Source organism: Endozoicomonas sp. ALB091, assembly GCF_049310265.1.
Taxonomy (GTDB): domain Bacteria; phylum Pseudomonadota; class Gammaproteobacteria; order Pseudomonadales; family Endozoicomonadaceae; genus Endozoicomonas.
Window position 1 is genome coordinate 922,745 of record NZ_JBLYNQ010000008.1, and the last position, 230,686, is coordinate 1,153,430.

The 230,686-nt window shown below is 49.0% G+C and carries 196 protein-coding genes, 12 tRNA genes and 7 pseudogenes (2 of these 215 cut by a window edge); 125 read left to right on the forward strand and 90 right to left on the reverse strand.

Going from position 1 to position 230,686, the window contains the following annotated elements:
* The 11 genes and pseudogenes from ACO6UX_RS20330 to ACO6UX_RS20380 form a co-directional block, all read left to right on the forward strand.
* Positions 1-696, forward strand: the 3' portion of a protein-coding gene (locus tag ACO6UX_RS20330; RefSeq protein ID WP_422450150.1) for a tetratricopeptide repeat protein. It extends 546 nt beyond the left edge of the window; only the last 696 of its 1,242 coding nucleotides appear in the window; the start codon falls outside the window, past its left edge; its stop codon occupies positions 694-696.
* 83 nt (positions 697-779) lie between these two features.
* Positions 780-2,597, forward strand: a complete 1,818-nt coding sequence (locus tag ACO6UX_RS20335; RefSeq protein WP_422450151.1) for a M3 family oligoendopeptidase — start codon at positions 780-782, stop codon at positions 2,595-2,597.
* A 409-nt stretch (positions 2,598-3,006) separates the two neighbouring features.
* Positions 3,007-4,749: an ABC transporter transmembrane domain-containing protein gene (locus ACO6UX_RS20340; protein WP_422450152.1), complete on the forward strand. Its 1,743-nt coding sequence runs from the start codon at positions 3,007-3,009 to the stop codon at positions 4,747-4,749.
* Positions 4,750-4,816: 67 nt separating this feature from the next.
* Positions 4,817-6,604, forward strand: a complete 1,788-nt coding sequence (locus ACO6UX_RS20345) for an ABC transporter ATP-binding protein (protein ID WP_422450153.1) — start codon at positions 4,817-4,819, stop codon at positions 6,602-6,604.
* Between the two features lie 121 nt (positions 6,605-6,725).
* Positions 6,726-7,097, forward strand: coding sequence for a hypothetical protein (locus ACO6UX_RS20350; protein WP_422450154.1), 372 nt, complete (start codon positions 6,726-6,728; stop codon positions 7,095-7,097).
* 9 nt (positions 7,098-7,106) lie between these two features.
* Positions 7,107-7,726: pseudogene (locus ACO6UX_RS20355) on the forward strand (hypothetical protein).
* Between the two features lie 61 nt (positions 7,727-7,787).
* Entirely contained in the window at positions 7,788-8,288 is a 501-nt protein-coding gene (locus ACO6UX_RS20360) for a GNAT family N-acetyltransferase (protein ID WP_422450155.1), read from the forward strand.
* A gap of 190 nt (positions 8,289-8,478) precedes the next feature.
* On the forward strand, positions 8,479-9,177 hold the full coding sequence (locus ACO6UX_RS20365) for a Type 1 glutamine amidotransferase-like domain-containing protein (protein WP_422450156.1): 699 nt from the start codon (positions 8,479-8,481) through the stop codon (positions 9,175-9,177).
* 104 nt (positions 9,178-9,281) lie between these two features.
* On the forward strand, positions 9,282-12,356 hold the full coding sequence (locus ACO6UX_RS20370) for an efflux RND transporter permease subunit (RefSeq protein WP_422450157.1): 3,075 nt from the start codon (positions 9,282-9,284) through the stop codon (positions 12,354-12,356).
* Positions 12,353-13,411, forward strand: coding sequence for an efflux RND transporter periplasmic adaptor subunit (locus ACO6UX_RS20375; protein WP_422450158.1), 1,059 nt, complete (start codon positions 12,353-12,355; stop codon positions 13,409-13,411). Before ACO6UX_RS20370 ends, ACO6UX_RS20375 begins: the two co-directional genes overlap by 4 nt.
* A gap of 207 nt (positions 13,412-13,618) precedes the next feature.
* Positions 13,619-13,694: transfer RNA gene (locus tag ACO6UX_RS20380), tRNA-Lys, on the forward strand.
* 50 nt (positions 13,695-13,744) lie between these two features.
* Here ACO6UX_RS20380 and ACO6UX_RS20385 read toward each other — a convergent pair.
* Positions 13,745-15,058 carry an NAD(P)/FAD-dependent oxidoreductase gene (locus tag ACO6UX_RS20385; RefSeq protein WP_422450159.1) on the reverse strand — a complete coding sequence of 438 codons (1,314 nt, stop codon included), beginning with the start codon at positions 15,056-15,058 and terminating at the stop codon, positions 13,745-13,747.
* A gap of 125 nt (positions 15,059-15,183) precedes the next feature.
* Complete coding sequence (locus tag ACO6UX_RS20390) at positions 15,184-15,423, reverse strand: DUF3094 family protein (RefSeq protein ID WP_422450160.1); 240 nt, start codon at positions 15,421-15,423, stop codon at positions 15,184-15,186.
* A gap of 183 nt (positions 15,424-15,606) precedes the next feature.
* On the opposite strand from ACO6UX_RS20390, the gene ACO6UX_RS20395 reads away from it, so the two are divergent.
* Positions 15,607-16,383 carry an SAM-dependent methyltransferase gene (locus tag ACO6UX_RS20395; protein WP_422450161.1) on the forward strand — a complete coding sequence of 259 codons (777 nt, stop codon included), beginning with the start codon at positions 15,607-15,609 and terminating at the stop codon, positions 16,381-16,383.
* Between the two features lie 39 nt (positions 16,384-16,422).
* Here the strand turns inward: ACO6UX_RS20395 and ACO6UX_RS20400 are convergent, their stop codons facing one another.
* From ACO6UX_RS20400 to ACO6UX_RS20410, 3 genes are all read right to left on the reverse strand, one after another.
* Positions 16,423-17,232: a hypothetical protein gene (locus ACO6UX_RS20400; protein ID WP_422450162.1), complete on the reverse strand. Its 810-nt coding sequence runs from the start codon at positions 17,230-17,232 to the stop codon at positions 16,423-16,425.
* 183 nt (positions 17,233-17,415) lie between these two features.
* Entirely contained in the window at positions 17,416-18,426 is a 1,011-nt protein-coding gene (locus ACO6UX_RS20405) for a nucleoid-associated protein (RefSeq protein WP_422450163.1), read from the reverse strand.
* 128 nt (positions 18,427-18,554) lie between these two features.
* A complete protein-coding gene (locus ACO6UX_RS20410; RefSeq protein ID WP_422450164.1) occupies positions 18,555-19,157 on the reverse strand; it encodes a TetR/AcrR family transcriptional regulator in 603 nt (200 codons plus the stop codon).
* Positions 19,158-19,326: 169 nt separating this feature from the next.
* On the opposite strand from ACO6UX_RS20410, the gene ACO6UX_RS20415 reads away from it, so the two are divergent.
* On the forward strand, positions 19,327-19,872 hold the full coding sequence (locus ACO6UX_RS20415; protein ID WP_101747754.1) for a thioredoxin family protein: 546 nt from the start codon (positions 19,327-19,329) through the stop codon (positions 19,870-19,872).
* 4 nt (positions 19,873-19,876) lie between these two features.
* On the opposite strand, the gene ACO6UX_RS20420 is transcribed toward ACO6UX_RS20415, so the two are convergent.
* From ACO6UX_RS20420 to ACO6UX_RS20450, 7 genes are all read right to left on the reverse strand, one after another.
* The gene (locus ACO6UX_RS20420) at positions 19,877-20,485 is read right to left on the reverse strand and encodes a tRNA-uridine aminocarboxypropyltransferase (protein ID WP_422450165.1); all 609 of its coding nucleotides are present in this window, start codon (positions 20,483-20,485) and stop codon (positions 19,877-19,879) included.
* A 109-nt stretch (positions 20,486-20,594) separates the two neighbouring features.
* Entirely contained in the window at positions 20,595-20,870 is a 276-nt protein-coding gene (locus tag ACO6UX_RS20425) for a DUF406 family protein (protein ID WP_422450166.1), read from the reverse strand.
* 136 nt (positions 20,871-21,006) lie between these two features.
* Positions 21,007-22,068, reverse strand: coding sequence for a hypothetical protein (locus tag ACO6UX_RS20430; protein ID WP_422450167.1), 1,062 nt, complete (start codon positions 22,066-22,068; stop codon positions 21,007-21,009).
* Between the two features lie 232 nt (positions 22,069-22,300).
* On the reverse strand, positions 22,301-22,549 hold the full coding sequence (locus ACO6UX_RS20435; protein WP_422450168.1) for a DTW domain-containing protein: 249 nt from the start codon (positions 22,547-22,549) through the stop codon (positions 22,301-22,303).
* Positions 22,550-22,658: 109 nt separating this feature from the next.
* A complete protein-coding gene (locus ACO6UX_RS20440; RefSeq protein ID WP_422450169.1) occupies positions 22,659-22,934 on the reverse strand; it encodes a DUF406 family protein in 276 nt (91 codons plus the stop codon).
* Between the two features lie 101 nt (positions 22,935-23,035).
* Positions 23,036-23,503: a YjiG family protein gene (locus tag ACO6UX_RS20445; RefSeq protein WP_422450170.1), complete on the reverse strand. Its 468-nt coding sequence runs from the start codon at positions 23,501-23,503 to the stop codon at positions 23,036-23,038.
* A 2-nt stretch (positions 23,504-23,505) separates the two neighbouring features.
* The gene (locus ACO6UX_RS20450) at positions 23,506-24,195 is read right to left on the reverse strand and encodes a nucleoside recognition domain-containing protein (RefSeq protein WP_422450171.1); all 690 of its coding nucleotides are present in this window, start codon (positions 24,193-24,195) and stop codon (positions 23,506-23,508) included.
* A gap of 420 nt (positions 24,196-24,615) precedes the next feature.
* Here ACO6UX_RS20450 and ppc point away from each other — a divergent pair, with 420 nt between their 5' ends.
* Positions 24,616-27,321: a phosphoenolpyruvate carboxylase gene (gene ppc / locus ACO6UX_RS20455; RefSeq protein ID WP_422450172.1), complete on the forward strand. Its 2,706-nt coding sequence runs from the start codon at positions 24,616-24,618 to the stop codon at positions 27,319-27,321.
* 397 nt (positions 27,322-27,718) lie between these two features.
* On the opposite strand, the gene ACO6UX_RS20460 is transcribed toward ppc, so the two are convergent.
* The gene (locus ACO6UX_RS20460) at positions 27,719-30,931 is read right to left on the reverse strand and encodes a hypothetical protein (protein WP_422450173.1); all 3,213 of its coding nucleotides are present in this window, start codon (positions 30,929-30,931) and stop codon (positions 27,719-27,721) included.
* A gap of 360 nt (positions 30,932-31,291) precedes the next feature.
* Here ACO6UX_RS20460 and ACO6UX_RS20465 point away from each other — a divergent pair, with 360 nt between their 5' ends.
* From ACO6UX_RS20465 to ACO6UX_RS20490, 6 genes are all read left to right on the forward strand, one after another.
* Positions 31,292-31,507, forward strand: a complete 216-nt coding sequence (locus ACO6UX_RS20465) for a hypothetical protein (protein ID WP_422450174.1) — start codon at positions 31,292-31,294, stop codon at positions 31,505-31,507.
* Positions 31,508-31,518: 11 nt separating this feature from the next.
* Positions 31,519-31,752: a tautomerase family protein gene (locus ACO6UX_RS20470; protein ID WP_163373103.1), complete on the forward strand. Its 234-nt coding sequence runs from the start codon at positions 31,519-31,521 to the stop codon at positions 31,750-31,752.
* Positions 31,753-31,860: 108 nt separating this feature from the next.
* Complete coding sequence (locus tag ACO6UX_RS20475) at positions 31,861-32,982, forward strand: beta-ketoacyl-ACP synthase III (RefSeq protein ID WP_422450175.1); 1,122 nt, start codon at positions 31,861-31,863, stop codon at positions 32,980-32,982.
* A gap of 369 nt (positions 32,983-33,351) precedes the next feature.
* Positions 33,352-34,002 carry an adenylate kinase gene (gene adk, locus ACO6UX_RS20480; protein ID WP_269675437.1) on the forward strand — a complete coding sequence of 217 codons (651 nt, stop codon included), beginning with the start codon at positions 33,352-33,354 and terminating at the stop codon, positions 34,000-34,002.
* Between the two features lie 186 nt (positions 34,003-34,188).
* Positions 34,189-34,860 (forward strand): tRNA (adenosine(37)-N6)-threonylcarbamoyltransferase complex dimerization subunit type 1 TsaB, encoded by a 672-nt coding sequence (tsaB, locus tag ACO6UX_RS20485; RefSeq protein ID WP_422450176.1) that lies wholly within the window; start codon positions 34,189-34,191, stop codon positions 34,858-34,860.
* A 17-nt stretch (positions 34,861-34,877) separates the two neighbouring features.
* Positions 34,878-35,681 (forward strand): undecaprenyl-diphosphate phosphatase, encoded by an 804-nt coding sequence (locus tag ACO6UX_RS20490; protein WP_422450177.1) that lies wholly within the window; start codon positions 34,878-34,880, stop codon positions 35,679-35,681.
* A 49-nt stretch (positions 35,682-35,730) separates the two neighbouring features.
* Here ACO6UX_RS20490 and ACO6UX_RS20495 read toward each other — a convergent pair whose 3' ends face one another.
* Entirely contained in the window at positions 35,731-36,138 is a 408-nt protein-coding gene (locus ACO6UX_RS20495; protein WP_422450178.1) for a hemerythrin domain-containing protein, read from the reverse strand.
* A gap of 272 nt (positions 36,139-36,410) precedes the next feature.
* Between ACO6UX_RS20495 and ACO6UX_RS20500 the strand changes: the two genes are divergently transcribed.
* Both ACO6UX_RS20500 and ACO6UX_RS20505 read left to right on the forward strand, forming a co-directional pair.
* The gene (locus ACO6UX_RS20500) at positions 36,411-37,892 is read left to right on the forward strand and encodes an alanine/glycine:cation symporter family protein (RefSeq protein WP_422450179.1); all 1,482 of its coding nucleotides are present in this window, start codon (positions 36,411-36,413) and stop codon (positions 37,890-37,892) included.
* A gap of 524 nt (positions 37,893-38,416) precedes the next feature.
* Positions 38,417-39,889, forward strand: a complete 1,473-nt coding sequence (locus ACO6UX_RS20505; protein WP_422450180.1) for an alanine/glycine:cation symporter family protein — start codon at positions 38,417-38,419, stop codon at positions 39,887-39,889.
* 341 nt (positions 39,890-40,230) lie between these two features.
* Here ACO6UX_RS20505 and ACO6UX_RS20510 read toward each other — a convergent pair whose 3' ends face one another.
* Complete coding sequence (locus ACO6UX_RS20510) at positions 40,231-41,334, reverse strand: hypothetical protein (RefSeq protein WP_422450181.1); 1,104 nt, start codon at positions 41,332-41,334, stop codon at positions 40,231-40,233.
* A 378-nt stretch (positions 41,335-41,712) separates the two neighbouring features.
* Entirely contained in the window at positions 41,713-42,459 is a 747-nt protein-coding gene (locus tag ACO6UX_RS20515) for a hypothetical protein (RefSeq protein WP_422450182.1), read from the reverse strand.
* Here ACO6UX_RS20515 and ACO6UX_RS20520 point away from each other — a divergent pair.
* The 3 genes from ACO6UX_RS20520 (at position 42,458) to dxs (ending at position 45,715) form a co-directional block, all read left to right on the forward strand.
* Positions 42,458-42,730, forward strand: a complete 273-nt coding sequence (locus tag ACO6UX_RS20520) for an exodeoxyribonuclease VII small subunit (protein WP_422450183.1) — start codon at positions 42,458-42,460, stop codon at positions 42,728-42,730. The genes ACO6UX_RS20515 and ACO6UX_RS20520 overlap by 2 nt on opposite strands.
* A gap of 2 nt (positions 42,731-42,732) precedes the next feature.
* On the forward strand, positions 42,733-43,644 hold the full coding sequence (locus ACO6UX_RS20525; RefSeq protein ID WP_422450184.1) for a polyprenyl synthetase family protein: 912 nt from the start codon (positions 42,733-42,735) through the stop codon (positions 43,642-43,644).
* Between the two features lie 145 nt (positions 43,645-43,789).
* Positions 43,790-45,715, forward strand: a complete 1,926-nt coding sequence (gene dxs / locus ACO6UX_RS20530; protein ID WP_422450559.1) for a 1-deoxy-D-xylulose-5-phosphate synthase — start codon at positions 43,790-43,792, stop codon at positions 45,713-45,715.
* 355 nt (positions 45,716-46,070) lie between these two features.
* Here the strand turns inward: dxs and ribA are convergent, their stop codons facing one another.
* From ribA to ribBA, 6 genes are all read right to left on the reverse strand, one after another.
* Entirely contained in the window at positions 46,071-46,664 is a 594-nt protein-coding gene (gene ribA, locus ACO6UX_RS20535) for a GTP cyclohydrolase II (RefSeq protein WP_101748396.1), read from the reverse strand.
* A gap of 114 nt (positions 46,665-46,778) precedes the next feature.
* The gene (locus tag ACO6UX_RS20540) at positions 46,779-47,411 is read right to left on the reverse strand and encodes a retropepsin-like aspartic protease family protein (RefSeq protein WP_422450185.1); all 633 of its coding nucleotides are present in this window, start codon (positions 47,409-47,411) and stop codon (positions 46,779-46,781) included.
* Positions 47,412-47,487: 76 nt separating this feature from the next.
* A complete protein-coding gene (locus ACO6UX_RS20545; RefSeq protein WP_422450186.1) occupies positions 47,488-48,000 on the reverse strand; it encodes a phosphatidylglycerophosphatase A in 513 nt (170 codons plus the stop codon).
* A 22-nt stretch (positions 48,001-48,022) separates the two neighbouring features.
* Positions 48,023-49,012 (reverse strand): thiamine-phosphate kinase, encoded by a 990-nt coding sequence (gene thiL, locus ACO6UX_RS20550; protein WP_422450187.1) that lies wholly within the window; start codon positions 49,010-49,012, stop codon positions 48,023-48,025.
* Positions 49,013-49,084: 72 nt separating this feature from the next.
* Entirely contained in the window at positions 49,085-49,570 is a 486-nt protein-coding gene (gene nusB / locus ACO6UX_RS20555; protein WP_422450560.1) for a transcription antitermination factor NusB, read from the reverse strand.
* Between the two features lie 351 nt (positions 49,571-49,921).
* The gene (ribBA, locus tag ACO6UX_RS20560) at positions 49,922-51,040 is read right to left on the reverse strand and encodes a bifunctional 3,4-dihydroxy-2-butanone-4-phosphate synthase/GTP cyclohydrolase II (protein WP_422450188.1); all 1,119 of its coding nucleotides are present in this window, start codon (positions 51,038-51,040) and stop codon (positions 49,922-49,924) included.
* Between the two features lie 216 nt (positions 51,041-51,256).
* Here ribBA and ACO6UX_RS20565 point away from each other — a divergent pair, with 216 nt between their 5' ends.
* Positions 51,257-52,627, forward strand: a complete 1,371-nt coding sequence (locus ACO6UX_RS20565) for a hypothetical protein (RefSeq protein WP_422450189.1) — start codon at positions 51,257-51,259, stop codon at positions 52,625-52,627.
* A gap of 50 nt (positions 52,628-52,677) precedes the next feature.
* On the opposite strand, the gene ribD is transcribed toward ACO6UX_RS20565, so the two are convergent.
* Both ribD and ACO6UX_RS20575 read right to left on the reverse strand, forming a co-directional pair.
* The gene (gene ribD, locus ACO6UX_RS20570) at positions 52,678-53,814 is read right to left on the reverse strand and encodes a bifunctional diaminohydroxyphosphoribosylaminopyrimidine deaminase/5-amino-6-(5-phosphoribosylamino)uracil reductase RibD (RefSeq protein WP_422450190.1); all 1,137 of its coding nucleotides are present in this window, start codon (positions 53,812-53,814) and stop codon (positions 52,678-52,680) included.
* Between the two features lie 14 nt (positions 53,815-53,828).
* Entirely contained in the window at positions 53,829-54,350 is a 522-nt protein-coding gene (locus ACO6UX_RS20575; protein ID WP_422450191.1) for a HugZ family protein, read from the reverse strand.
* A 665-nt stretch (positions 54,351-55,015) separates the two neighbouring features.
* Between ACO6UX_RS20575 and dapB the strand changes: the two genes are divergently transcribed.
* From dapB to greA, 5 genes are all read left to right on the forward strand, one after another.
* Positions 55,016-55,822: a 4-hydroxy-tetrahydrodipicolinate reductase gene (gene dapB, locus ACO6UX_RS20580; protein WP_422450192.1), complete on the forward strand. Its 807-nt coding sequence runs from the start codon at positions 55,016-55,018 to the stop codon at positions 55,820-55,822.
* A gap of 249 nt (positions 55,823-56,071) precedes the next feature.
* Positions 56,072-56,914: a hypothetical protein gene (locus ACO6UX_RS20585; RefSeq protein ID WP_422450193.1), complete on the forward strand. Its 843-nt coding sequence runs from the start codon at positions 56,072-56,074 to the stop codon at positions 56,912-56,914.
* A 177-nt stretch (positions 56,915-57,091) separates the two neighbouring features.
* The gene (gene carA / locus ACO6UX_RS20590) at positions 57,092-58,234 is read left to right on the forward strand and encodes a glutamine-hydrolyzing carbamoyl-phosphate synthase small subunit (protein ID WP_422450194.1); all 1,143 of its coding nucleotides are present in this window, start codon (positions 57,092-57,094) and stop codon (positions 58,232-58,234) included.
* 27 nt (positions 58,235-58,261) lie between these two features.
* Positions 58,262-61,522, forward strand: coding sequence for a carbamoyl-phosphate synthase large subunit (gene carB / locus ACO6UX_RS20595; protein ID WP_422450195.1), 3,261 nt, complete (start codon positions 58,262-58,264; stop codon positions 61,520-61,522).
* A complete protein-coding gene (greA, locus tag ACO6UX_RS20600) occupies positions 61,519-61,995 on the forward strand; it encodes a transcription elongation factor GreA (RefSeq protein ID WP_422450196.1) in 477 nt (158 codons plus the stop codon). Before carB ends, greA begins: the two co-directional genes overlap by 4 nt.
* Positions 61,996-62,078: 83 nt before the next feature.
* Here the strand turns inward: greA and ACO6UX_RS20605 are convergent, their stop codons facing one another.
* Positions 62,079-63,137, reverse strand: coding sequence for a hypothetical protein (locus ACO6UX_RS20605; RefSeq protein ID WP_422450197.1), 1,059 nt, complete (start codon positions 63,135-63,137; stop codon positions 62,079-62,081).
* 708 nt (positions 63,138-63,845) lie between these two features.
* Between ACO6UX_RS20605 and ACO6UX_RS20610 the strand changes: the two genes are divergently transcribed.
* Positions 63,846-64,256: a hypothetical protein gene (locus ACO6UX_RS20610; protein WP_422450198.1), complete on the forward strand. Its 411-nt coding sequence runs from the start codon at positions 63,846-63,848 to the stop codon at positions 64,254-64,256.
* Between the two features lie 70 nt (positions 64,257-64,326).
* On the opposite strand, the gene uvrA is transcribed toward ACO6UX_RS20610, so the two are convergent.
* From uvrA to ACO6UX_RS20625, 3 genes are all read right to left on the reverse strand, one after another.
* Positions 64,327-67,152: an excinuclease ABC subunit UvrA gene (gene uvrA, locus ACO6UX_RS20615; protein WP_422450199.1), complete on the reverse strand. Its 2,826-nt coding sequence runs from the start codon at positions 67,150-67,152 to the stop codon at positions 64,327-64,329.
* Positions 67,153-67,243: 91 nt separating this feature from the next.
* A complete protein-coding gene (locus ACO6UX_RS20620; RefSeq protein ID WP_422450200.1) occupies positions 67,244-67,825 on the reverse strand; it encodes a hypothetical protein in 582 nt (193 codons plus the stop codon).
* Positions 67,826-68,411: 586 nt separating this feature from the next.
* The gene (locus ACO6UX_RS20625; RefSeq protein WP_422450201.1) at positions 68,412-68,948 is read right to left on the reverse strand and encodes a hypothetical protein; all 537 of its coding nucleotides are present in this window, start codon (positions 68,946-68,948) and stop codon (positions 68,412-68,414) included.
* 614 nt (positions 68,949-69,562) lie between these two features.
* Here ACO6UX_RS20625 and ACO6UX_RS20630 point away from each other — a divergent pair.
* From ACO6UX_RS20630 to ACO6UX_RS20640, 3 genes are all read left to right on the forward strand, one after another.
* Complete coding sequence (locus ACO6UX_RS20630) at positions 69,563-70,906, forward strand: MFS transporter (RefSeq protein WP_422450202.1); 1,344 nt, start codon at positions 69,563-69,565, stop codon at positions 70,904-70,906.
* A 511-nt stretch (positions 70,907-71,417) separates the two neighbouring features.
* Positions 71,418-71,981, forward strand: a complete 564-nt coding sequence (gene ssb, locus ACO6UX_RS20635) for a single-stranded DNA-binding protein (RefSeq protein ID WP_422450203.1) — start codon at positions 71,418-71,420, stop codon at positions 71,979-71,981.
* Positions 71,965-72,537: a 5-formyltetrahydrofolate cyclo-ligase gene (locus tag ACO6UX_RS20640; RefSeq protein WP_422450204.1), complete on the forward strand. Its 573-nt coding sequence runs from the start codon at positions 71,965-71,967 to the stop codon at positions 72,535-72,537. Before ssb ends, ACO6UX_RS20640 begins: the two co-directional genes overlap by 17 nt.
* 93 nt (positions 72,538-72,630) lie before the next feature.
* On the opposite strand, the gene ACO6UX_RS20645 is transcribed toward ACO6UX_RS20640, so the two are convergent.
* Positions 72,631-73,431, reverse strand: coding sequence for a hypothetical protein (locus ACO6UX_RS20645; protein WP_269675406.1), 801 nt, complete (start codon positions 73,429-73,431; stop codon positions 72,631-72,633).
* Between the two features lie 498 nt (positions 73,432-73,929).
* Between ACO6UX_RS20645 and ACO6UX_RS20650 the strand changes: the two genes are divergently transcribed.
* The 3 genes from ACO6UX_RS20650 to ACO6UX_RS20660 all read left to right on the forward strand — a co-directional run bounded on the left by ACO6UX_RS20650 (position 73,930) and on the right by ACO6UX_RS20660 (position 78,163).
* The gene (locus ACO6UX_RS20650) at positions 73,930-74,073 is read left to right on the forward strand and encodes a hypothetical protein (RefSeq protein ID WP_422450205.1); all 144 of its coding nucleotides are present in this window, start codon (positions 73,930-73,932) and stop codon (positions 74,071-74,073) included.
* Between the two features lie 387 nt (positions 74,074-74,460).
* Complete coding sequence (locus tag ACO6UX_RS20655) at positions 74,461-75,384, forward strand: hypothetical protein (protein ID WP_422450206.1); 924 nt, start codon at positions 74,461-74,463, stop codon at positions 75,382-75,384.
* Positions 75,385-75,601: 217 nt separating this feature from the next.
* The gene (locus ACO6UX_RS20660; protein WP_422450207.1) at positions 75,602-78,163 is read left to right on the forward strand and encodes a hypothetical protein; all 2,562 of its coding nucleotides are present in this window, start codon (positions 75,602-75,604) and stop codon (positions 78,161-78,163) included.
* Between the two features lie 74 nt (positions 78,164-78,237).
* Here the strand turns inward: ACO6UX_RS20660 and rep are convergent, their stop codons facing one another.
* Together rep and ACO6UX_RS20670 are read right to left on the reverse strand one after the other, a co-directional pair.
* Entirely contained in the window at positions 78,238-80,250 is a 2,013-nt protein-coding gene (gene rep / locus ACO6UX_RS20665) for a DNA helicase Rep (RefSeq protein WP_422450208.1), read from the reverse strand.
* A 139-nt stretch (positions 80,251-80,389) separates the two neighbouring features.
* Positions 80,390-81,151 (reverse strand): SDR family oxidoreductase, encoded by a 762-nt coding sequence (locus ACO6UX_RS20670; protein ID WP_422450209.1) that lies wholly within the window; start codon positions 81,149-81,151, stop codon positions 80,390-80,392.
* A 280-nt stretch (positions 81,152-81,431) separates the two neighbouring features.
* Between ACO6UX_RS20670 and ACO6UX_RS20675 the strand changes: the two genes are divergently transcribed.
* Complete coding sequence (locus ACO6UX_RS20675; protein ID WP_422450210.1) at positions 81,432-81,929, forward strand: FxsA family protein; 498 nt, start codon at positions 81,432-81,434, stop codon at positions 81,927-81,929.
* Positions 81,930-82,098: 169 nt separating this feature from the next.
* On the opposite strand, the gene ACO6UX_RS20680 is transcribed toward ACO6UX_RS20675, so the two are convergent.
* The gene (locus ACO6UX_RS20680) at positions 82,099-82,242 is read right to left on the reverse strand and encodes a hypothetical protein (protein WP_422450211.1); all 144 of its coding nucleotides are present in this window, start codon (positions 82,240-82,242) and stop codon (positions 82,099-82,101) included.
* Positions 82,243-82,267: 25 nt separating this feature from the next.
* Here ACO6UX_RS20680 and ACO6UX_RS20685 point away from each other — a divergent pair, with 25 nt between their 5' ends.
* Together ACO6UX_RS20685 and groL are read left to right on the forward strand one after the other, a co-directional pair.
* On the forward strand, positions 82,268-82,561 hold the full coding sequence (locus ACO6UX_RS20685; RefSeq protein ID WP_101744992.1) for a co-chaperone GroES: 294 nt from the start codon (positions 82,268-82,270) through the stop codon (positions 82,559-82,561).
* 61 nt (positions 82,562-82,622) lie between these two features.
* The gene (gene groL / locus ACO6UX_RS20690) at positions 82,623-84,266 is read left to right on the forward strand and encodes a chaperonin GroEL (protein ID WP_101744973.1); all 1,644 of its coding nucleotides are present in this window, start codon (positions 82,623-82,625) and stop codon (positions 84,264-84,266) included.
* A 494-nt stretch (positions 84,267-84,760) separates the two neighbouring features.
* Here the strand turns inward: groL and ACO6UX_RS20695 are convergent.
* The 3 genes and pseudogenes from ACO6UX_RS20695 to ACO6UX_RS20705 form a co-directional block, all read right to left on the reverse strand.
* Positions 84,761-84,934: pseudogene (locus ACO6UX_RS20695) on the reverse strand (Tn3 family transposase); the annotation flags it as partial.
* 566 nt (positions 84,935-85,500) lie between these two features.
* Entirely contained in the window at positions 85,501-88,932 is a 3,432-nt protein-coding gene (locus ACO6UX_RS20700; RefSeq protein WP_422450212.1) for a hypothetical protein, read from the reverse strand.
* Between the two features lie 968 nt (positions 88,933-89,900).
* Positions 89,901-90,788: an IS982 family transposase gene (locus ACO6UX_RS20705; RefSeq protein WP_422450213.1), complete on the reverse strand. Its 888-nt coding sequence runs from the start codon at positions 90,786-90,788 to the stop codon at positions 89,901-89,903.
* A gap of 58 nt (positions 90,789-90,846) precedes the next feature.
* Between ACO6UX_RS20705 and ACO6UX_RS20710 the strand changes: the two genes are divergently transcribed.
* From ACO6UX_RS20710 to tnpC, 3 genes and pseudogenes are all read left to right on the forward strand, one after another.
* Positions 90,847-91,044: a hypothetical protein gene (locus tag ACO6UX_RS20710; RefSeq protein WP_422450214.1), complete on the forward strand. Its 198-nt coding sequence runs from the start codon at positions 90,847-90,849 to the stop codon at positions 91,042-91,044.
* Positions 91,045-91,060: 16 nt separating this feature from the next.
* Positions 91,061-91,417 (forward strand): hypothetical protein, encoded by a 357-nt coding sequence (locus tag ACO6UX_RS20715; protein ID WP_422450215.1) that lies wholly within the window; start codon positions 91,061-91,063, stop codon positions 91,415-91,417.
* 15 nt (positions 91,418-91,432) lie between these two features.
* A pseudogene (tnpC, locus tag ACO6UX_RS20720) lies at positions 91,433-92,374 on the forward strand (IS66 family transposase); the annotation flags it as partial.
* Between the two features lie 311 nt (positions 92,375-92,685).
* Here the strand turns inward: tnpC and ACO6UX_RS20725 are convergent.
* The 4 genes from ACO6UX_RS20725 to ACO6UX_RS20740 all read right to left on the reverse strand — a co-directional run bounded on the left by ACO6UX_RS20725 (position 92,686) and on the right by ACO6UX_RS20740 (position 97,122).
* Positions 92,686-93,765: a hypothetical protein gene (locus ACO6UX_RS20725; RefSeq protein WP_422450216.1), complete on the reverse strand. Its 1,080-nt coding sequence runs from the start codon at positions 93,763-93,765 to the stop codon at positions 92,686-92,688.
* Positions 93,766-93,838: 73 nt separating this feature from the next.
* Entirely contained in the window at positions 93,839-94,963 is a 1,125-nt protein-coding gene (locus ACO6UX_RS20730) for a hypothetical protein (RefSeq protein ID WP_422450217.1), read from the reverse strand.
* 280 nt (positions 94,964-95,243) lie between these two features.
* Entirely contained in the window at positions 95,244-96,374 is a 1,131-nt protein-coding gene (locus ACO6UX_RS20735; protein ID WP_422450218.1) for a hypothetical protein, read from the reverse strand.
* 592 nt (positions 96,375-96,966) lie between these two features.
* Positions 96,967-97,122 (reverse strand): hypothetical protein, encoded by a 156-nt coding sequence (locus ACO6UX_RS20740; protein WP_422450219.1) that lies wholly within the window; start codon positions 97,120-97,122, stop codon positions 96,967-96,969.
* Positions 97,123-97,247: 125 nt separating this feature from the next.
* Between ACO6UX_RS20740 and ACO6UX_RS20745 the strand changes: the two genes are divergently transcribed.
* From ACO6UX_RS20745 to ACO6UX_RS20755, 3 genes are all read left to right on the forward strand, one after another.
* Positions 97,248-98,945 (forward strand): hypothetical protein, encoded by a 1,698-nt coding sequence (locus ACO6UX_RS20745; protein ID WP_422450220.1) that lies wholly within the window; start codon positions 97,248-97,250, stop codon positions 98,943-98,945.
* A 265-nt stretch (positions 98,946-99,210) separates the two neighbouring features.
* Positions 99,211-99,906 carry an RING finger domain-containing protein gene (locus tag ACO6UX_RS20750; protein WP_422450221.1) on the forward strand — a complete coding sequence of 232 codons (696 nt, stop codon included), beginning with the start codon at positions 99,211-99,213 and terminating at the stop codon, positions 99,904-99,906.
* A gap of 177 nt (positions 99,907-100,083) precedes the next feature.
* Positions 100,084-100,725 carry a glutathione S-transferase family protein gene (locus ACO6UX_RS20755; protein ID WP_422450222.1) on the forward strand — a complete coding sequence of 214 codons (642 nt, stop codon included), beginning with the start codon at positions 100,084-100,086 and terminating at the stop codon, positions 100,723-100,725.
* 114 nt (positions 100,726-100,839) lie between these two features.
* On the opposite strand, the gene astB is transcribed toward ACO6UX_RS20755, so the two are convergent.
* Genes astB through astA form a run of 3 tightly spaced genes read right to left on the reverse strand, consistent with a single transcriptional unit; the run spans position 100,840 to position 104,783 of the window.
* On the reverse strand, positions 100,840-102,180 hold the full coding sequence (astB, locus tag ACO6UX_RS20760) for an N-succinylarginine dihydrolase (RefSeq protein ID WP_422450223.1): 1,341 nt from the start codon (positions 102,178-102,180) through the stop codon (positions 100,840-100,842).
* 40 nt (positions 102,181-102,220) lie between these two features.
* Entirely contained in the window at positions 102,221-103,702 is a 1,482-nt protein-coding gene (astD, locus tag ACO6UX_RS20765; protein ID WP_422450224.1) for a succinylglutamate-semialdehyde dehydrogenase, read from the reverse strand.
* A 25-nt stretch (positions 103,703-103,727) separates the two neighbouring features.
* Positions 103,728-104,783 (reverse strand): arginine N-succinyltransferase, encoded by a 1,056-nt coding sequence (gene astA / locus ACO6UX_RS20770; protein WP_422450225.1) that lies wholly within the window; start codon positions 104,781-104,783, stop codon positions 103,728-103,730.
* A 410-nt stretch (positions 104,784-105,193) separates the two neighbouring features.
* Between astA and ACO6UX_RS20775 the strand changes: the two genes are divergently transcribed.
* Positions 105,194-106,255, forward strand: a complete 1,062-nt coding sequence (locus ACO6UX_RS20775) for a hypothetical protein (RefSeq protein WP_422450226.1) — start codon at positions 105,194-105,196, stop codon at positions 106,253-106,255.
* Positions 106,256-106,533: 278 nt separating this feature from the next.
* Here the strand turns inward: ACO6UX_RS20775 and ACO6UX_RS20780 are convergent, their stop codons facing one another.
* Together ACO6UX_RS20780 and ACO6UX_RS20785 are read right to left on the reverse strand one after the other, a co-directional pair.
* A complete protein-coding gene (locus ACO6UX_RS20780) occupies positions 106,534-107,532 on the reverse strand; it encodes an NAD-dependent epimerase (protein WP_422450227.1) in 999 nt (332 codons plus the stop codon).
* A gap of 136 nt (positions 107,533-107,668) precedes the next feature.
* Entirely contained in the window at positions 107,669-108,988 is a 1,320-nt protein-coding gene (locus ACO6UX_RS20785; RefSeq protein ID WP_422450228.1) for a UDP-glucose dehydrogenase family protein, read from the reverse strand.
* A gap of 175 nt (positions 108,989-109,163) precedes the next feature.
* Between ACO6UX_RS20785 and ACO6UX_RS20790 the strand changes: the two genes are divergently transcribed.
* Genes ACO6UX_RS20790 through ACO6UX_RS20800 form a run of 3 tightly spaced genes read left to right on the forward strand, consistent with a single transcriptional unit; the run spans position 109,164 to position 112,178 of the window.
* Positions 109,164-109,946, forward strand: a complete 783-nt coding sequence (locus tag ACO6UX_RS20790) for a glycosyltransferase family 2 protein (protein ID WP_422450229.1) — start codon at positions 109,164-109,166, stop codon at positions 109,944-109,946.
* Between the two features lie 14 nt (positions 109,947-109,960).
* The gene (locus ACO6UX_RS20795; protein ID WP_422450230.1) at positions 109,961-111,085 is read left to right on the forward strand and encodes a glycosyltransferase family 4 protein; all 1,125 of its coding nucleotides are present in this window, start codon (positions 109,961-109,963) and stop codon (positions 111,083-111,085) included.
* Between the two features lie 7 nt (positions 111,086-111,092).
* The gene (locus tag ACO6UX_RS20800) at positions 111,093-112,178 is read left to right on the forward strand and encodes a glycosyltransferase family 4 protein (RefSeq protein WP_422450231.1); all 1,086 of its coding nucleotides are present in this window, start codon (positions 111,093-111,095) and stop codon (positions 112,176-112,178) included.
* Between the two features lie 107 nt (positions 112,179-112,285).
* On the opposite strand, the gene ACO6UX_RS20805 is transcribed toward ACO6UX_RS20800, so the two are convergent.
* The 4 genes from ACO6UX_RS20805 to ACO6UX_RS20820 form a co-directional block, all read right to left on the reverse strand.
* The gene (locus ACO6UX_RS20805) at positions 112,286-112,834 is read right to left on the reverse strand and encodes an acyltransferase (RefSeq protein ID WP_422450232.1); all 549 of its coding nucleotides are present in this window, start codon (positions 112,832-112,834) and stop codon (positions 112,286-112,288) included.
* A gap of 57 nt (positions 112,835-112,891) precedes the next feature.
* Positions 112,892-113,893, reverse strand: a complete 1,002-nt coding sequence (locus ACO6UX_RS20810) for a hypothetical protein (RefSeq protein WP_422450233.1) — start codon at positions 113,891-113,893, stop codon at positions 112,892-112,894.
* 40 nt (positions 113,894-113,933) lie between these two features.
* The gene (rfaQ, locus tag ACO6UX_RS20815; protein WP_422450234.1) at positions 113,934-115,073 is read right to left on the reverse strand and encodes a putative lipopolysaccharide heptosyltransferase III; all 1,140 of its coding nucleotides are present in this window, start codon (positions 115,071-115,073) and stop codon (positions 113,934-113,936) included.
* 148 nt (positions 115,074-115,221) lie between these two features.
* On the reverse strand, positions 115,222-116,508 hold the full coding sequence (locus ACO6UX_RS20820) for an O-antigen ligase family protein (protein WP_422450235.1): 1,287 nt from the start codon (positions 116,506-116,508) through the stop codon (positions 115,222-115,224).
* Positions 116,509-116,701: 193 nt separating this feature from the next.
* Here ACO6UX_RS20820 and ACO6UX_RS20825 point away from each other — a divergent pair, with 193 nt between their 5' ends.
* A complete protein-coding gene (locus tag ACO6UX_RS20825) occupies positions 116,702-117,283 on the forward strand; it encodes a Uma2 family endonuclease (protein WP_422450236.1) in 582 nt (193 codons plus the stop codon).
* On the opposite strand, the gene ACO6UX_RS20830 is transcribed toward ACO6UX_RS20825, so the two are convergent.
* The 8 genes from ACO6UX_RS20830 to ACO6UX_RS20865 form a co-directional block, all read right to left on the reverse strand.
* Positions 117,280-117,405: a DUF2442 domain-containing protein gene (locus tag ACO6UX_RS20830; RefSeq protein WP_422450237.1), complete on the reverse strand. Its 126-nt coding sequence runs from the start codon at positions 117,403-117,405 to the stop codon at positions 117,280-117,282. The two genes, ACO6UX_RS20825 and ACO6UX_RS20830, sit on opposite strands and share 4 nt — an antisense overlap.
* Positions 117,347-117,517 (reverse strand): DUF2442 domain-containing protein, encoded by a 171-nt coding sequence (locus ACO6UX_RS20835; protein WP_422450238.1) that lies wholly within the window; start codon positions 117,515-117,517, stop codon positions 117,347-117,349. Before ACO6UX_RS20835 ends, ACO6UX_RS20830 begins: the two co-directional genes overlap by 59 nt.
* A gap of 359 nt (positions 117,518-117,876) precedes the next feature.
* Entirely contained in the window at positions 117,877-118,218 is a 342-nt protein-coding gene (locus ACO6UX_RS20840) for a hypothetical protein (protein WP_422450239.1), read from the reverse strand.
* Positions 118,219-118,439: 221 nt separating this feature from the next.
* Complete coding sequence (locus ACO6UX_RS20845) at positions 118,440-118,931, reverse strand: DUF29 domain-containing protein (RefSeq protein ID WP_422450240.1); 492 nt, start codon at positions 118,929-118,931, stop codon at positions 118,440-118,442.
* Positions 118,932-118,994: 63 nt separating this feature from the next.
* Positions 118,995-119,834: a DUF1338 domain-containing protein gene (locus ACO6UX_RS20850; RefSeq protein ID WP_422450241.1), complete on the reverse strand. Its 840-nt coding sequence runs from the start codon at positions 119,832-119,834 to the stop codon at positions 118,995-118,997.
* Positions 119,835-120,108: 274 nt separating this feature from the next.
* Positions 120,109-121,371 (reverse strand): hydrolase, encoded by a 1,263-nt coding sequence (locus ACO6UX_RS20855; protein ID WP_422450242.1) that lies wholly within the window; start codon positions 121,369-121,371, stop codon positions 120,109-120,111.
* A 122-nt stretch (positions 121,372-121,493) separates the two neighbouring features.
* The gene (locus ACO6UX_RS20860; protein ID WP_422450243.1) at positions 121,494-122,708 is read right to left on the reverse strand and encodes an aspartate aminotransferase family protein; all 1,215 of its coding nucleotides are present in this window, start codon (positions 122,706-122,708) and stop codon (positions 121,494-121,496) included.
* A 488-nt stretch (positions 122,709-123,196) separates the two neighbouring features.
* Complete coding sequence (locus tag ACO6UX_RS20865) at positions 123,197-123,871, reverse strand: hypothetical protein (RefSeq protein WP_422450244.1); 675 nt, start codon at positions 123,869-123,871, stop codon at positions 123,197-123,199.
* A gap of 149 nt (positions 123,872-124,020) precedes the next feature.
* Here ACO6UX_RS20865 and ACO6UX_RS20870 point away from each other — a divergent pair, with 149 nt between their 5' ends.
* Positions 124,021-124,281 carry a DUF2061 domain-containing protein gene (locus tag ACO6UX_RS20870; protein ID WP_422450245.1) on the forward strand — a complete coding sequence of 87 codons (261 nt, stop codon included), beginning with the start codon at positions 124,021-124,023 and terminating at the stop codon, positions 124,279-124,281.
* Here the strand turns inward: ACO6UX_RS20870 and ACO6UX_RS20875 are convergent.
* Positions 124,253-125,119 carry a 6-carboxytetrahydropterin synthase gene (locus ACO6UX_RS20875; RefSeq protein WP_422450246.1) on the reverse strand — a complete coding sequence of 289 codons (867 nt, stop codon included), beginning with the start codon at positions 125,117-125,119 and terminating at the stop codon, positions 124,253-124,255. The genes ACO6UX_RS20870 and ACO6UX_RS20875 overlap by 29 nt on opposite strands.
* A gap of 243 nt (positions 125,120-125,362) precedes the next feature.
* Here ACO6UX_RS20875 and bioA point away from each other — a divergent pair, with 243 nt between their 5' ends.
* A complete protein-coding gene (bioA, locus tag ACO6UX_RS20880) occupies positions 125,363-126,652 on the forward strand; it encodes an adenosylmethionine--8-amino-7-oxononanoate transaminase (RefSeq protein ID WP_422450247.1) in 1,290 nt (429 codons plus the stop codon).
* 81 nt (positions 126,653-126,733) lie between these two features.
* On the forward strand, positions 126,734-127,231 hold the full coding sequence (gene ribH / locus ACO6UX_RS20885; protein ID WP_422450248.1) for a 6,7-dimethyl-8-ribityllumazine synthase: 498 nt from the start codon (positions 126,734-126,736) through the stop codon (positions 127,229-127,231).
* Between the two features lie 207 nt (positions 127,232-127,438).
* On the opposite strand, the gene ACO6UX_RS20890 is transcribed toward ribH, so the two are convergent.
* A complete protein-coding gene (locus ACO6UX_RS20890; RefSeq protein ID WP_422450249.1) occupies positions 127,439-128,665 on the reverse strand; it encodes a dicarboxylate/amino acid:cation symporter in 1,227 nt (408 codons plus the stop codon).
* A gap of 402 nt (positions 128,666-129,067) precedes the next feature.
* Between ACO6UX_RS20890 and ACO6UX_RS20895 the strand changes: the two genes are divergently transcribed.
* The 5 genes from ACO6UX_RS20895 to ACO6UX_RS20915 all read left to right on the forward strand — a co-directional run bounded on the left by ACO6UX_RS20895 (position 129,068) and on the right by ACO6UX_RS20915 (position 133,618).
* Positions 129,068-129,343 carry a hypothetical protein gene (locus ACO6UX_RS20895; protein ID WP_422450250.1) on the forward strand — a complete coding sequence of 92 codons (276 nt, stop codon included), beginning with the start codon at positions 129,068-129,070 and terminating at the stop codon, positions 129,341-129,343.
* Positions 129,344-129,473: 130 nt separating this feature from the next.
* Entirely contained in the window at positions 129,474-130,115 is a 642-nt protein-coding gene (locus ACO6UX_RS20900; protein WP_422450251.1) for an MBL fold metallo-hydrolase, read from the forward strand.
* 19 nt (positions 130,116-130,134) lie between these two features.
* Positions 130,135-130,794, forward strand: a complete 660-nt coding sequence (locus ACO6UX_RS20905) for an OmpA family protein (protein ID WP_422450252.1) — start codon at positions 130,135-130,137, stop codon at positions 130,792-130,794.
* Positions 130,795-131,197: 403 nt separating this feature from the next.
* Complete coding sequence (gene ptsG / locus ACO6UX_RS20910) at positions 131,198-132,661, forward strand: PTS glucose transporter subunit IIBC (RefSeq protein ID WP_422450253.1); 1,464 nt, start codon at positions 131,198-131,200, stop codon at positions 132,659-132,661.
* Positions 132,662-133,093: 432 nt separating this feature from the next.
* On the forward strand, positions 133,094-133,618 hold the full coding sequence (locus tag ACO6UX_RS20915) for a hypothetical protein (RefSeq protein ID WP_422450254.1): 525 nt from the start codon (positions 133,094-133,096) through the stop codon (positions 133,616-133,618).
* A 29-nt stretch (positions 133,619-133,647) separates the two neighbouring features.
* On the opposite strand, the gene ACO6UX_RS20920 is transcribed toward ACO6UX_RS20915, so the two are convergent.
* The gene (locus ACO6UX_RS20920; protein ID WP_422450255.1) at positions 133,648-135,165 is read right to left on the reverse strand and encodes a YifB family Mg chelatase-like AAA ATPase; all 1,518 of its coding nucleotides are present in this window, start codon (positions 135,163-135,165) and stop codon (positions 133,648-133,650) included.
* Positions 135,166-135,433: 268 nt separating this feature from the next.
* Between ACO6UX_RS20920 and ACO6UX_RS20925 the strand changes: the two genes are divergently transcribed.
* Both ACO6UX_RS20925 and ACO6UX_RS20930 read left to right on the forward strand, forming a co-directional pair.
* The gene (locus tag ACO6UX_RS20925; RefSeq protein ID WP_422450256.1) at positions 135,434-138,373 is read left to right on the forward strand and encodes a hypothetical protein; all 2,940 of its coding nucleotides are present in this window, start codon (positions 135,434-135,436) and stop codon (positions 138,371-138,373) included.
* A 204-nt stretch (positions 138,374-138,577) separates the two neighbouring features.
* On the forward strand, positions 138,578-139,294 hold the full coding sequence (locus ACO6UX_RS20930) for a hypothetical protein (protein ID WP_422450257.1): 717 nt from the start codon (positions 138,578-138,580) through the stop codon (positions 139,292-139,294).
* Positions 139,295-139,357: 63 nt separating this feature from the next.
* Here the strand turns inward: ACO6UX_RS20930 and ACO6UX_RS20935 are convergent, their stop codons facing one another.
* From ACO6UX_RS20935 to ACO6UX_RS20960, 6 genes are all read right to left on the reverse strand, one after another.
* Positions 139,358-139,717 (reverse strand): hypothetical protein, encoded by a 360-nt coding sequence (locus tag ACO6UX_RS20935; protein ID WP_422450258.1) that lies wholly within the window; start codon positions 139,715-139,717, stop codon positions 139,358-139,360.
* Between the two features lie 29 nt (positions 139,718-139,746).
* Positions 139,747-140,676 carry a hypothetical protein gene (locus tag ACO6UX_RS20940; protein WP_422450259.1) on the reverse strand — a complete coding sequence of 310 codons (930 nt, stop codon included), beginning with the start codon at positions 140,674-140,676 and terminating at the stop codon, positions 139,747-139,749.
* Between the two features lie 337 nt (positions 140,677-141,013).
* Positions 141,014-142,963: a hypothetical protein gene (locus ACO6UX_RS20945; protein WP_422450260.1), complete on the reverse strand. Its 1,950-nt coding sequence runs from the start codon at positions 142,961-142,963 to the stop codon at positions 141,014-141,016.
* 230 nt (positions 142,964-143,193) lie between these two features.
* Positions 143,194-143,958 carry a MipA/OmpV family protein gene (locus ACO6UX_RS20950; protein WP_422450261.1) on the reverse strand — a complete coding sequence of 255 codons (765 nt, stop codon included), beginning with the start codon at positions 143,956-143,958 and terminating at the stop codon, positions 143,194-143,196.
* A gap of 54 nt (positions 143,959-144,012) precedes the next feature.
* On the reverse strand, positions 144,013-145,398 hold the full coding sequence (locus ACO6UX_RS20955) for a sensor histidine kinase (protein ID WP_422450262.1): 1,386 nt from the start codon (positions 145,396-145,398) through the stop codon (positions 144,013-144,015).
* Complete coding sequence (locus ACO6UX_RS20960; RefSeq protein WP_422450263.1) at positions 145,379-146,071, reverse strand: response regulator transcription factor; 693 nt, start codon at positions 146,069-146,071, stop codon at positions 145,379-145,381. Before ACO6UX_RS20960 ends, ACO6UX_RS20955 begins: the two co-directional genes overlap by 20 nt.
* Positions 146,072-146,228: 157 nt before the next feature.
* On the opposite strand from ACO6UX_RS20960, the gene ACO6UX_RS20965 reads away from it, so the two are divergent.
* Positions 146,229-147,485, forward strand: a complete 1,257-nt coding sequence (locus tag ACO6UX_RS20965) for an alpha/beta hydrolase (RefSeq protein ID WP_422450264.1) — start codon at positions 146,229-146,231, stop codon at positions 147,483-147,485.
* A gap of 71 nt (positions 147,486-147,556) precedes the next feature.
* Here the strand turns inward: ACO6UX_RS20965 and ACO6UX_RS20970 are convergent, their stop codons facing one another.
* The 3 genes from ACO6UX_RS20970 to ACO6UX_RS20980 form a co-directional block, all read right to left on the reverse strand.
* Positions 147,557-147,850 carry an accessory factor UbiK family protein gene (locus ACO6UX_RS20970; protein ID WP_422450265.1) on the reverse strand — a complete coding sequence of 98 codons (294 nt, stop codon included), beginning with the start codon at positions 147,848-147,850 and terminating at the stop codon, positions 147,557-147,559.
* Between the two features lie 69 nt (positions 147,851-147,919).
* The gene (locus tag ACO6UX_RS20975; protein ID WP_422450266.1) at positions 147,920-148,909 is read right to left on the reverse strand and encodes an MBL fold metallo-hydrolase; all 990 of its coding nucleotides are present in this window, start codon (positions 148,907-148,909) and stop codon (positions 147,920-147,922) included.
* Between the two features lie 32 nt (positions 148,910-148,941).
* Positions 148,942-149,115, reverse strand: coding sequence for a hypothetical protein (locus ACO6UX_RS20980; RefSeq protein WP_422450267.1), 174 nt, complete (start codon positions 149,113-149,115; stop codon positions 148,942-148,944).
* A gap of 762 nt (positions 149,116-149,877) precedes the next feature.
* On the opposite strand from ACO6UX_RS20980, the gene glnK reads away from it, so the two are divergent.
* Together glnK and ACO6UX_RS20990 are read left to right on the forward strand one after the other, a co-directional pair.
* Positions 149,878-150,216: a P-II family nitrogen regulator gene (glnK, locus tag ACO6UX_RS20985; protein ID WP_101744935.1), complete on the forward strand. Its 339-nt coding sequence runs from the start codon at positions 149,878-149,880 to the stop codon at positions 150,214-150,216.
* A 140-nt stretch (positions 150,217-150,356) separates the two neighbouring features.
* Positions 150,357-151,607, forward strand: coding sequence for an ammonium transporter (locus ACO6UX_RS20990; protein WP_269675358.1), 1,251 nt, complete (start codon positions 150,357-150,359; stop codon positions 151,605-151,607).
* 165 nt (positions 151,608-151,772) lie between these two features.
* On the opposite strand, the gene ACO6UX_RS20995 is transcribed toward ACO6UX_RS20990, so the two are convergent.
* Entirely contained in the window at positions 151,773-152,660 is an 888-nt protein-coding gene (locus ACO6UX_RS20995) for a hypothetical protein (protein ID WP_422450268.1), read from the reverse strand.
* 373 nt (positions 152,661-153,033) lie between these two features.
* Between ACO6UX_RS20995 and ACO6UX_RS21000 the strand changes: the two genes are divergently transcribed.
* From ACO6UX_RS21000 to ACO6UX_RS21070, 15 genes and pseudogenes are all read left to right on the forward strand, one after another.
* Entirely contained in the window at positions 153,034-154,173 is a 1,140-nt protein-coding gene (locus tag ACO6UX_RS21000) for a hypothetical protein (RefSeq protein WP_422450269.1), read from the forward strand.
* Between the two features lie 7 nt (positions 154,174-154,180).
* Positions 154,181-154,738, forward strand: a complete 558-nt coding sequence (locus ACO6UX_RS21005) for a hypothetical protein (RefSeq protein WP_422450270.1) — start codon at positions 154,181-154,183, stop codon at positions 154,736-154,738.
* A gap of 129 nt (positions 154,739-154,867) precedes the next feature.
* Positions 154,868-155,464, forward strand: a pseudogene (locus ACO6UX_RS21010) (TDT family transporter); the annotation flags it as partial.
* Positions 155,465-155,584: 120 nt separating this feature from the next.
* Positions 155,585-156,856, forward strand: a complete 1,272-nt coding sequence (locus ACO6UX_RS21015) for a cation:proton antiporter (RefSeq protein ID WP_422450271.1) — start codon at positions 155,585-155,587, stop codon at positions 156,854-156,856.
* A gap of 117 nt (positions 156,857-156,973) precedes the next feature.
* Positions 156,974-158,452, forward strand: a complete 1,479-nt coding sequence (gene gltX, locus ACO6UX_RS21020; protein WP_422450272.1) for a glutamate--tRNA ligase — start codon at positions 156,974-156,976, stop codon at positions 158,450-158,452.
* 231 nt (positions 158,453-158,683) lie between these two features.
* A tRNA-Ala gene (locus ACO6UX_RS21025) sits at positions 158,684-158,759 on the forward strand.
* Between the two features lie 19 nt (positions 158,760-158,778).
* Positions 158,779-158,854 (forward strand) — tRNA-Glu (locus ACO6UX_RS21030).
* A 54-nt stretch (positions 158,855-158,908) separates the two neighbouring features.
* A tRNA-Gly gene (locus ACO6UX_RS21035) sits at positions 158,909-158,984 on the forward strand.
* Positions 158,985-159,019: 35 nt separating this feature from the next.
* A tRNA-Gly gene (locus tag ACO6UX_RS21040) sits at positions 159,020-159,095 on the forward strand.
* Between the two features lie 36 nt (positions 159,096-159,131).
* A tRNA-Gly gene (locus ACO6UX_RS21045) sits at positions 159,132-159,207 on the forward strand.
* 47 nt (positions 159,208-159,254) lie between these two features.
* A tRNA-Glu gene (locus ACO6UX_RS21050) sits at positions 159,255-159,330 on the forward strand.
* A 51-nt stretch (positions 159,331-159,381) separates the two neighbouring features.
* Positions 159,382-159,470 (forward strand) — tRNA-Gly (locus ACO6UX_RS21055).
* A gap of 47 nt (positions 159,471-159,517) precedes the next feature.
* A tRNA-Glu gene (locus ACO6UX_RS21060) sits at positions 159,518-159,593 on the forward strand.
* Positions 159,594-159,651: 58 nt separating this feature from the next.
* Positions 159,652-159,727, forward strand: a tRNA-Ala gene (locus ACO6UX_RS21065).
* A gap of 140 nt (positions 159,728-159,867) precedes the next feature.
* Positions 159,868-159,943 (forward strand) — tRNA-Glu (locus ACO6UX_RS21070).
* Between the two features lie 258 nt (positions 159,944-160,201).
* Here ACO6UX_RS21070 and ACO6UX_RS21075 read toward each other — a convergent pair.
* Both ACO6UX_RS21075 and fbaA read right to left on the reverse strand, forming a co-directional pair.
* Complete coding sequence (locus ACO6UX_RS21075) at positions 160,202-160,423, reverse strand: hypothetical protein (protein ID WP_101745863.1); 222 nt, start codon at positions 160,421-160,423, stop codon at positions 160,202-160,204.
* A gap of 176 nt (positions 160,424-160,599) precedes the next feature.
* Positions 160,600-161,673 carry a class II fructose-bisphosphate aldolase gene (gene fbaA / locus ACO6UX_RS21080; protein WP_422450273.1) on the reverse strand — a complete coding sequence of 358 codons (1,074 nt, stop codon included), beginning with the start codon at positions 161,671-161,673 and terminating at the stop codon, positions 160,600-160,602.
* A gap of 583 nt (positions 161,674-162,256) precedes the next feature.
* Between fbaA and ACO6UX_RS21085 the strand changes: the two genes are divergently transcribed.
* Both ACO6UX_RS21085 and adhE read left to right on the forward strand, forming a co-directional pair.
* Positions 162,257-162,469, forward strand: coding sequence for a hypothetical protein (locus tag ACO6UX_RS21085; RefSeq protein ID WP_422450274.1), 213 nt, complete (start codon positions 162,257-162,259; stop codon positions 162,467-162,469).
* A gap of 48 nt (positions 162,470-162,517) precedes the next feature.
* Entirely contained in the window at positions 162,518-165,133 is a 2,616-nt protein-coding gene (gene adhE / locus ACO6UX_RS21090) for a bifunctional acetaldehyde-CoA/alcohol dehydrogenase (RefSeq protein ID WP_422450275.1), read from the forward strand.
* 69 nt (positions 165,134-165,202) lie between these two features.
* Here the strand turns inward: adhE and ACO6UX_RS21095 are convergent, their stop codons facing one another.
* Positions 165,203-165,496: a hypothetical protein gene (locus tag ACO6UX_RS21095; RefSeq protein WP_422450276.1), complete on the reverse strand. Its 294-nt coding sequence runs from the start codon at positions 165,494-165,496 to the stop codon at positions 165,203-165,205.
* Positions 165,497-166,687: 1,191 nt separating this feature from the next.
* Between ACO6UX_RS21095 and gap the strand changes: the two genes are divergently transcribed.
* From gap to crr, 4 genes are all read left to right on the forward strand, one after another.
* Complete coding sequence (gene gap / locus ACO6UX_RS21100) at positions 166,688-167,698, forward strand: type I glyceraldehyde-3-phosphate dehydrogenase (RefSeq protein ID WP_209200596.1); 1,011 nt, start codon at positions 166,688-166,690, stop codon at positions 167,696-167,698.
* A 350-nt stretch (positions 167,699-168,048) separates the two neighbouring features.
* Entirely contained in the window at positions 168,049-169,482 is a 1,434-nt protein-coding gene (pyk, locus tag ACO6UX_RS21105) for a pyruvate kinase (protein ID WP_422450277.1), read from the forward strand.
* A gap of 69 nt (positions 169,483-169,551) precedes the next feature.
* Entirely contained in the window at positions 169,552-170,532 is a 981-nt protein-coding gene (gene pfkA, locus ACO6UX_RS21110; protein WP_422450278.1) for a 6-phosphofructokinase, read from the forward strand.
* 188 nt (positions 170,533-170,720) lie between these two features.
* Positions 170,721-171,227: a PTS glucose transporter subunit IIA gene (crr, locus tag ACO6UX_RS21115; protein WP_422450279.1), complete on the forward strand. Its 507-nt coding sequence runs from the start codon at positions 170,721-170,723 to the stop codon at positions 171,225-171,227.
* 267 nt (positions 171,228-171,494) lie between these two features.
* Here the strand turns inward: crr and ACO6UX_RS21120 are convergent, their stop codons facing one another.
* From ACO6UX_RS21120 to ptsG (ACO6UX_RS21130), 3 genes are all read right to left on the reverse strand, one after another.
* Positions 171,495-172,103, reverse strand: coding sequence for a hypothetical protein (locus ACO6UX_RS21120; RefSeq protein ID WP_422450280.1), 609 nt, complete (start codon positions 172,101-172,103; stop codon positions 171,495-171,497).
* Between the two features lie 675 nt (positions 172,104-172,778).
* Positions 172,779-173,450: a hypothetical protein gene (locus ACO6UX_RS21125; protein WP_422450281.1), complete on the reverse strand. Its 672-nt coding sequence runs from the start codon at positions 173,448-173,450 to the stop codon at positions 172,779-172,781.
* Positions 173,451-173,559: 109 nt separating this feature from the next.
* Entirely contained in the window at positions 173,560-174,993 is a 1,434-nt protein-coding gene (ptsG, locus tag ACO6UX_RS21130) for a PTS glucose transporter subunit IIBC (RefSeq protein ID WP_422450282.1), read from the reverse strand.
* 584 nt (positions 174,994-175,577) lie between these two features.
* On the opposite strand from ptsG (ACO6UX_RS21130), the gene ACO6UX_RS21135 reads away from it, so the two are divergent.
* The 4 genes from ACO6UX_RS21135 (at position 175,578) to queF (ending at position 179,260) form a co-directional block, all read left to right on the forward strand.
* Entirely contained in the window at positions 175,578-176,489 is a 912-nt protein-coding gene (locus tag ACO6UX_RS21135; RefSeq protein ID WP_422450283.1) for a TIGR01777 family oxidoreductase, read from the forward strand.
* Positions 176,490-176,618: 129 nt separating this feature from the next.
* Positions 176,619-177,566, forward strand: coding sequence for an ABC transporter ATP-binding protein (locus tag ACO6UX_RS21140; RefSeq protein ID WP_422450284.1), 948 nt, complete (start codon positions 176,619-176,621; stop codon positions 177,564-177,566).
* Positions 177,566-178,396: an ABC transporter permease gene (locus tag ACO6UX_RS21145; protein ID WP_422450285.1), complete on the forward strand. Its 831-nt coding sequence runs from the start codon at positions 177,566-177,568 to the stop codon at positions 178,394-178,396. Before ACO6UX_RS21140 ends, ACO6UX_RS21145 begins: the two co-directional genes overlap by 1 nt.
* A gap of 12 nt (positions 178,397-178,408) precedes the next feature.
* Entirely contained in the window at positions 178,409-179,260 is an 852-nt protein-coding gene (queF, locus tag ACO6UX_RS21150; protein WP_422450286.1) for an NADPH-dependent 7-cyano-7-deazaguanine reductase QueF, read from the forward strand.
* A gap of 46 nt (positions 179,261-179,306) precedes the next feature.
* Here queF and ACO6UX_RS21155 read toward each other — a convergent pair whose 3' ends face one another.
* The 5 genes and pseudogenes from ACO6UX_RS21155 to msrB form a co-directional block, all read right to left on the reverse strand.
* Positions 179,307-180,917, reverse strand: a complete 1,611-nt coding sequence (locus ACO6UX_RS21155) for a hypothetical protein (RefSeq protein WP_422450287.1) — start codon at positions 180,915-180,917, stop codon at positions 179,307-179,309.
* A 300-nt stretch (positions 180,918-181,217) separates the two neighbouring features.
* Positions 181,218-181,415 (reverse strand): IS66 family transposase, encoded by a 198-nt coding sequence (locus tag ACO6UX_RS21160; RefSeq protein WP_422450288.1) that lies wholly within the window; start codon positions 181,413-181,415, stop codon positions 181,218-181,220.
* An 8-nt stretch (positions 181,416-181,423) separates the two neighbouring features.
* Positions 181,424-183,022, reverse strand: coding sequence for a tetratricopeptide repeat protein (locus ACO6UX_RS21165; protein ID WP_422450561.1), 1,599 nt, complete (start codon positions 183,020-183,022; stop codon positions 181,424-181,426).
* Positions 183,023-183,061: 39 nt separating this feature from the next.
* Positions 183,062-183,262 (reverse strand): annotated as a pseudogene (locus ACO6UX_RS21170) (hypothetical protein); the annotation flags it as partial.
* 102 nt (positions 183,263-183,364) lie between these two features.
* Positions 183,365-183,754, reverse strand: a complete 390-nt coding sequence (gene msrB / locus ACO6UX_RS21175; protein WP_209200597.1) for a peptide-methionine (R)-S-oxide reductase MsrB — start codon at positions 183,752-183,754, stop codon at positions 183,365-183,367.
* A gap of 158 nt (positions 183,755-183,912) precedes the next feature.
* Between msrB and ACO6UX_RS21180 the strand changes: the two genes are divergently transcribed.
* The 9 genes from ACO6UX_RS21180 to ACO6UX_RS21220 all read left to right on the forward strand — a co-directional run bounded on the left by ACO6UX_RS21180 (position 183,913) and on the right by ACO6UX_RS21220 (position 193,421).
* Positions 183,913-185,127 carry a pyridoxal phosphate-dependent aminotransferase gene (locus tag ACO6UX_RS21180; protein ID WP_422450562.1) on the forward strand — a complete coding sequence of 405 codons (1,215 nt, stop codon included), beginning with the start codon at positions 183,913-183,915 and terminating at the stop codon, positions 185,125-185,127.
* 202 nt (positions 185,128-185,329) lie between these two features.
* Positions 185,330-187,840 carry a hypothetical protein gene (locus ACO6UX_RS21185; protein WP_422450289.1) on the forward strand — a complete coding sequence of 837 codons (2,511 nt, stop codon included), beginning with the start codon at positions 185,330-185,332 and terminating at the stop codon, positions 187,838-187,840.
* Positions 187,841-187,978: 138 nt separating this feature from the next.
* Complete coding sequence (locus ACO6UX_RS21190; RefSeq protein WP_422450290.1) at positions 187,979-188,356, forward strand: hypothetical protein; 378 nt, start codon at positions 187,979-187,981, stop codon at positions 188,354-188,356.
* Positions 188,357-188,391: 35 nt separating this feature from the next.
* Positions 188,392-188,829 carry a hypothetical protein gene (locus tag ACO6UX_RS21195; RefSeq protein WP_422450291.1) on the forward strand — a complete coding sequence of 146 codons (438 nt, stop codon included), beginning with the start codon at positions 188,392-188,394 and terminating at the stop codon, positions 188,827-188,829.
* 357 nt (positions 188,830-189,186) lie between these two features.
* Positions 189,187-190,077, forward strand: a complete 891-nt coding sequence (gene htpX, locus ACO6UX_RS21200; RefSeq protein WP_422450292.1) for a protease HtpX — start codon at positions 189,187-189,189, stop codon at positions 190,075-190,077.
* Between the two features lie 204 nt (positions 190,078-190,281).
* Positions 190,282-191,433, forward strand: a complete 1,152-nt coding sequence (rnd, locus tag ACO6UX_RS21205) for a ribonuclease D (RefSeq protein WP_422450293.1) — start codon at positions 190,282-190,284, stop codon at positions 191,431-191,433.
* Entirely contained in the window at positions 191,434-191,733 is a 300-nt protein-coding gene (locus tag ACO6UX_RS21210; RefSeq protein ID WP_163369715.1) for a YcgL domain-containing protein, read from the forward strand.
* Positions 191,730-192,179 (forward strand): YcgN family cysteine cluster protein, encoded by a 450-nt coding sequence (locus tag ACO6UX_RS21215; protein WP_422450294.1) that lies wholly within the window; start codon positions 191,730-191,732, stop codon positions 192,177-192,179. Before ACO6UX_RS21210 ends, ACO6UX_RS21215 begins: the two co-directional genes overlap by 4 nt.
* 99 nt (positions 192,180-192,278) lie before the next feature.
* Complete coding sequence (locus ACO6UX_RS21220) at positions 192,279-193,421, forward strand: hypothetical protein (RefSeq protein WP_422450295.1); 1,143 nt, start codon at positions 192,279-192,281, stop codon at positions 193,419-193,421.
* Between the two features lie 292 nt (positions 193,422-193,713).
* Here ACO6UX_RS21220 and ACO6UX_RS21225 read toward each other — a convergent pair whose 3' ends face one another.
* Entirely contained in the window at positions 193,714-194,280 is a 567-nt protein-coding gene (locus tag ACO6UX_RS21225) for a nitroreductase family protein (RefSeq protein WP_422450296.1), read from the reverse strand.
* Positions 194,281-194,390: 110 nt separating this feature from the next.
* On the opposite strand from ACO6UX_RS21225, the gene ACO6UX_RS21230 reads away from it, so the two are divergent.
* Positions 194,391-195,833 carry an adenylate/guanylate cyclase domain-containing protein gene (locus tag ACO6UX_RS21230; protein ID WP_422450297.1) on the forward strand — a complete coding sequence of 481 codons (1,443 nt, stop codon included), beginning with the start codon at positions 194,391-194,393 and terminating at the stop codon, positions 195,831-195,833.
* On the opposite strand, the gene ACO6UX_RS21235 is transcribed toward ACO6UX_RS21230, so the two are convergent.
* Positions 195,834-198,170 (reverse strand): ATP-binding protein, encoded by a 2,337-nt coding sequence (locus ACO6UX_RS21235; protein ID WP_422450298.1) that lies wholly within the window; start codon positions 198,168-198,170, stop codon positions 195,834-195,836. It lies immediately after the preceding gene.
* 152 nt (positions 198,171-198,322) lie between these two features.
* Between ACO6UX_RS21235 and ACO6UX_RS21240 the strand changes: the two genes are divergently transcribed.
* From ACO6UX_RS21240 to ACO6UX_RS21335, 20 genes and pseudogenes are all read left to right on the forward strand, one after another.
* Positions 198,323-198,398: transfer RNA gene (locus ACO6UX_RS21240), tRNA-Glu, on the forward strand.
* Positions 198,399-198,562: 164 nt separating this feature from the next.
* Positions 198,563-199,648, forward strand: coding sequence for a P1 family peptidase (locus ACO6UX_RS21245; protein WP_422450299.1), 1,086 nt, complete (start codon positions 198,563-198,565; stop codon positions 199,646-199,648).
* 130 nt (positions 199,649-199,778) lie between these two features.
* Positions 199,779-201,029 carry a valine--pyruvate transaminase gene (locus ACO6UX_RS21250; RefSeq protein ID WP_163369720.1) on the forward strand — a complete coding sequence of 417 codons (1,251 nt, stop codon included), beginning with the start codon at positions 199,779-199,781 and terminating at the stop codon, positions 201,027-201,029.
* A gap of 4 nt (positions 201,030-201,033) precedes the next feature.
* Entirely contained in the window at positions 201,034-201,777 is a 744-nt protein-coding gene (locus ACO6UX_RS21255) for a 5-oxoprolinase subunit PxpA (protein ID WP_422450300.1), read from the forward strand.
* Positions 201,774-202,502 (forward strand): 5-oxoprolinase subunit PxpB, encoded by a 729-nt coding sequence (gene pxpB / locus ACO6UX_RS21260; RefSeq protein ID WP_422450301.1) that lies wholly within the window; start codon positions 201,774-201,776, stop codon positions 202,500-202,502. The genes ACO6UX_RS21255 and pxpB overlap by 4 nt, the downstream gene beginning before the upstream one ends.
* Positions 202,499-203,419, forward strand: coding sequence for a biotin-dependent carboxyltransferase family protein (locus ACO6UX_RS21265; RefSeq protein ID WP_422450302.1), 921 nt, complete (start codon positions 202,499-202,501; stop codon positions 203,417-203,419). The genes pxpB and ACO6UX_RS21265 overlap by 4 nt, the downstream gene beginning before the upstream one ends.
* A gap of 80 nt (positions 203,420-203,499) precedes the next feature.
* The gene (locus ACO6UX_RS21270) at positions 203,500-204,270 is read left to right on the forward strand and encodes a PepSY domain-containing protein (RefSeq protein WP_422450303.1); all 771 of its coding nucleotides are present in this window, start codon (positions 203,500-203,502) and stop codon (positions 204,268-204,270) included.
* 246 nt (positions 204,271-204,516) lie between these two features.
* Complete coding sequence (locus tag ACO6UX_RS21275; protein WP_422450304.1) at positions 204,517-206,307, forward strand: hypothetical protein; 1,791 nt, start codon at positions 204,517-204,519, stop codon at positions 206,305-206,307.
* A gap of 260 nt (positions 206,308-206,567) precedes the next feature.
* Complete coding sequence (gene argF / locus ACO6UX_RS21280; RefSeq protein ID WP_422450563.1) at positions 206,568-207,575, forward strand: ornithine carbamoyltransferase; 1,008 nt, start codon at positions 206,568-206,570, stop codon at positions 207,573-207,575.
* A gap of 412 nt (positions 207,576-207,987) precedes the next feature.
* Positions 207,988-209,391 (forward strand): V-type ATP synthase subunit B, encoded by a 1,404-nt coding sequence (locus ACO6UX_RS21285; RefSeq protein ID WP_422450305.1) that lies wholly within the window; start codon positions 207,988-207,990, stop codon positions 209,389-209,391.
* Positions 209,392-209,396: 5 nt separating this feature from the next.
* The gene (locus tag ACO6UX_RS21290) at positions 209,397-210,023 is read left to right on the forward strand and encodes a V-type ATP synthase subunit D (protein ID WP_163369725.1); all 627 of its coding nucleotides are present in this window, start codon (positions 209,397-209,399) and stop codon (positions 210,021-210,023) included.
* Between the two features lie 34 nt (positions 210,024-210,057).
* On the forward strand, positions 210,058-211,905 hold the full coding sequence (locus ACO6UX_RS21295; RefSeq protein ID WP_422450306.1) for a V-type ATP synthase subunit I: 1,848 nt from the start codon (positions 210,058-210,060) through the stop codon (positions 211,903-211,905).
* 2 nt (positions 211,906-211,907) lie between these two features.
* Positions 211,908-212,357 (forward strand): ATP synthase subunit C, encoded by a 450-nt coding sequence (locus ACO6UX_RS21300; RefSeq protein ID WP_101747258.1) that lies wholly within the window; start codon positions 211,908-211,910, stop codon positions 212,355-212,357.
* Positions 212,358-212,458: 101 nt separating this feature from the next.
* Positions 212,459-213,151 (forward strand): hypothetical protein, encoded by a 693-nt coding sequence (locus ACO6UX_RS21305; RefSeq protein WP_101747257.1) that lies wholly within the window; start codon positions 212,459-212,461, stop codon positions 213,149-213,151.
* Between the two features lie 242 nt (positions 213,152-213,393).
* Complete coding sequence (locus tag ACO6UX_RS21310) at positions 213,394-214,083, forward strand: DUF2764 family protein (protein ID WP_101747255.1); 690 nt, start codon at positions 213,394-213,396, stop codon at positions 214,081-214,083.
* A gap of 18 nt (positions 214,084-214,101) precedes the next feature.
* Positions 214,102-215,961: a V-type ATP synthase subunit A gene (locus ACO6UX_RS21315; protein WP_422450307.1), complete on the forward strand. Its 1,860-nt coding sequence runs from the start codon at positions 214,102-214,104 to the stop codon at positions 215,959-215,961.
* Between the two features lie 171 nt (positions 215,962-216,132).
* Positions 216,133-217,677 carry a hypothetical protein gene (locus tag ACO6UX_RS21320; protein ID WP_422450308.1) on the forward strand — a complete coding sequence of 515 codons (1,545 nt, stop codon included), beginning with the start codon at positions 216,133-216,135 and terminating at the stop codon, positions 217,675-217,677.
* A gap of 172 nt (positions 217,678-217,849) precedes the next feature.
* The gene (locus ACO6UX_RS21325; RefSeq protein WP_422450309.1) at positions 217,850-218,194 is read left to right on the forward strand and encodes a hypothetical protein; all 345 of its coding nucleotides are present in this window, start codon (positions 217,850-217,852) and stop codon (positions 218,192-218,194) included.
* A 71-nt stretch (positions 218,195-218,265) separates the two neighbouring features.
* Positions 218,266-218,424: pseudogene (locus tag ACO6UX_RS21330) on the forward strand (arginine ABC transporter permease ArtQ); the annotation flags it as partial.
* A gap of 107 nt (positions 218,425-218,531) precedes the next feature.
* Positions 218,532-218,858 (forward strand): annotated as a pseudogene (locus tag ACO6UX_RS21335) (ATP-binding cassette domain-containing protein); the annotation flags it as partial.
* Between the two features lie 19 nt (positions 218,859-218,877).
* Here the strand turns inward: ACO6UX_RS21335 and ACO6UX_RS21340 are convergent.
* Both ACO6UX_RS21340 and ACO6UX_RS21345 read right to left on the reverse strand, forming a co-directional pair.
* Positions 218,878-219,342, reverse strand: coding sequence for a VanZ family protein (locus tag ACO6UX_RS21340; protein ID WP_422450310.1), 465 nt, complete (start codon positions 219,340-219,342; stop codon positions 218,878-218,880).
* The gene (locus tag ACO6UX_RS21345; RefSeq protein WP_422450311.1) at positions 219,303-219,959 is read right to left on the reverse strand and encodes a pseudouridine synthase; all 657 of its coding nucleotides are present in this window, start codon (positions 219,957-219,959) and stop codon (positions 219,303-219,305) included. Before ACO6UX_RS21345 ends, ACO6UX_RS21340 begins: the two co-directional genes overlap by 40 nt.
* A gap of 89 nt (positions 219,960-220,048) precedes the next feature.
* Between ACO6UX_RS21345 and ACO6UX_RS21350 the strand changes: the two genes are divergently transcribed.
* Positions 220,049-221,497, forward strand: coding sequence for a DASS family sodium-coupled anion symporter (locus ACO6UX_RS21350; protein ID WP_422450312.1), 1,449 nt, complete (start codon positions 220,049-220,051; stop codon positions 221,495-221,497).
* A gap of 58 nt (positions 221,498-221,555) precedes the next feature.
* Here the strand turns inward: ACO6UX_RS21350 and ACO6UX_RS21355 are convergent, their stop codons facing one another.
* Positions 221,556-221,753: a DUF2788 domain-containing protein gene (locus ACO6UX_RS21355; RefSeq protein WP_101748002.1), complete on the reverse strand. Its 198-nt coding sequence runs from the start codon at positions 221,751-221,753 to the stop codon at positions 221,556-221,558.
* 254 nt (positions 221,754-222,007) lie between these two features.
* Between ACO6UX_RS21355 and ACO6UX_RS21360 the strand changes: the two genes are divergently transcribed.
* On the forward strand, positions 222,008-222,370 hold the full coding sequence (locus ACO6UX_RS21360; protein WP_422450313.1) for a hypothetical protein: 363 nt from the start codon (positions 222,008-222,010) through the stop codon (positions 222,368-222,370).
* A 52-nt stretch (positions 222,371-222,422) separates the two neighbouring features.
* Complete coding sequence (locus tag ACO6UX_RS21365; RefSeq protein WP_422450314.1) at positions 222,423-224,465, forward strand: hypothetical protein; 2,043 nt, start codon at positions 222,423-222,425, stop codon at positions 224,463-224,465.
* 51 nt (positions 224,466-224,516) lie between these two features.
* Here ACO6UX_RS21365 and ACO6UX_RS21370 read toward each other — a convergent pair whose 3' ends face one another.
* The 4 genes from ACO6UX_RS21370 to ACO6UX_RS21385 all read right to left on the reverse strand — a co-directional run bounded on the left by ACO6UX_RS21370 (position 224,517) and on the right by ACO6UX_RS21385 (position 227,182).
* A complete protein-coding gene (locus ACO6UX_RS21370) occupies positions 224,517-225,125 on the reverse strand; it encodes a DUF416 family protein (RefSeq protein ID WP_422450315.1) in 609 nt (202 codons plus the stop codon).
* Between the two features lie 74 nt (positions 225,126-225,199).
* Positions 225,200-225,580, reverse strand: a complete 381-nt coding sequence (locus ACO6UX_RS21375) for a hypothetical protein (protein ID WP_422450316.1) — start codon at positions 225,578-225,580, stop codon at positions 225,200-225,202.
* A 449-nt stretch (positions 225,581-226,029) separates the two neighbouring features.
* Positions 226,030-226,596 (reverse strand): elongation factor P-like protein YeiP, encoded by a 567-nt coding sequence (gene yeiP, locus ACO6UX_RS21380; RefSeq protein ID WP_422450317.1) that lies wholly within the window; start codon positions 226,594-226,596, stop codon positions 226,030-226,032.
* 397 nt (positions 226,597-226,993) lie between these two features.
* Positions 226,994-227,182 (reverse strand): hypothetical protein, encoded by a 189-nt coding sequence (locus tag ACO6UX_RS21385; protein WP_422450318.1) that lies wholly within the window; start codon positions 227,180-227,182, stop codon positions 226,994-226,996.
* Between the two features lie 258 nt (positions 227,183-227,440).
* On the opposite strand from ACO6UX_RS21385, the gene ACO6UX_RS21390 reads away from it, so the two are divergent.
* Complete coding sequence (locus tag ACO6UX_RS21390) at positions 227,441-228,019, forward strand: hemerythrin domain-containing protein (protein WP_422450319.1); 579 nt, start codon at positions 227,441-227,443, stop codon at positions 228,017-228,019.
* A gap of 282 nt (positions 228,020-228,301) precedes the next feature.
* Positions 228,302-230,044, forward strand: coding sequence for a gamma-glutamyltransferase (gene ggt / locus ACO6UX_RS21395; RefSeq protein WP_422450320.1), 1,743 nt, complete (start codon positions 228,302-228,304; stop codon positions 230,042-230,044).
* 245 nt (positions 230,045-230,289) lie between these two features.
* Here ggt and ACO6UX_RS21400 read toward each other — a convergent pair whose 3' ends face one another.
* On the reverse strand, positions 230,290-230,686 hold the end of the coding sequence (locus ACO6UX_RS21400; RefSeq protein ID WP_422450321.1) for a hypothetical protein. The gene runs 1,637 nt beyond the window's last position; the window shows 397 of its 2,034 coding nt (coding positions 1,638-2,034); its start codon lies off the right edge, out of view — the gene reads right to left on this strand; it ends in the stop codon at positions 230,290-230,292.

The window sequence follows — 230,686 nt, forward strand, 5'->3', positions numbered from 1 at the left end:
GCGTCGGAAGCACCTCCGGAGTCCTGGTATACCCTGTTGCTGGCCGCCCATTATGAGTTGAAAGACATTCCCAAAGCCATCGATGTTCTGGAAATACTGGTCACTCTGGCCCCGCAGAAAAAACAGTACTGGCTGCAGCTTTCAGGCATGAATATGTCCATCAAGCGGGATGCAGCGGCACTGGCAGCGCTGCGGGCGGCCTATCGCAATGGCCTGTTTGATAAGGAAAGTGACTACACACAGCTGGCAAACTTCCTGACTTATCAACAAGTGCCTTATCAGGCTGGCGTTGTTTATTCACAGGGAATGGAAGCCGGGCTGGTTGACAGTAATTTCGAAAACCTGAAGAAGCTTGCCAATTTCTGGTCCCATGCCCGGGAGAATAGCAAGGCTATTGATGCTTTTAATCGAGCGCTGGAACTTGAGCAAGATCCTGATCTGCAGGTTAAATTGGCCAGAATGCTGGCTCGTTCCGAGCGTTATCAGGAGTTACTGACGCTGGTTGCCAACCCTTTTGACGGGATTAGCGAGAAGCAGCAGGGAGAGATGCTTTTTCTAACAGGAATGGCCCACTATCAGCTGGGAGATAGTCGAAAATCACTGGGTTATATGGAGAAAGCGGCGTCTATTCAGAGCAGTAGAGGGCAGGCCAACTCCTGGATTGGCTTTTTGCAACAGGACCTGAATAACCAGTAATCGGCAAATAAATTCCTCCCTCCCTTAACTGCCATCGTGGTTAAATCCACGGGGAGGGAGGGATTTTTTATGTGAAGGAAATCATGAATATCAAAATGGATGACTCAATCCCGGTATGGGATAACACTCACATTTATCAGGATTTTAACGATCCGGCTCTCAAACAAGACCTTAAAACTATCACCGAAATATGCGATGCATTGAGCGACAAAGCTTTAGCACTCGATACCGGCAATGAAAATACGGTGGTTAAAATACTGGTTGAGGCTATTAAGCTTGATGAAAAAGCCAGTATTCTGTGTTGGACCGCTTCCACCTTCGCCAGTTCAACCAGCAGTGTCGATGCTAAAAATGAAGATGCATCCAGGCTGGATGCCAGAACCAATACGCTAAGTGCCAGGATTGACCAGGCATTTAAACCCTTTAAACAGTATTTGCTAAAAGCGTCAGATGAAGTATTGCAGCAAGTGTTTGCTGATCGCGCTGCAGCGAGCTATCAGTTTTATTTTCAGCATGAAAGAAAACGTAACGCACATTTGTTGTCTACCGATGAGGAAGTGGCGATCTCCGCCCTGTCAGTGGACGGCCTGCATAGCTGGTGGCGTCTTTATAATGATCTGAGAGGTTCATTGCGATGCCAGGTCGGCGACCAGGAAATGGGCCTTGCCGGTGCATTTAATCTGACATTGCAACATGACCCGGTAAAACGTAAACAGGCATGGGAGGGTATCCAGAACGCCTGGCGTAGCCGTGAGGAAACAGCTGCCGCGATTCTCAATGCGGTCAATGGCTGGCGGAATGAAGAGAATCAACTGCGGTCAAACATTGAGCCAGTTCATTATCTGGATGTGAGTTGTCATCGCCAAAAGATTGAAAGATCAACGTTAAGTGCCTTGATGGATACCACGGAATCCCGGATGAGCATTGGTCATCGTGCCCTGAAGGGAATGGCAAAAGGGCTGGGTATTGGTCAACTGGAGCCACAGGATATTTTAGCGCCATGCCCCAAATTAAATCATGATCTGTCCGGGAGTTATCACGCTTTCTCAGATTCCATTGATCTTATTTCAGATGCCTTCAGCCAATTTGACCCGGAAATGGGTGATTTTGCCAAAATGATGTATCAGAAGGGGTGGATTGATGCCAGACCTTCCAATAACAGGGCCAATGGTGCGTATTGTTCAAAGTTTCCCGGCGCCAGGGAACCTCGAGTATTTATGACCTGGGATGGGGCCATTACCAACGTTATTACTCTGGCCCATGAACTTGGCCATGCCTGGCATAACTGGGTTATGAGAGATTTGTCGTTTGTAGAAACGATCTATCCATCAACCCTGGCCGAGACGGCAAGTATCTTTGCTGAAACGCTTGTGCGTGATGCTTTGGCCAGAGAGGCGAGTAATGATCAGGAAAAACTGGCAACGTCGTGGGAAGATGCAATAAGTGCCGCAGAGTTTCTGATTAATATTCCGGCGAGGTTTGATTTTGAGTCAAAATTGATTGAGTCAAGAATGCAGGGCTATTTGCCAGCCAGTGAATTGTCAGCAATGATGAGTGAGAGTTGGAGTAAATGGTATCAAAACAGTGTGTCAGGCTGTGACTCTATGTTTTGGGCTGCAAAAATGCACTTCTCAATATCGGGAATGAGCTTCTACAACTATCCCTACTTGTTTGGTTATTTGTTCAGCCTCGGTATTTATGCCAAGAAAGACCAATATGGTGATCAATTCAGCGATGTTTATCGGGCCGTAATGATGGACACAGGCCGTATGACCTCAGAGGACTTGATAAAGAAACATTTTGATCAGGATATCCGTCAACCGGAGTTCTGGCATGCGAGCCTCGACATTGTAGAAAAACAGGTGGTCCGTTTTGAGGAATTACTGGACAACATTGCCTGAGACAGGTTGAAAGCAAAATAGGCATCAGGAATAATACTTATTCCTGATGCCTCAACCTTTGCGACAGGGAATCAAATAAACGGTCAAAAGCTGATAACAAAAAAGGTCAAGGAGTATTCCATGATTAATACCGCCCAGAAACTCACTATGACGACGTTTGCCATTGTGTGCATCCATGGACTTGTCGCTGTGGACAGTATGGGTGGTCTGCTAAACCCCCTGCCATAGGATAGCTGCACATCTTATTAACGCTGTTTTCTTTCAATCAAACCAAGTGTTGTTGTCAGCTGTCTTGTCTCGAACAGTATTGCTGTTCCCATCGGTTTTGACTGGTTGGTGAATACATGACCCTGACGTATTCATTTCTTAGCCTGTTATCGGCAGAATTTTAAAAGGCATTGGGGGATACATGTCTATTTTCTGGAACCTGGGATGGTTCTTTAAGCAACACTGGCTGCGTTACAGCTGTTGTGTACTTTTTCTGATTCTGGTGTCTCTGGCAGAGTTATTGCCGCCCTGGATTATTGGTGATCTCGTCGATGAGGTGCAGCAGGGCAGCATTACTTTTGCCAGTGTTTTGCAGTCATCGCTGCTTATTGCCTTTATTGGTCTTGCCATATACGCCCTGCGAAATGGCTGGCGGATTATGCTGTTTGGTGGAGCGATTGAGCTGGGCAGGGTTATGCGTCTGCGTTTATTTCATCACCTTACCCGGATGTCGCCGGAGTTCTATCAACGACACAATACCGGTGACTTGATGGCTCACGGGACCAATGACGTAAGAGCCATTGAAATGACAGCGGCAGAGGGCGTGCTTACTCTGGTGGACTCCATGATTGCCGGTTCTGCGGTGATTATTGCCATGATTCTGGTGTGTGGCTGGGAGATGACCGTGGCAGCGCTGCTGCCTTTTCCGGTCATGGCCTGGCTGATGTTCAGGTATGCGGGCTTACTGCATTCCCGATTCAAGCTGGCCCAGGAGGCGTTTTCCGATCTCAATAACCGGGTTCAGGAAGCGGTTTCCGGAGTGCGGGCGATCAGGGCCCATGATTTGAACCGTTCACAGATGCAGAAGTTCGCAGCTCAATCAGAAACTACCGTCGCTGCCAATATGCAAGTGGCCCGGATTGATGCGATGTTTGATCCGACGATTTCCATTTGTGTGGGTGTTTCTATCCTGGGAAGTCTGGGTTTCGGTGCATGGCGCATTGACAGCGGCCTGATGACGCTCGGTGAACTGACGACATTTACCATATATCTGGGTTTACTGGTCTGGCCAATGTTTGCCTTTGGCTGGCTGTTCAATATTGTGGAAAGGGGGAATGCTTCGCTCAATCGCCTTCAGTCATTGATGGGTGAAAAGCCCGGTGTGTTTGATAGTGAATTCGAGACAGTTAAAAGCCTGGATGGTGATATCCACTTTGACATTAAAAACTTCACCTACCCGGGTGCCGATAAGGCGGCTTTGGGGCGGTTGTCGCTGAAACTGAAGAAAGGGCAGTTTGTCGGTATTTGTGGCAGAACTGGCAGTGGGAAGTCCACCTTGCTGAGGCTGCTGTTACGACAGTACGACGATGCTGCCGTGAGTGTTCAGTTAAATGGTGTTGATCATCAACAGTTTTCGCTGGATCAGCTCAGAAGCCGCTTCGCCCTGGTGGCTCAGGAGCCGTTTTTGTTTTCTGCGACCATTGCACAAAACATTGCTTTTGGAAAACCGTTGGCCAGCCGTGCAGAGATTGAACGGGTTGCCAGGCTGGCCTGTGTCCATGACGACATCGTCCAGTTTAAAGATGGTTATGAAACCATGCTTGGTGAGAAAGGAGTCAACCTGTCCGGTGGCCAGAAGCAAAGGCTGACCATTGCCCGGGCATTACTGCTGGATGCGGATGTTCTGCTGTTTGATGATGCTTTTTGCTCTCTGGACATGCAGACTGAGGCGAGAATTCTCGACAACTTAATAACATCAGGTCAACAGAAAACCATTGTTCTGATTACCCAACGACTGACTAACTTGAACAAGGCGGATCAGATTGTGGTGCTTGATCAAGGCCGGATCAGCGAATCAGGGGCGCACAGGGAGTTGATCGCCGGGAATGGCTGGTACGCCAGAATATTTAAACGTCAGTCTCTGGAAATAAAAACATCAGGGTGACTAAGTAGCTGGCCATATGGTGAGCTACTTAACTCTGTCTTCCGGGCCTTGGGAACTGGGTGGAAACGTGTTGGAAAGGAATAAGAACAATAAGCAGCAGTTTATACGGCTGTTGAATTATGGAAGACCCTACCGGCGGCAGCTGGTGCTCAGTCTGTTGCTTATGTTACTGGGTACCGTTGCCACGCTCTATGCGCCGGTATTAATGAAAACGTTTATTGATGACCATGTGGTTCCCCGTGACTGGGATCAGAATGCCCTGATCCTGTTGGCGGTTGGTTTTATGGCAATGTACCTGATGGCCGCCGTGATGAGCTGGTTTGAAGCCATGCTGTTTCAAAAGGTGGCGCTGTCGGTAGTACACGATATTCGTCGTCAAGTGTTTAATCACCTGTTCCGGTTACCGATGGCTTTTTTTGACCGGGAGCCGGTGGGCAAGCTGGTTTCCAGGGTGACTAACGATACAGAAACCGTTCGGGACCTGTTCGTTCAGGCACTGCCCGATACCATCAAAGGTGTTGTCACCATTATTGGCGTCATCATTGCCATGTTTTTGCTGGATGTTCGGCTGGCACTGTTCTGTCTGGGTATTCTGCCCATTATTGTTGGCTGTATTTATCTTTATCAGAAATACAGCCATCCGGTGTTTCATGCATCCCGCGCTGTGCTCAGTGATATCAATACCCGGATTAATGAATCCATACAGGGGATGTCGGTTATTCAGGTATTGCGTCAGCAGAAGCGGGTCAGTCAGCAGTTTGAAGATACGTGTCAAGAGTATCAGCGGATTCAGAATCGTCTGGTGATCATTAATGGCGTGCTCTTGAGGCCAATGGTCCATTTTGCTGCCATGTTGGCGCTTGCATTAATGGTCGGTGGCTTTACTGGTCAGGCATTGAGCGGGCCGGTAGAGATCGGGTTGCTTTATGCGTTTATAAACTATCTTGATCGTATGTTTGAGCCATTGACCCATATCACCATGCAGATGCAGGTTTGGCAGCAGTCAGTGGTTTCTGCTGAGCGGGTTTTCCAGTTGATGGATGAACCGGTTGAGGATAGACCGGAGCGTAAGAATGGTGTGGTTATTCAGTGTGGTCGTATAGAGTTTCGTGATGTTGAGCTGTCTTATGATGGGGTTAACAAGGCGTTGGATGGTATCAGTTTTATCGTTGAGCCCGGGCAATTTGTCGCACTGGTTGGCCATACCGGCAGTGGGAAAAGTTCCATTGTTAACCTGTTAATGCGGTTTTATGAATACCAGAAAGGTTCAGTGCTGATAGATGACCAGCCCCTGGCTTTATTTTCTGAACAGGCCTTGAGAAACAGTCTTGGCCTGGTGTTTCAGGAGCCTTTTGTTTTTCAGGGCAGTATTGCTGAGAACATCCACCTGGGAAAGGCTGACATCTCTGATCAGGGAGTAAAAGAAGCAGCAAACCGGGTTCAGGCATCTGGCTTTATAGAGCAGCTTCATGATGGCTATGAAGAGAAAATGGGGGAACGTGGGCAGTCACTGTCAAGTGGTGAGAAACAGTTGTTGTCGTTTGCCAGAACGCTGGCCCAGGACCCTGCGATTCTGATCTTGGATGAAGCCACTGCCAATATCGATAGTGAAACCGAGCTGTCGATCAAACAGTCGTTGTTTACCCTGAGGCAGGGCAGAACGACGTTAGCGATAGCCCACAGATTGAACACTATTGAAGACGCAGATCTGATTCTGGTGATGGAGAGAGGCAGAATAGTTCAGCGTGGAACTCATCAGTCACTGCTGAAAGAGCCGGGGTTGTATCGGGATATGTTTAAGGCACAGCAGGATGTTGTAGTGCAGGAGTCTGAAAGGTTGTCGCTGGTCAGTTAAAGTCTATCAGGCCTTTTGCAACCGTATTTTTGCAAACAGACAGATATCGTCGTTTAAAATAAACCGAAATTATACACTGATTGTTTAAACCATATGGATCAGGAAACGAAGAGTTAAGCCTATGAAGTTGCAACTCCTGACAGTTGCTATTGTCGGTACCGCGTTAATAACAGGCTGTGCAGTTAGCTCCCATCATTCTCTTGAGAAGCACGAGAAAGTAGCTCAGGCCCCTGAGGTTTCTGGTATTGAGTATGACAATATGGATTCGTCCGTGCGTCCGCAGGATGATTTCTATCGTTATGTGAATGGTCAATGGCTTGATAAAACAGAGATACCGGAAGACAAATCACGCTATGGTGCCTTTAGCAAACTTTATGATGCACGACAATCTGAAGTGAATGCACTCTATGTGAGTCAATCCGGGTTGGGGCTTCCTGATCGGGACTACTACCTGGAAGAGGGGGAGCGATATAAGGCTATCCGGCAACAATAGCGGGATTACATGACCGAACTTTTGGTCTTGGCGGGTCAACCAGAGCCGGAACAAGTGGCAACGGGGATTATGGCGCTGGAAACAAGGCTGGCTGAAGTTCAGTGGTCTCGCGTGGAGCGACGTGATCCGATAAAAGCCTACAACAAAATGACAGTAGCTGATGCCAATCAATTAATGGGGGATTTTGATTTTTCCCGGTATCTCCGGCAGGCCGGTGTTGATGTTGACCAGGTCATTGTGCGTCAGCCGGGCTACTTTAGAAAACTGTTGTTCATTATCAGCGGTACTGATATCTCGACATGGAAAACTACCTGACATTCCATACGTTAAACAGTTATGCGTCGTCTTTAAGTGAACCCTTTGCCCAGGTACGTTTTGATTTTTACGGCAGAACGTTAAGAGGTATTGAAGAGCCTGCACCACACTGGAAGCGGGGTGTTGACTCAGCGGATGATGTACTTGGCGAACTGTTGGGTAAGGAGTACGTGAAAACGTACTTTCCACCGGAAGCAAAAGCCAGAATGTCAGTGTTGGTTGATAACGTTATTGATGAATTCTATAAAGCCTTTGAGGTGGAAGAAGGTGATGGTATGTACCGTAAACCAGAAGACCGGGTAAAGATCTGGTAATATCAGTCGTGCTTTCGCCTCCTGTCAGGTTTAGGAGGCCATTTAAAAAGGAGTTTGCTCAATGGCTGAAATTATTGTCAGATCCGTAGAAATGAACGATGCGGATCATCTCAGAAAACTCTACGAGGGAGAGCGGGCTTATTCCGGTACAATGCAGCTCCCACGACCATCTCTGCAGCTCTGGGAAAACCGCCTGGAGAAGAGCAATCGGGAAAGTGTCCATCAATACGTGGCAGAAATAGATTCGAAAGTGGTTGGTTATCTGTTTCTGGATAATCCACCCAATCCGCGACGACGCCACGTAGGTTATCTCGGAATGGCCGTTCATGATGACAGCCAGGGGCAGGGGGTTGGCAGTGCCTTGATGGCAGCCATGGTGGATCTGGCAGATAACTGGCTGAACCTGCGAAGAATGGAGTTGACGGTGTTTGTGGATAATGAACCTGCAATTAAGCTCTATAAAAAATTTGGTTTTCAGATAGAAGGCGAGTCACCGGATTATGCTTTTCGAAACGGTGAGTATGTTGGTGTTTACCATATGGGCAGGATTAACAAACGGTAATTGAGCTTGTATGACTTTTTGCCAGAAATCAAAGAGCAGATTAGGGAACCAGTGGCAGGTACGTTATCGGGCACTTTCAGCCTGAGGAGGCTGGAAGTGCCCGATTATAATAAAAAGTTGCCACCAACGGGATTGGTCAAAATCAGATGCTTACCCTGAAATACAAGAATTAATAAAAGACAGTGAATTTATGAGTAGTCAGCAGATTATCGCTCTTGGTGGCGGTGGATTTTCCATGGAGTCTTCACCGGTACTGGATGATTATATCCTTCGGCAAGGTGGAAATAATCCGAGGATTTGTTTTCTAGGCACAGCATCCGGTGACAGTGAGAGTTATATTACTCGTTTTTATCAGCGTTTTGCTCAACGGGAGTGTCAACCTTGTCATCTTGAGCTGTTCCGAAGAGATGGCCGGGATATTGAGGCTTTTCTTTGCTCACAGGATGTGATTTATGTTGGCGGCGGAAACACGGTCAATATGCTGGCTATCTGGCAGCTTCATGGTGTTGATCAGGCGCTGAAAAAAGCATTGAACAGTGGAACCGTGCTGTGTGGGTTAAGTGCCGGTTCAATCTGCTGGTTTGAAGCAGGGGTTACTGATTCCTTTGGCGGTGATTTGCAGCCATACCCATGCCTGGGCTTTTTACCAGGAAGCCATTGTCCACACTATGATGGTGAAAAAAACAGAAGGCCTGCCTATCAGGAATTGATTAAACATGGTCGCCTTTCCCCGGGTATTGCAGCAGATGATGGGGTTGGTCTTCATTACATCAATGGGGAATTGAGTCGAGTAGTGTCTTCAAGGCCGGGTGCTGCAGCATATCGTGTGGAGATGGAGGCGGGGCAGTTAGTTGAGACTCGTCTGGTTAGAGAATTGTTAATCGAATGAAGGAACTGAACGTGTAGCTGGTTGATCTCAATATGGGGAGACAACAGAAAGACTATCACCTTTATATGTAGATTTTTTGAGATAAAAACAAGAACTAAAGTAATATGAACCTGACCCGCTTCTCCATCCACAACCCGGCCGTGATTGCTATTGCGGTTGCGCTCACTTTCCTGTTTGGCCTGTTGAGTATACGTCAGCTGCCCATTCAGTTGTTTCCTGATATTGACCGTCCTCACTTATCGGTAGAGGTGTTCTGGAGGGCAGCGGCACCGGAGGAGATAGAATCAGAAGTCACAGATCCACTGGAACAGGCGCTTAAAGGTCTGCCAGGGTTGAAGATGATGGAAAGTGATTCCGGCAGTGGACGTGTTGAAATTGATATGGAATTTGCCCTGGGCACGGACATGCAGGAAACCTTGCTTGAGGTGATCAATCGCCTGAATCGGGTTTCTGGCCTGCCAGACAATATCCGTGGACCGTTTGTCAATAATAGTGGCTCCAATGACAGCCTGACCTGGTTTTTTCTTCAGCAGTTACCGGGCAATGATCGTTCCATTAAAAGCTATCAGGGGCTGATTGATTCCCGGGTGAAACCGGTGCTGGAAAGTATTCCCGGTGTTGCTGGTGTCGCTGTCCGTGGCGAAGGGGAACAGCAGCTGGATATTGTTTTTGACCCATGGCGTGCCGCAGAGCTTGGGGTCACTATTCCTGAACTGGCAGCTCGTGTAGCCACCGGTTTTGATGTCTCCGGCGGTACCCTGAATATCGGGCGCCGTGAGTATAAACTGCGGCTGGCGGGTAAATATGAGATTGACCAGCTGGGTGACATGGTGGTGTCCTGGCGTGACGGTTTGCCAGTGTACCTTCGTGATCTGGCAGATATTTCAATAAGCCGGGGTAAGGAGCGAACGCTGCGCATTCAGAATGGCAACCCGGCCATTGGCATGCAGATTTTCAAAGAGTCTGGTGCCAATGCCCTGGATGCATTACTGGGCATCAAGTCAGCAGTTAAAAAACTGAATGACGATGTGTTGGAACCTGAAGGGGTGAAGATGGTTCAGTCCTTTGATGCTTCGGTATTTATTCAGCGCGCCCTGGATATGGTCAGTACCAACCTGCTCTTTGGGATTTTGCTGGCCATCGCCGTTCTCTGGTGTTTTTTGCGGCGCTGGCGGGCAACGTTGATTATTGCCATGTCGATCCCTGTGTGCCTGATGATTACGTTGGGTATTCTGTTTTTCACTGGCCGTACCTTAAATGTTATTTCTCTGGCCGGGCTGGCATTTTCTGTTGGCATGGTACTGGATGCCGCCATTGTGATGCTGGAAAGCATCGTACGACAGAGGGAGAACAGTAATATCGAACCAGTTAAAGCGGTGGAAGTGGCGTCGTCCAGGGTATGGGGCGCACTGCTGGCATCAACGCTGACGACGATCGCCATCTTTCTTCCCGTTATGCTTCTGAATGATGTGGAGGGGCAGCTGTTTGCTGACCTTGCCCTGACTATTGCGGTTTCGGTGGCTGTTTCATTGTTGATTGCCATGACGGTGCTGCCCACCGCTGCCGCACGGTGGTTACCACAACAGGAATTTAAAGACCACTACCGCCATATCTGGCAGGGAATAAGTGACTGGATTGTTCGCCTGACCTCAACCAGCCGTCGCCGCTGGCTGATTATTGTTGTTCTGATGGGGCTGCCAATCGTATTAACCCGTGTTGCTATGCCCCGAATGGATTATCTGCCGGAAGTTAAACGGGATGCTGTTGACGTCTGGTTTAATTTTTCTCCGGGAACCAGTGTCTCATCGGTTAAGGAAGAGGTGGTTCCACTCCTGATTGAACGGCTTAAACCGTATATGGAAGGTACTGCTGAGCCAGCATTGAAAAATTATTACTTTATTCTGTGGCCCGGTGGCGCAACCATGGGGATTCGAGCGAAAGACCAGAGCCAGGTGAAAGTGCTGGAAAGGTTGGTCAGACAGGACATTGTCAATGATATTCCCGATGCAACGGCTTTTGCCCGCCAGGGCAACTTGTTTGGCAATTATGGCAGTGGTAATGGCGTCAATCTTGATCTTCAGTCAGATAACCTTCCCGGGCTTTATACCGTAGCAAAGCGGGTGATTGGGCTAATACAGGAGGAGTTGCCCGGTGCTGATGTACGGCCTTTTCCCGGGCTGGATTTTACTGCACCGGAACTAAGGCTTTTGCCGGATGATCGTCGCCTTTCTGAAGTGGGTTGGTACCGGGGCAGTCTGCCAGTGATCATACAGAGTCTGGGAGAAGGCATTCATCTGGGAGAATATTTTGATGGCCAGGAGAGCCTGGACATTATTATGCGCAGCAATGAAATCCGCTCCCCTCAGGTGTTGGAAATGACGCCGTTGATGACCCCTGCCGGGTTTGTTGTTCCTCTTGGTGAGCTGTTGTCGGTCGAGTCCAGACTGGGGCCGGAAAGTATTCGCCGGGTCGATCAGCGACGGACGCTGACCCTGTCAATTTCACCAACCGATGATATGACCCTGGAAGACACACTGGATTTTGTCGAGCAGACCATTGTCCCGAAAGCTTCTCAATTGATTAAAGACGGGATTAAAGACGGTGGCCAGATAAAAATTTCCGGTAATGCTGATAGCCTCAAGCAAGCGATTAACAACTTACTGAATATTTTTATCTTTGCATTGTTGATTTTAATGATCCTGCTTTGGGGGTTATTCAGGTCCTTCAGAGACACGCTGCTGGTCATCCTGACGCTGCCACTGGCCACGGTGGGTGGTTTGCTGGCGATGGTTTTATTGAATGGTATTACCGCTCAGCCCATGGATCTTTTGACCATGGTCGGCTTTATTATTCTCCTGGGGCTGGTGGTGAATAATGCCATTCTACTGGTTCATCAGGCTCGAAGTGGTGAGCGTTCAGGAATGAACAGAAAACAGGCGGTCCGGCAGGCACTGGTTACCCGGATGCGCCCGATATTTATGACCACATTGACCAGTATCTTTGGCATGTTGCCGCTGTTATTAAGTCCTGCAACGGGCAGTGAAATATATCGTGGGTTGGCAGCCGTGATTATTGGCGGCATGACCATCAGTACGGTCTTTACATTAGTGCTGCTTCCGAGTCTGTTACGGGTCGGGGAAAAAGAGGTGGCTGATACCGAAATGGAGTCAAGCGCATGAAACTATTACGTCTCAACGGTATGTTGATCCTGCTGATGCTGGTTGCTCCCGTTAGCTTCAGTTCTACCGCCGTAACCACGGCTGTGGTGGAAACTCATTATTCAGCTCCTGTTCATTGGTTGAACGGCTCTGTGATCAGCCGGGAGAGTGCCAGGATCAGTGCAGAAGTGAGTGGTCGTATTGTCTGGCTGGCGGATTTTGGACAACCACTGCAAGCAGGTGATTTGCTGGCCAGAGTGGATGATGCAGCGCTAACACTGGAAGTGGACAGTCAAGAGCTGAAAATGCTCAGGGCCCGTGAGAAGTTTGAGTATTTGAATAAAGAGCTTGAGCGTCTTCAGGCATTGCATAAGAAGAAAAGTATTTCAAAAAGTGTGTTGGATACAGCGGAACATGACTATCGGATTGCCAAACTGGATTGGCAGCTGGCTACTGTGAATCATAAGAAGGCGCTTGATCAGTTGCAAAGAACAAAGATACGAGCGCCGTTCGCCGGAGTGATTAATGATCGAATGTCGGCTGCTGGTGAATTTGTCTCTATTGGTGACCCCCTTGTTCAACTGATTAATACCGGACAGATTGAGGTGAAGGTTCAGGTGCCCATTGAGTTGTCAGGCTATCTGGATGAGCAAAACTTGCTGGATATCCGCGACGGTGAAAAAACTTACCAGTCACAGTTGATTAACCGGGCGGGGGCGGCAGATTCAAAGTCCAGGTTAATGGAGGTGCGGTTGAGCCCGATTGACGTTAACTGGGCTCCCGGCGTTCCGGTGAAGGTTGCCATACCACTGAAAAAACCGCTGAAAGCATTGAGGGTTCCCAGGGATGCCGTGGTCATGGACGGTGATGGGCATAAGGTTGTTAAGATCATCCGGGAAAGCGAGGTTTATCAAGCGCAGCCTGTAGCTATTGAAGTGCTGTCTGGCAGTGAGCTGTATGTAACGATACGGGGGGATGTGTATCCCGGTGATCGGGTGGTCGTACGAGGTGCCGTTGGTTTAAAGGCTGATGATGTGGTGACGCTGGTTGATGGCGAGTTAAAGAACGCTGGATGATTTCAGGATTTCTACCGTGCAGTGGACTGCTCCACAATTATGGCAGATCACTTTATTATGGGACGGGTTGCGGGAATTACTGAGTGATACTTTCGTCCTCGGGCTTTACAAGCTCTATGGGGATGGGTAATATCGTCGCCTCTCTGGTTCGCAGTCGGTTGTGAACAAGGAGCGTTCTGTCTATCAGCCTGTGGCTGGTGCAGAAATGGGTCGTTAGCTCAGTCGGTAGAGCAGTTGGCTTTTAACCAATTGGTCGTAGGTTCGAATCCTACACGACCCACCATTTTCCAGTTTTTATAGCCGTTGGTGAACTTTTTGCCAACGGCTTTTTTGTTAGTGAAGTTTAAGCTGTGGTCGGGTTGTCCTGCTGATCAGGTCCTTCAGAATCAATGTTCCGGTTCTCAGTTTGCCAAAGAGTGTCATCTGGTGCATCCGGTACAGGCTGATGTAAAACCATTTGGCCAGTGTTCCCTCAATCATCATATCGCCGGTAATGGCACCCATCAGATTGCCCACGGCACTGAAACGGCTCAGGGAGATCAGCGAGCCGTAATCCTGGTAATTGAATTCCAGCGCTGTGGAGCCATTGGCCTGGGCTATCAGGCTTTTGGTCAGCAGGGATGCCTGTTGATGGGCCGCCTGTGCCCGGGGAGGAATGGTAATACAGTCATTGTTACTATCAGTCAGGGTACAACTTGCACAGTCGCCCATGGCGTAGATTTGATCGTCCAGCGTCGTTTGTAAGGTGGAACGGACAACCAGTTGATTGATCCGGTTGGTTTCCAGGCCATCTATATCGGACAGAAACTCAGGTGCTTTGATCCCCGCTGCCCAGATTCTCAGGTCGGATTCAATAAACTCACCATCACGGGTGGTTACCCCGTCAGCCTTGATTTCGCTCACCATCTGTCGGGTCATTACCCGAATCCCCATTTTGCTTAACTGCTTTTGAACACTGTTGCTGATTCGAACCGGCAGTGCAGGCAGTATTCTTTCGCCTCCCTCGATGATGGTTACTTCCAGATCCTCCGGCTTGATGGCATCCAGTCCATAGTGGGCCAGTTCAATGGCGGCAAAATGGAGTTCTGCGGCCAGCTCCACGCCAGTGGCACCGGCACCAATAATGGCAATGCGAAGCCTGGTGCTTTCGTTATTGCTTGCCTGGGCGTGAAGGTAGTGGTTTATCAGGGTGGTGTGGATTTTCTCTGCCTGTTGACGGTTATCCAGGAACAGGCAGTGCTCTCTGGCACCGGGTGTATTGAAGTCGTTGGCGGTGCTGCCTACGGCAATAACCAGCTGATCGTAGGCCAGAGTGCGGGCAGGCACTACCTCGTGACCGCTGGCATCCTTAACAGGGCTGAGTCCGATGGACTTTTCTACGCGATTCAGGCTGGCCATCTTGCCCGGGATAAATTTGAAGTGGTTCCATTTGGCCTGTGCCAGATAGCTTAATTCATCCTCAAAGGCATTAAGGGAGCCAGCGGCCACTTCGTGCAGGAGCGGTTTCCAGAAATGGGTATTATTGGCATCAATCAGGATGATTTCAGCGCGCTTTTTTTTGCCGAGTTTCCTGCCCAGGCCGGTGGCCAGTTCAAGTCCTCCGGCTCCACCACCAACGATCACGATTCTATGGAGTTTGTTCTTCACATTGATTCCAGTTTTTTCTATTAATTATGTATGGCTGTTATGGGGGCTGTTATTGTTTCACCGGAGAGCCGAATTTACTGTTCATGGCTATTTTTTTGCCTGCGTTCTGGTTGCAGGTCATCCTCTCAGTCAGGTAAAACCAGATAGCCGATAATCCGGCTTAAAACACCAAGCACAACAATAACAACGGTTAGCCAGGCCATCAGGCGCAGAGGCTTGAATGGCGAACGCTCGACCTCATTAACCCCTTCTTTTAAATACTGATCAACCCGCTGCTGGTCTTCAGGATACAGCCGTTTGGATTGTTGGGCGGAACTGGCAATGGGCTTTTTATCGGCAACAGGCGCTGAAGTATCTTGGCTCATGGTCATAACTCCCTTTCTTCAGCCCAAACATAGTACATTCTGAGATCGGCGGAAAGGTGATGGGATGGTTTTTGACCGATTTATCAATTTGCCCGGCGGCATCGGGTATTTTGCGTTCCGGGCAATGGCTGGTATTAATATAAGGGCACACTTTCGAAATCACTTTCGTTCAGGGGCAAAGGCATGGCATTTAACAGGGAATTGTTAATACTGGCTTTTCGGCAATGGCGTTATCAGTGGCGACAGAGTTTCAGGGAGCTGAAGCGCTATGGCAGAAACCCAAGGTTTGTTTTTCCATGGTTATGGTTGAAGCTCAGTTATCTGCTGGATAGTCCGTACGCGGTCAGTCGTCGTTATCAGCGTCGTATCAAGGCGGAGAACATTTATGTCTACGGTGAAACTCCCTTGACCAGCCTGGAGTTAATTGCGGAAAGATCAGGCGTGAGCTCGGACGATCATGTGTTTGAACTGGGTGCCGGGAGTGGTTTTACCAGTATCTGGTTGCAGGGGGTTAAGGGGTGCCAGGTTACCGCTATTGAGCAGATTCCACTGTTTTGCTGGCGCTTGCAGCGCACCAGCCAGCGTATGCGGTTGCATGGCATTGATGTTCGCTGTGAAGACTATCTGACGTCGCCACTGGAAAGCGCATCAATTATCTATCTGTATGGCTCAAATCTTGATGATCATGTCATAACCGGGCTGGCAGAGCGCCTGGCTGAACTACCCGCTGGCATCAGGATTATTACCGTCAGCTATGCGCTGCAACCATTTCTGCATCAGCAGGCGTTTAAGGTGACTGATCAGTTCACGGTGCCTTTTGAGTGGGGTGAAGCGGAGGTGTTTCTGCAGGAAAGGATGTCGGCAACTGAAGTGCTGACGATTATGGCACCAGGGAGTCATGAGTCAGACAGCTATTCTTGTATCGTTCCGGAGAGCGGTATGGTAGAGAATGAAGAATGATGCTTTTGTACGTGATAGCCGTGGCTGAAAAGCGCTTATTTACAGCATACGTTGGACGGAAGAAAGCCTGCGAACAATCCGTTTGCCATAGCGCACAATCAGATCAGGTATCTTCCGTTCCGGAAACCGCTCAAAACTGCTGTGAATAAACGACCAGGCGGCGTTTGCCTGTTTGACGGGTACCATGGCGTGGGGATGATCACCTAACTCATCATTAAAAGCTGTCATTCGCTGATGGAACCGGTTGGCCTGTGCTTTCAGTTGCATTTGGTTGGTATTGGTGATCTCGGTATTTTGTTCTGAAACCAGCAGGTTCAGGTAGTCTCTGGTCATGTATTGCATCAATAGCGCTTGCTCCAGAAAGCGCAGATTGGCCTTGTCTCCAGCCAGGACGTCGGTGACTTTTTGCCTCAGCAGCAACAGCTGGCGATCCATTTTCGCCAGTACCCGCAGTAATGAGGTTCCAGAGGGGGGGGCAGAACTGGCTGGAATGGTGCTCAGCCAGGTAATGTGTTTGTTGACCACCGGCCAAAGGGATACGACGGTGACCAGCAGTTTATTGGCTTCAGGATCATCAAGGCTTTCTGGCAGCGTATTGATGGTGATGTTGACTGATTGCTGTGCCAGCTGCAGTGCGTTTCTGGCATCCTGATCGAGAAAATCCAGCTGCAGGCGGTGAATGCTGATCAGTATGTCGTTGAGCATTATTTGCTGCTGGATAATGGTGGCAGGAGATAGGGCAGGGGATTCTTTTTCGCTCGCTTTTACACCGAATGCCAGCAGGATTGTGGACAAGGTGATGACCGTTGTTGCACGAAAAGCTGCACGAAAAACTGCACGAAAAATCATAGTGGCTTCCGGGTTGTTTTTCATCAGGTGTTTATCGGCAAGCGGGATGCTTGCTGTAGGAAGCAGACCTGAATACCCTCTGCGAATAAAAGCGTGTGCAGTGTGATGCAGGCACCCATCCCTGGGCGTCAGATCAATCCCTTGTGTTTATTTGTAGCAAATTTGTTCTGGTATGGATACTGCTTAATTCTGCTTCAGCTGTGCTTTCAGTTTGTCAGGAACCCCGGTGATGATCAGTTGATCGTTGGTTTCATCGTAGCGAATCTGCCCGCCCAGCAGCTCGGCATCAAAAGAGAGGCTGAGTCCCTTGCTTCGCCCGGTATAGCGTACCAGCTGGGTCAGCTTGCGGCGTTCAGGGGACATGGGGGTGCTCATGTCATAATCCCGGGTGTTGACAAAGCGGGCAAAGTCATCCGGGCCAGCTTCGCTGAGGTGGCCTGTCAGCTCCTGCATTGACAGACTTTCCCCTTCATCCAGTTTGTTCTGGCAGTAATCATAAACCTGCCGTTTTACAATCGTGCGGTTTTCTTCTACCGGTTCTTCTTGGCAATACGCCTCCACAGCCTTGAGAAGGGTGTCCGCTTCGTCTTTGCTGCTGCTGGTTTCACTGCAGCCAATCACCTCCTGGAATACGGTACTGAGACGTTTGCCCCCTTTTGGCCGGAGAAACGATAGATAGCGCCCCGCTTCCGGGTTTTTCTGCCAGTCGGTAATGTTGATGCGACAGGCCAGGGACATGCGAGCAGTGTCCAGATAGGACGTGTCCTGAATGGTCAGCTCATCAGTAATGGTGACACTGTTCTGGCTGCTGAGCATGCAAAGCAGCAGATAACGAGTCAGGCCCTGTTGATAGTCTGCGAACATCACGTAGCCACCATTGATGGCTCCGGCCTCACTGAGGTTTTGCCCAAGGCTGGTCAGTGTTTCTGTGGTGAACTGGGTAAAACCGGCGGCCTGTTCATCGGAGCCTTGATCCATATATTGCTTCAGGCGTTCGGGAAAACTGTCCTCTGCCAGATCGGAGAACTGGCCATAACACTTATCGGGTTTTTTATTATAGGTTTGCAGCAAGTCATCCAGTACCAGCTCCAGAGAGGGGGAGGAGACCAGGCTCTGGGAAGCTGGAGTGGGCTGTAACTGCTCTGAACCATGGGCAAGGTCCAGTTTGTGCACAATAATCTGTTTGATGGTCATGACTTGATGCTGGAAAGTCCGAATTGATAGCTCGATATGGTACAGGGATTCTGCGTGTTTTGCTTTACTCGACAAACTCCCGGCACGGCCTGAAGGTGGGTAATGGATCAAGTTCATTATGGCAGGCATTACTGGTGCGGGATGGAAGTAAAGAGGTTATTCAGGCTCTGCCTGACCTGTTTGTCCAGGGCATGCTGATTCGGGTTCACTTTGGCCATCAGCTGAATGCTCAGATACAGGTTCAGCAGCTCGCTGGCGATAACTTCATGATTAATAGTAGCGCTGCTGTTTTTTTTCGGTTCTGTATATTTCTCAATAAAATCAATAAAGCCTGTTCGCAGCATCTGGATGCCTTTCTGCACCCGTTCTGATGCATCGGACGGCAGTAGATGGAGCTCATTGCTGGTGGTCACCAGGAAACAACAGTTGCGGTAGCTGGCCTCCTGACCATGACGATAACCGGAGGTAAAAAAGCGTCGGAGATCCAATAGCGTGGGACTGTAGGCCAGGTACTTATCGATTCTTGGTTGCAGCTGCCATTCAAGGTAGTGATCAAGAGCGCAGAGAAATAATTGCTCTTTATTCTGGAAATGATAATAAAGGCTACCCGGATGCATATCGGTAACCTCTTCCAGTTGCTTCAATGAGCAGGCATAAAACCCCCTGGACCAGAAAAGCTCAAGGGCATCGCTTAACACCTGTTGTCGATTGAACGAGGATGATCTTCCCATAGGCTTACTATTGATTATTGTCACCCTAAGTTAGCAGAGTTTTGACCTCTGTAAACAGCCTTGTGGTGCCAGGGCATGGCTTATGCCATGATTTCGTTGAATTGCAGAAACGTCGCGGACCACCATATCCACTATGGTTAAACAGGTTAAATAACAAAGGTGATACATCATGGCGCTCACACCCTCTTCTATGGTTGAACTTGGTTTTCAGGCTCCGGATTTCAGTTTGCCGGATGTTTTTTCCGGGACCGAAAAAACTGTGGCTGAGGTGGCCCGAAGTAAAGGGCTTCTGGTGATGTTTATCTGTAACCATTGCCCTTATGTTGTGCATATTGAAGAAGCGCTGGTGGCATTGGGTAAAGAGTTTCATGGCACGGATCTGGGCATTGTCGCGATCAGCGCCAATGACGTGACCGATTACCCCCAGGATCGCCCTGAGTTGATGGCCCAAAAGCCCTATGGCTTTCCGTATCTTTATGATGAAACTCAACAGGTGGCTAAAGCCTATCAAGCGGAATGTACGCCAGACTTTTTTCTTTTTGATGGAGATTTGAAGTGCGTTTATCGCGGACAGTTTGATGGCTCAAGGCCGGGGAATGGTAAACCGGTGACAGGAGATGATCTTCGCAGTGCCATGACCGCTTTGCTAAAGGGCTTGCCAGTCAGTGAAGATCAAAAGCCCAGTGTCGGTTGCAACATCAAGTGGCGTAAATAGTTACTCAACCATTTCTCTGCGGATAATTTTTCTTGAAAATCTCCTGCCCCATGGCGTTGATTTGCTGGTCAATCATCAGGCTGAATGTGTCCAGAAGCTGCTGATGTGCCTGGCTATCCCGGCTGGCCTGACGCAGCAGGGTAACCGCTGCTTCTACCGTTGATAAGGCACCTTCTCCCGGTGCTTTGCGAATGCGATAGTCGGATATGGCAAGCTCGGTGAGCTCAATACTGGGGAGTTGTTGCAGTTGTGGGTTGCGGTAATAGATCTTTTTGGCCTTGCGCCAGGTTCCATCCAGGATGATCAGTGCTTCCGGCATCGCTGTTCGCAGAATATCCTGGCTGGCGTGGGCATTAGCCCCGGGAAATAGCAGATAGCAGTCCTTTTCTGCCAGCGTTGTTTGGAGGTGTGTATGATCGGAAAAATCTTCCCCCACCCATACCTGGCAATTACCGATGCCCAGCTCCAGAATGCGAGCCGTATTCAATGGGTGCCTGGACTCCCGGGGATGCTGCAGAATAATTATATCCATGCAGGCGGTTTCTTCTTTTAGCGCTGAACAGTAACACTGCGTTTCCGGGCGTTGGCATCGAGGGCATAGGGGTCTGGGCATGAGTGTTAATGTCTGGCTTATGTTCGGGAGGCCTGGCAAGGACTGCGAGGTGGATAGCCAGCGAACAGTTTATACCATTCGCCCGGTGACTGTCTTTTTGGCTGGAGAATCAGGCGTTCTTCATCTGAAAAATCAGTTTTTCAGCGGTGCAGTCAAACTCAAACATGGCGCGAATCACGGTCTGACCGTGTTCATCAACGGTTTCAGCAGAGATTTTGCAGTTGCCGGAACCGATTTTTGCCGCCTCTTCTTTCAGGGCATCAAATCGTGATTCAGCATTGACGCCAGAAAGATCGATCGTCAATACGGTATCGTCTTCTTTAATAACGGTGCCAACTTCTACGCAGTTACAGGCAAGGCTTTCAAATGGATCTTTCTCATTCATGGCTACTACTCACAAAAATACAGTCGTCCAGACAAAAAAAGCCGGGAAGTCCCCAGCTTTTTTATTGTTGAATCTGGATCATAGCGTTGAATAAAGATTCACACCAGCAGATTCATGACAAACGTGTAGTGTATCATCAAGCCATCAAGGATTGATCACGTCTTTCTTGTTCTTGCCGCCTGGAAATTACATAAAACTGATCCGCTACTCCGACCCGGTAGAGTGCACTATGGCAGCGTTTGCAAAAAACAGCCAAATGACCCAGACATTCATATATGGATCTGTTTGATAAGGAAGATATGTCAATACCAGGTTGTTGCTTTCTTGTGAGGGCAATGCCTTCTAAGACATATTCATGAAATGGCTGGCCAACACCATTCCTGTCAAAATCACTGATTAGCTCTTTTAATGCACCATTTCTTTCTAAACGGTAGGGATTATCTTTAAGGTAGCTATAGATGTGATCAAAAAAGCTTTTTTCCTTTTTCGCAGTGTGGCTTGCATAAAACTCTCTTCTTTCATCCGAGAGCTTGGCAAAGTTAGCTGACTTATCGAGCTCCAGTTCGTTGCCGACAAACTTTTCTTCCAGTTGACGAAGATGGTGAGAATCAATGGGATACATTTCTAAAACTCGACCCAGATAACCAATCATTCCATCATCGTAAACAAGCGTGTCACCGATAAGATTTAAGGTTTCAATAGAACGCTTCTCTTCTGGTAGCAAGTATTGACGTAATCTCGCTGCACCATTGTAGTTTTCATCTTTCGTGTACGCGGTGGCGACCCAATCAAAAAAAATATCGAACATTTCAAAGTATGGATGGAACGCCTGCCAGTAAAAATCATCTCCGAAGATATCTTTTTCATAAGGGCATTTGTGAAAACTCAAATAATCATTGAATAATTCGAGAGTCCATCCGGAAGAGCGAGCTGGTGCTTGCCCGGGAGTTGCTGCAGGAACCAAATCTGATGCAGTCTGATTTGCTGAATTGTTCGGAGGTAATTCTGTAACATGCCGACTGGACAGGGGCTGCTGCGCATAATCTGTACCGTAAGGGGGATTTTGTCCATCTCCGACCTGATGGAGTTGGCTATCGGTGTTGGTACTCCATGTTTCAGTCGCAGGTTCCACATTTTCTTCAGCTGCTAACTGATTGCTCCAGCGCGCAGGGCTGGTAAAGTTTAATGTACGATCCATGATCAAAACCTTTTTATTTGAGTGGTAGAAGGAAATCACTGCAACCAAGTCTGCAATTATGCTGCATAGTCGTATGGGTTAACTTGTGCCAAGCCTCAAGCATCATAAACCTCAGTCAGTTCAGGGTCTCAGCTTTACTTATCTTTAAACAAAAACAACTGGCATATCGCCATCCCATAGCTAAAGCAATTAGGATAATACAAACATTCTTATTAGCGTCATGACAGAGGTGTTAGCAATACTGTACATTAAAGACAGCAAAACTGTTTCGCCTACACATAGCTGATCTAAAATCTTCACCCACCCATACCTCGCAATTACCGATGCCCAGCTCCAGAATGCGAGCCGTATTCAATGGGTGCCTGGACTCCCGGGGGTGCTGCAAAATAATTATATCCATGCAGGCGATTTCTTCTTTCAGCGCTGAACAGTAACACTGCGTTTCCGGGCGTTGGCATCGAGGGCATAGGGGTCTGGGCATGAGCGTTAATGTCTGGCTTATTTTCGGGAGGCCTGGCAAGGAGTGCGAGGTGGATAGCCAGCGAACAGTTTATACCATTCGCCCGGTGACTGTCTTTTTGGCTGGAGAATCAGGCGTTCTTCATCTGAAAAATCAGCTTTTCAGCGGTGCAGTCAAACTCAAACATGGCGTGAATCACTGTCTGGCCATGTTGATCAACGGTTTCAGCAGAGATTTTGCAGTTACCGGAACCGATTTTTGCCGCCTCTTCTTTCAGGGCATCAAATCGTGATTCAGCATTGACGCCAGAAAGATCGATCGTCAATACGGTATCGTCTTCTTTAATAATGGTGCCAACTTCTACGCAGTTACAGGCAAGGCTTTCAAATGGATCTTTCTCATTCATGGTAACTACCTTCACAAATATAAAGTCATCCAGACAAAAAAAGCCGGGGAAGTCCCCGGCTTTTTTATTGTTGAACCCGGATCATAGCGTTGAATAAAGATTCACACCAGCAGATTCATGACAAACATGGCCATCAGGGAGTTCAGGATACAGATGCCAAACAGGACAGGGTAACGGCGACCCTCCGTCCCGATAACACCAAGAATACGTCCAGCGTATTGAATGGTGGAACCCATCAGGTAGATAGCAGGTGCCAGAATGGCAATGTCGCGGGCGTGCAGGGCGCCTTCATTCAACAGGCCTACGGCAACACCAACGGCACCTCCCATGGACATAACCGCTGCCATCAGTACGGCAGCCCCTTCACCAGGTACCCCAAACAGCGCCATGATCGGGCCAAACACGGTGGCCAGAACATGCAGAAAACCGGTCAGAGACAGAATCTTGATGATCACGAAGGCCATCATGATATTTGGGATAATGCTCCCGATACCAATGCCCCAACCCTTACGGGCGCCTTCAACAAAGACGTCAGTGATCATCTTTTTACTTTCAGGTGCAGCACTCATGATCAGTTAGCCTCCGCAGTGATGGCTTGTTCGCCGGATTTCTTGTCAATGGCCTTGAGGTAGAAACGCATAATGTTGGCACCGACGATTTTAAAGATAAACATTACCGCCAGGGCCAGACCAATAGAACCGGGAACGGCAGCACCCGTGGTGTCAGATAGGGTGAACAGTATCGCACCGGAACCGAAGAAGTTGACGATCAGTGCACCTCCGGAGAACTGGAATGCGGTAAAGACATCTTTTTCTGTGTCAGTCAGTTCGCCTTCATCCGCCAGGGATTTGGTCAGGCCCGCACCCACGTCGGTGGACTGCAGACTACCGATAATGGCCAGACCCGTTGAACCGGGAATACCCATCAGAGGACGAAGCAGAGGTGTCAGCATTTTACGGGCAGCTTTCAGCGCGCCATAGTGCTCAAGCACTGCAATCATACCCAGGGCGAACATGGCCGTTGGTACCAGACCCAGGGCAAACAAAAAACCATCGGCCGCACCGCTACCACCCACACCACGGAAAGCGGCCATGCCACCTGTGGCGTCTTTCATCAGCTTGCCAAAGCTACCGTTAAGGGTGGTGAAGTCAAAGACACCGTACCACTCATTAGACTTCAGGAGTCCGGAAAAGAACACGACAGCAAATGCCAGTGTTATATAGGCTCCAATGGAGACCTTCTCCTGGTCATCAGTTTTCATTGTTTCCCCCTGGGATATTTACAAGCGTTGTAGAAATCAGAGTTAAAACTTGCATTGCCTGAGAGCTTATAAGTCTGCTGTGCAAGATAGAATCAGGGTTAGACGCAGTATTTCGTACTTCGGTTTCGGTTCTTACGACACCGTATTTTCATATCAGTCGACTTGCGCTTCGCTGATAAAAACGACGGTGTTTTACTGTGTTGAACATTGAAGAAATTGAAAGGGAGCAGGGTGTTTTACTGTGAGGGTATGGGTTTTTTTGTGAGTAGGTGATTTCCCTTTTTTCTTACGTGTATCTGGTATAGGCTGCGCTTTGTTGTACTCATTTAACAAGTAAATTGTCGTGGGTTAATACGAGTCAGGCTTACCAAGACTTACAGAGGCAAAGTGGGCCGGAATAACATCGAAAGGCAAAGAGCTATGTCAGAAAAGCCAACAGAGAACCCATCGTCGCTGCGTCAAAATGTCAATATGCTGGGTACCTTGCTGGGTGACGTCATCCGGGACCACAAGGGAGAGGACTTCTTCAATAAAATCGAGGCTATTCGTCAGTTGTCCAAAGCGGCCCGCAGTGATGCCGAGAGTGATGACGGTCTGAATGAACAGCAGGCCCTGTTAGACCTGCTGCACAGCCTGCCTGATGATGAGCTGGTACCTGTGGTACGGTCTTTCAGCCATTTCCTGAATCTCACCAATATTGCCGAGCAGTTCCACCTGGTATCCAGAGACTGTGAAACCAGCCACTGTGTTCCTGATCACTTCAGTGACTTGCTCAAGGCGCTGAAGCAGAAAGGTCTCAGCGATCAGCAGATTGCCGAGAAAGCATCAGAGCTGGATGTTGAGGTGGTACTGACTGCGCACCCGACCGAAGTAACCCGTCGTACATTAATTCAGAAATATGAGCAGATATTCCAGTGCCTGAGTGACCTGGAAAACCAGTCGCTCAGTGATAACGAACAGCAGCGCATTGAACAGCGCATTCGCCAGCTGATTACTCAGGCCTGGCATACCTATGAGTTTCGCAGTAAACGACCAACACCGGTTGATGAGGCAAAAGGTGGCTTTGCCACCATTGAGCACTCCCTGTGGCATGCGGTGCCACAGTTTGTCCGTCAGATGGATGACCGCCTGCAAGCGTTCACCGGTCACCGGTTGGCAATTGAGGCGGCACCCGTGCACTTTTCCTCCTGGATGGGGGGCGACCGGGATGGTAACCCGTTTGTAACATCTGAAGTGACCCGTGAAGTATTGCTGCTCAGTCGCTGGATGGCGGCAGACCTGTTTTTAAGGGATCTGAAACCATTGATCAGTGAGCTTTCCATGAGCGATTGCAGTGATGAGCTGCGGGCGCTTGTGGGGGACTCTCGGGAACCTTACTGGTCTGTGTTAAGAGAGTTGCGGGAAAAACTGAGACATACCCGTCAGTGGTGTGAGCGAGGTCTGGCCAGACCCGGGGATGCACCGGCAACACCGACGGCGGGCGTCATGCTTGATAATGAAGATCTGATCAAGCCATTAAGATTGTGTTACGACTCTCTCCATGCCTGTGGCCTGGGGGTTATTGCCGATGGCCCTCTGCTGGATACCCTGAGAAGGGCATACTGCTTTGGTCTGACGCTGATTAAACTGGATATTCGTCAGGAGTCTGGCCGTCATACCCAGGTGCTTAGCGAGCTGACCAAGGCCCTGGGTCTGGGGGATTATGAGCACTGGGAAGAACTGGAAAGACAGAGCTTCCTGCTGAAAGAGCTGCAAAACCCAAGACCTCTCTTGCCGAATACCAAAGGGCCCCTGAAGTGGTCGCCATCACCGGACGTGCAGGAGGTTTTAAACACCTGTCGTGTCATAGCGGCTGAGGGCTCCAGGGCACTGAACTGCTATGTGATTTCCATGGCCAAACAGCCATCGGATGTACTGGCGGTGGCTCTGCTGCTGAAAGAATGCGGTGTGAATTTCGACATGCCCATTGCACCACTGTTTGAAACACTGGACGACCTCGACAACGCAGCGGAGTGTATTCGTCACCTGCTGTCATTACCCTGGTATCGCGGTTATTGCCACGGTGGCCAGATGGTGATGATTGGTTATTCTGATTCTGCCAAGGATGCGGGTTGGATGGCGGCTGGCTGGGCTCAGTACCGCGCCATGGAGGAAGTGACGGCGGTATGCGCTGAGGCCGATGTCCGGTTGACCTTGTTCCATGGCCGTGGTGGTACCATTGGCCGTGGTGGTGGCCCGGCCCATGCGGCGATTCTTTCCCAGCCTCCGGGGTCGGTCAATAACCGCCTGCGGGTGACTGAGCAGGGGGAAATGATCCGCTTTAAGTTTGGCTTTCCACAAGTAGCCGTCCAGAGTCTGATGCTCTATGCCAGCGCCACACTGGAAGCAACCCTGTTGCCGCCGCCAGTGCCAAAGCAGGAATGGCGTGAGGTAATGGATCAGTTGTCAGCGGATTCCGTGAAGGTGTACCGGGGCATTGTTCGTGAAGAACCAGACTTCGTACCTTACTTCCGGGCCGTAACGCCGGAAATGGAGCTGGGTAAATTGCCGCTTGGCTCCCGTCCCGCCAAGAGGAAACCCAATGGTGGCGTGGAAAGTCTGCGGGCTATTCCATGGATTTTTGCCTGGACACAGATTCGCCTGATGCTGCCAACCTGGCTGGGCTGTGGCGGAGCGCTGGAGAATGCGGTCAACAATGGCAACCGGGATGTGCTGGAAGCAATGATGACCGACTGGCCGTTCTTTAAGGCACGTCTGGAAATGCTGGAGATGGTCTTCACCAAGACCGATGCCCAGCTGGCCAGGTATTATGAAGATCAGCTGGTGCCCGATCATCTGCGCTACCTGGGCGAAAAACTCAGACGCATGCTGTCGTCTGCCATCGAAGTGCTGCTGGATCTTAAAGAGGGGGATGAGCTGATGTCATCACACCCGCAGAACAAAGAAGCCATTGGTCTGCGTAACCCTTACACGGATCCTCTGAACTTCCTTCAGGCTGAGTTGCTGCAGCGGGTTCGCTCCCATGAAAAGATGGCGGGAGAAGATGCGGAAGTGGGCGAGGAGCTGGAACAGGCATTGATGATCACCATTGCCGGTATTGCGGCAGGTATGCGGAATACTGGCTAATTGAGAGTGTGCCGCAGTCATATTAAGGAATTGTCTCGGAATAAATACCGCCTTTGACTGAGGACTTGTTAAGGTGGCTAGTACATGGTTTCAATGAGCTTGATGGGGTGTCGTTCCTCCGCACTCCGTTCGTCCTGAGGCTGTCGAAGGACCCATAGGGCCTAATGGCGGAAACTCCGAACTCTGATAGATTGTGCCAAGCACCCTTCGACTCCGCTCAGGGTGAACGGAGATTGTACACGTCAAACTCATTTAAACCATGTACTAGCCGCTAACTACAAAAGCACAGGCGGCCTGTCTCTTGCGGGCAGCGCTTACTGAAATCTCGAAGTTATTTCAGGACTGTTCCTTAACAGCAGCTGGGTCGTTATCGTGGTAGCAGGCGTCATGGTTAAACTCACCGTGCCGCCTTTTTTTGTTGCTGCTGGCCGTTCGGCTGCATACGATAGACGACCCTTCCTTCATATTCATCAGACACCACCTTTAGCCCTCGTTCATTCAGTATCCGGGCACCGGTGCAGTCCGGCTGCCGAAATATTTTTTCAAGCTCGGACTGCGGCGGCGTACCGATTGCGGGCAGGATACCCTTCTGTTGTAACCGCTCAATCTCTGATTGCATGCCGTGGCGGGTGGCAGGTGATAGCAAGGACATTGTGTGGTTCAGTTCATCCGCTGCCACGATAATTTTTTCTGTCAGGGTCATATTTTCAGGTAATTCAATCTGTCTCAGTTCCTGCTCATTGTGCAGCTTTCGGTAGGCACCGGCTGAGCCGGTTTTCGGGTCCCAGCAATCGGGGAGGGGCAGGTTGTCCGAGCGTTTGGGGTGATCGGTCAGGCAGGGTTTGATGCCCGCTTTCGCTGCCATCACCAGCCGAACCAGATCATCCAGGCTGTCGCGCATGCACTGCTGCGGATCAGATGCCTGTTCAATCATCAATCGCCGTTTGGTGTTATCCACCGGCAATCGGTATTTCGTGGTGAACGGGTTGGCGTCTTTGTGGTGCCAGCCCCCGGTAATGCAGGCCAGATGCCTGAAGCTCACCAGTGCTGCCCGGATCAGCCGGGTAAACTCTGGTTTATTGACCACGCGCAGTAGCTCAATAGCTTCCGGGTTAAAGTAGCGGTTCTCTCCGGGCTCTGCAGAACCCGGCGTCAGTCGGATCGCGGGAAAATCCTCCCGGCAGGGGATGACCCGGACGATATCGACGATATCACCAAAGCGCAGCACCTGACGAAGCAATAATTCGTCTGCGGAGCATTGCTGGTCACTGGTGAAAGGAGCCCTGACCGGCTGCATCTGGTTGCTGTTTTTATTTTTCAGGGCACTGGATACTAACCCGATCAGTTCATCCGGGTAGTGATGCAAACTCTGCATATCACGCTGGAACAGTTCAGCGGCACGACGCTCTTCCACATCTTTATGCTCATCTTCAGCAACTGCGTCGTGGTATAGCTCGGCAATGGGCAGTAATTCCTGCAGCAGGGGCTGGTTTTTCAGCAGTTCCTTAAATGGCGCATGAATGCCAGGCAATACCTCCACAAGAAACTCGGTCGCCAGCTGGGTTCGCAGGGCGTGATCCAGGCCGTGAACTTTGCGGGAGCGGGGTTTGCCCCCTTCCAGTATGACTTTTGCTACGGTGGGATGGAGATTCTGGTAATAATGCCAACCCGCTACCCGGGTGATGGCAGGATAGTGGTCAATACGGTCAAGCTCACCTTGCACAAAGTTCGGTGGGGCGGTCAGAAATTTGTCGAGCCATTCGCTCTGGCCGGTTTCCTTATCAGGCAACCGGATAACGCAGAAATTATTTACCTTGGGTTCTTGGTGAAAAATCTTTAAGCAGCTGAATAATGGATTGTTTGACAGTGGGATAGTGGTCATGTAGCGAAAATGCTCGATTAACTGCTCATCGTTAAACCGCTGCGGCGATAAGCCATTTTGCAGGTAATCCAGCAATTTTTGCCCGTCAGCATTTTTGTTCAGATAAAACTGGTGGTATATTTTTTCGCCGATCAGTTCCCGGCACAGATTTTCAACCCAGTCGGCTCCGGTGGATACCGATTGACGGGCCAAAACTTTTTTCAGATTGTCTATAAACGTAGCCAGAGTATTCGGGATTCCCTCAGGGGGTGCCATTTGCCCCGGCTTTACCTCTGTATAGAAGCGTTCCGTATAAACCATCTTGTTGCAGCTAATCTGCCACAGGATCTCGTGGCGGATAATCCTGAATTCATCCCGGGTCAACAAACTCTCCTGGCAGAAATACCTGGCTGCCAGTAACAGCCATAGGCTACCGGTCACGTTAGAAAGATGCTTTTTTTGAAAGTCGACCCTGGTTCCATGGACAATCAGAAGACAGACGACTAATGGGTTACGATTGGAGTAATGATCACAATGACCTTGCAACAATATTGGGACAAATAACCTGTTAAGCAATGCCTTCCTGCAAGTCTGCGCTTGCTTGCCAAGCTTCGATTTTGTCTCCTGCCAACGATCTCCGTATAAATCCATATCCAGGAAAATGCAGTTTCCCCGGTCTTTGAAGTCTCTTAAATCACTTGCAGGGAAAAAGGACGTACTAATCAATTTTTCCAATAACTGCACAGGTAGATTGACATTAAGTAACCGGGCATTTTCTATCGCTTCCAGTAATTCGGGTAAGCTACATAATATGTCCCCGGTAGATAATATTTTTATCAGGTCCAGATTTTTTTCTGCCTCTGCTACGGGTTTGATACTTTCCGGAATATTGATCAGCAGCTGCAAAAAACGATCAACACCGGACTGCACCAGCACCTTGAACAGCGTGATAGCCTGCCCCATGGTTTGAGCATATTTCGAGAATGTTCTGGCGTTTGCCGAAATCGCCTCTATTTCATGGCGCTGCAGTTTGAGCGGCGGGAATAGCACACCCCGCTCGCTATCGTATACCGACAGCCGTAAAGGTTGGCGAAATTCCCCAGCGGCACTGGCGTCATCTCCCAGTTCCAGCAGTAAAATGTTTTGCATCATATCTGCGACCCGGTCAAACGTAGCTTCCCGGTTAAAGTCGAGAAGATATCCGCAGTGCATCAGACCCAGATTAATGCGGCAAATAATTTCCGGGTAGGTTTTTTCGATGTTTTTCCTGCTGGATAACTGATGCAGCAGGTAACCTGTGCTGTCAATACGCCCGGAGGTTTTGGTATCAGGGAAGATGGTTTTGCTCTGCCAATATTTTTCTTCCAACTTGATGTTCAGCGTTACGTAATCCGTGATTTTTTTTATCGGTTTGGAATGTGTTTTGTTCGGCTGAAAATCTCCTTGGGCATCGGTAAAGGCATCATGTTTATAGGCCCATGCCAGCTCAACCTCATTCCTCTCTATTGGTCCCAACATGGTCACTACCCATGATTCCCCGCTGAATACCTGCTCTTCACCATGTTTAGTTAAGGGGTTGTTGCATTGGGGACTTAACCGGGTAACCGGCTTTGTTTCCCAGCCGAGCCATTTGCCCTTGCGTGCATCAACAGCCCGAACCATTAATCTGCCATCCTTGAATAAGCTGACAATATCATCTGCCGGGCGAGAACCGGGCGCAGGAGTCTGATTAACTGAAGATATAGTCATAAGGTGATTATTAATTTCTGTTTATTGATTATTGTTGGATTTAATAACTATCAAATAGTTCCTCTATTCCTTTTTCAGCCTGTCCCATCGGTACATTTGGCGAAGTGTGCTTCCTGAACCTAGGAGCCTGTCCGAGAATAGACTGCCCTACGCGGCAACTGCTCCTGCGTTGCTCTAGCTCCTGCATCCATGCAGTCGTGCGGTGGCAGCAAATTGGTCTAAAAATTCCGTTTTGTTCGGCAAATAGCCCCGCTATTCACCTCACAAAACGGAATTTTTATCCTCAATTTTCTGCCATCCTCGCTACGGGGTCGCCTAGACGGGCGCTATTCTCGGACAGCCTCCTAGTCCGGAGCTGTTATGTCGCAATTTAATATCCTTAATCAACCCAAACCGTTTTACCTGATCTTTTTTATCAAGTTATGGGGGCGCTTTGGGTACGGCCTTCAGGCTCTGTTATTACTGTGCCAGGTGCGTCAGCTGGGAATGGAGGATGACCACGCATTTATTACCTTTGGTGCTTTCAGTGCCTGTGGTGAAAATGAGCTAATCTGTGAGGGTCGGTATTTATTGTGAGGTGAGTGCTTATGCCGTTTGTCTCTGTGAAAACGGTCAAGGGGCTGTTTAATGAAATCCAGAAGCAGGAAGTGATGGATGGAATCTCTAAGCTGCTGGTGGAGGTTGCAGCAGGTGGTGAAGATCGTTTTCAGCAGGCGGTCTGGGTGGTCATTGAAGAGGAGGAGCCCGGAAACTGGAGTCTTGGGGGGAATAGCCCGGAGCTGGAGGCATCAAGACAAAAGCGGGGAACCGGCAAGCCCTGACGCCAGAAACGATAATTTCATAAGGTTGGTTACTTATTGGTTCCCTTGGTAATTACCCTGCTATAAGATGCGAAAAATAAAAGACAATAAGCATGTGATGGAGTGATTGTGCCGGAAGTCGTGATCAGTGGTACCGGGTTATATACCCCGCCGGGGGCCATCAGTAATGATGAGCTGGTCAATGCATTCAATGCCTGGGTCGACCAGCAGAATGAAAACAACAAAGAGGCCATAGCCGCCGGTGAATTGGAACCGCTGGCCCGAAGCAGTAGTGAGTTTATTGAAAAAGCCTCCGGAATTGTTAGCCGCTACGTGGTTAACCGGGAAGGCGTTCTTGATCCGCAGAGAATGGTTCCACGAATTCCCGAGCGTGGCAATGAGGATATCTCTGTCCAGTGCGAAATGGCACTCCATGCCGCCAGAGGGGCTCTTGGCCAGGCCCGGGTAGAGCCATCCGGCGTGGATATGATTATTGTCGCCTGTTCCAATATGCAGCGCCCTTACCCGGCCATTGCCGTTGAGATCCAGCAGTTTCTCGGTGGCGGTGGTTATGGTTATGACATGAATGTCGCCTGTTCTTCGGCTACCTTTGGTATCCAGGCTGGCGTCGACGCTATTCGCAGCGGGTCTGCAAAACGGGTATTGATGGTGAACCCGGAAATTTGTTCGGGTCATCTGAACTTCCGTGACCGGGACAGTCACTTTATTTTTGGTGATGCCTGTACTGCCGTATTGCTGGAGAGTGAAGACATTGCCAGGCGGAAAGATGGCTACCGGGTACTCGGTTGTCACCTGTGGACTCAGTTCTCCAATAATATCCGTAACAACTTTGGCTTTCTGAATCGTGCGGATGAAACCGGTGTCGGCAAGCCCGACAAACTGTTTGTCCAGAATGGCCGGAAAGTCTTTAAAGAAGTTTGTCCACAGGTGGTGAAGCATATTTCTGATCACCTTGAGTCTCTTGCACTTACCCCCGGAGATTTGAGCCGTCTATGGCTGCATCAGGCAAACTTGAATATGAACCAACTGGTGGCGCGCAAGCTGCTGGGCCGTGAGCCGAAGCCCCGGGAAGCGCCGGTGATTCTTAATGAGTACGCTAATACCAGTTCAGCCGGTTCGATCATTGCCTTTCATAAACACTCGCTGGATCTGACATCAGGGGATAAAGGTGTCATCTGCTCTTTCGGGGCAGGTTACTCCATCGGTAGTGTGGTGGTTGAAAAGCAGTAATTTTCATATTGGTTCCTGGGACATGGTTACAATGAGTTTGACGGGCTGTCGTGCCTCCGTACTCCGTTCGTCCTGAGCTTGTCGAAGGACCCATAGGGCCTAAAGGCGGAAACTCCGGACTTTGATAGATCGTGCCAAGCACCCTTCGACTCCGCTCAGGGTGAACGGAGATTTTACACGTCAAACTCACTTCAACCATGTACCAGGCCCAGGTGATAAGTCCAAACTTGTCACCGGGCTTCCGGCTGTATATGCTTGTCCGCTTTTTATTGAATACGTCAATAAATTTGTCACATTCCAAGCCAGACGATGTCTCTATAATACGATCTCTTGCCGCAGAGAACGGATGGCTGGCAACAGGAGCTTTTCATGCGCGTTATTCTGCTGGGTGCACCGGGCGCCGGTAAAGGGACTCAGGCTCAATTTATCATGGAAGAGTATGGTATTCCCCAGATCTCTACCGGGGATATGCTGCGGGCTGCGATCAAGAACGGCACTGAGCTGGGCAACAGGGTCAAGGCCGTCATGGATTCCGGGGCGCTGGTTTCTGACGACATCATCATTGCCCTGGTCAAAGAGCGTATTGCTGAGAGTGATTGCGCCAACGGTTTCCTGTTTGATGGCTTCCCACGCACCATTCCCCAGGCAGAAGCCCTGCGTGATGCCGGTGTTGCCATTGACCACGTTGTGGAAATCGCGGTTGATGATGAAGAAATCGTCAAGCGCATGAGTGGCCGTCGCGTGCACCCGGAAAGTGGTCGTACTTATCATGTGGTCTTTAATCCACCCAGAGAAGAGGGTAAGGATGATGTGACCGGTGAAGCCCTGGTGCAGCGCGCAGACGATGAAGAAGAGACGGTACGCAAGCGTCTGGGGGTCTACCATGATCAGACTGCGCCATTGGTTGAGTTCTATCAGCAAGTGGGTGGCGATACCCGTTACAGCCGCATTGAAGGTGTCGGCTCTGTTGATGAAATCAAACAGCAGGTGCTGGACGCGCTGAAGCCTGTTCTCGCCTGAGTGAGATAGTTGCCTGATGTTGTTGCCCGGGCAATAACTGTTGATCAAAACAAAAGTCGGGGGTGTGAGAAAGCGCCACCGGCTTTTTTGTAATGACTGAAAATACGGTTGTAATGAACTGCCGGTCTTATCAAAATAGTCGGCTGGCCATGTTGCTGACGCTCACCAAAACAGTAAAGACTCCCCATGAAACTGCTTGCTCTTGATACCGCAACGGAAGCCTGTTCTGTTGCCCTTAACCTTGATGGCGAAGTGATTGAACGATTTGAGCTGACTCCCCGCCGACACAGCCGTGATCTGCTGCCAATGGTTGAAGACGTTCTGGCTCAGGCCGGCTTAAGCCTTAAGCAGCTGGATGCCCTGGCCTTTGGCCGGGGGCCTGGGGCATTTACCGGCCTCAGGGTGGCGACCGCCATGGTTCAGGGGTTGGCGTTTGCGGTTGATCTGCCGGTGGTTCCGGTCTCGACGCTGGCTGCTCTGGCTCAGCAGGGGCTCAGGGAGCACAAGGCAGCAAAAGTGTTGAGTGCCATTGATGCCAGAATGGATGAGGTATACTGGGGTGCGTTTTCCGAGTCGGATGGCTTAATGGTGCCGGTTGCTGCGGAAATAGTGACCCTGCCAGAAAACGTTGTAGTACCGGTTATGGATGGGTACTGGTTCGGGATGGGCACTGGCTGGGCATTCAGACATCGACTGTCGGCCACCGTGGTTGATTGTCAGATTGAAGCCTGGCCCAGGGCCCATTATATAGCCCTGCTGGCTGCTGCCGACTTTAAACGGGGTAAAGGGCTGCCTGCGGAGCAGGCCATGCCGGTTTACCTTCGGGATAAGGTAGCTCTGAAAAAATCAGAACGTTAAGACAAGGACGGATCGTTATGGACACTCTACAGACCATTATCCTGGCGCTGATCCAGGGCATTACCGAATTTCTTCCAATCTCCAGCTCGGGTCACCTGATTTTGCCCGCCCAGCTGCTTGGCTGGACGGACCAGGGGCTGGCATTTGATGTCGCTGTGCACATTGGTACGCTGGCTGCCGTCATTGCCTATTTCTGGAAAGACCTCTTTGCCATTGCCCGTGACTGGCTGGGCTCTCTGGTGGGGAAGGGCGCTACCGTTAACAGCCGTCTTGGCTGGTATCTGATTTTTGCCACATTGCCCGCCGTGGTATTTGGTCTGGTCCTGAAAAAAATGGGTCTGGATGAGGCGATGCGGACCGTTGCGGTTATTGCCGGTACCACCCTGATTTTTGGTGCCCTGCTGGGTTGGGCAGATCTGCAAGGCAAACGTATTCAACCCCTGGAGCAGATGTCTTTCAGGCAGGCGATGCTGATTGGCCTTGCCCAGGCACTGGCGCTGATCCCGGGCACATCCCGTTCTGGTATTACCATGACGGCCGCGTTAATGATGGGCTTTACCCGTGATGCGGCTGCCCGATTCTCGTTCCTGCTGTCCATTCCTGTGATTCTGGGGGCGGGTAGCCTGTTGATGCTGGATCTGGCAGAAAGCACGGTGCCGGTGGACTGGCCGACACTGTCCCTTGGAACCCTGGTGTCGGCTGTCAGTGCCTGGCTCTGTGTGCATTTCTTCCTGGCATTTATCAACCGTATCGGGCTTATGCCATTTGTTATCTATCGGATGGTTCTGGGTGTGGTGCTGCTTGGGTTTGTATTCTTCTAGAAGGGAATAATGATCGGCTGAGAACCAGCCGATCATTTAACTGCCGGTTTCAGACACCTTTGATTCTATCGTAAGTCTTGTAGAGAATCGCTTCTTCCTTGGTGATTCGCTTGCTCAATGCCTTGATGATGTTGTTGCAGTCCTGCTGAAAGTTTTCGTTGGTATTATCACCATTTTCATACAGGGCGAAAAAAACCATCACGTCGGCAGAAATCTTATCCATATCCAGCGCATAGTCAGTCAGGGTAGACTTCAGGCTGTCATCGTTCTCAGCGGCTTCCCGCAATACCGGATACAGGTACTTATCTTCTTTGTTTAAGTGGGCCAGCAGCATTTTTTTTGCGGAAAGTATCAAATTTCGACCTTGCTGGTTGTCAACACCCACTTCACGTGCTTGTAAAAGCAGGTCACTGATTTGCACGTGTTCACTTTTGAATTCCCGGATTAACTGAGACATTTGTGTTCACTCCCTGAACATAACGGTTTCTAATATTTTAGGACGATATTACTACATTCGTCTCAAACCGTTAATTATTAACCGTTTTGAGTGGCTGGCCCACCTTCAGGCTCTGCTTCGACCTCTATTGCCCGGGCAGCCCACTGGCCATTGATAAACAAAGGCATTGTTTATTTTTTGTCTTTTTGGGCAGTTTTTACCCTGCAAAATCCCCCTTTGTGTCAAAAATCCTCTGCTATTCTTGTTTGGTGTGAAAAATCATTGGGGCTCAAATGAGTACGATCTTTTTAGAAATTACGACCTTCATTTGGGAATATTTACTGATCTATCTGCTGCTGAGTGCTGGTGTTTACTTCACTGTCAGAAGCCGATTTGTCCAGTTTCGTTATTTTTTTCACGCATGGAAGCTGACGCTGGGGTCTCGAAAGACATCAGGTAATGAAATCTCTTCTTTTCAGGCCCTTTGTACCAGCCTGGCTTCACACGTGGGTACTGGTAACCTGGCCGGGGTTGCCATTGCTATCTTTATCGGTGGCCCCGGTGCGGTGTTCTGGATGTGGATCGTTGCCCTGCTGGGAATGGCCTCCAGTTTTGTAGAGAACACGCTGGCGCAGCTCTATAAGACCAACAATAAAGATGGAACTTTTCGTGGTGGCCCTGCTTACTATATAGAGAAGGCACTTGGCCTGCGCTGGCTGGGTATTTTATTTTCAGTTCTCTTGTTAACGACCTTCGGGTTTGTCTTCAATGCGGTCCATGCTAACTCGGTATCCCAGGCGGTTTCCGGTCATATGGCGATAAGTCCGGTATTGGTCGGCCTGGTCATTGCCGGTGTGACCGCTGTGATTATTTTCAGAGGGATCCACTCGATTGTTCATTTTGCAGAGTTAGTGGTTCCGGTAATGGCACTGGCTTATCTGCTGATTGCTTTTGGTGTTGTCGCTTTTCATTTGAATGAAATGCCTGCCGTTATCACGTTGATTTTTGACAGTGCATTTGGTCTGCATTCAGCCGCAGGTGGTGCTATTGGTTATTCCGTAGCACAGGCCATGATGCAAGGAATCAAGCGAGGCCTGTTTTCCAATGAGGCTGGTATGGGCAGTGGTCCCAATGCTGCTGCAACTGCGACACCCAAACCAAACCATCCGGCGGCTCAGGGCATTGTGTCGATGATCAGCGTGTTTATCGATACCATTGTGATCTGTACAGCGACCGCAGCCATTGTGCTGCTATCCGACCAGCTGGGATCAGGCGGTACCTTCAATGGTATCCAGCTGACTCAGGCTGCGCTCGCTGGTATTGTCGGTGGCTGGGGGCAGTGGTTTATTTCCATTGCTGTCATCTTTTTTGGTTTTACATCGGTGATTGCCAATTATTACTATGGTGAGTCAAATCTTCTGTTTATCCGTAACAGTCCCCGTTTATTGCAGGTTTATCGATCTGTTGTCGTATTTTTGGTCTTTCTTGGTTCAATCGCATCCCTCGAGATGGTATGGATGGTTGCTGACCTTGCCATGGGGCTGATGGCACTGATTAATCTTGTGATCATCCTGTTGCTCAGTGGCCCGGTTATGCGGGTATTGAGGGATTACGATTTACAGTCAGGATCCGGCCGATCCCCTGAGTTTAACCGCATTCGTTTTCCTTTTCTGGATCGAACGATTGATAAGGATGTCTGGGTTCATAAACCTGAATCTGAGGACTCACTCGAACGCATTGGTAATGCCAATTTTCAGGAGACGAAGTCCTGTTAGCAAAAGTTGAAACGTTGATGTTGGTTGATCTTTATCAGGTATTGCTTATTTGAGGAATGTTGTTGACAAGGTAGTCTTTTACATTGCCTCGTGTTATCTGAAATTAAACAATGAAAGATTATTATCAATAGTGTCATTTAATTGATAATTGGTGTGTTCATTATTTGTTTCCTGATGAAAAAGCCTGTTTTGTAGTTTGCTATTTTGAAATGGTGGGGCTTCCTGATTGTTTAAGAAATGTTTTATTTTACCGTAAGGGTATTCTAAATTTTTGTTCAGGCTTTCAATTGCATCAGTTGTTATTTGTACGTGTTGGTGATCGTTTTATGCGTATTTTTGTGGTTTGTTATTTGGCCTGAATTGGACATAGGATGTGTTGTTGTTAAAGGGTTCCAGGAAGTTTTTAAAGGATTTCCATTGTTTGATTGGTAGGTGTTTATACTTATCATCCAAGGTTTATTCCCTAATGTTATAAATCTTAATTTGAAATAAAAATCGAGAATACACAATGCGCCGGAAATTTTATGAATAACTTAATAGACTCCATCAATGGTCTGCTTTGGGGCAGCATTCTTATGTACCTGCTTATGGGGGCAGGTCTGCTTTTCACGGTAAAAACCCGCTTTGTTCAAATTCGCCGGTTTACTCTGGCAATGAAAACCATGCTGGGCAGCCGTGCGACTGATTGTTCTACTCATGTCTCTCCGTTTCAGGCGTTTTGTACAAGTCTTGCTGCACGGATAGGTACTGGCAACATAGCGGGTGTCGCGGTTGCCATCACTATGGGTGGGCCTGGTGCTGTTTTCTGGATGTGGCTGATTGCGGTTCTGGGTATGTCCACCAGTCTTGCCGAGAATATTCTTGCCCAGCTTTATAAGACCAATAACGGTGATGGTACTTATCGAGGTGGCCCGGCTTATTACATTGAGAAAGCCCTTGGGCAGCGCTGGCTGGGTATTATCTTCTCCATCTCCCTGATTATTGCGTTTGGCTTTGCCTTTAACAGTGTGCAGTCTAACTCCATTGCAGCAGCATTCAGTGGCTACGAAATTCCAACGGAAGCTATTGGTATGGGGCTGGCAATGGTGAGTGCCCTGGTCATCTTCGGTGGTATTCGCTCCATTGCCAAAGTGGCAGAGATGGTCGTCCCGATCATGGCTTTTGGCTATCTGGGTGTGGCCCTGGTGGTGGTATTTATGAATATCACAGAGCTGCCGGCGGTCTTCAGCCTGATTATCAAGAGCGCTTTTGGTCTTGATAGTGCTGTCGGTGGTGGAGCGGGTTACGCGGTATCCCAGGCGATGCAGCAGGGCATCAAGCGTGGTTTGTTCTCCAATGAAGCGGGTATGGGTAGTGCCCCTAACGCAGCGGCAACCGCACACTCGAATCATCCTGCCAACCAGGGCATGATGGGGATGCTGGGTGTATTTATGGATACGATCATTGTCTGTACTGCGACCGCTTCTATTATCCTGATGTCCGGCGTAATGGACGGTTCTGGTGTAACAGGTATCGAGTTGACGCAGCTGGCTCTGGAAAGCCAGGTGGGGCCGGTCGGTAAGCACATGGTAGCTGCGGCTATTCTGTTGTTTGCTTTCAGTTCGATCATTGCCAATTACTACTATGGTGAATCAAACCTGCGCTTTATCATGGACAAGAATTGGCTGGTAAACGTTTACCGTATTGCTGTACTGGGTATGGTGATCTGGGGGGCAAGCAGCAGCCTGCCAACAGTGTGGGCTTTTGCTGATGCTTCCATGGGGATCATGGCACTGATTAACCTGACGGCTATTCTGATGCTTTCTGGTATTGTTGTTCAGGTTCTGAAGGACTTCGATGATCAGGTGGCATCCGGTGTGACACCGGTATTCAATCGTCGCAAGTTCCCATTCCTTGATAAAACCATGGACGCAGACGTATGGACCGAGCACAGCTCAGGTCCGGTTGAAAACTCTGAGAAGGCAAAAGTTAAACGCACTGCGGCACCAGACGTTTAATTCTGACTTGGCTGAAATCAGTGAAGGCCACTTTTTCAGTGGCCTTTTTTTATCCTAAGGAGTTGTCTGGAAATAACTTCCCTATTTTCATTGCCTGACTCCGTTCGGACTGAGTGCAAGCTTGTCGAAGTTCGGTGGCACGACCCTTCGATACTTCGACAATCTTAGCACTCAAGGTGAACGGAAATCGGGAACTTATTAAAAGACAATTCCTAAATACCGCCGTTTGACCTTCGTTTGACCTTCAAATGATTATCAGGTTCAAAATTTCAGGATCAAGACTGAACGATCCTGATTGTGGGGGAGACACGGCAAAAGTTGAAAACTGTCGCTTCATAAAATTATGCAAGATGATTGTTGTTCAACTGACTTTTCTTCCACTTCAGTCGAATATAAAAATCGTCTCTTTCAGCCAACCAGCCGCCACGTTCAAAGTCCCTGCCAACCTCATCTGCACAGATCGCCTGGCGATTTAATGGCAGGCCGTTCAGGCAGCATTCCGCTTTGAAACGCACCAGCGCCAGCATTGCTTTCGCTGCCGTATAATCCTTGACCACATCATCCGGTGTGATCTCTTGGCCAGTCAACGGCGGTTGCCTCAGGCAACATGCCGCTTTGAAGTGCGCCATCTCAAGTTTGCCTCTCGCGCTATTCGGAAAAGCACTAAGCACATCGCCCGTTCTGAGCTGTTGGCCTCTGAACGGCATACGCCTCAGGCAACATTGCCCTATGAAGCGCGCTATCTCCAGTTGGCTTCCCGGACTATTCTGGAAAGCCCTGGTCACCATGTGTGGTAAGACCGGATTACCCAATGGCAGGCCTCTTAAGCAACATCCCTGCTTAAAGAACGCTATCTCCAGTTTGCCTTCCGGGCTATCCGGGAAAGTCTCAAGCACCTCTTTCAGTGAGATCCGCCGGCCGTGAGGCGGCGGTTCCCTCAGGTAACACTGTGCCTTGAAGATGGCCATCTCAAGTTTGCCTTCCGGACTATCCGGGAAAGCCTCGATCACAGCTTCCGGTGAAACCTGCCGACCATGCAGCAGCAGTTCCTTCAGGCAACATTGAGCTTTGAAGAGCGCCATCTCAAGTCTGCCTTTCGGAGTATTCGGGAAAGCTTCGACCACAGCTTCCGTTGAGACCTTCTGGCCATGCAGCGGCATTTTTTTCAGGCAACAACGCGCTTTGAAGAACGCTAACCTCTCTTTGCCTTCCGTGCTATCCGGGAACGCCTCGACCACAGCTTCCGTTGAGACCTTCTGGCCATTCAGCGGCATGCCCCTGATGCAACAATTCGCTTTGAAGCGCGCTATCCCCAGTTTGCTTTCCGGCCTGTCCGGGAAAGCATTAACCACTTCATCTGGTGTGAGCTGAAGGTCATTCCATAGCAGGCCCCTCAGGTAACATTTCGCTTTGTTGTCCGCTCTTTCAAAAAGCAACAATGACATGCTTTTATCGCTGACCAACATTTTTTTAATAACATAGTCTGATCGAAGGCACGACACATGACGTGTATGAGTCGCACTGAAATGAACAAAATCAAAAAAAGATAAATTACTGGCAATGAGAACCAGTAGTTCATCAGGAAGTTTGTTCAAATAACAGCTATCAGGTTGGCAATGTACTTCTTTTACGGTTCTGATACCAAAAAACGCAAATGGAATTGACGAGTCAGGGGTTTGGGGATCAAGAATGTACGACTGTACTCGGGGTGATACAGCAGGGGCTGGAAACATAATATAGATCCTTGTTCACCTTTTTTTCTATGAGCCCGGAGTCTGAAAAAAGTTCCACTCATGACCGGCTTGATCCAGCCCTGAAACGTTTCAAGGCAGGGCTGGATCAAGCCGGTTGTGGATGGTTCGGATAAATAACCGGGCATCTGTAAGCTCAAGATCTGCAAGGGACAACGCCAGGTGGTTTTTGCTGCCATCGGTTATCAATCGCAGGCCGTCAAAGTTCAGCTCACCAAGCGTGCTTGGGATCCGCAGTCGAATCAGGCCATTGTGCCTGAATTCAATCGTTGACAAATCAGGGTTGAATTCAAGTGTGTCAGCGGAGCCTGCTATCAGCAGAGGCTTGAGCAGAGTTTCCAGCGTGCTATCAACCGGCTCCGCATGTTCTTTCGCAAGCAGTGGGTAAACCGGAGTGAGCAGAGCCATTGACAGGGAGGCGGATAAACGCAGCTGGCTCTGGCTGGAAAGTGCCCTGCGCAGTTGCCATCGTGACAGCATGCGCTGTTCTATCAGGTACTCTCCAAGCAGCTGCTCATGGCTTGCTGACTGGTGAATGGCGGCATCAAGCTGCTCTGGAGAGATATATCCTTTTTTTATCAGGATCTGGCCCAGCATTGAGTTGTGGTAAACTGCCTGCCGTTTTTGTTCTTCCATCATTAAAGTCCATGATCTTGCCGGGGCATTGCTTTCAATATCGGCCAACGGGATAATGGTTTGATCATTGCGGATGGTCGAAAGCGGTTGGTCAAACCAGTGCGAAAATCGTTTTCGCCAACTATTCTCGTCATGGCTCGTTGATAACGTGCCATGAATGTTTTCTTCAACAGGCTCATTCATGTCAAAAAATACCGTGGATACTGAGAGCTTTGCCTTTGAGCAGTCTTTGGTGGAGCTGGAGACATTGGTCCAGAAAATGGAGTCCGGCGACTTGAGCCTGGAAGAATCTCTGAAAGCCTTTGAACAGGGCATTAAACTGACCCGTGGCTGCCAGAAAGCATTGACCGATGCCGAGCAGAAAGTTCAGCAGCTGCTTGTGCAAAATGGTGAACTGACCACAGAGCCATTTGCTGCTGACGGTGCAGAGCCTTCAGCAGATAGAGGGCTGTGAAGATGGCAAGCCCTGTGCCGCTTTCAAAATTTATCGAGCAGTGTCGTTTACAGGTGGATCAGGCGCTCACTGAAGTCCTGCCTGATGACAGTAAGGTCAGCCCCCTGCTGCTGGAAGCGATGCGATACAGTGTTTTTAATGGTGGCAAAAGAGTGCGACCAACGCTGGTCTATGCTGCCTGTCATGCTTTGGGTGGGGATGTTAAGCAGGCCAACCCTGCCGCCTGTGCTGTGGAATTAATCCATGCCTACTCACTGGTTCATGATGATTTGCCGGCAATGGATGATGATGACCTGCGCAGGGGCAAGCCAACCTGTCACAAGGCATACGATGAGGCAACTGCGATTCTGGTAGGCGATACGCTGCAGAGTCAGGCCTTTGAGGTGTTGGGCAATGCCCGTTTATGTCCTGATTCAACCCTGACTGACAGTGTTCGATTGCAGCTGGTGACGATCCTCAGCCAGGCGTCAGGACTGGCTGGCATGGCGGGTGGTCAGGCGATGGACCAATGCGCCGCCGGGACGGAGCTGAGCCAGCAGCAGCTTGAGTTGATGCATACCCATAAAACCGGTGCTCTGATTCGGGCCAGTGTCCGTATGGGAGCATTGTGTGCCAGGCCGTTACAGGGCGAGGAGTTGCAGTCACTGGAACATTATGCAAGAGCCATCGGTCTTGCCTTCCAGGTTCGGGACGATATTCTGGACGTTATTGCTGATACGGAGACGCTGGGCAAGCTTCAGGGAGCAGATATGGCTCTGGACAAACCAACGTATGTTTCCCTGATGGGGCTGGAGGCAGCGAAAGCTTATGCCAGAGAGCTTCACCATGCTGCGATCAGCGCCCTTTCCGGATTCGACCATCGTGCTGATTTTCTTCGCCAGATTGCCGATTACATCATTCGAAGAAGCTATTAGTGTTGTAGGTGGCTTCAGGAATCCAACCTATCTGATTTGTCAATTCTACGGGCTAGGCTGCACAACAAGATTGTGCGATGCTATTCCAGTCAGGTTGGGTGTACAATGCCAGCCAGCGGATCATCCCAGACGTTATTACGAGCACATGTTTCACGAGATACCCAAGACACTGCCTGATACTCCTTTACTGGATCAGGTAAATAATCCGGAACAGCTTCGCGCACTTGAAGAATCCCGTCTGCCACAACTGGCCCGGGAGCTGCGGGAGTTTTTATTGTATTCCGTTGGGCGGACAGGGGGGCATTTTGGTGCCGGGCTTGGTGTAGTGGAGCTGACCATTGCGCTGCACTATATGTTTAACACTCCGGAAGATCGTTTGGTCTGGGATGTGGGTCACCAGGCTTATCCGCATAAAATTCTGACGGGGCGCAGGGACAGAATGTCATCCCTGAGACAAAAGGATGGCCTCGCCGCTTTCCCGAAAAGAGATGAAAGTGAGTTCGATACGTTTGGTGTCGGGCATTCCAGTACGTCTATCAGTGCGGCGCTTGGCATGGCCATTGCCGCCCGGGCTAAAGGTGAAAAGAGGCGCGCTGTTGCAGTGATTGGCGATGGCTCCATGACGGCGGGTATGGCCTATGAAGCCATGAATCACGCAGCGGATGTAAAGGCCAATATGCTGGTGATTCTTAATGATAACGATATGTCCATTTCCAGAAGTGTTGGCGGGCTCTCCAACTATCTGGCCAAAATACTTGCCAGCCGGACTTACCACCATATTCGTGAAGGCAGTAAAAAGGTTCTGAATGTTATTCCCCATGCCTGGGAGCTGGCAAGACGAACCGAAGAACACGTCAAGGGAATGGTGGTTCCCGGAACGTTGTTTGAAGAGATGGGGTTCAACTATATCGGCCCTATTGATGGTCATGACCTGCCCATGCTGGTTCATACCCTGAGAAATATGAGAGACCTGGAGGGCCCTCAGTTTTTGCATGTGGTGACTCAGAAGGGGAAAGGGTTTAATCCGGCCGAGCAGGATCCGATTGGTTACCATGCCATTACCAAGCTGGAGCCACAGGCAACAGAGAATCTGAAGACGGTTGCCCCCAGAAAGCCCAAATACGCCAATGTTTTTGGACAGTGGTTGTATGATATGGCCGCAGCGGATGAGCGGTTGATGGGTATTACGCCGGCAATGAAAGAAGGCTCTGACCTGATTCGTTTTGCGGATCACTTTCCGGAGCGTTACTTCGATGCGGCGATTGCTGAACAGCACTGTGTCACCCTGGCGGCAGGCATGGCCTGTGAAGGCCTCAAGCCCGTTGTTGCGATCTACTCGACATTCCTGCAGCGTGCTTATGATCAGCTGATTCATGATGTCGCAGTGCAGAATCTGGATGTGCTGTTTGCCATCGATCGTGCCGGCATGGTGGGGGAAGATGGCCCAACCCACGGTGGCTGCTACGACATTGCCTATCTGCGTTGTATCCCCGATATGCTGGTGATGACGCCGGGTGATGAAAATGAAACCCGGCAGCTGTTGTCTACAGGTTTTCTTTATAAAGGGCCGGCATCGGTTCGTTATCCCCGGGGAACAGGACCAGGTGCTGAGATTTGCCTTGATCTTGCGCCTTTGCCTGTTGGTAAGGGGGAAATTCGTCGTAAAGGAAGCCGGGTAGCGCTGCTGGTGTTTGGCACCTTACTGGGGAATGCCCTGGCAGCTGCTGAGTCGCTGGATGCCACGGTTGCCAATATGCGGTTTGTTAAACCTCTGGATGAAGCGCTGGTCAAAGAGCTTGCTGCTAACCATGAGTTGTTGGTGACCCTGGAAGAAGGGTGTATTGCCGGTGGTGCGGGCTCAGGCGTGATGGAATATCTGCAGAAGCAGGAAATTACTGTGCCGGTGCTGAACCTTGGTATTCCTGATACTTACATTGAAGCGGCGAGCCATAAGGAGCAGTTGGCTCAGTGCGGGCTGGATCAGGAGGGCATTATTCGTTCGGTTCGTGACCGGATGGAGCGGATAGAGCGGAAGTCATTTCACCTTGGCAAAACGGCTACTCCGGCTTAGGAGCTGTCCTGAAATAATTTCCACATTTCTGGGTTTCAAAACTACGTTCGTCCTGAGCCTGTCGAAGGGCGTGAACTCCGGCCTCATGTATTGTGCCAATCACCCTTCGACAAGCTTGTATGTTTAACCTGTCTCTGATTACTTGTATAAGTGCAGAGACGGGGTGAGGGGCATCGACTGCTTACTGCCTTCAGGACAGACTGACTCAGGATGAACGGAGATCGAGTTCAAAATGTGGAAATTATTTCGGGGCATTCCTTAGGGGGGTTACCCTGAACAACTGTCTTTCACACGACAAAGTCGAGATGAAAAAAAGGGAGCCAGCTGGCTCCCTTTTTGATGTTATTGGATTTGTTCAGGCCATGTTATACATGTGCCCCAGCTTCCACACTTTAGTGGCCAGATAACGCTCGTTGTGAGGGTTTTGACCGGTCTGGTGCGGGATTCTTTCGGCAACCTGAATGCCCAGGTTGGTAAGGGATTCAACTTTGCGTGGATTGTTGGTCATCAGTTTCAGGCTGGAAACGCCAAGATGATCAAGCATGGTTTTGCACATGTCATACTTGCGCATATCCGGCTCAAAACCCAGTTCTTCGTTTGCCTGAACCGTATCCATGCCGCTGTCCTGAAGGTGATAGGCGCGAACCTTGTTCAGCAGACCAATGCCACGGCCTTCCTGGCGGAGATAAAGCAATACTCCCCGGCCTTCTTCAGCAATGCGCTCCAGGGCCGCCTGAAGCTGCGGGCCGCAGTCGCAGCGCATGCTGAACAGTGCATCACCCGTCAGACATTCGGAATGAACCCTGGCAAGTACCGGTCCCCCCTGACTGACATTCCCCATGGTTAATGCCAGATGCTCCTTGCCCGTACCACTGTCTTCGAAGCCATACATGATGAATTCGCCATAGGGCGTGGGTAAGCGAGACTCTGCAACAAAACTAACAGACACTCACTGCTCCTTATGTAGTTCGTGACCGGATTGTATCAGTCTGTGAGGCGTCAGGCGAGTATGGTAATAAGGCAGAAAAATAGAGAGAACTACCGGCTGACCCGGAACAATGGGTTAGTAATTTGCCTCAATCTGCATGACTCCACGATGCTCTGACAGTTTGACGTGTTTAAGAAAGCTCATGCCCAGTAATACGATATCAGGGTAGGAGCCTTCGATAACGGTTGCTTCTACGTGATTTACCCGAATGTTGCCTAGAATCACGCTCGATAAATTTACCTGGTAACCATCAACAAGATCGCTGGCGGTTGCTACTTTAATTGGGTTTCCTGCCTGATAATCGATGCCCAGACGTTTGGCGTCCAGTGAGTTAATGGCTAAAACATTAGCACCAGTGTCCACCAGAACATCAATGGCGCGGTCATTAATCCGTCCCCGGGTGATGTATTGTCCCCGGTTATTTCGGGATATTTTGATGATGGCTTGCTCAGGCTGTTGAATGCCACCGTTCATATCCCGGCTCATCTGGTAGGTTGCAGCTTTGCCATTGACTTCCAGGGTGGCACTGGTGCTGGTCGCTTTCAGCAGTTTTACGCCTGCCACCGATTTTCCATCTGTAGCCAGTAAATGCCGCTGACCGTCGATGATAACCAGTGCTTTATTGGAAAAAAGACCAACAACGTTGATATTGCTGGCATAGCTGTGGGTGCTTATGGCCAGGGCCAGAAGAAAGGTTGACAGTCTCATGATGTATTCTTTTCTTATACTTATTGCTTTTGATGATATCAGAGGCTTAAGCCAGGTTAACAATCTCTATGTAGGGTTATGTGAGAACTTCCTTCAGATAGACATAGTGAATGGCCTGCAGGCATAAAAATGCAAAGACGCCTGCCACCAGGTCATCAACCATAATGCCCATACCGCCGTGAACTTTTTTATCCAGCCAGCTGATCGGCCAGGGCTTCCAGATATCAAACAGCCTGAACAGGACAAAGCCCAGAAGAATCCAGGGCCATCCTGCCGGGGCAGCAATCATGGTTATCCAGAAGCCGCAGAATTCATCCCAGACGATCGCTGGATGGTCATGCACCCCCAGATCTTTTGCGGTCCGCCCGCAGAGCCAGAAACCCACCACGGAAGCGACAACTATAACCCCAAGGTATGTCCAGAGACTTAATCCCTGCAGTAGCAGGTAAAAGAACACGGCGGCAATGGTGCCGAAGGTACCGGGCGCTTTAGGAGCCAGCCCGCTGCCGCAGCCAAAGGCAAGAAAGTGAACAGGATTTTTCCAGCAGGTTTCTCTTGGTGCTATGCCTTGTCTGGTAGAGAGCGTCATGGGCTTTATATTCTTTCAGAAATCAAAAATGAGTGTAGGCTTTTTTGCTGAGCAGGTTGCCCTGTGGGTCTCTGATTATTCCAGACTCATCATTAATCTGGCCAATACAGGTAATGCGACAGCCATCTGAGAGTTTTGCTGGCAGCGTCTGAGCCAGGTGGCGGGGAATCGTGAAACAGAGTTCGTAATCGTCACCACCGGTCATGGCCAGGGTGAGGGCGGTATCCTGGTCATGGCAACGGCCAAGGGCCGCAGACCTGGGAACCAGATCGGGCTCGATTTCTGCGCCCACGTTGCTGGCTTCGAGGATATGGCCAAGATCACCCAGCAGCCCATCGGAAATATCCAGGGCCGAGGTAGCACCTGCCTGGCGCAGCCATTGCCCGGCGAATAGACGGGGGGATGGATACCAATAGCGATGTAACAGGTATTTCAGGCTTTCATCACCGCAGGTTTCCGGTGTCTCGCCGCTCAACACAGAAGGCAGAGCCCCGGCTGCATCACCCAGGGTGCCGGTAATACAGATAAGATCACCGGGCCGGGCACCACTGCGTAACAGGGCCTGTCCTTTGGGGACCAGCCCCTGGACCTGTAGCGAGAGGGTCAGTGGTCCTTTTGTGGTATCTCCACCAATCAGCGGGATTTTAAATCGCTGGGCAAGCTGGGCAAGACCTTCAGAGAACTCTTTCAGCCAGAGCTCGGAAACTCTGGGCAGGGTCAGGCCGAGGGTAAAACTGTGCGGATCTGCCCCCATGGCGGCAAGATCACTGAGGCTGACGGCCAGGGCACGGTAACCAAGGGCGAAAGGATCGCACTCACCGGGAAAGTGAACCCCTTCCACCAGAGTGTCCAGTGACTGGGCAAGCTGCATATCCGGGGGGATGTCAAAGAGCGCACAGTCATCACCAATGCCAAGAATGCTGCTGGTATATTGCCCTTGAATCTGTGCGATCTCAGGGCGAGCAAAATAGCGTTTGATCAGCTCGAATTCACCCATTACACCAGTGGCCATAAATCCCCGTTACATGGTCAAGTCGTCTTCTGTGCCTGACATCCGTCACGGCGTAAGCAGCTTATAATCAGCCTATTTTTTCCGGTAGGCTTGCACTTCCTCAGAACGCAGGCGTGGTGCCAGCTTGTCGAGGATGCCGTTAATATAGCGATGGGAGTCCTGGGCACCAAAGCGCTTGACCAGTTCAATGGCTTCATTGATCACCACCCGGTAAGGAACATCCTTCCGGTTGATCAGTTCAAAGCAGCCGATGCGCAGGGCTGACAGCTCCACCGGGTCAAGCTGGCTCAATGGGCGGTCCAGTACGGCGGTCATCGCTTCATCAAGCTGGTTGGTTTGATTGGGCACACCATGAATGATGGCACTGAAATAGTCGGCATCCACTTTGCTGAAATCGTTGTCCGTGCGGAATTGCGCTTCAATCTGGTTCAGTGGTGATTTGGCAATTTGCCACTGATACAGTGCCTGAAGGGCCAGCTGTCGTGCTCTTCTGCGAGCCGACGGGTTAAGCCGGTCTGCGCTCTTCTTTTGAACGGGGTTGCCTTGTGGGTTATTCATTGGCGAGGTGCTCACCTCAAGCCTCCAGATTCTATAAAAGGGATATCATTTGAAAGGCACAGGCCTTTCCGCCCTTGCTGCCAGATTTTGTCGGCCACCAGGTTTGTTACCGTCAGAGCATCAAGGGGAAGCACTTCATCTTCCAGATTAACCTGAGACGGCTTTTAAACACATTCGTTAGCAACGCAATCAAAGTGCGGTGTACCACCAGAAGGTGAACCAACCAAATAGTAATAGCAAAGGCAACTTCTGTATTAAATACAGATGAACGATATCCGATCAGTTTACATGATCGGGTAACGTTCATTGTGATTTTTTTACGCTATTGAGGGGCTATTTCCTTCGGATGAGTTACTCACCAAATGGCAGATACTCCACAACTTCCAGGTCAAACCCGGAAAGAGCCGCAAAGCGGATGGGCGAGCTTAACAGGCGCATCTTGCCAACGCCCAGGTCGCGCAAAATCTGTGAGCCGGTGCCAATGGCCTGGTAGGCTCTGGACATCCCATCGGAAGACGAACGCTCATTGGCATCAACAAAGCGCTCCAAGGCCATTCCCAAGTCCTGGTGGCTGCCGGAATCCAGCAGTACCACAACCCCGCAGCCTTCTTCGGCGACCCTGGCCATGGCTTTATGCAGAGACCAGCTGGTGCGGGTAGCGTCACTGTGGGCTGCCAGCAGGTCACGGAACGGTTCCATGGCATGAACACGAACCATGGTTGGTGAGTCCGGCGTGATATAGCCTTTGCTGAGCGCCAGGTGTTTGCAGTCGCTGATGCTGTCCTGGTAAACCGAAAGATCAAACTGGCCAAAGTCGGTATTAATGACCCGTTGCTCAACCTTTTCTACGGTTTTTTCATGGACAATCCGGTAGTGGATCAGGTCGGCAATAGTACCGATTCTCAGGTCGTGCTTTTCTGCAAACGCTTCCAGGTCAGGGCGACGGGCCATTGAGCCATCTTCATTCATGATCTCAATAATGGCGGCTGCCGGTGTCAGTCCTGCCAGACGGGCAAGATCACAACCGGCTTCGGTGTGGCCAGCGCGGCTCAATACCCCGCCGGGTCTGGCACGAAGTGGGAAAATATGACCTGGCTGGACAATGTCGGCCGGGCGTGAAAGTGGGTCAACCGCCGTTAAAATGGTTCTGGCCCGGTCCTGAGCGGAAATACCCGTGGTCACCCCTTCTGCCGCTTCAATGGATACGGTGAATGGTGTGCCATAGCCAGACTGGTTGTCCGAAACCCCCACCATTGGTGGAAGGCCAAGGAAATCACAACGATCGCCGGTCAGTGTCAGGCACAGCAGCCCCCTGGCCTCACGGGTCATAAAGTTAACAATTTCCGGGGTGATTTTCTCCGCAGCGATGATCAGATCACCTTCGTTTTCACGGTCTTCATCATCCATCAGTATGACCGGCTTACCGAGGCGAATGTCCTCTAGAAGTTCTTCGATGGAGTTCAGCTGCATAATGTCCCTCTGATAACCGGTGGTTTCCGGTACGATTTCTTATCAGCTATAAGCGAAAAAATGTGTGGCGGCTATTTTACTCTTTTCGTCAGGGGTTAAAAGCGGTTTGTGGGGAATCTGTGCTTTGTTGTGATTTGCCTGTAATGTTTCTGGACGTATTAATGCTGTTTATCTGGCTGGTCACTATTCAATGGAATGATAAAGGGACTAATTATAATGTTTGGAAATGCATCGGATGTATTAAAGTCTTCTGCTGACGTTCTTGAAAATTGGAACAGTGAAGGTAACCACAGCCGCTGGCGATCCCTGGATATGCAAAAGGTGAATACGTCAGATGGACGACTGGTTTATAAGCTGGAGGTCAAGGAAGGTTTTTTTTCTTATCTGGTCAATCATGTCAAATGTTTCCTCCTCGCACCCCATTACAGGAAAACCATGGAGGAAGCGCTCCAGGCACCCACCATAGAGAAAAGCATAAAGGAGCGGTATGTTGCAGGGGTTAACAAGGGGGGGGTGCCCTTTGTGAGTCACATACCATATCAGCAATCATTGCCAGCAATCGAGGGTGGCCAGAATGCAAATCGTCAGACAACCGGATCGACAGAGTCAGGCGATGATTCAGGTTATGAAACGGCCAGTAATCTGAGTGACATTCCTGACCCATTGGATGTAGATGACACGGAGCGTGTATATAGGCTTCCTGATGAAGCGCAGGATGAAGGTTATTCTGAGAGCCCTGTGAGCCATAACCATGCTGACGTATTTAATGATGATCTCCAGCAAGCAATAGAGCAGAGCATGGTGACTGAGGTCACGGATCAGTTGAGACGTGCTGACCGAGACCGGGAGGCCAGTGAGCTGTCAGAAGCTATACGTCGTAGCCTGGCTACTGCAACTGATGAGAATGATCCCGCTTTGGCCCGGGCGTTAGCGCTCAGCAGAAAGTCGCAGATACAGGATGAGCAAATGCGTAGTGACAGAGAGCGAGCAGATGTGGCAAAGGCTATTCAGCGTAGCCTGGACTCAGGCACTTCAAAGATTACTGAAAGTGATCCCGCTATGACGCAGGGTCTCGCTTCAAGTAAAGAATCGGACGCCGTTCGACGAGCAAAAGCTATCCGGAAAGAGCGAAAGGCGGCAGCCATACTCGAGAAATACCACCGGAAGTTTGTTAAGACGGTTCGCGATGGCAATTGTTTTTATGATGGTATGTCCAAAATTAGACGTGATGCCAGCATCACGGAATTAAGACAAAAATCCTACGATGAGGGAAAAAGGTGCCTGGATGGTAATGGTAAGCTGGAGTTTCACCCGGCACTCACTTCTTTATTTAAAAAACAAATTGAAAATTTAAAGGAGTCTTATAATTATGCCAAACAGATTGATCTTCGTCTGATGGTGTGTACACAAAATTGCAGGATCATTGTTTGCGATCTTGATGAAACGGTAATCAACGTTCTTGGCTCTAAAGGTGAGCTTGAAGAGTATCCAAAAAAAACATTGTCTGAAGTCATGGGGCAATACCCTGAGGCAGAATTATTTGTGTACGATGAAGAAGGCAAGCACTACATGACAGGCGAGAGATAGCTGTGTTGTGACGGCAGGCTTGCTTTTCATCTTTTGTTGGGAGCAGCTCATCAAGACAATGGTCGCGCTGTGATTTTCCAGTCATTACCTATTGCCCGGATATCCTTGATGACCAGCTCTTTTTTTTCAGACATGCTTTGCAGTGGTATGTTCAATAGGGGTCTTGCTGCTGAGCCCATCAGAATCGGAGCCATGAATACCACCAGCTCATCAATCAGGTTTTCAGCCATCATACTGCCAGCCAGTTGAGCGCCGGTTTCCAGTAGCACCTCGTTACACTCCCTGCGTCCCAGTTCTGCTAACACTGCCGGGAGGTTTACTCTGCCAGCCGTTTGGTCTTCGGCATTATCTAAAACCAGCACTTCTGCACCCGCTTGCTCCAGCTGGGCTTTTTTCTCAGGGCAGCATGGTGAGGTGGTAACGATCAGGCAATGCCCGGGGCCTGAAATAACTTTGGCATCAACGGGCGTTTGCAGTGTGGAGTCCAGAACCACCCGCAGAGGCTGGCGTTTGCAGATCGCTTCTGCATTGGCCAAACCCAGTTCATCGGGGCGAACCGTCAGTGACGAGTTGTCGTGAAGGATCGAACCTACCCCGGTGATAATTGCACAACTCTGTGCCCTGAGTTTTTGCACTTCACTGCGTGCCTTGGGGCCGGTAATCCATTGGGATTCACCGCTGGCCATGGCGGTTCTGCCATCCAGGCTCATGGCCAGTTTTGCTCTGACCAGTGGCATGCCCGTCGACATGCGCTTGAGAAAACCTTCATTCAGGGCCCGGGCATCATCGGCAAGAACACCGGATTGGATTTCTATCCCTGCTTGCTGAAGCAGGGCCATGCCTTTACCGGATACGGCCGGGTTGTCATCCTTTATTGCCGCAACCACCCGTGCGACACCGGCAGCCTTGAGGGCTTCTGCACAGGGCGGTGTTTTGCCAAAATGGCTGCAAGGCTCCAGGGTTACATAGGCTGTGGCACCTTTGGCCTTTGTGCCAGCCATGCGTAGTGCATGCACTTCGGCGTGAGGTTCTCCTGCCTTTTCGTGCCAGCCTTCTCCAACAATATGACCGTTGACGTCTACAATTAAACAGCCAACTCTCGGGTTGGGCATGGTTGTATACCAACCTGAGCGAGCCAGCTCGATAGCCTTAGCCATAAAGCCACTGTCTATCGCTTCTTGGGTCATTGGAACCTCGGTTATTACTTTTTCTTATCGATAACAATATGGCTGAAAGAGCCATCCGCATTGATTTTGAAAGCTTTGCCAAAACCAACGGTATACTGGCCATTTTCAGGCGTCAGGGCAAAGAGGTGAAAGTCCGGCAGATTGCGCAAGACTTCCACCGTATTGCCAAATTTTTCCTGAATCAGGTCCAGCCAGTGGTCACAGCGTTCGGTGCCTCTTGCCAGCTCATCGGCCTGGCAGTGGAAAAAGGCGCGCTCGCGGGCAAACAGGTTTTTGGTTTCTGACTCAGGGGCTGCAAACAGGATTGAGCACACAGGGTTAGCCAGCAGATTGGGAGTGTGGTGAGTCAGCTCGCTGACGAATATATAAAAAGTACCGTCTTCCCCCCGCAGGTAGGGAGTGTAGCTGATTTCCGGTCTCCCTTGTGGAGAAAGTGTGGAAAGCGTTAACGTTTGATGGCTGTTTACCAGCTTCTCGCAGCGTTCAGCGATGGCCGCAAGTTCTTCACCTTCTATAACTGCTACTTTCTTGCTCATGACTACCTTGGATGAGAATCAGCATCATTAGCGGAGTAATATAACCTATTGCGAGCTTTATTGTCTCTTCGTATAGATGGCGTGCCCAAAGGAGTAGGATAATGGCATCATTGATGCCGGATTATCGATTCAAACAGGCTTTTTCGTAGGGGTGTGACTAACCGATGTGTCCCAGTAGGCTACTTTCTCTTTTCTCTGATTGGTTGCTACAACGATTCTGGTGATTTGACCAGTTCGGGCAAATACTTTTCAAGAAAAATTTGTAATCTGACCCGTATTCATAATCATTATTTCCAAAGTTTTATGAATTAAATTTAATGGATTTGGAGTGAATCCATTTTCAGGAATCAGAACTTAGAATATCCGTAAGGTTAAAAAGTTCAGTTTTAAAGTATCTGTGCTTCCCGAATCATCACAGAGAGGGTTTTCACAATGACCATGGCCATAAACAGCCTTGGAGCCCAATGCATCTCCCGAACGTCTTGCACAAACTGTCTGATCATCATTGCACCTGTAACTTTCACGAAGTGGGGGCAGGTTATCGTTTTTTCCTTAAAAAATAAAAGCCGGATTGCTGTTTTTCCTGCCCTGCTTGCTGTTTGTGGGTAGTCCGATAGACTACGAGGGATTTTTGCAACCGATTAAAATGCCAGAGGGAGTGTGACGTGACCAGAGTTGCCATTGTAGGTGCCGCTGGAAGAATGGGGCGAATGCTGGTGGAGGCCGTTGCCGCTGATCAGCAGTGCCAGCTGGGAGCAGCAATTATCAAGCCTGGCGACAGTCTGTTGGGGGTGGATGCAGGAGACCTGGCAGGGGTTGGCTCACTGAGTGTGCCATTAACAGATAGCCTGTTGGCAGCTGTTAATGACTTTGATGTTTTGATTGATTTTACCACCCCGGAATTGACCATGCAGAATGTTGCCCTGTGCCAGCAGTATGGTAAAGGCATTGTGATTGGCACCACTGGCTTAAGCAATGATCAGAAGGCAGAGCTCGCCAAAGCGGCAGAGGATACCGCCATCGTTTTTGCGCCTAATATGAGTATCGGGGTCAATCTGGTGTTCAAGCTGCTGGAGATGGCTGCCAGGGTACTGGGTGATGATGCAGATATTGAAGTTATTGAGGCGCACCATCGTCATAAGGTGGACTCACCCTCCGGAACGGCGCTGAAAATGGGTGAAGTGGTGGCAGATACCCTGGGGCGTGATCTGCAAAAGTGCGCTGTTTACGGTCGCGAAGGGTATACCGGGCCAAGAGATCGGGAAACCATTGGCTTTGCCACTGTTCGAGCCGGAGATGTGGTTGGTGACCATACGGTGCTGTTTGCCTGTGAAGGTGAGCGCGTGGAGGTAACCCATAAAGCCAGCAGCCGGTTGATCTATGCCCGGGGCTCATTGCGGGCGGTTCGATTTATTTCTGATAAAAAGTCCGGCCTGTTCGATATGCAGGATGTTTTGGGGCTGAAAACCTGAATCCACTGGATTTCAATGAATGATTGCAGTTCAAGGGGCTCTCATGCTTGACCTGTCATCATCATTACAATTCCCTGGGGTATAACAATACCCTTCGTTTTTGCACAGATGGCGTTGTAGTAACTGATTAAACGGGAAGTGATGAACCTGAGATCAACTGTCTGGCTGCATGGTTGATTACTGAAGAGAGCTTAAATCACTGCCCGGTGCGCTGATAATGCGGAAAATGGGTGAAAAAGGAGGTTGATAGTGATGATAGTATCCGGCGTTGTTACCCCTCAGGGGTGGGGGGATTGGTTGGCGAATGAGAGTCTTGATGCCATTCTTGATGGCATTGAAGGTTTCCCGAGGACAGCTGAAGGACAGAAAAAAATGCTTCCGGGCAGTAATACAGCTTGCGACAGAACTGCCCACAGCCTTTGTTCCCGTCATATTGCGCCTTATAATGGCTCTGTTCCAGCGGGAAGCATGGGTAAATCGATGAAAAGGCCGTTGCCTGCATGCACGGACCTTGAAGTGGTGTCTCAGAAATTAGCAAGAAATGAGCTACCCACTTTGAGTAAAAACAACGCGCCCGGGTCAGCAAATAACCACAGGGAGAGCCGTAACTCTGATTTATTCAGGATATGCTTTGAGCATCGGATGGAGGGAATCATCAAAAAAAACAGATTACAGCTCTTGATCGAAACACAGAAAAAAAAGAGTGAGCTGAAAAGCAAAGAAAACAAGGCGAAGAGAGTTTTGGAAAATCTAGGTTTCTGCAGACGCAGTCTGGGTAATTTAATGCATCCTATGGAGTATGCATTCAAGGTACTTTTACACGATGAATCTTCAAGAAAACTGATTAAATTGGAAATAGAGATTCAACAACTGACGCTTGAACTTAAGCAGGAGGAGTTGCAGAAGAAGTTTAGGGCGTGTGTGTATAATCAGGCGATTCGGGAGATGTCCAATTGTGCAGGGTTGGCCGGAGGGGCGGGAAGAGCGGTTAAAGAATATATGAATAAACAAGACTGGGTTGAGTTGCTGCCTCTTGATGCTCTGAATCAAAAATCACCTGGCGACCAAAAAAGTAGTGGACAAGTTAGCTGATTTATAGTCTAATAGCTGAAATTTGCCTTGAATTTATGGTGTTTGCGACAGGGTGCAAGATCAAAAGCGAGATAGTTTTTTAAAACATCTCGCTTTTTTTGGGTCTTCAAACTGGAGGACTTAAAGCATCATAGCGTTCGGGCTTAAGGCGCTCAGGTTCAAGTTCGGGAGGATCCTTTGACTAAGACGGCTGTTTTAGCTCTGGAAGATGGCAGTATTTTCCGGGGAATTGCCATCGGTATTGATGGTGAGACCAGTGGTGAGGTGGTTTTTAACACGGCAATGACCGGTTATCAGGAAATTCTCACCGACCCTTCCTATTCCCGCCAAATCGTTACGCTCACCTATCCCCATATTGGTAATACCGGTATTACTCCGGAAGACGAAGAATCCCCACAAATCCAGGCCGCCGGTCTGATCATCAAGGACCTGCCACTGCTGGCCAGCAACTGGCGCAGCAAAATGTCTCTGGATGATTATCTGAAATCCCGCAATATTGTCGCCATCGCTGGTATTGATACCCGCCGCCTGACTCGAATTCTCCGGGAAAAAGGTGCGCAGAACGGCTGTATCCTGGCGGGAGACGCCCTGACCGGAAAAGCGGCTGAAGCCAAAGCACTGGCCAGGGCCCGTGAATTTCCGGGCCTGAAAGGGATGGACCTGGCAAAAGAAGTCACCACTGACCAGCCCTACACCTGGACAGAAGGCGTCTGGAATCTGGAGACCGACAGTCATGCCGACGTGACGGACCTGCCGTTTCACGTCGTGGCTTACGATTTTGGTGTTAAAAGAAACATTCTGCGCATGCTGGCTCAGCGAGGCTGTCGTCTTACCGTTGTGCCAGCCAAAACACCGGCCGAAGAGGTTCTGGCCATGAATCCGGATGGTATTTTCCTCTCTAACGGCCCCGGTGATCCTGAGCCCTGTGATTACGCCATCGCCGCCATTAAAGAAATTCTGGACACTTCTCTGCCGGTGTTTGGTATCTGTCTGGGACATCAGCTGCTGGCTCTGGCCAGTGGTGCCAGGACCGAGAAGATGAAGTTTGGTCACCACGGTGGCAATCACCCGGTTCAGGATCTCAAGACCGGACAGGTCATGATCACCAGCCAGAACCATGGTTTTGCAGTAGCGGAAGACTCGTTGCCAGAGCACCTGCAGGCAACCCATAAGTCACTGTTTGATGGCAGCCTCCAGGGTATTGAGCGGACTGATCGTCCTGCTTTCAGCTTTCAGGGGCACCCTGAAGCAAGCCCTGGCCCACACGATGTGGCCGGGCTGTTTGACCGTTTTGTTGAGATGCTGAAGGCAGCAAAGTAACCAACCCCGTTTTGATGTGAGAACAAGATGCCAAAACGTACTGATATTGAAAGTATTCTGATACTCGGGGCTGGTCCAATTATTATCGGCCAGGCCTGTGAGTTTGACTATTCCGGAGCGCAGGCCTGTAAGGCGCTGAAGGAAGAGGGGTTTCGGGTCATCCTGGTCAACTCCAACCCGGCGACCATTATGACCGACCCGGCCATGGCGGACTCAACCTATATTGAGCCAATCCGCTGGGAGACCGTCGAGAAGATTATCGAAAAAGAGCGCCCGGATGCGATTCTTCCCACCATGGGCGGTCAGACCGCGCTGAACTGTGCCCTGGATCTGTTCCATAAAGGTGTGCTGGAAAAGTACGGCGTGGCCATGATTGGTGCCAACCAGCAGGCCATCGACAAAGCCGAAGATCGCCAGCTGTTTGACCAGGCCATGAAAAATATCGGTCTGGCAACGCCGCGCTCCGGTATTGCCCATACCATGGAAGAAGCCCGTGCCGTTCTCGATCAGGTTGGCTTCCCCTGTATTATTCGTCCGTCGTTTACCATGGGCGGCACCGGGGGGGGTATTGCCTATAACAAAGCTGAGTTTGAAGAGATCTGCTTCCGTGGCCTCGACCTTTCGCCCACCAATGAGCTGCTGATTGATGAGTCGCTGATTGGCTGGAAAGAGTACGAGATGGAAGTGGTTCGTGACCGCAATGATAACTGCATCATTGTCTGCGCCATCGAAAACTTTGATCCCATGGGGGTTCACACCGGAGATTCCATTACCGTCGCGCCAGCCCAGACGCTGACCGATAAGGAATACCAGATCATGCGTAACGCCTCCATTGCGGTACTGCGTGAGATTGGTGTGGAAACCGGCGGTTCCAACGTGCAGTTTGGTATCTGCCCGGACACCGGTCGTATGGTGGTCATTGAGATGAACCCCCGGGTATCCCGTTCTTCTGCCCTGGCTTCCAAGGCCACCGGTTTCCCCATTGCCCGTGTTGCTGCCAAGCTGGCGGTGGGTTACACCCTGGATGAGTTGAGCAATGAGATCACCGGTGGTGTGGTTCCCGCCTCTTTTGAACCATCCATTGATTACGTGGTGACCAAAATCCCCCGCTTTGCCTTTGAGAAGTTCCCTCAGGCAGATGACCGTCTGACCACTCAGATGAAATCGGTGGGTGAGGTAATGGCCATTGGTCGTTCATTCCAGGAGTCTGTGCAGAAAGCACTGCGTGGCCTGGAAGCCGGTGCCACGGGCTTTAACTCCATGTTTGATATCAAACTGGATGCCTGCTCTGATGCAGAACGTGAAGATGCACTGGCCAGAATCCGTCGTGAACTGGTGACACCGAAAGCTGACCGTATCTACTACGTTGCTGATGCCTTCCGTGCCGGTATGACCCTGGAAGCGATCTTTGCTGAGTGCATGATTGATCCATGGTTCCTGGTGCAGATCCAGGATCTGGTGAATGAGGAAGCGTTACTGGCTAATGACGCGGTTAATGACAAAGGTCTGACCTCTCTGTCGAAAGAGCGCCTGTTCCGTCTGAAGCAGAAAGGCTTCAGCGATGCCCGTATGGCTGAGCTGCTGGGTATTCAAGAAGCCGAAGTACGCAACTATCGTCGTAAACAACAGGTCAAGCCCGTCTACAAGCGCGTGGATACCTGTGCAGCTGAATTCCGGTCTACGACAGCGTACATGTACTCTTCCTATGACGAGGAGTGTGAAGCCGAGCCTTCTGGCCGTGAAAAAATCATGGTGATTGGCGGTGGGCCAAACCGTATCGGTCAGGGGATCGAGTTTGACTACTGCTGTGTCCATGCGGCACTGGCGGCGCGGGAAGATGGTTACGAAACCATTATGGTTAACTGTAATCCGGAGACCGTTTCTACCGATTACGACACCTCTGACCGACTCTACTTTGAGCCGGTAACCCTGGAGGACGTGCTGGCCATCATCGATGTTGAGAAACCCACCGGGGTTATTGTTCAGTACGGTGGCCAGACGCCGCTGAAACTGGCCCGTGCCCTTGAAGCCGAAGGTGTGCCGATTATCGGTACCAGCCCTGAAGCCATTGACCGTGCCGAAGACCGTGAGCGCTTCCAGCAGATGATCCAGAAACTGGGTCTGTTGCAGCCCGCTAATGCCACGGTTCGCAGTGAGCAGGAAGCGGTGGCCAAAGCGGCGGAGATTGGCTATCCACTGGTGGTTCGTCCCTCCTATGTTCTGGGTGGCCGTGCCATGGAAATTGTCGCCGGCGAAGATGAGCTGGTGCGTTATATGAAAGACGCTGTTCAGGTATCGAACGACAGCCCGGTGCTATTGGACTACTTCCTGAACCGTGCGGTAGAAGTGGACGTCGATGCGGTGTGTGATGGTGAGCGTGTGGTGATTGGCGCGATCATGCAGCACATCGAGCAGGCGGGTATTCACTCCGGTGACTCCAGCTGCTCGCTGCCGCCTTACAGCCTGAACCGTCGTCATCAGGATGAAATCCGTGAGCAGGTTCGTGCCATGGCGCTGGAATTGGGTGTTGTGGGTCTGATGAACGTGCAGCTGGCCATTCAGGATGACCAGATCTACGTGATTGAGGTGAACCCCAGGGCTTCCCGTACCGTGCCATTTGTCTCCAAGTGCATTGGTCACTCCCTGGCCAAGATTGCGGCACGGGTGATGATGGGCAAAACCCTGGATGAGCTGAACTTTACTGCTGAGATTGTGCCCCCATACTACAGTGTCAAAGAGGCGGTTTTCCCATTCAATAAGTTCCCCGGCGTGGATCCGATTCTTGGCCCGGAGATGAAATCCACCGGCGAAGTGATGGGCGTTGGGGCTACCTTCCCGGAAGCCTTCCACAAGGCGCAGCTGGCTGAGAACATGCAGCTGCCACAGGGGGGTAAGGTCATTCTCTCCGTCCGGGATTTTGACAAACCGGAGTTGCCGATGGTGGCTCGTCTGCTGATGGATATCGGCTTTGAGCTACTGGCCACCTCCGGCACGGCAAAAGTGATTGAAGAAGCCGGTTTGCCGGTCACCACCATCAACAAAGTGCATCAGGGAAGACCGCATTTGGTGGACATGATCGTCAATGGTGATATAGCCTTCGTCATCAATACGACTGAAGGTCGTCAGGCCATTGCTGATTCTTATCTGATCCGTCGCTCTGCATTGACCAATAAGGTGCTATATACAACCACCATGGCGGGAGCAGAAGCGATTGCACGTTCGATCGCCTTTGGATCTGAAAGATTGGTCAGACGGCTTCAGGATCTACACGAAGGTAACGTTGGATGAAAAGAATTCCCATGACGGTGGAGGGTGAAAAAGCCCTCCGTGAGGAACTGGCTCATTTGAAGGGGGTGGAACGTCCTCGTATTTCTGCGGCTATTGCTGAAGCACGTGAGCTCGGAGACCTTAAGGAGAATGCTGAATACCATGCCGCCCGTGAGCAGCAGAGCTTTGCCGAAGGTCGCATCAACGAGATTGAAGCCAAGCTCTCCAATGCCCAGGTAATTGATATTACCACCATCACCAAGACCGGCAAGGTGCTGTTCGGTACCACGATTGTACTGATCAACCTGGATGATGACCGGAAAGTCACCTACAAGATTGTGGGTGATGATGAAGCGGATATCAAAGTGAACAAGATCTCTGTCAACTCACCCATTGCCCGGGCCCTGATCGGCAAGGAAGAAGGGGATGTGGTTGTGGTTAACACGCCTTCTGGCGGTGTTGAATATGAGATCGATGAAGTGCAGCATATTTGATTAACGCATCACTGAGCGCGGTATCTTTTTCCATACTTATTGAAGCCCTGTGTTGTCTGAGGCAGCACAGGGCTTTATTTTTGCTAACGAATTTGTACTGCACTCTTTTTGCGCTTTGAGTAATTGGGATCTTTTCCTGCGATCCATAACGAGTCTCCTTTTTCTCGCTCCAGGTAAGCAGGATCCTGGCGACGATTCCTCTGCCACTCACGGCTGAGAGCCTTTTGGCAGTTTGCGTAATCAGGATTTTTGTAACGTTGTCTGCCAAGCGCCCTTTCGCGCTCAGAGAATGCGGGGTCTTTACGGAGCTCCCTTTGGCGCAGTTTGAGGTACTCCAGGTAAGCAGGATCTTTGCGACGCTCCCTTTGATACTCCCTTTGATACTTCTTCAGGCGCTCTGCGAAATCGGGATCATTCATGTAACGCTTCTTTTTGTACACCCTTTGGCGCATCCTTTGGCGCTCTGCGTATGAAGAATCATTCTTGTGGCACTTCCTTTGGAGCCCCCTTTGGTTCCCCGGGCAAGCAGGATTATTTTGAAGCGCCTTCTTGTGCTTAACGATTGAAGAGTTACCATCAACTATTCCTTGTGCCCGGGTTGTTTGGTTCAGGCTGAGTGGGTTAGCTACAGCAGTTGGTTGTAAATCCTCTGGATTGTCGGGTATGACAGGAAAATGAGTTAACTTATTATCTGGATTCAAATAGCTTACTGATGCTGGTTCCCTGATCTCAGGCTCGCTTCCCGATAAGCATAATTGCTGAATAAAGGGAATATCTGATGTCGATGGCAACGTATAATGAAACTGTTGGTCATCAGAATTCCAGGGTACATATTGGTCAAGAGCTGATTGAGGTATCTCGGGAATATCATTTGCGAAAGTGTTTGCTGAAGCGGCAAGGGTTGAAGAATTAATAGTATATTTATTCAATGAATTAATAGAACCAGCAAAATTTTTATGTGTATCTGACGGATTATGGTAAACCGGAAAAGGAGCGTTCAGTGTCTGAACAGACATGCCCTGGTATTCAGACTGTTGTCCACTGACACTGAATTTATACGTTTGCTCTGGCAAATCTAACGAGCCGCAATAAAGGCCGGTAAAATAAGAATCGAATGAAGGTATGTTATTAAGGTGATTCATTGAATTGTATTATTACTGACTTACAGCTAGAGATTACTCTTTCTTATAAAAGTTCCTTTCTGACACGGTTTCAATGTAATTGATGGGTTCCTTCTATTTCTATCATTGATGTCCAGGCTCCGTTCGTCCTGAAGCGGAGCCAGGGCAACGCAGGAGCCATTGCCGTGTAGGGCCGTCTTAAGTCCGACAGCCTCCCAGGAGGCTGACCGAGAATAGACTGCCCTACTGCGGTGGCAGCAAATTGGTCTAAAAAGTCGGAAATTTTTAGCAAATAGAACCACTATTCACTAAAAATTTCCGACTTTTTATCCTCAATTTTCTGCCATCCTCGCTACGGGCGCTATTCTCGGTCAGCCTCCTAGTCAATTCCACGTTCGTAATGTTTGCCGGTGGACAGATTGACCAGAAGTGGTGTTAATAGCGGCTTGCCAGTCAGAACCCAGTCATGATACTGGAAGAAATAGTTTACTGGATTCAGGTCATGGTGCAGTCAAGTTTATTACTCGAGTAATAGAAACAAAGTGTTCCTATTTGCATTTATCTTGATAATTGAAAGTAAAAGTCCATGGCTTTTGCCGACAGGGTGAGGCATTAATTGGGGGCTAATAAAGGATGATTATATAACGAAACTTTTGTCAACAAATCTTGTCCAAAAATTATGATCGGTAATGCAATTCGTTTAATTGCTCATTCCAAGAGGTTGTTACTATGCAGGCTTCAGGTGTAAACCAGGTTCAACAAGGTGCCCACGATGCAGTTGACAATCTGCCATCGGCTGGTGTTTCACGCCATATAAGGAAAAAAGCAAGAGATTTTGGCCGATGCGTTGCCATTATTACTGCGGCAGTACCTTTTTGTGTAGGTTGTATCGGACATCATTACCTGTTGTCCAGTACCGAGCTAGGACGTCGGTTAATAGCACGTGAATCAGACACTGCGATGAAGGTGGTAACTGTTCTAGAGGCAATTTGTATATCTCCTGTGATTGTGATTGTTACGAAAATTGCCGAACAGGTATGTATGCGGCCTGGTGGCTTTATTTTCGAGCGAGTCTGTACTTTGTTGGATGCGTGTGAGCGACAAGCAGCCGGGGATGACGTACCAGATCGACCAGAATGAAGTAGATAGGGATGCTTTTCTCAATAGGTGCAGATTTGGCTTCTTTTCTGCACCTTAAGATAGTCGCGTGTCAAGCAAGCATCGGTTTCAGGAAGCGGCCGGTATGAGACTCTGGAACATCCGATACGGCTTCCGGGGTGCCAGTGGCAATAATCTGCCCGCCGCCATCACCACCTTCCGGGCCCAGGTCAATAATCCAGTCTGCCGTTTTAATCACATCCAGGTTGTGCTCAATGACGACCACGCTGTTGCCATGATCCCGCAAACGATGAAGGACAGTGAGTAGCTGTTCAATGTCGTGAAAATGGAGCCCGGTGGTGGGCTCGTCCAGTATATAGAGTGTTTTACCGGTATCCCGTTTGGACAGCTCTTTCGCCAGTTTCACCCGCTGGGCTTCACCACCCGACAAGGTGGTAGCGTTCTGCCCGAGATGAATATAGGAAAGCCCTACATCCATCAGGGTTTGCAGTTTGCGCTTGATCGCGGGTATTGGATCGAAATATTGCAGTGCTTCTTCCACGGTCATTTCAAGTACTTCGTGGATGTTCTTGCCTTTGTATTTTACTTCCAGTGTTTCGCGGTTATAACGTTTGCCCTTACAGACATCGCAGGCAACGTAGATATCTGGCAGAAAGTGCATTTCTACTTTGATAACACCGTCTCCCTGGCAGGCCTCGCATCGGCCACCCTTGACATTGAAGCTGAATCGGCCGGGTTTATAGCCCCGTGAACGAGCCTCCTGAGTGCCGGCGAAGAGTTCACGAATGGCGGTAAAAATCCCGGTGTAGGTGGCCGGGTTAGAGCGTGGTGTCCGGCCAATGGGACTCTGGTCAATATCAATGCATTTATCAAAGTGCTGAATGCCGGTCAGCTTTTTATAGGGAGCAGCGGTTAATGTCGTTGCTTTATTGAGCGCTGTGGCGGCCAGTGGATACAGTGTGCCATTGATTAAGGTGGACTTGCCAGAGCCCGAAACGCCGGTAACACAGGTCATTAAACCCACTGGAATTTCCAGTGTGACATGTTTCAGGTTATTGCCGCTGCAACCACTGAGTTTCAGGGTTTTCTTTGCGTCTGCGGATGTTCTGTTGGATGGCACATTGATCCTGCGAATACCTGAGAGGTATTGACCCGTTAAAGAATCCGGGGAGTCCATGATCTGTCCGGGGGTTCCCTGGGCAACGATGGCGCCACCATGAACACCGGCACCGGGGCCAATATCGATCACATGATCTGCGCTGCGAATGGCATCTTCATCATGTTCAACGACGATCACCGTATTACCCAGGTCTCGCAAACGGGTCAGCGTATTCAGAAGACGTTCATTGTCCCGTTGATGCAGCCCGATACTGGGTTCATCAAGAATATACATTACCCCAACCAGACCTGCGCCAATCTGGCTGGCCAGTCGTATTCTCTGGGCCTCACCACCGGAAAGGGTATCCGCACTGCGCTCCAGGGTAAGATAGTTCAGGCCGACATTGACCAGAAAGCTCAGTCGATCGCAGATTTCCTTAAGTACTTTTCTGGCAATCTCGCCACGGCGACCGGGCAGGTCAAGATCCTGAAAATAGACCAGCGCTTTTTCAACGGGTAATTTAACCAGGTCCGGCAGGGTTTCATTCTGGACAAATACATTCCGGGCTTCTTTGCGTAAACGGGTGCCTTTACAGGATGGGCATGGCTGGGTACTGAGGTATTTGGCCAGCTCTTCCCGGACGGACTGGGAGTCGGTGTCCCTGAAACGTCGCTCAAAGTTGGGAATAATGCCTTCAAAAATATGTCGTTTTTTATAGACATCCCCCCGGTCATTGACGTAACTGAAATTGACCTCTTCATCACCGGACCCATGAAGAATAATGGTCTGCTGTTCCGGGCTTAAGTCATCAAACGGGGTGTCAATGCTGAAGCCGTAGTGAGCGGCCAGTGATTTCAGCAAGTGAAAGTAGTAAACGCTGCGCCGGTCCCAACCACGGATTGCGCCTTCTGCCAATGTTAATTCAGGATGCTGTACTATACGATCCTGGTCGAAGAACTGTTTAACACCCAGCCCATCACAAGTGGCGCATGCTCCGGCCGGATTGTTAAAGGAAAAAAGCCGTGGTTCCAGCTCATTGAGGCTGTAACCGCATTCCGGGCAGGCGAAACGGGAAGAGAAGACAATGTCGTCTTTAGCGTCATCATCCATGTAGCTGACAGTAGCAAGGCCATCGGTCAACTCAAGGGCCGTTTCAAACGACTCGGAGAGGCGCAGTTGTAAATCATCACGCACCTTGAAGCGGTCTATGACCACTTCGATGGTGTGCTTCTTCTTTTTATCCAGTTTTGGTGGTGTATCAAGATCCGTAACAATCCCGTTGATTCTGGCACGGATAAAACCGTTGCTTCTCAGTTCGTTGAATACATGGAGGTGTTCACCCTTGCGCCCCCTGACCACCGGGGCCAGCAGCATCAGTTTGGTGCCTTCGGGCAGTGCCAGAACCTGGTCTACCATCTGACTGACGGTTTGAGCTTCCAGGTGCAGGTGGTGTGTCGGGCAGTGTGGAATGCCGACGCGGGCAAACAGTAACCGGAGATAGTCATAGATTTCTGTGATCGTACCGACGGTGGAGCGCGGGTTATGGCTGGTGGATTTCTGCTCAATGGAGATAGCCGGCGAGAGTCCTTCGATATGGTCTACATCGGGCTTTTCCATCATGGATAGAAACTGGCGGGCATAGGCTGACAGGGACTCAACATAACGACGCTGGCCTTCTGCATACAGCGTGTCAAAGGCCAGGGAAGATTTACCGGAACCCGATAGGCCGGTGATTACTATCAGGCTGTCACGGGGCATCTCCAGGTTGATGTTTTTCAGATTGTGTGTACGTGCGCCCTGTACGGTAATCTTTTCCACAGCCTTTTCTCCGTGCCAGTGAGAGAGCCTGTTGGTGGCCTTTCTGCAAGCTGAAAAAGGTCACCAACAGGCTCTGAGAGCAAACGGAGTATTATAAGTAGTCGATCGCCAAGTCTGTAGTAAAAATTGCGACATTCAGCAAAAGCATCCAGAGGTGGCCGTTGAAGTAAAGGCCACCTTTGCTGTTGGTAAAATAGCCGGGGCATCGACAGTCCCATTTCAGTGCGGCTGAATCCAGAGCCAAGGTCAGAATTTGACCGGCATAAGGGTACTCTGAAACTCTGGATATGACGTTGTTCAGTGTGTCGGACCATGCAGTTTCATCATTCTTGAACTCAGATGTTTTGTTGTCAGGGGCTGCGGCACCAGGATTTATATAGGATTGAATATAACGCCAGCCATGATATCCGAGGCTCAGGAGGTAGTAGGTAAAAAAGAAACCTTTGGTCATTAACCTGTCCGGTTTATTGCTGATATCCATTAATTTCCCGCTGCAGGGGCAGGCTTCCTGCTGAGTCCAGAGGATATTTCCCGAGTCCAGGAGTTTGTAGACGTGCACTGCCATATAGGACCACATCAGCAGGTTGCGGGTAGTGAGTAATATCTGCCTGGTTTCATGGTAGGGGCTATGGGAGATCAGAATGACTGACTGATCATTAGGGGCATTTGACATGGGGAGCTTACAGTCTGTGCTTTTCAACGCTTGCAATTTTTCAATGTGGTCGTTACTTGAGATTGTGCAAAGGGTTTCTTTTCCGTGTTCATTAATTGTCATGTAGCTGGCTGACATCGAGAAGCCTGTGGTTTCTTCTTTGATAGTGTCGGACAGACATGGGAGAGAAATGGTAAGCAGCATTGCCGGGATGCATTGAAACCAAAAATTAAACAAATGCCGTGTTATTTTGATAGTTTTATTATTCTTGGCAACGGTGTAGGTGCTTTTTGACATGGATAACGTTTATCCCTCTGGTTTACTCTCCAACCAACGTGCTGGTTTTGAATAGCGTTCTAAAAGGGTACCAACCAAAAGATTAATTTATTTGATTTTGCAGGCTCCTGCGTCAGTCAGGCACTTTAAGTAGTTAACCAAATGAAATCATATTTTCTGACTAAGTGGACAGTCACTCTGCGGCGTTACAACTCCGGTCACATAGCTACGGCTATGCTTCCTGCGTTGTGCCTTGCATAGTAACTGTCCACTTAGCCAGAAATATACGATTCCATTTGGCCAACTACTTATAGAAAATGCCTTGTCCGGTTTATATTGCCATATCAAGGACAAAGTGTAATAAATCCAGACCGAGCATCAGACTGTTTATGTTAAAGCCAAAGTCAGGGGCCTCCAGCCACCACATAATAAGATCTGCACTGATGACCAGGATGTGGCCTCCAAGGCCAAGGCTTTCAGGTTCAACGTTATTACTGTTATCCCGGCCATCAGGATAAAAGTAAGATGAGAGGTGTTTACCAAGGAATGGGTAGAGTGTCTGGTTGGCATTACGGGACAAGCCTACATTATATAGTGCTGAAAAACCCAGGTATTTCAGTGCTTCACCAGGATGAAAAACCACCAGATTGAGGACAGCAAAAGGTAAGGTGCGAGAGATATTGACGGCATGGAGGCCGCTGTTTAACCACATTAAATAGTATTTGGATGTCATCAGGATCGATCTGGGACCAGTGTTTGTTTTTAATGTGACCTCAACATCAATATCAGGGTTATTTCGAAGTGTTTCCAGAGTACAGCCAGCTTTGTGCAGTCTTTCTCGTTCTTCTTGAGTTTCATTCCCGGTCACAATGCAGCTGGTTTCTGTGCCATCACTATTTTGCTTTTTGTAATGTGCCGAAATAGGGGGTTCTGAAACTGATGTATCAGCAGGAATTGCTGTAGTTGCAGCAAGTAAGGGAAAACAAATGACCAATATAAGAAAGATGTTTTTTTTAAAAATATCACTCATTAATTAATCTACTCACGTGAGGATAGCGTACTTATTCCTGATAGTTTCGATGTCAGGCTGCTGCCGCCAGCGGTAAACCAGATCCTGATACGTGTGCTCGGCTGTTGTTTTTGATGATTTTGATGTTTTTGATAGGCACACAACGAATTTTCAAGAGGCTTTGACTTGTATTTATAGTCAGCATGTTAAGGTAGCAACAGTGACATTTTGTCGCAGACGCAAGAGAGTGTTTTTGCCTGACCACCTGACCTGGCGACGATTGCCTGAGTGCCGGGTAAAGCATCAACGGGTCTCATCATCACTGATGATGATTACCCCTGGGCTATAATCCGTGAGCATGCTTTCTGCATAGCATCCGGGATCTGAATCCTGATAGACTTGCGGCGACACTGTTTATCAGTAATTTTATCAGTTATAACCACCAAAAAAATTCAGGACTTTGCTGTTATCCCATGTCATTTGTTGAATTAAAAGCGGCTGTATCCCTTACCCTGGTCTTTGTCTTTCGGATGCTTGGGCTGTTTATGGTACTGCCTGTTCTGGCTCTTTTTGCTGACGATCTTCAGGGAGCTTCGCCCAGTTTGATCGGGGTGGCCATTGGTGCCTATGGGTTCAGCCAGGCCATATTACAGATTCCGTTTGGCTGGCTTTCTGATCGCTGGGGCAGGAAGCCCGTTATTCTGCTGGGACTGTTTATTTTTCTGTTGGGAAGCCTGCTGGCGGCACAGGCTACCACCATCGAGGGGGTGATTGCCGGGCGTATTTTACAGGGGTGTGGTGCCATTGCCGGTGCGGTGACAGCGTTGATGGCTGACCTTACCCGGGATCAGCATCGAACCAAGGCCATGGCCATGATTGGCATGGGCATTGGCCTTGCCTTTGCCATTGCCATGGTACTGGGGCCGGTGGTCAGTGATATCTGGGGGCTGTCCGGACTCTTTATCGCTAATGCCCTGATGGCGGTGGCAGCGATGCTGGTGATTATCCTGCTGGTGCCAACGCCGGTCATTAAACGGCGGGACTTAAACAGTTCTGTTGATCGTCAGGTGTTGCATCAGGTCTTCACTAACCCGGAGTTGCTGAGGCACATTATTGGCATTTTTACCCTCCATTTTGTGTTGATGGCTTTATTTATTTTTATTCCCGAGCTGTTGAGCAAAGATTTTGATCGCTCTGCCCATGGCGGTATTTATCTGGCCGTCCTGGGCCTGTCATTTGTTATGATGATCCCCCTTATTATTTTCAGTGAGCGTCAGCGACTGCTCAAGCAGTGCTACAGCTTCAGCATTGTCATTCTGTTCGTGGCTTTTGCGCTGTTTTATCAAGGCATGCTCAGTGCCACGATGTTGTTGGCTGGCTTATTGATTTTCTTTTTTGGTTTTAATTTTCTGGAAGCCACGCTGCCATCCCTGGTCAGCAAACTCGCACCTGTGGGAACCCGTGGCACTGTCATGGGAGGCTACTCAACCAGTCAGTTTCTGGGGGCTGCCCTGGGCGGCAGCCTTGGGGGCGTTGCCATGGAGTATGGCGGTGTTCCCGCTGTCATAATGCTTTGTACAATTCCCACTGCCCTGTGGTGCTGGTTGTCTGTTACTATGAAGCAACCACCTTATGTGAGTACTATGGTAATGGCCCTGAATCCTGAGCTTGGTGATGTCAGTTCGGTGGGAGAGCGACTTGCTGGTATTGACGGTGTTCAGGAAGTGACTGTGCTTGCCGCTGAGAAAACAGCTTATCTGAAAGTTGATAAGCAGGTACTGAACTGGTCCGAGTTAAGGCAGTTTGGGCAGTGCTAGGAGGCTGTCGGACTTAAGCGTCCGTAGCGAGGATTGCGAGAAATTGAGGATAAAAATTTCTGCTTCTGAGGAGAATAGCCGGGCTATTTGACGAAGAAGCAGGAATTTTTAGACCAATTTATCGCAACCGCAGTAGGACAGTCTTAAGTCCGACAGCCTCCTAGGAGGCTGACCAAGAATAGCGCCCGTAGCGAGGATGGCAGAAAATTGAGGATAAAAAGTCGGAAATTTTTAGTGAATAGTGGTTCTATTTGCTAAAAATTTCCGACTTTTTAGACCAATTTGCTGCCACCGCAGTAGGGCAGTCTATTCTCGGTCAGCCTCCTAGGTTCAGATATTAAACCTGCGGGTTGATACAGAATAAAAACGGGGAACCAGATACAGGGCCTTTGTTTTAATAGAGAATTTTTAATATGGAGTGGTCCTGTAAGGTCACTCCATGGTGTCTTCAATGAATGGACTCTGTTCTTGGAGGCTGTTTGAGTTTGAGTGAATATGGCGGAGAAGCTAAATGGCTCGAGGCGTTAATAAAGTAATACTGATTGGTAATCTGGGTAACGATCCGGATGTACGTTTTACTCCCAATGGCAGTGCCGTTGCCAACCTGAGTCTGGCAACCAGTGAGTCCTGGAAAGATCGTAATACCGGTCAGCAACAGGAGAAAACGGAGTGGCACCGGGTGGTTATTTTCGGCAAGCTGGCTGAGATCGCCCAGCAGTACCTTCGTAAGGGATCAAAAGTCTATATCGAAGGTAAGCTGCAGACACGCAAGTGGCAGGGTCAGGACGGTCAGGATCGGTATACTACCGAGATTGTTGTTGATGGATTCAGTGGCCAGCTGCAGATGCTGGATGGCCGCCAGGAAGGCGCTATGGGTGCTCCGATGGGAGGTGGCTACCAGCAGCAGGCACCGCAACAGCAGCAGTCTTATGCTCCGCAGCAGCCTCAGCAATACGGATCACCACCACAACAACAGCAACAGCATCAACCAGCGCAGTCGCAGCAACCGCAATCAACTCCCCAGCCACAGCCTGCTGGAGGTTTTGACGATTTTGACGATGATATCCCGTTCTGAGTTAAGAACCTCTCTCCGCGAACGCCGCCGGGCATTAAGCGCTGACCAGCAGGTCAGCGCTGGTGTAATGTTGTGTGATATTCTCAGTGCCCGGCCTGAGCTTGCAGATAGCCAGCACATTGCAATTTATATAGCCAGTGATGGTGAAATAAATCCGGACGTTCTCCGTGATTTTCTCTGGAGTTCTGGCAAACAATGTTATCTGCCAGTGATTGGGAGCAATAACAACCTTCTGTTTATTGAATACCTGCCCAACACTCATCTGGTTTTGAATCGTTTTGGAATCCCTGAGCCTTCCTTGCAGGAGGTAGAACCGATTTCACCGGAAAAGCTGGATGTTGCCCTTGTACCTTTAACCGGTTTTGATGAAGCTGGCAGAAGGCTTGGCATGGGTGGAGGCTTCTATGACAGAACATTTGCTTTTACCCGGACTGCAAAAAAGCCAATACTTATCGGCCTTGCCCATGAGTGTCAGAAAGTTGAATCGATTCCTGTAGAACATTGGGATATAGACATGTCTGGTATTGCAACGGACAGTCGCTATTATCCGGTATAATTTGTTCAGGTAAAAACCACCCTGTTTTACTCAGAGGGTGGTGCTGTTTGGATATTGTCAGAGATTAACATTAATCATTTAGAATATCGCGGACTAATAGCTTTCGCAGGCTTCCCCGGGAATACGCATAAGAGCTGGTTTACCGTAGGCAGATGTTAGTGCAGTAATCGTTGATACTTTTGAGTCGGTTCCAGAATTTGTCAGACAGAAAGATACATCATCACCCTTTATGATAGAGGCTTGAGCTTTTCCATAACTGTACAATGTGCATGAGCTTTTCTGGACATTGATAGTAGACGTTTGTCGACCATCAGAAACAGTGACGAATAAGTCAATTGGGTTTTCAGTGATGTATGCGCTTCCTGCCGTTGACCACCCGGTCATCTGCTTAACTAATAACAGGTTGGTGATACCTCTGTTTTTTGGCACAAAAAGATTGTCGCCAATATGCTCAAATTGTGAGTCGTTCTGTATTGATCCCTGATTTACCAGAACGCTGTCGATATAATAGCCATCCTCGGTCGTCAGTGTCATCATGCCACAGACGTAGTCGTTGGCAACGGGCAGTAATCTTAATAGCTGGCTCAGGAAGACGTTGTGGGCAACACGGTTGGAAAGAACGTTGGTAGCACCGAAGTCATAAACCTTTTGCGGGATGTATGACAATACTTTTGTAAAGGGGCTTTCCGGAGCATAGTTTCCGCCACCTATAAGAATGGTCGCATGAGCAGCCAGTTCAAGGAAAGAGAAAGTACCGCTACTGAGAATGGCTGACAAAGAACTCCCGCCTGAATACCCATCCTCAACCCCGACTCTGGTATCGGAAGGGGCTCCCCATGTTGCCGATGTGATTGATAACAATAAAACGATGAATAAACACTTTCCTCTAAACATGCTAACCCCTTATCCGGATGGCTGTTTTAATTAAGAAAAACGGTTCTCTCTAAATAAAGATCAGAACCGAACGGTTGGACAGTAAGCGAGCCTTATTATTCCTAGCTTTAAATATATTTTTTTGAAATATTTCATGACTGTTTATTAATTTAAGCTCGGTAATGGAACTCGCTTACTGCATGGAGAGATACTAAAAGGGATTCTAGAGTAATATTTTATTTCCGCAAAATGGTATGGCTATATAAAAAAATAGATAAATGTTTTTTTTTCATATAAGGGGGTTTTCATAATCAATATATATAAAGCAGTAGTTGTTATATTTCTTGTCAGGTTGTTTTTAATTAGTACTATGGTTTTTATCTTGTAGTTAATAAAATGGTTTTTCTGTGAATCGTTATATAATTTTGCAAATAATCTTTGAGTGATTTTTAATTTATGCGATTTAACCATTATGCAAAAGCAGGCGTGCTTTCTGTTGATGTGGCAAGGCATGCGTTCATGGATCGTCCCGGACTGTTGGCATTGATTCGCCATGTAGCTGGTGGCTTCTTTTATTCCATGGATGAAATTGTCCTGATGGAACACCAGATTAAAGATGCAGCCATGGCAGGTGCCGATGCTATGGAAACGTCAGCTCTGTGAAGGTTGGTCAGATGAAGTCTAAGTAGTTGGCCAAATGGAATCGTATATTTCTGGCTAAGTGGGCAGTTGCTATGCAAGGCGCAACGTAGGGAGCATAGCCGTAGCTATGTGACCGGAGTTGCAACGCCGCAGAGTGACTGACAACTTAGTCAGAAATATATGATTTCATTTGGTTAACTACTTATGATGGCACCAACATAAGATCTACCCCTGTTCTTAATCGCTAACCTTCGTTATCTTAAAGATATTGTCAGGGTGATCGTTCGTTCTTTGGGGCAATTCAGGAGTTGTTGCATTTGAAGAACCGTTGGTTTTGGGATTGCCCTCTGCTCGCATGGCCGGTCGATGCGTGCGACAGTGGATGTTAAAACTCATACAGGGAAGCTAATGATGAAATGGATGACCATCATTGTTTTTATGGTGTTGTTTCTTGTTCCCACAGGAAGGTCAGGAGCGAATTACCCGGGCAAGTTTGCCCAGGTTTCACCGAGAGAGGCCTTGAGTGGTAGAGCAAACGATGCGGTTATCGTCGATAGTCAAAATAGCTGGCTAACCGGGATATTGGTTGGCATCCCTGGCTCCAGAGAATGGGTTAATGGGGTTTTGTGGAGTTCCGGGGAGTTGGCGGTGCATGCAAGTAAAGCGTCGCAGCTTTCGCAGTACCCTTCATTTCAATATTTACTTTCTGTCGAAGCATCGGGTTGGGAGCTTTGGAAGGATCTGGTTGCTACACCAGATGCAGATGTGCTGATTTTTTTCTTTAGAAGTAAAGCTTTCTGGAGCAGTCCTTTCAGTTCCGAAAGTGACTTCATTCTTACGGATATTTCCTCTCTGGCAGAGGATTTTTCCGCTTCTCACTCTTTTAAAACATTCCCGGAAGGGGCTGAAGTTGATTGGGATTATCACAGCAACTGGTTTTATCGTGAGAAAGTCGACAGTGGGCTGGTCACCAGAGTTCAGCGGATAAACAGACGTTTGTTCAGTGATCTTTGTATTATTGATATTCATTTAGGCGGCAATCGACGTGTTGTCAGTTATCGGGATGAATGGATACCCCAACAGAGCTTCCACCATGAATCGGATGAGAAAACTGTAAGTTTGCCCGTAAAAAAACGTGGGGCAGGTAACGACCATCCGTTGGTCCCTGATGTTGGACAGTTTACCACTTATCAGGAAAGTCTTTGCCGCTATGCAGAAGATGCTGCTGCTGCGAATCAGGAGGTGAATATTCTCTATTCGGATTTTTGGGACTCCAGTGAGCACCTGGTCGAAGCAGAGGTTTATAAAATATGGGTTGAAACGACAGAGTAGCTGTTTCGATACCGCCTGTTCAAAGCATAACGTCAGACTGTCAATTTATGAGGTTTTTGCAGCAACAAGCTGAGATTATAAGTTCATTGCTCGCGGGGCTTGTTCAGCCAGATCAATTTAACCCGAGTTAAGTTATCAGTTATACATTTGAACCTTTTTGAGGAATGAGTGTCATAGGGAATAAAAAAGATTTCATGCAGCATGCAGAAGCAATCCGATGCAAAGCCGTTTCAGTCATGGCACAGGCAGTGACACTAGTCCAATTACCAATACTCCGGCAGTTGACCGTGGCAGTGATGGTCAGCGTAATCGCGCCGATCCTGATTCTGGTGAGCGCAGCACCCAGCGACAGGAGCGTACTGAAAACCGTTGTCGTTTAAACGTGTGGCTGGTCGACAGAGTCGCTAACACCCGTCATGAGGTTGCCTCGGCGTCGATTTGCCTGGATGGGGCTGCTGCTGATCAGATTCGCAGCCGTGGTATTAGCATTGTTGCAAGAGTGGTGAATTATTCTGAGCCACCCGGTACTGAAAATGCGGCTTCTGCAACAGCTACGCCACAAGAATCACAGACCGATGTCGTGCAAGCGGCAACAAATCAGGGTAGTGATGGCAATTCTGGGCTTGTATACTGGCTTGACCGCTTTCTGGATATTCCCCTGGATCGGTTTGCGGTACCCGGTAACGACGTTTTGGACATGTTTGCCAACATTAACCTGCAGGTAGATGGTAGCAGGTTGACCGCTGAGGAATTGCGGTCTGCTGGTTTGAAGCGGGTGTTGAACAGGCATGTGGCTGCCTGGCTGGAGAAGAAGCAAGATCGGACCCAGACAACAGGAAAACTGCTGGGCTTGCAAAAACTGATGCATGAGGATATGGCCACCTATTTCCGAAACTGGGTGCTGTTGAAGTGTTATAGCGATATGCTTCGGGGTGAGCCGGTGTCTGAAACTGACCGTCAGCATCTGATACAGGCCCTGAATCAAAGTGTGTTGAATGATTTTGCTGAGTTGACCCGTCAAGCCAGCATGATGATGGATTTTTATTCATTAAGTCTGCTCTATTTTATGGGCGGGTTGCCGTTCTTTGAGGATGGCGCTAACTACCACAAGGGCATTACCTTGCTCGCCTATTGCCCGACAATCATCAAGGAAATGTTTTTTTATTTGTCCCCGGTCAGCTTCTCTCCCTACGATTATGTGCGTTTTGCCCCGGTGAGCTTCACGTCATTGTTTGTCGATCAGCCTAATGTGCCACCACAAACCAAGCTTGGTGCTGCAATGCAGATAATGGTGATGTCTTATTTACAGCAGTTGAACGCTCACTTTCTGGTAGACGAGCGGTATAAAGGCTCACACTGGTTCTCTGACTCAGAGTTAAGTTCTGAACTCTTTCATATAGTCAGGGAATTGATTACAGAATGTCTGTTGTATGCCGGAGGTATGAACGGAAGAAATAAGCCATGCAGGCGTAAAATACTGGAGGTTGACAGGAGGTTTCAATCAGCCGTCGCTCGTGCCCGAAAAGACTACATTCAAGGAGAGGGCGACATTCATGCTTTAGTCACCTGTCTTCTGGCAAGCATCCATCAGCGAGCACATTCTGCATCACCAATGTATAGCTGGAAAGTAGCCAACTTATATCGCAAAGCCGCACAAATGTCCCCTAATCACTGGTCAAGTGCCTATATTTTTTTCCTTAAAGCCCGTAAGTGGGAGTTGGCTGCCGATGCAGCAACTGAATATGCCAGATATTATCTGAAGAAAAGCCCTCTGCTGGCTGAGTATTGGAGGGATACCAGTGAGCGGACCATGGAGTTGTCTGCCTTTTCGGAATCACCAACAGGGCAGGCAGTGGCTTCAGATAAAGACTACGATTTTGACGCAGTTTTACGACAGTTTTCTGAAGAGGTACCAAAGTTTGCCAACCTGCCGGTGGGGCTTGCCCGAAATAAAGGCAGGAAGCGCAATGGTCAAAAAAATGAGTCTGTTAACAAGTCAGAGCATGATGTCATTGAATCCCCGAAGGTGAGTGGAGCTGAGGGTCGCGAGCTGGAGGTGAACAAGCCAGCTCACCAGGAGGTTGCGCCAGTGATCAGGGTGATTCGATCCGGCAGACATCATGCTGCCTGTCCATCGTCTGATTCTCAGGGTTTCCAGGTACAGTCGGCCAGGGGGGCCATAAAGCCATTTGAAAAACTGCTCTCCCGACACTGGAATCCGGTTATTCTGCAAACACTCCGGTGTATCCGGGCGGCCAGGGCCCGTTCGGATATCACCGGCGAGCGGGAGATATACCAGAAGTTGTTGAATCAGCCTCTTTTAAAAACCTGTATTGGCATTGAGCGAATCTGGGAGGAGTGTGCCTGGACGGAGCTACATCAGTTTGATGATTTTTTCCGCTCGGCTATCATTCCCGATGCACCGATGAGACAGAAGGCCAGGCAATGGGTGCTGGATGCCAGAAATAAATTTATTTTGCCGTCACTGATGCATTGTCTGGAACTGGATCAGATTGACCCTGACATCAACCCTGAAGTCATCTGGAATGCTGTGCAGGCAATGCTGAAACAACCGGAAATCGCCGACGACCCTCAGGTCGATGCTGAAATCAGATTCAGACTGCGTTGTCTGTTCAGCTCCATGGGGCATACTTTCAGTCTCTGGGCTATGACTGATTTATCCAAGGCTAACCAACACCGGCAAAGGGCGCAGACATGGTATGGATACAAAAAAATCGATCCGGGTTATGTATGGCTCCTAGAAACAGGCTCAGAGTAAAAGCCTCAAGTCGTTTCTACAGCTACAAAGCAGCAGAAGCAGGGAACCTTGCCCTTCACTTCTGCTTATTTCGGCTATACGCCGATAGACTTGTAAAGCGCATCCAGTCCCATCTTACCCGCCATTTTTTTGGTTTCCTGGCGGGACGATTCATCAAAGCCGGTATACACCAGGTCTTCCTGTGGCAACTCATCCAGGAAGCGGCTGGGCAGCGTATCAATGATCTCGCCAAACTGCTTTCTTTGCCCGGCCAGTGTCATGGTCAGTGATTTCCGGGCCCGGGTAATGCCGACATAAGTAAGGCGACGCTCTTCCTCAATATTATCTTCTTCAATACTGGTTCGGTGAGGCAGCAGCTCTTCCTCCATCCCCATCATAAAAACATGGGGGTACTCAAGACCTTTGGAGGCATGGAGAGTCAGTAACTGAACACGGTCGGCATCTTCCTCTTCCTCATTGCGCTCCAGCATATCCCGCAGAATCAGCCGGGCAATGGCATCGGCAACCGTTCTGTCTTCATCACCCCGTTCCAGGGTTTGCTGCAGGGCATCCACCAGAAACCAGACATTGGCCATGCGCTTTTCAGCCTGTGCTGGCGTTGAGGAGTGCTGCATCAGCCAGTTTTCATAATCGCTATCAGCAATCATTTCACGAACCACCTGCATAGGGTCTTCGCTGGTTTGCAGCCGTCGTGAAACGTCGTCCATCCACCCGGTAAAGCGTCGCAGCCTGTCGACATACTGTGGTGCCAGGTCCTCTGCAAGGGCAGCTTCTTCACAGGCTTTGTACATACTGATGTGGTGTTTGTTGGCGTAGTTGCCCAGTTTCTCCAGTGTCGATGGCCCAATCTCCCGTTTGGGGGTATTCACCACCCGTAGAAAGGCGTTGTCATCATCCTGATTAATCAGCAGGCGAAGGTAGGCCATGATGTCTTTCACTTCTGCCCGGGCAAAGAACGAGGTGCCGCCATTAATGTGGTAAGGAATACCATGGTGCTGAAGTTTCAGCTCCAGCAGCCGCGACTGAAAATTTCCCCGGTAGAGAACAGCATAATCTTTATAGCTGTTATCGTGGCGAAGTTTGTGGGCGATGATCTCTGTGGCAATCCGCTCACACTCCATTTCGTCGTTTCGGCATTTAATCACGCGAATTTCATCCCCAACGCCCATTTCACTCCATAATGTTTTTTCAAACACATGTGGGTTATTGGCAATCAGGGTATTTGCTGCTTTCAGGATCCGGCTGGTGGAACGGTAATTCTGTTCCAGTTTGATCACCTTTAAGCTGGGATAGTCTTCTTTCAGTTGCGCCAGATTTTCCGGTTTGGCTCCGCGCCAGGCATAAATTGACTGGTCATCATCACCCACGACGGTTAACTTACGACGGTCGCCCACCAGTCGCCTGACCAGCTCATACTGGGCACCATTGGTGTCCTGGTACTCATCCACCAGCATATAGTGAACTTTGTCCTGCCAGCGTTGCTGGACCTCCGGATAATGTCTGAATAACTCCACCGGTTTCATGATCAGGTCATCAAAGTCCACTGAGTTATAGGCTTTCAGCATGCGATTGTAGTGCTCATAAACAATCGCTGCCGTCTGCTCCCAGGGCTGTCTGGCCATTTGTAACGCCTGGGCCGGGGAGACCAGATCATTCTTCCAGTTGGAGATACAGTGCTGGATCTGATCCACACCATTATCATCTGCAGACGTGTCCCGCTGCATCAGGTCGGTAATCAGTGATCGGGCATCCTGCTGATCAAAAATCGAAAACCCTGGTTTATAGCCCAGAATCTGGTACTCACGACGGATAATATTCAGGCCGAGATTATGGAACGTAGAAACCGTCAGTCCGGAAGAGGCTTTGCCTTTCACCAGCTTGCCAACCCGCTCTTTCATTTCCCGGGCGGCTTTATTGGTAAAGGTAACGGCCACAATGTTTTTGGCGCTGATACCACACTGTTGAATCAGATAGGCAATTTTGGTGGTAATAACACTGGTTTTACCACTGCCGGCACCGGCCAGTACCAGCAGGGGAGTATCGATGTATTTTACGGCCTCAGCCTGTCGATCATTGAGTCTTTGCACGCGTTCTGTTTCAGGCAAGTCATGGAAATTAAGGATCTCAGTATAACAAGGTTAGGGGAGTGGACGATATGTCTGGTCTTCAGACCAATGCATGGAGGGATTTACTTAACCCGGATATTTCATAAACTGCCCCGAATGTTCAGAGTTTTAACCCACCATCCAGCTCTAAAACCCGCCCATTGTAATAATCATTTTCAAAAATAAAACCAACGGTCCGGGCAATCTCTTCCGGGGTACCCATGCGTCCAACAGGAATGCCCGCGGTTAACCTGGCTTTGGCTTCTGGCTTCATGCCGCCGGTCATTGCGGTTTCAATAACGCCCGGAGCGACAGCTGCACAACGGATGCCGTATTTGGCCAGCTCTTTGGACCAGGTCACGGTCATGGCTGAGACACCGGCTTTGGCTGCGGAGTAGTTGCTTTGTCCAAAGTTCCCTTCACGGGCAATGCTGGCGATATTGACGATGACGCCCTTTGAGCCACTGTCGATCATGCTGGCGGCTACTTCACGGCCGCAGAGGAAGACGCCGGTCAGGTTAACATTGATTACGGACTGCCATTTGTCAAAGGAGAGTTTCTCGGTCACTTTGCCATCTTTGGCTTTGATCAGCAGACCATCTCTGAGAATACCGGCGTTGTTGACCAGGCCATTCAATGGGCCGAGTTCTGCATAGGCTTTCTGAACAGCTGCTTCAACCTGAGCTTCTTCAGCAACATTGGCTGGCAATGCTATCGCGTTAACCCCTTTTGAACGACAGAGTTCCTCTGCCTGATAAAGTTCGGGAGTATCAAGGTCCATAAGACCCATATTGGCACCACGTTCTGCAAACCAGTTGGCTATTGCCAGACCAAGTCCTCTGGCAGCACCGGTGATCAGGATATTTTTATTTTTGATGTTCATTGTTCTTATGCTTTATTGGTAGAAGGTACACTGATTATCCTGAAACGGATGTGAATAAAAGACAATAATTTATCATAAGAGAATCCTCTCTTTGGAGAGCGGGCGGGCTGTACAGAGACCGACTTACCGGTTGTTTTTGATTTATTTGCGAGGCTGGTGTACCCGGGTAAGAAGTTTTTTTCATTAAGGGGCGAGTACAACCTTCCTGCTTCCTGACAACCCTTGAAAAAAAACGACACTGCCTTTATATAGGAGGCTCCAATGATTAACGGGGCCTCTTATGCGCTTCCTCTCTGTGCTATTTATCCTTTTACCCATTCTGGAAATGGTGGTGCTGATTAAAGTGGGCAGTATCATCGGAGCCTGGAATGCGGTTGCCCTGGTTATTCTGTCGGTATTTATTGGCATCGAAGTGATTCGCCGCCAGGGCTTCAGAACCACATTAAGAGCCCGGCAGAAGATGGCGGCAGGCGAACTGCCCGCTATGGAAATGCTGGAAAACCTGGCTATTGCCCTGGGTGGCCTGCTGCTGTTGATCCCCGGTTTTATCACTGATTTTCTGGGGGTATTCCTGTTGATTCCACCGGTTCGTCAGCTGCTGATCCGGCGCTGGCTGAAAGTGAGCGGGGTCAATGTGCAGCAAACCAATATTTATGAGGCTGAGTATCGTCGTGAGCCATCAGGGCATCATGATCAAACCCATCTCAACCACACCATTGATGGGGACTATACCCGGGAAAATGATGATGGCCGTTCCGGAAGCCAAAAGCGCCATTAATTGATAAGCCTTGATTTGCGAGCATATAACGAATTTTTCACTCTTTCTTGAGTTTAGAGCCTCAGTTTTGTGGAAAAGTCAGTTTTTTTTTCATCTGCCTCTTGAAAACTGCGCCAGCTACCCATACTAAGGGGAACACCTGATAAGACTTCGGTAAGGCCTTGAACTTTTAGTTAAGGCCTGTGCCAAAGTAAACTTCATCCCGGGTGCATACCAGGGAGGTTCGGGTAAACCGGGCCATAGTGAAGCGATAGTGCATCGTTTTACTGCCATTACGTTGATAGCGAGCAGCCTGTAAAAGGTTGCACGGCATAAGCAAACTGTTGGAGAAAGAATCGATGAAAATCCGTCCGTTGCGTGATCGCGTGGTCGTTCGTCGTGTCGAAGAAGAAACTACCTCTGCTGGTGGCATCGTACTGCCAGGTTCTGCCGCTGAAAAGCCTAACCAGGGCATTGTGGTTGCAGTCGGCGATGGCGTGTTTCTGGACAATGGTGAAAAGCGTCCTGTTGGCGTTAACGTTGGTGACAAGGTTATCTTCGGCAAGTATGCAGACTCAAACACCGTGAAGATTGACGGTGAAGAGCTGATCATTCTGTCTGAAAGTGACATTTCCGCCGTTCTGGAAGGCTGATTGTCAGGCAATCACACGGTATTTTTCCGATTTCACAAAATAGTGCACAGGGTCACCAACCATGGCAGCTAAACAAGTTAAATTTGGCGACGAAGCTCGCAAAGAAATGCTCAAGGGCGTCAACATCCTGGCTGACGCTGTAAAAGCTACTCTGGGTCCCAAGGGCCGTAACGTTCTGCTGGAGAAGTCTTTTGGCGCGCCTACCATCACTAAAGATGGTGTGTCTGTTGCCAAGGAAATCGAACTGAAAGACAAGTTCCAGAACATGGGTGCCCAGCTGGTTAAGGAAGTGGCTTCCCAGGCTAACGATCAGGCCGGTGACGGTACGACTACGGCGACCGTTCTGGCCCAGTCTATTCTGAACGAAGGTCTTAAGTACGTTGCGGCCGGCATGAATCCAATGGATCTCAAGCGCGGTATCGACAAGGCGGTCATTGCTGTCGTTGAGCAGCTGAAGGCTATGTCTACTCCTTGTGCCGACAGCAAATCCATCGCACAGGTTGGTACTATCTCTGCCAACTCCGATGAACTGGTTGGCCAGATCATCGCCGAAGCCATGGAAAAAGTTGGCAAAGAAGGCGTTATCACTGTTGAAGAAGGCAGCGGTCTGGAAAACGAACTGGAAGTGGTTGAAGGCATGCAGTTCGACCGTGGCTACCTGTCTCCATACTTCATCAACAACCAGGAAAGAATGTCCGCTGAACTGGAAAGCCCATTTATCCTGCTGGTTGACAAGAAAATCTCCAATATCCGCGAACTGCTGCCGGTTCTGGAATCCGTTGCCAAAGCTGGCAAGCCACTGATGATCATCGCTGAAGACGTTGAAGGCGAAGCCCTGGCGACTCTGGTGGTGAACAACATGCGCGGCATCGTGAAAGTCACTGCTGTTAAAGCACCGGGCTTCGGTGACCGTCGCAAGGCCATGCTGCAGGATATTGCTATCCTGACTGGCGCTACGGTTATCTCTGAAGAGGTAGGCCTGTCCCTGGAAACGGCAACTCTGGATGATCTGGGTACTGCCAAGCGTGTACAGATTACCAAAGAAGACACCACCATCGTTGACGGCGCTGGCGTTCAGGCTGACATCGTTGCCCGTGTTGAGCAGATCCGTGCCGAGATCGAAAACTCTTCTTCTGACTACGACAAAGAGAAGCTGCAAGAGCGCGTAGCCAAGCTGGCTGGCGGTGTTGCCGTTGTTAAGGTAGGCGCCGCTACCGAAGTTGAGATGAAAGAGAAGAAAGCCCGCGTTGAAGATGCCCTGCACGCTACCCGTGCTGCGGTTGAAGAAGGCGTGGTTGCCGGTGGTGGTGTAGCCCTGGTTCGCGCCCTGTCTGCCATCAACGTTGAAACCATTAACGCTGAGCAGCGTGCCGGTGTTGAGCTGATCCTGCGTGCACTGGAAGGCCCGATCCGTCAGATCGCTACCAACTCTGGTGACGAAGCTTCTGTGGTTGTTGACAAGGTTAAGGCGGGTTCAGGTAACTTCGGTTACAACGCTGCTACCGGTGAATACGGCGACATGATCGAAATGGGTATTCTGGATCCAGCCAAGGTTACCCGTTCTGCCCTGCAGGCTGCAGCTTCTGTTGCAGGCTTGATGATCACTACTGCTGCCATGGTTGCTGATGAGCCACAGGACGACGCGCCAGCTATGCCTGATATGGGCGGCATGGGCGGTATGGGTGGCATGGGCGGCATGATGTGATACGACGAGAGTCGTGCAGGTAGCTAGCCTGAATGTGCTACACCGCAAGCGACCACTCACTTATCGAGTGTTTGGTCGTTCCACCTCCAGTAGAAAATAGCATGTCAATCTAACCTGTATCCGGTCTGAATCATGACCGGATAGCGGCCTCTCTCTTATAAAAAACCTGTCCTCAGAGTTCATGCACTCACTGGGTTGTTTCGGGTGTCGGAGGACATTAAACCCACTTTCACCACCAAAATAACGTAATCATTTGATTTTGAACCATATATTCTATTCGAATATATGGTTGGCACGATATTTAATCGTTTAAAATCAAAATGTTACCAAGGGGTGGTGAAGGTCGGATTAAAGTTTGGTAAGTGACATTATAGTTTGGTAAAAACTGAGTCTTCTGCTAACTTGGGTGGATAACAGGGGTCACGCCATAGAAAGGAAAAAATCCTTGGTAATCATGGGATGAAGCTTATCCATTATCACTATAAATCATCATTTATTAGGTCTTCTGTCAAACTGATATGCTCCCACCCTAGGGGAGATAGATAGCTCAGGTACTCTTCAGGCACTTTTTTCTGCTTTTTCACTTTAGTAATAGCTTCTTCAAGGTGAACAGTGTTCCAGAGAATAATGACGGCAACGACCAGATTAAGGCCAGATACCCTGTGCTTGCCAGAATGTTCTGGCCGCTTCAGGGCTGCTCACGGCTGCTCAGGGCTGAGAGCGCTCCAGGCTTCAAGCTGGTCGAGGAAGTGCGTTGTGTCAGGTTGTCCATCGCATCCGGTCCCGGGAACCTTGTGCATATGAAGCATCACGATATAGAGCGCATTCATCGCCAGTCCTTCCAGGCGGGGAAGCGCATCCTTGTCGTGATGCCATTGCCATGCAGCTGACTCCAGTGCAAATTGTTCCACCTCACTGGCGGTCAGATCTTTAATCTTGCATATGCAAAGGAAGACCTGATACCTAATTTTCTAAACGACCGTCTTCATTTCAAGTGCTTCCGGCGTTCTTCCAGAGCCAGTTGATGGGTCAGCTAAAGCGGCCAGTTGATATTGTGTCCGCTGGAAAGACAGCGGATGTCTGAGTGATTGTGAAAAGCTTGTCCTGTTGATAATAACGGATTTGCCTCCCTGATGGCCCTGTAGCTGGCATAAGCGCAAAGGCCGTACGTGGCGGCTCCCACTGTCAAGACAACGGGTATAGCGTACAAGGCATCATAGGCTGAGAGTTCGTTTTAGGAGTCGGCGGAGGATTCCAAATCACTGCCAGTTACAGGAATGGTTGGTGAAGGCATGGTTGTTTGTGCAAGCGTTGAGTAGTGTCCCGTTGCCAGGGTTTGTCCAGGCATTGGGGTTTGTGGTGCCGTTGTATAAGCAGACCACCCAGCTGAGGATTCCAATTCAATATCGGTAGTATTAGCCACAGGAACGGTGGGTGAAGGCAGGGTTGTTTGTGCTAGCGTTGTGTTTGATCTCGGTACCGGGGTTTGTCCAGGCATTGGGGTTTGTGGTGCCGTTGTATAAGCAGACCATCCAGCTGAGGATTCCAATTCAATATCGGTAGTATTAGCTACAGGAACGGTGGGTGAAGGCAGGATTGTTTGTGCTAGCGTTGTGTTTGATCTCGGTACCGGGGTTTGTCCGGGCATTGGGGTTTGTGGTGCCGTTGTATAAGCAGACCACCCAGCTGAGGATTCCAATTCAATATCGGTAGTATTAGCCACAGGAACGGTGGGTGAAGGCAGGGTTGTTTGTGCTAGCGTTGTGTTTGATCTCGGTACCGGGGTTTGTCCAGGCATTGGGGTTTGTGGTGCCGTTGTATAAGCAGACCACCCAGCTGAGGATTCCAATTCAATATCGGTAGTATTAGCCACAGGAACGGTGGGTGAAGGCAGGGTTGTTTGTGCTAGCGTTGTGTTTGATCTCGGTACCGGGGTTTGTCCAGGCATTGGGGTTTGTGGTGCCGTTGTATAAGCAGACCATCCAGCTGAGGATTCCAATTCAATATCGGTAGTATTAGCTACAGGAACGGTGGGTGAAGGCAGGATTGTTTGTGCTAGCGTTGTGTTTGATCTCGGTACCGGGGTTTGTCCGGGCATTGGGGTTTGTGGTGCCGTTGTATAAGCAGACCACCCAGCTGAGGATTCCAATTCAATATCGGTAGTATTAGCCACAGGAACGGTGGGTGAAGGCAGGGTTGTTTGTGCTAGCGTTGTGTTTGATCTCGGTACCGGGGTTTGTCCAGGCATTGGGGTTTGTGGTGCCGTTGTATAAGCAGACCACCCAGCTGAGGATTCCAATTCAATATCGGTAGTATTAGCCACAGGAACGGTGGGTGAAGGCAGGGTTGTTTGTGCTAGCGTTGTGTTTGATCTCGGTACCGGGGTTTGTCCAGGCATTGGGGTTTGTGGTGCCGTTGTATAAGCAGACCATCCAGCTGAGGATTCCAATTCAATATCGGTAGTATTAGCTACAGGAACGGTGGGTGAAGGCAGGATTGTTTGTGCTAGCGTTGTGTTTGATCTCGGTACCGGGGTTTGTCCGGGCATTGGGGTTTGTGGTGCCGTTGTATAAGCAGACCACCCAGCTGAGGATTCCAATTCAATATCGGTAGTATTAGCCACAGGAACGGTGGGTGAAGGCAGGGTTGTTTGTGCTAGCGTTGTGTTTGATCTCGGTACCGGGGTTTGTCCAGGCATTGGGGTTTGTGGTGCCGTTGTATAAGCAGACCATCCAGCTGAGGATTCCAATTCAATATCGGTAGTATTAGCCACAGGAACGGTGGGTGAAGGCAGGGTTGTTTGTGCTAGCGTTGTGTTTGATCTCGGTACCGGGGTTTGTCCAGGCATTGGGGTTTGTGGTGCCGTTGTATCAGCAGACCATCTGGCTGAGGATTCCAATTCAATATTGGTAGTATTAGCTACAGGAACGATGGGTGAAGGCGTTGTTGTTTCTACAAGGGTTGTAGTTCCTGCAGATTTTTTTTCAAGATTGCATATCCCCGGCCGCTCATCTGATTCATCTTCATCTTCATCCTTACAATCGATGTGTCCATCACATTTCCAAGCAGCGGAAATACATTTGCCGTTGTCACAGATAAAGCGTTCTAATTCCTCACATTTGGCTTGTGTACATAACTCCGATTTCTCATCTGATGCATCTATGCAATCAATAGACCCATCACATCGTGGATCATCGGTTTTAAAGTCATAGTGAACGTTGGCACATTGGCCGTTGTCGCAGAGGAAAGGACGTTTCAGCTCGATGCATTTGTCTTGCGTGCAGGAACCCTCATCCGAATTATCACCGCAATCATCCCACTTATCGCATTGCAACTTGGCTTCAATACATTTACCGTTGTCGCAGTGGAAAGAACGTTCTAACCTGCTACATATGTCCTGGGTACAATTCTCATCAGTGCCATCGTCACACTCGTTACTCCCATCACATAGCATTTTGCGTTCAATGTTGATACATTGGCCGTTGTTGCAGCGAAAAGGGCGTTCCAGCACCAGGCATTTGACCGGTGTGCAGAACTCCGGCTTCTCATCAGAGCCATCAGGACAATCTTCATTCCCATCACATAGATTAGCGGTGCCGATGTTGATACATTGGCCGTTATCACAGGGGAAAGGACGTTCCAGCTCAATACATTTGTCCTTTGTGCAAAACTCCGGATTCTCATCAGAACCATCGCGACAATCAATACTCCCATCACATTGCCTGTCGGTGTTAATGTTGATACATTGGCCATTGCCGCAGCGGTGAGGGCGCCACAGTTCGATACATTTGTCCTTTGTACATAATTCCGGCTTCTCATCAGAGCCATCGCGGCAATCGTTTCTCCCATCACACTGATTAGCGATATCAAGGTTGATGCATTGTCCGTTGTCGCAGCGGAAAGGACGTTCTAGCTCGGTACATTTGGCCTGAGTGCACAACTCCGGCTTCTCATCAGAACCATCACTACAATTTCCTTCCGACCGATCAGTATTCCCATCACATTGACGATGGCTTTCAATACATTGGCCGTTGTTGCAGCGAAAAGGTCGACCCAGCTCGGTACATTTTTTCTGTGTGCATTCCCACTCATCCGAGCCATCACGGCAATTACCTAACCCAATTACATTACTCCCATCACATTGACGATTTCTTTCAATACATTGGCCGTTGTTGCAGCGAAAAGGTCGACCTAACTTGATACATTTTTCTGGTGTGCACCCCTGCTCATCCAAGCCATCTCTACAATTTTCAACCCCATTACATCGCTCAAAGTCAAGCTTGCATTTGTCTTTATCGCAGCGGAATTGACCGGACCGACATGCCACCGACGGCTGTAACTGATTATTTATCACCGCCAGCGTAAACAGCAGTGTCGGTTTAAGCCCTGGCATCATTGCACCGATATACGGTGAACTCACTATCTGGTTGAAAGCAAAACCCGCTGCAACGCGCCCCAGTCTCTTTCCGACCTGCAAGGCACAATCGGCCAGCGGTCTTATTCCATAGCCAACAATCGGTTTGGGCTCCGGCTTTTGCGCCTGGTCATTACGACATTGGGTGCGTGCCTGGCAGAAAGTTATACCGCCACCCTTGTCAGGCTCCTGTTGGCAGGAAGCCATTATCTGTGAGCTGATACTTTTTGAGAGGGAAGACGTAATTTGCATTTATTCGAATCCAATTAAATTGATGGTTTCTTCAGCCGCACGGACCTATCACAAAATGTCCTGCTACTGAGAGGCTGTCTGAGCAAAAATCAGGGGGGCAGATCTTTAATCTTGCATGCACAAAGAAAGACCTGACCCATAAGTTGAAGTTGTATAAGTTGAAGTTGTAAGTTGAAGTTGAAGTTGAAGTTGAAGTTGCTAATAATTGACACATAATTTCCACACAAACCGAATCAAACTATTTACTGTGACTATTAATAAAACCCACTTTCACCACCAAAATAACGTAATCATTTGATTTTGAACCATATATTCTATTCGAATATATGGTTGGCACGATATTTAATCGTTTAAAATCAAAATGTTACCAAGGGGTGGTGAAGGTCGGATAAAATAATTAGTTCCATCCATAGCCATGGCTATGTTCCTGACGAGTATATTTTCTTTCACAAATTACACAGGTGGTAACGAAATTCTCTAAACCATCAAACATCTCTGAAATTGTCGCAGCGATGGAAACGCTGAACTCTCCTAATGAGTGTGGGCCCATTTCCAAACTGGGTAGGCAATAACACTTTGATATCTGGAACTAAGAATCGTTCTTAGCTCCAGAGTAACCATTCGCTAAATCCATTATTCAAGCATCAATAGCCCTGTTCAGCTATCCTTGATAGATGCTTGAAATCACTACGCCTGAATGCACTTTAGAACAATCCTGTACTCCTTTCAGCCTTGTTCAAGTCACTTTGACCAAGCAGGAGTTCATTGACCTCAAATGGCAGGTCAACCACTACCGGGATCTGTGGAAACGGACCCGGGTTCGTGAGCAGGAATTACTGGCCACCATTGCCTTGATGAAAAAACGCGAAGACCGACTTTTGACCCATAGATCAATAAATAATACTACATGGTCGGCCGAAACGGCATTTTTAACAGACGCTCCCTAATCATGCCCGAAAACCGCGTTTTCAAGCAGTTATTAAATTCTCAAACTGAATAGCAGGCTTACCAGCTTGTACATTTAGGAATACACCTACGTTGTAAGCCAGTAACTTGCGGGCCATTCTTGCTGTCATGCGCCACATATTACGGCAGCCACTGTGCTCAATATCGAAATAATGTGCCAACTGTCCAATGACGGTTTCGATTCTGCGCCTGACCCGCATAATCAGTTTGACGAATTTTTTTGGCCGGTTATCTTTCATGTTTTTTTTCAATGGCGTTTGCAGGTCGATACCAACCGCTTCGCAATCCTCTTTGAAAATCGGCTTAATGTAGCCTTTGTCTCCCAACAACAACCCGGCTATCGTTTCTATCAAATCGTAAGCTGCATCTCTCTCGTCAACGTTCGCAGGTGTCAGGCTCAGTGAAACTGGAATGCCCGTCATTGAAATTAACAGATGCCCCTGAAAACCAAAAAACTTCCTGTCTTTTGAAGCACAGTAGCCATAAGCCACTTCGTCATTAAATATTTTCCGACGTTTTGCCCGAACCCGCTTGCAAACCTCTATGGGGAAACCATCAATCAGGTGAACATTATCCCTGTCAGCGCCCAATATTTGCACCAGATGCTCTGTGATTTTTTGCTTCACAGCCCAGAGGTTCGCCCCCTGTGATGCCAGCTTGGTTCTGGCGGGAATGTTTGGAAAAAAGTGTAGCCAGTGTCGTCGAAAATATTTCCAGATATTTTTGTCCTTGTGATGTCCAAGCCATTCACCCACTATTTCAATGGTAATAACCTCGCTATCACTGAGCTTGGGCTCATAGCCACGAGTACGTATAGGTGTGGGAAAAAGCTTTTGGAATAAATCATCAATCAGACAAAAGACATTAATGATAAACTCTTCTTCAGGCATGACTGTCACCGGCTATTAAGCAATCTGTTTTAGAGGGCAGGTTGGTTAAGGTGTAGTCATGCCTTATGTGATGTCAAAAGTCGGCCTTCGCGTGAAAAAGGGTAATAAGGCTGAAGTCGATCAACTCAAGGCGACAATTAAAGAACGCGATTCTCAGCTGAGTCATATGAAACACATGGTCTTTGGCCGTTCTACTGAAAAGAAAAATCGCTCAAAACCCAGTCAGGAAAAGCAAAGCAAAAATACCACACGATAACCGACGACTCGTAAGCGTGGCCAGCAACCTGGTTCCCCAAGCCATGGTCGGAGAAAACATGAGAACGCCGGTGGTTGATCAGGGCGTTGACCTACCCGATAACGAGAAGTGTTGTGCCATCTGTCGCTTGCCCTTCGACCCGTTTCCTGGCTGTGATCATTGTGATGTTGTAGAAATTGAGGTCAGGCCACACAAGAGGCGTTACCATCGCAAGCGATATCGCAAGACTTGCCAATGTCCTGAAACACCCGCAATTATCACCGCCCCATCTCCAGCACGTTTGATTAACAGAGGAACATTGGGAGTTTCTGTCTGGGTTGATTTAATTATCAACAAATATGCTTTTGTTATTCCGGTTAACAGACAGCTTTAGTCGTACAAACAACACGGGCTTGATCTGGCGGCCGGAACCATTATTTCGGGAATGCAAACACTGCCTGCTCTCATAGAACCGGTCGTGGAAGCTTGCAGAGAGCGGGTTTGCCACAGTGATCGAATGCATGCCGATGAAACCCGATGGTTGCAGTGGTGTGATGATTCAGAGGGCAGCCAGAAACATTGGCTCTGGGTATTTGTTTCCGATGAGGCAGCCTACTTCAGCATCAGTAATAGTCGCGCTGTCTCTGTCCCTGAATCAGTTATTGGAGATAGCGAGGGAACCCTTGTCTGCGACCGGTATTCTGCCTACAAGAAACTGGCCAAAGACCATCCATTGATTGTTCTGGCCTTCTGCTGGGCTCATGTCAGGCGAGACTTTATTGCTGCCAGTCGTGGTGACCCGGATTTGGAAAAATGGAGCATTGCCTGGGTAGATAGAATTGCTCGTTTATATTATTTAAACGAGCAACGACTTCTTGTACGGGAAGACCCAAAGCAGTGGCCGACCCGCCAGTTGAGACTGGAAAAACATGTTGAACGCATAGCCTCTCAGCGAGATAAAGAACTGGTACGACCACGGCTGGCTGAAAAAGCGCAAAAGATACTTGAGAGCCTTGTGAACCATTGGGAAGGGCTCTGCCGGTTTATTCAAAATCCGGAAATTCCGATGGATAACAATATTGCTGAACAGACGTTGCGAGGTCTCGTGGTTGGCCGGAAAAACTACTACGGCAGCGGGAGCGACTGGAGTATGGAGCTGGCGGCCTGGTTCTTTACGGTGCTGACAAGCCTGAAGATCTGGAAGATCAATCAGAAGCTGTGGTTGAAGGGCTATCTTGAGGCTTGCATTGCTAATGACCGGAAGCCACCAGAAGATTTAAGCCAGTGGCTACCTTGGCAGATGGATGAAAGTCGTCTCAAAGAATTGCGAATCCATGACCCACCTGGCTGAAAAAAGCTCATCCAAATCCGTAGCCCTTATAAGGCAGGTATTCCTTACCAGTCTGGTAAGCTGGTTTGGTGGGTTCACTGAATAGTTACGCTCCAGATATCAGATGGTATGCATATCATTGATTTCAAGGTAAAAATGACATTTTACCAAATTTTAATGTTATCTTTTATTTTTTACCAAACTTTAGTTAGAAAGTTCTTGGGAAAAACCTCTGAAGAGGCATTTTTTTACCAAACTATAATGTCCTCCGACATCGGGTACTGAATGAATTGCGACGCGTTGAAGCAGAACCGAATTTACCAAATTAGTAGTCAGTTGTAATTCACCTGAGTTTCCCGGTAACTCGGAATGGTTTTCTCTTTCGCGATTATAGTTTTCTTTATGCGGTACTTCCTACAGTTTTCCTTTTGTCGTGCTGCGTAATCAGGATTATTTTGATATTGCTCCCTCTGGCGCTTCTTCTGACGCTCTGCGAAATCGGGATCATTCCGGTAGCGCTCTCTTTGGTGCTGCCTCTGGTGCTCCATGTAAGCGGGATTTTTGTGACGCTCCCTCAGGCGCTCCCTTTCGCGTTTTAGGAGAGCGGGGTTATTGTAGAGTTCTCTTCGACGTTTTCTTTGGCGCTCCCTTGCGCCATCCCTTATCTTCTTTGCGTAAGCAGGATCATTCTTGTAGCGTTCCCTTCTGCGCTCATTCTCCCGTTGTGTGTAAGCAGGATTCTTGCGAAGCTCTCTTTGGCGTTTTCTATTACGCTCCTTCTTGTAGTGCTGTGCGTATGTGGGATCTTTGTGAAGTTCCTTGTGGTATTCGTTAGCATGAAAAGAGGGTTCCGTTGCACAGTCAATCTCTGCTGGGGGAGTGGGTTGTTGATGCTGTACACTTTCTGGTTGAGGGTTAATAATTGCAACGGGTATTGCTGACTCAAAAAAAGCATCAGCAGATTCTTGGTTATACATTTTTTCTGTCGGATGAAGGCTGTTATCAACAACTGATGAGCTTTGCAGGGATAAGGGACTTAAACCTAAAATTGACTGGATCGAAAAACGTTCATTATCAGGAGTATATGTAGGAGCAGGTTTATCATTCAGTGCTTCTGTTCTGACTGGTAAGTGAAGTGGTTGATCTTTTATAGTATTGCTGAAAACGATTACTACTGATCTTTTTTTAAAACGGTAATCATTGAATGGATTATTAAAAGGCACCGTTGGCTGCTGAAGGTGGTTTTTAGTCATCTCATCAGTACACATGGAACACAGAGTAGAGTCTGCTTCTTGAACTCCACGGGAGAAGGCCTGCCCTGATGCACCAGGCTCAGAAATAGTAACATCCTGAACAGAAAGAAATTGATCAGAATCTGCTGGTAATTGAAAGTAAGTAATAAGGCTATGCATTGAAGTATTGAATAACTGAACTAAAGCATAAGATCACGTCCTCTTGTAAAAGTTCCTCCTTGATATTACCCATTCAATATTTATTTGTAACCTTGCATAATTCATGATTAAAAGGATTGGTACATGCGATAGCTACGCAAGCGGGGTCTTTGCGAAGCTCGCTACGGCGCTTCCTTCGGTATTCCCTGAGGTACTCTCTCTGGCGCTCCCTTTTGCGTATCTTATCGTTCTCCAGCTTGGCAGGATCTTTCATACGCTCCTTCATGCGCTTTTTCATGCGTTCTGAGTAACCGGGATCATTCTGGTAACGCTTCCGCATGTTCTCTCTCATGCGCTTCCTCATGCGTTCTGCGAAATCGGGATCATTCTGGTAACGCTCCTTCTGCCGCCTGTTATTGTGTTCAACATAAACGGGATCTTTGAGACGCTCCCTTTGGCGCTCCCTTATGCGTTCTGCGTAATCGGGATCATTGCGATAACGCTCCCTTTGTTTCTCCCTCTGGCGTTTTGCGTAAGCTGAATTATTCCGAAAATGACTCCTTCTTTGGTATGCCCTGATGCGCTTTGAGTGATCAGGATGATTCTGATAGCTCTTTTGGTGCTCAACTGCTGAAGTGTTATTACTAACATCTTCTACTGCCTGGGGCGTTTGATTATCAATTGTCGTCTGGTTCTGGTTTTGCAGGTTAACTACAGTAACTGTCCCTGAATTTTGTGGGTTAGAGAGCATATCAGGAAGATTAGTTAACTGATAATCCGAGGCAGAATGGCTCGCTGGCATTGGCTCGTTAACCTCAAGCTCGCTCCCCAATATGCACAGCAGCTGAGTAAGGTGGGTGTCTGGCGTTGAAAGTGGCGCATCCTCTAAAGGGGTAGTGTCAGAATGACAAAAAGAATATTCATTTCGTCCTGACTGTGGAACCTCAGCAATATCAGTTCCATGAGGGGCTTCCTGATCGGCATGAGTTAGAAAGGCAATATTATATTTATCCAATGAACCAAACGGGCCAGGGTTATTGTTGTCTTTGTCTGATTGACTATGGTACACCTGAAAAGGAGTACTCAGCACCTGAACTGGTATCCCTTGATACGTCGGCTGTTGTTCATTTTGGGCATCCTGGTGCTTTGGTTCTTGTGATCTGGAATAAGGTTCGCCAAAAGCAATCTCGAATGGAAGTAATTGAGTAAAGTGATCCATTGAATTATAAAATTATTGAATTATGTTTTAAGACATTTTCTTTTTGTATTAGTTTCTCTCATAAACACTCTATTCAATAATTATTTCAGCCAAACATAATTTTTTTTATAGCTATTAGTAATATCTTCAATGCGGATGGTTTCTCTCATATCGTGGAAAGCTTTACGATCATCGATCTTGTTTATGGGCACCTCAAAAACTGAGGCACCGTATTAAGAAATGTTGTGATGGAGAGTAATAGTTCGTATCGGGTATCAGTATCACGTTAAGGTGGGCTTTTTTATCTGGCCTTAATCGATTTAATGCGATGCAGCTTAATGGGCATTGTGATGCTGCCCCCGGCAGATCGCACCTTCAGTAACAGTCTTTCGCGTTCGACGCCAAGCAGTTCTCCGCTGAAACGTTTCGACGGTTCGACAGCAACCTCTAACCAGGCACCAATATGATTTGGTAACTCATAGATTGGAATGTCCCTGGACTGCTGGTTCAGTAATTCCGGTTCCTGATTGGTTGCAGGCAGTTCATCAACAAAGAAGTAGGTTTTGGGTGCTTCTCCATGGGCAGGCTGAGATTGCCACTCCTTCTTGACATTTGGGTTGGTATTCCTGGAAGAGGGTTCCGTCATGTCCATATCATCTGAATCCTTTGCCGGGCCAAATTGCCCCGGGGTGATGATTTCAAAGGGAGAGACAGGGCTGTTGTTCACCAGCAGAGTGAGACCAAATGATGAAACCCAGAGCTCAGTGTCATAGACAGAAAAGGCCTGAGGATGGAAGTTGGGGGGGAAATGCGCCTTGATGGTCACTGTGTCAGGATTCTTCAGAAAGTTGATGTAGGCATTTTTCATCGCTTCATTCGGAGCAATGCCTGCTTTATAGAAGTAAAAGCTGTCTGGCAAATTTGTTAGACGGTTAATGTATGCGTCTTTGGAAATACCTGAGCTATTAGCACAATGCTGGCTGCTCATTCTGATCAGGCCCTCGTCCTGGTAGGTCAGTTCAGCATTGGTCAGGGAGGGTAATTGCATAAAGTCGTTGATGACAGGAGACCCTTTTTTGTAAAAGCTTGACTGTAGTGATGCCTTGTATAGATTTGTGGCGCTGATACCAAATCGAACAAACAGTTTCTGATTTTCAGGGGTGTATTTATATTCCCAGAAATGTCTGTCAATGAGTGTATCAATGCCCATCTGTTGAAATTCATTCAGGCCGACAATATATTCAATACCACAGGTAGGTTCTACTATGCTGCCCAGCTCTTGTTTGAGTCGTAACTGGCGTTGATCATTGAATAAGGTATAAAACTCTTCATTACCCTCCAGTGGTAGTTGAATTCCATCATACTGGACGCGCAGGGAATCGGGCAGCTCTGATAGTTCTCCATTGCTGACATCATACACTGTCTTCATCATTGTCAAAGTGCTTGGGAAAACAACGGTTAATCTTTTTATAGTGATTGGGCTTTTGAACGTTTTTTTAGGCGTTAAAGTTATTTTTGTTATTGATACTTTGCCATTTATATGAACATTAACGGTATCAAATTTAACTTCTGCGTAATCAGATGTTACAGGTTTGTATTTGTCTATTGCTTGTATTAACTGGATTTCAGCATAAAATTTAAATCCAAACCATGCGGCAGGAGCAACAAGAAAAAAAGGTATTAAGAATGATTTGATCAAGAAGTTAATCATAGGCTTACCTGAATACGGTATTGCTGCGCAAGGTGATCATCTGATGATGATTCACTCCTTTATAAAAATATGTTCTTGATTTTTTTGTTTATCAAGTAATGGGTGTTTTATTTTTAATTGGCTGTATATGGTGCTGAGCAAGTGTCACATTTTGAATTTTTTCTGGTTTCTGTGCATTGCTTGTCAAAAAAACAAGCGATTCTAATATTTTGTTTTTTCTAATATTGTTATATTCATCGTAAAGGGCTGGCATGTTTTAAACTAACTTATTAATGGACTCTTAACTGAATCAACGTTGATTGAAAAGGATTTTCTATGAACCCTCCAGGCTCGCCGCCATCTGGAACACCCGTTGGTCCTTCAGTGCTTCCACCTCATTCCGGTGCTGGAGAAACAGCCCAGACAGGTCAAACGTCCACCAGTCAAACCGTCTCTCCTCATCATCCAGTCGAAAAGCGCATTCCCACAAATGATAACCCTGTCAGGAGTAGTGGGCTACCTGACAATATTCAGCCAGCAAATGCTCCCGGAGGTACGGTTTCCCAAAATAGACCGGGGGGGGCAGAAGGAATCAAACGTGATCTGAATAAGCTTTTGGCCGATGATAAGCCTCTGGAACAAGGCTTCCGAAAAAAGGAGGAGATGAAATACATAGATGCATCAATAACTGCACTGGAAAAAATCAAGGAAGAAATGAATGGCAAATGGGATCTTTCAAATGACGATTTAAAGGTTGCATTTAAAAAAGCGCACAAGAAGGCCATTAAAAAACTGAAAGAAAATAATTCCAATGATGTCAAAGTAACCTTTAATTTACCCGGTGGGCAACGGGTTCGTTTAATTCCACCTGAGCTGGATAATCTGGATTTATCTGACTTGAAGTCATGGCTGCAGGGATCTCTGGGGTTAGTAAATGAGCTGAAATCAGAAAAGCAGTCTGCTTATGATGCTGGTCTTATCGAGCAGGCAATTACTGATGGTGCCCGGGAATTGAATACTCTTCTTTCCCAGCTGGCGCAGACCGGCTCATCCGAGCAAGAGCTTCTGGGCTTCCAGGCTCGCTATCATGCCATACAATACCCGATTATCAGCCTTTCTTTTGATGGCAGCAGCCAGCATTCTTCCGATAGACCAGAGCACCATAGTACTCCCGAGGCTGTGAAACCAAGTCCTTCTATTAAAATTACCAATGATCCTGAGAGGGCATTGACAGTTCCTGACGAGGGGGATTCAGCTTTTGGGGATGAAAGTCTTGTTGACGCTGATCACTTGAAACGGGTTGAAAGAGCCAGAAAAGCATACAGAGACCTCGGTTATGCCTGGTATCAGCAAGAAAAAAACACCAGTGAAGAAATTCTTGATGACAAAGCGATGTTAATGGCGGAGTTGGAACAACGTTTACAAGGCAAGCCTGAGAGTGATGATGATTCTGGTGTCTCGGTATCTTCCCTGACCAGCCCGCAACGCTCAAATCCTCGCAGACGTTCTGGTGATAAAACGGGAGAACCACCATCATCCGCCCGCAAGTTACAGGTGAAGGATGATGATGGTGTCGGCTTATTCCGTGCATTGTTTGCCTGTTATACCGGAAACGGTGATTGGCAGAATGCGTCGAAAGATCAGGTACGTAAAGAGATAAGAGACGAAACTATGGCTCAACCGATAAAACTGGCCATTGACGTTGCTACCCATAAGTACCTTGAGCTGGATCCTTACAACAATGACGTGATGGACGTTCAAAACTTGTCACAGCGTGCCGTGGCTCAGAAGATCAAAGCGTTGGACGATCAGGGGCTTTTAGTCCAGAAAATTTTTGCCCAGGTGATTCTGGATGGCACGTTCTCTGAACACTCTTTCCGCCGTCTTCCAGAGGTGCTGGGTGTTACCGATTTAATGACCAATGATCCTGATGACCCCTATGCTTTTGAAATGATAGTTTTTTCACAGCTTATTATGAGTGAACTCTGCACGACGCTGGGCGTGCCTGAATCCAATGGTAATGAACGAGGATTTCATAGGCTGAATAGAGGCTTTGGTGTAGTGTTAGACGCTGAAAAAAAGAAGGATGACGATAAGAGAAATAGTGTCAAAGAAGCTGATAGAGCTTCCGGTTTATCTCCAGCGCGGGAAGATACGAAGGTTATGGCCCCGTCAGAGGATAGCATGATACCTGAAACGTCAGGGGATGACGCTTCGAGTGCAGTTAGTCAACCACCTCCACCACCTCCACCACCTCCGCCCGGGAGTCTTGCTGAATCGTTTGAAGATAAAAAATCTACTGACAGTAGATAGACACTCTTTAGCAAAAGAGTTTTGCGCCTGTTAACCCGGATATTTCATAAACAGCGATCCTTGATCTGACCCTGAAACTACATCCGCCTTGGAAATGTCGTGTTCATGGATATCCATATCCTCAGACGAAGTAACCGCAATAATGAATCGCCGTTGAACTATTTCCAGGAAAAAATGTCCAGATGAAAAAGCGTCTGGATACCAGTGGCCAATTTACCCAGTGAATGTGCAACGACGTGCGGCCAACCAAAGCAGGAAAATAGACATGGAAATAAGCTCTGTTCCAGCCAATCACAGTGCGAGTCACTGTTTGATTTGCATGGAAGATTTTACCAGCCAGCCTGGCCATGAAGCAGTTAACCTGAGTTGTCATCATGTCTTTGGCCGATCGTGCATCATTCGCTGGGGAAGCAACAACCCGACCTGCCCTGCCTGCCGGGCACCGCTGGACCTTGATCACATACATGGCAGGAGTATCACCATAACCAGGCGTTTAATCAGAACAGTACCAGCTGCTGCCTCATACCTCAGGACTAACTTTCTGGACAGCCCCTTCGCACTTGGCAGCATGGTCTTTACCACTGGAGGGGGATTGATTAACACCTTTGCTCGATTTCTACCTTATCAGCCGGACGCTGCCTATATGGTCGCGGGTTATTCCATTGGTGGCATCGGCATTTCTCATGTTTTAGCTGGTGCTTCTGCATTAGCCTGTGGTTATACTGCCCTGCCCGTAAACGGTCATCACAGTCTGGCCATTTCCTTGAGCAAGGGCGGAGTCCTTGGCATTGGTGCTGCTGGCCTTGCCGGCTTCTTTGTTGGTGTCTTGGTGCGTTCTGATCATTCCAGCCTTCTTGCCTCTGGTATTAATTCAGGCATCCATGGCATGGCCGGGGGGGTGATGGTCGCAGCCTCTATTAGCACAGTTGCCCTGACAACAGCCATCTACCTGGACTCTTAATTCCTCTCCTGTCTACTGAAAAAGCTGTCTGGAATGAAGCTTTTTGATGTTTTGTTCACTATGCAGAGACTCGTTTTATAAGGGCGGGAAGGGTTCCGGTTTTCTGGATATTGCAAAGGCTGGAGTAAAAGGTAGGATAGCTGTTGGTTGAAAACAATAACTATAGAGGATGTGACCATGAGTAAGCTTTATGGGGTGCCACTGTCGCCCATGGTTCGAAAAGTACTGCTGGCTCTTGAAATAAAACAACTTGACTATGAGTTAGTGCCGGTTACCCCGTTTATGAAACCGGCAGGCTTTGAAAAAATCAGTCCCCTGAAAAAAATTCCTGCCTGGGAAGATGACAAGGTGACGATTGCCGACTCTTCGGTGATCTGTGAGTACCTTGAGGACCGTTATCCGGAACAGGCTCTCTACCCAAAGACACCTGAGGAAAAAGCCAGGGCCCGCTGGTTTGAAGAGTATGCCGATACGGCGATGCTCCAGGTACTGGGAACGGTCTTTTTTGAGCGAGTTGCCAAGAAGCTGATTAACCAGCCTGCTGACGAAGGCAAAGTGCAGGAAGTTTTACAAACCAAACTGCCAGAGATTTGTGCTTATCTGGAATCTCAGGTTCCGGAAACTGACTTTCTGTTTGGAGGGAAGGTTCAATTGGCTGATATTGCCCTGGCCAGCCACTTTATTAATCTCGTCCATGCTGGAGTCCAGATTGACTCTGCTGAGTATCCTGGGCTGGCGGCGTATATTGACAGGATTTTCCAGCATCCAGCCGTGGCGCACCGGATTGCAGAAGATAAAAAAGTGTTTGGCGGTAAGTAAAAAAGATCGCCACCCGTTGCCCGTAAAAGCACAAGCGGTTCTGGCTTTTCGGGCAGCGTCTATAGAAATGTGGAAGTTATTTCAGAGCTGTTTCTTACATACGTTTGAAGGCTATTAATTCTGGAATGGATAGACTGAACCCAGATTAAGAATGTGTGTCAGTTCATCCAGGGCCGTTCGGGATTCCGTCAGTAAAAGCGGGTCGGCCAGGTCTTTTTCAGATAACTGGTCACGATAGTGCTTTTTGACCCAGCGGCTGAGGGTGGCAAAGCGCTGGTTGTTGATCAGACAATGTTGATTGGTCGCTGCCAGTTCCTGGTCGTTTAATACGACTCTCAGTCGCAGGCAGGCCGGTCCTCCGCCGTTATTCATACTTTGGCGCAGATCAAAAACCTTCAGATCCGTAATTGGGCAACTTGCGTCGTTGAGTATGGTTTGCAGGTAATCCCAGACAGCGGGTTCATTTTCACACTCAGAGGGGACAACGATCATTGTCCCGCCATGGTCCAGCGACAGCAGTTGGCTATTGAATAGATAAGTCCCAACTGCCTGTGCTACAGAAACCTGTTGATCCGCCACCTCAACAATATGGAAGTCCTGCGCCCCATAAGCCTTTCTTAATGACTCATAGACACCAGCCTGCTCCACAAATGCCTGTTCATGGCAGAACAGCAGGTTGCGGTTGCCCACAGCGATAACATCATTATGAAAAACGCCCTGATCAATAACCGCCGGGTTTTGCTGGGCAAATACCACTTTGTCCGTATCAAGCTGATGCAGACGGGCGACAGCCTGACTGGCTTCAAGACTCTGGCGGGCAGGGTATTTCTGTGGCGAGGTACTTTGCGGGTTAAATGCTTCCCGGCCATAAACGAAAAATTCAACGCCCTGTTCGCCATATTCATGGCAAAAACGGGTGTGGTTTGCGGCCCCTTCATCACCAAAGTATTCGGTGGATGGCAGAGCCTGGTGGTGAACAAAGTGGTCAGGGTTATTAAATGTCGATTTTAGTATTTTTCCGGTAACGTCATGCTCAATAGAGCGGTGGAATTTATTGATTAAGTTAGCGGGCGTGAAATGTACTTTACCATCAGCACAGTCCGCACTGGGGGAGACTGTCGCTGCATTAGCGGTCCACATACTGGAAGCAGAGCAGCAGGCTACCAGAACTGCCGGCATCTGTTGTGCCGCGTCAGACAGAACCCGTGAATCACTGCCGGTGAAACCGAGCCTTCGCAGTGTGGCAATATCCGGCCGCTCATGGGGGGCTAACACACCCTGGATAAAGCCCAGTTCACTGAGCGCCTTCATTTTCTCCAGACCCTGGAGAGCGGCTTCCCTTGGGTTTGCTACTTTGCCCGCATAATGGATTGAGGCCTTGTTACCCTGGGATAACCCTGCATAGTTGTGGGTAGGGCCCACCAGTCCGTCAAAGTTGGCTTCTATTGTTTTCATTATTGACTACTTCACCATTGGTTCAACGCGAAGGTACCGTTTACAAATCAAGCCCGGGTGCGAGTTCTTTGGGCATACTCAGTGACTCCGACTCAACACTGGCCACCGGGTAGGCGCAGTAATCGGCAGCAAAATAGGCACTGGGGCGGTGGTTGCCACTGTCTCCTGGGCCGCCAAAAGGTGCAGCACTGCTGGCACCGGTGATTGGCCGGTTCCAGTTAACGATACCTGCACGTATTCTCTGCAAAAAGAACTGGTACTGCTCTGGTGCTTCACTGAACAATCCGGCGGAGAGACCAAAACGGGTGTTATTGGCGTCTGCAACGGCATCTTCAAAACGATCATAACGAATAATTTGCAACAGTGGTCCAAAGTACTCTTCATCGGGGCGGTCTTTGATATTGGTCACATCAATAATACCCGGAGAGACTAACCCGGTTCCCGCTTGAAGATGTGTTGATAAAAGCAGGCTGTTGCCGCCCAGCTTTTGCAGCGTTTCCTGGGCTGACAATATCTGTTTGGCCGCTGCTTCAGAGATAAGCGCTCCCATAAACGGCGCTTCCTGATCATCCCATTGACCTACTTTGATCCTGGCCGCCGCTACAGTCAGCGCACCAACAAACTGATCCCCCCAGGGCGTTGCGGGAACAAAAAGTCGGCGGGCACAGGTGCAGCGCTGACCGGCGGTAATAAATGCTGAATGAATAGTGTCGTGTACTGCGGCTTTGATATCTGCCATCTCGGTGACAATCAGCGGATTGTTGCCGCCCATTTCCAACGCCAGAATTTTACCCGGTTGTCCGCCGTACTGCTGGTGGATCATCTTGCCGGTGTTTGAGCTGCCGGTGAAAAACAGACCATCAAGACCGGGGTGCCCGGCCAGAGCAATGCCAGTTTCTTTTTCGCCCTGAACCAGATTGATAACTCCGTCGGGTATTCCCACCTCCTGCCAGAGTTTTATCGTGTATTCCGCAACGGCCGGTGTTAACTCGCTGGGCTTGAAAACCACGGTGTTGCCAGCCAGCAGTGCGGGAACAATATGTCCATTGGGAAGGTGGCCCGGAAAGTTGTAGGGGCCAAATACCGCAACAACCCCATGAGGCTTGTGACGAATCACGGCTTTCCCTACGGGCATGGCATTTTCAACGGTCCCCGTTCGCTCATGGTAGGCTTTTATTGAAATGGCAATTTTCCCGGCCATAGCAGCCGCTTCCGTTTTGGCTTCCCAGAGTGGCTTACCAGTTTCTCTGGCAATGATTTCTGCCAGGCCCTCTTTATTCTGCTCCAGCTCATTGGCAAACGCCTTAATGAACGCCTCTCGTTCTTGAAATGGGCGAAACGCCCAATGATGACTGGCTTCCCGGGCGGCACTTATTGCCTGGTCTACTTGCTCTGTGGTGGCACTGGCTCCTTGCCAGAGCACATTGCCTGTTCCCGGATTTTCGGATGAAAAGGGTTTGCCATTTGCCTTAAGCCACTGTCCATTGATAAACAGGCATTGTTGTTCATTTGTGTCTGCCATGGTCGTAATCCTCTCAATTCGTTGACTAGCTGGATAAGGGCACCACCCGAAGCAATTGGCCTTCTTCAACGTTAAGTGCTGATGCCTGCTCTTTACTGATCATGACAAACTCCAGTCCTTCGTAGGAAAGATTACCCATGATGCAGCGAAAATCGTTCAACTCACTATTGGCCATCAGCCAGTGGCGCTGATCCGTTGTGTTGTTCTCAACAATTTTAACTTTGTACTGTCGTGAATCTCTTACTGAGCGTACTTCTTTGACTCTGGCTTCCAGTAGCGGACCTCCATCAAAAATATCCACATAGCCAGTGTAGTAGAAGCCTTCAGATTCCAGCAGATGTCGGGCAGGCGTTGTGCTTTCGTGGGTAACACCAATGACCTCCCTGGCTTCATCCGGCAGCAAATTGGTGTAGATTGGGTGGCGAGGCATCAGCTCGGCAATAAACGCTTTATCGACGGTGGATTGGCGATCAGCTTCGGCAAAGTCCACTGCAAAGAAGTGCCGACCCAGGGCTTCCCAGAAAGGAGACACTTCCTGATCATCACAGTAGCCACGCATTTCTGCAAAGAGGCCTTCAGCAAACAGTTCCGGAAAGGCCGCCATAAACAACATTCGACTCTTGGAAAGAAACGTACCGTTTTTGGAATGACGATAATCCGGCAGCAAAAAGAGCGTACAAAGTTCTGAGAAGCCGGTATGGTCACTGCAGAGCATCAGGGTGTCCACCATGGTGTAGACATCCAGTTGTTGTGAGGCATGAACCTGTTTACTCACCTTGTAATTATACCAGGGAGCCTCAAGCCCGACGGCGGACTCGATACCCGCAGTGCCCATAACCTGACCGGTTTCGGTATCTTCCATCACAAACAGATAGAGATTATTTTTCGGTTCTGCGGCAGAAGTACCTGTTTCCTGCGATGCAGCCAGCGAAGCCTGCTTAAAGGAGGTGAGTGCCCATGCCAGTTTATTATCAACCATGGGGCGGTGAGGTTGCAGGGAGGTGAATCCGGCACCCGTCTGGTTGGCAATTTGCCATAGGGCCTCACGATCCTGCTCATGAATGGGACGAATAACAATCATAGTCAGACTTTGCCTTTGTTTTAATAGTCAGTTAGTTATCGCGACATAAAGAGACCTGGAAATGTTACCTCAACTTTTATTGATGGAAAGACCCTGCAAAGAGAAAAAATGCACCTATAGTTTAGCTTCAATAATTCAGGAAATGATACCGTTTCGCTCACTTTGTCAGTGGTAAAAACAGTTCACCAAAAACACCTATGATTCAGTCACCCGTTCTTTTGCCTGTGGTTCCGCAGCCTCGTGAGCCGAGTGAACCCTCTTCTGTGCAGCCTGCAATTGCCAGTAGCCATATTGCACCTGGCGAGCCTGATGGAACCTATATAACAAAAGAACCCTTCTCTTTTACTGAGCGCTGTAAGTCGCTGTTCAGCAGGGTTGTCTGTGCCGTAGAAACGAGCATGTGGCATATTATGGACGCATTCAACTGGGCCGGCTATCTCGCTGTCTGGGCCATGGCTGGCGCTACCTTTATGGTTGGTATGATGGCCTTGCCGATCATTCTTAAATCAGCCCTGACCGGCATCATTATTATGGCTTGTGAAGCGATAGGGGAGGCCGTACTGCGATATTATTCAAGTGATCAGTTCCCAACGGATCGCCTGCCCGTACTATTAGACAGACTCCCGATAGAGGATCTGCCTGTTCTTGGGGATTTTCTGAGCTTTCGCTGGCTGAGACACTTGCCGTTTCAGGGGGAACGCTGTGATGAAAATAAACTGACGTATTTTGGCAGTCGCATGGTGGTTGGTGGGGTCTATGGCAGCTTACTTGGTTTTTTCACGTCGTTAATCACTCTGTCTCCCTACAGTATTCTGGCTACGGGAGCAGTAGCTGCAGGCACTGCTTTTGGCCTGAGGTTTCTGGGATGCGCCAAGGTAGCCCTGGATTTTGTATTTCTTTCCAATCATGAAATGAATGAGGGGCGTCTTTACCATAAAGATAGCTTTATTAATCGCCCTATCAGAGACAGGTTGGTTGGGAATACAGAGTCGTCGAATTATTTTCCCATGCCACCTCCTGAGAATATCGGTGCAGCAATACAGCTGCTGAGAATTCATCAGAATATAGAGGCAGTTACCAAAGACGATATTTATCAGGCTGCAGAAGCCCGTTGCAATGAGAAAGCGCAGTCAGGACTACCAAATGAGCTCTTTGACCGGGAGGTGAGTCTGGTCAAACACGCTCAGGAACAATTATATCGATTTGTCACACAACGGGATTTGCAAGAGGCAAAAAGGCGGGAGTTACAGGCCAGGCTGGTTCATCAGGCCCGGGAGCAAGACAAAATAGACCGGAATTTGCTGGGTTTACCGGCGGAGGTAGAATTGACGCCTGAGCAGATTGAAGCTGGCTACCGACAGGCGCTGAATGATTATGAGCGCTACAGGGATCAGGATATCAATGAGATTGATCGAGCGGCGGCACGTTTGAGAAGAGCCAATGACAATATGGATGCTGTCTCTGTGGCTTGATGTGATGTCAAACTGAGACTCACCTCCGATAGATGCTTTTCAAACGATTTACAGGGATGAAGATGCAGAGTGTGAATGTGTCTCTAAGTAGTTGGCCAAATGGAATCGTATATTTCTGGCTAAGTGGGCAGTTGCTATGCAAGGCGCAACGTAGGGAGCATAGCCGTAGCTATGTGACCGGAGTTGCAACGCCGCAGAGTGACTGACAACTTAGTCAGAAATATATGATTTCATTTGGTTAACTACTTACATCTTCTGCTCTGAAACAAGCCGTTTCGTTATTTCTGCCAGTTCATGTACCAATGAGCAAACATTTGTAACCCTTCTTCAATGGACGTTGACGGTTTAAAACCGACCGTCTCCATCAAATCACTGACATCGGCATAGGTTGCATAAACGTCACCGGGCTGCATCGGTAAGTATTGCTTCTCGGCCTGTTTACCAATGGCATTTTCCAGTGCTGTGATAAACGTCATCAGTTCAACAGGTTGGTTGTTACCGATATTGTAAATCCGGTAGGGCGCTGAGCTGCGGCCCGGATCAGTGCTGTCAAAATGATCTGACTTTGTTGGAATAACATCCTGAATGCGTACTATACCTTCCACGATATCATCAATGTAGGTGAAGTCTCTTTTCAGTTTGCCCTCATTAAAGACGGGGATGGCCTCTCCACGGTTAACCATCTGGGTGAATTTGAAGTAAGCCATATCCGGACGCCCCCATGGACCGTACACCGTAAAAAAGCGCAGGCCAGTGGTAGGTAAGCCATAGAGATGCGAATAAGTGTGGGACATTAACTCATTGGATTTCTTGGTCGCTGCGTAGAGTGAAACCGGATGGTCAACAGCATCTGTCGTTGAAAATGGCATTTTGGTATTCATGCCATAAACAGAACTGGAAGAGGCATAGACAAGGTGTTCTACCTCGTTGTTGCGGCAACCTTCAAGAATGGTGGCATGGCCAACAAGGTTGCTGTCGATATAGGCCATAGGGTTGTCGATGGAGTAACGGACGCCCGCCTGAGCTGCCAGATGAATCACCCGGTTGAACTGTTCCTGCTTGAACAGTGCGGCTATACCCTCGCGATCCGCCAGGTCGAGTTCAACAAAGCGAAAGTTTTTCAGTGGGGCCAGTTCATTGAGGCGGCCATGCTTAAGGCTGACGTCGTAATAGTCATTGAGATTATCAATGCCAACCACTTCATGCTCCATTTCACAGAGACGCCTGGTGGTAAAGAAGCCAATAAAGCCTGCGGCTCCAGTGACCAGATATTTCATCGTGGTTTACCTGTTTTGAAACCACTAAGGGCATAAAGATCACCAAGATTTACCTGTTGCTCAGTGTTTTATGCCCTGAGGGTATTTTGTGTACACAATCTTTTTATAAAAGATGCTTGAATGAGTAGAGTCCGCGTTAGCGACCAATGGCGTAGTATTTGAAGCCTTTCAGCGTCATCCGTTGAGGTTCGTACATGTTACGGCCATCAAAAATCACAGGCTCTTTCAATAACGCTTTCAGCTGGTCAAAGTCGGGAGCACGGAATTGACGCCACTCAGTGCAGATAACCAGTGCGTCAGCGCCTTTAATTGCCGCTTGTTGTGTACCAGACAGTGTCAGGTCATCCCGAAGACCATAGATGCGTTGTGCCTCTTCCATCGCCTCCGGGTCATAGGCCTGCACTTGTGCACCGGCCTGCCAGAGTGATTCCATCAGCACCCGGCTTGGCGCATCGCGCATATCGTCTGTATTGGGTTTAAATGCCAGCCCCCAGAGTGCAATGGTTTTCCCTTCCAGCTGACCGTTAAAGTGTCTGCTGAGTTTGGTGAACAGAACATTTTTCTGCTGGGCATTGCGCTCTTCAACGGCTCTCAGGATCAGGGGCTCAAAGTCAATGTCCTCTGCGGTTCTTTTCAGGGCCTGAACATCTTTCGGGAAACAGGAGCCACCGTAACCACAGCCAGGATAGATAAAGTGGAAGCCAATGCGGGGGTCAGAGCCGATCCCCTGGCGCACCATCTCAATATCAGCACCCAGTCGTTCAGCCAGGCCAGCTATCTCATTCATAAAGCTGATCTTGGTCGCCAACATGCAGTTCGCAGCGTACTTGGTCAGTTCCGCACTGCGGACATCCATAAAAATCATGCGGTCATGGTTGCGGTTGAAAGGAGCGTACAGCTCTTTCATGGTATCAGTCACTTGGTCACTGTCGGTACCGACCACAATTCGATCCGGTCTCATGCAGTCATTAACCGCCGCACCTTCTTTCAGGAACTCAGGGTTAGAAGCGACAGAAAACTCAAGCTGAACACCTCGCATCTGCAGGACTTCTGCCACTTTGGCGGCCACTTGATCGGCTGTGCCGACAGGGACCGTGGACTTGTTCACAATGATTTTCCGGTCATCCATCTGCTGTGCAATCGTACCGGCCACAGCGAGGACGTATTGCAAATCAGCAGAACCATCTTCATCCGGTGGCGTTCCCACGGCAATAAACTGCAATGTGCCATGGGCGATGCCCTCAGCGGCATCCGTCGTGAAGTGCAGTCGGCCAGCCTCACTGTTCTCTTTCACAATAGGCTCGAGTCCTGGCTCGTAGATAGGAATAATGCCGCGCTTCAGGTTATCAACTTTGTTTTGATCAATGTCGACACAGACAACATCATGACCCACTTCTGCCAGAACCGCAGCCTGTACCAGGCCAACGTAGCCGATACCGAAAACAGTGACTTTCATAGTGAAGGGTTACCGTGAAAAATTAAGTCGGGCTATTCTAACTGAAAGCGTACTGGGCGGAAATGTCAGGTTGATAAAGCCTGTCGTTTACGGGGTTCTGCAAAGCCGATATGATTCGTCTCTTTTGCTGGCTGGATCTTCGAGACAGCTTATGACAAAGCGACCCGGGCCACTCATGTCTCAAGCGACTACCCTTTCTGTTGTCCTGATTGCCAAAAACAGCAGTGCTACCCTGGAGAGTAGCCTGAACTCCGTGCAATGGGCCGATGAAATCATTCTTCTCGATGCTGGCAGTACCGATGACACAGCTGAGATTGCCACCCGTTGTGGTGCCAGGGTGTATCAGCACACTGACTGGCAGGGTTATGGCAGGCAGCGTCAAATTGCCCAGCAATATGCGACATCTGACTATATATTTATGCTGGATACAGATGAGCAGGTCACCGATGAACTCAAGGTGAGCATTTCAGAAGTGCTGTCAAAACCGCGTCAAGCCAATAAAGTGTATTCCTGTGCCCGGCGTAACTGGTTTCTTGGCCGCTACATGATGCATTGTGGCTGGTATCCGGATCGAGTCCTGCGTCTTTATCTGAATAACGAGAGAACCTATAACAGCAACCTGGTACACGAATCCGTTGAAACTGCCGGAGCTGAAGTGATCAACCTCCAGGGTGACCTGCTGCATCGTACCTGCGATGACTATATGCAGTTTCAGCAAAAGCAACTGGTATATGCCCGAAGCTGGGCTGAAGAGCGTTTTTTGCAAGGCAAGAAGGTCGGTCTGGGATCTGCCTTTGGCCATGCGCTGGGTGCGTTTATTAAAACCTTTTTACTAAGGAAGGGCTTCCTTGATGGCGGCCACGGGCTCCTCCTCTCACTGGTGGTTACCCAGTATACCTTCAATAAATATGCTGCGCTGTGGGCTATGAGTAAAACCCGCAGGCAGGCCGGTGAATAACGGGCACCTGACTTATGATCAAGCTTGCTATTGTCAGACAAAAATATCGGCCCGATGGCGGTGCTGAGCGTTTTGTTGCATCTGCGTTGTCTGCTCTCTCAGAGCAGCAGCAACTGGATATTACCGTATTAACACGACAGTGGAATGGTTTAAAGAACCCGTCTGTTCATATTGAGGTTTGCAACCCGTTTAAATGGGGCCGTGTCAGTCGTGAACGAGGTTTTGCCAGGGCTGCACAGAAACACTTCTCCAGTTTTGATATTGTTCAGAGCCATGAGCGTATCCCGGGTTGTACCATTTATCGTGCTGGAGATGGTGTGCATAAATGCTGGCTGGAACATCGCTCGAGAATTATCCCTGAAGCTCAGGCTAAACGAATGAAAAATGATCGCTTTCACCGTTATGTGATGGATGCGGAGAAGCAGATGTTTGAGCATCCGAAGTTGAAAGCAGTGATCTGTAACTCCCATCTGGTGAAAAAGGAAGTGTGCCGGGAGTTCGCCATCAAGCCAGAGATTGTTCACGTTATCTACAACAGTGTTAATCAGGAAAAATTTGATCCTTCCCTGAAACAGGCTGAAGGGGTGGCAGTCCGGGAAGCATTGGGAATTGAAGCAGATGAAACGGCGATGCTGTTTGTGGGGTCCGGGTTTGAGCGAAAAGGTCTGTCAGCGTCACTGGAAGCCGTTGCAGCTACAAAAGCGCATCTGATTGTTGTTGGCAAGGATAAACAGGAAGAAATATATCAGCAGAAGGCCCGTGATCTGGGCTGTGCTGAGCGTGTTCATTTTATGGGGATGCAGAACGACAGTAGTCGTTTTTATGGTGCTGCTGACGGCTTTATTCTACCCACGATTTATGACCCTTTTCCGAATGTTATTCTAGAGGCCATGGCATCAGGCCTTGGCGTGATCACCAGTACCAGCTGTGGCGGAGCGGAGATTATTGAGGAAGGACGTAATGGCTACTGCTGTGATGCCCTGGATATACCCGCTTTATCCTCTGCCATCAACGCATTTACTGATAAAGGCCATGCCACGAGCCTGGGTATGATGGCTCGGGAAATCATTAAACCATTCACTTCAGAACGGCTTACAAACCAGTTGTTGTCTCTGTATAGCCAGATATTGAATACTTGAGAAAAGCATGAAAATTTTACATACAGAGTCATCCTGTGGATGGGGTGGTCAGGAAATCAGAACCCTGACTGAGTCTGAAGGTATGATTGATCGAGGCCATCAGGTTACCATCGCCTGTCCTGAACACTCAAAGATTTATGAGGCGGCCCTGAAAAGAGGTATTCCGGCGGTTGCTCTGCCGATTCAGAAAAAGAAGCTATCTTCTTTATGGGCAATGCATCAGTATTTATCCGCACATCACTTTGATGTGGTTAATACCCACAGCTCTACCGATAGCTGGCTGGTTTCGCTCTGTCTGGCCTGGAAAAAGCACCGTCCAAGAATTGTACGAACCCGCCACCTATCAACAGCGGTACACAACAACCGGAGCACATTGTGGCTATACAATAAAGGGAACGATTTTATTGTCACAACTGGTGAGCAGCTAAGACAAACATTGCACAGCCACAACGGCATTCCGCTGGAAAAGATGAAGTCGATTCCTACCGGTATCGATCAATCACGTTTTGTACCGGCTGATAACAAAAATGAAATCCGTCAGGCTCTGGGTTTACCCTTGGATAAAACCATTATTGGTATTCTTGCAACCCTGCGGTCCTGGAAAGGGCATGAATATCTGATCAATGCTTTTGCGCAGTTGTCCAGGGACGATATACATCTGCTGATTGTTGGTGACGGACCACAGTTTGAAAATGTTCAACAGCAAATTTCAGAACTTGGTATTTCAGACAAGGTAACTATGCCAGGTAATCAGGAGAATGTTGTTCCCTGGCTTCAGTTGATGGATATTTTCTGCCTTCCCTCCTATGGTAATGAAGGGGTTCCTCAAGGAATTATGCAGGCTATGCTGTGCAGGCTCCCGATTATATCTACCGATGTTGGTAGTATTCTTGAGGTTCTCCATCCGGGGGAAAATGGCCTATTGGTTAAGACCAGAGATGAGAATACCGTTCGTGAAGCTCTTGAAACACTAGTGAATGATTCTGAAAAGAGAGAGCAGTTTGCAAGGTACAGTCTGGATTATGCTTTGGCCAACTGTACTAAAGTTAAAATGGTGCATGATATGGAGTCGGTATTCCGAGGGGCGGATTAACTTATTAATGGCTCGGCTTATATACTGAACCACTGGTTATTCAATAGCCAGTGGGATTAATGCGATGTGAATATTAATAATTGACAATGTAGCAACGATTTTCTCTGCTATACAAAGACTTTCTTCTTGTCCGAATTGGCTTCAGGATCTTCATAGCATCGTTTTTCGTGAATTAATACTTCCAGCTTATTCTGGTTTCTCTGTTTAATGACTTGAGCCGGGTTTCCACCTACTACGCTATAAGGCGGAACATTTTTTACAACAACGCTACCAGCAGCGATTATTGATGCATCACCGATGGTTATTCCCGGCATAATCATTACGTTACGACCTATCCAGCAATACCTGCCAATATTGACGGGCTTTCTGACCATACGATTGTCGTAAGGCAGAAATTTAAGGTCATTTTCATCATAAAAATGATTACTGGTTATGATAGTGCATAGAGGTGCCAGTACTGAGCCGCGGCCTATGAAAATACCACCACTGCCGTCAATATAGGCTTGGCCAAGAATTTTGCAGTGGTCATCAAGCACAATGTTTTCAGTGTGAAGATACTTTGAATCCAATTCTTTAAATTGAACATTCTCGCCAAGTTTTTTGAACTTCTTTTTGTGGTACTTAAAAAAGATAGCCAGCTTTTTGTATAAGCTCATAGTCGTTTCAGGCCTTGGCAAGATAGTAAACAGAAATCAAGAGGCTCCGGCAATAGATTAGATATGCCGGGAAATGGTCCACTTGTGGGTTGATTTACTGAACCGGTTAAGTATTCTCCTCCGAGAGTAGTTGATCAGCCTCTCTGCCTTCCCGGTTTTTTTCCAGCATTCAAATTCTGGAGTAACCAGCTCCTCCATTCTGACCCAGTAAGAAAGTACTGATGGCTCACTGTAGTCCAGGGCAAGTTTTTGGCACTCTGTTACAAGTTCTGAAAAAAGCTCAGAATGTTCCCGCAAACGGTCAATAATTGCCAGGACGCCATTGACAGTAGTGGCATGTAGAACGGCTTTATTACTATTAAATGCAGCTGTTATGGCAGGCTCATCACCCGTAATGCATAACGCTCCAGCAAGCCAGGCATTGGTGGCTTTATTGACGGGTTTGATTTTTAGCAGCTCTACCGGCACATCCCGGACAGCAATCACAATATCTACGTTAGAGTAATCGTGCCACTCAACGCTATCGTTGCTCTTTCCTTTAATAATGAACTCGATACCGCGCTTTTTCAGTTCGGACAAAAATGCTTCGGACTGGAATGCTTCCGCCAGGTTTCGCTTGGGCTGACCAAAAAATGCCACTGTTTTGATGCTATTTCCGCGTTGGTTGTCACGCAAAATCAAGCCGGGCTGTGGCCACTGGGGAACATAAACTTCGTTATGCTTTCCCGTCAGGATTAAGTTCTGATGAAGAACAAAATGTGCCAGTTCTGGGTAATGAGCATCATTTCTGCAGGCTACATAGAAGTAGTTGGCAAAGGTATTTTTTGGACCGGATTTGACACCATCAATGACATTTATTTTGTCTGAACGGGCCTCGCTGCTTAAGGTCACCTGGTAACCTGCAAGTCTAAAATGTAAGTAGGTTAATGATATCCAAATATCCTCTCCGGTGATGACTCTGTGTTTGATTTCTGTTGGTGCTGGCAGGTCGCCGGAAAGTAAATCCTGCCAGCGATCTTTATCATTCAGGACAAAGTGAAGGTTAGATGGTTTGCTCATTATCAAATGTCTGGGTTAAAAATTTGAGTCACTACTATATTTATATTGCAACTGCACCAGAGGTGAGCTGGGCAGTGTCAGTAGTATTAGTTGCCTCAGTGTTATGCGATAGTTGATCAAACGCGCTATCCAGCTCTGATATAACCTGAGGGAGGGGAATTGCCATCATTCCTCTTGATAGTTTGCAATCATTTTCAAAGTAGAGTTCCAGATTGTCATTGGATACTACACGGTGAAGACCATTATGTTGAACACCTGTCATCAGCTGGTAGTTGCTTCCCTGTTTATTGTCCCAGGGGCCCCAGAGGTTTGGTTCACTGGCTCCGAAAAGTGCAACTACAGGTGTATCTGTAGAAGCAGCAATGTGCATGGGGGCTGAGTCAATACCAAAAAACATGCAGGCTTTTGATGTCAGGTAAGCGTAAGCCTGCAGGTTAACTGGCTGTGGCAGTTGGAGAGGCTTTTGCTGGCAGTGGCTGGCAATTTCCTCTGCCATACGGACTTCTTTAGGGTCGGAAGACGTCGTTAGAAGAACGGGTTTTTGCCATTTTTTCTGGATATGGTCGATACACTGAGCGACTTTGGCTGAGTCCCAGCACTTGTACATCCATCGTGAAACCGGGTGGACGACCACAAAACCTTCATTTAGCTCTAGTCTGGACAATAGTTCGTCGATCATCTCTTCATGATTTTTCCGCCAGCCCAAGGTGACTTTCTTTATTACTTTTTGGGAATCGATGGCCTCAGCAAATTGCAGGTCTTTCTGAACCGTAGGGATACGTTGCTGGCTATTGAATGTCGTATCAAAACGAGCAAGCCGGTTGATCAATGTCGGCTTTTTAATGTATCCCATTCGCCGGGTTGCTCCCGAAAGAGCACTGATGATACAACCTCGATCCCCTTCAGTAAGGTTAATAACGAGGTCGTACTGCCCTTTAAACTGCCGGTAAAACTCAATTTCCGTACGAATACGCTGCCAGAAGGTTTGCTCACTTTTCTTGCCTCGGGAATAGGGGATTACCTTATCAACATTGGGATTATCGGCTACTACTTGATTACAGAAATCGTTAACGGAAACATGAAGCTCCGAGTCAGGATAGATTGCTTTCAAGCTCGCAAACAGTGGTGTTGACAGTAAAACATCACCGAGATTACGAAACTTGGTCACCAGAATTTTCATACGCAAAGCCTTGCTGTTTTCACCATGAAGACACTTATAGCAAATTTCACTCTACCTTCATGGCTTTCAAGCGAGAGTATAGATCAGTGGAAATTATAACGGCAGCAGAAAGCAGGCTTCTTGCCGCTAGCTTATGCTTTCCTTCAAGCTAAAGCACATGATCTTCTGAGCTCTGGCTGGGGCTGGACTTTTCCACTGAGTGCTCAGAAATAGTATAAGTCTGAGAATCAATCACTTTTCGATTGGTCTTTCTCTGCAGGTATCCCATGGAAAGCCCGATCAGACAGAATGCTAATTGACCATGTTCAACATAGAGGGTTGAGTTGCCCATACCTCCAACAATAATGTATATGCCTGTCATAATACCGATGACCGGTTCGAGTTCCAGTTTCCGTTCAGAGTAATATTGAATAAGCCACTGTAGATGCTTCCAGGCGGCTACCAGGATAAAAGTGAGCATCAAGAACAGTCCAATATAGCCCCGGTTCAGCAGAACGGAAGTAACTATGTTATGGCCATGGTTTGTATGGAAAAAACGCTCAGATTCATACGGAATTCCTCGTAGGGCAGCGACAGACTGCATATATTCTTCACTGGTGGCAATGTCAAAATGACGATCGCCCGCACCAAACATTGGGAAGTCTGGCAGAACAAAAATAACGGAGTTAAAAATAACATCCCGCTTGCTTAGGAATGAGCTGCCAGTATCGCCGCCCTGTATATGATAGGCGATATTAGCTTTAAAACTTTTTACCGTGGAAATATGGTTGCTGGCGACAAAGAGTGAAATCCCGATAATAATCACGCTTGCAGTGAGTAGGGTCAGGTGTTTCTGGTCAGGCCGGAACTGCATAAAAATAGCGGCAATGGCCATTGCAGCAATAACAGCAACAGCGGTAATTGAGATAGTAGGCACCATGGCAATCGCAAAGAACAGAGCAGCAATGGCAGAGAACCCTTTTATCCAGCGCTTCTGAAGCATGAACAGTGACAGAGATACACCAAAGGCAATGGCAATATACAACGCTGTCTGATTAACATGACCAACCGAGTTGAGTTCTGGATACTCGCCACCATCACGATGCCAGACATACCAAGACTCAAGTATTGCAATCAATGTTCCCAATATGATTGATGATCCCAAAAGGTTGACTTTCGGTGTTGGGATACTTGTTCTGGAAATCAGCAGTGCCGGTATAATCAGTTTGGCAAAAGTCAGTGCCCCACCTACCGGCTTATCCCACCCAAACGGATTGGTGTGGGCCGAGATAAAGCCTGCGGCAAGAAACAGGACAAGAAACCATTCCCAAGAGCGAAGCTTGCCGCCAAAATCCTTTGCTCTCCAACTTTGTACACACCAGGTAATGATATAAACCACTAACAACAGGTTTTTAGGGCCCTCGTACATGGGCAGCACAAAAAAGAAAGCAACCAACAGAAAAAGCTCTGCTTTTGATATGGCTCGCATGGTGGCACCAAATGGATCAGAACATTTAAAACCGGGTAGTTTATCTGTTCAGCGTATCAATTTCAGTAAGAATTCAACTTGATATCATTTGGCTCCTTGTTACCTATCATTCCCCAACTATCCTGAATACCACATAATAAACACACCATCAGGAACGACCATGCAACCACTTATGAAAACCTACCCAATCACCGTCGCCGAGTACCTTGAAGCGGAGAAAACAGCTGAGGTTAAACACGAATTTGTCAATGGTTACGTTTATGCCATGGTCGGTGCCAGTCGGCGGCATAACTTGTTAACGTCGACACTCTCCAGGCTGCTGGGCAATCATCTTCAGGGCACAGCCTGCCAGGTCTTTGCCTCCGATATGAAAGTCCGCGCTGGTGGTAAGAATAACGCCATGTTCTTTTACCCGGATGTGATGGTTGCTTGCAGTCACACCTCTGATGAAACTCCAAAAGACCCCTATGTAGAAGAAACCCCGAAGCTGATTGTTGAGGTGTTGTCGCCCAATACCGAGCAGCATGATCGTTTGGGCAAGCTGGCTGCCTATACGCAAATTGCCAGTCTGGAAGAGTACCTGCTGGTGGATCAGCAGGATATGCTGGTGGATCTTTACCGTCGCTCCGGCGAGCAGTGGCAATTAACCCAGATGAAAAAGGGTGATCAACTGGTATTGAGCTCGGTTGGGCTTGAACTGCCTGTTGCAGATATTTACCGGGATGTTATTGGGGTGGTTTAGTGGGTACCTTTAACAAGCCCCTCAACACTTAGATCTTCATCCAACTCCGGCCAGTATATGCCATCACCTTCTCCCAGTACCTCCCAGTACCTCCCCGTTGGCCCGTTGTTTTTCGGTTGCATCGGCCAGAGTGGGGAACCAGGGGATGGGTATATGGATGACCCTGCCATCCAGTAAGGTGACAATCAGTTCAGAGTCCGTAAACTGAATGTTTTGGGCTAAGTAGTTAACCAAATGAAATCATATATTTCTGGCTAAGTTGTCAGTCACTCCCGGCAACTGCTCCTGCGTTGCTCTAGCTCCTGCATCCATGCAGTCGTGCGGCGTTGCAACTCCGGTCACATAGCTACGGCTATGCTCTCTACGTTGCGCCTTGCATAGCAACTGCCCACTTAGCCAGAAATATACGATTCCATTTGGCCAACTACTTAACGGGCGTGAATCAATATTTGAAGAATTCATGCCATGCCTCCAGTAATTGCTCATGGTGTTCGTTTACGCGCTTTTTCAGCTCGCGGATTTCACGTTCTGAGAATCTTGAGGAGCTTGTGTCAGGTTTACAGGTTTCAGCCAGAATTTAGCCAGAGCCTTGTTCAATGAAAATAGTAATTCATGGCAAACAGCACACACGCCGTCAGCATCATGCCGAGAAAGGTGATGATGAACTGGCGGTTGCTGTTGGCGTACAGTTCGGTGGATTTGGCCTGTTGCTCCACCATGGCTTTGCGCCATTCCACGTCCACTTTTTTCAGGGCTTGCTCCAGCCGGATGATGTCCTTTTTGGCAGACAGGCGTGAGTCGAGAATCAGTTTTTCCAGCCGCAATACGTCTTGTTGGGTGGCAATATGGTCAGGACTGAGGGAGGCGGCGACGGCATGGGCGGTTTCTTTGCTGATGCCGATTTCTATGAGGTCGCTAAACAGTTTGTCGTCCATTGGTTTGTTCTCAGTCTGTCTGACAAAAAATTATAGCAGGTGATCCGTGAAAATAAGCATTGGTACACAAGGCTTCCGGGGCGAGTTGCCCGGCGTGGACCTGAACTGCCGGAGAATAACGCCACTGTGGCCCGAAATTGCCGGTTGTTGACCGGGGCCATTATGCCCTTGCGTGCGCCGTTGGATTACGGTGTGGTGCAAAAGAGTGGCACACAGACGGCTCAGGGTAGCCAGTCCTCATCCAGCAGTTGTTCCCATGGCCAGGGACAGGCTTCAGGAAAACTGGTGTCGGTGAGCCATTGTTCATGGGGCAGGTATTGATTCATTTGTTTAATGGCACGTTTTTTGGCGTAAGGGTAGCTGGTTACCACCGCTTCATCCTGGTGGCTTTTCAGATACGGATGTTTATTGAGCAGCCGGCTAATCTCACCACGGGCAGAATCAATATTGTCAAACCAACTGCGAAATTCCTGCGGCTCATCCCGGCGTGGGTTGATGACTTGGGTCTGGTAATGATGTTTCAGCAAATGAAGTAACAAATTGACCAGGTGCGATTCCAGTTCATCAACGAAATCCCCCATGCGGTACTCCATGGTATGCAGAAGGTTATCAATATCCAGCTCATCGAAACGGCGTTCGGCCAAAAGTGTTCGCTGAAGGGCAAGCCATTTGGGGTAGTCGCTGTGGTAAAGCGGATGTTTGCTGCTTTCCATTCTTTGAATCCTTTTACTCACTATCCACCAATTTAGGAGAGTCATGCCCAAAGTCTGAAAAATTCACACCCTGTCTTCATTCCCTTGCGGAACATCTTGTGGAACCACATCCGTACTCTCAAATATCTTATCCGCAGACGCCGCCACAAACCCCTGGTAAAGTTGACCGTTGGCCATTGGGTAGCGCCGGGCGAACTCGTAATAGCAGCCAGGGACTTTCATGGTGGTGTCATCAAAGGTCACGTCCACCGCTTTGGCCAGGGTTGAGGATTGTTCCAGCAAGACGTCCGGGGAGCCTTTGATCAGGCCGCCACTGGTATTCATGTCATACCCTTTATCCAGCAGCAGTTGATTGACGCTTTGAATATCCGGGTGTGAACTCAAATGGTTGATGGATACCGTAAAGTGATTGGGGCGAAAGCCATGGGCAGCCACCCAGGAGGCGTATTCGCTCTCTACTGCCAGGGTTTCGTATTGGTCAGAGGTCAGGCTCCAGGGGCGACCAGAGTAGCAGAAATTCTGATGGGCGACAGTGGCTTCCGGTACCTGCGTTACCAGGTCATAAATTATTTCCTGACAGTTGTCTGGCAACTCTTCTACTTTCAGCTCACTGATAAAGACTTTGGGCAGGGTTTTATCCGGGTGTTGAAAATATCGGGCATAAAGTTTCTTGGTGGGAAACTGATAGTCGTCAACGGGTTGATAGCCTGTTTCAACAAAAGGAAGAGCGAGGTTATTCAGTGCCACTTTTTCAAGATTGTAGGTGCGCAGGGCGATATGGTCGTTGATTACCTGACCGTGATTCAGATCGGCAAAGAGCTGGTGAATCGGTTTAGCATCGGGGGTCAGGGCAAGGTAGTCCTGCCACATGGCGTCCAATAGTTGCTGGATAGTGAGTTGCATGTTGATGCTCCCGTGTTGAATCAGTCATTTTTACCCGGAATTTTGCCATGACTACCAGGAGGCTGTCCGAGAATAGACTGCCCTACTGCGGTTGCGATAAATTGGTCTAAAAATTCCTGCTTCTTCGTCAAATAGCCCCGCTATTCTCCTCAGAAGCAGAAATTTTTATCCTCAATTTCTCGCAATCCTCGCTACGGGCGCTATTCTCGGACAGCCTCCTAGGTCGTCTTCAGAAATGACCGGCTTTTCAGGTTATCCATAACAGAATGAGTCATTAATCGCTCTTTAACCAGTTCATATTTTCTCCCGAGGCGCTGGCATGGGCCAGACTCAATAATAATGCCGCACTGAGCCTGGCTCTTGGCACAAGGCTTTTGACGTTTAAATATTCCTGATCACTGTGGATCGCTCCTCCCTGAACCCCAAGCGTATCGATATTGGGAATCCCGGCTGAGGCAAGGTTGTTACCATCGCAACAACCGCCCGTCGGTTTAATGTCCAGGGGAATACCCAACTCATGCCCGATGTTTTTTGCCAGTGTCAGCAGTTGTTTATTGGCAGGACTGAGTACTTTGGGCTTGCGCGTAAATCCGCCATGCAGTTCCAGTTGAATGCCATCGCGCTGATTGATGCTTTCGATGATCTCGCTCAGCTTTTCCAGGCACCACTGTTCATCATCCGGCTGTTCCAGGCGGATGTTAAACTTGTGAATACAGCGATCAGGCACGATGTTGGTCGGGCCACCACCATGAATGTAGCCGGGGTTAAAGGTGATCCCGGGTTGTTGACCATTCAGGTCGTCCATGGCGGCAACAAAATCACAGAGGGCACGAATGGCATTGCGCCCCAGGTGATGTTCACGGCCTGCATGAGCCGCTTTGCCATGGCTGACCACGGTAAAATTTCCACTGCCTTTGCGTTGCCCGGCCAGGTTGCCATCGGGAAAGCAGGGCTCGAAGATCATGCCCAGATGGACGTGTTGTGCAGCCTCTTGAATCAGGGGGGCTGAGCCGGGAGAGCCAATCTCTTCATCCGGGTTAAACAGTATTTCCCAGCCGATCTGTTCAGCCCATGGGCTTTGCTCAAGCACTTCCAGCGCCTTGAGCATTACCAGAATACCGCCTTTTAAATCAGTAACCCCGGGGCCATTGATGGTGTCATCATCCAGCCAGCGGACCTTTTGAAAAGGGCTGTCTTCTGGAAAAACCGTATCCATGTGACCGCACAGAAAGACCTGAAGAGGTGCTTCAGGGCGTTTGCGAATTCTTAATGCATCACCTAGTGGGTGCTGAATGATTTCTCCGCTGTCGTTTACCACCTTCCATGGGTTTACAGGTATGCGTTCATGGTCTTTTGATAAGTCAGAGGTCAGGGTCAGGAGCTGTTCCAGCACCTGGTTGACACCGTCACGGTTAAGGCTGCCAGAATTTATTTCTGCCAGTTCAATGGTTCTGGCCAACATTTCATCATGCTGATTATTGAGTAAATCCAGCCAGGGGAGAATTTCAGGGGGAAGGGTTTTTGCTGGCTTAACCATACGACATTCTCATTCTGTTTTTACTTCGGGTATGGAGTGTCAGATCAGGCAGGGTATGCATTCCCACGCGCAGCGCGGGAACGAGAAGTACCTCTGCCGACATGGCGAGGCGTTCAGGGCTCTCAGGCAGAAACCACGGTAGCAACCGCTCGTTCCAGCCGTGCCATACCCTCGTCAATGTCTTCATCAGGAATAATAAGTGATGGTGCAAAGCGCAGGACATTCGGCCCGGCAACCAGCAGCATCAGCCCTTCGTCTGCTGCAGCGGCAAGAATGTCTTTACCCTTTCCGTGATACTTCTCAACCAGTTCAGCGCCAATCAGCAGGCCTTTACCCCGCACGTCAGCAAAGATGCCATATTTGCTGTTAATCGATTCCAGGTGCTTACGGAAGCGGTCATGCTTGTTACTGACGTTAGCCAGCAGTTGTGGGTCATTAATGGTTTTGATCACTTCCAGGGCTACGGCACAGGCCAGTGGGTTACCGCCGTAGGTGCTGCCGTGGGTACCAAAACCAAAACTTTCCGCTACTTTGTTGGTGGTGAGCATGGCACCGATCGGGAAGCCTCCACCAAGGGATTTGGCGCTGGTCAGAATGTCCGGTGTGACACCAAGGCCCATATAGGCAAAGAGTTGGCCGGTTCTGCCCATACCGGACTGGACTTCATCTAAAACCAGCAGGGCATTATGCTGGTCACAGAGCTCTCTGACCCCTTTGATAAATTCAGGGTCAGCAGGAATAACCCCACCTTCACCTTGGATAGGCTCAGCGACAACAGCGCAGGTACGGTCAGACATCAGGGCTTTGAGTGCCTCAAGGTCGTTGTAGGTGGTGTGCAGAACACCGCCGGGAACTGGCTCAAAGCCCTCACAGTATTTCTTTTGTCCACCGACGGTCACAGTAAAGAGTGTTCTGCCATGGAACGATTGGTAGAATGAGACGATCTCATGCTTATCCGGGCCAAAGTTATCGTACGCGTACTTTCTGGCCAGCTTAAACGCGGCCTCATTGGCTTCTGCACCGGAATTACAGAAGAAGATTTTGTCCGCAAAGGTGTTGTTGATTAACTGTTGAGCCAATTCGAGAGCCGGTTCATTGGTATAAACATTACTCAGATGCCACAGTTCTTCACCTTGCTTTTTCAGGGCATCAATCAGGGCCGGGTGGCAATGTCCCAAAGCATTGACGGCGATGCCGCCGGCAAAGTCCAGATACTCTTTTCCTTCCTGATCCCAGATTCGTGACCCTTTCCCACGCACAGGCACCATGGCTTGGGGCGCATAATTGGGAACCATAACCTGATTAAAGGTTGAACGATCGACGGCGTGCTCTAACATGCTATTACCTCCTGGTTATAGTGGGCCCGGGAAATTCCACCGCTTCGGTGATTCTCTGAAGTTCGAACGGCTCATTCCTGTTCGAATAGCTGCTCAAATGGCTAAAGCCCGCTTTTATCATTTATACGAGTAATTCTACACAAGCCTCAAGAGTTTGTACGGGTATATTTTCGTTCTTATAGGTTTCTCCCCTGCATTTTTCTAAACAGGTAATAAAGTACTGGTACTACCGCTAGAGTCAGCAGTGTGGATACCCGCAGGCCGCCAATAATTGTCCAGCCTGTGGGTGACCACACCACCGAGTCGGACAGTGTCAAGGGCCGCAGAGCTGGCAAACGGTTACACCAGCCGCAGGATGACCGGATCTCTGGTTTTGTTGACTTGTTATCGATGCATACATTTCCCGGAAGAACTTCATTCACGAGGGGGTTATGGCATTGAGAGGAAAGGCGTTGGAACCACTCTCAGCAGAGAGTGGCTTTACAGGCTCAGCGAAAGCGCTTGCTGGCAATCTCTGCCTGCTTTAATTCATGCTGAATAGCACCGTAGATCTGCTGAAACTCACTGTCATAGCGAACCAGGCTTTGGCTGAACTCGGGCATTAACTGAGCCATTGACTCGCCGGTATTCTCCGGGAGTGTCTCCGGGATCAGTTTGATCGCTTGAGTTAAATGGTATTCCGTTTGACGGACAAAGGTCATCAGGCGCTCATACTCTGTGCCCATGTTTTGCAGGTCCGGTTTTCCCCCTGAACGGGAAAGAGCCATTGCATCAAATACCTGCTGAAGTCGCACATCGTACTCTGCCAGAGCGGCATTCACTTGCTTCAGCTGGCTAACCTGGCCTGCATCCACCGCAGCGCCAACCGGAGCGACAGGGGCTTCCTGAACACTATTACTGGCATCGATAACTGCCACTTCGGGCTGTTTGCCAAGCGCCATATCCGGGCGAAACGGATTGGCAGCCGACAGGTTGGCCAGCAGGTTTTCTACTTTATCGAAATCCATCTCCAGCATTTTGGGGAGCTCCGTCAGCTGATTGGTATAGCTGGTTTCAACTTTATCCTCGGCAGCCGCCTGGACTGAAGGGCCTATCTGCGGGTCTCTAACAGGGTCGGGTTGGAATGGGCGGTTATTGATCTGATCCGTCAGTGACGACGACATAGCACGTTCTCCTTTTTGGCCATTACCTAAAGATTAGTTGATAGTTTTTTTCTATCAGTTTGCTTGTGTTGTTTTATTTTTATAATTGATAATCATTCTCATAGAATAAAGCCAATAACGACGAAAAATTATCAAGACCGGAGAACACCATGGCTAAAACAGTTTCTTTTGCAGCAGTCCACTTTTGTGTTGCGTTTTCAGTAGGCTACCTGATGACCGGTGATGTTATGATCGGTGGTGCCCTGGCGATGGTTGAGCCTGCTGTGAATACAGTGGCTTATTATTTTCACGAAAAGGTCTGGAATCGATCTGAAAAGGCCAGCCCAAAGACTGCCGACACAGCTTTCAACCCGCTGAAGGCTCTTAATCAGCTGAGGGCTCTCAACCCACTGAAGGCTCTGAATGCATAGCAATAGCTCCCTTATTCAGACCTTCAAAAGCGACGACCCGGATGGTTTTACCTGGCTTTCGCTCCGCCAGAGAGCGGGCAATATGGCTGGCAAGCAGTTCAACCGTGGAATCGGTATCGATGATATAACAGTGAGCACTTGGCAGGCTGAGTTCGAAGTAACCTTGTTTGGCCGTGTAGCTGAATCGGTAATGATCCAGGTTGTTGTCCGTGAAGGAGTCCTTTAGATCCTCTTTTGTGGCTACATAGATGTCACGCCACTTTGCTGCCCACCATGCCTCCAGCGCCTGATCCCGCTGTTCATCGACAAAAACCTGAATCTGTGAGCGATGGCCATGGGCAATCCGCTGGCAATCCCCATCGTGTTTCTTCAACCCATGGCTGTAGTGATAGTAAGCCCCGCCAATCTCCTCAGGGTATAGCCTGAGTTCAACCCTGGTAACATTGTCTGGCAGCTCCTGTTGTACGGCATCCTCCAGAAAGGGGGTGAGTAACTCCGGAGTGATCGTTTCGGCATCCACCAGCAACACAGCCTGTGCCGGTGCTGAACAGGTAATCTCCCCACGACGTGATTTGAAGCTGACAACTAACTGATCTTTGTTATGGGTAATGGAAGTTGCTTCTGCCTTCAGGGGAATCAGAAGGCGGTGATCCGACAGGCTGTCCAGTAAGGCTTTAACCTGTTTCTTTACATGGCCAAAATCAAACACCATGCCCTGATGATCAAGCTCACCACCCAGCACCACATCCACAAGCCAGGTTTCACCCACCAGTCCTCGCGTTGGACAGAGGTAACTGAAGTCCAGGGTAGTCAGCTGGTTTACGAACAGAGCCTGCATATTACTTCCACAATCAATAATGGTGAATGGATTTGAAAATCATCTGATTTTGGAACGAACTATTCAAATTATCCACAGGGGCAGAGTAGGCCAGGATCCCGAAAACAGCCATAAGCGGACTCATGCCCATATATGGGCCTGATAAATTGATGGGTATAAAGTACTGTTTACGCTTGCTACAGAACAGCCCCGCGATTATCTTCTCCTACCGGAAAGGTCAATACGTATCAAAAGGAGTCAGGCTTGAGCCCTGTTATAACCCCGGAAGAACTGGTGTTTGATGCCGAACATATCTGGCACCCCTACAGTAAGACCATTAATCGGGTGGATATGTTCCCGGTGGTTGGGGCCGAAGGTGTCTATTTGCACCTGAATGATGGTCGCCGGGTTATTGATGGCATGTCTTCCTGGTGGTGCATGGTGCATGGCTATAACCATCCTGAAATGAATGCGGCACTAAAGCATCAGATTGATGATTTCTCCCATGTGATGTTTGGTGGCCTGACCCATAAACCGGCGATTGACCTGGCAAAAAAACTGGTGGCCATGACCCCGGAACCGATGCAAACGGTGTTTTTTGCTGACTCCGGCTCTGTGGCTGTTGAAGTCGCCATCAAAATGGCCATGCAATACTGGATTGCCCGGGAGCGACCTGAAAAAAACAAGATGCTGACCGTCAGGGGCGGGTATTACGGCGATACAACCGGTGGCATGTCTATTTGTGACCCAGATGGCGGCATGCATCACTGGTTTACCGGAATTCTGCCACAGCACTATTTTGTCTCCCGCCCTGAGTGCCGTTTCGGTGAAGCTTTGGCAGAGAGTCATATTAATGAGTTGCAGCAGATGCTGGACCAACGGGGAAGCCAGCTGGCGGGGGTGATTATTGAGCCCATTGTTCAGGGTGCCGGAGGCATGTATTTTTATTCCCCGGAATATCTGGTGCGTCTGCGCCAGCTGTGTGACGACTATGAAGTTCTGCTGATTCATGACGAAATTGCCACAGGGTTTGGTCGTACCGGCAAGCTGTTTGCCTGTGAGCATGCTGGCGTTGTTCCGGATATCATGTGTGTCGGAAAGGCTCTGACGGGTGGTTACATGACGATGGCGGCAACCCTCTGCTCCGAGCAGGTCAGCCGCACCATTTCTGAACATGGTCCGTTTATGCACGGCCCCACCTTTATGGCCAACCCACTGGCCTGTGCTGCCGGTAATGCCAGCCTGGAGATTTTATCCAGAGGCGAATGGCGTGGTCAGTTGACGGCGATTGAACAAACGCTCAGAGAAGACTTGATGCCTTGTGTTGACCTGCCTGCTGTTGCTGATGTCCGGGTGTTGGGTGGCATTGGGGTCGTGGAGTTGCAAGAACCGGTGGTGATGTCTGAAATCCAGCCGTTGTTTGTTGCAGAGGGCGTTTGGGTCCGGCCTTTTGGCAAGCTGGTGTACGTGATGCCACCCTACGTCATTTCCAGCGATGAGCTGAAAGCACTGTGTCGCGCTATTTGTCGGGTGCTTCATCGGGTTAGCCGCTGAACCGGTTTGCCGCAAGAGCAGTAGCCAGCTAACTTTCATTTTCACACTATTATTTAACCGTAACTTAAAGGAGTATTCCTGATGGGCGCTGGCCTTCCTAAAACCCCGGAACAGTTCCACAAAATTCCCCATGCACGACTGGCGATTATCGGCAGCAGTTGGCACAGTGACTGTGTCGATGCCATGATTAACCGGGCTCAAAAAGAGCTGCTGGCACTGGAGGTCAAGCCGGAGAATATCTCAATTCACAAAGTCCCGGGCTCACTGGAACTGCCGCTTGCGGCACGAATTCTGTTTGAAAAAGACCCTGAGCTGGATGCTATCCTGGCGTTTGGTGTGGTTCTGAAAGGGATCACCAGTCACGATGAAATGGTACTTCATGGTGTATTTGAAGGATTCATGGATGTCACAGAACGCTTCGGAAAACCTGTGATCAATGAAGTCATCGGAGTAGATAGCGTTGAGGACGCGCAAAAAAGAGCCGGTGATGATCACATGAACAAGGGCGTAGAGGCAGTCTACGCAACCTCTGAACTGTTGCACTGGATAAACCAGATTAAAGGAGATAAAACTTATTGAACCTGGTACAAGGTTTCAAGGCAATTGATGGGTTCCATCTATTATTGCCCCCCAAACTCCGTTCGTCCTGAGCGGAGTCGAAGGACGCAAACTCCATACCCTGATAAAGACTGTGCCAATCACCCTTCGTCCGTTCATCCTGAGCCGAGTCGAAGGGTGCTCAGGGTGAACGGAGATTGTGCGCATCAAACTCATTGAAAGGATGTACTAAGTCGGATCACTGCCATTGTGGTCCACCTGGCTCTCTCCCTCTGCCAACCCCATAGCGGGTAACAGGTCTGCGTTCACCATAGCGGTTACACAAGAGTCTGACCACACGTTAATGGCACTCTCGAGCATATCAATCAACGCATAAAACGGCAGAATAATAACCAGCAGTTGCAGTGGTACTCCCATCGCGGCAAGAAATGCGCTGGATAACATATAACACCCCATGGGCACACCGGCATTACCAATGGCGGCAATACTGGCAATGACGATCCATGAGAGTAACTCCAGGGGTGAGAACATGACGCCATTACTTTGTGAAACAAACAGAACCGTTATCAATATGAAAGCAGCACAAGCGTTCATATTGACAGTAATGCACAAAGGGAGGCTGAAACGGGCCACTTTACTCTGAACCCCCATGTTTTTTTCAGCGCAATCAACCGCATAGGGCAGAGCCGCCGCCGACGATTTGGCGAAAAAAGCCACGGTTAGCGCTGGCCACATGGCTCTCATGGTTTGCCAGGGAGAAATGCCTTTGAATTTCAGCAACAGCGGCAACATAAGGCCAGCCTGTACGATATTGGCCAGCACCACGCACAGCAGATAAAGAACAAGGTCCTGGAGAACCTTCTGACTGTGCAGATCGTGGATAAACTGGTTAACAAATGCCCAGACCGCCAGAGGCATAAGTTTCAGGATCAGGCCGGTCATCTTCATGATGGCAGCAAACATACTGTCAAAAAAGGCATGCAAAACAGCCTTGTGCCGTTTTTCCAGAGCCATAATGGCAGCACTGAGCAGAAGGGCCAGAAACAACACGCCCATCACATTATGAGTGTAAAAGGGCTCGATAAAACTGGCAGGAATCACGCCGAGCAGATAAGACCAATAACTGCCAGAGGGGCCTGAAGGTTCGGTGGCTCCGGCTAATGCATCAGCCTTTCCCGCCGGAGCAATGAATAAGTAAAGGACCAGGGCAACAGTAGCGGCAATCAGGGTAGTGATCACCGTGTATTTCAGAACCTGACCACCCAGGCGTTTTACCTCTGACGCTTCGCCCATTCCGGACAGAGTGGAAACCAGGGCAAAAAAGATAATGGGGAGGCTGATCAGTTTCAGCATGCGTATAAACAGGTCGGATACCACATCACCGGCCTGATTGAGTGCATTCAGGTCAAGCCATCCGGTGATAACTCCGAACAGTCCGGCTATGAGTAGAATCATAGTGCCATTTATAATGGGTTGTTTTTCCGTGTTTTTGTTACCTGGCTGCATAGCTTTTGGGGTCTGTCTACTGGATTGAACTCTGAGAATAGACACGATTTTTACGGGTTATTATTTTGTTTTGGTATTTACATAGTCACTATTGGTAGAGATAGCTTTATTCCTCGGACAGGCTCCTAGTCAGATTGACTGTTATTTGGTCGGCTTTATGGGGGCAGTTTGACTGACTTCATTTATTAATTTAATGAATAATTTTTCGCTCAATTATTTTTGCGGTGGAATATTCTTTTGGTACTTATGACCAGTTTTTTTTTGACTACACTACCTACCTCAAAGGCCCGTGCAGCTGAACACTAATGATTCCATAAAGTGACGCCTGCTGAATTACTGAGGAGTAGTAACGTGTTGAGACAAATCCACTTTTCACTATCCATCGCTGAGCCAAGGCCCGGGCTGACCCGAAAAAAATGGATCTATCATAAATATTCCCTGATCCCGGAGGTCTTTTCCAAAGAGGATTCAGATGATGCGGATGAGTACATACAGGAATGGAACTTTCCCCATCCCGGGCAGAAAGCATTTCTGCGGGTTGATCCTGCTGGCCTGGTCAATGCCAGTGTGGCTCTGATGCAGAAAATGAGACTTCAGTCAGGGAGGCGAACCTTTTCAAGGTTGTGAGATGCTGCGATCTAAATAAGCCGTTCGTGATTATTGCTGGCCATGGTAGCCCACTGCATATAAGGAAAGACCCGACAGAAAAATAATATTAGAATCCTGGCCGAACATAGCAAACTACTGTGAAGGTCAAATGACAAACCAACCAGCCTTTATCCGGCAGACTTTCCCTGTTGGGCCTCTGCAATGTAACTGTACAATTATTGGTGATCCGGTCACCCGTAAGGCATTTGTCGTAGATCCCGGTGGCGATCCTGACATTATTATGACCAAGCTCCGGGAGCTGGATCTACAGGTTGTCGCGCTTATCCACACCCATGCTCATCTGGATCATTTCCTGGCCAGTGGCGACATCAAAAAACAGACCGGTGCGCCCATCTATCTCCATCAGGGGGATAAGTTCCTCTGGGACAACCTTGAAATGCAATGCCGTATGTTCGGTGTTCCTTATAGCCCGGTTCCAGATCCTGATTACTGGTTAACAGATGATGAAGAACTGCCGTGCTGTGAAGGTGTGGCCATGCACACTCCGGGGCATACGCCCGGCTCCATGTGTTTCTGGTTTGAACAGCCAAAGCTTCTGATCGCCGGGGATACGCTGTTCCGCCGGTCAATTGGGCGAACAGACTTGTGGGGCGGAGACTACAAAGCCATTGAACGATCGATCAAACAAAGACTCTATACGCTGGACGAAGAAGCCATTGTGGTCACCGGACACGGTCCTGATACCACAATAGGTGAAGAAATTCGTGAAAATAGTATTATTCGCGGCTGATTTGCTTAGGAAAACCATTATGTCATTGAAAAGATTATTTGCCGTTGCCACCCTGTTGATGGGGTCTTTGCTGGCAGGCTGTCAGACAACCAATCCCTACACCGGTGAACAGCAGGCCAGCAAGTCAACCAAGTATGGCCTTGGTGGTGTTCTGGCGGGTGCTGCGATTGGTGCTATCGCCGATGGTGGTGATGGTGCACTGAAAGGTGCCATCATCGGTGGTGCGGCAGGTGCCGGTTATGGCCATTATCTGGATCGACAGGAAAGAGTACTGAGAGCAGAGCTGGAGGGAACCGGCGTACAGGTATACCGCCAGGGTGATGAGCTGAAACTGATTATGCCATCCAATATCACTTTCGACTCCAGCAAATCCGATATCAGATCGGCTTTCTATCCGGTGCTGGGTTCTGTGTCGAAAGTGTTCAGGGAGTACGACCGTAACATGATCGAAGTGGTTGGTTATACCGACAGTACCGGAGGGGATAAGATAAACGTACCTCTCTCCCAGGACCGGGCTGACAGTGTTGCTAACTATATTGCTTTTCAGGGGGTCAGCGGTGACCGCATTGTTGCCTATGGCCGTGGCTCTTCAGACCCTATTGGCAGCAATAAAACCGCTGAAGGTCGTGCCAAAAACCGTCGTGTAGAAATCAACCTTCTTCCCGTCCAGCCGCGATAAAAAAGAGTCGGAGCTCCCCTGGCGATTGCACAGGGGAGGGCGCGAAAGGTAGAGTGCTTTTTTGAAAACACAAAGGACGCGAAGAGCACGAAGTCTTTGAAAAGATGACTTCGTGAGCTTGGTGTCCTTTGTGGTTTAAGGCTTGTGTCACTTTCGCGACAACCTTTCTTGCTAATAGCCAATTGGGTAACGACTTCGGTATGGTGCTCGAATCAGCTCAACTTTTTATAAAAGAATAATAAAAAAGTGCCTTTAGATAACAGAAAGTCGATCGTTTTTTGATCTAAGTCAGTTCATAAGGTAAGCAAATGTATCAAAATCTCGCGCCCAAATTCAGATGATCAGAGCTGTCTTGGCAACGTTTTTATATTTTTTTTAAAAAACGGCAACTAAAGGTAAACAGGTGCAAAAAGCATTCTCCCTTCTACAAAAAATCGGGCGCTCGCTGATGCTGCCCGTGGCAATTCTGCCCGCTGCCGGTATCCTGCTGGGGGTAGGTAGTGCAAACTTTTCAATCTTTCCTGAAATCTTGAACCATATCATGGCTCAGGCGGGGGGGGCTGTTTTTGGTAATCTGCCTCTGCTGTTTGCTATCGGCGTGGTACTCAGCCTGACGGATAACGATGGTGTTTCTTCTCTGGCAGCGATTGTAGGCTATGTGGTTCTGCTCGCTACCATGGGGGTTATGGCCAACACTCTGGGTATCGAAACCAAAACCATCATGGGTATCGCTTCTATTGATACCGGTGTGTTTGGCGGCATCCTGGTGGGTATTCTGGCATCGGTCATGTTCAACCGCTTCTATAAAATCCAGCTGCCTGAGTACCTGGGCTTTTTTGCGGGCAAGCGCTTTGTGCCGATTATCACCGCTTTTGCTGCTATCGTGATGGGTGTGGCGCTGAGCTTTATCTGGCCACCCATCGGTAATGCCATTGATGCTTTTGGTAATTACGCCGTTGAAGGTAATCCTGTGACCATGGGCTTTGTCTATGGCTTTATCGAGCGTCTGCTGATTCCATTTGGTCTGCACCATATCTGGAACGTACCTTTCCAGTCTCAGATGGGTGAGTTTGTCACTGCTTCTGGCGTTGTGGTGAATGGTGACATTCCACGTTTCTTTGCCGGTGACCCGACTGCTGGCTTCCTGGCGGGTGGCTTCCTGTTCAAAATGTTTGGTCTGCCAGCGGCGGCGATTGCCATGTGGCGCAGCGCGAAAACCGAAAACCAGAAAGCGGTGGGCGGTATTATGATGTCTGCGGCTCTGACCTCTTTCCTGACCGGTATTACTGAGCCTATCGAATTCTCCTTCCTGTTTGTTGCGCCAATCCTGTACGGAATTCACGCACTGCTGGCAGGTATCGCATTTGTGATCACCAACTTCTTCGAAATCAGAATGGGCGGCTCGTTCTCCCACGGTCTGATTGACTACGCCCTGTCATTCAGCATTGGTACCAAACCAGCCATGATTCTGGTATGGGGCCTGGCTTACGCGGCGCTGTATTACACCGTGTTCACGCTTGTCATCAAGATGTTCAACCTGCGTACACCGGGTCGTGAACAGGAAGCAGAAACCGGGAATACTGCTGAAGCTGGCAGTGAGCTGGCCAGAAAATTGTTCATCGCTTTTGGTGGTCAGCGCAATATCAAGAGCATTGACGCCTGCATCACCCGTCTGCGTGTCACTGTGGATAAGCCAGAGAATGTGGATGTTGAAGCCATCAAGGCTCTGGGTGCCACCGCTGTGCTGGTGGTAGGCCAGAATATGCAGGCCATCTTTGGTCCACGTTCTGATCAGATCAAGACCGAGATGAACGAGCTGATGAAAAGTGGTCAGGCTCCGGAAACCGGCGAACTGGCCCTGGCCTGATAGTTAAGCTCGATAAAAGAGCAGTAAATGATTGTCTTTGCAGCCGTGCCCACGTTTATCGTGGGCACGGTTTTTTTTATTGGCAGGAAGGATAAATTACCGGTTTGTGGAGTCTAATGGGCGGCTAAATAACATAACTTATGTCTAGGAGCCTGTCGGACTTAAGCGTCCGTAGCGAGGATTGCGAGAAATTGAGGATAAAAATTTCTGCTTCTGAGGAGAATAGCGGGGCTATTTGACGAAGAAGTAGGAATTTTTAGACCAATTTATCGCAACCGCAGTAGGACAGTCTTAAGTCCGACAGGCTCCTGGCAGTTAAGAGGAGTGATTTCCGTGGAGGCAAGATCCGCAAGTTATGACCTTTGGCCTACACAGGACAGGTCTCGTGAGGACTCAGTTCAAGGGCGTTCTGAGGAAAGAGGCTCGGGTTTTATGCGGCGTATAAAAAGGATTTTCTGTCCGTGCTGTGTGCGTCAGCCAGAAATATTTGACCTGGTGGTTCCTGGCCAGGCACCGCTTCGTATAGATCTTCGCAATGAGCCTCAGCTACGTGACCGGCATATTGCTCAACTTGTCTCAGAGTGCATGCCCGGTAACGCTATGGATAATGACCGCCTGCAGATGACCAATGCAGTTATTGAGGGCTTGGTGGCGAATATGATCCGGGAAAGGGCCGATGTCGGCCGACAGGCTTCTGCGGAGGAGAGTAAGCCGGAGTTTGTAGGGATTCTTGAATCAAATATTGTTCCGTTCAATGAGATACCCGAACTACCGGCTGAGATATCCCGGGAAGGGATATCTAAAGAGTGTTGTATTGATTTGGGAGAGGTTGATGATCCTGTTCTCTGTAATAAGCAAACATACAGTTATCAACTCTTGGCAAAGCATTACATTAATAGTCTTGGCGAGGATCCCGTAGGGAATCCCTTAAATTGGCAAGAGGTTTACCGCTTATAAGGTTGGGTAATTTCAGCAGAAAATGAAAACTATTCCAGTGACTGACGATCCAACTGCCGATATTGCAGGGCTTCGCCCAGATGTGGGCTTTGCACCGAGGCACTGCCAGCAAGGTCGGCAATGGTTCTGGCCACTCGTAAAATCCGATGCAGCCCTCGGGTTGATATTTGCAGTTGCGCGGATGCCCTGGTGATCAGCTCTTTCTCCTTTTCACCCAGCGCACAGACTTCAAACAGCTCCCTGGACGACAGTTGGCAGTTGATTTTTCCCTGTCTGACCTGCTGTCTCTTCCGGGCGTTGATCACCAGCTCTCTCATCTGTTCTGAACCGGTTTCATCGTTGTTCTGAACAGCAGGCTCCATCATGGTTTGGATAGTCTGGGATGGCACCTCAATCTGAAGGTCAATACGATCCAGTAATGGCCCGGATAATTTGTTCCGGTAGCGTCTGATCTGGTCCGGTGAACACCGGCAGGTTCGCTGACTGTCACCCAGGTAACCACAGGGGCAGGGGTTCATGGCACCAACCAGCTGGAATCGGGCTGGAAAACGCTCCTGACCTTTGGCCCTGGTGATGACTACCTCACCATTTTCCAGGGGCTCTCTGAGTATTTCCAGGGCCGCGCGGGCAAACTCCGGCATTTCATCCAGAAACAGAACACCATGATGGGCAAAAGAGATCTCCCCCGGTTGCGGTATGCTGCCACCGCCCACCAGGGAAACCGATGAAGAGGAGTGGTGCGGTGTGCGAAAAGGGCGCTGCCAGAGGGTATCCATGGAGCTGGATGTGAGTGAATGAATTGCGGCCACATCAAGGGCTTCGCTCTCTGTCAGCGGTGGCAGCAATCCGGGCAGACGACTGGCCAGCATGGTTTTCCCGGTACCGGGTGGACCAAAGAGGAGCAGGTGATGCGAGCCGGTAGCGGCAATCAGTAACGCTCTTTTGGCTTGCTCCTGACCCCGGACATCCGCCAGGTCTGGATAGTTTGTTGTAAAACTGTTTCGGTCGGGTTTTGCCGGTTCAATCGGCGTCTTTTCCAGCAGGAAAGCGCAAACCTCCGGGAGACTGCGGGTGCCAATAATCGTGACGCTGCTGACCATGGCGGCAACAGAGGCATTCTGCTCAGGAAGAATCAATGCCCTGTTGATGTCTTTGCAGGCTAATGAAGCAGGAAGCACCGCCCGGACAGGGCGAAGATGACCAGAAAGCGCCAGTTCACCAAGAAATTCCCTATCTTCAAGAGCCTCACCCGGCAGTTGTCCCGAAGCCACCAGAATGCCCAGGGCAATGGGCAGATCAAAGCGACCGCCTTCTTTCGGGAGGTCGGCCGGGGCTAAATTCACCGTGATGCGACCATCGGGAAATTCAAAGCCACTATTAATAAGTGCACTGCGCACCCGGTCTTTACTCTCGCGAACCGCCGCTTCCGGCAGGCCGACAATATTCAAACCGGGCAGGCCCTGGGAAAGATGGACTTCTACCGAAACCGCAGGTGCACGTATGCCCTGATTTGCCCGAGTGTAAACCTGCGCCAGTGTTGAAGGCATTGTTATTATTGACCGATTAAACAACGTTAATGGATCAAAGATAGCAGCTTATGAAAGAGTTACTGTGTAATTTGCGCCATTCAAACATTCAACAATGTTAATCAGGAACTTCTTTGCATCGTAATAGTCAGATCGAATAAAAGTTTACATTTACAGCATCCAGGTGGATAAAAAATAAGTCTATTAAAAGCGTCGAACTATGAATACGGTTGATTGCTGCAGAAATGCTTTACCAGCGAAGAAACAAAAAAAAGATACGCAAACAGCGGTGTCCAGTTCATCTGATGATAGTGACAGTCACTGGTTCATCACGTCTTCTGCCTTTACCAATGTCGCTTCAGCCGAAGTTGGAGCGGGAGTAATACAGAAGGCATTTTCATCCACTGCGGGGTTACTGAAATCAACAGAGGCAAAACAACCCGGGCTACCTCGCTCTGTTGCTATTCAACCTTCTGCTGACCCTTTTATTGATGGTCCTGCCCGTCCTGTATCTGGCCATCAACGCCAGTTGCTTGCCTGTTATTTACAGCTGCCAGAGGAAATAACCAGTAAAGAAGAGTTTAACCAAAGGATAAAATTTTCCAGTTGGCTGAGTAGAGCCTGGGTGCTTCAACATACCCGGGTAGAGGTTCTTAAGAGTGTGCTGACGGCTGACCTGGTCAAAGACTATGAATTGTATCTCCAGGATTTGCCTCCGGCTGCAATCACTGAAGCCCTTGCCCGGGAGTGCCTGAAAAAAAATGTCGGGCTGGAGTGGTTTTATCAAAATCTCCCGGCCCGGTTGAAAACCCGTTCATTTAATAAATTTTGCCTTCGGATCGGTGCTCTGCCAGTCAATATCGCCTCTGATTATGTCCGGTCAGTTCAGTTTCCTGATCTGGTGGCGACTTGTCCGGATACCCTGAAGTATGTGCCCCCCGAGCATCAAAATTATCCCCTGTGCCTGGAGGCGATCAAAAAAAAACCCAAGTTAATTGAGTTTGTGAATCCTTGTGCGACGTTTTACCCCGAATTATGTTCCATGGCGGTACAGAAATTAAACTTTCTCTGCAACTCTATTTCAGAATCGGTAGCAGATCAGCTGATTGATCAATTGGGAATTACTGATTTGGAGGATATGCCGCAGTCTTTACGTACGTATCAGCGCTGCGTTAAGGCTATCAGGCAAACTGACCTGTTGAATCAGTTTGATTTTATCCCTCGCCAGATATTCCTGGAGCACCCGGAGCTGGCCAATGAGGTTTTTCACCGGCAATGGAGTTCTTCGCTCCTGAAGCAATTGCCTGATTCGGCAAAAACAGAAGATTTTTGCCGGCGATACCTGGATAAATGGCCTGGCTCTATTTCCGGGTGCCCCCCATCCCTGATGCGTGCTCATCCTGAATGGGTCGAGCGGGCAATAAGGGCAGGTGATTCAGATCGGGCTTTTCCTGAGTCGTTTCGAACTGTGGACTTGTACCGTCGCATACTGAGAATCTCCCCCTTGAACTGCTCTGTGCCAGAAAAAAAAATTCAGGATCATCCCGATCTTCTGTTCCTGGCGGCCAGCAGTGGCTTATACTCCCTGAAAAAAATTCCAGCTCCGTTAAGAACCATGGATGTCTGCTGTTTGGCCCTTGAGGCTGCCGCGCCAAATTTAAAAACCATAAAGCATGTGCCTGAACCCCTTCGCCACCAGCTACCTTATGATTTATTGCTGGCCATTGCCCCTCAATATCTCCCACAGGACATTCGCCAGGCAATGGTAGCCAGGGGGGATACCTGTATGCCATTGTCCTGCCGACAACGGGGCAAGCCGATAATGCATCGATATATTTTGCTGGAACCGCTGGAGCCGCGACCTTTTGATGAACTCAAGTTTTCCAGCAGTATATTTTTGCAGAAAGCCTTATTAAGCAGTGCTCCGTTTACCCTGCGCAACCTTGCCATGGGGCATGCGCTACAGAAAAGCATTGAGCAGCACTGTTGCCAGCAGAAACAGAGACTGCACCAGGCACAGTTGCCAGTATGGACGGAGCCGTTATCCGGGAATTGTACTGTTTATGGGGGGCGGGCATTAATGATGAACACCCGTACGAAGATATCCCGCATGAAATTTCTGCGCTGCGGGGAGCCATTGAAAGATTTTTTCCGGGAAGAGGCCGTCCACCGTTTTGTCTGGAACCACCGTTGGCTTGGGGGATCGCTGAAAAGTGAAGTACCGAGGCCTGTCGGGTTGAAGCTGGTACCGGTTGAACTGATGCCTGAAGACATTTTTGCTGACTTTCGTTCAAGGCTGGAAACGGTGGTGGTGGACAGCCGGTCTTTTTATCTGACGTATCAATTCACTACACGCAATCAGGATTACAGCACACTGGCTCATCAGAAAGACCCTGACGGTAACAGCACCCGCGCAGAGCAGGGCTTGATTAACGCCAGTTATGACTTGGGGGTGTGGAGCAGCCTGGGCGCTGTGCACACCTCCACGATCCGGGCGTACCATTCGTTTCAAGATAACCGCCGAGAGCTGTTTCTCTGTTTTATGTTTAACCATGCCCGGGCATTTCCAGGAGCATTAACGGCCTGGGACAGCAAGGCTACTGATGAATCGGATTGGGGGTACTCCGGTTTAAGGGATATTGGCGATATGGAATTTTACCCCGGAATCACCAGCTATTTTGATGCCGCTGATACTACTGCTTTTATGCCACCAGGCTTTGATCAGCGTGTGGCATTCATGAACGCTTTTTGTGAAAATATGGTGGCAGCGGTGCTCCATTACGCCAGAATGCATCGGGATGACTCGGATTATCACTATAAGGATGCCAAAGGCCGGGCAAAACTCGGTGCTTTTATTGATCAGGCCATCGGGGCCTTTTTATCCGGACTGATCGGCAGGTCGGTGAAAACCGCAGAGTATTTTGAATCGCCGGAAATCTTCCAGCAATGGCTGGAAAAAACCACGGCAGAAACCACATTATGGACTGCCCGGCAGGATCTGAATTCTGATTGTTTTGCCCGCAGTATTAATGAAAACAGGTGTTATCCAGCGGAAGTCTACCCAGATCAGAAAATTAATTATCGCCGATACCAATACCCTGAGGATTTCACCAGTAATGGCCAGGATAACCTGGGTAATAATCATGGTCAGTTTGGGTTGACACTGCTGATTCGGGGCCTTTATCAGGTCGCTGCGGTGCTGGCTGTTGAGCTCGGTGGTGGCCAGTGAAGCGGTTTATGCCTTTGTTGAACTGAGCATTAAGGACATATTCTTGTCAAAACTCTGTCATTAGTCAGTGGTTTATCGAGGCAGCACATTACAATCTCATTGCGTAGGCTCATTTTGTGAGTACTGCAAGTCTCGCTAATGTTGTGGTTATTCAATGATCTAAACTCTGAAGAGTTATTCATTAATTGTTCACGGAGAGAGCAGATGTCGATGAATGTTAATAATTCAAATGCTGCTGCTGTTAATAATTTAACGACTGAGGCTCCTGTTGCTGATGTTAAGGGGAGCTTTAAAGGAATCCCGGTCACAAAGGCAGATGTTCTCAATCAGCTTCCGGAGGCAAAAGGAGAGGGGCCTGGTAATAAGTCAATAAAGGATTTTGAGAGTATTACCGCTCTTTCTATGAATGAGGTGAGTAGTCTCCTTAAAGGCAATAAGATCGAGATGCAAACCATTCAGGATGCACTGAATAAGTTTGAACTCGATCCTGACGCTGGAAAAAACTACGAACTCATTCACACGTTAAATCAGTCTCTTGATAAATTGGAAACAATGCTTAACGAAAGAGTGACTGAAAGAAATAATATGGTAGAAGAACTATTTGCAGAGGCCGGCACACCTATTAATCAGGAAGATATGAAATACGAAAACCTTCTTGATAACCTGACTAATGAACTGACGAATAAAAGCAGCCAGTTTGATAGTAGCTCGTTGCGTGAAAAAGTAGATAATATTTTTGATCATATTGATAACAAAATAGCACCACTTGAAAAAACAATCAGTGAAACAAAGCAACAGATTGAATCAGAAAACAAAAAACCTCAGGAACTTAAAAAAATGCTGCAAGATGCACAAAATAAAATAATGGAAGAGAGCAGAAAAATGATCGACTTTGTAGGTGATAATATCATTAAGGATTAAGTGAGAAAGAGATCCAGGGGAACTTCAAATCAACCGCAGTAGGTCAGTTAATTCCTGGTCAGCCTACCGTGAGTCTGTATCGGGCATGATCTGCCAGAAGGAAACAACCAAACCGGTGACCTGAAAACTTTCGATCTGAATGGAGCCGCTGCTCGGGCTGAAGCAAAATTTCCAAATCCTGTCTTCTGTTTGCAAACGGCTCCTTTCCAGCCAACTCCCGTCTGCCGTCAACCCGAACAGAATCAGGCTTTGCGAATCCGTTTTAGGAACCACAGCCAGCAGGTAGCCTTCTTGATTGAAACCTACTTTTTCGACGGAAAATTCGATGCGTTGCCTGACCCACTCACCGGCGGGTTCAGCGCAAAGTTCACCAGCAGGTTTACGCTGATAGATATCCGTATGGCCCGCATGATCGTTAAACACAATGGTTTCACCGTTGGGACTGATTTTTGTCACGGACTATGAGGTGTATCAATGCTGCCTCTATTGACCCAATGGCCATCAGCCCCACGACCGAGAATAGCACCCGTGTACCCCAAGTTAAAACAGACCAGTGACCTGGCATCCGGTGACAGGTATATCTTACTCATATGCTTGTCATTATGTTGAGGAAAAACGTCACCCGTTGTCAGTTTCTGTTGCTCAACCCACTCACCATTCCTGCATTCATAAACAGACAGTAAATGCTCTTCGCCGCTCCAGTAGTAGTAGCGATAAAGTTCCGACCACGTACCGGTTACCGATTGCGGGACAAATAAAATATGGTCGGCATGCTGATGACCAAACCAGGCAAAATTATCGTGTTTGATTTCAGCTTTCCTGACCAGGTGTCCATAATCCAGAGCCAGAATATCACTGTAATTATCCGCCTTCCTCTTGATGAGGGTGGGAATATGATTACCCAATAGTTTATGCGAATAGGGATCAAAATTTGTGCTGCCACTGGGTATAAGGGTCAGTGCAGTCCCATTAAGAATCTGCTGGCGCAAATGGTTGGCATAAAATGAGTAAAAAGCCGGGCCCAGTTGCGCAGGGAAGTGTCGAACAGAAAATATGGACAACGTCCTGAGGTGCTCAAGGAGTTGCTGACTGGACTGAATGATTGCCCGGCACGAAGACTGCCTTTGCCTGGTCAGGGAGAGGAAGTAATGGACCTCCGCCAGGCCGCATGACCGCAGACGATCGCCCGTTGTCGGCGATGCTTGCCAGAAATTATTGATATCGCTGATTGATAAATAGCTGGCGATTTTGGCGAGCACTTCCTCGGGAACGCGAACCCACCGGTGATCAAAGCGAGCCATGTCACGGACTACTTCAGGCTTGATTTCATTGCCTGCTGTATCGACATCGGTACTGGTCTTTAACCCTGCTGCAGGTTGCATAATGTTAACCCCCCAAGGTGATTCAGGCTGTTCAAGAAACATAGCAACAATCGCAACATCCCGGGATTAAATATCGACAGAGCCACTACGGAGAAGCTGCATTTGTGGGCATCAACTTCTGCCCGGAATCATGAGCGTTTAATGGAGGGTTATTATTGTTGCCATTGCCCGGGAACTGGTTAGGTTTATCTGGGATGTTGTACGACAAGAGATGCCTAAGGTGGCTTGAGCGAATTTACCGGGTATTCAGGATAAAAGCGGTTAATCAGGAGGTTGTTCAGACACGTTGATTTCATTTGGTTAACTACTTATACCGCACCAGCCAACGGGATAATCCCTAACAGGCATTCTCCGGCTGATGATCCCTGATCTGCCAGAAGGAAACAAACTTTGGCACTAAAAGATCACCGGCAGGGAGCAAACTGGTGACCAGAAGTGTGCGGCTGCACGGGCTGAAGCAAAATTTCCAAATACTGTTTTCTGTTTGCAAACGGCTCCTTTCAAGCCAACTCCCGTCTGCCGTCAACCCGAACAGAATCAGGCTGTGCGAATCCGTTTCAGGAACCACAGCCAGCAGGTAGCCTTCTTGATTGAAACCTACTTGTTCAACGGAAAATTCGATGCGTTGCCTGACCCACTCACCGGCGGGTTTAGCGCAAAGTTCACCAACAGGTTTACGTTGATAGATATCCGTATGGCCTGCTGGATCGTTACACACAATGGTTTCACCGTTGGGACTGACTTTTGTCAGGGACTTAGCCGGGAATGTTTGTGCCCGACCCCACATGCCGGACGCCGCCTTGCGCCAGATTGTTACGCACCGCAACCTCTTTCTGATGAATTCACAGGGGTCCGCAGAAAAATGAATCGTACCACGACCGCATTGGTACTTCTCCTGAACAGCGGGCAGCCATTGGTCGTCAGTATTTAATTCCCAGATATCCAAACTAACTTGAGTGGTGATGATCAGAAACCGACCATCGGGGCTGAAATTGGGTTTAAGATGGTAGTAATATCTTGGTGGGTTGCAGGTTTTAATCATTCTCTTTTTTTCACACCACTGCCCTTCAGGACCGAGGGCAAAAATGGCGACAAAGAAATAATCTCGCCTGACAGCATCCGCATCAAAATCATTGCTAATCCATGTAGCAAAATGGCGGTTATCCGGGCTGAATACCACTTCCAGATTAAGCTCATATTCGCTCATTTTATCGTCATTGGGTGTGAGTTCCAGGTCATCAGCACGATCTTCAACAATAATATCAGCCGTTCGTGACCAGGATTCATCGTCTGCCTGGCCCATTACCGTAATGCGTGATCTATGATAAAGCACAAGATTTTTGCTGTCGGCACTGAACAGCAAAGTATGATTGTAATTTGTACTAATGTTGCCTTTATTGACCCACTGGCCATCAGTCCCCCGACCAAGAATAGCGCCAGCTTGCTCCAGGTTAATACAGACCAGTGACCTGGCATCAGGTGACAGGTATATCTTACTAATATGCTTGTCATTATGTTGAGGAAAAACGTCACCCGTTGTCAGTTGCTGTTGCTCAACCCACTCACCATTCCTGCATTCATAAACAGACAGTAAATGCTCTTTGCCACTGTAGTTGCGGGAAAAAAGTTTCGCCCTCCCACTGCTTACCGATTGCGGGACAAATAAAATATGGTCGGCATGCTGATGACGAAAACAGGCAGAATAATCGTGTTTGATTTCAGCTTTACTGACCCAGTGACCATGATTCAGAGCCAGAATATCACTGTAATTCTCCGACTTCCTCTCGATGAGGATGGGAATATGATCACACAGATGACGGGTAGAGCGATTAAGATTTCTGCTGCCACTGGGTATAAGGGTCAGTGCAGCCCCGTCAAGAATCTGCTGGCGCAAATGACTGGCATAAAATGAGTAAAAAGCCGGGCCCAGTTGCGCAGGGAAGTGTCGAACAGAAAATATGGACAACGTCCTGAGGTGCTCAAGGAGTTGCTGACTGGACTGAATGATTGCCCGACACGAAGACTGCCCCTGCCTGGTCAGGGAGAGGAAGTAATGGACCTCCGCCAGGCCGCATGACCGCAGACGATCGCTTGTTGGCGGCGATGCCTGCCCAAAATTATTGATATCGCTGATTGATAAATAGCTGGCGATTTTGGCGAACACTTCCTGGGGGACGCGAACCCACCGGTGATCAAAGCGAGCCATATCACGGACGACTTCAGGCTTGATTTCATTGCCCGCTGTATCGACATCGGTACTGGTCTTTAACCCTGCTGCAGGTTGCATAATGTTAACCCCCCAAGGTGACTCAGGCTGTTCAAGAAACATAGCAACAATCGCAACATCCCAGGATTAAATATCGACAGAGCCACTAAGGAGAAGCTGCATTTGTGGGTATCAACTTCTGCCCGGAATCATGAGAGTTTAATGGAGGGCTATATTTTCGGAGAGGTTCGGTAAGCATTCCCACGGAGGGCCGTGGGAACGAGGTGCCTGTGTATCAGCGCTTAGATGCACTAGAACATGTAGGCAACACCTGCCATCACAGAGGTCTGGTTGCTTTTGTCGACCAGCTGACTGTCGGTAACACTGCTGCTGAAACGGGTGTACTCAGCACCACCGACCAAAAGCCAGCGGGAAGAAAGTTGATAAGTAGCCATCACTTCCAGACCCATATCCACTCCGGCGTCGGCTTTGTAGGTGGAGAGTAATGGATTATTACCGGCTTCTTTGCTGGAAATGCCGTAGTAGTAATCATTGTAACCACTGCTACGCCAGGTTGCGGACGCAGCCGTTTCAATGCTAAACCGATCAGTAATCTGGAACTCCCTGCCCAGTTCGAACCCGACACTGATATCGGACTTGGTGTCGTTAAGGACGGATGCCGTCAGTTCAGCCCACTGCATGTCGTATCCCAGAGTCAGACCGTATCCAATACCTGCTTTACGTTCATCCAGCCCTTTGAAAAGATCGTTATCTTTAACATTGTCTTGTTCAAAACCAGAGCCGACTCCCAGGCTGATCACCGGAGACAGGCTCCAGTTGTTCCCTTCAAGGAGCGTGTAACCCGCCTGTTCTCCACGCACCCAGAAATCACCATACTCAATGTGGGCAATGGGTTGAGGATTGGTTTCGCCATCCACACCTTTATAAATGCTGCTCTCATGGGAGGCACCCAGGCCCAGGATCATTTCCCAGTCATTTTCTGCGGCATGGGCAGTGCTGGCCAGTCCAAAAGTGGCCAGCAGACTGGCTGCAGTCGCAATTGATCGTACAGTCATTATTGTCATCCGTTGCTGTCAAAACTGGCAACGATGATAAGATCATGAGAGTGATCAGTTTGTGATTGCGTTGTGAACAGGTTGTGAAAACAGTATCTTGATGACGGCTCCTGATGGCGTGTCGGCCCCTTCGGGTTTTCGGTTGTTAATCTCCAGCCGCCAGTGTCGTGCCTGACAGATTCGTGCAACAATGCTCAATCCCAGCCCCAGACCACTGACGTGTGCTTTTTCCCAGGGTTTCAGTAAACGGGGAATGGCTTCATCTTTAAATCCTGGTCCAGAGTCTTGTATCCATAGCCTGCTGTCATTAGCAAAAATGGTCACTTCGCCAGAGTCTGTGTACTGGCAGGCGTTACGCACCAGGTTATCCAGCATAATACTGAATATGACCGGAGGCAAAGAGGCGGTGACCGAGGTCGGCACCTGATTATGCAGTGTGACGGGTTTGTGAGCTACCAGGTATTGATGCCGATCCAGGGATTGCTCTACCGTGGTGTGCAGGCTGATGGTTTGAGTTGCTTCACAGATCGACTCTTCACGACTGAGCTGAAGAAAACTCTCTATTAGATTTTTCATGTCTTCAGTGGCACGGGTTATTCGTTGCAATGGGCGCTGAATACCGGGGTTATCAATGACAGCAAGTTGCAGAATTTCGGAAGCCATAGCAATGTTAGTAATCGGTGTCCGCAATTCATGGCTGGCATCCCGGGTGAATTGTTTTTCCCGATCTATCATCCTGCTGATGCGCAGGAGCAGTTTATTAATGTATCGGGCTACCGCGCCCACTTCATCGTGGTAATAGTCGCCTGCCAGCTGTTGTTCACTGGAGAAATCCAGGGTATCCAGATCCTGTTTCAGCCGGGTCAATGGCGCAATCACGAAGTGGCTGACCTGCAAGCCAGTTATCCATGCCAGACCCAGCATAACCAGACTGCAAACAACAATAGAGAGTGCTATTTTCCAGGGAGTGTCGCTTTGGCCCCGGTCAAACTGGCTGATATCGATTAAGTAATAAAAAAATGTGTCTGATCCATAACTCTGGGGTAGAGGAGACCGAACGATCTGAAAAACCTTTTGATCGTGGGTGTATTCAAAAATCTCAAAGCCTTGCTGACTGGTATCAACATAGACATCAATGTATGGGGAGTCAGAAAGTGATTCCGTTGTTAAAGCGTCATGGCCCAGGTAAGCCAGTAACTGCGAGTCATTGCCGACCTTCCAGGTGCCCACTGTGTTCAGGCGTTTTAATACCTCGAAATGATCCAGATAAAGAGAACGGTACTGCTCTGCCTCATTGGCTATCTGCCAGTTAAACATGGTGTCTTCCCCTGTTTCAAAGGCGACGAACAGAAACAGACTGAAGATGACGTTGGCTATCAACCCGAATATAAGACAGGCTGCCAGTATTCGGAACCGAAGGCTATTGACCAGTTTCATCATCACCTTCCTGTTGAGCCATCCGAAAGCCCCAGCCCGGAACGGTTTGAATCAGGGGTTGCCCAAAGGGTTTATCAATCTTTTGACGAAGTTTATAGATGTGGCTGCGCAGGGAGTCACTGTCGGGCAGTTCATCTCCCCAAAGCTGATACTCCAGAGTTTTGCGGGAAACTGCTGCTGGATAGTGCTCCATGAGTACTCTTAATAGCTTGAAGTTATTAGGAGAGAGCTGAATTTTTTCCCCCTGTCGATGAACCTCCTGAGTATCAATATTTACTGTCAGGTCAGATAGATTGAGCGTGGAGGAATGAGTGCTTAAACGTCGGCTAATCGCTTCCAGGCGGGCGTAGAGCTCTTTCAGTTCAAAAGGTTTCACCAGATAGTCATCGGCTCCGGAGGCGAAACCCGCCAGTTTGTCCTCCAGTGTATCCCGGGCGGTCAGAAAAATGACCGGAGTTTTATCTTTCCGGTGCCCTCTGAGAACCTGGCATAGCTCCAGACCATCCATGTTTGGCATGGCGATATCAAAGATGTACAGATCATATTCATGGCTGGTCGCAAGGTTAAGGCCGGACATGCCATCATAGGCGTAGTCGCACTGATGACCTTTGAATTCAAGATAGTCGGCAATACTGGCGGTGATATCAGCATTGTCTTCAACGATTAATATACGCATGGCTTAACGGATAACATGGCTTAACGGAAAAAAAAGAGAAGGCTCTGGATATCATGTGGCCTGTGAACATTTTGTGAAGCTTACTACTTCACGACTTGTTCACAAAAGTACTTATAAGATTGAGCGGAAATCATGGTAAACAATGCAGGTTAATAAAATGAAAAGGACTCAAAGGCTGTTGCTGTTAACTCCTTTGTTTGCAGCATTAGCTGCATGCACGGGGGGCATTCAACCCACAGCGTTACAGAATAAGGCATCTGACACTAATCTTCAGCAGCACGAAGAGTTTCGTGGCGGTGAAGTCGAGTCAAGTGATCAGGAGCACTGGTATCGTGAACTACGGTTGTCGGATTGGAAAGCGCTCGGAGTTACCGAAAGTGACTTTGAAACCGTACTGCCACGGATCAATAGCAGCGGTCCACTGCGGGACACCATAACGGTATATGGCCCCGGTCAATGGACTTACGAATGGACCCGGCATGCAGAGAAAGTAGCGTCTCAACAGCCACCTTCAGCTCAGACTGCTGCTCTTTTACAACGAGTATCCGGACTCTATTTAACCGCCTCTTATCCGAACCTTCTCAGCGATCATGAGCAGGCGGCATTGAGAAATGCCGTTGATTATTACGTGAAAGCAGGGCTGAAAATGGGGCAGCGTATCGCCATCATTGATATGCCTCTGTCGCAGGGCGGCAGTATCAAAGGGCTTTTGCATTTACCCAGACAACTGGCAGAAAACGACAAAAAACTGCCTGTTATTCTCTGGACCGGAGGCGTAGACAAAACTCTGGTTGAGCACTTTCAGAGTGCTAAAAAATATACAGACACCGGTTATGCGGTCATTACATTTGATATTCCCGGAGGCGGCCTGAACAGGGCATTAAAAGTTTCTCCGGGTACAGAAGCTGAGGCACATAATGCCGCTCTGGCTTACGTGAAAAACTCAACGCTTCTGAATGAAAAACGGGTGGCGGCATTGTCATCTTCCGGGGGGGGGCTGAGTTTAATGGAGTTCACTGTTGCTACCCCTCAACTTAAGGCTGTGGTCGCACGTTGTGCACTGGTAGATGGTGTTTTGACTCAACCTGAAAAGTTGCAGTATTTGCCGGCAATGAGTGTCGATTCCTTTTTTGCACGTCAGGGGCTGACTTATAAAGGGCTTGATAATCCGGGGCGGTATACCATTCCATTGTCACTGAAAACCAAGGGCTACTTTGATGGTAAACCCCACACCAGTGTACCGTTGCTAGTGATTAATACCAAAGATGACCCGGTAGCTTCGCCGAAAGATATGAGAGCGACGGCGGCAATGTCTTCTGATAGTGAAATAGCATTCTTCGGTGAAGCGGGTCACTGCCCGGAAGGTGCAGAAGCGGAAAATAAAATATACCGTTTTATTACTGAAAGGATCTGACAAAGTTATTTCAGGGTAGTTCACAAGTTGGCGCCTGTCTTAAGCCGCAGGCGCAAGAGGCTGGAGAGTGATTAATGGTCAGCGCTTTGCTGGTTATCGTTACTGCTGTCTTCCGGCACTTCTTGTTCTGCTTTAAATGCTTCCATATCTTTTTCCAGCGCTTCAAGGCGCTCACGGGTGTGCCTCAGAACAGCAACCTGGGTATCAAACTCATCACGGGTGACCAGCTCCAGTTTTGACAGGGCACTGCCCACCAGTGCCTTGATATTTTTTTCGATATCTTCCCGGGTCTGGCTTTTGTCACCGTTAAAGAGTTCACCGGCTTTGGTGGCGATGGTATTAATCAGGGCGGCTTTATCGATCATGGTTATCGCTTGGCTGATGGTCAGAAAAGAGAAGGATACCGCAATAACAGCAAGGTAACGATCCGGAACTTATAATTGCTCAAATAAAGCCGTAATCTTTCCGGGTTTGATCACAATAAAATCGTTATCGGCAACGCCATGCTGCTGTTTGGCGAGCTGCAGATCTTCCGGTGGTTGCAACATCGGCTCATTGGTTAGCATAAAGCTGCCCCAGTGCGTCGCCAGCGACAAGCGTGAGCCAACATCGTTGTGGATATGCACGGCTTCTTCCGGATTGACATGGATCTCTTTCATAAACCAGCGTGGCTCGTAGGCACCAATCGGCACCATGGCCATATCCATGTAGCCGAAGTGCTCACCAATGGCTTTAAAATCTGAACTGTAGCCAGTATCCCCGGCAAAATAAAAGCGCTTACCCGGTTCAGATGCTTCAGCTGCCGCTTCAAATACCCAGCCACACCAGAGCGTTCGATCCGGAAATATTGAACGGCCACTGAAGTGCTGACAAGGTACTGCCGTGTATGTCCAGCCGCGATGGGTATGGGATTCCCACCAGTCCAGCTCGACCCAGTTAGCTATACCATGTTTGTTGAACCATTGACCTAAACCCAGGGGCAACATAAACAAGGGTGGATTGTCTTTTTGCTTGTTCTGAATGGCTAATACCGAGTTACGATCCAAGTGATCGTAGTGGTCGTGAGAAATCACCACCACATCCACATGGGGTAAGGCATCAATATCGATCGCTGGTGGAGAGTAACGCCTGGGGCCAGCCCACTGTACAGGAGACGCCCGTTCAGAAAAGTGTGGGTCGGTAATAATATTCATACCCTGGTGGCGAATTAAAAAGGTCGCATGACCAATCCAGCTGGTCAGGGATTTATCTGAATTCTCAAAGACCGAATAATCATCGTCTACCACCGGAATAGAAACCTTCTCCGGCAGTGCCTCGGTGATTTTCCATTTCAAGATGTTCCATAACGAGCGATGATGCATTTGCATGGCATCGTTATTGCGAAAGCCGCCATTCGGCAGATGATGTTTTTTTGAGCGATTCACCGCAGCTACCCCATCTTATTTTGTTAATCAATTTAGCGCGGAGCAACACCTCGGACAAATTTAGGTATCGCCGCGTGGCCATAACTCTGTTTGCTGACAATGTTTAAATCGTCGTCAAACACAAAATAGTCCATGACCTCATCCAGACGCTGATTGAAAAACACATCGTTAAAGGTGTGCAATACATTGCGTATATCATTTGCCATCGGTATTTTTTCCTGCCTTATTATTTGCCAGTAGGATTTATCATATGCCGATGGTGAGGTAAAGGCGCTCTATTGTCGCCCGCGCTGAACAGGTGGGAGAGATAGGCTCACCCCAATAACCAAAAAGCGGGGGAGGGAATGCCATGAAAAATGTGACGATCACCGGCGGCGGCAGTGGTTTTTCTCAGGGACGATCGATCAGCTATTGTCGATATATTAAACGACAATTGACAAGTATTGGTTGGTGAGTTTCTTTAGTGATAATATGGCCAGGCCTTGCAACTACACCTACTGAGGGCGGCCATGACCAGTATGGTACTGTAGGTATTCGCGCTTTTCTGTACTGATATTACATCATCGACTCAGCTGCTCTGTGATGAGGCATCAAGTCTGGGTAGTTGCAGGATTTTTTGATGGATGCACTGCTTTGGTGCGCCTTTTTGGGTGGGGGATTTGGTTTTAGTGCATCAAATGGGTGCGTATCCGATTTCGCCGCTCATTTGAGTCCATGAAACCTTCAACCATGCCCATTTATGGGGATAGATAAAAACTGGCACAGAGCCTGCTTAAACAGGAGTAACCATTTAACCAGTGCCGGGCGGGATGCCTGAAATCAAGACTGGCAGGGTTGGTTTTTCCTTTTACAGGCCGGGAAATAAAACAGACGGTTGTAACACAAAGGGAAAAGCGTAGACTTTGGAAGCTATCGCATCCAGGTCACCCCTCCCGGATGAATATTAAGTAGAGCCAGGAGAATAATGCATGAAGTTAGTATCAGCCATTATCAAGCCGTTCAAGCTTGATGACGTGCGGGAAGCGCTTTCTGATATCGGCGTTCAGGGTATTACTGTGACAGAGGTCAAGGGCTTTGGTCGCCAGAAAGGCCATACCGAACTGTATCGCGGTGCAGAGTATGTTGTGGACTTTCTGCCAAAGGTAAAGATTGAAGTGGCTATCTCGGATGATCTGCTGGATCAGGTGATTGAAGCAGTGTCCAATGCCGCCAATACCGGCAAAATCGGTGACGGAAAAATATTCGTGACCTCTCTGGAGCAGGCTATTCGGATCCGTACCGGAGAGACTGGCATCGACGCTATTTAAGTGCCAGTCAAAGGCATGACTCATCAGCAGCCACTGATGACATCGCCGAGCAGTATCAGTGATATACAGCTTTGAGCTAAATACAGCCCTGGGCTGAAAAGAAAGATAAAAAAGATGTGAATTTTACTGGGAGGGGTCCCGTGGAAGATATAACTCAGCTGTCGTATGCGCTCGACACTTTTTATTTCCTGATGTGTGGTGCACTGGTCATGTGGATGGCCGCTGGTTTTGCCATGCTGGAAGCCGGTCTGGTGCGCTCCAAGAACACCGTTGAAATTCTGACCAAGAACATTGCCCTGTTTGCCATTGCCTGCACCATGTACTTGCTCTGTGGTTATCAGATCATGTATCCGGGGGCTAACGAAGGCGGCATCATGCCTCTGTTCGGTACGCTGCTGGGCACTGAGAACAGCGTCGAGTCGGTGCTGGGTGGTGGTGAAGATGCACCTTACTACTCTCTGCGTTCTGACTTCTTCTTCCAGGTGGTCTTCGTAGCTACTGCCATGTCCATCGTTTCCGGTGCCGTTGCTGAGCGCATGAAACTGTGGGCCTTCCTGCTGTTTGCGGTCTTTATGACGGGCTTCATCTATCCGGTACAGGGTTTCTGGAAATGGGGCGGTGGCTTCCTGAACGAAGCTGGCTTCCAGGATTTTGCCGGTTCCGGCGTGGTGCACATGGCGGGTGCTTCTGCTGCCCTGGCGGGTGTGCTGCTGCTGGGTGCCCGTAAAGGCAAGTACGCATCTAACGGTTCCGTTAATGCCATGCCTGGCGCTAACCTGCCACTGGCTACTCTGGGTACCTTTATCCTGTGGCTGGGCTGGTTCGGTTTCAACGGCGGCTCTCAGCTGAAGATTGCTGATGTTGAAAATGCCAACGCTGTTGCCCAGATTTTTGTCAACACCAATGCTGGTGCCGCCGGTGGTGTTATTGCTGCCCTGATCGTTGCCAGACTGTTGTTTGGTAAGGCTGACCTGACCATGGCTCTGAACGGTGCCCTGGCGGGTCTGGTTGCCATTACCGCAGAGCCGCTGACGCCAACTGCCCTGGGTGCAACGCTGATCGGTGCTGTTGGTGGTGCACTGGTTGTCTTCTCTATCCTGGCGCTGGACAAACTGCGTATTGATGATCCGGTGGGAGCCATCTCTGTCCACGGTGTTGTGGGTATCTGGGGTCTGCTGGCGGTACCTCTGACCAACAGCGACGCTAGCCTGGGTGCTCAGCTGTTGGGTATTGGCAGCATCTTCGCCTGGGTGTTCGGTGCTTCCCTGGTTGTCTGGGGTGTGATCAAGGTAATCATGGGACTGCGTATCTCCGAAGAAGAAGAGTACGAGGGTGCTGACCTTACTGAGTGTGGTATGGAAGCGTATCCGGAGTTTACTAGCAAGTCTTGAGGCATGTAAAAGCTGACATTGAACAACTACGTAGATGTCGCTACAACCATATCGTGGTAGTAGCGACAGTTGACAAAATCGTTGACAAAAAAGACCCCGGCATCAATACACTTTGTATTGTCTCGCCGGGGTCTTTTTTATATAACTTTGGGCTATACCTTTGGGCTATGGCAGTTTCAGATCCAGATCCTTTGCAACACCACTTTGCAAATAGGATTTCAACTCTTGATAGTGGGGCTGAATCTCCGGGCTGTTGAGTTCTCCCAGCCAGAATGTCCAGTTCATTTTTTTCTCACTGCCATCTATAGCCTGGACTGCTCTGAGACCAAAATAGAGCGGTTGGCTGTCCTTGTCTGCATCAGTGCCGGTCATGATGTAAGAAGCTCCTACTAAATTATCGGGCATACTTTGATGTGACAATGGGAGATCTTTCAGGCATTTGTTCTGTTCGTTGGCCATTTCTCCCTGATAAATTGCCTGCTGTTTGGTGTCTCTGATCTGCATACCGCTCTCAGGGTAGGCTATGTAGAGGGTCACTTTTTCAGGGTCTGATTTGGCCAGGTTTCTAACGGTGACAGTTCTGTCGCTAATGGTTTTCGCCCGTGCACTGTCACCTTGCATATGTATGGACATGGCTTCAGGGGGGGCTGTATTCTCGGGAGAAACCAGCGGGGTTGCAGGGGCTTTCGTATGAAATAACACCATCACCCTGGTGACGGTTCTTTCTTCAATTAGCTTTGAGAGTGTCTGTTCGAAAATGGTTTGCATGCCTACGCCAATGGGGCGTAATGTTTTGTCAAAATCTGAAAGTTCAATTACTTTAACTTTTGAAACCTCTTGAAAGCGCTTTAATATTTCTGACTTGATTGTATCGTCACTCTCGTCTGAATCGGAGACTGGCTTATAAGCTCCATGTTGGAGTTTAAAGCCGGATTGCAAACTGAGTTGAACGTGGGGAATCACTTTTTTAAACCTCTCGCCGTGAGTGCAGCCGGTCAAAACAAAGACAAGTGTATTGAGGATCAATGCTTTTAGAGCATTAGAAAGTTTCATGTTTTGTCGTGCAGGCTGATTTTTGTTGGACTGGAGTTGTAAAGGTAGAACAGGATTTGGATATTTCAATCTTTGGTTAAGTAGTTAACCAAATGAAATCGTATATTTCTGACTAAGTTGTCAGTCACTCTGCGGCGTTGCAACTCCGGTCACATAGCTATGGCTATGCTCCCTACGTTGCGCCTTGCATAGCAACTGCCCACTTAGCCAGAAATATACGATTCCATTTGGCCAACTACTTAACTACTTACGCCTGGACATGCTGAAAACTTGAAAAAACACAGCTTTATTTAAAATATGAAATTAAGCAGGAACCTATCTGGATTTTTGTGGTCTGCACTGATCCGAGTTTAAGAAATGTAAGGTTATGCTTATGATTTCTCCCTCCTCTTCTCCTGTTACTGGAGCTGATCAATCACCGTCTTATGAAGAATCAATGACACAAAATGCTGTATTGGGGAATCACGATGTTCAATCTGCTTCCGCTGATGCAACAGTAAGTTTAAGGTATCAAGCTACAGTTCCGGTTCTGCCGGAAACTTCCCAAAAGGCAAATGTTGACACGCATAAAGTCAGTGCCGTTTCAGTCTGTAGTGGAAGTACACACAAATCCCCGGGAAAGCCTGATAACTCAGCCTCTGAGCTTCCCTCCGGGGAATCAGCAGACACACTGGTTTCCACTTTTATTGCAAACAATCCAACAATAGCATATTGCCTTCGTAACCCAGAGTTTCATAAGGCTGCGGTTACAATGTTAGCTTTGTATTCCCTGCATTCTAAACCTCAGTCTGATGATGATTCGCAAGAACCAAAAAGTAAGTCAAAAAAGGCTTTATGTGAACTTGTTATGAATAATATTGAGTGTTTCAATATAATATTTCCTTATATAGCGGTTCCCGGCTGCGGTCGTTTAGATCCTGTAAGATTTCTGGGGGTTATGCTCTCTCTATGTGAAAGCGCTTATCAAGATGCTTTTCCAAAAACAGTTATCAGCATTGGCTCGGGGCAAGCATTTCTTGAAAAATGTTTTGATTCGATGGGAGGAGTCGGCGTGAAATGCTACGACCGTGAACCGCTAACCAGGTTTTTACCTGTTGAACAAGCTGAGTTCCCAAAAGATATTAACAAGTGCCTGCCTGATGATTGCAGTAGTTGTTTATTGGTTTCAGGATATCCCCAAGGGTATTTAGGCCCTGTGCTCACGGAATTTATCCGACGGGGAGGGGAGATGCTCTGCACCACTGTTGAGGGTGGTTTGTTTAGTGATATGCATGAAGGATATGAAGATAATCCCAAGGTTCTCAGGGATGGGATTAAAAAGTTAAGGAAGAAGAATGGAGCGTTCTTTGAGGTTCAATTAACGGATTACACTCTGATGGGGCCTGCGTCATTTATCCAGTTTTACAACTGGCCATCAAGCGTTAAGCAGCTAATGTTTGATTCCAGGATTTTGAATGGTTTGTGTTCCGATATCGAATTTCCTCGATTCCTGACATCACGTTCACGTAGATAAAATGATTATGCAAAATGTCACTGCTGTAACTATAACGCAATCCACAGGTTATGCTACCCCTTCGGGTGCGGGTGATCATTTGTTATCCCCCGCCCTTGCTGCACTTGGCGCTGTGCGTCCGACACCTGGCCTGGATCCGCCAGAACAAACGATTTCTACAAATGGCATTGAATCGATAACAGACAGAAATGTGGAATTAGTACAGGGCCCTCTCCGTAATGAAATCAACGGAGCTTTTCGAGGCGTTGCCAGCACTGACGCAGCGGGTACTTCATCCGTAGATATAGATTCAGAAAGGGCCTTGATAATGAAGATGAAGAATGTAATAACGAAATCTGTTGGAGTTCTGACTTATAGGAATGTACACGTGTGCGGTGTCGCAGCGAAGGGCAGCACCAGGGGCCAACTTCAGTTGAAACTTATGGCTAATCACGATTGCAGCCAGGAGGTGAGGCAGCAATTGCTCACCGACGTGGAATTCTACCTGCAGAATAATGTTCCGCAGTGGTTGCGCGATGAGTTTACACTGGTGATTGAATACGGCGGGCCTATAGAAGCTCTGTAGGCAGGCTTTTCTCATAGCGCCGGGTCGTCGGGGATTTTCGGTAATTCTGGATGGACCCGGTTTCGCTAGTGAGATATCAATAAAACTTAATCTCACTATCCATAAGTTTGATTTTTCTTATTCGCTGTTGGGTTATATCTTTATTCCAACTATTTCCATTTGCACCAAATGGTTCCAAGCTGGTTTGTGCCGCCCGTTGGCATTATTGTCGCGGCAGTGACCAGCAAGGGTATGGGGCATGAGAAACTTGTCTTTACGTTGTTTGTTTTTGGACTATGCTGCTACTTCATAAAGCTGCCAGTGATGTTGTATCGTTTGACTTTCAGAGAGAAAATTCCTGATGCTGCACTGCCCACATTTGCCATTATGGCGGCACCGGCGAGTCTTTCTCTGGCGGGCTACCTGTCCATAACTGACCAGCCGAATTACTTACTGGTTGCGGTCCTGCTGCCATTGGCTATTTTTATGACGAGTCTGGTCTATGTTGCGTTTGTTCGCTTACTGCGCCTGCCGTTTTCGCCAGGATATGCTGCTTTCACATTTCCAATGGTAATTGGGGCTACAGCGTTGTTTAAGCTGGCAGATATACTTCATCAACAGGGCTATCAAACAGTTTGTGATGTTATTAACAATCTGGCCGGTTTTGAACTTTTGGTGGCGACGGGGATCGTACTTTATGTTGCCCTCCGCTATCTCTGGTATTACTTCTCACCTCGCCATCCCTGATGTATGTCGAGATATGGACTGACCGGTCAATATGGCCACGGGTAAATTGTACCCTTGGCCTGAAATGCCGAGCTTATGATCCCTCTTCATTTCGGCATTTATTTATTAACGGAACAGGAAATGTCGGTAACACACTCTGGCGCTGGTCTCGCCATCCCTATGCTGATCTTTTGCGGCCTGTTTTTACTGGCGGCCATTTCGGCAATCCTGCTTAAAAAGCTGCGTTTTCCCTATACCATTGGGCTGGTTGTGATCGGTATGGCCCTGGGGATGGCGGCTGAATATTCTGAAATACTGGCACCTCTACTCCGTCTTTCCCTGACTCATGACCTGATTATGTACGTTTTGCTCCCCGTACTGGTGTTTGAGGCGGCCATCAATATAAAGTTTTCCGCCCTGATGAAAGAGCTGGTGCCTGTATTGATGCTGGCCATTGTGGGAGTGATTTTGTCTACCCTGGTTCTCGGTGTGATTCTGGGTGAGTTGACGCCTTTGACGCTGGCGAGCGCGCTGCTGTTTGGTGCGCTGATTTCGGCAACGGATCCAGTGGCCGTGATTGCGCTGTTTAAAGAGGTGAAAGCGCCTGAACGGATGTCTCTGCTGATGGATGCAGAGAGTTTGTTTAACGATGCAACCGCGATCGTTATGTTTGGCATTGTGCTCTCGATTATCCAATCGGGAACAGGGCTGTCTGGTAGCACGGCTTTTGCTGCCTTTGTCGAGTTCTTAAGGGTTTTCTTTGGCGGGATTTTTGTGGGTGCGGCCATGGGGGCAGCCATGCTGGTGCTGCTCAGGTTGTCCCGGGGGATGCCTTATGTGCATATTGCTCTGACAACTATCCTGGCTTTTACCAGCTTTATTATTGCTGACCATGTCTTTGAAACGTCCGGTGTCATGTCGGTTATCGCTGCCGGGATTGTCACTCGCAGCTACGGCCGTCGGGCCATGGCTGACTTTATGACATTGCGTCACCTGGATCCTTACTGGGAGTTTATGGCATTTGTAGCCAATAGCTTTATTTTCCTGCTGTTAGGGTTAAGTGAGGACTTCCTGCTGCGGAGTATTGAGCGGCTCGGTATGATCTACCCCACGTTAATCATTGCTATTGTCGCCGTTCTTACGGCGCGCTTTCTGGTGGTATATCTGTTGCTGCCCATCAGTAACCTGATGCCATTGAGTAATAAAGTGGACAGCAATTCAATGAAGGTGATGTTCTGGGGCGGATTGAGAGGGGTTGTGCCTGTTGCCCTGATGCTATCGATCCCGGACTCCATGCCTGAAAAGCGCATGATCATAGAAATGACGCTGGCCGTTATTCTTTTCTCACTGTTGATTCAGGGTACTACCATTGGCTGGTTGATGTCCCGTTTAGGGATAAAAAGGGAAGCCTGAAGCCACTGAATTCAATCAATATTTGGGTGCTGTTGGCTCTCAGCCTTATAATACCTGTTTTGGCATTCTGTCAGCCTGCGCCCATTGGGGCCCGGGCGTTATTGAGAAAGCAATTCCATGACTGTACGCACCCGTATTGCACCTTCCCCTACCGGCGATCCTCATGTCGGTACTGCCTATATCGCCCTGTTTAATCTGGCGTTTGCCAAGAGTCAGGGCGGCCAGTTCCTGCTTCGTATAGAAGATACGGATCAAACCAGAAGTACCCCTGAATCCGAGCAACAGATTCTCGACTCGCTGCGCTGGCTTGGTTTGAATTGGGATGAGGGTCCTGATGTTGGCGGCCCACACGGCCCTTATCGGCAGAGTGAGCGCCGGGAAATCTACGCTGATCATGCTCAAATCCTGTTGGATAAAGGGCATGCGTTCCGTTGCTTCTGCTCATCAGAGCGTCTTGATGCCCTGCGTGCAGAACAAACGGCGAACAAGCAGACACCCGGGTACGATGGTCACTGCCTGCATCTTTCTGAAGACGACGTTCAGGCCAGGCTGAATGCGGGCGAGCCTCACGTTGTCCGGATGAAAGTGCCTGAGAGTGGCGTCTGCACAGTGGATGATATGCTCCGTGGTACCATCGAGATTGACTGGTCCCAGGTGGATATGCAGGTGCTGGTGAAAGCCGATGGCATGCCAACCTATCACCTGGCCAATGTTGTTGATGACCACCTGATGGAAATCACGCATGTTATTCGTGGTGAGGAGTGGATCAACTCTGCGCCCAAGCATCAGTTGTTATACGAATACTTTGGCTGGCAGATGCCTGTGCTCTGTCATATGCCGTTGTTGCGAAACCCTGATAAGAGCAAGTTGTCCAAGCGCAAGAACCCAACCTGTATTACTTACTATCGTGATATGGGGTATCTGCCGGAAGCACTGTTGAACTACCTGGGTCGTATGGGCTGGTCCATGCCAGATGAGAGGGAAAAGTTCAGCCTGGAAGAGATGCTGGCGGATTTTGATCTCAAAAGGGTCTCTCTGGGCGGCCCGATTTTTGACCAGGAAAAACTGTCCTGGTTGAATGCCAGCTGGATTCGCGAAAACATGACCACAGAGCAATTTGCTGATCGCCTGCATCACTGGTTACTGAACCGTGACTACCTGATGAAGTTTCTGCCAATGGCGAAAGAGCGGGTTGAGCGTCTCAGCGATTTTGCTCCTATTGCTGCCTTTATGTTCTCAGGTATGCTGAATCTGTCGCCTGAAGACTTTGCCCATAAAAAGCTGGAAGCGGGTGATGTTAAGAAGGTGTTGCAGTTCACGCTCTGGAAGCTTGAACAGCTGCGCCAGTGGCAGCGTGATCAGATTTTCGCGGAAATTAAAGGGCTTTCCAAAGCGATGGACATTAAGCTGGGTGATTTTAATCATCCTGTCTTTGTTGCTATTGCCGGTACGCCGAACTCCTGGTCTGTTATGGAGTCTATGGAGATCCTGGGCCCGGATATGACGCGTGCACGCCTGCGCCATGCTGTTGAGGTGTTGGGTGGCGTTTCCAAAAAAGAAGCGAAACGTCTGGAAAAAGAGTTTGCAGCGCTTTAACCCGGCGGCTTCTTTGGGCTAAGGCCGGTTGTCTACCGGCCTGTTCTATAGATGCATATATAACTGCACTATTATTTGATCATAATTTTTATAAGCGACGCTTGACAGGATAGGGGGGCATCCATATCATTCGCCCTGCGTTTCGGGGGTGGCAAAACAATGCTTCCTTCGAAAGGTGCTAAAGCAAAAGCAGTTGTTGAATACGATAAGTATTGTTACTGCGAAGGTTTTGGGGCTATAGCTCAGCTGGGAGAGCGCAACACTGGCAGTGTTGAGGTCAGCGGTTCGATCCCGCTTAGCTCCACCAAACATCGTTCGATGTTTGCGTCCCCTTCGTCTAGTGGCCTAGGACACCGCCCTTTCACGGCGGTAACAGGGGTTCGAGTCCCCTAGGGGACGCCACTTATTCTCTTGACTTGAGAGCAGGGTTTGAAGAATCCTTAACATGTCTTCATTGCGGGAATAGCTCAGTTGGTAGAGCGCAACCTTGCCAAGGTTGAGGTCGCGAGTTCGAACCTCGTTTCCCGCTCCAGATTAAGACTTGAAGCTGTCTTAAAATGTTTCACTGCGGGAATAGCTCAGTTGGTAGAGCGCAACCTTGCCAAGGTTGAGGTCGCGAGTTCGAACCTCGTTTCCCGCTCCAGATTCAGACTTGAAGCTGTCTTTAAAATGTTTCACTGCGGGAATAGCTCAGTTGGTAGAGCGCAACCTTGCCAAGGTTGAGGTCGCGAGTTCGAGCCTCGTTTCCCGCTCCAAATCTAGAGTTCAAGTGGCTTGATGTTGCTTGGATCAGAAGGATTGCGTCCCCTTCGTCTAGTGGCCTAGGACACCGCCCTTTCACGGCGGTAACAGGGGTTCGAGTCCCCTAGGGGACGCCACTTATTCTCTGACCAGAGAGCAGGAATTGAAGAATCCTTAATATCTTCACTGCGGGAATAGCTCAGTTGGTAGAGCGCAACCTTGCCAAGGTTGAGGTCGCACTTTCTTGTGACAAGATCGAACCTCGTTTCCCGCTCCAAATCTAGAGTTCAAGTGGCTTGATGTTGCTTGGATCAGAAGGATTGCGTCCCCTTCGTCTAGTGGCCTAGGACACCGCCCTTTCACGGCGGTAACAGGGGTTCGAGTCCCCTAGGGGACGCCACTTATTATCAAAATGTTGTATTTGTTATCCAGAATGGCATAATGCGACAGGTTGATATGGGGCTATAGCTCAGCTGGGAGAGCGCAACACTGGCAGTGTTGAGGTCAGCGGTTCGATCCCGCTTAGCTCCACCATTTCTATTGCGGTAATTACTCGGTTGTTAGACCACGCTTTTTCCAGGGTGGCGTCACGCTTTCTTGTGACAAGAGTGCATGCTTTTTTCCAAATCTAGAGCTTAAGTGATGACTGCATCATTTAAGTCAGGAGGTTTTGCGTCCCCTTCGTCTAGTGGCCTAGGACACCGCCCTTTCACGGCGGTAACAGGGGTTCGAGTCCCCTAGGGGACGCCACTTATTCTCTTTCAGAGAGTCGGGGCTGAAAAAATCTTAAAATCACCTTCGCAGTCAGAATAGCTCAGTTGGCAGAATACAGCGCTTGCCAGCGTTGAGGTAGAACTTACTTGTTACAAGAGTCAGCCTCATTTAAACATCCAATCAAAAAAAATCAGCCTGATGGCTGATTTTTTTTGTGTGAATTTTCTTGTTCCCCTTTACCCACCAATCCTTTGTCTTACTCTGACTTGGATCGATCTCTGGCTTAAGTGAGCCTTAACGAGTCTGGGACTGACGTCTCTGCTTTTTCAGAGCTTTAAAGCCTTCTTTCAGTAAATCAACCAGCTTAAAGTCATTCTTGGCCGCATACACCTTGAATTCCCTGGAAAACTCAGGAGATACTCGGAAGCTGAGCCCGACCCATTCATCATTGGATGATTTGGCTTGCTGCTTATTTTTTGTGGTGGTGCTTTTGGGTTGTGCTTTCTGTCTGGGCATGGTCTTCCCCCATTCTTTTTTGTTTAGAGTTGTGTGGATTTATCGTCAAAAGTACTAAAGAGTTTAGAAGAAACGGGGGATTTCGCTGCTTTTGATGTTTTGAGAGGGGGGATTCTGGCTTGAGAGGTTCTGGCGAAGGGGGATAGGCACCGGCAAATGCCGGTGCCTGGCTCTGATTACAGCACGTCGATACTGCTCAGGTCATTATGGGCTTGCTCAAGACGGGAGATCATGGACTCCTGGCCAGCTCGCAGCCAAACCCGTGGGTCGTAGAACTTCTTGTTTGGCTTGTCGGCACCTTCAGGGTTGCCCAGCTGGCCCTGCAGGTAAGCTTCGTTCTTCTTGTAGTAGTTCAGAACGCCTTCCCAGCACGCCCATTGGGTGTCTGTGTCGATGTTCATCTTTACTACGCCGTAAGAGACGGATTCACGGATCTCTTCCAGGGTAGAGCCGGAGCCGCCGTGGAATACGAAGTTCAGTGACTTGGCCGGAAGGCCGAACTTCTCAGAGCAGTACTTCTGGGAGTTGTCGAGAATCTTCGGTGTCAGCTGAACGTTACCTGGCTTGTATACGCCGTGAACGTTGCCGAAAGAAGCGGCGATGGTGAAGCGGTGACTGATCTTGCTCAGAATTTCGTAAGCGTAGGCTACGTCTTCTGGCTGGGTGTACAGCATGGAGCTGTCCATGTGAGAGTTGTCAACGCCGTCTTCTTCACCGCCAGTGCAGCCCAGTTCGAACTCCAGTGTCATGTCCATCTTGGCCATACGCGTCAGGTATTCGGCGCAGGTGGCAATGTTTTCTTCCAGAGACTCTTCAGACAGGTCGATCATGTGCGAAGAGAACAGTGGCTTGCCGTGCTGCTCGTAAAACTCTTCACCCGCAGTCAGCAGAGCATCGATCCATGGCAGCAGTTTGCGTGCGGCGTGGTCAGTGTGAAGGATTACAGGGATGCCGTAAGCTTCAGCAACTGCGTGGACGTATTTTGCACCGGCAATGGCACCCAGGGCACCGGCAGGGTCAGTCTTCAGGCCTTTACCTGAGAAGAAGGACGCACCACCGTTGGAGAACTGAATGATAACAGGAGACTTCACTTTTGCCGCAGCTTCAAGAACTGCGTTGATTGAATCGGTACCAACAACGTTCACTGCTGGCAGCGCAAACTCACCGGCCTTGGCAGCTTCAAAGATTTTCTGAACGTCATCGCCGGTAACTACGCCTGGCTTTACCAGGTCCAGGATTTTTTGGGACATGTGGCTGATTCTTCCTCGATCAGGGGTTAACAGTGTGTTTCAGTTTGAGTACCGTGTCTGGTCAGGACTTCTATTCTTGCAGCTGCCTGAGCATAGCGACATAACCGAATCGTTCGGCATTTTGTCATCAGGGCTGAGAAATTCCGGATTAGACACTTCAAATCCTTGCTAATGATACGGAAAGGTTACAACAGGTAAAGCCTTTTTTCCTGATTAATAAAAAACTATGGCGGGGGGATTTTATAACTGTTGTTTATTGTTGTCTGTTTCTGTTTTTTTCAATGTGGTTGTGTTTTTTTCAGTGGCCGGATTTTGAAAGTGTTGTTTCAGTTTATTGGTTTTTATTGAGAAGGCCGTTTTTTAACAGTTTTTCCGAAGATTTAGTCTGGAAAAAAGCATGTCAATGTATGAATGCTGTTGATCTATTTTGGTCCTCTTTTGGCAAAAAAAATCAATAGTGGTTTTTTGATTTGAATCAGTTTTTTTGAGGTTTTCTTGTGTTGTAATGCTGAAGACAGAGAGCGATATATACCTTAAGTCAAATAAAAAATATTTTTAAATAATTATTTGGAATAAAAATTTTGTGATACCCAATGAACTTGCAAAGCCTAACGCAGGCAATTTTATCGAAGTTGAGAGTTTACCAATAAATGGCAATGGTCAGGCATTAATACTCAGGATGCACTATCTTGAGGAGGTTGAAATAGAAGACGGAGACCTGATGATTGCCAGCTTATTAAACAGCATTTCTATTCTGGGCAAAGATATAAAAAAACAGCCTCGGAATAATAGATAGTTTTTTTAAAGGTTATCTTGGTTAACTACTAGATAGAGGGCGATAATCATGGCCGGAAAAAAGCAGGCTGGAAAAACTGTAAATAAAGATGCAGTTGTTCAGGATGTTGATGCTCAGATTAATGCGTTAATTGAGCGGGCAATGGTGGCAAGGGAGAAGTTTCTCAAGCTGACTCAGGAAGATGTCGACAGGGTCACCAGGGCTATGGCTCTGGCGGGTCAGGCAGCTCATATGGAGCTGGCTCGAATGGCTGTTGAGGAGACCGGTCGTGGTATCCTGGAAGATAAGGTGACCAAAAACATCTTTGCCACCGAATATGTTTACCACTCCATCAAATACGATAAGACCGTAGGCGTTATTGAAGACAACGCCGAAGAAGATTTCATGCTGGTTGCTGAGCCTGTAGGCATTGTGTGTGGGGTGACTCCGGTGACTAACCCGACCTCCACCACCATGTTCAAGTCCATTATTTCTACCAAAACCCGTAACCCGATTATTTTTGCCTTCCACCCCTCCGCTCAGAAATGTTCCAGTGAAGCTGCCCGGATTGTTCGCGATGCGGCGGTTGCGGCCGGTGCCCCTGAAGACTGTGTGCTGTGGGTCGAGTACCCTTCCATTGAAGCGACTCAGAAGCTGATGACGCACCCTGAAGTCGCCGTTATTCTGGCGACCGGTGGCTCCGGCATGGTGCGCGCAGCCTACTCTTCCGGTAAGCCTGCCCTGGGCGTAGGTTCTGGTAACGTACCTTGCATTATTGACCAGTCTGCAGATATCAAGCAGGCCTGTAATGACCTGGTGATGTCCAAGAGCTTCGATAATGGCATGATCTGCGCTTCTGAGCAGGCCGCGATTGTGCATCAGGCGGTCTATAAAGCGGTGGTCAAAGAGCTGAAGTCCCAGAATGTTTACTTCACTACGCCAGAGGAAACCAGTCGACTGGCTGAAGTTGTCATTCATGACGGGCATGTCAACAGTAAGATTGTCGGTATGAAGCCGTCTTATATTGCCGAACTCGCCGGTATCAAGGTGCCTGGGAATACTCGTATTCTGGCTGCAGAAATTGAAGGTGTCGGTCCTGAGTTTCCGCTGTCCCGGGAAAAGCTCTCTCCGGTTCTGGGAGTGCTTAAGGCGAAAGATACCCATCATGCTGTTGAGCTGGCGGATCAAATGCTCAATTTTGGTGGTCTTGGACACTCTGCCGTGTTGCATGCCCAGGATAACCAGGTGATTGATGAGTTCTCTCTGGCCATGAAAGCCGGTCGTATCATTATCAACTCACCCAGTACCCACGGTGCCATTGGTGATATTTACAACACCAATATGCCTTCCCTGACTCTGGGTTGTGGTACCTACGGTGGTAACAGTACCACCTCCAACGTATCTGCGGTAAACCTGATCAATGTCAAGCGTGTTGCCAAGCGCCGGGTCAACATGCAGTGGTTTAAGCTTCCCAGAAAGATTTACTTCGAGGCCAACTCTCTTCAGTACCTTGAAAAGATGCAGGACATCTCTCGTGTATTTATTGTTACTGATGAGATTATTCAGTCCCTGGGTTATGTCGATAAAATCCTTTACCACCTGAGAAAGCGTACAACGCCGGTTCAGGTTGAAATTTTTAATCAGGTTGAGCCTGATCCAAGTCTGGAAACCGTCCGCAATGGTGCCCGGGAAATGGCACGGTTTAATCCGGATGTGATTATTGCCCTGGGCGGTGGTTCACCCATTGATGCAGCCAAGGGAATGTGGCTTTTCTATGAACAGCCGGATGCTGACTTTGCCGGTATGGCCCAGAAATTCCTGGATATCCGCAAGCGCGTCTACAAGTTCCCGCATCTGGGTAAGAAGGCGAAGCTGGTTGCGATTCCGACCACTTCCGGTACCGGTTCTGAGGTAACGTCCTTCGCTGTTATTACCGATAAGGAAAAAGGGGCCAAGTACCCACTGGCTGACTATGAGCTGACTCCGGATGTGGCCATTATTGATCCTAACCTGGTACTGACTGTTCCGAAGAAAGTGACAGCAGATACCGGCCTGGATGTGCTGACTCACGCCATGGAAGCTTATGTGTCGATCATGGCTTCAGATTACACCGATGCTCTGGCGATGAAAGCGATTCAGCTGGTCTTCGATTATCTGCCGCAGTCTTATGAAACCGCTGACCGAAAAGCCCGCGAGAAAATGCACAATGCGTCCTGTATTGCCGGCATGGCATTTGCCAACGCCTTCCTGGGCGTCAACCATGCGATTGCCCATAAGCTGGGTAATGAATTGCATATTTCTCACGGCCAGGCCAATGCGGTATTATTGCCTCACGTGATTGAGTATAACGGCTGCCCTAATCCCACCAAGGTGGCATCATTCCCGAAATATCAGTATTACATTGCCCACGAGAAGTATGCTGAGATTGCCAAAATGCTGGGCCTGCCCGCCAAGACGCCGGAAGAGGGCGTTAAATCCCTGGCCAATGCGGTTCGTGATTTGATGAAGCGCCTGGATATGCCTGCGTCCCTTCAGGAGATTGGTGTGGATGAGTCGCTGTTCAAGAGTAAAATCAGCATGCTGGCTAACCACGCCTTTGAAGATCAGACCACAACGGCGAATCCTCGTTTGCCATTGATTTCCGAGCTTGAGGCACTGCTCACCAAGGCTTATTACGGCAAATAACCTTCGTCTGAAATAGGTCGTATGCCTCTAATCAGAGCTTGGTTAGAGGCATTTTTTTTTAAGTAGTTGTTATTGGCTGTGGGTTAGTCCATCCCAGAAGGCTTTCATTTTGTCCATCAGAGACTGGCCTGCATCTTTTGCCTGTGTGGCAAGTTTTCCCGCTGACTCCTTGCCTTGTTCCAGTTCACAGGCAGTTCGCTCTCCCAGGCATTGTGCTTTGCAAGTGCTGTTGTCCTGCTCATTGATAAGACTCGATGCCTTGCATTTGGCTGCACAAACCGATTGCTTTTGCTCGCAATTCAGCACTTCGGCGGTGATCGTGGAAGAAAAAATCAGCATCCCGACAATAAATAGCTGTTTCATAAAAGACCAATATTAATAAACGATAAGAAGAATGATATTACCAGTTTACTTGATGTTGAGGGTCTGGGTATCAGCAGAAAAATCGATTTGTTGTGTTCTGTGATGTTATTGAGTGTTTAATTTTTTTGGGCCTGTTTCTGCGGTTATATTTTTTATTTATAAAAAATGAAATATTTGATGAATCTAATCATAACCAGTCAGATTGCCTGGCGTTTAAAAATGACTGATTACAAAAAAATTACATTTTTCTGGTGGTGAAAGGATCATACATTTACTGATGTCTTGCTTTCTGTCTTGTAACTATGTTTTTTTGGTTGTTGTTTTTTGATGGGATGGAACAGTTGTCTCTGTTGGTGTGCTTGTTAATGGATTATATTGCTTAAAATTGGTTTTTTTTGTTTTTTTGCTTTCAACCCTGAGTTACGGCAGCTTTGAGATATTTTAAGCGTATCTCTTCAGATACGTAGGTGGTTTCTGTCGTTTTTTTATTGTTGAATAGTTCGTCAGAGTCTTGTGATTAGAACTCTGTGGTCACCGATTCATGTTCATATTTGATAATGTCGATAAATAAGATCTTGCATTGGTGTAGCGGTGAGTGGGCCTGTAACGGGCTTGACTAGGGGGATTACAGTCCGCATTATCCATTTAGGTAAAGGTGCTGATCTGAATGTATGATGACAACGGATCTTGCTGACTGGCTAAGACAGCGTAATAGCGTGGTTCGTTGGGAGTACATATAAGAATTCGGAATCAATCAAAACTGTGACGGCTTTGCTGAATTCCGGTTTTTCGATCAAACTCTATATCACACTGGTGACCTATGAAGCTAACCAGTGGCTTCGACAATCGGTTGATCCCGGATGAGAAGCGGTGTGAAATTATGTGTTATGTATTGTTTTATTTTGCATATTTGTAACTTCGTACCACCAAGAAGTCAACCCTTGTCCGTAAGTTTATGTGCTTCAGGGATACAAGTCCTGTGGAGTGGATTTCGAAATGCGACAGCTAATCAATGTTGTTGTTTGTTTTTAGTGGTGCTGTGACTGGGTAAAATCTGTGATCTGCCGTTAAACCCTGTAGTTAGGTGTTTGGGGTTTGCGATAGGTGTATTTACTGTGCTGCATTCGCTGACGAAATCCTTTTTACTAGAGGCAGGGCGGTAATTCCGCTTTGATTAACGGTATTGGAGACATCATGATCAAGATTGCTATTAATGGCTACGGCCGTATCGGTCGCAACGTACTGCGCGCACTCTACGAAGCTGGCCGTCGCGATGAATACCAGATTGTTGCCATTAATGATCTGGGTGACACCAAAATCAATACTCACCTGACTAAGTACGACACCGTTCATGGCCGTTTCAACGCACAGGTTGAAGAAGGCGAAGGTGCTCTGTTCGTAAACGGTGATGAAATCAAGACTTTCTCTGAGCGTGACCCTTCCAAGCTGCCATGGGGCGAGCTGGGTGTTGACGTTGTCTTTGAATGTACTGGTGTTTTCCGTTCCAAAGATTCCTGCAAGCCACACCTGGATGCTGGTGCCAAGAAAGTTATCATTTCTGCGCCTGGCTCAAACGTTGACGCTACCATCGTTTACGGTGTGAACCACGACACTCTGACTGCAGATATGACCGTTATTTCTAACGCATCCTGCACCACTAACTGTCTGGCTCCTATCGCCAAGCCTCTGAACGATGCTCTGGGCATTGATAAGGGTCTGATGACCACTATCCACGCTTACACCAACGACCAGCGTCTGAGCGATGTATACCACTCTGACCTGTACCGTGCCCGTGCCGCTGCCATGAACATGATTCCAACCGCTACCGGTGCTGCTGCTGCTGTGGGTGAAGTTGTTCCTGAACTGAAAGGCAAGTTCGACGGCATGGCGGTTCGCGTACCGACCATCAACGTCTCTCTGGTGGACCTGAGCTTCGTTGCTGCACGTGAAACCACCGTTGAAGAAGTGAACGAAATCATTGCTATTGCTGCCAAGTCCAACCCGGCCATGGCAACTGTTCTGTCTGTGAACAACGAAGAGCTGGTTTCCATGGACTTCAACCACAGTCCGTTCTCTTCCAACTTCGATGCTACTCAGACTCGTGTTCTGGGCAACCTGGTTAAGGTTATGTCCTGGTACGACAACGAGTGGGGCTTCTCCAACCGTATGCTGGATACGGCCAAGGCCCTGATGAACGCGTAAGGCATTCACCCAGTGAACTCAACACAGGCTCGTTTAACGGGCCTGTGCTGGTTACGATAAATGATATACGTTGGCTGTTGGTAAACAAAGAGAAGACAGTGCTACGGGGCAAGATGGCTCCTATACTCTAACGGCACTTTCTTCTTTTGTTTGCACTCCGTTCAATACATTTGTCCTGCAGAGCAGAGGTGTACAGGTTGTGAACGGCTGCCATGCACATCATTAATCCATTAAGTAGTTGGCCAAATTTCATTTGGTTAACTACTTAAGGCCTGTCGCTTGCTGTAATGACTCCGGTGGAGGCTGAAGGCTCCCACGACAGCGGCGGGTTCACAAGCGAGAGGATTATTATGCTCAGACGCACAAAAATTGTCGCAACCCTGGGACCTGCAACAGAATCTGAAGAACAATTGCAAAAGCTTATTGAAGCTGGCGTCAACGTTGTTCGCCTCAACTTCTCCCACGGTGATCCGGAAGATCACAAAGCCCGTGCCAAAACCATTCGTGAAATTGCTGCAAGGCTGAACCGTCCGGTTGCTATCCTGGGTGATCTGCAGGGGCCAAAGATTCGCATTGGCCGTTTCCAGAATGGCAAGATTCACCTTCCGGATGGCGCAACCTTTCACCTGGATGCCAGCCTTCCCATTGATGACGGCGATGAAACCCAGGTGGGGCTCGGTTATAAAGATCTGCCAAACGACTGCAAGGTTGGTGACATACTGCTGCTTGATGACGGGCGGATCAGCCTGGAAGTCATGGCTATTGATGGTCCGAGCATAAAGACCAAAGCGATCAATGGCGGTGAGCTGTCCAACAACAAGGGCATTAACCTTCAGGGTGGTGGTCTTTCTGCGGCGGCATTAACGGAAAAAGATAAGCAGGACATTCTTCTGGCGGCTGAGCTGGAAGTGGACTATCTGGCAGTATCTTTTGTCCGTCATGCCAGCGATGTTGAAGAAGCCCGTCGTCTACTCCATGAAGCTGGCGGAACCGCCGCTATACTGTCCAAGATTGAGCGGGCCGAGGTGGTGAACGACCATGACCTGCTGGCTGAAATTATTTCCGCATCCGATGCCGTGATGGTTGCCCGTGGTGACCTGGGTGTCGAAATTGGTGATCCTGAGCTGATTGGTGCCCAGAAGCACATGATCAGTGAAGCCCGTCGTCTGAATAAACCGGTCATTACCGCCACTCAGATGATGGAGTCCATGATTCACAACACGCAACCAACCCGGGCAGAAGTGTTTGACGTCGCCAATGCGGTACTGGATGGCACTGATGCCGTGATGTTATCCGGTGAAACCGCCACCGGTAAGCGCCCGGATGAAGTGGTCAAGGCCATGAGTCGCATTTGTCTCGGTGCTGAAAAACAGTCCGTTGAGTACATGACGGAGCGCCGCATTGGTCAGTTTACCAATATTGATGAGGCCATCGCTCAGGCAACCCTGTTTGCAGCTAACCATCAGAGTGACATTAAGGCCATCGTCTGTCTGACGAAAAGTGGTGCCACACCGCTGTGGATGTCCAGAATCAATACCCGCCTTCCTATTTTTGCCCTGACGCGTTACCAGACTACCGAGCGCCGGGTTGCCCTGTATCGTGGCGTGGAAGCGGTGGCTTTTGACAGTGGTACTGAGTACGGCCCGGAAGTCAATGGACGTGCAATTAATGTCCTCAAAGAGCTTGGTCTTTTGGAAGCAGGCGACAAGATTATTCTGACCAAAGGCGAAAGTCAGGAAATCGAAGGTGGTACCAACACCATGCAGATTATCAGCGTAAGCTGAGTCAACAGAACCTATTTATTTCTAATTGCTTTACCAGCAGTTAGGCACTTGGAAGGAGAAGAGCCTGGCATGACCGAATTAAAGAGAGTCGGAGTTTTGACTTCCGGGGGCGACGCTCCCGGTATGAATGCGGCCATCCGTGCCGCTGTTCGTGCCTGCATTTACTACGGTATTGTTCCCGTAGTGATTCAGGAAGGCTACAAAGGGTTGATTGAAAACCGTATGGAAGTGGCGGATGCCCGGACGGTTGCCAATATCATTAATCAGGGGGGGACCTTCCTGAAATCAGCCCGCTGTCAGGAGTTCCGCACCAAAGAAGGCCGTGTAAAGGCTTACGAAAATGCCCGGGCTGCTGAGCTGGATGGTTTGGTGGTGATCGGTGGTGATGGTTCATTCACCGGTGCCATGCTGCTGGAAGAAGAGCATGGTCTGCCCTGTATTGGCGTTCCCGGTACCATCGATAATGACATTTACGGGACAGACTTCACCATCGGTTATGACACAGCCCTGAATACCGTTGTCGAAGCCATCGATAAGATTCGTGATACTGCAACTTCTCACAACCGCCTGTTCTTCATTGAAGTGATGGGCCGTGATGCCGGCTTTATTGCTCTGAACACGGGTATTGCTTCCGGTGCAGAGGATATCCTGATTCCTGAGCAGGAAAAGACGGTTGAAGTGTTCATGGAATCTTTGCAGAAGAGTGGCCGTGCGGGCAAAACCTCCAGCATTATTGTGGTTGCTGAAGGTGATCGCAGTGGCGGTGTTTTTGAACTGTCCCGCGCTGTGGAAGAAAACTTTCCTGAATATGAAGTGAAGGTTACCGTGCTGGGGCATATCCAGCGTGGTGGCAAGCCTACCTGCTTTGACCGTGTTCTGGCCAGTCGTCTTGGTGTTGCTGCTGTAGAAGCGCTGCGCAATGGCGACAGTGGTATTATGGTCGGCGTTCGTGACCAGCAGGTGGTGAAAACCCCGCTGGAAAGAGCAATCAGTAAGCACAACCAGATTGACAATCACCTGATGAAAGTGGCTGAAATCGTTTCGGTTTGATTCTCTGGTGTCCAATGGTTGAATGCTGATCAGCAGATGACTAAAGTTCTTTAAGTCGGAAAAGCCTCTGAACAAGAGGCTTTTTGCTTTCCTCCCAGCCGGTATCAGCCGGTCCCGCATCTGTGAAGCGATCTCATGCCACGAGCAAGCTTCACAGAAGATTGTTGTAACAGCCGCAGGTAACAGTTATGGCTATCTTTGACTCTCTCAAAAAAAGTCTGGGCTTTGGCTCGAATGAGGGAACAGTCCTGAAGGCACCTTTGACGGGTAAGATTGTTCCCATAGAGGACGTTCCGGATCCGGTGTTTGCCGACAAGGTGGTGGGAGATGGTCTGGCCATTGGTCCAACCGGGCATATTATGGTCGCGCCCTGTGATGGTGTGATTGGCAAGATTTTTGAAACCAATCATGCTTTCAGTATGGAAACCCCCTCGGGCGTTGAGCTGTTTGTCCATTTTGGCATTGACACCGTGGAGCTGAAAGGGGAGGGCTTTAAACGGATAGCGACAGAAGGGCAGCGGATTAAAGCGGGTGATCCTGTGGTTGAAGTGGATCTTACTTTGCTGAAGGAAAAGGCGAGAAGTGTGGTAACGCCCATTGTGATCTCCAATATGGATGATGTCAGTCATCTGGAGAAGTCCACAGGGAATGTGCAGGCTGGGATTGATACGCTGTTGACTGTATATATGAAGTGATACCAATTCCACCTTCTAAATATGAACTGCGCAGCCATTTTGAACAGCTGGATCTTCGTTGGAATTCCTCGCAATAGCCCTGCTATTACTCGTCATTCCGCCTTGCCCAGCTGTCCAAAATGACTTGCTCGATCTCATATTTAGAAGGCGGAATTGGTATGAGTCGCTTTCAATGATGGCCAGCCAGACTGGTTTGGCCATTGACAAAAGTCCGCTTATACAAAAACCGTTCAGGCAGGAAAAGTGTCGCGCAGAAACACGACAAAGTCAGTTTTTTGGCATAAATGAAGGGATTTTCATTTGTTGAAACCTGGCTATGTTTTCAGCAAATTCTGGTGCGTCCTTATTAGCCATTGCCATCTCAAGGTCGAAAGCGTCAACTTTCAGATCATCACCAACGACACTGTTGAAGCTTTCTACTGCCTGTTTAAAGTTTGCTTTAGCCACATTAAGGTCAGATTCAAACGCTATGTGAGTATTACTTCTATGACTCAGGTCCTGTAACTCATTTTTACACTTTTGCATCTGTTTCAGGGTATCGCAAAGGTTGGTGAATTTTTTCTCAGTGTCTGGATTTTTGAGGGCCAGATCTATTGGCTGCTCAACACTCTCTTTTCTCTCCGTGCTTGACATAAATGCAGGGATTTTCATTTGTTTATATTTCGCTGCGTCTTCAGCAAATTCTGGCGAGTGTTTATTTGCCATTGCCATCTCAAGGTCTGATGCGTCAATTTGTTTATCCGCACTGACGGATTTATTGAAGCTTTTGACCGCCGCTTTATAGTCTGCTTTTACCAGCTGAACTTCAAGACTGCACACTCGGAATTCTTCCGTACCGCGTGTCAGGTTTTGTAAGTCATTTTTATAAGATTGCATCCGCTCCAAGGTAGAGCAAAGGGTGTCAAAATTCCTTTTGATGGTGGCTGGATTGGCCTGCTTTGCTGGCTGCTCAACATTCTTGCCTCTTGCTGGTTTGTCACTGATGGTTGGGCCGTGTTGCTGTGTTGGCTTGTACTTTTGGGCGTGTCTGTCCCGGATGCTGGTTTTTTCGGGTGTTGACGAAAAACGGGATAACAGGGATGACAGGAATGACTTGAATGTATTTGTTGTTGTAACCTTAAACCCGCGAAAGTCTCCCTCTGATTTATTGGTTTCCGGAGTTTTAACGTCGTTGATTGTCGGTGTCAGGTTGACAGGTTGATGGTCGCCGCCGACTCCATGCATCGCAGTGTCTCCCCAGCACAATTAAGAAGATAGTGAAATATAGTCTATTTGTCGGCTTGTATGGCTAATGAATGAGTGCAAGCCAGAAGGTATCTTTGACGGAATGAATGTTCCCATAAAGGATGTTTCGAATCCCGTGTTTGCTAGGAGGCTGACCGAGAATAGACTGCCCTACGCGGCAACTGCTCCTGCGTTGCCCTAGCTCCTGCATCCATGCAGTCGTGCGGTGGCAGCAAATTGGCCTAAAAAGTCAGAAATTTTTAGCAAATAGAGCCACTATTCACTAAAAATTTCCGACTTTTTATCTTCAGTTTCTCGCAATCCTCGCTACGGACGCTTAAGTCCGACAGGCTCCTGGCGCTTAAGTAGATCAGTTTTCATTTTTTCAAACTTGGCTAAGTCTTTAGCAGATTCAGGCGAGCGTTTTTCCTCCGGCACCTGTAATGCGTCAATATCAATTTTCAGTTGAGGGCCCACCGTTTTATTGAATTTTTGCTGGGCACGGGTACCCTTTTGTTTGGCACCAGCCATGACATTTTGACATTCAGTGATCTGTGCCTTGACTTCCGTGTGTCGCGGGCCATTGACTGCCCCGGGAATCCTCAGAAGCCTGTCGTTAGTGCTATAAAGCTCTGACAGTTCTTCTTGTAACTGTTGTATTTTCTCCAATTCCTGGTTGATTTGAGAAAAGAGTTTCATGGACTTTGGGTTATTACTTGCCTTTTTCAAAGCCTGCTCAAAATCCTGGCTGATGTCTTTGATGCCGTCGTTATCCCTCTCATTAAACAAGGGGTGCAGGGCGGAGGCGAGCACGGTGATATTTCGTGAAGCAAGCTTGGCGTTGTCGGGGATTGATGAATAATTTGCAGAGAGAATATTTCTTACACCTTTAACAACGGTGACTTTGAGCTGGCCAAAAAAGCCTTTGTCAGTCTGGGCATTGCTGTCGTTTGCTGGTGCCAGATTGGCGAGCTGCTGAGTGCCTCCTACTCCATGCATGCGCTTATCTCCGCGATAATTATGAAAATTTTTCTATCGGCTGATTCCTGTCATTCATAAGCACCGCCAGAAGTCCTGAGGCCAGGATGCTTCTGGCGTGATTCCCTTATCACATGGTTTTCATTGCCTCCTGCATTTCGGTACGGATATTGCAGGACTTGGGCCCGAAGATCGCCTGCATATTATGGCCAACTACCACAACTGCGGTTGCGCCCAGTTGTTTTATCCGGTCAATATCGGCATTTTCTGTATTGTTAACGGTGACTCTAAGGCGGGTAATGCAGGCATCCAGGTGTTTAATATTGCCTTGACCGCCAAACGCATTAATCAGGTTAACGGCCAGCTCGCTGGATGGCCCGACATTGACTTCGCTGTCACTTTCATCTTCGCGCCCGGGCGTTTTCAAGTTAAGTGCCAGAATCAATACCCGGAAAATAACATAGTAAAGAACGGCATAGAGTGCCCCGAGAATAATGATCCAGACAGGTTTGGTGGCAATGCCGAAATAGAGCACATAGTCGATCAGGCCATTGGAAAAGGACATGGCCATCTTGATGTTCAGATAGTTGGTGATGGTGTAAGCCATGCCAGCCAGCAACGCGTGCATACCATAGAGCAGCGGAGCAACAAACAGGAAAGAAAATTCAATGGGCTCTGTGATGCCTGTCAGTAACGAGGTCAGTGCTGCAGAGATCATGATACCGCCAGCTTTTGCCCTGTTTTCCGGTTTTGCACAATGCCACATGGCAATGGCAGCAGCAGGCAAACCAAACATTTTGAACAGATAGCCGCCGGCCAGAAAACCGGCGGTTGGGTCTCCGGCAAAGAAGCGGGCAATATCGCCATTAAATACCGTACCGGACTCGTCAATAAATTCACCCATTTCCATATGGAAAGGCACGTTCCAGATGTGGTGCAGGCCAAAAGGGATGAGTAGCCTTTCGACAAAACCGTAAACAAACCCTGCCGCCTCCGGGTTTTCATTCACTGACCAATGGGAAAAGTTATTGATAACGGATTGGACTGGAGGCCAGATAAAGCTCAGCAGAATACCAAGGAAAATGGCACCAATGCCGGTAGCAATGGGGACAAACCGTTTACCGGCAAAGAAACCAAGATACTCCGGTAACTGAATTTTGTAGTATCGGTTAAACATCACTGAAGCCAGTATCCCGACAATGATGCCACCAAAGACGCCGGTATCAATGGTACTAATGCCCATCACCGATGAGGGTTCAAAGCCCAGTTGATTGGCCATGATACCCATGGTGCCGAGCATAATGACAAAGCCAACGACAGCAGCTACTGAAGAAACACCGTCGTTTCCCGCCAGCCCTATGGCCGTACCAATGGCAAAAATCAGCGGCAGATTGCTGAATACGGCACCGCCGGCATGGGCCATAATGCTGGAAATCAGGTCCGGTATGAACGAAAACCCTGCACTGCCCACGCCCAGAAGAATCCCGGCTACAGGCAGTACGGCAACTGGCAGCATTAATGCTTTACCAATTTTTTGCAGCGTACCGAAAGTACTTTTGATCATGAGGGTGGCTCCGGAAAGGGATTAACCGGTCAGACCGCTTCTTGGATAGTAACCGGTCAACTGCAACACCTGCCCGTTATAAATGGCGACGGAGTACAGATACCCTGCTGCAATCAGATTGAGTCAGTCTCGGTTAGTGTTGGAGGAGAAAAACAATAGTCCATAAGAATAGACCAACTGGATGCTTTACTAAGGAGCTTGTCAGATTCTGTTGGTTCGTAGATGAAGCTATTAACAGACGGGTAGGTATATCTCGAAATAACTTGATCTGGATCAAGTGATCGCGTGCGGCTTTTACGTATAATTCAAAGCGTGCACTGGATCAACGAGAGCAGGTCAAACAACAAGAAATGCCCTGCTCCGGGTCTGGGTAGTCAACACCACAGCATGGAAATTAGAATAGAAGCGGGAGCATCAGGGTGGCAGTCAATAAAGCTCAGGTTTGAGGGGACCTGGGCTTTTTTTTATCTTTCCAGAAAATGTTACGATTATTAACGGATGTGAGTATTATTAATCAAATGTAGTTTCCCTGCCCCTGTTGGCAATAAGTCAGATTGGGGCTGAGCAATGGAGCTGATGGATTCATGCAATATCTGATTACCGGTGGTACCGGGTTTATTGGGCGCCGACTGGTTCATCGTCTGCTTAATGAAGGGCATCAGGTGGTCGTGTTGAGTCGTCAACCGGCTAAAGAAGTTCGTCTGCAACTCTCTACCCGGGTAAAGCCTGTTTCCTCGCTATCCGCTGTTAATCCAGCCTCGTATTTTGATGCGGTGATTAATCTCGCCGGGGAGGGCATTCTCGATAAAAGATGGAGCCAGGCTCGCAAAAAGACCCTGCTGGATAGCCGTATTGGGGTAACGTCAGAGCTGGTGGACCTGATTGAGCGGATGGAAAATAAACCGGGCTGTTTCATCAGTGCTTCTGCAATCGGATATTATGGCTTCTCCCGTCCCGGCGAGGAGCTGGATGAGTCCGCAGAAGTGGGCAGTGACTTCGCGGCAACCCTTTGTGATCGCTGGGAACAGGTGGCCAGGCGCGTTGAGACGTTGGGGGTTCGCACCTGTATCGTCAGAATCGGTGTGGTGTTGCACCCCAGTGGCGGAGCGTTGCAGAAGATGCTACCTGTTTTCCGTCTGGGGCTGGGGGGGCCAATTGGCAATGGCCGACAGATCATGTCCTGGATCCATATGGACGATATGCTCAATGCATTGCTCTATCTGGTAAACCATCCGGAAACAAAAGGGGTTTTTAATGCCGTTTCCCCGGAGATTCTGACCAACAAGGCATTTGCCAAAGAGCTTGGGCGTGCGGTTCGCCGACCGGCCATCTTGACCACGCCAGAAAGTGTTCTTGCGTTGATGCTTGGAGAGTCTGCACAGTTGCTAACGGAAGGGCAGGCGGTGACGCCCAGGCGACTTCAGGAAGCAGGCTTTACCTTCGCTTACCCCAATGCCAGAAAGGCTTTGGCATCACTGCTTGCTTACCTGCGATAAACGCTCCTCACTGGCCGGGGGCGTTTCTTATCCTGATCATTGCAGACCGTGTAAATAAATTAACGGTCTCAAAGATTTTTTTATTATAAGATTTCATAACTGATTATAGATATCTCAAGGCTGAGAACCATGACTCAGGCATTGGCCATCAAGAATTTAAAAAAAGTATACGACGGCGGGTTTGTTGCTCTGAAAGGGGTTGACCTGGAGGTCGAGAAAGGCGACTTTTTTGCCTTGCTGGGTCCCAATGGTGCCGGTAAATCAACCACCATCGGCGTGATTTCATCAATGGTCCGAAAGTCTGCCGGGAGTGTCTCTGTCTTCGGCCATGACATTGAGCGTGACCTGGTTCGGGCCAAGCGTTCCCTGGGGGTAGTGCCCCAGGAATTTAATTTTAACCAGTTTGAAAAAGTTGAAGACATCCTGGTCAGTCAGGCTGGCTATTATGGCCTTTCTGCCAGGCAGGCCAGACCCCGTATTGAGCACTACCTGAAAAAACTCGGCTTGTGGGATAAACGCTTTACCCAGTCCCGAATGCTGTCGGGCGGTATGAAGCGACGTTTGATGATTGCCAGGGCGTTGATCCATGAACCTGAATTACTGATTCTTGATGAACCCACCGCAGGCGTGGATATAGAGCTGCGTAGAAGTCTGTGGGAGTTTATCAAAGAGATCAACGACCAGGGCACTACGATTATTCTGACTACCCACTATCTGGAAGAGGCGGAGCAACTCTGTCGTAATATTGCCATCATCGATCAAGGGGAAATCGTGGAAAACACCAGCATGAAACGGCTGCTCAGCCTGTTGCAGAAGGAAAGTTTTGTCCTGGATTTGCGCCAGCCTATTGAACAGATACCGGTGTTTTCAGGCTATAAGGTGAACAAAATTGACAACAACTCCCTGGAAGTTGAAGTGGATAAGAATACAGGCGTGAACGATCTGTTCCGGCAGCTGAGTGAACTTAAAATAGAAGTCGCCAGCATGCGAAATAAAAACAACCGACTGGAAGAGCTTTTTGTCAATATGACCAAAGGTGCCCTGAAAGGTGAAAGCGCAACGGGAGGCGAAGCGTGATGTCAGGCCTGGAACATGGGGGAAGTCGGGGATTGCCAGAAAGGCCGCAACACAGTGAGTTTCGTTATCACTGGGTTGCCTTTGTCACCATCTTTGCCAAGGAAGTGCGGCGCTTTATGCGAATCTGGCCGCAAACTCTGTTACCACCGGCGATTTCCATGGTGCTCTATTTTGTTATTTTCGGGGCGGTGATTGGTTCGCGCATTGGTACCATGAGCGGCTTCAGTTATATGACTTACGTTTTGCCCGGGTTGATCATGATGTCGGTGATTACCAACAGCTTCAGTAACGTGGCCTCCAGTTTTTTCAGCAATAAATTTCAGCGAAGCATTGAAGAGGTGCTGATATCTCCCGTGCCCAACTGGATCATTCTGGCGGGTTATGTGCTGGGAGGGGTGGCCCGGGGTGTGATTACCGGGGCTATCGTCATGGGGTTGGGCCTGTTTTTTGTTGAGCTGGATATCCATGATGTGTTTGCAACTTTACTGGCCGTGGTCATGACCGCCACCCTGTTTGCCCTGGGAGGGTTTATCAATGGCATTTTTGCCAGAAAGTTTGACGATGTATCCATTATTCCGACCTTTGTATTGACGCCCATGACCTACCTTGGTGGTGTCTTTTACTCCATCGAAATCCTGCCCGAATTCTGGCAGAAAGTCTCTATGCTGAATCCGATTCTCTATCAGGTGAATACCTTTCGCTATGGACTTCTGGGGGAGGCAGGTGGTGTTGATACCCGCTTTGCTTTTGCGGTAATGTTGCTGGCGATATTGTTACTGGGTGCTTACAGCTTGCACCTGCTGAAAACGGGTCGAGGTCTGAGAAGTTGATGGTTGTTGGCAATGAATGATGTTCTGCATGCTTCACCGCTGGGTAAAAACAGCGACTACAAATCGGCATACGATCCTTCGCTGCTGTTTCCCATTGAGCGGCAAGACAAGCGTATAGAGCTGGGTATTGATCCGGATAATTTGCCGTTTTACGGTCGTGATCTCTGGTATGGCTATGAGCTTTCCTGGTTAAACCTTTCCGGAAAGCCCGTTGTACGCGTTGCCCGGTTTGAGCTGCCCTGCAGCTCCCCCTGCCTGATTGAATCCAAGTCGTTCAAACTGTATCTCAACTCATTTAATCAATCCCGGTTTGCCAGTGCTGAACAGGTTGCAGACTGTATTGCCCGGGACCTTTCGGCAGCAGCCAAAGCACCGGTGGCAGTGCGGCTATATACCATCAATGAATTTGAGGCTCGTGCTTTTGATCCTGCGCCGGGAACCAATATTGATGAAGTTGATGTCATTGTGGATTGTTACCAGTATGACCCAACGCTCTTGGCCAGAAGCTCAACAGGTGATAAATCAGCGGCTGATAATGGGCTAGTCAGTGAGACGTTGAATACCCATTTGCTGAAATCCAACTGTCCGGTTACAGGTCAGCCTGATTGGGGAACGCTGGTGGTCAGTTATTGTGGTGAGCAGATTGATCATGCATCGCTACTGAAATATGTCTGTTCATTCAGGGACCACCAGGAGTTCCATGAACAGTGTGTTGAGCGAGCGTTTGTTGATCTGCAAAAACACTACAGGTTTACAGAGCTGACGATCTATGCCCAATATCTGCGGCGGGGTGGGCTGGATATTAACCCCTGGCGCAGTAAATCAGATAGCAAACCAGGGGCTCTGCGTTTGATTAGACAATAAGTCTCAATGATTTCTCATCAGGCACAATAAGCGGGAAGGCCGGTGTTTAATCGGTCTTGCTCTTGGTATGCTCGGTCAGATCCCGTAAATCGTCTAATATCTTTGATTTCTTTGTCTCATCGAGTGAAGACAGAGTAACGTTTTGTTCAGCTTCCTTGTAAGCCTGCTGCTCAAGGTAACACCCCTCAAAACGCATTTTCAGTCTTTTTGCCATGTCAATTTCATTTCCGCGGACACAAAACGCAATGAGCGGATTGAGCAGGAACAATTTGTCACTGACCTCTCCGGGAAGGTGCCAAGCGTAAGATGCGATAAAATCCTTGAAATTTGAAATCTCGTGGGGTTCCAGGAACCTGATTACACGTTGCTTTTTTGTCAAAATATCCTTAAGGGTGTCTTTAATTATTTGTTTGCCAGCTGCCTCGGGAGCTGCCAGTTTCAGCAGTTTATCGACATCGTAAGAGCATTGGCGAGATTCTTTCATGAGGGCTTTGACAAGGTCCTTGTCGGTAAGGTGAACTCTGAATTTTTTTGAAATATCTATTGCTCTATCGAAATTAAGCCTGGTAAAACAGAGATTCATGAGGGAGTAAGCCAGCTTGGTATCCTTGATGCCGTGATTGAAAAATTCCTCAAAAAAATTCACTATGTCTTCGTACTTTTCTTCGTCCAGTATTAGTAGCCATTTAGCGTCTTGCAAACATTTTTCCAGCCCGTTAGCCAGAGTATTTTTGGCAAACTCCAGGGATTGGGCATCTTGCAGATTTGCCAGTTTCAGTATTGCTTTGCCATGGTCATAAAGGGAGTGTTCGCCAGGTTCAGCGTCTGGTCCATATTTCCCGATCAGTTTATCGAGAACTTTGCTACTTTCAGCGTCTGATGCGTATTTCTCGTTCAGTTCATCGAGAGCTTTGCTACGTTCAGCGTCTGAATTGCATTGCTGGAGCAGTATTTCGATAGTTTTGGCAGGTTCAGTGAAGGGTGCGTATTCCTGGACCAGTTCATCGAGAGCTATCCTGAGACGGTCTGCTTCAAGATTTGCAGTTGCTTTGCAGGTATCTTTAATATGACAGGCATGGTCGAAATCTTTCCGGTCGAAGAACAACTCAAGAGCTGAATTTGCCAGTGTACTATCATCATGGTCACAACCTGCCAGCAAACAGTCGATAAGCGCTTTAAGCTTATTGTACTCTTCCGGGGGCAAACTACGGATAGATGGTAAGTTATCCTGCAAGACGGTTTTCAGGATATCCCCGGCTTTTTGAGCAGCCTGATCCGGGGATGACAGTTTCAGCGATGCCAATAATGATTGAACCCTTGCGGCATCTTTTGCTTTTACAGCTTCTTTAAGAGCTGACAGAGCCTCTTCCGGATCCATCAGAATTGCGGGCTGCGGATCGGTTGTTATGCCGGTTTCGGATTGTGTGCCTTTACCAGCAGGGCCGCCTTGATCAGAGGAAGAAATTTTTCTGTCGGCAAGGGCCGTATCTGTGCCGGTGCCGGTTTCCAGGAAGCCAATAGCGTGGAGTATGCTGGTAACGACAGCGCCAAAAAAGCTGCTTTCAGCCTTTTCTGGTTTTTCTATTGACTGGTCAGATGGTTCCTGCCCGTTTGAGCTGAGCGGTAGAGGTGATGATTGGAGCTTTGCAGGTTGCATAACTGATTAAGTACCTCGCTAAGGTTATTGTTGTCAGTACTCAAACAGACAATAAAAAAAGCAATTAGTTGCAAACAGTCAAACAAAAGTCTCAGGTTTATCGTAAGCGCCAATAAAACCGCCGTCATAGCCAGCCCAAACTTTACGACTTATCCTTTAGATGCTTTCACTGTCCAAGGTAGCAGCCGCTCCCGTTTCTCAACCGTGTCGGCATAAGGCAGTTCTTTAAAATTGCCCTTTACCTTTTTGCCTGGCTTGGCCTCGCCTTTTTTGGCATCGATAAATTTACGTCTCACATGGTCAAAACACCCAAGCTGCGTTATGCCTTCCTGGCGGCAGACTGCAATCAGGTTGATCAGTTAGTTGCCGGGACAGACGCATCAACCAGTTAGCCATAGTCGTGCGGGTGACCGAACCACCGTAGCAGGCGAGGATTTTTTCCTGCCGGTATAGATGCAGGGCATCACAGAACCTGGCAACAATGATGTAGGCCAGCATGCAGGTTGTCACTGCTGACTTGGGAATAGGATGCCTGGGCAACTCAGCGGCTTTGGTGATTCGTCTTTCTGGTTGATTGTCGTCTTGCGACTCCGGGAATACCCCGCTTCTCCTGTAGGATCTCTTTTACTCTCACCCTGGCAGGGATGATGTCCAGCTCTTTCCAGGCTGTTGCCATGCAGCCGGGCCAGATTTTTTTGTGCAGGGATGTGCCCCTGCCTGGCGGCCTTCTCCAGCCAGGTCAGGGCCACGGTGTAGTTCTGCTCCGTCCCCAGGCCCTTCAGGTGCATACAGGCCAGCTGATATTGTGCAGCGGCAACGCCCTGGTCGGCAGACTTGCAAAACCAGAACAGGGCTTCGGCGTAGTTCTGCTCCCCCCCCAGACCCATCAGGTACAAATAGCCCAGGTTGTTTTGTGCACCGGCGTGTCCCTGATCAGCAGACTTGCGGTACCAGGCCAGGGCCTCAGTATAGCTCTGCTCCACCCCCAGACCGTGTTGGTGCATCCAACCCAGACTGTGTTGTGCACCTGCGTCTCCCTGGTCGGCGGCCTTGCGGGACCAGATCAGGGCTTCGGCATAATTCTGCTCTGTTCCCAGCCCCTTCAGAAACATCCGACCCAGCTGATATTGCGATGCGGTGTCTCCCTGGTTGGCAGCCTTGTCGTACCAGGTCAGGGCTTCGGTGTGGTTCTGCTCCGTCCCCAGACCCTGATAGTACAACCAGGCCAGGTTGCTTTGTGCGGCAGCGAGTCCCTGGTCAGCGGCTTTGCGGAACCAGGTCAGAGCCTCACCGTAGTTTTGCTCCACCCCCAGCCCCTTAAAGTACATCCAGCCCAGGATGTTTTGCGTGCTGGGGTCTCCCTTTTTGGCGGCCTTGCGGAACCAGATAAAGGCCTCGATGCAGTTTTGCTCGGTCTCCCGAGGTAACTCCCCGATGATCCAGCTCAGATTGTTGTGTGCGGCGACACTTCCCTGTTCGAGACTCTTACAAAACCAGGTCAGGGCTTTGGCGTAGCTCTTCCTTACCCCCAGGCCCTCTGCATACATCCAGCCCAGGTTGTTTTGCGCGGAACTGTATCCCTGGCAGGCGGCCTTGCGGAACCAGGTGAAAGCCTTGGCGTAGTTTTGCCCCACTCCCAGGCCCCTTAAGTACATAGAGCCCAGGTTGTTTTGTGCGTCGGGGTCCCCACGCTTGGTGGCCTTTTGGAACCAGTTCAGGGCCTCGGCGTAGTTCTGCTCCACCCCCAGACCAATCAGGTACATTAAGCCCAGGTTGTTTTGTGCTTTGGCATTCCCGTGGTCGGCGGCCTTGTAGAACCAGGTCAGGGCCTCGGCGAAGTTCTGCTCCACCCCCAGACCGTACAGGTACATCAAGCCCAGTCTGTTTTGCGCTACTTTATTGTTGGTGGTCAATCCCGCGCTGATCAGCAGTGCTGCTATTTCCCAACGTTGTTGCTTTAACGACAGGGTTAGCGGGTTTTTCCTATCCAGGAACGAGCGCTGACCGGGGTTGAACCCGGTTGCCAGAATATCTTCTACATCCCTGACCCGGTTACCCTCAATTGACTTGAACAGCTCCTTCCGCAGATTTACGGGCCAGGTCATTGAGGGAGTACTGCCCGTTATCAAGCGGCGGTCAATTGGACACCGTGGGGTTATTTTCACCCAGTTGCTTATGCATGCGTGGTGGTATTCATGAGTGCACGGCTGTAACCTTACGACCGTAGCCGTGTCTTTGATTCGGATCTTCCGGGCCAGGGCCGCTGCAGTTCGAGAGCATCTTGTACCAGGACTTTCCCTGATTTCATCCCAGCAGATTGCACAAGATTGACTGATACTGTTCATAACTTGTCAGACTTGTCTATCAACCAGAAGTTCCGTGAAAAAGCTCCATTCGAAAGAGTGCCGAAATTATTTCCTGATCTATTTCATGAGTAGCCAGCAGGACTACCGGTCTTTAAACTTCATCGCCACCGAGTTGATACAATATCGCAGACCGGTAGGTTCCGGCCCGTCCGGAAATACGTGGCCCAGGTGAGCACCGCAATTAGAACAAAGGACTTCAGTGCGCTCCATGCCAAGGCTGTTGTCTTCCTGCATGGTGATCGCATCGCTGTCGATGGTTTGGTAGAAACTGGGCCAACCACACCCGGCATCAAATTTCACCGATGAGTCAAACAGCTTTTGCTGGCAGCAGACACAGTGAAAAACACCATCTTTCTCAAAGAAGTTATATTCGCCGGTAAAAGGCTGCTCAGTCCCCTTTTCACGGCACACATAGTACTGTTCATCGGTAAGCGTTGCCCGCCACTGTTCATCTGATTTTTTCTCGGTCATCAAATACTGCCCTCTTATTCCACTTTCATCAGTCAACAGAGACTTTCCTAGGATAACCGCCCGGTTAAAAACTATCTACACTAGTGCAACTCTTGCAAGATCAATTCATAATGCCACACGGCAAGCCCAAAGAACCTGAAACCATCGGTAAGACATCCATGAAGGATATTGAAAAATCCACCAAACTCGACAATGTCTGTTACGACATTCGCGGCCCCGTTCTTCGTGAAGCCAAGCGGCTGGAAGAAGAGGGACATCGTGTCATTAAATTGAACACGGGCAATCCCGCGGCGTTTGGCTTTGATGCCCCCGATGAAATCACCCAGGACGTGATCCGCAATTTGCCGTTGTCGCAGGGTTACTGTGATTCCAAGGGCCTGTTTTCAGCCCGCAAGGCCATTATGCAGTACTGTCAACAGAAGAACTTCCCGCCCATTTCTGTTGAAGACATTATTATCGGTAACGGTGTCAGTGAGCTGGTGGTGATGACCATGCAGGCATTGCTGAACAATGGCGATGAGATGCTGATCCCGGCTCCGGACTACCCCTTGTGGACCGCCGCTGTGCATCTGTCCGGTGGCCGTGCCGTTCATTATCGTAAGGATGAGCAGTCAGACTGGTGTCCGGATATTGACGATATCCGCAGTAAAATTACCGCCAAAACCCGGGGGATTGTGGTTATCAATCCAAACAACCCGACTGGTGCGGTTTATCCGGACGACCTTCTGAAAGAGATCGTACAGCTGGCCAGAGAGCACGACCTGATCATATTCGCTGACGAAATATACGATAAAATCCTCTATGACGGGGTTGAGCACACGGCCCTGGCCTCGCTGGCGGACGACGTGCTTTGTATCAGTTTTAACGGCCTGTCCAAATCTTACCGGGTTGCCGGCTTTCGGGCGGGCTGGCTGGTGGTGTCCGGCCCGAAGCAAAATGCCAGAAGCTACCTTGAAGGCCTGGAAATGCTGGCCTCAATGCGCCTCTGTGCCAACGTACCTGCGCAACACGCCATTCAGACCGCATTGGGTGGTTACCAGAGTATTAATGACCTGATATTGCCCGGCGGCAGACTGCTTGAGCAGCGTAACCGGGCCTGGGAAATGCTGGATCAGATACCGGGCGTCAGCTGTACCAAGCCCAAAGGAGCCCTCTACCTGTTCCCCAGGCTCGACCCTGAACATCACAAGATCCATGATGATGAACAGCTGGTACTGGATTTTCTCCTTCAGGAAAAAGTACTGCTGGTCCAGGGCACTGCTTTCAACTGGCCTGAGCCTGACCATCTGCGCATCATTTCGCTCCCCAGGACAGAAGACCTGGAAACCGTAATGACCAAACTTGAACGGTTCCTCAGTCGATACCGGCAGTAATTAACACCGTTAACCCCCGGCTATGCCGGGGTGGCTCCCATAGGTTCAACATAAGTAGTTAACAGCTTAAAAGGGTTGAACTTTTATTATTTATTTTTGTCTACCAATTAAAAAACCAGTGTTCTGTTTAAAAGCCATTGTTCTATTTAATAACTGAGCTTGTCAGGGAAGAAATAAAAGTAATTACAATGGGATTATCATTGTGGATAACTTGCCTCCCACAACATCCAATACAGCACTCTCTGCGGATCCACCCAATAATGATTGCAGAAAAGCCGGGGCGTCATCACGTAAAACCGGGAAACTGGGTGGACGGCAAGTTCAATCTATAACACCTGCCCAAAAACACCAGCTTATTTTAAAAAGCATGATTGCTGAAATGGGTGCACTGAATAACTTCATGAAACATAATTTTCGCACGTATAATCCAGACGCTTCATTGGAACGAGGTGAGTTACTGCACGGTGTTGATACGGGACAACTGTTAAAGCATATGAACAAGTGTAAAGACTTGCACCAGGAGTGCGTCAAGGCAATGGCGACTTGTACAAATCTGGCAACTTTTGAACGCCTGATGAAATCCGCAGATTTTTATGAGGAATTCCAGGAAAATTTTTATAAAAAAATAAATGAAATCGCCGATGACATAAACCGTCAGATCGCTCAAGAGTTATACCGTGTGACCAGTGATAGCGATGATGATGGCGAATCAGTCAGCAAAAATACGACAGATGATATTGTTATAAACTTACCGGATAATATCGATCAGGCGAATAAAACCGAATCTGTCACTCTGCTGAAGAGAGTTCTTAAATGCTTTTCACTTTTTGTTGATCCAACAGCAAAATCACTGAAAAAAAACGAAAAATCCGAACAGAAACTATATTCCAAATGGTGTGAGTTGTTTGCCAGGTCACTGGCCAGGGTACTCGACCATGACCGGGAACTGGATTCTGAGATGTTGTGCTCAGTAAAGACAATCATGGCCGCGTTTGATAAACGCACTTATGGTCAGGATAATTCACTGCATTTACTGGCCGTCCTTAACCAGCTTAATAAGAAAGGTATCCTTAATCCGCAAACGTCGTTTACTGGTAAAGAGATATTTGTTGGTCATGTCATTAAAGCATGTATCGCGCAGTTGGATCATCTGAACAAAATCATTGATTCAAAGGCAAAGGATGGCGAACCGCACCAAATGGAATTGCGCATAAAAGACAAGTTTGTGAACCAGTTGAATGCGCTCAGACCTTATTTTCCTGAGGGCGACCTGTATATTGAGTTTATCCTCAGACTGGTCGTTGATAAGGTTGACCACAACTGGTTTGCGCTGCTGTACGCCGTGGCCCATTGTCCGTCCGAAGCGTTATCGGATCCGCGGCGTGAAAGACTTTCACAACGACTGGCGCAATATCATCCCCAGGCCCAAGCGATGCTGGATGCCCTGTTCACAGGCAATCATGGACAGATACCCGAAGCCACAGTCCCTGACTACTACCCGGTGCTGTGGCTCAAGGCATTTATCCTGAACAAACAGGGTGAACACCACCGTGCCTATGAAGCCATTATCCAGGCGGAGAGCGGTTGTCGGCGGATGCCCGGGCAGAAGCAGCCTGATGTCCGCCTGCAACTGGAAATCCTGCGCATAAAGCTGCGCAGTCAGCCGCTGGCAACAGGACTCCCCGGGTTAAGCTTTGAACAGCTTAAGACCATGAAAGCACAGGCCGACAATCTGATTAGTCATCCCCAGGCCTATTGGACGCAGCACGAACATACCGTGCTTCAGCAATTACGAGGGGAATTGGCGGCACTGTTGCCACAGTATGCGCCAACTGTTACTGAGTCGGTGACACTGGCAGGCACCGGAACCGTCGAAGAGCCTCCCGAAGAGCCGGATACTCTCAACACAGAGGCAGATGTTGTCATGCCAGCACTGCCCCGGAGCCGGAAAACCCTGGTAAAGGAACTGTGCAAAAAACTGAAGGCCGGGATCAGAATCTGGCAGGGCCGTAACCGACCAGAATCGCTGATGCCGGATGACTCATACCAGGTGATGGGGCCTTATGGAAAAACGCTGTCAGCAACGGAAACCATGCGAAAAGATCACTGGAACGGTGGCATTCGGCAATTGCTCACGGAGGTCAATGCCCATCGGGCCTATGGTGATATCATCAGCGAGCTGTCCTGCTACCAGAGAGTCCTTGCCGATCCGACCCGAAAGGGTACCATTGGCATTTATCGCCTGACACTGGAGTTGTCCTGGACCATTATGCGCTATGTTAACGGAGAATACGGGGCAGTAGGCCTGACGGACAGAGAAAAAGGAGAGTTGCTGGATATATCCTGGCAATCTCTGAAGCAATCCGTCTGCCTTGCCATGCGCAGGAACAGCCCATTGCCTGAGCAGGCATCGGACCAGGAACTGGTCGACACCGTCGTCCAATGGTTGCAGCTTCTGAAAGATCCCGAAGCAAAAAAAGAGATGGAATTTTTTATGCGCTGTGCCCTGGGCAGTACGGCTGGGCATATCCATGGCTTTCTGGCAGAAATATTTCCGAGGCAGAAACAACACTCAGACAGCGCCCGGTTTTTCTTTGAAGCGAAGACCCGACTTCAGCCGGACTATCAAAAACCGGTTTCTGAAGCAGGCCAGGATAGCCGCCATGACCTGATGCGAAAAAATCAGCAGCAGCGCTGGAGCCAAGGGCGTTAATAACGCTGTTGCCAACAAAAAAAAGGTGTAACCGGCAATTGTCAAAAGCCTTGAATCTCGCACAACAGGCAGAGATTTACTCTATAATTTCCCCGGGTTATGACGCAGTAAATATAAAATTCACAGGATTCATTGCTCATGAAAGGCACAACTGAAACCAGTAAGGAGCTTGCACAGCTTGCGTGTATCACCTGCCGTGGCACTAAATTTGAGACGGACACATTAACCAAAGTCGGGGCATACTTAGGATTGAAGGTTGGCGTAGGGACTTTTGTTTTAGAAAGAAATACCGTTTACATCGCGAAACAGATGGCGAAAGCAACCGGCCAACCATTCATCAGATCCATGTCGACGAGAGCCCCTGTTGTCATACCCGCAGTAGTAGTGGTCGGAGCAGCTTTGGGAAGGATGGCTCAGACCTTCGAAGACATTACCGGGAAGACGACTGTATCTGATTATGTAATTGCGAATTATGTTAATGGAAAAGCTGCTGTTGACTTGGACATTAACCTCTGAAAGTGTCAGCCTTTCAGCGTTTTTATGGATGATCTATGAACGACATACACATTGACGAATTTTACCAGGACTGCGTAAAAACGCTGGTTCAGCTTTATAATAGCTTCCCCCGCCTGACAACACTTTACGTTGACGATCTGATTACCAACGCCGGCACCGACGAGTACGGCATCCCTAACCGGCGCCACAAAGCCTGTTTTGATGCTATGCTCTGGCTGGCTTCAGAAGGCTATATTCGTTATCAGGATACGATCCGGCAAGACGCGCTGGATCAGGTGGTACTCACGGAAAAAAGCTTTTTACGCTTAAGTCTGCCCACCACTGCCCCGGATAATCCGGATAATAAAAAGAACGACCTGCCGCCGTCTGTTGCCCGGAAACAGGCGACAATGGCTTGGCATTGCCGACAGGCCCTTAACAATAAAGGCGGTGAAGCGATTGCCAGGGCTGCGCTGCAATTTTTTACCGAATAGTGAGCAGAATGGGGGCAGGTATCCGGCTCTTTTTCTGTCAGTACCATGTAAAAATAAAGCGCATTTTATAGACGCTCTTGAAAGGATAAATAGTCGCCTTTATATAAGTAGCTAACCATATGAAATCATATATTTCTGACTCCTTGTTCAGGCACTCTCGGCAACAGTTCCTGCGTTGCTCTAGCTCCTGCATCCATGCAGTCGTGCTTCGTTACAACTCCGGTCATATAGCTACGGCTATGCTCCCTCCGTTGTGCCTCGCATAGCACCTGCCCAAGTAGCCAGAAATATATGATTCCATATGGCCAGCTACTTTGCTGTTTAATGACAATGATGACGATGAGGTCACCTTAACTCATGAAGAGAATCCTGTTGTTTCTGGCCACAAACATGGCAGTCCTGTTGCTGGCCAGTATCACACTGAATATTCTCGGCGTCGGCAGTTATCTGAGCCACCAGGGGCTGAATATGGGTTCCCTGCTGGTATTCTGTGCTGTATTCGGTTTTGCCGGCTCTTTTGTCTCCCTGCTACTCTCCAAAACCATGGCCAAAATGAGCACAGGGACGCAGATTATTGAACAACCGCAAACAGCCCGGGAGCAGTGGCTGGTTGAGACGGTCAGGGAACTCTCTGAAAAGGCCAGCATCGGCATGCCGGAAGTGGGTATCTTCCACTCCCCGGAAGCCAATGCCTTTGCCACCGGGTGGAATAAAAATGCCGCGCTGGTTGCGGTTAGCGAAGGGCTGCTGGACCGCTTCAGCCCGAACGAAGCCCGTGCAGTTATTGGTCACGAAATTGGCCACGTTGCCAACGGCGATATGGTTACCCTGAGCCTGATCCAGGGGGTTGTGAACACCTTTGTCATGTTCTTTGCCCGGATTATCGGTTATGCCGTTGATTCCTTCCTGCGTCGTGATGATGAAGACGAAGGTGGCGTCGGTATGGGTTTTTACATAACCAGCTTTATCGCCGAGATTATTCTTGGTTTTCTGGCCAGTGCTATCGTTATGTGGTTCTCCCGTCAGCGGGAATTCAGGGCAGATGAAGCCGGTGCCGAACTGGCCAGCCGCAGAGATATGATTGCCGCACTGGAACGCCTGCGTGCCGAGTATGAAGCGCCGAGTGCCATGCCTGCAACCATGACTGCCTTTGGTATCCGCAGCGGTGATCGCAGTGGACTGGCAGCCCTGTTTACCAGTCACCCGCCGTTAGACCAGCGCATTGAAGCGCTACGCGCTCACCATTAAGTTCCCCCTTAAGGCCGGTAATCCCCGGCCTTTTTTAACCACTCAGTGCACAACAAAAAAAGGTTTTCCGTCGAACCGTTTGTGATCTTTAAATGTCAACCAGCGCCGGACAGATGAAAAGACAGGACTGAGAAAAACCGCTCCGGTCTATCAACAGCTGCTATTGACTGTTTATAATGGGGTTTTTCGTTAGAACCTTTCGATATGCAACTTTTGTCGCCAGAGCCAGTCTGGATCAATAACAATCAGTCACTTGAAGACTATTGCCAGCGATGGTCCAGGCTTGATGCCATCGCTCTGGATACTGAGTTTATTCGTACAGACACTTTCTACCCACAGCCAGGGCTGATTCAGGTGGGCACAGGCGCGGATGTTTTTCTGATCGATCCACTGGCCATTGATCAGTGGCAACCACTGGCCAGATTGTTTGAAGACAACTCGGTGGTTAAAGTCCTTCATGCCTGTAGTGAAGACCTGGAAGTGTTCAAGCTGTTAACCGATACCGTTCCCAGACCACTGTTTGATACCCAGCTGGCCGCAGCGTTTGCTAACCTGGGATTTTCCCTTGGTTATCAGGCCCTGCTCAGGCAAGTACTGAACATTGATCTGCCCAAGGATGAGACAAGGTCTAACTGGTGCCAGCGACCATTGACGGATGCCCAGATTCGCTATGCCAGCCTGGATGTTGCACATTTACTGGAGATTTATCAGCACCTGGAGCAGCTGTTGGTGCCAACGCCGAAAAAGGCCTGGCTGGAGGATGAGTGCCTGGCCATGACGTTGAATGTGCTGCCTTTTGATCCGGGAAATGCCTGGAAAGAGGTAAAACGAGGCTGGCAATTGCGCCCCCAACAATTGGCTGTACTAAAGGCACTCTGCCACTTTCGGGAAGTTGCCTCCCGCAGTCTGGATGTTCCTCGCAACCGGGTTATCCCCAAAGGCAGCCTCTGGCCACTGGCGAGGTTTCAGCCTAAAGCCATGAATGCCCTGCGGGAAATACCAGAAATGCGTGCCAGTATTATCCGCAACCATGGCGAGCAGATAGTGGATATTATCAGATCGGCCAGTCAGATTCCGGAAGCACAAAGGCCTGAAAAGCTGCCTCTGCCACTGCCAAAAAATGTCAGGGATTGGGGTAAGCAGATCAAAACACTGATGTCGCAACTGGCTGTTGAATTGCAGTTGCCTATGGAGCTGCTGATGCCGGGCAAATTAACCACACCACTGCTGCGCAGCTGGCTGGATCATGGTCGTTTTATGCTACCGGATACCCTCAAGGGCTGGCGTCGTGATATCATCGGCACCCCGCTGATTCAGCAGCTCAATCAATTAAGTCAACAGGAAAAAGGCCATTGAATGAAGTCTCTGGTGACCATCTATAAAAGCCCGAAAAGGGAAGGTATGTACCTGTACCTGAACAAGGGAGCTATATTGGAAAAGACCCTGCCAGAGGCATTATTGCAAGCCTTTGGCAAACCGGTGCATGTTTTTGACCTGTTGCTGACGCCGGAGAAAAAGCTGGCACGGGTAGAGACTGCCAGTGTCCTTCAGGGGATTTCCGATCATGGCTTCTATCTGCAAATGCCCCCCAAAGAGCAGGATGATTACCTGATCAAACTGCCGGATGAGTTTCTTTCATTTAACGACCCAACATGACCGCAAAACCTTTCTGGGAAACCAAAACCCTGGCAGAAATGACCGCCGATGAGTGGGAAAGCCTCTGTGATCGTTGTGGTCGCTGCTGCCTGCACAAACTGGAAGATGAAGATACGGATACGGTTTATTACACGTCAGTAGCCTGTAAACTGCTGGACACCGGCAGCTGTCAATGCCAAAACTACCCGAACCGTAAAGACATCGTGCCGGAATGTACAGTACTGACGCTGAAAGATGTTGAGCTGTTCCACTGGCTGCCCGAAACCTGCGCCTATCGGCTGATCAGCGAAAAGAAACCGCTGTTTGACTGGCATCCACTGTTATCCGGCTCCTGTGAATCTATCCATCAGGCCGGAATCTCGGTAAAAGGATGGGTACATTCAGAAAATGATATTGCAGAAGATGATCTTGAGGACTATATCATTCCCCACAATATGATTGGCTGAAGGATCAACAGCATTTAATACGACCTTCATCCAACATTCATACAATGAATCAGTCCGGTAACCTCCCTGAAATTTTGATCAAATGACAGGACGTTATTTATGTTTTGCTCAGTTAGCCATGCTCAAACAACAGCAATAATGACCTCTCCGGCATTTAGCTCAGTGCGTGTCCGGTGTGGCACTGTTGCCACCGTGTCAGGCCGTTGTATCAGCATGGTTGATGAGCCGAAAAGGCAGAGTTTTGAAAACGCCAGCCCTGGCACAGAACATTCACTGAAACATTGTGGGCTTGCAGCCAGACAGGTAGAAGGCAAGCCTGCACAGCCACCGCTTATGCTTGCCATTGAGGTGGCAGATGACACCTTGTCAGCATCATGTTGTCGTAAAGATAACTGCAAAGAAAACAGCGAATCCACGGTAGGCCAGGAGGGTGATACTCTGGGGCATAGAGAGCCCTCAGCTTATAGAGAGCCCCCCGTGTATGGGAAGCCTTCAGCACTGCAAAAGCCCGGTAAAAAAAACGATTGTTGTATTATTGACATCGAAGGCAGCACCAATAAATCACCGCTCCTGCTTGCAGAAGAGAACGCAGGCAATACGGCCAGCGAAACCATTAGTGCTATTGAAGGTGACTCTGCGCTCATCAGTCAGTTAAATGAACACGGTTTTGCCAGTGATATTTTTTCTGAAGTCCTGCAAACACTCAATCCCCAAAAAGTATATTCCCGATATGTCGTCCAGCATGATGACACACTGAAAAAGTTTGCCGCCAAAGTATTATGTAACGGGGCGGCAGGCACTATTTCTGCTGATGCACTGGACTATATAAGTCAGGCAAAAGGTGCAGCAGGTATTATCTCTGCCATGGTGGCTATTGGCATCGTTGATGGTCTTTATTCCTGTGGCAAGCATCTTCATGAGCATCGGCAACAGCCTGACAATATCCTGCGAATACTGGGTTATGGTACGTACAAATGTATCAGGCCAGTCATGAACCTGCTTCCTGAAACGTTTTGCCAATGTGTCAGAAAAGCCTATATCTATGGGTCTCTTTCCGGTGCCAGTGCAACCCTGCTGGCGGACTTCCTGTCGCACTTATCAAAGTTCGCCATGACAACCTCAGCGGCTTCCTTTATCACTGGGTACGCATGCCCCATACTGTTGCTGGTCCTTACCTCAGCAGGAGGGATGAGCGGAATAATATCCGCTTATGAAAATTATAAAAAAAACACCGCCTGCTAGGAGCCTGTCGGACTTAAGACTGTCCTACGCGGCAACTGCTCCTGCGTTGCCCTAGCTCCTGCATCCATGCAGTCGTGCGGTTGCGATAAATTGGTCTAAAAATTCCTGCTTCTTCGTCAAATAGCCCCGCTATTCTCCTCAGAAGCAGAAATTTTTATCCTCAATTTCTCGCAATCCTCGCTACGGGGTCGCCTAGACGGACGCTTAAGTCCGACAGGCTCCTGGCTTCTCAGTCCGACAGGCTCCTGAGCAACGTCAGACTTCATTGAAAACGGGGCTTTTTATTGCCCAATCAGGCACTGGTCACCCACTCGGAAACAAAGTCATTAACATCCAATACAGGCACTTTCTTTTTAGCGCCAGCTGGCTTGCCAAGGTAGATAAAACCCATCAGCTGCTCGTTGTCGGCAAGACCCAGCCCTTTTGCCAGTCGTGGGTGGTAACAAAGCTCCCCGGTTCGCCACATTGCCCCGACCCCCTGGGCATGGGCCGCCAGCAGCAGAGAATGAACTGCGGCCGCCAGTGACATCTTCTGTTCAATCTCCGGCACCTTTGGATGCTGCTTAACCGGGCAAATAGCCAGTACCAGCATAGGGGCTCGGAGCGGCATCCCTTTGAAACGTGCCAGCGCATCTTTTGAAAGGTCAGGCTGATCCTCAAGGACTGCCTGCGCCATCAGCTCACCCAGCGCTTCCCGCGCCTGGCCACTGATTTTTAAAAATCGCCAGGGGCGAATACGGCCATGGTCAGGGGCTCTCAGGGCTGCCTTGAACATGACATCCAGTTGCTGATCGCTGGGTGCTGGTTCCTCCAGGATGGGGGTCGATACCCTTTCCAGCAAAAGCTCTATACCATTCATCAATAACTCACTCCCACCAATTACAGATTTGAGCGTTCCTGCATGTTAGAATGACCTGCCCACAGCAAATTGCTGACGGTATTATCAGGTCTGGCTATGAACCAATTTTAATGCAATCCAATAAGAATACTGTATCTCCGCCCCAGAGTCGTGCTCCCCGGCTCTCTCCAAGAGTCCTGGCCTATTGGCTCGCTGCCTCGGTGATGGTTTACGGGCTGGCCAACCAGTACCTTCCTTCTGTTTTCCTGGGCGCTGTCGCTTATTTATCGGTTTTTCCCTGGCTTTCCAACCTGGCGATCAACGTGGTATTTCGCGCCAGCAATCAAAAGACAGTGGACAACAAAAAGCCTCTGGTTACCCTTTTACTGGATTCTTTGAATGTTGGAGCCTTAATCACCCTTGCCGATTTCCCGATGGTCAGTGGCATGCTGCTGGTGGCTCTGCTGACAGGCTGGGCGATTTACCTTCAAGGGCTGAGGGGGCTGATGATCATCATTCCCCCTGCAGCAGCTGCCATATCTATTCATCACTTTATTGAACCTGATTTCACCATTTCAGCCGGGCAGGATGCAGTGTTTATCAGTCTGCTTGGAATGCTTATTTTCATATCCTACTGTGCCTATGTCCTCAGGCTCAGAGAGCAGCATTTTCAGGCTATTCAGCTCAGTGCCCAGCAACAGCGGCAACGTTACAGCAGGCTTGCCAGCAGTCTGGCCAAATACCTTTCTCCCCAGGTATGGGAATCCATTTTTTCCGGTAAGCGCAATACCAAACTGGAGAGCCAGCGAAAAAAACTGACGGTCTTCTTTTCCGATATCAAAGGCTTTACTGATCTGGCCGAAGCACTTGAGCCAGAGGTGCTGACAGAGTTGCTGAACACTTACCTGAACGACATGTCCCGTATTGCTCTGAAATATGGGGGAACCATCGATAAATTTATCGGTGACAGTATTATGATTTTCTTTGGTGACCCTAAAACCCGGGGCTATCAAAAAGATGCCCTGGCCGCTGTTTCAATGGCCATTGAAATGCAGAAACACATGCAAGTACTGCGCAAGCAATGGATCGCCAAAGGGGTCGAGAACCCACTTCAAATCAGGATTGGCATCAATACCGGTTACTGTACGGTGGGTAATTTCGGTGCCGAGTCCCGTATGGATTACACCCTCCTGGGGCGTGAGGTGAATTTGGCCAGTCGGCTGGAAAGCGCAGCAAAACCCAACCAGATTCTGCTGTCCCATGAAACCTGGTCGCTGGTTAAGGATGTGGTACTTTGTCAGTCCAAGGGAGAGATACAGGTAAAAGGCTTCAGTCGTTCGGTGCCTATTTATAAAGTGATCGATCTGCGCCGCAATCTTGGTCAGCAGAAAAGTTATTTTGAACTCGACAGCAAAGGCTTTTCCTTCAGTCTGGATACCAACAGTATTGATGAGTTCGAGCGTAAAAAGATCATTCAGACGTTAGATGAGGCAACACAGAAGTTACTGAAAGATGATCTGTCGAGCCCGGCAAAACCGGGACGAAAAACAATTGTCCAGACCCTGGTAAAGTAATTACTCAAGCCATCGGTTCAGTAATGTATCTAACGCTTTTTTATTGAAAGGCTTGGCAATGTGGCCATTCATCCCTGCGTCCCGGCATCGTTCTTTGTGCTCTTCCAGTGTGTTTGCTGTTAGTGCGATGATGGGCGTCTGTCTGGTATTCGTCATTTTTCGCAGCTGTTTTGTTGCAGCGTAGCCATCCATTACGGGCATATTGCAGTCCATCAGGATCAGGTCAAACTTTTCAGTGGTGCAAGCTGTGATGCAATCCTGACCGTTGTTGGCAAGGTTTATATTGTACCCCAGCTGTTCAAGCATACCCTCAGTCACCAGCTGGTTGATCACATTGTCTTCTACTACCAGGATCCTTTTCTTCCTGAAGGCTGGCTGTTGATGGTCCGTTGCATTGTGTGGGTGATTGATGCTTTCTGGTGACCGGTTGTCGGGAATGCCAATGACTTCTGCACACTTTTTATAGAGCTTTTGCTGAGTCACCGGCAGTGAGAGCCATAACAGATTATCAGGCATTTCACGGGGCTGTTCATAGCTGATAAAGATCGTTTTACATTGAGGACGGTGTTGAGCCATATTCAGGGCCAGGGATTGTTGATCAGTGATAATGAGCGATTCGGTTGAGTCGTAATCAATGTTCAGACCGCTGTCGTCAGGCTCAACAATACGACAGGGTACATTCCAGTAGCTGAGCAACCGGTGACAGATTTGCTGTGTGGATTCTTCACAGGCCAGTAATACCGGCTGGTTTTCCAGGGTAATGGTGGCTTCACTGGTTATCTGTTCAGGTTGTGTTAAGGGCAGTTTTATCGAAAAAGTACTGCCCTGCTTTTCCCGGGACATGACCCTGATGGATCCATCCATTGCTTCCACCAGCTCCTTGGTCAGTGCCAGCCCCATACCGGAGCCCCCGTAGCTGTCATAGATCGCATTGCTGGCCTGGGTAAAAGGGGTGAAAATTGCTTCGAGGGCCTTTTTGGGGATGCCAATCCCGGTATCGGTAATGTTAATGATCAGTTCAAGACGGTTTTCGCTAAGCGGTTTTGAGTCCAGTGATAGTTTGATCTCACCCTGATGGGTGAATTTAATGGCATTACCCAGAAGGTTATTAATGACCTGACTGATGCGGGTAGGATCACCAAGCAGAGTGGTTGGCAGCGTTGGGTCAATATCACAGGTCAGTGGAATATTTTTTTCGTAGCTCTTCTGACTCAACAACACGACCGATTCTTCAATGATTTCACGCAAATTGAAATGAGTATGTTCAATGGCAACTTTGCCGGACTCCAGCCTGGCCAGGTCGAGCAAGCTATTGAGCAGTCGGACCAGTCGAACGCCTGACTGACGAGCCAGATCGAGGCGCTCATATTGTTTGTCGGTCAGTTCTTCATTAATGGTCAGCTCCAGCATGCCTAAAATGCCATTCAGTGGCGTGCAAATCTCATGGCTCAGGTAAGAAAGCTGTTCTCCACGAATTCTGGCTGAACGAAGTGCGGCCTGCCGGGCTTTCTCAAGTTCCGCATTGGCCTTGAATAGCGCGTTATTGTTTTCCAGCAGTTCCTGCGTCCTGTCAGCAATGCGAAGTTCAAGATCATGGCTATGTTTTCTAAGCTCATTCTCGGCAAGACTTAGATGATATAGCTGTTTTTCAATATCATCCTGAAACTCATTAAATGCGCTGGTCAGGAGCCCTATTTCATCTTTTTGATGTTTCCCGGAGATTGCCAGTGTTTTATGTTCGCAGCCTGTTCGAACCTGCTTTACGTGACGGGCCAGTTTCAAGAGTGGTTTGGTTAGCATCAGATAAAACATGCCCTGCAGAGCCAGCGCCAGCAGCAAGGTCCGGACCAGTCCAAACACCAGGGTGAGTACTGAGCGATCCAGAAACTCCTGACCGGAAGGGCGCGTGTCAGCGGTGATGGTCAGAGTACCAAGCTCTTCTTCAAGGTCGTAAGGCACTGACAATTGTTGCTGATAAGTTCGTGTGGTGCCAAAGAAGAGGTCGGTAAATTGTCTTTGTTCGTCAGGATTTTTTGCGGTTCCGGCTTTGGCCAGAACCAGGTTGTCGGTGTCAATAATTGCTGCACTGAGAATTAACGGCGACTCAATGAGTCCATTCACCAGCTCTATGGCCAGCTCTTCATCCAGGTTGTAGGCGATACGTGATGCGGGTGCCTTGCTGATGTCCAGATAAGCCTGAATGGCACTATCGATGCTCTTGTCCTGAGTCTTATAATCGTGAGTTACCTGGAAGACACTGAAAATCAATCCCAGAATAAATGCAACGCTGACTGTGTATTTGACTTGCTTAAAAGAGAGTCTGTCCCTAAGCCTCATATTTCTCTGCCTTTCCCGGGCGATAAGTGGCCCATCTAATCGTTAAAATGGCTGTTTTTCAAGAACCATTGATGAAAAAATAAAGAGGGGTTGACTCTGTGGTAAGTGATGATTAGTATACGCATCCGCTGCAGCAATGCACGAAGGTTTGCGTCCCCTTCGTCTAGTGGCCTAGGACACCGCCCTTTCACGGCGGTAACAGGGGTTCGAGTCCCCTAGGGGACGCCAATTTCCTGCCTGAAACTTCTCTTTTATCTGCCTCCTCCTCCGCAAGCTAATCTACTAGAAAATCGTCTTGTTTTTGATCAGGATTTCAATTTTCTTCAGCACCTTTCTGTTCAGCATCGTATTCAACGATATCTTCCATGGTCTATCAATTCCAATGATGAGGAATGCATTTCAAAACCAGGGCAAGCTTTGGTCTGTTTGACTATCTTTGCGGTTGCCGAATGAAAAAACGGTCAGCCTTCTGGGTGGCCAGCCACTTATTATCCGTGTCACAGGGTCTGCAGATGACTACTCAGCGGCATGAGCTTTTTTCCATTAGCGGCCTGGCCATTGGTCATGCATCAGATATCGAAAGGTTGACCGGAGTGACGGTGCTGCGCTTTGATCAGGGCGTGACAGCGGGTGTTGATGTGCGCGGTGCCGCTCCCGGAACCAGGGAGACGGAGTTGCTAAGGCCTGAAAACCTGGTGGATTCTGTCCATGCCATTGTGCTTTGTGGTGGCAGTGCGCTTGGTCTGGAAAGTATGAACGGGGTCAGTCGTTACCTGGAGGAGCAGGGCATTGGGTTACCCACAGGCTTCGTCAGGATTCCGGTTGTCACCGGTGCGGTGCTATTTGACCAGTCGGTCGGCGATGCCTCTGCCCGACCCAGTGAGCAAATGGGGTATGAAGCCACCAGGTTGGCCAGTCGCTGCGACATTGGAGAAGGTAATGTCGGTGCCGGTACCGGGGCATCAATTGGTAAAGTTGCCGGGTTTGACCGGGCGACAAAAAGTGGCATCGGTTGTTACGCCATCAGGCTGAGAGGAGGGTTGGTTGTCGGTGCCGTGGTGGCTGTCAATGCCTGGGGAGATGCTGTTGCCGGTGATAAGCTTATTGCCGGCACCAGGAGCGAAGATGGACAGCAGTTTGTTTCTGGTATGGATCTCTTAATGAATGACCAGGCCGTTCAAGCACTGCCCGGGGCAAATACCACTATCGGCGTGGTGGTGACTAACGGGAAATTAACCAAAGCCCAGGCTTTAAAGATGGCACAAATGGGGCATGATGGTTTGTCGCGAGCCATTCGCCCTTCACACTCAATGTACGATGGTGATACCATTTTCAGTGCAGCAACCGGCGAAGTGGATGCTGATGTAAATGTTTTGGGTATTGTGGGGGCGGAGGCTGTGGAACAGGCGATATATCGTGCCGTTAACACCGCATCGGCAGCGGGTGGCTTACCGTCGATTCACGATATACGGGCATAATAATCCTTTTCTGGTAATAAGTCTGCCTCGTATATCCGGCCCGTGGCAGGCTGGATGGTGGACAGCTCCTGTTCATCATTATATAACAGCACCTTTACTATCCTATGACCAGAATAAATCAGGGGTAAGCATGAAGCTTTCTGCCTTTGGCGAAAAATTCACCAGCCATTCCGGCATCCTTTCATTAATGGATGATCTGGGTAATGCCCTTGCTGATGGTAAAGATATGATTATGATGGGCGGCGGTAATCCGGCCCATATCCCCGAAGTGGAAGCTGTATTCAGGCAGCGACTGCGGCAAATTACCGAGAGTCAGGCGGAGTTTACCCGGCTGGTGGGTACCTATGATCCTCCTCAGGGAGAAAAAGACTTCGTCCGTGAGATGGCGGCTTTTCTTAACCGTCAGTTTGGCTGGCAGCTGACGGCAAACAATATTGCCTTGTCTAATGGCAGCCAGGCCGCTTTTTTTATGCTGTTCAATATGTTTGCCGGACGTTATGGGGATGGCGGGCACAAGCGTATCCAGTTACCGCTGGCACCGGAATACATCGGTTATGCCGATGCCGGGCTGAGTGATGATTTTTTTGCGGCCAATAAGCCTGAAATTGAGCATCTGGATCAGCATACCTTCAAATACCGGGTGGATTTTCAGGAGCTGGTGATTGATGACAGTATTGGTGCCATTTGTGTGTCACGCCCTACCAATCCAACCGGTAATGTACTGACAGATAGTGAAATTGAGCGGCTCGACAGTCTGGCCCTGCAACATGATATTCCCATGATCATTGATGGTGCCTACGGCACGCCGTTTCCAAAGTTGATCTTTACCGAAGCGACTCCCCGCTGGAACGAACACACCATTCTTTGCCTGAGCCTGTCCAAACTGGGGCTCCCGGCGGTCAGAACCGGTATTGTGGTGGCCAATGAGCAGGTTATCAGAGCACTGTCGGGTATTAATGCCATTATGAATCTGGCACCAAACAGTACGGGTAGCCTGCTGGCACTGGATATGATCCGGGATGACAGCATTAACGCTCTTTGTGAGAATGTGATTCGACCTTACTATCAGGAGAAGGCTCAGTTTGCTGTGAACTGCCTCAAAGAGAAACTGGGTGATATTCCCTGGCATGTTCATAAACCGGAAGGGGCAATGTTCCTCTGGTTATGGTTTGAAGGCCTGCCTGTCTCCAGCCTGGAATTGTATGAACGACTGAAGGCAAGAAATGTGCTGGTGGTTTCCGGGCATTACTTCTTTCCGGGCATAGACGACGACTGGCCTCATAAGCATGAATGCCTCAGGCTGACGTATACCCGTGATCATCAGGACGTTGAACAGGGGCTGACTATTCTGGCGGAAGAAGTACACAAACTTTACAGGTAAACACGTGCAGCTGAATTGTGATATGGGGGAGAGTTTTGGCCCCTGGCAAATGGGCAATGACCAGGCAGTGATGCCATGGATTGATATGGCTAATATTGCCTGCGGCTTTCACGCTTCTGACCCCGATACCATGAGTGACACTGTGCAACAGGCGGTGGAGTGCGGTGTCACGGTTGGTGCTCACCCCGGATATCATGACAAGGCCGGGTTTGGTCGTCGCCCCATTCCTCACAGCCCTGAAAGTATCACCGCCCTTGTGGCTTACCAGGTTGGCGCACTGGATGCTATCTGTCAGCAGCATGGCACCCGGGTAAAGTACATTAAACCCCATGGTGCCCTTTACCATGGGATGATGAATGACCCGGATGTGTTTGAAGCCATTGTGATTGCCGCGGCAAATATGGAGATCAAACCAGCGCTTATGATTCAGGCACTGAGCAATAATGCGTTGCAAAAAAAGACAGCTGACAGGTATTCAGTACCACTGATTTATGAAGCCTATGCAGACAGGGCTTATGACGATCATGGCCTGCTGGTGTCAAGAACCTTGCCAGGGGCTGTTCACCGGGATTCAGCCACGATTCTTAAGCAGGTGAGAGGCTTGCTCTCGGGGGAAGTGAGCACCATCAGCGGAAAGCGGCTGAAGCTGAACGCCGATAGTCTGTGTGTTCATGGTGATAATCCTGACGCCATAGCGCTGATCCAGCAGATTCATCAGATTGTAAAGTCGCCAGACGCTGCGTCATGATGGATATCCAGCCTGTGTCAGAATCAGCGTTGATCATACGGTTGGGTGATCATATTGATACTCAGCTGGCAATAAAAACAGGCACTCTGGCTGACCATATCAGAGATAGCTGTTCGTCAGAGCTTATTGAAGTTATCCCTTCTTATACGACCATCTATATTCAGTACCACCCGCTGAAAACGGATTTTATCGCGTTAAAAAGTCGGCTGCAGGGGCTGGTTGATGCTTTTTTTCTGTCTAATGATAAAGATGATCGTGCCCGGAAGGCCAGCAAGATAATCACCTTGCCCGTTTATTACAGCCTGGAGACGGGGCCGGATTTACCGGAGGTTGCACAGTTTCATAACCGCACAGTGGCAGATGTTATCCAGATTCACAGTAAGTCGACTTATGTCGTTTGTGCTATCGGCTTTAGCCCTGGTTTTGCTTTCCTGGGGGCAGTTGACTTCGCGATTGCCACGCCAAGAAAGTCCGAGCCCCGAAAAATGCTGCCAGCAGGCAGTGTCGGGATTGCTGACCAGCAAACCGCTGTCTATCCATCCGACTCCCCCGGCGGTTGGCAGATAATTGGGAATTGTCCGGTTTCTTTGATTGATTTTGACAAAACACCCATGTCACCTTTCTCTGTGGGTTTGTCTGTGCAGTTCCAGCCTATATCACGGGATGAGTTTTTTGCGCTTGGAGGTACTTTGTGGTCGCACTGGAAGTCCTGGACCCGGGGATGATGACGCAGCTTCAGGATACTGGTCGAACGGGAGTGGGGTACCAGGGCCTGGCCCAGGGTGGCCCTATGGATTTACATGCTTATTGCTGGGCAAATTATCTTCTGGGAAACCCTATGTTCTGTTCCCAGTTGGAGATAACCGGTGGACAGGCAAGGTTTTTAGCGCATCAAGCCATCACGCTGGCGTTAACCGGGGCTGATCTGGGAGCCAGAGTCAATAGTCAGGCTGTGGAAGGGTGGCGGACCCTGCATCTGAATAAAGGCGATACCTTATCATTTCAGTTTCCCAAAAAAGGGCTGAGAGCCTATCTGGCCATTCCCAGCGGTTTTGCTGCACCCGCCGTCTTTGGCAGTGTGGCGACCGTGGTCAGGGATGGTATTGGCGGGTTAGGGGCCAGAATTGGGAAGGAAGACAGTGGTAGTCTGATAACGCCGGGGGATTATCTTGAGACCGTTTCCAGAGAGGTAGTTAAACCCGGCATAAACCGCATGGTACCAGCCCGGTATATCCCGGAATATGTCGGGCCACTGAGCCTTAATCTGATGGAGTCGTATCAGGCCCGGGCATTTTCTGTACAGAGCCGGAAAAGTCTCTATCAGACCCAATTCACGCTTTCTCCCAATAGCGATCGTATGGGGTATCGATTGGCAGGGGCTCAAATTACGCCCCCCTTCAGCGGGGTGATTTCTGAAGGCATCGCCCTGGGGGCTGTTCAGATAGCTGAAAATGGTCAGCCAATTATTCTGATGCGCGACCACCAGACACTGGGTGGCTACCCCAAGTTCGGCTGTGTTGCCCAGTTGGATTTGAATAGGCTGGCACAGGCAATGCCCGGAACCCCGATACGCTTTCAGCCGATATCTTTTCAGGCAGCAGGACAAAAATTAAAAAGCTTCTACTCCTTCTTTAATCTGTAACCTTCCGTTTTCCCGTCAGGTATTGCTGCTTGCGTTATGGCAAAACAATTCTACAGTTGTCTGAAAAGAGGCGTGACTCGATGAATGTGTTCAGTTTCCCTGTGCAGATGATTTCAGGCGTATTGGCGGGCGCAGCTTTGTCTTTATCTGCGGTTTTTGCTGCGGACAGTACTGTGCCTGCAACACCTGCATACCTTGAACAGCCTGGCAAGCTCAGATCTATCGTGCCCCTTGACCAGCTGATAGCCAGAACCCGACATACATTCGGGATCAAGGCTTCTGACGTGGTTGTATACTCAGCCCGGTTGCAGGAAGAAGAGCATCAGAAAGTGTTTGTTATCGACTTTATTGATGCCAATAACCAGTTGGAGCGCGTTGTTTATGGTGCTTTCAGTGGCAAGCAGATAGATCATGCCCCCATGCAGGTACCCATGCCAATGGAAGAGATCTTGTCAAAGGTGGAAAGTAAGTACCCCGGAGCAAATAGAATTCGAACCTGGCTGGAGAGACAGGGTGGCAATATGGTCTATGTTATAGAGCTGGCTGACAAACAGTTTAAAGTGAAGCGTCGCCAGTTAACGATGGACGCTTATACCGGCAGAGTGATCACAGACGTAACGTATGACCTGAAACCGGATGGCAAGCGGATATCCCTTGAGCAGATTATCAAAAATGCACGGAAAAAATACCGTGGGATGGTTGTGCTGAGAACCCGAAGCGGTGTCAAAAACAATATGAATGTCAGGGAAATCATTTTTCTGGATGACAATCATATAAGACATAAGATGGTGGTAAATGCGGTTAACGGGGAAGTGATAGAAGACAGAATTACGCCGCTCGGATGGATCTAGCCCGGATATTTCATAAACGTGCTCTCGCTTGTCCTTTGTCGCTCTAAGGGAGTTTTGCTCAGTCGACCGTACTCCCCGGTACGGCGCTCCCTCACAAAATCCCTTAGAGCGACAAGCGACAAAGTCCTCGGCTTTAGCATCCAGCGTCGCCCTATCTCCTACATCCATGTGGTTGTGTGCGAGAATCGGGGCAGTTTATGAAATATCCGGGCTAGACTTGATGACAGTTTACTGAGGAGAGTCTTTGTGGATCCAAGCCGTGCCCAGTTATCAAATATCCCAGGCCTTGGTGCAAGCAGCCTGGCCAGAGAGTTGCAACCGCTAACTAACGAGATTATCGAGCGTCGGTTTTGTGGTCTGTGTGCAGAGTATATTGAGCGTCCTCCCTTTATGGCTTCCCGTTGTTGCGAACATAACTACCACTATGGCTGTACTGTCGTGATGACCCGGGAGGTTGCTCAGTGTTCAGTCTGTAAAAAAACACCTGTTGAGTTTACCAGAGATACTGATTTTGCCGAAGAGGTGAAGAAGTACGACTGGAGTCTTTTTGAGCCAGCGTCGGCCGCTGGTAGCTGTGCACCGATCCAGGCCTTCGATAGTGAAGCAGTCAGTGAACAAGCTGGAGCGATTGGTGCAGTTTCAGGACCAACTGGGCTATCAGGGACCCGCAACCAGCAAGTTGTCGATGTAGAGGAGGCCGAAAGAGCTCTTGCTCAGCCAGGTATTTTCGTACAGCAAAATTTGGTCGCTCAGGAACTGGTACCGCCCGGGGCTCCTCATCTTCATCCTGCTCTGCCGACAGTTGCCCAAACGATCGTTCGCCCCTCACTGAAGCTGAATATGGTCAGTATGACCAAGACATTTGAGCGGCTTTTGGGGCAACTGTGGATGCCAGTCGAGCTGCAGTCTCTGGCAATGCAAAGAGGGTATAGCTTTCTTAGACAGATGATGGATGTCGGTGTGGTGCCCAGATGGCAGCAAATGTGTGATAAAGAAGATCATCTTTGCGGCAAACAGATGAATATTGACAAGTCCGGTGGTGCCCGTGCGTTCTTTACCGCTATGCAGCAACATCTTGATCAGCTGGCACCGGAACACCGGTTCTTTGTTACCTTCGCCTGCTCACGGCAGAATCCGGTAACGGGTTGCCCGGAACCGGTCTCACCAGTGGTGCGAATTTTTCGTCACCCGACTGAACCTCATCTGATATTTCTATTTACTATCGGTGAGCCGGTACCGAGCCGTGCCCTTGGGCGCCTGGTTTATTGGAGTTTTGCCAGTGGTACCCAGTTAGTGAAATACCTCCAGTTTCTTATGCTGGTCAGTGAGGCAACCCAGGCTATATTTGTTCGTCCGACCAAAAAGGGAGAGTCTGATGCCGAAGGTCTGGATAAAATCGATGTCAAGGCGTTTGTGCAGCAGTACCCGCCGAGGGATTTCGGACTGGGGGATCCGTCAAAAAATAACAGGAGGATTCTGCTTTATGCCGCCCAGAGTCTTGGCTTGCAGCGTATCCGCAAAGAGGATGCTGAAAAGGTTACCCTGCTGAATAACATGATTGAGGGCAATCTGCGCGACTCTCAACTGACCGTCAAAAATGTGATTGACCATATATTGGGGCTTGGTTATCGCAAGGAGCGAGGGGTACATCTCATTTTTGACATGCCTGCCACGCAGATGCCCGGGCTGCCCGGGATAGATGTTGAGCTGAATAGACAAATGATCAATTTGCAGAACGATTTAGCCGATGTCTTGATAGAGATGTATAACCAGCGAGCAACTAGCAAAACGGACTATATACTTGTTGAGCTTGAGCCAGAGGTATCCACTTTGCGAGAAGAGATTCTGGTGCTGGTCCTGGATACCGACAGACTCTACCTGGTGAATATGAAAAACAGGTCGGTGTCTGTCCAGTGTTCGTCCAGCATTGATGATATCTGTGACTTCTGTCAGGTGTTTATGAGCGGCTGTCAAATCCTGAAGGCAAATATTATCTCTTATGCGCCGATCCAAACCAAAAAAAGTCTCGCTGAATAGCCTCCTGGAGCGGGATAAAGTCTGGAAACGTATTTTTACGTAATGTCTTCCGTATCGTCCGGCGCTAGTCTATGCCCGAGTGAAGTTCGATTCGGAGCTGGACAGAAATAACCGGTCTATGGATGATGTGACTCCCTGAATCCTGACCGTAGGCAGTAATGACATTGTCACTTTCTACTTAAAGATCGCTGGATTGGGTAAGTAAAGAACAACAAATGACCTGACACAGGAAACTGTATATGACTGTTGTGACTGTTGATATCGAGAAGAATTTGCAGAACCGTCATTTTCTCAAGCTACTGGACTTCTCCCCAATGGAGATCAGCCACTTGCTGGAGCGTGCAGCACAGCTGAAAGCGGCAAAGCGATCCGGTACTGAGGAGCAGTATTTAACCGGGCGAAATATTGCCCTGATTTTTGAAAAGGCCTCGACCCGAACCCGATGTGCCTTTGAGGTGGCCTGTTTTGATCAGGGAGCCAATGTCACCTATATCGGTGGTGGCTCGCAAATGGGGGCCAAAGAGACGGTGAAAGATACTGCCCGGGTACTGGGGCGTATGTACGACGGCATTGAATTTCGTGGTCATCTGCAGCAGCACGTTGAAGATCTGGCGGCTTATTCAGGGGTTCCGGTATGGAACGGTCTGACCGATGACTGGCATCCAACCCAGGTGCTGGCGGATTTTCTGACCATGCAGGAACACGGCAATGGTCGTTCACTGGGTGAGATGAAACTCTGCTATCTCGGTGATGGGCGCAACAACGTGGCTAATTCGCTGATGGTGGGTTCTGCGAAGATGGGGGTGGATTTCAGAATTGCTGCCCCGGCAGAATTCTTCCCTGCCCCTGAGCTTATCGAGCAATGTCGGGAAATTGCCCGGGAAACCGGGGCAAAGATTACCATCAGTGAGTCGGTGGATGAAGCGGTGGCGGGTTGTGATTTCCTGTACACCGACGTCTGGGTTTCCATGGGTGAACCGATGGAAGCCTGGGATGAAAGGGTCAAGCTTATGAAACCCTATCAGGTGAATCAGGCAGTGCTGCAAAAAACAGGCAATGCCAATGTCCGTTTCCTGCACTGCCTGCCAGCCTTTCACAACGATGACACGGTGATTGGCAAAGAAGTCGCTGACAAATTTGGTATGAACGGCCTGGAAGTCACTGAGGATGTGTTCGAGTCTGACGCCTCCATTGTCTTTGATCAGGCAGAAAACCGGATGCATACCATCAAGGCTGTGATGGTGGAAACATTGGGTAACAGTCGTTAGCCTCATGGAGTGTCGGTAGTCCGTGTCAATGACGGCTACCTTCCGGAATGACACGAAGCAATAAGTCTGACCTGCTGCTCAGGCGGAACTCTGCGAAACCCGTAGAATTGTCTACTCTATTAGATGTTTAATCTGGCGTTTTCCATTCGTTACCCGAAATGGTTCCTCAGTACTTTCCCTGTGAAAGTACTGAGTTGACTGTGTTAATGAGGCGAAAAAGTTGTTTTACAGGAGGCTTGGATAGAGCCAGCAGTACAGATCAGTGTTTGGGCTTATTAGCTTAAACATACGACAATTGGCTTATGTTGTGTGCAATGAGGCGTATCGCACTTACTCAGCGTTACCTGCATGACTGATGATCTCCTGAGCCCATGTCCATTCTCTTTTTTCCCAGCAGTATAGAGGAGCAGTAATGCCCCAGAGCCTATTGCGATACACCAATATTCTCAGCATCGTTGGTGACCTCATTCGCGTCCACGTTCCTAACCTGGCTGAGGGTAATGCCCAGGCCAACTATGGTGATCTGGCGTTGATTGAGCAGGATGGACAGACTTACTCCATGGCGCAGATCATCAAGATTGACCATGAAGAGGTTTCTCTCCAGGTTTTTGCCGGTACCAAGGGTCTGTCCACCGGAGCGTCGGTCTGCTTCCTGGGCCAGCCCATGAAGACCACCTACTCCCCCAATATTCTTGGGCGAATCTTCAACGGTGCCGGTGAGCCCATTGATGGTGGTCCTGCCCTGGAACAGGATCCCAGGGTGGAGATCGACGGACCTTCGGTAAACCCGGTTCGTCGTGTACTGGCTTCCCGCATGGTACGTACCAATGTGCCCATGATCGATGTCTTCAACACCCTGGTTGAGTCCCAGAAAATTCCTATCTTCTCCGTCGCCGGTGAACCCTACAACCGCTTCCTGGCCCGTATCGCCATTCAGGCAGAGGCGGATGTCGTTGTGTTTGGCGGCATGGGTCTGATCTTCGATGATTACCACTTCTTCCGCACTACCTTTGAAGAAGCCGGTGTCTCTGCCCGTACCATTATGTTCACCAACCTGGCGTCTGACCCGACGGTTGAACGTCTGCTGACGCCGGATATGGCGCTGGCGGTGGCGGAACACTTCGCCGTCGAAGAGTCCAAAAAGGTACTGGTTCTGCTCACCGACATGACCTCTTACGCCGACGCCATGAAAGAGATCGGTGTGGCCATGGACAAGATCCCTGCCAACCGTGGTTATATGGGGGATCTGTACTCCCAGCTGGCGCGTCGTTACGAAAAAGCCTGTGACTACAAGGGTGCCGGTTCTGTCACCATTCTGGCGGTGACCACCATGCCGGGCAATGACGTGACCCACCCGGTTCCGGACAACACCGGTTATATCACCGAAGGTCAGTTCTACCTGCACGAAGGGCACCTGGATCCATTTGGTTCCCTGTCCCGTTTGAAGCAGATGGTTCAGGGTAAAGAAACCCGCGAAGACCATCCCGCCATCATGAACACCATGATCCGCTTCTACTCAGACTCGGTGAACGCCGCCCAGAAACAGGCCATGGCCTTCGAACTGTCCAGCTATGACTTGAAAACCATCAAGTTCGGCAAGCTGTTCAAAAGACGCTTTATGTCTCTGGACGCTGCCATGTCTCTGGAGGAAGCACTGGATAAGTGCTGGGAGACCATGGCTGAATGCTTTGGACCGGAAGAGACCCTGATGAAACAGAGTCTGCTGGAAAAATACTGGCCCAACCCGGAGCAGCTTTCTTCAGAGAGTGATTCACACAGAACTGAGGAAGCTTCTGAAGCTGCAGCTGAGGCGTAATTATCATGGCCAAGGTAGCTCTCAACAAAAGTTCATTAAACAAAGAGAAGCGCAGTTTAAAGACGTACAACCGTTATCTGCCGGCGCTTGAACTCAAGCGTCAGCAGCTGATGATGGAACGTAAAAAGGCCGAAGAGGCGCTGGCACAGACACGGGAACATCTGGCGGAGGTGGAGCAGCTGGTCAGACAGCAGCTGCCGATGCTGGCAAGACAAGATGTTCCGGTGGATAACCTGGTGAAGGTAACGGATGTGCGCCTGACCCAGGAAAATATTGTCGGTACATCGGTTCCTCTGGTCGAGCACATTGAAATTGCGCTGACACCCTACAGTGATCTGGCCAAACCCCACTGGGTTGATTACCTGGTTGAGCTTCTGCAGCAGATGATTCGCCTGAGAATAGAACTCCAGGTTCGTCAGCTGCGCCACAGGGAGCTGGACAAGGCGACACGTACCACCTCCCAGCGGGTTAACCTGTTCTCCAAGGTGCTGATTCCCCAGACCAGAAAGAACATCCAGAAAATCCAGATCTATATGTCTGACCAGGACCGGGCCAGCGTCATGAACGCCAAGCTCTCCAAGGGCAAGGTTCTGGCCCAGGAAGCCAAAGGAGGTCATTCGCAGGTGGGCTGATATCCGGGTGGTATAACCTGCGAAAGCATTGATTATGGCTATTAAACGACTGAAAAAGATCACCCTTTACGGGCCCAGCCAGGAGAAGAGCGGCATCCTGAAAGAGCTGCAATCCCTGGGCTGTCTGCATTTGATTCCATTAACCGATAAACCAGTTGAGGTTCAGGTGCAGCCGGCGGAAGCCAGTGAAGCGAAAGCGTGGCTGGAGCGCAGCCCAAAGCAGAGACGGCAGGTTCGCAATGTTCGTGAACACAAGGATGCTGCCCGGGTAGACGACATTGTTCATAAGATTCTGGACAACAAGTCCAAATTCCGTGAGCAGTCCGATATTCGCGACAAGCTGCAGGAACGGATACGGGAAGTGCGCCCCTGGGGCGAGTTTGCTTTTCCTGCCCTGTCTGACCTGAATGGTCAACGGCTCTGGTTCTATGTTCTGCCCAATGGCGAACTGCCCGCGCTGAGGGATTCCCTTAAGCAGTGCGAGCTGCCCTGGGAGCTGATTCATCAGAGCCAGAAAGACAGTTACGTTATCGTGGTTTCTGACAAGGAGCCCGAAGACTTTCTGCTGCCTGTGCATCGTTCTCATGTGGGTAAGATTCCACTTTCCCGCCTGGAAGAGATGCTGGATGAAGCAGAGGATGCCATCGAGGATCTGCTGGCTGAGCGGGAAGCGCTGACCCGCTGGCACTACCTTCTGGATCAGGTGCTTGCCGCCCGTCTGGACAGCGCTGATCTGCAGCAGGCCACCAGTGGCACTATGGATGAAGACAGCTTCTTCCTGGTGCAGGGCTGGGTACCGGTGGCTGAGCAGGCCAATGTTGAAGCCTTCACGGCTGCTCACGGTGTTGCGGCAATATTCGAGGACCCGAAAGTAGACGACAATCCTCCGACGTTACTGGACAAACCGGCAGGAACCGGTGGTGGTGCGGATGCCCTTGGTTTCTTCCAGACACCCAACTACCGCGCCTGGGATCCGGGTAATGTGGTGTTTTACTCATTCTCGCTGTTCTTTGCGATGATCATGAGCGATGCCATGTACTGTCTGATTTTCGGACTGATCATTTTCCTGCTCAGGGGCAAGCTCCGGCAGAGTGAAACCGGTCGTCGTCTGATGAATCTGGCGTACTTTATGTCCGGTGTGGGTATTGTCTGGGGTGTCTTTATCGGCAGTTACTTCGGTGCAGCACCCGACAGCGGCAGCTTATTTGGCCGCCTGGCCTTTATCGACCTCAACGATTACAACGCCATGATGAAATTGTCGGTGGTGATCGGTGTTGCACACCTGATCGTTGCCAATGTCATGACGGCGATTGTCAATCGTGGCTCAAGTTATGCCCTGGCACCACTGGGCTGGGCGGGGTTGATGGGCGGTGGTCTGACACTGTGGCTGGGGATGACCGGTACGCTGCCAGCGGCGTTTCAATCCACCATTGGCCCGGGGCTGATGATTGTCGGTGCCCTGCTGGTCTTCCTGTTCTCCAGCAGCCGTGAAGTGACATCCTTCAAGGACCTTATTCTGAGAATGCTGGATGGCCTGAAAGCCGTCTACAACATTACCAGTGCTTTTGGTGATGTGCTCAGTTACATGCGCCTGTTTGCCCTCGGCCTGTCCGGTGCATCTCTGGCCATGACGTTTAACTCTCTGGCCATGGACGTTCTTAATTCCAGCCCCGTCACCGGAGTGCTGTTTGCGGGAATCATTCTGCTGCTGGGTCACCTGCTGAATTTTGCCCTGTGCATCATGAGCGGTGTGGTTCACGGCATGCGTCTTAACGTCATTGAATTTGTCAACTGGGGACTGTCTGACGAAGGCTACCCATTTAAAGTCTTTAACCAAAGAACGACCTTTAACCAGCAAACAACTTTTAGTAAAGAGGATTAACAATGGATGCACTGATTATCGCACTGGGTTGGGTAGGTGTTTTCGCGCCGGTTGCTCTGGGTGCAGTGGGTTCGGCAATCGGCTGTTCTGTCGCCGGACAGTCTGCCTGTGGTGCGATGCTGGATGTAGAGAGCGGCTACGGTAAGTTCGTCGGTCTCTCGGCCATGCCATCTTCCCAGGTTATCTACGGCATTGTCATCATGTTTACCCTGAGTGGCATCGGCGTCACTCTGGCCAGCGCTCCTGGTCTGTTTGGTATTGGTCTGCTGACCGGTATTGCCCTTATGTACTCTGCCGTCTACCAGGGACAGGCGGTTGCAGCGGCCATTAATGCTTCCAAGAACAAGCCGGAAGTGTTTGGTCTTTCGATTGCGCCTGCGGCGATCGTAGAAGGCTTTGCGGTATTTGCTTTCGTATTCGCACTGGTTATGGGTCAGGGCATCGCCGCCTGATGATGGGGTGAATGATTGGCACCACAAAGTCAAAAAAGATTTCTCTGTGTCTTTGTGGTGACAAAAACTGACTGGCCCATAAGCAAATACAGGATTAGATAATGAGTACTGCAACTCCTGAAAAACAAACCGGGAAAACCGTTTCCGTCGGTGTTCAGGAACTGATCGAAAAGCTGCGTAACCAGGGCGTCGACAGTGGTCGCCAGGAAGCGGGCAAGATTATTTCTGACGCTGAAGCCAAAGCCGCTGAGCTGATCGCGGATGCCGAAAAACGCGCCAGTGCCATTGTTGGCAAGGCCCGTGAGGAAGCGGATTTTATTACCAGGGCAGGCAAAGAAGCGCTGCAACTGGCTGAGCGAAATGCCGTCCTTGAGCTGAAAGACTATCTGCTGGAAAAATTCTCTGACCAGATCCGTGCAGTGGTCAGCCACTCAATGGAAGGCGACAAGCTGCTGGAAGGGATGATTCTGGAAGTGGCTGGCCAGAACAATCTGCGCGGCGAAAACAACATCGAAGTGATCCTGCCCAGAAAAGTTATTGGTGTGGATGAACTGCGTGACAAACCTGAGCTGCTCAAGGCCGGTGGTCTGCTGGAGTTCGCCATGAAGCGGGCCAGTGAGATGCTTCAGGATGGCGTCACGTTCACCGTTGGTGGTGCTGGCCAGAGTGGCATTGCGTTTCGTCTGAAGGACAAGGATATCCAGGTAGAGCTGACCGATGAAGCCGTTGCTGCGGTTCTGCTGAAGCACCTGCAGCCACGTTTCCGTGCCCTGCTTGAAGGCATTATTAAATAATTGCCGGTGTCAGTTCGTGATGGCAGCTCAATGTCTGCCTCACGCTCATGTTAAGGAGTAGTTCCTGAATAAGTTCCGTGATTGTGGGCCCTCGAACCCTGATCTTCCTGAGTCTGTTGAAGGGCATGAACACCAGGCCCATGAGATAGATCGTGCCAGGCACCCTTCGACTGTGCTCAGGGTGAACGGACATAGGCCCCATCATCGGACCCTGTTTCTGGGCTGCTTCCGAGGAGAATACAATGGCTGAAAATGCCTACTATACCCTGCTGACATCGCTGCCGCATATTGACTCACTGTTTAACAGCAAGATTACGCCTATCTCCCGCATTCAGCTGGACCGTCGTCTGGCCATGCTGTCCACGGCAGATCGTGAAACCCTGGTTAAGGTGGAACAGCTGGTGCACTGGAGCCATCTGGGCGAAGAGATCAAGGAAGCGTATTTGATCAATCTGGCAGAGCGCCTGTTGCAGGAGCTGGACAGTCCTGATCTGAAAGAGCTGGTGAACTGGCGTCTGGATATGCGAACCATCGCTGCTGCCTTGCGACGAAAGGCCAATGGTATTCAGGCACCGACATCGGCGAAATGGAGTTACGGTAGCCGCTACGCCTACATCCGCCACAACTGGAATCATCCGACCCTCGGTTTGCAGCATGCATTCCCCTGGATTCCCGTGGCGGTTGAATGCCTGAGTAAAAAAGACTACCTGACGCTGGAAAAAACAGTGATGGAGGCGGTGTGGAACAAGCTGAACGAGCTTGGTGCCAGACACCGTTTCGACTTTGAAGCCGTGGTGATCTATCTGCTGCGCTGGAACCTGGTGGCACGCTGGACCTCCTACAATGGTGAACAGGCAGTGGTTCGGTTTAATGAGCTGACCCAGCAGGCATTAGGGGAATTTGCCCACCAATTGCCGGGTTCCCCGGATTAAACGACAACGGTTATACACATGACTGAACAGACAAAAACAGATCTGATGCAACAGACCTCTGCCCGGGTGGTAGCGGTGATGGGTGATATCATCACCATCGAAAGCATCAGTGGCAAAGATGGTGCGAAAAAGCCGCTGGTTAAGAACGAGGTGGTCTACGTACTGCCAAGCCGTCGCGCCAATGAAGCGGTGGAAGAGCAGCTGATGGCCGAGATTCTCCGTGTTCGTGGTAACACGGCGGATATTCAGGTGTTTGAGGAAACCCGTGGTGTTGCTGTCGGTGACCTGATTATTCAGACCGGGCACATGCTGTCTTTGGATCTGGGGCCTGGAATTCTCAGCATGATCTACGACGGTCTGCAGAACCCGCTGGAGCGACTGGCGAATCTGCATGGCCGCTTCCTGCAGCGGGGTGTTCAGGTTGAGTCCCTGGATCGTACCCATAACTGGGCATTCACTGCCGTGGCTAAAATCGGCGATAAACTCCATGCCGGTGAAACCTTTGGTACCGTGCCGGAAGGTCGCTTTACCCACAAAATCATGATTCCGTTTGATACCGTGGGTGAAGTGGAAGTGGTCTGGATTCAGGAAGGTAACTTCTCTGTTGATACCGTCGTGGCCCGGGTGAAAAACCACAAGGGTGAAGAAATTCCTCTGACCATGTACCAGCGCTGGCCGGTGCGTAAGTCAATCGCTGAAACGCTGGCCGCAAAAGGCAAGACCGAGCGTCTTTACCCTGACCAGCCGCTGATCACCACCACTCGCATCGTTGATACCTTCTTCCCGATTGCCCGTGGTGGTACCGGCTGTATCCCCGGACCTTTCGGTTCTGGCAAGACGGTATTGCAGCACGGTTTCTCCCGTTACTGCGATGCGGATATCGTTATTGTCACTGCCTGCGGTGAGCGTGCCGGTGAGGTGGTTGAAACCATCGAAGAGTTCCCGCACCTGCAGGACCCCAAGACCGGTGGTGCCCTGATCGACCGTACGGTTATTATCTGTAATACGTCGTCCATGCCGGTGGCTGCCCGTGAAGCCTCTATCTATACCGGTCTGACACTGGGTGAGTACTATCGCCAGATGGGTTACAACGTGCTGGCCCTGGCGGACTCTACTTCCCGCTGGGCCCAGGCCATGCGTGAAACCTCTAACCGTCTGGAAGAAATTCCCGGTGAAGAAGGCTTCCCGGCCTATATGGACTCTGCCATCAAGGGGGTTTACGAGCGTTGTGGTGTGGTTCGCAACGAAGACGGCGACGAAGGTTCCCTGACCATGATTGGCTCTGTATCACCTGCCGGTGGTAACTTTGAAGAGCCTGTTACCCAAGCCACCCTGAGTACCGTAAAGGCATTCCTTGGGCTGTCTTATGATCGTGCTTACAAACGTTTCTACCCGGCGATTGATCCTCTGATCTCCTGGTCCCGTTATCTGGATCAGCTGGAAGACTGGTACTCAAAAAACCTGTCGCCAGAGTGGGTCAGCAACGTCCGGGAGATGCAGGAACTGCTGGTACGCGGTGACAGCATCAACCAGATGATGCAGGTAACCGGTGAAGAGGGTATTACCCTGGAAGACTACGTGACTTTCCAGAAGTCTTACATGCTGGACATGGTCTATCTGCAGCAGGACGCTTTTGACGATGTGGACGCTTCCTGTCCAATCCATCGTCAGCAGGAAAACTTTGATCTGGTGGTGAGCCTGATTCGTCAGCAGTACAACTTCAGCGATAAAGAAGAGGTGCGTGATTACTTTATCAAGCTGACCGGCCTGTTCAAGAACATGCACTATGCACATCACGGATCACCTGAATACAACAACTACATGCACCGTATTCAGGAGCTTCGCAGCCAGTACGCCATGGGTGCTTTAGCTGCCTGATGACTGTTGTGTAACACGTACTGCTCAAGTCTGCCGGCGATGTCGGCAGTACTTTTTTAAGCCATTAATTTTTCAGCCACGTCTTCGTCCATTATCCCCTGAATATCTTTGGTTTAGTTTGAACTTTTCGGGTTTTTAAATATCAACACTGGAAAGAGCTGCTGGTGTTATATGGATAGCAATAAAATTTCAGGCTTGCCTGACTCTTGCATTGTTCAGACTTACCACTCTTATCAACAAGAACGTGCGGGTGGCAGGATGGGCTCTTACTATGTTACCCCCTGTGAACATGATGACCTTTCAGGTGCTGATTCTGGCTCAAATTTGCAGGAAGATGGCAGGATGCGCCGTTTGGCTGAGCGGTTTTCGGCTATCGCTACTGTTACTCAACCAGTCTCTGCTCAAAAGATAGAAGTGAAAACCAGGGTTCAGTGTGCTTTGCAGGCATTCCTGAAACATGACATTGAGTTTTGCAGGCAATTTGTGCAGCCAGCAAATCCTGACTGTGACAAAAGTTTTACCCCTCGATTTATCAGATTTTTTCCTGTTGTGTCAGGGATTTTGATCGATGCTCTTGTGGCAAAAGGAGAATCTGCCACAGACAGCGATTTTGAGCTGGCAGGTGATGTATTAAAAGACACTGAGGTGAAGACTGTTTTTTTCCAGCTGATAAGAGCCACTTTTTCCGGGCTGGATAGTTCCAGGAAAACGACAGCTGATCATCTTCTTAAGGCTTATAGAAAATATCCGGATGGTTGTTATGACGCAATAGTTGATGGAATCATCAGCCATAGAAAATCCCTTCCGGAATTACAGGTTGCAATGGACAGAAATCGGCTTACCCGGGGATTTCCAGTATGCTATTTTTCAATGCTGTTTGGTTCGAAGGACGACTATTATCTGGGGGTTGATGCCCAAAATTATGATGCCAATACGGTTCATAATCTTTGCCAGGCCTTTGCCGGGTTGTTGGAGCAGTCCCGTCGTGGCGATCTTGAACCTGTGAATCTGTTGATATTGAATCAGATTCATCAACGTCTGACGAAAGATGTCAAGTCCTGGTACGGCGATCCTATATCTCCAACGTATGACTTTTCTGCATCACATGTATTTGATATTCCCAAAGAAAAATTCACGCCGTCGGGTTACCAGGAAATGATGTTGTTCGTGCAGAGCTGCGATCAAAAATACCGGGGAATGGATAAACTCTCTCCTGACAATCACGCAATTTTTCATATTTGTGGCTACCATGCGCCAAATCATGAGAAACCGGGCAAAGTTACGGTCAGAGCCTATTGTGATGAGCCTGACAAAGGTAATGTTCGCAAGAAAAATGTATTGATAAACGTGTTGGTTGACCATAGAAAGGCGCTGCATAGAACCCCGACTCCGGAAGACGTTCGCTTATCCACTGCCCGGTTGGCAAAGCGATTAATGCTTTTGCACTATTTTCTCGACGGAAATGGCAGAACCATTATTTACCTGATCAATCGCGAGCTGCTCAGAAATGGTCAGCCTCCGTCCATTATTCTGGATGCTGACGCCATTGCTGCGAAGTCATCTGCCGAGTTCTCCCAAATGATAAAGGAAGGGCAGGATCTTTTTATCGGTATACAGCGCAATCAGCAGCCAGCCTTATCTAATCCACCCTCTCTCTGTTTTCATGATCAGGCAAAAAGGAGGCTGCATGGGTATTTACAGCAGGTCTGGCGATAGGGGGTTGGGGATGTCGACAGGTTGGGTCGGTATTATTGGTAAAAAACGACAGTATATGTACAATGCAGAATGTTCTCCTCGTATAACCAGATAACTACGAGGTTAAAGCGGTCAGGGATTCGCCGTACATAATGATAAAAAAGTTCTGTGGAATCTGTTTTTTGCGGCAATATTGCTGCTGTTGGGTCTGGGTATCTACAAGTCCAGTCAGGCGATTGACTATATCTGGCGCTGGGATCGAGTCCCCCAGTACATTGTTTATCAGGCCCGCGATGAACTTCGTGCGGAGTTTGATGGCACCATAGAAAGTAATGAAACAGGAGAGCTAATCCTCATCAATGATGTTGACGACAGTGAGCGTATGACTGTTGTCGGTTATCAGGAAATGGCTGTCAGTGACGGTGATCTGATCTTTGCAGGTGACCTGTTGGCGGTCAACTATCACTGGCAGCCTGGGCCGATGGCCAATGGACTCTGGATGACCATCAAGCCCACTTTCACCACCAAAATAACGTAATCATTTGATTTTGAACCATATATTCTATTCGAATATATGGTTGGCACGATATTTAATCGTTTAAAATCAAAATGTTACCAAGGGGTGGTGAAGGTCGGATCAAGCTCTCCCTGGTGTCTATTGTTTTTGCCATTGTTCTTGGTGCTCTGGCTGGTCTGGCGCGCATATCACCCAATCCGGCACTGCGTCACCTTGCGACTGTTTATGTGGAGCTGGTGCGGGGAACTCCCCTGCTGGTCAAATCTTCATTGTCTACTTCTTTATTGGCACTGTTTTGGATCTGGAGCGATTCACCGCCGGTGTGGTGGCGCTGGCAGTATTCACCGGAGCCGCCAGTTTTCCTCTGCAACTGTCGGGTGGACAGCAACAGCGGGTTGCCATCGCCAGGGCACTGGCCATGCAGCTACGGATTATGCTGTTTGATGAACCCACCAGTGCCCTTGACCCGGAAATGGTTGGCGAAGTGCTGGATGTGATGAAACAGCTGGCTGGAGAGGGGGTGACCATGGTGGTGGTTACCCATGAAATGGGGTTTGCCCGGGAGGTGGCTGACCGGGTTCTGTTTATGGACGGCGGTGAGTTACTGGTGGATAGTGAGCCGGAGATTTTTTTTCAGGCACCGGAAAATGAACGTTTGCGAGTCTTCTTAAGTCAGGTAATTTGACGAAATATTCGGTCGGTAATTATCCGTTGTTATCTCCTGGGCGTGTTTCCCTAAACGCCCAGCGAACCCTTAAAACAGGCGTTCTTTTAAACGCAGGAATCAATAACCAGTACATAAAAATGCCAAAGCAGTTGGCGACGATATCCCAGAACGATGGGTAGCGATAGTCGGTAAGGGATTGCAGGCCTTCAATCCAGATACCGTATAAAGCCGCGATAGCCGCTTTTTTCAGGTTGAAACGGTCCTGGTAACAAAAGCCATCAAGCAGGCCGGAAATAACCAGAAAAGCAAGGCAGTGGGCTATTTTGTCAGCAGCCACCGGCAGCTTCCAGAATGTCAGGTCAACACCTTTGAAGTTATCTATAGGCAATAGAGACAAAATAGTGATGGCTGTCAGGGTAATGGCTAATGCCGCTCTGCTGACCGGTAAATAGTGCTGAAGAATTACGTCTTCCAGTGACGGGGCTTTCCTGAGGTTTTCCACTTTACACGTTTGGATCTGTTTGTATTAAGTTTGTCTTTCAGTGAAGCAGGGATTTCCAGCTCACGCCAATGACCTGGCTGCAGGTCGTCAATTTTCCATGATCCTATCTGGCAGCGAATCAGCCTGAGTGTTGGATGGCCGATAGCAGCGGTCATTCTTCTTACCTGACGGTTTCTTCCCTCCTTTATAGTCAATTGAATCCAGCAATCCGGAATCGACTTTCTTTCCCGTATGGGTGGCACTCTTTCCCAGACATCAGGAGCGTCAATGATTTCTGCCCGGGCCGGGAGAGTAGGGCCATCGTTCAGAACTATTCCGGTACGAAGATGGTCTAAGGATTGAGAGTCCGGGATTCCTTCCACCTGAACCCAGTATGTTTTGGGCATTTTGTGCTCAGGTGAGGCAATCAGGTTTTGCAACTGGCCATTATCCGTCAGCAGTAACAACCCTTCGCTGTCTCGATCCAGCCTGCCCGCTGGATAGATGCCGGGAATGTTAATGAAATCCTTCAGGGTTTGCCGTCCTTCCTGGTCCGTAAACTGGGTCAAAACACCGTAAGGTTTATTAAAAAGCAATAATCGGCTTTTTTTGGAAGGGCGTATAACAGAGGCCTGCATGGGTAATCACTGATGAGAAAAGTCAGAATTATAAATGCAGGAGAACCTGTGGACTAGACTATGGCCTTAACCATTTAAAAGGGGGTTGTGTGAGTACACCACCAGCAAGCTGTGATCACCCTCAGCAGCGGGCAACTGATGTGAAATCAGTTATCAGTTATTTAGCTCCATTGCTATTGGGGGGGAGTCTGTGGGTGCTCCCTGCACCGGAAGGTCTGGATCTGCAGGGATGGCACATGCTGATTATTTTTATCAGCACCCTGTTGGGGGTGATGGTTACTCCCATGCCGATGTCGGCAATCACCTTGATGGGGGTGACAGCCCTGGGGCTGACCAAAACCCTGACCCTCAAACAGGCACTGGCGGGTTATGGTGATCCTGTAACCTGGCTGGTGGTGCTGGCGTTTTTCATCTCTCACGGGTTTATAAAAACCGGGCTTGGGCTCAGAATTGCCTACTGCTTCATGCGTATCATGGGGAAGAAAACCCTGACCCTGGGTTATGGACTGACCCTGACGGATATGCTGCTTGCCCCTGCAATGCCCAGTACCACGGCTCGCGCAGGTGCCGTGGTATACCCCATTATGCAATCCATCGCCACTGTCTATGACAGTAAGCCGGGAGCCACTGCCAACAGGATGGGGGCCTTTCTGTTGATGATCGTCTTCCATGCCAATGCCATCACCAGCACCATGTTTCTGACTGCCATGGCGGGTAATCCGCTGGTGGTCAAGCTTGCTGGCAATCAGGGTATTGAATTGAGCTGGGCGACGTGGGCTTTGGGGGCATTGTTACCCGGTATTGTCTGTCTTATTTTGATGCCAGTTTGTCTGTATCGCATTATCCCGCCGGAATTGAAAGAAACCCCCATGGCCGTCAAAGTGGCACAGGATGAACTTCATCGCCTGGGCTCCCTGACCAGGGATGAATGGATTATGGCCGGTACTTTCCTGGCGCTTCTGGTGCTGTGGATATTTGGTCAGCAGCTGGGCTTTTCAGCGACGCTGGTGGCTATGGTGGGGGTATGCATTCTGCTGTCAAGCGGTGTTCTGAACTGGGATGATCTCCGTGGTAACAAGGGAGCCTGGGACACCATGATCTGGTTCGGGGCATTTATTACCATGGCTCATTACCTCAGTGCTTATGGCGTAGTGAACTATGTCAGTGATCAGGTTGGCGTTCTGTTTGACGGTTTGCCCGCCTGGGTGGCAATGATCACCGTCTGTGGACTGTACTACTTTTTCCATTACTTCTTTGCCGCATCAACAGCACAGATCAGTGCCATGTATGCCGGTTTTCTGCTGATTATGCTTGGAGCTGGCGTTCCCCCTCTGGGAGGTGCCCTGATGCTTGCCTATATGAGTAATATTTGTGCTGTTATTACCCACTATGGGAATGGACCGGCACCAATCCTTTATGGTGCTGGTTATGTCTCTCTTTTCAACTGGTGGAAAGTCGGGTTGATCATGAGCTCGCTCTATTTGCTGGTATGGCTGGGGCTGGGTAGTGTCTGGTTGTCCTGGTTAGGCTATTTATAGCCAGGATATAAGCCATAAAGTTGTAACTAATCCGGCCATCTGCAACTGTGCGTATGGCCTAAACAATCACCTCAACAAGAAATGTTTTGATCAGGAAACCCAGGACACCCAGGCCGAGAGCTCCAAAGAGTACGAATGTTCCCCATTTTCCCGCATTGGATTTTTTGGCCAGGTCATAAACGATAAAAGCCATAAATAAAACCAGCCCGCTGATTAAGACCTGTAACATGATGGATTCAAACTCAGCAATATCCATAGAACCTCCAGAAGTTTAGCCGACTTTTTTTGGCAACTTTTTTGCGTGCTTTTTTCGCCAACTTTCTTATGCCGGTATTTTAGGCATTTTCTGCTGAGTCGCCAATATCGCATATAAACACAGTGCAACTCAGTTGATGCGTTATTGCCGGGCGCTGCAATCCTCAATAGACCCTACACAGATTTGTCCCCAGACCGATATAGGTATCCAGAGAGTTTCAAAATGATCTGGTCAAAGGTTATCCGGGGGGAGGTATGGCGCTCAAACTCAGGCTGGTGGATGTCACCAAATTACAAAAAACCAACTATCTGACGTCGGAGGCATCAAAGGCGGCCGTCCGGGAGGCAAAGGTACTGCTGGATAAGCAGGAAGAGTTTATGAAAAATGGCGGAATGGACCGGCAAAAGTTACGTGCTTTTATCAATAGTGACTTTTGGACATCTCGCCAAAAGCAGAAAGCCAGGGAAGAACTGCTCAATTTTCATAATGAGTTTAAAAGCAATATGGCCAATGAAGCAACAGCTAAGCGCAAAGAACTCAATAGTGCCAGTCGACTGCTCAGTCAACGCAAAGTGAAGAAGGCAAGTACCGTTAAAAAGCGCTCCGGATTTGTATAGGGCGTAAACAGATCAATACAAAAAATAACTGCTTTTCAGGGATGAGTTCAGCATGAATAACGTTAACGGCGTTTCCACGACGAATGATATAAAAACTCTAAATCCGGCAGATATGAGTCAGCAGGACTTCATTGCTGCTGTTTATCTTGAACGTGGAGAAATGCTGGACTCGGAAGTTCGAAGAATTATCGGTGAAATTGATAAAAGTAATCAGTATATAGATACCATCAATAAGATGATTGGCAAGGCAAATGTGGCCGAGTATGGATCAACCCATTATTCTTCCACCACATGGCAGGTTAAAGGCAACAATGTTGTGCTTGATAATGGTTACGGGTTGAATTTCCAGCCAGATGGTAAGGGTGGCAATACCTTCACTCTGCTTGACGGTGATGGTAATCAGTTAATCTACCAGAACCAGACGCTGATACCTGTGCCTGCCGGTGCTACGGTGGATGCACTGGAAGTCGGCATTCCCGTGATGAACGACATGACTTATATACTGAATGATGGCACTGAGATTACCTTTAAGGCCGGAGCCCCGGATAAGGCATTCAACTCCTCGGACTTTTCCGGAGGCATGGCGGATATCACCTCGATTATCATTACCCGGGATAATCAGGGAATGAAAATCAGTGATGTTAATGTTGCCGGCTCCATGGCCATCGGTTCCCCTACCATTGAGACCCCAACTGACGCGGCAGTATCCCAGCCGACCACAACCACGCGAACGGTAAATGTTCCAGCTGACAGTCTGTCGACGTATGGGGACTACAATGAATCCGAGAATTACGACACCATTGATGTCGATCATGCGAGCAGAGTACTCTCCATGTGGGAAGGGGTTATTAAGGATAAATCTGTGGCGGAACAGTCAGCCTTATTGGCCAAGATAAAGTCGGATGGCGGGATTTCTGTTGACTGGGAACTCGGCGATTCGGATTTAAGCGATAGTACTTATACAAAAACGTTTAATTATGAGCCTTATGGCAATGAAACGCTCTACCAATTTATTGAACGTGCGGTTAATCGCTCCAAACTGGATTTTCGTAACTATGTCAAGGATGAGGAAGGTGATATAGAAATACATTATGTCAGTACCGATATTAATCTTCCTGCTTATAGTTATCCGGAAGTGATACCGGCGACGAGTAAAACAACCAGTTCCGTTCCATCCAACTGGGTCAGTGAAAGACGGAACTTTTATGATTCAGAGGATTATGGGAATATCAAGGTATTCACTGATGATTATTTATTAAAATTGAAAAATGAAATTCTTGAAATGGACCTTTCTGAGGACAAGATGAGGGGGTTTGAAAAAGAGTTGCAGACCAATGGTTATACCGTAACCCTGGAGCTGTGGGATACTGACGGGGCAGATGATTACTATAACGAATCGTATCACTACAAAATGATATCCGGAGAGAGTACGGATGATTTCTTTGACCGCGTGATGGAACAGTCGGCAGCAAAATTTAAAACGCACATAAACTACCATGAGAATGAGGGAGCAATTGATATCGATGAAATCGCGGCATCGAGTTCTTTGCCCGGATTCTCCTATGATCGGTATGCGCCAGCTCCCCAGACTGAGGATAATTCCTCTCGCCCGAACAACCGCCACAGCCTGGATGTCAACAATCATGATGGCCACATCCTGTATGAAGCCGGCGGTATGCATCAGTGGGAGTATGATGGCCGGGGTACCCAGGCCATCAGCAAAGCGAATCCCAATGATTCCAGCAACCAGGTATCCGGTTTTTTTGGCAGGAAGCTGGCGTTCAGCCAGGCAATCAATGATGAGTTTAGCGGTACCACGCCATTTATGACCCAGAAGGAGAAAGAACTCCTGGCTAATATATTGAGGATTACCTATCCCGATGCCAGTGGCAGTGGCCGACTGACCCCGGAAGAGTGGGTCACGTTAAAGAAGAGCCTGATTAATGCCCGGGATAACCTCAATGGCAACAGTCAGATTCAGACCGTTCAGCTGCAAAGGGCGATGCAGACGTATAATCAAAACTTTGAGGCCATGTCCAACGCCCAGCAAAAGATCTACTCCCTACTCAGGGATATTATTTCTAATGTGAAGTAATCCGGGTCAACCGGTAATGGCTGTGCAGCAGCGAATGCCGGTCAACTTGATTTAATCAAGACTGATCCCCAGTTGACTGACACCATCGTTGGCAGAAAGCAGCCGAAGCTCTTTGGTAAACTCTTTTGATGGTTTCTTTTGCTGACTGACCATGCCGATCAACTCACTGATAAACCGACGTTGAACCTCAAACAATTCATGCTCTTCAGTGTACTGTGCCAGCTCTGTCCCTTTAAGCTCTTGTGCTTCAGTGTATTTTATGAATTTACCAATGGTGCTGAGTGATACCGTTAATGCACTGGCCGTTTCGTCAACGGATGCTTTCATGGCACAGTTGATGGCACAGTTAAGACCAGCCGAAAAATCCAGCGCCGGTTCAACACCAAACATATCAAAATCTTCAGGAGCTGGCGTATTTTCATCCAGTCGTTCAAGCAGACGTTCGAAGTTTTTTGACGATTGAAGTCCGGCAGTATAGTCCCAGAGCATGTTCAGACAGTGCCTCACATCGGCAGCATGGCCAAATTCTGCCAGCTCTGAAAACAGTGCAAAGTTGGGCCAGGCTCTCTCAGTGACAGCAGTAGCGAGTGTCGCCAGTTGCCAGGGAGCGAGTAATTCAATTTGGCGGGAATATTGAGCGTACAGTGTGCGGATGTTCAATGATGATTACCATTAGGGTTGATGCCGCTGGCATTCTAGCATTTCTTATTAACAGCGACATCACTACTTTAAATTTACAGGGGCCAGGTAAACTGCAGGCGTACAGAGTTGAAATTGTAATTGGAATTCAACTCAACAGAACCACCATCCGGTAAGCAGCTGCCCGCAGTAATTCGATTGGTCCTGAGCTGAACTTCTCCACAATCACTGAAAGAATAACGGGTGTTCTGCCTGATAAAGTAAATACTTTCTTTAACGCTTTCTCCAAGACCGATGCTCTCCAGTCCGTAAAGAATGGCTGAGCTGGCAACCTGGTCCCGAACCTTATCCGGGTCGTCAATGGTTTTATAAATGAATGAGCCAATGTGTTCTTCATTGAACTCTATTGTCTGCTTGAAAATAAATTCTGTTTGTTCGTGGTCTGTTTGATAAGCCGGTGCCTGAAAATCATTCATGGATGACACCTGGTTTAAAAACGGGGCTCTATCATTTGATTCCATCAGCATGGGTTGATCAGCAGATGAATAGGATATAAAGCCCATTGCCATAGATAAGTAAATCGTTCGAAAAATGCTTTGGGCAATATTTTTTATTTTCATGGCTTTAATCCTTGAGTTGATTTATGTCTGTTTGTTCTTTTTCTCCAAGAGATATTTTTTGGTTTTTGACAGGAAGAGAATGTTTTTAGTTCTATTTAGATAATCAAAAACCAAATGCTTAAAACATATTGTTTTAAATGCATATCATCACATTAGACACCTAAAGAGTGAAAATAACTTGAACAAAGGTATCATATTCCTATTTGATCTATGGTTTTGAGTGTTTTAATTGTTTTAGAGAATAAAAATATCTTTTTATATTTCGAATATGGTTTCCAGAGAACATCCCCGGAAACCAATGGGCATCAGGCGCGGGACATGAATTTCCCGGTTTCTGTATTGACTTTGATGATTTCTCCGTTACTGAGATACTCTGGAACCTGAACTTCCAAGCCAGTGCTGACCCGGGCAGGTTTTGTTCTTGCCGCAGCCGAGGCCCCTTTTATGCCAGGGGCTGTATCAACGATTTCCAGGGCAACGGATGCTGGCAGGTCAATCGCCAGTAGCTGGCCATCAACCAGAAGGGCGGTCAGGCCTTCCATATTGTCAGCGATATAGAGAAGCTGGTCCTCAATAGTGCTGGCATTGACGAGATACTGGGAATAATCCTCAGAATCCATAAACGTACACTCATTGTCTTCACGATAGAGAAGCGTGACGGCTCTTCTCTGCAGGTCCACGTCAGTGAGAAGAATATCGCCGGTCAGTGTCTGCTCAAGTTTCTGGCCGCCGGGAACAGAATTGAAACGAACCTTATACAGGGTCTGGGCACCGCGGGCAGATGGGCTTTTCGCCTCAACCTGACGAACCTGATAATACTGGCCTTCAATGTCTACAATCTGGCCTTTTTTCAGTTCTCGAGCGTAAGGCATTGGATTCCTCGGAATAGCTGGTGTGCAGATAAATACGGTTGGAGTGATGATTGCTCTGGTCTGAACTGCTTTGACCTGGATAGTCTAGGAGGCTGTCCGAGAATAGCGCCCGTAGCGAGGATGGCAGAAAATTGAGGATAAAAATTTCGTTTTGTGAGGTGAATAGTGGGGCTATTTGCCGAACAAAACGGAATTTTTAGACCAATTTGCTGCCACCGCAGTAGGGCAGTCTATTCTCGGACAGCCTCCTAGTTCCAGCGTCAGGAGTCTCTGGCCGGACAGCCAGAGTAAAGCATCCATCGGGGCATTTTAAATTGATTATGCCTGCTGATAAAGAGAGCAGTGAGTGAAGTATTGCGCAATACTATGCCGGATTGAGGTTTAAAGATGAGTCTCATCAATGCAAATGTCGTGGGTTACTGGATTTACCAACAACCTTGCCCTTGTTATCGAGAATTTTAGCCCTGGAATCCACACGGTATATCTGCCTTAAATACTCTTCCTTAATGGCTTTCTCATCAACGAGAGGCTTGGTATACACTCCGGCGTATGCCAGGTATTCAAGCATGTACAGGGGGTTCGGCATGATAACCTCCGAGCCAGTTATAATAGCTTACCTTTCGCCATGACTCCGTTTGTTGATGCAGGGCATAAAAAGGGTGCCTTGTCATGAAAGTTTGTTGCAAGCCTATGCAAACCACTGCTGAAACGTGTTGTCTGCCAATTTCATGAAAAATATTGCATCCTGCTCGCTAACATAGAAAAATTTGACTTATATCAATGCTTGAAAAAGGCTGGGCCTATAAAAAAGATCATTAGAATAAATATCTAAGGGGGATGCTATATGACGACAGTGATTGACCGAATCATCAAAGACCATCAGCATATGGCACGCTTGCTGGACTACCTGGATTACGAGGTCTCTGGTTACCGGGAAGGCAGTGAGCACAATCCTCAGCTGAACATTATTATTGAAGCGCTGGATTATATGCATAACTATCCAGATGCATTTCACCATCCTCTTGAGTCCAGGTTGATGGCCCGGCTTCGTCCCCGGTTGGCCAGTAAAGAAGAACGGATTCAGTTTGATATGATTGAGAATCAACACCGGCAGATTACGGCAATGACCCAGAGGCTTGTGGAGGCTTTCAATACCGTTGCTTCTGACCAGGTTATCCCGATCAATCTGCTACTGGCTGAATACACGCTCTACAGTGAGTTGCAGCGGGAGCATATGGAACTGGAAAACCAGTATATGATTCCGGCGATGCAGTCTTTATTAAGTGTTGATGATCTGGTACTGGTTGATAATGATCTTAAACAGATGTCTGATCCACTTTTTGGTTCTCATTTATGGGAGGTATACCAAAATCTGTACCAGTATGTGACTGAGCGGGAAAACGAGGTTGAGCCGGTTATTTAATATTCAGCTCCACTCATAACTTTTACTCTCCAGCAAATTGCGTGTTAGGAATTTGCTGGGAGTCCTGTCCAGAGCGAAACTCAGTTTTCGGCTTGTCGCTTCGCCTTTATCTTCTTCAACCAGCCTGCAATGTAATAGCACTGATATTCATAAAGTGATAATTGTAAGTAGTTGGCCAGAAAATATGATTTCATTTGGTTAACTACTTATAGGGCCGGTTTTTATTTCGCTATCTATCAGCGTACAGTGTTGACATCTGAGTCATGAAAGAGAGGATGGAGCGTGGGTAAACCAATAACATGGATTGTTGCAGGCATTTTCTGGATGCAGGCTCATTTCGTTCTTGCTGATGCCATTGGCGAGATCGCGCCCGAGCCGGGTACAGGTAATACGGAACAGGAACTGGTCAGGGCCTCTGACTATATGGTGGCTACTGCAAACCCCTATGCAGCGAGAGCTGGTTATGAAATTCTCAAACAGGGCGGTTCTGCTATTGATGCTGTCATCACCACGCAGCTGGTACTGAATCTGGTGGAACCGCAATCTTCAGGTATTGGTGGGACGGGATTAGTCGTTTATTTTGATAATAAGGCCGGACAGTTATCCACCTGGGAAGGTCGTGAGACTGCGCCGGGGCAGGTAAAGCCGGATCACTTTCTTGATGAAACAGGAGAACCCCTGGCGTTTTATGATGCGGTTGTGGGAGGGCGATCGGTAGCAACCCCCGGTCTGCTCAAATTGATGTATGAAGTGCATCAAAAGCATGGAAAACTGGCTTGGAAAACCTTGTTCAAGCCAGCGATAAAACTGGCCCGGGAAGGGTTTATTGTGTCGCCAAGACTGGCCAGGCTGGTTGCCATGGATCAGACACGTCTGGGGCGTTATGAAACCACGAGAAACTACTTTTATCCTGAAGGACGTCCTGTGCAGGAAGGCGATCTGCTGAAAAACCTGCCATTTGCCAATACTCTGTCTCTTATTGCCAATCGTGGGATTGATCCGTTCTATCAGGGAGAGATTGGTCGCGATATCGTCACAACGGTGAACTCAGTAACCGATAATCCTGGCTTACTGACGATGAGTGACCTGAACCGTTATCAGGTTCAGGAACGTGACCCTGCCTGTATGGACTATCGGAGGTATCGGGTGTGCAGTATGGGACCACCGAGTTCGGCTGGGCTGACCATGGGGCAGATTCTCGGGATGCTGGATCACTACAACCTGCCTGAACTGGGCAAGGACAACCCCATTAGCTGGCAACTGATTGGCGATGCAACGCGTCTGGCTTTTGCCGACCGTGGAATGTATATGGCGGATCAGGACTTTGTTCATGTGCCGAAGGGTTTGCTGGATAAGTCCTATCTTCTTGAGCGAAGTCGGCTGCTGAAAACCGGAAAGCCGTTGCAAGGGGTTGCTCCGGGCTTGCCACCGGGCATAGACAAAATACGTCAGGCTTCCGGTGAAGCACTGGAACTCCCGGCAACGACGCATATCAGCATTGTTGATGGTGATGGCAATGCGGTGGCGATGACCTCCAGCGTAGAGAATGCTTTTGGTTCACGCCTGATGGTCCGTGGTTTTCTATTGAATAACTCCATGACGGATTTTTCCTTCCGTCCATTTATTGATGGCAAACCGGTAGCCAATCGCATAGCACCAGGGAAACGACCAATGTCTTCTATGACGCCCACTATCGTGTTACGTGATGGCAAGCCCTATATGGTTCTTGGCTCAGCGGGTGGCAGTCGTATAATTGTTCATGTTGTCAAAACAGTCATTGCTCATCTGGACTGGCAATTACCCGTGGATGAAGCCGTTAGTCTATCTCACCGAATCAATATGCAGGGCTCTTATGAACTTGAGTCCGGAACGGATGCGGAAAAGCTGGTAAAACCACTAAAAGCAATGGGGTATAAGGTATCGGTCCGTGATCTGAACAGCGGTCTGCATGCCATTGTGATAAAGAAGTCAGGCCTGGAAGGGGCTGCCGATCCACGACGGGAAGGTCACGTTATGGGGGACTGAATTCCCGTATTTCCCAGACGAACAAGGTCAAAGATTCCTGTGGTGGCAACCACTGTTTCCTGAAAAGCACTTTTTCGGAACTTCCCTGTTTCGAGCTTGATCTCCGTTCATCCTGAAGCGGAGTTGAAGGGTGACTGGTACAATCCACACTAAATCCAGACTAAATTATTCCACGCACTTTATCCCTTTTTGGGCGCACGCTGCGTTCTGAAGTATATTGCTCGCAGAATTGCCGCTGTTGGTGGCTATACCAACCTGAGTAACGGCGCCAATTCATCATCATCGCTTTCTTCAGCAATATCGGGCAGTGAGTTCACGGAGCCTTCGGGGGATCTGTTCACGGGATTGTCCCCTGTGCTCCCGGCCAATATGGGGCTATAGCCAGCCGCAGGTGATGCCCGGTTGCGATAGTAGCGGAAGATGCACAAGCCAACCACCAGCACCAAGAGTACACCGCCCAGGGCTATAGCGGCTAAAGCGGCTTGATTCAGGTTCACATCCCTTGAGCTGCTTTTACCCGAAGTGGTGGGGGGTGTTGTCGGGATTGTTGTTGGGATTGTGGTCGGCATTGCGGTCGGGAAGAACCCACACCGTTGAATTTGATTGTTTGCCAGTGCCGTAAAGTTATAAACATCGGGCCGA

Coding starts and splice junctions, on each gene's coding strand:
- adk (WP_269675437.1), top strand. CDS start 33,352: ATGCGCGTTATTCTGCTGGGTGCACCGGGCGCCGGTAAAGGGACTCAG.
- ACO6UX_RS21345 (WP_422450311.1), bottom strand. CDS start 219,959: ATGCAGGCCTCTGTTATACGCCCTTCCAAAAAAAGCCGATTATTGCTT.
- ACO6UX_RS20520 (WP_422450183.1), top strand. CDS start 42,458: ATGTCAAAAAATACCGTGGATACTGAGAGCTTTGCCTTTGAGCAGTCT.
- ACO6UX_RS20545 (WP_422450186.1), bottom strand. CDS start 48,000: ATGACGCTCTCTACCAGACAAGGCATAGCACCAAGAGAAACCTGCTGG.
- ACO6UX_RS20685 (WP_101744992.1), top strand. CDS start 82,268: ATGAAAATCCGTCCGTTGCGTGATCGCGTGGTCGTTCGTCGTGTCGAA.
- ACO6UX_RS20645 (WP_269675406.1), bottom strand. CDS start 73,431: ATGTTTAGAGGAAAGTGTTTATTCATCGTTTTATTGTTATCAATCACA.
- gltX (WP_422450272.1), top strand. CDS start 156,974: ATGACTGTACGCACCCGTATTGCACCTTCCCCTACCGGCGATCCTCAT.
- ACO6UX_RS21385 (WP_422450318.1), bottom strand. CDS start 227,182: ATGCCGAACCCCCTGTACATGCTTGAATACCTGGCATACGCCGGAGTG.
- ACO6UX_RS21315 (WP_422450307.1), top strand. CDS start 214,102: ATGACTGAACAGACAAAAACAGATCTGATGCAACAGACCTCTGCCCGG.
- ACO6UX_RS20470 (WP_163373103.1), top strand. CDS start 31,519: ATGCCGTTTGTCTCTGTGAAAACGGTCAAGGGGCTGTTTAATGAAATC.
- ptsG (WP_422450282.1), bottom strand. CDS start 174,993: ATGATCAAAAGTACTTTCGGTACGCTGCAAAAAATTGGTAAAGCATTA.
- ACO6UX_RS20340 (WP_422450152.1), top strand. CDS start 3,007: ATGTCTATTTTCTGGAACCTGGGATGGTTCTTTAAGCAACACTGGCTG.
- ppc (WP_422450172.1), top strand. CDS start 24,616: ATGTCAGAAAAGCCAACAGAGAACCCATCGTCGCTGCGTCAAAATGTC.
- ACO6UX_RS20780 (WP_422450227.1), bottom strand. CDS start 107,532: ATGAAATATCTGGTCACTGGAGCCGCAGGCTTTATTGGCTTCTTTACC.
- ACO6UX_RS20435 (WP_422450168.1), bottom strand. CDS start 22,549: ATGCCCAGACCCCTATGCCCTCGATGCCAACGCCCGGAAACGCAGTGT.
- ACO6UX_RS21290 (WP_163369725.1), top strand. CDS start 209,397: ATGGCCAAGGTAGCTCTCAACAAAAGTTCATTAAACAAAGAGAAGCGC.
- ACO6UX_RS20575 (WP_422450191.1), bottom strand. CDS start 54,350: ATGAGCAAGAAAGTAGCAGTTATAGAAGGTGAAGAACTTGCGGCCATC.
- ACO6UX_RS20605 (WP_422450197.1), bottom strand. CDS start 63,137: ATGAATCACCTTAATAACATACCTTCATTCGATTCTTATTTTACCGGC.
- ACO6UX_RS20750 (WP_422450221.1), top strand. CDS start 99,211: ATGGAAATAAGCTCTGTTCCAGCCAATCACAGTGCGAGTCACTGTTTG.
- ACO6UX_RS20445 (WP_422450170.1), bottom strand. CDS start 23,503: ATGAGTGCTGCACCTGAAAGTAAAAAGATGATCACTGACGTCTTTGTT.
- ACO6UX_RS21195 (WP_422450291.1), top strand. CDS start 188,392: ATGAACGACATACACATTGACGAATTTTACCAGGACTGCGTAAAAACG.
- ACO6UX_RS21305 (WP_101747257.1), top strand. CDS start 212,459: ATGAGTACTGCAACTCCTGAAAAACAAACCGGGAAAACCGTTTCCGTC.
- ACO6UX_RS20405 (WP_422450163.1), bottom strand. CDS start 18,426: ATGACCATCAAACAGATTATTGTGCACAAACTGGACCTTGCCCATGGT.
- ACO6UX_RS20500 (WP_422450179.1), top strand. CDS start 36,411: ATGAGTACGATCTTTTTAGAAATTACGACCTTCATTTGGGAATATTTA.
- ACO6UX_RS20420 (WP_422450165.1), bottom strand. CDS start 20,485: ATGCCCAGACCCCTATGCCCTCGATGCCAACGCCCGGAAACGCAGTGT.
- ACO6UX_RS20830 (WP_422450237.1), bottom strand. CDS start 117,405: ATGCAACCGAAAAACAACGGGCCAACGGGGAGGTACTGGGAGGTACTG.
- htpX (WP_422450292.1), top strand. CDS start 189,187: ATGAAGAGAATCCTGTTGTTTCTGGCCACAAACATGGCAGTCCTGTTG.
- ACO6UX_RS20730 (WP_422450217.1), bottom strand. CDS start 94,963: ATGGATCACTTTACTCAATTACTTCCATTCGAGATTGCTTTTGGCGAA.
- fbaA (WP_422450273.1), bottom strand. CDS start 161,673: ATGTCCCAAAAAATCCTGGACCTGGTAAAGCCAGGCGTAGTTACCGGC.
- greA (WP_422450196.1), top strand. CDS start 61,519: ATGAAAAGAATTCCCATGACGGTGGAGGGTGAAAAAGCCCTCCGTGAG.
- ACO6UX_RS20710 (WP_422450214.1), top strand. CDS start 90,847: ATGCCTTATGTGATGTCAAAAGTCGGCCTTCGCGTGAAAAAGGGTAAT.
- ACO6UX_RS20865 (WP_422450244.1), bottom strand. CDS start 123,871: ATGTCGTCGTCACTGACGGATCAGATCAATAACCGCCCATTCCAACCC.
- crr (WP_422450279.1), top strand. CDS start 170,721: ATGGCTATCTTTGACTCTCTCAAAAAAAGTCTGGGCTTTGGCTCGAAT.
- pfkA (WP_422450278.1), top strand. CDS start 169,552: ATGACCGAATTAAAGAGAGTCGGAGTTTTGACTTCCGGGGGCGACGCT.
- ACO6UX_RS21270 (WP_422450303.1), top strand. CDS start 203,500: ATGAATGTGTTCAGTTTCCCTGTGCAGATGATTTCAGGCGTATTGGCG.
- ACO6UX_RS21375 (WP_422450316.1), bottom strand. CDS start 225,580: ATGAATGATTTTCAGGCACCGGCTTATCAAACAGACCACGAACAAACA.
- ACO6UX_RS21005 (WP_422450270.1), top strand. CDS start 154,181: ATGCAAAATGTCACTGCTGTAACTATAACGCAATCCACAGGTTATGCT.
- ACO6UX_RS20410 (WP_422450164.1), bottom strand. CDS start 19,157: ATGGGAAGATCATCCTCGTTCAATCGACAACAGGTGTTAAGCGATGCC.
- ACO6UX_RS21295 (WP_422450306.1), top strand. CDS start 210,058: ATGGCTATTAAACGACTGAAAAAGATCACCCTTTACGGGCCCAGCCAG.
- ACO6UX_RS21000 (WP_422450269.1), top strand. CDS start 153,034: ATGATTTCTCCCTCCTCTTCTCCTGTTACTGGAGCTGATCAATCACCG.
- ACO6UX_RS20955 (WP_422450262.1), bottom strand. CDS start 145,398: ATGATGAAACTGGTCAATAGCCTTCGGTTCCGAATACTGGCAGCCTGT.
- ACO6UX_RS21015 (WP_422450271.1), top strand. CDS start 155,585: ATGTCGGTAACACACTCTGGCGCTGGTCTCGCCATCCCTATGCTGATC.
- ACO6UX_RS20650 (WP_422450205.1), top strand. CDS start 73,930: ATGGATCGTCCCGGACTGTTGGCATTGATTCGCCATGTAGCTGGTGGC.
- ACO6UX_RS20735 (WP_422450218.1), bottom strand. CDS start 96,374: ATGATGAAGACAGTGTATGATGTCAGCAATGGAGAACTATCAGAGCTG.
- ACO6UX_RS20930 (WP_422450257.1), top strand. CDS start 138,578: ATGTCGATGAATGTTAATAATTCAAATGCTGCTGCTGTTAATAATTTA.
- ACO6UX_RS20805 (WP_422450232.1), bottom strand. CDS start 112,834: ATGAGCTTATACAAAAAGCTGGCTATCTTTTTTAAGTACCACAAAAAG.
- ACO6UX_RS21095 (WP_422450276.1), bottom strand. CDS start 165,496: ATGAAACAGCTATTTATTGTCGGGATGCTGATTTTTTCTTCCACGATC.
- thiL (WP_422450187.1), bottom strand. CDS start 49,012: ATGGCCACTGGTGTAATGGGTGAATTCGAGCTGATCAAACGCTATTTT.
- ACO6UX_RS20375 (WP_422450158.1), top strand. CDS start 12,353: ATGAAACTATTACGTCTCAACGGTATGTTGATCCTGCTGATGCTGGTT.
- ACO6UX_RS20390 (WP_422450160.1), bottom strand. CDS start 15,423: ATGAGCCAAGATACTTCAGCGCCTGTTGCCGATAAAAAGCCCATTGCC.
- ACO6UX_RS20450 (WP_422450171.1), bottom strand. CDS start 24,195: ATGAAAACTGATGACCAGGAGAAGGTCTCCATTGGAGCCTATATAACA.
- ACO6UX_RS20905 (WP_422450252.1), top strand. CDS start 130,135: ATGTCATTGAAAAGATTATTTGCCGTTGCCACCCTGTTGATGGGGTCT.
- ACO6UX_RS20440 (WP_422450169.1), bottom strand. CDS start 22,934: ATGAATGAGAAAGATCCATTTGAAAGCCTTGCCTGTAACTGCGTAGAA.
- ACO6UX_RS21145 (WP_422450285.1), top strand. CDS start 177,566: ATGTCAGGCCTGGAACATGGGGGAAGTCGGGGATTGCCAGAAAGGCCG.
- ACO6UX_RS20940 (WP_422450259.1), bottom strand. CDS start 140,676: ATGCAACCTGCAGCAGGGTTAAAGACCAGTACCGATGTCGATACAGCA.
- ACO6UX_RS21235 (WP_422450298.1), bottom strand. CDS start 198,170: ATGAGGCTTAGGGACAGACTCTCTTTTAAGCAAGTCAAATACACAGTC.
- ACO6UX_RS20350 (WP_422450154.1), top strand. CDS start 6,726: ATGAAGTTGCAACTCCTGACAGTTGCTATTGTCGGTACCGCGTTAATA.
- ACO6UX_RS21265 (WP_422450302.1), top strand. CDS start 202,499: ATGATGACGCAGCTTCAGGATACTGGTCGAACGGGAGTGGGGTACCAG.
- pyk (WP_422450277.1), top strand. CDS start 168,049: ATGCTCAGACGCACAAAAATTGTCGCAACCCTGGGACCTGCAACAGAA.
- ACO6UX_RS20855 (WP_422450242.1), bottom strand. CDS start 121,371: ATGGTTAAGCCAGCAAAAACCCTTCCCCCTGAAATTCTCCCCTGGCTG.
- ribBA (WP_422450188.1), bottom strand. CDS start 51,040: ATGCAGCTGAACTCCATCGAAGAACTTCTAGAGGACATTCGCCTCGGT.
- ACO6UX_RS20670 (WP_422450209.1), bottom strand. CDS start 81,151: ATGAACATCAAAAATAAAAATATCCTGATCACCGGTGCTGCCAGAGGA.
- ACO6UX_RS20920 (WP_422450255.1), bottom strand. CDS start 135,165: ATGCCTTCAACACTGGCGCAGGTTTACACTCGGGCAAATCAGGGCATA.
- ACO6UX_RS20945 (WP_422450260.1), bottom strand. CDS start 142,963: ATGCAACCTGCAGCAGGGTTAAAGACCAGTACCGATGTCGATACAGCG.
- ACO6UX_RS20800 (WP_422450231.1), top strand. CDS start 111,093: ATGAAAATTTTACATACAGAGTCATCCTGTGGATGGGGTGGTCAGGAA.
- ACO6UX_RS20640 (WP_422450204.1), top strand. CDS start 71,965: ATGATATCCCGTTCTGAGTTAAGAACCTCTCTCCGCGAACGCCGCCGG.
- ACO6UX_RS20370 (WP_422450157.1), top strand. CDS start 9,282: ATGAACCTGACCCGCTTCTCCATCCACAACCCGGCCGTGATTGCTATT.
- msrB (WP_209200597.1), bottom strand. CDS start 183,754: ATGACCGAGAAAAAATCAGATGAACAGTGGCGGGCAACGCTTACCGAT.
- dxs (WP_422450559.1), top strand. CDS start 43,790: ATGTTTCACGAGATACCCAAGACACTGCCTGATACTCCTTTACTGGAT.
- yeiP (WP_422450317.1), bottom strand. CDS start 226,596: ATGCCTTACGCTCGAGAACTGAAAAAAGGCCAGATTGTAGACATTGAA.
- ACO6UX_RS20565 (WP_422450189.1), top strand. CDS start 51,257: ATGTTTGGAAATGCATCGGATGTATTAAAGTCTTCTGCTGACGTTCTT.
- ACO6UX_RS20965 (WP_422450264.1), top strand. CDS start 146,229: ATGAAAAGGACTCAAAGGCTGTTGCTGTTAACTCCTTTGTTTGCAGCA.
- ACO6UX_RS20360 (WP_422450155.1), top strand. CDS start 7,788: ATGGCTGAAATTATTGTCAGATCCGTAGAAATGAACGATGCGGATCAT.
- ACO6UX_RS20725 (WP_422450216.1), bottom strand. CDS start 93,765: ATGCATAGCCTTATTACTTACTTTCAATTACCAGCAGATTCTGATCAA.
- ACO6UX_RS20505 (WP_422450180.1), top strand. CDS start 38,417: ATGAATAACTTAATAGACTCCATCAATGGTCTGCTTTGGGGCAGCATT.
- ACO6UX_RS20860 (WP_422450243.1), bottom strand. CDS start 122,708: ATGTTAGAGCACGCCGTCGATCGTTCAACCTTTAATCAGGTTATGGTT.
- ACO6UX_RS21155 (WP_422450287.1), bottom strand. CDS start 180,917: ATGCAACCTGCAAAGCTCCAATCATCACCTCTACCGCTCAGCTCAAAC.
- adhE (WP_422450275.1), top strand. CDS start 162,518: ATGGCCGGAAAAAAGCAGGCTGGAAAAACTGTAAATAAAGATGCAGTT.
- ACO6UX_RS20620 (WP_422450200.1), bottom strand. CDS start 67,825: ATGTCAAATGCCCCTAATGATCAGTCAGTCATTCTGATCTCCCATAGC.
- ACO6UX_RS21310 (WP_101747255.1), top strand. CDS start 213,394: ATGGCTGAAAATGCCTACTATACCCTGCTGACATCGCTGCCGCATATT.
- queF (WP_422450286.1), top strand. CDS start 178,409: ATGAATGATGTTCTGCATGCTTCACCGCTGGGTAAAAACAGCGACTAC.
- ACO6UX_RS20515 (WP_422450182.1), bottom strand. CDS start 42,459: ATGAATGAGCCTGTTGAAGAAAACATTCATGGCACGTTATCAACGAGC.
- ACO6UX_RS21365 (WP_422450314.1), top strand. CDS start 222,423: ATGAATAACGTTAACGGCGTTTCCACGACGAATGATATAAAAACTCTA.
- pxpB (WP_422450301.1), top strand. CDS start 201,774: ATGATGGATATCCAGCCTGTGTCAGAATCAGCGTTGATCATACGGTTG.
- ACO6UX_RS20845 (WP_422450240.1), bottom strand. CDS start 118,931: ATGGAAAGCAGCAAACATCCGCTTTACCACAGCGACTACCCCAAATGG.
- ACO6UX_RS20995 (WP_422450268.1), bottom strand. CDS start 152,660: ATGAAACTTTCTAATGCTCTAAAAGCATTGATCCTCAATACACTTGTC.
- ACO6UX_RS21360 (WP_422450313.1), top strand. CDS start 222,008: ATGGCGCTCAAACTCAGGCTGGTGGATGTCACCAAATTACAAAAAACC.
- ACO6UX_RS21245 (WP_422450299.1), top strand. CDS start 198,563: ATGCATTTCAAAACCAGGGCAAGCTTTGGTCTGTTTGACTATCTTTGC.
- ACO6UX_RS20335 (WP_422450151.1), top strand. CDS start 780: ATGAATATCAAAATGGATGACTCAATCCCGGTATGGGATAACACTCAC.
- ACO6UX_RS21140 (WP_422450284.1), top strand. CDS start 176,619: ATGACTCAGGCATTGGCCATCAAGAATTTAAAAAAAGTATACGACGGC.
- ACO6UX_RS20980 (WP_422450267.1), bottom strand. CDS start 149,115: ATGGCAAATGATATACGCAATGTATTGCACACCTTTAACGATGTGTTT.
- ACO6UX_RS20900 (WP_422450251.1), top strand. CDS start 129,474: ATGACAAACCAACCAGCCTTTATCCGGCAGACTTTCCCTGTTGGGCCT.
- ACO6UX_RS20755 (WP_422450222.1), top strand. CDS start 100,084: ATGAGTAAGCTTTATGGGGTGCCACTGTCGCCCATGGTTCGAAAAGTA.
- ACO6UX_RS20425 (WP_422450166.1), bottom strand. CDS start 20,870: ATGAATGAGAAAGATCCATTTGAAAGCCTTGCCTGTAACTGCGTAGAA.
- ACO6UX_RS20490 (WP_422450177.1), top strand. CDS start 34,878: ATGGACACTCTACAGACCATTATCCTGGCGCTGATCCAGGGCATTACC.
- groL (WP_101744973.1), top strand. CDS start 82,623: ATGGCAGCTAAACAAGTTAAATTTGGCGACGAAGCTCGCAAAGAAATG.
- ACO6UX_RS21165 (WP_422450561.1), bottom strand. CDS start 183,022: ATGACCTGGCCCGTAAATCTGCGGAAGGAGCTGTTCAAGTCAATTGAG.
- ACO6UX_RS21160 (WP_422450288.1), bottom strand. CDS start 181,415: ATGCTGGCCTACATCATTGTTGCCAGGTTCTGTGATGCCCTGCATCTA.
- ACO6UX_RS20395 (WP_422450161.1), top strand. CDS start 15,607: ATGGCATTTAACAGGGAATTGTTAATACTGGCTTTTCGGCAATGGCGT.
- ACO6UX_RS21390 (WP_422450319.1), top strand. CDS start 227,441: ATGACGACAGTGATTGACCGAATCATCAAAGACCATCAGCATATGGCA.
- astB (WP_422450223.1), bottom strand. CDS start 102,180: ATGAAAACAATAGAAGCCAACTTTGACGGACTGGTGGGCCCTACCCAC.
- ACO6UX_RS20680 (WP_422450211.1), bottom strand. CDS start 82,242: ATGCCGTGCAACCTTTTACAGGCTGCTCGCTATCAACGTAATGGCAGT.
- ACO6UX_RS20840 (WP_422450239.1), bottom strand. CDS start 118,218: ATGGACGACAAACTGTTTAGCGACCTCATAGAAATCGGCATCAGCAAA.
- ACO6UX_RS21320 (WP_422450308.1), top strand. CDS start 216,133: ATGGATAGCAATAAAATTTCAGGCTTGCCTGACTCTTGCATTGTTCAG.
- carB (WP_422450195.1), top strand. CDS start 58,262: ATGCCAAAACGTACTGATATTGAAAGTATTCTGATACTCGGGGCTGGT.
- ACO6UX_RS21250 (WP_163369720.1), top strand. CDS start 199,779: ATGAAGCTTTCTGCCTTTGGCGAAAAATTCACCAGCCATTCCGGCATC.
- ACO6UX_RS20660 (WP_422450207.1), top strand. CDS start 75,602: ATGCAAAGCCGTTTCAGTCATGGCACAGGCAGTGACACTAGTCCAATT.
- ACO6UX_RS21220 (WP_422450295.1), top strand. CDS start 192,279: ATGTTTTGCTCAGTTAGCCATGCTCAAACAACAGCAATAATGACCTCT.
- ACO6UX_RS20430 (WP_422450167.1), bottom strand. CDS start 22,068: ATGGATCGTACATTAAACTTTACCAGCCCTGCGCGCTGGAGCAATCAG.
- ACO6UX_RS21075 (WP_101745863.1), bottom strand. CDS start 160,423: ATGCCCAGACAGAAAGCACAACCCAAAAGCACCACCACAAAAAATAAG.
- ACO6UX_RS20850 (WP_422450241.1), bottom strand. CDS start 119,834: ATGCAACTCACTATCCAGCAACTATTGGACGCCATGTGGCAGGACTAC.
- ACO6UX_RS20705 (WP_422450213.1), bottom strand. CDS start 90,788: ATGCCTGAAGAAGAGTTTATCATTAATGTCTTTTGTCTGATTGATGAT.
- ACO6UX_RS20970 (WP_422450265.1), bottom strand. CDS start 147,850: ATGATCGATAAAGCCGCCCTGATTAATACCATCGCCACCAAAGCCGGT.
- ACO6UX_RS21230 (WP_422450297.1), top strand. CDS start 194,391: ATGCAATCCAATAAGAATACTGTATCTCCGCCCCAGAGTCGTGCTCCC.
- tsaB (WP_422450176.1), top strand. CDS start 34,189: ATGAAACTGCTTGCTCTTGATACCGCAACGGAAGCCTGTTCTGTTGCC.
- ACO6UX_RS21190 (WP_422450290.1), top strand. CDS start 187,979: ATGAAAGGCACAACTGAAACCAGTAAGGAGCTTGCACAGCTTGCGTGT.
- ACO6UX_RS20790 (WP_422450229.1), top strand. CDS start 109,164: ATGTCTCAAGCGACTACCCTTTCTGTTGTCCTGATTGCCAAAAACAGC.
- ACO6UX_RS20415 (WP_101747754.1), top strand. CDS start 19,327: ATGGCGCTCACACCCTCTTCTATGGTTGAACTTGGTTTTCAGGCTCCG.
- ACO6UX_RS21355 (WP_101748002.1), bottom strand. CDS start 221,753: ATGGATATTGCTGAGTTTGAATCCATCATGTTACAGGTCTTAATCAGC.
- ACO6UX_RS21125 (WP_422450281.1), bottom strand. CDS start 173,450: ATGCATGGAGTAGGAGGCACTCAGCAGCTCGCCAATCTGGCACCAGCA.
- ACO6UX_RS20875 (WP_422450246.1), bottom strand. CDS start 125,119: ATGCAGGCTCTGTTCGTAAACCAGCTGACTACCCTGGACTTCAGTTAC.
- rnd (WP_422450293.1), top strand. CDS start 190,282: ATGCAACTTTTGTCGCCAGAGCCAGTCTGGATCAATAACAATCAGTCA.
- ribD (WP_422450190.1), bottom strand. CDS start 53,814: ATGACCCAAGAAGCGATAGACAGTGGCTTTATGGCTAAGGCTATCGAG.
- ACO6UX_RS20365 (WP_422450156.1), top strand. CDS start 8,479: ATGAGTAGTCAGCAGATTATCGCTCTTGGTGGCGGTGGATTTTCCATG.
- ACO6UX_RS20525 (WP_422450184.1), top strand. CDS start 42,733: ATGGCAAGCCCTGTGCCGCTTTCAAAATTTATCGAGCAGTGTCGTTTA.
- ACO6UX_RS21225 (WP_422450296.1), bottom strand. CDS start 194,280: ATGAATGGTATAGAGCTTTTGCTGGAAAGGGTATCGACCCCCATCCTG.
- astA (WP_422450225.1), bottom strand. CDS start 104,783: ATGATTGTTATTCGTCCCATTCATGAGCAGGATCGTGAGGCCCTATGG.
- ACO6UX_RS20825 (WP_422450236.1), top strand. CDS start 116,702: ATGCAACCACTTATGAAAACCTACCCAATCACCGTCGCCGAGTACCTT.
- ssb (WP_422450203.1), top strand. CDS start 71,418: ATGGCTCGAGGCGTTAATAAAGTAATACTGATTGGTAATCTGGGTAAC.
- rfaQ (WP_422450234.1), bottom strand. CDS start 115,073: ATGAAAATTCTGGTGACCAAGTTTCGTAATCTCGGTGATGTTTTACTG.
- ACO6UX_RS21210 (WP_163369715.1), top strand. CDS start 191,434: ATGAAGTCTCTGGTGACCATCTATAAAAGCCCGAAAAGGGAAGGTATG.
- ACO6UX_RS20700 (WP_422450212.1), bottom strand. CDS start 88,932: ATGCAAATTACGTCTTCCCTCTCAAAAAGTATCAGCTCACAGATAATG.
- ACO6UX_RS20775 (WP_422450226.1), top strand. CDS start 105,194: ATGGACGCATTCAACTGGGCCGGCTATCTCGCTGTCTGGGCCATGGCT.
- ACO6UX_RS20630 (WP_422450202.1), top strand. CDS start 69,563: ATGTCATTTGTTGAATTAAAAGCGGCTGTATCCCTTACCCTGGTCTTT.
- ACO6UX_RS20870 (WP_422450245.1), top strand. CDS start 124,021: ATGGCTAAAACAGTTTCTTTTGCAGCAGTCCACTTTTGTGTTGCGTTT.
- ACO6UX_RS21180 (WP_422450562.1), top strand. CDS start 183,913: ATGAAGGATATTGAAAAATCCACCAAACTCGACAATGTCTGTTACGAC.
- glnK (WP_101744935.1), top strand. CDS start 149,878: ATGAAGTTAGTATCAGCCATTATCAAGCCGTTCAAGCTTGATGACGTG.
- ACO6UX_RS21285 (WP_422450305.1), top strand. CDS start 207,988: ATGCCCCAGAGCCTATTGCGATACACCAATATTCTCAGCATCGTTGGT.
- ACO6UX_RS20795 (WP_422450230.1), top strand. CDS start 109,961: ATGATCAAGCTTGCTATTGTCAGACAAAAATATCGGCCCGATGGCGGT.
- nusB (WP_422450560.1), bottom strand. CDS start 49,570: ATGAATAACCCACAAGGCAACCCCGTTCAAAAGAAGAGCGCAGACCGG.
- ACO6UX_RS20540 (WP_422450185.1), bottom strand. CDS start 47,411: ATGAGACTGTCAACCTTTCTTCTGGCCCTGGCCATAAGCACCCACAGC.
- ACO6UX_RS20950 (WP_422450261.1), bottom strand. CDS start 143,958: ATGACTGTACGATCAATTGCGACTGCAGCCAGTCTGCTGGCCACTTTT.
- ACO6UX_RS21300 (WP_101747258.1), top strand. CDS start 211,908: ATGGATGCACTGATTATCGCACTGGGTTGGGTAGGTGTTTTCGCGCCG.
- ACO6UX_RS20785 (WP_422450228.1), bottom strand. CDS start 108,988: ATGAAAGTCACTGTTTTCGGTATCGGCTACGTTGGCCTGGTACAGGCT.
- ACO6UX_RS20610 (WP_422450198.1), top strand. CDS start 63,846: ATGCAGGCTTCAGGTGTAAACCAGGTTCAACAAGGTGCCCACGATGCA.
- ACO6UX_RS20960 (WP_422450263.1), bottom strand. CDS start 146,071: ATGCGTATATTAATCGTTGAAGACAATGCTGATATCACCGCCAGTATT.
- ribH (WP_422450248.1), top strand. CDS start 126,734: ATGGGCGCTGGCCTTCCTAAAACCCCGGAACAGTTCCACAAAATTCCC.
- astD (WP_422450224.1), bottom strand. CDS start 103,702: ATGGCAGACACAAATGAACAACAATGCCTGTTTATCAATGGACAGTGG.
- ACO6UX_RS21215 (WP_422450294.1), top strand. CDS start 191,730: ATGACCGCAAAACCTTTCTGGGAAACCAAAACCCTGGCAGAAATGACC.
- ACO6UX_RS21120 (WP_422450280.1), bottom strand. CDS start 172,103: ATGCAATCTTATAAAAATGACTTACAAAACCTGACACGCGGTACGGAA.
- ACO6UX_RS20915 (WP_422450254.1), top strand. CDS start 133,094: ATGCGGCGTATAAAAAGGATTTTCTGTCCGTGCTGTGTGCGTCAGCCA.
- ACO6UX_RS20810 (WP_422450233.1), bottom strand. CDS start 113,893: ATGAGCAAACCATCTAACCTTCACTTTGTCCTGAATGATAAAGATCGC.
- ACO6UX_RS20465 (WP_422450174.1), top strand. CDS start 31,292: ATGTCGCAATTTAATATCCTTAATCAACCCAAACCGTTTTACCTGATC.
- ACO6UX_RS20400 (WP_422450162.1), bottom strand. CDS start 17,232: ATGATTTTTCGTGCAGTTTTTCGTGCAGCTTTTCGTGCAACAACGGTC.
- ACO6UX_RS20460 (WP_422450173.1), bottom strand. CDS start 30,931: ATGACTATATCTTCAGTTAATCAGACTCCTGCGCCCGGTTCTCGCCCG.
- ACO6UX_RS20495 (WP_422450178.1), bottom strand. CDS start 36,138: ATGTCTCAGTTAATCCGGGAATTCAAAAGTGAACACGTGCAAATCAGT.
- ACO6UX_RS20510 (WP_422450181.1), bottom strand. CDS start 41,334: ATGTCATTGTTGCTTTTTGAAAGAGCGGACAACAAAGCGAAATGTTAC.
- ACO6UX_RS21135 (WP_422450283.1), top strand. CDS start 175,578: ATGCAATATCTGATTACCGGTGGTACCGGGTTTATTGGGCGCCGACTG.
- ACO6UX_RS20655 (WP_422450206.1), top strand. CDS start 74,461: ATGATGAAATGGATGACCATCATTGTTTTTATGGTGTTGTTTCTTGTT.
- ACO6UX_RS20675 (WP_422450210.1), top strand. CDS start 81,432: ATGCGCTTCCTCTCTGTGCTATTTATCCTTTTACCCATTCTGGAAATG.
- ACO6UX_RS20890 (WP_422450249.1), bottom strand. CDS start 128,665: ATGATTCTACTCATAGCCGGACTGTTCGGAGTTATCACCGGATGGCTT.